The 230686-nt window shown below is 72.1% G+C and carries 190 protein-coding genes, 3 rRNA genes, 10 pseudogenes and 2 riboswitches (1 of these 205 running past the window's edge); of the genes and pseudogenes, 71 read left to right on the top strand and 132 right to left on the bottom strand.

From position 1 onward, the window contains the following. On the top strand, positions 1-601 hold a 601-nt coding region (locus JGS22_RS20970; protein WP_216815103.1), incomplete at its 5' end, for an MFS transporter. Between the two features lie 253 nt (positions 602-854). Next, a complete protein-coding gene (locus JGS22_RS20975; protein WP_211043787.1) occupies positions 855-1229 on the top strand; it encodes an RNA polymerase-binding protein RbpA in 375 nt (124 codons plus the stop codon). Here JGS22_RS20975 and fxsA read toward each other — a convergent pair. From fxsA to JGS22_RS20995, 4 genes are all read right to left on the bottom strand, one after another. Further along, positions 1226-1948, bottom strand: a complete 723-nt coding sequence (gene fxsA / locus JGS22_RS20980; RefSeq protein ID WP_216815104.1) for an FxsA family membrane protein — start codon at positions 1946-1948, stop codon at positions 1226-1228. The genes JGS22_RS20975 and fxsA overlap by 4 nt on opposite strands. A 3-nt stretch (positions 1949-1951) precedes the next feature. Further along, positions 1952-2719, bottom strand: coding sequence for a polyprenol monophosphomannose synthase (locus JGS22_RS20985; protein WP_211042957.1), 768 nt, complete (start codon positions 2717-2719; stop codon positions 1952-1954). Further along, the gene (gene lnt, locus JGS22_RS20990) at positions 2716-4413 is read right to left on the bottom strand and encodes an apolipoprotein N-acyltransferase (RefSeq protein ID WP_211042959.1); all 1698 of its coding nucleotides are present in this window, start codon (positions 4411-4413) and stop codon (positions 2716-2718) included. Before lnt ends, JGS22_RS20985 begins: the two co-directional genes overlap by 4 nt. Positions 4414-4932: 519 nt before the next feature. After that, complete coding sequence (locus tag JGS22_RS20995; RefSeq protein WP_211042961.1) at positions 4933-6567, bottom strand: amidohydrolase; 1635 nt, start codon at positions 6565-6567, stop codon at positions 4933-4935. Between the two features lie 222 nt (positions 6568-6789). Between JGS22_RS20995 and JGS22_RS26500 the strand changes: the two are divergent. Beyond that, positions 6790-7008, top strand: a pseudogene (locus tag JGS22_RS26500) (Lrp/AsnC family transcriptional regulator); the annotation flags it as partial. A 22-nt stretch (positions 7009-7030) separates the two neighbouring features. Here JGS22_RS26500 and JGS22_RS21005 read toward each other — a convergent pair. After that, positions 7031-7471 (bottom strand): Lrp/AsnC family transcriptional regulator, encoded by a 441-nt coding sequence (locus tag JGS22_RS21005; RefSeq protein ID WP_211041304.1) that lies wholly within the window; start codon positions 7469-7471, stop codon positions 7031-7033. A gap of 211 nt (positions 7472-7682) precedes the next feature. On the opposite strand from JGS22_RS21005, the gene JGS22_RS21010 reads away from it, so the two are divergent. Continuing rightward, on the top strand, positions 7683-8054 hold the full coding sequence (locus tag JGS22_RS21010; RefSeq protein ID WP_216815105.1) for a hypothetical protein: 372 nt from the start codon (positions 7683-7685) through the stop codon (positions 8052-8054). A gap of 374 nt (positions 8055-8428) precedes the next feature. Here JGS22_RS21010 and JGS22_RS21015 read toward each other — a convergent pair whose 3' ends face one another. The 3 genes from JGS22_RS21015 to JGS22_RS21025 all read right to left on the bottom strand — a co-directional run bounded on the left by JGS22_RS21015 (position 8429) and on the right by JGS22_RS21025 (position 12532). Beyond that, on the bottom strand, positions 8429-9601 hold the full coding sequence (locus JGS22_RS21015; RefSeq protein ID WP_211041305.1) for an acyl-CoA dehydrogenase: 1173 nt from the start codon (positions 9599-9601) through the stop codon (positions 8429-8431). Positions 9602-9855: 254 nt separating this feature from the next. After that, positions 9856-10941, bottom strand: coding sequence for an S-(hydroxymethyl)mycothiol dehydrogenase (locus JGS22_RS21020; RefSeq protein ID WP_211041306.1), 1086 nt, complete (start codon positions 10939-10941; stop codon positions 9856-9858). A 211-nt stretch (positions 10942-11152) separates the two neighbouring features. After that, positions 11153-12532: an FAD-dependent oxidoreductase gene (locus JGS22_RS21025; RefSeq protein WP_236074233.1), complete on the bottom strand. Its 1380-nt coding sequence runs from the start codon at positions 12530-12532 to the stop codon at positions 11153-11155. A gap of 399 nt (positions 12533-12931) precedes the next feature. On the opposite strand from JGS22_RS21025, the gene JGS22_RS21030 reads away from it, so the two are divergent. Both JGS22_RS21030 and JGS22_RS21035 read left to right on the top strand, forming a co-directional pair. Then, positions 12932-13144 carry a zinc ribbon domain-containing protein gene (locus tag JGS22_RS21030; RefSeq protein WP_211041308.1) on the top strand — a complete coding sequence of 71 codons (213 nt, stop codon included), beginning with the start codon at positions 12932-12934 and terminating at the stop codon, positions 13142-13144. Positions 13145-13392: 248 nt separating this feature from the next. After that, positions 13393-14103 carry a hypothetical protein gene (locus tag JGS22_RS21035; protein WP_211041309.1) on the top strand — a complete coding sequence of 237 codons (711 nt, stop codon included), beginning with the start codon at positions 13393-13395 and terminating at the stop codon, positions 14101-14103. 88 nt (positions 14104-14191) lie between these two features. Here the strand turns inward: JGS22_RS21035 and JGS22_RS21040 are convergent, their stop codons facing one another. The 6 genes from JGS22_RS21040 to JGS22_RS21065 all read right to left on the bottom strand — a co-directional run bounded on the left by JGS22_RS21040 (position 14192) and on the right by JGS22_RS21065 (position 20158). Continuing rightward, on the bottom strand, positions 14192-15160 hold the full coding sequence (locus JGS22_RS21040; protein WP_211041310.1) for an NADPH:quinone oxidoreductase family protein: 969 nt from the start codon (positions 15158-15160) through the stop codon (positions 14192-14194). An 89-nt stretch (positions 15161-15249) separates the two neighbouring features. Next, positions 15250-16008, bottom strand: a complete 759-nt coding sequence (locus JGS22_RS21045) for a histidine phosphatase family protein (RefSeq protein ID WP_211041311.1) — start codon at positions 16006-16008, stop codon at positions 15250-15252. Between the two features lie 44 nt (positions 16009-16052). Beyond that, the gene (locus tag JGS22_RS21050) at positions 16053-17126 is read right to left on the bottom strand and encodes a phosphotransferase family protein (RefSeq protein ID WP_211041312.1); all 1074 of its coding nucleotides are present in this window, start codon (positions 17124-17126) and stop codon (positions 16053-16055) included. After that, complete coding sequence (locus JGS22_RS21055) at positions 17123-18127, bottom strand: SDR family NAD(P)-dependent oxidoreductase (protein ID WP_211041313.1); 1005 nt, start codon at positions 18125-18127, stop codon at positions 17123-17125. Before JGS22_RS21055 ends, JGS22_RS21050 begins: the two co-directional genes overlap by 4 nt. Then, the gene (locus tag JGS22_RS21060; protein ID WP_211041314.1) at positions 18124-19353 is read right to left on the bottom strand and encodes an acyl-CoA dehydrogenase family protein; all 1230 of its coding nucleotides are present in this window, start codon (positions 19351-19353) and stop codon (positions 18124-18126) included. The genes JGS22_RS21055 and JGS22_RS21060 overlap by 4 nt, the downstream gene beginning before the upstream one ends. 205 nt (positions 19354-19558) lie before the next feature. Further along, positions 19559-20158, bottom strand: coding sequence for a TetR/AcrR family transcriptional regulator (locus tag JGS22_RS21065; protein WP_211041315.1), 600 nt, complete (start codon positions 20156-20158; stop codon positions 19559-19561). A 217-nt stretch (positions 20159-20375) separates the two neighbouring features. On the opposite strand from JGS22_RS21065, the gene JGS22_RS21070 reads away from it, so the two are divergent. Both JGS22_RS21070 and JGS22_RS21075 read left to right on the top strand, forming a co-directional pair. Beyond that, entirely contained in the window at positions 20376-21992 is a 1617-nt protein-coding gene (locus JGS22_RS21070; RefSeq protein WP_211041316.1) for an alkaline phosphatase D family protein, read from the top strand. A 110-nt stretch (positions 21993-22102) separates the two neighbouring features. Further along, a complete protein-coding gene (locus tag JGS22_RS21075; protein ID WP_211041317.1) occupies positions 22103-23608 on the top strand; it encodes a GNAT family N-acetyltransferase in 1506 nt (501 codons plus the stop codon). Here the strand turns inward: JGS22_RS21075 and JGS22_RS21080 are convergent. After that, positions 23559-24725: a trans-sulfuration enzyme family protein gene (locus JGS22_RS21080; RefSeq protein ID WP_211041318.1), complete on the bottom strand. Its 1167-nt coding sequence runs from the start codon at positions 24723-24725 to the stop codon at positions 23559-23561. The genes JGS22_RS21075 and JGS22_RS21080 overlap by 50 nt on opposite strands. A gap of 60 nt (positions 24726-24785) precedes the next feature. Here JGS22_RS21080 and JGS22_RS21085 point away from each other — a divergent pair, with 60 nt between their 5' ends. Further along, positions 24786-25295: an Lrp/AsnC family transcriptional regulator gene (locus tag JGS22_RS21085; protein ID WP_211041319.1), complete on the top strand. Its 510-nt coding sequence runs from the start codon at positions 24786-24788 to the stop codon at positions 25293-25295. 49 nt (positions 25296-25344) lie between these two features. Further along, positions 25345-27048 carry a DUF885 domain-containing protein gene (locus JGS22_RS21090; RefSeq protein ID WP_211041320.1) on the top strand — a complete coding sequence of 568 codons (1704 nt, stop codon included), beginning with the start codon at positions 25345-25347 and terminating at the stop codon, positions 27046-27048. 115 nt (positions 27049-27163) lie between these two features. Here JGS22_RS21090 and JGS22_RS21095 read toward each other — a convergent pair whose 3' ends face one another. From JGS22_RS21095 to JGS22_RS21105, 3 genes are all read right to left on the bottom strand, one after another. Continuing rightward, a complete protein-coding gene (locus JGS22_RS21095; protein ID WP_236074235.1) occupies positions 27164-30190 on the bottom strand; it encodes an AAA family ATPase in 3027 nt (1008 codons plus the stop codon). An 11-nt stretch (positions 30191-30201) separates the two neighbouring features. Continuing rightward, a complete protein-coding gene (locus JGS22_RS21100) occupies positions 30202-31365 on the bottom strand; it encodes an exonuclease SbcCD subunit D (protein ID WP_211039298.1) in 1164 nt (387 codons plus the stop codon). Between the two features lie 178 nt (positions 31366-31543). Continuing rightward, complete coding sequence (locus tag JGS22_RS21105) at positions 31544-32170, bottom strand: YigZ family protein (protein ID WP_211039299.1); 627 nt, start codon at positions 32168-32170, stop codon at positions 31544-31546. Positions 32171-32304: 134 nt separating this feature from the next. Here JGS22_RS21105 and JGS22_RS21110 point away from each other — a divergent pair, with 134 nt between their 5' ends. Further along, positions 32305-32799, top strand: a complete 495-nt coding sequence (locus tag JGS22_RS21110) for a CoA-binding protein (RefSeq protein WP_211039300.1) — start codon at positions 32305-32307, stop codon at positions 32797-32799. A gap of 257 nt (positions 32800-33056) precedes the next feature. Here the strand turns inward: JGS22_RS21110 and JGS22_RS21115 are convergent, their stop codons facing one another. Beyond that, entirely contained in the window at positions 33057-33857 is an 801-nt protein-coding gene (locus JGS22_RS21115) for an acyltransferase (protein WP_211039301.1), read from the bottom strand. A gap of 145 nt (positions 33858-34002) precedes the next feature. Here JGS22_RS21115 and JGS22_RS21120 point away from each other — a divergent pair, with 145 nt between their 5' ends. Beyond that, the gene (locus tag JGS22_RS21120) at positions 34003-34542 is read left to right on the top strand and encodes a gamma carbonic anhydrase family protein (RefSeq protein ID WP_211039302.1); all 540 of its coding nucleotides are present in this window, start codon (positions 34003-34005) and stop codon (positions 34540-34542) included. Positions 34543-34651: 109 nt separating this feature from the next. Here the strand turns inward: JGS22_RS21120 and JGS22_RS21125 are convergent, their stop codons facing one another. Both JGS22_RS21125 and JGS22_RS21130 read right to left on the bottom strand, forming a co-directional pair. Next, complete coding sequence (locus JGS22_RS21125; RefSeq protein ID WP_211039303.1) at positions 34652-35104, bottom strand: DUF4442 domain-containing protein; 453 nt, start codon at positions 35102-35104, stop codon at positions 34652-34654. A gap of 164 nt (positions 35105-35268) precedes the next feature. Then, positions 35269-36111 carry a spermidine synthase gene (locus JGS22_RS21130; RefSeq protein WP_211039304.1) on the bottom strand — a complete coding sequence of 281 codons (843 nt, stop codon included), beginning with the start codon at positions 36109-36111 and terminating at the stop codon, positions 35269-35271. Between the two features lie 107 nt (positions 36112-36218). On the opposite strand from JGS22_RS21130, the gene JGS22_RS21135 reads away from it, so the two are divergent. Continuing rightward, positions 36219-36965, top strand: coding sequence for a TVP38/TMEM64 family protein (locus tag JGS22_RS21135; RefSeq protein ID WP_211039305.1), 747 nt, complete (start codon positions 36219-36221; stop codon positions 36963-36965). A gap of 84 nt (positions 36966-37049) precedes the next feature. Then, positions 37050-37940, top strand: coding sequence for an undecaprenyl-diphosphate phosphatase (locus JGS22_RS21140; protein WP_211039306.1), 891 nt, complete (start codon positions 37050-37052; stop codon positions 37938-37940). Between the two features lie 440 nt (positions 37941-38380). Here the strand turns inward: JGS22_RS21140 and JGS22_RS21145 are convergent, their stop codons facing one another. The 9 genes from JGS22_RS21145 to JGS22_RS21185 all read right to left on the bottom strand — a co-directional run bounded on the left by JGS22_RS21145 (position 38381) and on the right by JGS22_RS21185 (position 47601). After that, a complete protein-coding gene (locus tag JGS22_RS21145; protein ID WP_211039341.1) occupies positions 38381-39286 on the bottom strand; it encodes a Gfo/Idh/MocA family protein in 906 nt (301 codons plus the stop codon). 245 nt (positions 39287-39531) lie between these two features. Further along, complete coding sequence (locus JGS22_RS21150; RefSeq protein ID WP_211039307.1) at positions 39532-40071, bottom strand: hypothetical protein; 540 nt, start codon at positions 40069-40071, stop codon at positions 39532-39534. A 169-nt stretch (positions 40072-40240) separates the two neighbouring features. Further along, positions 40241-40912 (bottom strand): uracil-DNA glycosylase, encoded by a 672-nt coding sequence (ung, locus tag JGS22_RS21155; protein WP_211039342.1) that lies wholly within the window; start codon positions 40910-40912, stop codon positions 40241-40243. Between the two features lie 140 nt (positions 40913-41052). Further along, complete coding sequence (locus JGS22_RS21160) at positions 41053-42594, bottom strand: ABC transporter substrate-binding protein (RefSeq protein ID WP_211039343.1); 1542 nt, start codon at positions 42592-42594, stop codon at positions 41053-41055. Positions 42595-42904: 310 nt separating this feature from the next. After that, positions 42905-43660 (bottom strand): SDR family oxidoreductase, encoded by a 756-nt coding sequence (locus tag JGS22_RS21165; protein ID WP_211039308.1) that lies wholly within the window; start codon positions 43658-43660, stop codon positions 42905-42907. A 38-nt stretch (positions 43661-43698) separates the two neighbouring features. Next, positions 43699-44460 (bottom strand): 3-oxoacyl-ACP reductase FabG, encoded by a 762-nt coding sequence (gene fabG / locus JGS22_RS21170; protein ID WP_211039309.1) that lies wholly within the window; start codon positions 44458-44460, stop codon positions 43699-43701. Positions 44461-44562: 102 nt separating this feature from the next. Continuing rightward, positions 44563-44955 carry a DUF3037 domain-containing protein gene (locus JGS22_RS21175; RefSeq protein WP_211039310.1) on the bottom strand — a complete coding sequence of 131 codons (393 nt, stop codon included), beginning with the start codon at positions 44953-44955 and terminating at the stop codon, positions 44563-44565. Continuing rightward, positions 44952-45824: a HipA family kinase gene (locus JGS22_RS21180; RefSeq protein WP_211039344.1), complete on the bottom strand. Its 873-nt coding sequence runs from the start codon at positions 45822-45824 to the stop codon at positions 44952-44954. Before JGS22_RS21180 ends, JGS22_RS21175 begins: the two co-directional genes overlap by 4 nt. A 730-nt stretch (positions 45825-46554) precedes the next feature. Beyond that, positions 46555-47601: a helix-turn-helix transcriptional regulator gene (locus tag JGS22_RS21185; RefSeq protein WP_236074237.1), complete on the bottom strand. Its 1047-nt coding sequence runs from the start codon at positions 47599-47601 to the stop codon at positions 46555-46557. 142 nt (positions 47602-47743) lie between these two features. On the opposite strand from JGS22_RS21185, the gene JGS22_RS21190 reads away from it, so the two are divergent. Both JGS22_RS21190 and JGS22_RS21195 read left to right on the top strand, forming a co-directional pair. Beyond that, positions 47744-47950: a hypothetical protein gene (locus JGS22_RS21190; RefSeq protein ID WP_211039311.1), complete on the top strand. Its 207-nt coding sequence runs from the start codon at positions 47744-47746 to the stop codon at positions 47948-47950. A gap of 730 nt (positions 47951-48680) precedes the next feature. Then, a complete protein-coding gene (locus JGS22_RS21195; RefSeq protein ID WP_211039312.1) occupies positions 48681-50552 on the top strand; it encodes an AfsR/SARP family transcriptional regulator in 1872 nt (623 codons plus the stop codon). Positions 50553-50815: 263 nt separating this feature from the next. Here JGS22_RS21195 and JGS22_RS21200 read toward each other — a convergent pair whose 3' ends face one another. The 6 genes from JGS22_RS21200 to JGS22_RS21225 all read right to left on the bottom strand — a co-directional run bounded on the left by JGS22_RS21200 (position 50816) and on the right by JGS22_RS21225 (position 60744). Further along, positions 50816-52645, bottom strand: a complete 1830-nt coding sequence (locus tag JGS22_RS21200; protein ID WP_211039313.1) for an ABC transporter ATP-binding protein — start codon at positions 52643-52645, stop codon at positions 50816-50818. Further along, positions 52642-54633, bottom strand: a complete 1992-nt coding sequence (locus tag JGS22_RS21205) for an ABC transporter ATP-binding protein (protein ID WP_211039314.1) — start codon at positions 54631-54633, stop codon at positions 52642-52644. Before JGS22_RS21205 ends, JGS22_RS21200 begins: the two co-directional genes overlap by 4 nt. Further along, complete coding sequence (locus JGS22_RS21210) at positions 54630-56663, bottom strand: condensation domain-containing protein (RefSeq protein WP_211039315.1); 2034 nt, start codon at positions 56661-56663, stop codon at positions 54630-54632. The genes JGS22_RS21205 and JGS22_RS21210 overlap by 4 nt, the downstream gene beginning before the upstream one ends. A gap of 109 nt (positions 56664-56772) precedes the next feature. After that, positions 56773-57975, bottom strand: a complete 1203-nt coding sequence (locus JGS22_RS21215; RefSeq protein ID WP_211039316.1) for an acyl-CoA dehydrogenase family protein — start codon at positions 57973-57975, stop codon at positions 56773-56775. After that, positions 57968-59230 (bottom strand): type III PLP-dependent enzyme domain-containing protein, encoded by a 1263-nt coding sequence (locus tag JGS22_RS21220; RefSeq protein ID WP_211039317.1) that lies wholly within the window; start codon positions 59228-59230, stop codon positions 57968-57970. The genes JGS22_RS21215 and JGS22_RS21220 overlap by 8 nt, the downstream gene beginning before the upstream one ends. Continuing rightward, the gene (locus tag JGS22_RS21225; protein ID WP_211039318.1) at positions 59227-60744 is read right to left on the bottom strand and encodes a class I adenylate-forming enzyme family protein; all 1518 of its coding nucleotides are present in this window, start codon (positions 60742-60744) and stop codon (positions 59227-59229) included. The genes JGS22_RS21220 and JGS22_RS21225 overlap by 4 nt, the downstream gene beginning before the upstream one ends. A 1435-nt stretch (positions 60745-62179) precedes the next feature. On the opposite strand from JGS22_RS21225, the gene JGS22_RS21230 reads away from it, so the two are divergent. Both JGS22_RS21230 and JGS22_RS21235 read left to right on the top strand, forming a co-directional pair. Continuing rightward, the gene (locus tag JGS22_RS21230) at positions 62180-62431 is read left to right on the top strand and encodes an acyl carrier protein (RefSeq protein ID WP_211039319.1); all 252 of its coding nucleotides are present in this window, start codon (positions 62180-62182) and stop codon (positions 62429-62431) included. Then, the gene (locus tag JGS22_RS21235) at positions 62424-62813 is read left to right on the top strand and encodes an inorganic pyrophosphatase (RefSeq protein ID WP_211039320.1); all 390 of its coding nucleotides are present in this window, start codon (positions 62424-62426) and stop codon (positions 62811-62813) included. The genes JGS22_RS21230 and JGS22_RS21235 overlap by 8 nt, the downstream gene beginning before the upstream one ends. A gap of 46 nt (positions 62814-62859) precedes the next feature. On the opposite strand, the gene JGS22_RS21240 is transcribed toward JGS22_RS21235, so the two are convergent. From JGS22_RS21240 to JGS22_RS21255, 4 genes are read right to left on the bottom strand one after another with little or no spacing between them, the layout of a single operon-like run. Then, the gene (locus JGS22_RS21240) at positions 62860-63864 is read right to left on the bottom strand and encodes an aminotransferase class I/II-fold pyridoxal phosphate-dependent enzyme (protein ID WP_211039321.1); all 1005 of its coding nucleotides are present in this window, start codon (positions 63862-63864) and stop codon (positions 62860-62862) included. An 8-nt stretch (positions 63865-63872) separates the two neighbouring features. Next, entirely contained in the window at positions 63873-64379 is a 507-nt protein-coding gene (locus JGS22_RS21245; RefSeq protein WP_211039322.1) for a hypothetical protein, read from the bottom strand. Further along, positions 64376-65365 (bottom strand): hypothetical protein, encoded by a 990-nt coding sequence (locus JGS22_RS21250; protein WP_211039323.1) that lies wholly within the window; start codon positions 65363-65365, stop codon positions 64376-64378. Before JGS22_RS21250 ends, JGS22_RS21245 begins: the two co-directional genes overlap by 4 nt. Then, on the bottom strand, positions 65362-66804 hold the full coding sequence (locus tag JGS22_RS21255; RefSeq protein WP_211039324.1) for a nucleotidyltransferase family protein: 1443 nt from the start codon (positions 66802-66804) through the stop codon (positions 65362-65364). Before JGS22_RS21255 ends, JGS22_RS21250 begins: the two co-directional genes overlap by 4 nt. 91 nt (positions 66805-66895) lie before the next feature. On the opposite strand from JGS22_RS21255, the gene JGS22_RS21260 reads away from it, so the two are divergent. After that, entirely contained in the window at positions 66896-68227 is a 1332-nt protein-coding gene (locus JGS22_RS21260; RefSeq protein ID WP_211039325.1) for an amidohydrolase family protein, read from the top strand. On the opposite strand, the gene JGS22_RS21265 is transcribed toward JGS22_RS21260, so the two are convergent. From JGS22_RS21265 to JGS22_RS21315, 11 genes are all read right to left on the bottom strand, one after another. After that, positions 68218-68943 (bottom strand): TenA family protein, encoded by a 726-nt coding sequence (locus JGS22_RS21265; protein WP_211039326.1) that lies wholly within the window; start codon positions 68941-68943, stop codon positions 68218-68220. The genes JGS22_RS21260 and JGS22_RS21265 overlap by 10 nt on opposite strands. After that, the gene (locus tag JGS22_RS21270) at positions 68940-70058 is read right to left on the bottom strand and encodes an NAD(P)/FAD-dependent oxidoreductase (protein WP_211039327.1); all 1119 of its coding nucleotides are present in this window, start codon (positions 70056-70058) and stop codon (positions 68940-68942) included. Before JGS22_RS21270 ends, JGS22_RS21265 begins: the two co-directional genes overlap by 4 nt. After that, on the bottom strand, positions 70052-70876 hold the full coding sequence (gene thiD / locus JGS22_RS21275) for a bifunctional hydroxymethylpyrimidine kinase/phosphomethylpyrimidine kinase (RefSeq protein ID WP_211039328.1): 825 nt from the start codon (positions 70874-70876) through the stop codon (positions 70052-70054). The genes JGS22_RS21270 and thiD overlap by 7 nt, the downstream gene beginning before the upstream one ends. Beyond that, positions 70873-71385, bottom strand: a complete 513-nt coding sequence (locus tag JGS22_RS21280) for a nucleoside 2-deoxyribosyltransferase (RefSeq protein ID WP_211039329.1) — start codon at positions 71383-71385, stop codon at positions 70873-70875. The genes thiD and JGS22_RS21280 overlap by 4 nt, the downstream gene beginning before the upstream one ends. Next, positions 71372-72388 carry a thymidylate synthase gene (locus tag JGS22_RS21285; protein WP_211039330.1) on the bottom strand — a complete coding sequence of 339 codons (1017 nt, stop codon included), beginning with the start codon at positions 72386-72388 and terminating at the stop codon, positions 71372-71374. The genes JGS22_RS21280 and JGS22_RS21285 overlap by 14 nt, the downstream gene beginning before the upstream one ends. Continuing rightward, entirely contained in the window at positions 72385-73215 is an 831-nt protein-coding gene (locus JGS22_RS21290) for a phosphorylase family protein (protein WP_211039331.1), read from the bottom strand. The genes JGS22_RS21285 and JGS22_RS21290 overlap by 4 nt, the downstream gene beginning before the upstream one ends. After that, positions 73212-74264 (bottom strand): phosphoenolpyruvate carboxykinase (ATP), encoded by a 1053-nt coding sequence (locus JGS22_RS21295; protein ID WP_211039332.1) that lies wholly within the window; start codon positions 74262-74264, stop codon positions 73212-73214. The genes JGS22_RS21290 and JGS22_RS21295 overlap by 4 nt, the downstream gene beginning before the upstream one ends. Beyond that, positions 74261-75181 carry a phosphotransferase family protein gene (locus tag JGS22_RS21300; protein ID WP_211039333.1) on the bottom strand — a complete coding sequence of 307 codons (921 nt, stop codon included), beginning with the start codon at positions 75179-75181 and terminating at the stop codon, positions 74261-74263. Before JGS22_RS21300 ends, JGS22_RS21295 begins: the two co-directional genes overlap by 4 nt. Further along, positions 75178-76443, bottom strand: a complete 1266-nt coding sequence (locus JGS22_RS21305; protein WP_308405834.1) for a radical SAM/SPASM domain-containing protein — start codon at positions 76441-76443, stop codon at positions 75178-75180. The genes JGS22_RS21300 and JGS22_RS21305 overlap by 4 nt, the downstream gene beginning before the upstream one ends. 58 nt (positions 76444-76501) lie before the next feature. Then, positions 76502-78094 (bottom strand): B12-binding domain-containing radical SAM protein, encoded by a 1593-nt coding sequence (locus JGS22_RS21310; protein ID WP_236074239.1) that lies wholly within the window; start codon positions 78092-78094, stop codon positions 76502-76504. Positions 78095-78478: 384 nt separating this feature from the next. Next, positions 78479-78697: a DUF4287 domain-containing protein gene (locus JGS22_RS21315; RefSeq protein WP_211039334.1), complete on the bottom strand. Its 219-nt coding sequence runs from the start codon at positions 78695-78697 to the stop codon at positions 78479-78481. A 154-nt stretch (positions 78698-78851) separates the two neighbouring features. Between JGS22_RS21315 and JGS22_RS21320 the strand changes: the two genes are divergently transcribed. Beyond that, the gene (locus JGS22_RS21320; protein WP_211039335.1) at positions 78852-79373 is read left to right on the top strand and encodes a TetR/AcrR family transcriptional regulator; all 522 of its coding nucleotides are present in this window, start codon (positions 78852-78854) and stop codon (positions 79371-79373) included. Between the two features lie 225 nt (positions 79374-79598). Here the strand turns inward: JGS22_RS21320 and JGS22_RS21325 are convergent, their stop codons facing one another. The 5 genes from JGS22_RS21325 to JGS22_RS21345 form a co-directional block, all read right to left on the bottom strand. Next, on the bottom strand, positions 79599-81122 hold the full coding sequence (locus JGS22_RS21325; protein ID WP_211039336.1) for a catalase: 1524 nt from the start codon (positions 81120-81122) through the stop codon (positions 79599-79601). Positions 81123-81714: 592 nt separating this feature from the next. Continuing rightward, positions 81715-83058, bottom strand: a complete 1344-nt coding sequence (locus tag JGS22_RS21330; RefSeq protein WP_211039337.1) for an MFS transporter — start codon at positions 83056-83058, stop codon at positions 81715-81717. Next, the gene (locus JGS22_RS21335; RefSeq protein WP_211039338.1) at positions 83055-83876 is read right to left on the bottom strand and encodes a Rossmann-like domain-containing protein; all 822 of its coding nucleotides are present in this window, start codon (positions 83874-83876) and stop codon (positions 83055-83057) included. The genes JGS22_RS21330 and JGS22_RS21335 overlap by 4 nt, the downstream gene beginning before the upstream one ends. A 106-nt stretch (positions 83877-83982) precedes the next feature. Next, complete coding sequence (locus tag JGS22_RS21340) at positions 83983-85017, bottom strand: pyridoxal-phosphate dependent enzyme (protein ID WP_211039339.1); 1035 nt, start codon at positions 85015-85017, stop codon at positions 83983-83985. Then, the gene (locus JGS22_RS21345; protein WP_216815106.1) at positions 85010-85786 is read right to left on the bottom strand and encodes a class I SAM-dependent methyltransferase; all 777 of its coding nucleotides are present in this window, start codon (positions 85784-85786) and stop codon (positions 85010-85012) included. Before JGS22_RS21345 ends, JGS22_RS21340 begins: the two co-directional genes overlap by 8 nt. A 670-nt stretch (positions 85787-86456) precedes the next feature. On the opposite strand from JGS22_RS21345, the gene JGS22_RS21350 reads away from it, so the two are divergent. From JGS22_RS21350 to JGS22_RS21380, 7 genes and pseudogenes are all read left to right on the top strand, one after another. Further along, the gene (locus JGS22_RS21350) at positions 86457-86969 is read left to right on the top strand and encodes an SRPBCC family protein (protein ID WP_211039974.1); all 513 of its coding nucleotides are present in this window, start codon (positions 86457-86459) and stop codon (positions 86967-86969) included. A 28-nt stretch (positions 86970-86997) separates the two neighbouring features. Continuing rightward, positions 86998-89343 (top strand): annotated as a pseudogene (locus JGS22_RS21355) (FdhF/YdeP family oxidoreductase). An 86-nt stretch (positions 89344-89429) separates the two neighbouring features. Further along, positions 89430-89639, top strand: coding sequence for a hypervirulence associated TUDOR domain-containing protein (locus JGS22_RS21360; RefSeq protein WP_211039975.1), 210 nt, complete (start codon positions 89430-89432; stop codon positions 89637-89639). Positions 89640-89644: 5 nt separating this feature from the next. Continuing rightward, positions 89645-90181, top strand: coding sequence for a DUF488 domain-containing protein (locus tag JGS22_RS21365; RefSeq protein ID WP_211039976.1), 537 nt, complete (start codon positions 89645-89647; stop codon positions 90179-90181). Between the two features lie 219 nt (positions 90182-90400). Beyond that, positions 90401-91510 carry a ferric reductase-like transmembrane domain-containing protein gene (locus JGS22_RS21370; RefSeq protein WP_308405835.1) on the top strand — a complete coding sequence of 370 codons (1110 nt, stop codon included), beginning with the start codon at positions 90401-90403 and terminating at the stop codon, positions 91508-91510. 300 nt (positions 91511-91810) lie between these two features. Continuing rightward, the gene (locus JGS22_RS21375) at positions 91811-92854 is read left to right on the top strand and encodes a glycosyl hydrolase (protein ID WP_211039977.1); all 1044 of its coding nucleotides are present in this window, start codon (positions 91811-91813) and stop codon (positions 92852-92854) included. A gap of 776 nt (positions 92855-93630) precedes the next feature. Beyond that, positions 93631-94098 carry a Rieske (2Fe-2S) protein gene (locus tag JGS22_RS21380; protein ID WP_211039978.1) on the top strand — a complete coding sequence of 156 codons (468 nt, stop codon included), beginning with the start codon at positions 93631-93633 and terminating at the stop codon, positions 94096-94098. A 174-nt stretch (positions 94099-94272) separates the two neighbouring features. On the opposite strand, the gene JGS22_RS21385 is transcribed toward JGS22_RS21380, so the two are convergent. Then, entirely contained in the window at positions 94273-95589 is a 1317-nt protein-coding gene (locus tag JGS22_RS21385; RefSeq protein WP_211039979.1) for an aminotransferase class I/II-fold pyridoxal phosphate-dependent enzyme, read from the bottom strand. A 53-nt stretch (positions 95590-95642) separates the two neighbouring features. Here JGS22_RS21385 and JGS22_RS21390 point away from each other — a divergent pair, with 53 nt between their 5' ends. Further along, positions 95643-96326, top strand: a complete 684-nt coding sequence (locus JGS22_RS21390) for a pyridoxamine 5'-phosphate oxidase family protein (RefSeq protein ID WP_211039980.1) — start codon at positions 95643-95645, stop codon at positions 96324-96326. On the opposite strand, the gene JGS22_RS21395 is transcribed toward JGS22_RS21390, so the two are convergent. Continuing rightward, positions 96303-97409, bottom strand: coding sequence for an EamA family transporter (locus JGS22_RS21395; protein ID WP_211039981.1), 1107 nt, complete (start codon positions 97407-97409; stop codon positions 96303-96305). The two genes, JGS22_RS21390 and JGS22_RS21395, sit on opposite strands and share 24 nt — an antisense overlap. Positions 97410-97608: 199 nt before the next feature. Between JGS22_RS21395 and JGS22_RS21400 the strand changes: the two genes are divergently transcribed. Further along, positions 97609-97830, top strand: coding sequence for a hypothetical protein (locus JGS22_RS21400; RefSeq protein WP_211039982.1), 222 nt, complete (start codon positions 97609-97611; stop codon positions 97828-97830). A gap of 81 nt (positions 97831-97911) precedes the next feature. Then, on the top strand, positions 97912-98733 hold the full coding sequence (locus JGS22_RS21405; RefSeq protein WP_211039983.1) for a PhzF family phenazine biosynthesis protein: 822 nt from the start codon (positions 97912-97914) through the stop codon (positions 98731-98733). Positions 98734-98779: 46 nt separating this feature from the next. On the opposite strand, the gene JGS22_RS21410 is transcribed toward JGS22_RS21405, so the two are convergent. Both JGS22_RS21410 and JGS22_RS21415 read right to left on the bottom strand, forming a co-directional pair. Next, positions 98780-99520: a CPBP family intramembrane glutamic endopeptidase gene (locus JGS22_RS21410; RefSeq protein ID WP_211039997.1), complete on the bottom strand. Its 741-nt coding sequence runs from the start codon at positions 99518-99520 to the stop codon at positions 98780-98782. A gap of 360 nt (positions 99521-99880) precedes the next feature. Further along, complete coding sequence (locus JGS22_RS21415; RefSeq protein ID WP_211039984.1) at positions 99881-101383, bottom strand: glutamate-cysteine ligase family protein; 1503 nt, start codon at positions 101381-101383, stop codon at positions 99881-99883. Between the two features lie 524 nt (positions 101384-101907). Between JGS22_RS21415 and JGS22_RS21420 the strand changes: the two genes are divergently transcribed. Then, positions 101908-102504, top strand: coding sequence for a hypothetical protein (locus tag JGS22_RS21420; protein WP_211039985.1), 597 nt, complete (start codon positions 101908-101910; stop codon positions 102502-102504). Between the two features lie 226 nt (positions 102505-102730). Further along, positions 102731-102937, top strand: a complete 207-nt coding sequence (locus tag JGS22_RS21425) for a DUF5999 family protein (protein ID WP_211039998.1) — start codon at positions 102731-102733, stop codon at positions 102935-102937. Positions 102938-103144: 207 nt separating this feature from the next. On the opposite strand, the gene gcvP is transcribed toward JGS22_RS21425, so the two are convergent. Continuing rightward, the gene (gene gcvP, locus JGS22_RS21430; protein ID WP_211039986.1) at positions 103145-106030 is read right to left on the bottom strand and encodes an aminomethyl-transferring glycine dehydrogenase; all 2886 of its coding nucleotides are present in this window, start codon (positions 106028-106030) and stop codon (positions 103145-103147) included. Positions 106031-106092: 62 nt separating this feature from the next. Further along, positions 106093-106217: riboswitch (glycine riboswitch) on the bottom strand. After that, positions 106218-106317: riboswitch (glycine riboswitch) on the bottom strand. It lies immediately after the preceding riboswitch. Between the two features lie 129 nt (positions 106318-106446). Between gcvP and JGS22_RS21435 the strand changes: the two genes are divergently transcribed. Continuing rightward, positions 106447-106833 (top strand): PRC-barrel domain-containing protein, encoded by a 387-nt coding sequence (locus JGS22_RS21435; protein WP_211039999.1) that lies wholly within the window; start codon positions 106447-106449, stop codon positions 106831-106833. Here the strand turns inward: JGS22_RS21435 and JGS22_RS21440 are convergent. The 13 genes from JGS22_RS21440 to JGS22_RS21500 all read right to left on the bottom strand — a co-directional run bounded on the left by JGS22_RS21440 (position 106752) and on the right by JGS22_RS21500 (position 122074). Beyond that, positions 106752-108173: a DNA polymerase IV gene (locus JGS22_RS21440; protein ID WP_211039987.1), complete on the bottom strand. Its 1422-nt coding sequence runs from the start codon at positions 108171-108173 to the stop codon at positions 106752-106754. The two genes, JGS22_RS21435 and JGS22_RS21440, sit on opposite strands and share 82 nt — an antisense overlap. A gap of 56 nt (positions 108174-108229) precedes the next feature. After that, positions 108230-108829, bottom strand: a complete 600-nt coding sequence (locus tag JGS22_RS21445; RefSeq protein ID WP_211039988.1) for a MerR family transcriptional regulator — start codon at positions 108827-108829, stop codon at positions 108230-108232. 221 nt (positions 108830-109050) lie between these two features. Next, positions 109051-109524 carry a bifunctional nuclease family protein gene (locus tag JGS22_RS21450; RefSeq protein ID WP_211039989.1) on the bottom strand — a complete coding sequence of 158 codons (474 nt, stop codon included), beginning with the start codon at positions 109522-109524 and terminating at the stop codon, positions 109051-109053. Positions 109525-109586: 62 nt separating this feature from the next. Then, positions 109587-110327: a transcriptional regulator FtsR gene (ftsR, locus tag JGS22_RS21455; RefSeq protein WP_211039990.1), complete on the bottom strand. Its 741-nt coding sequence runs from the start codon at positions 110325-110327 to the stop codon at positions 109587-109589. A 21-nt stretch (positions 110328-110348) separates the two neighbouring features. Beyond that, positions 110349-111113, bottom strand: a complete 765-nt coding sequence (locus JGS22_RS21460; RefSeq protein ID WP_372454336.1) for an FHA domain-containing protein — start codon at positions 111111-111113, stop codon at positions 110349-110351. A gap of 124 nt (positions 111114-111237) precedes the next feature. Then, positions 111238-112206, bottom strand: coding sequence for a DUF881 domain-containing protein (locus JGS22_RS21465; RefSeq protein WP_211040000.1), 969 nt, complete (start codon positions 112204-112206; stop codon positions 111238-111240). Between the two features lie 5 nt (positions 112207-112211). Next, positions 112212-112544: a small basic family protein gene (locus JGS22_RS21470; protein ID WP_211039992.1), complete on the bottom strand. Its 333-nt coding sequence runs from the start codon at positions 112542-112544 to the stop codon at positions 112212-112214. After that, positions 112541-113437: a DUF881 domain-containing protein gene (locus tag JGS22_RS21475; RefSeq protein ID WP_211039993.1), complete on the bottom strand. Its 897-nt coding sequence runs from the start codon at positions 113435-113437 to the stop codon at positions 112541-112543. Before JGS22_RS21475 ends, JGS22_RS21470 begins: the two co-directional genes overlap by 4 nt. 110 nt (positions 113438-113547) lie before the next feature. Continuing rightward, on the bottom strand, positions 113548-116043 hold the full coding sequence (locus JGS22_RS21480) for a mannose-1-phosphate guanyltransferase (RefSeq protein WP_211039994.1): 2496 nt from the start codon (positions 116041-116043) through the stop codon (positions 113548-113550). 122 nt (positions 116044-116165) lie between these two features. Next, entirely contained in the window at positions 116166-116774 is a 609-nt protein-coding gene (gene clsA, locus JGS22_RS21485) for a cardiolipin synthase ClsA (RefSeq protein WP_211039995.1), read from the bottom strand. A 134-nt stretch (positions 116775-116908) separates the two neighbouring features. Further along, a 5S ribosomal RNA gene (rrf, locus tag JGS22_RS21490) occupies positions 116909-117025 on the bottom strand. Positions 117026-117093: 68 nt separating this feature from the next. Continuing rightward, positions 117094-120222, bottom strand: a 23S ribosomal RNA gene (locus JGS22_RS21495). Positions 120223-120545: 323 nt separating this feature from the next. Beyond that, positions 120546-122074, bottom strand: a 16S ribosomal RNA gene (locus tag JGS22_RS21500). Together the 16S, 23S and 5S rRNA genes form the textbook arrangement of a ribosomal RNA operon. A gap of 568 nt (positions 122075-122642) precedes the next feature. Between JGS22_RS21500 and JGS22_RS21505 the strand changes: the two genes are divergently transcribed. Both JGS22_RS21505 and ptsP read left to right on the top strand, forming a co-directional pair. Beyond that, positions 122643-123092: a PTS sugar transporter subunit IIA gene (locus JGS22_RS21505; RefSeq protein WP_211042207.1), complete on the top strand. Its 450-nt coding sequence runs from the start codon at positions 122643-122645 to the stop codon at positions 123090-123092. A gap of 75 nt (positions 123093-123167) precedes the next feature. After that, positions 123168-124838 (top strand): phosphoenolpyruvate--protein phosphotransferase, encoded by a 1671-nt coding sequence (ptsP, locus tag JGS22_RS21510; RefSeq protein ID WP_211042208.1) that lies wholly within the window; start codon positions 123168-123170, stop codon positions 124836-124838. 80 nt (positions 124839-124918) lie between these two features. Here ptsP and JGS22_RS21515 read toward each other — a convergent pair whose 3' ends face one another. Further along, the gene (locus tag JGS22_RS21515) at positions 124919-126934 is read right to left on the bottom strand and encodes an acetoacetate--CoA ligase (protein WP_211042209.1); all 2016 of its coding nucleotides are present in this window, start codon (positions 126932-126934) and stop codon (positions 124919-124921) included. Between the two features lie 267 nt (positions 126935-127201). On the opposite strand from JGS22_RS21515, the gene JGS22_RS21520 reads away from it, so the two are divergent. The 5 genes and pseudogenes from JGS22_RS21520 to JGS22_RS26505 all read left to right on the top strand — a co-directional run. Beyond that, a complete protein-coding gene (locus JGS22_RS21520) occupies positions 127202-129559 on the top strand; it encodes a glycoside hydrolase family 31 protein (RefSeq protein WP_211042210.1) in 2358 nt (785 codons plus the stop codon). Between the two features lie 103 nt (positions 129560-129662). Next, positions 129663-130541 carry a M15 family metallopeptidase gene (locus JGS22_RS21525; protein ID WP_211042211.1) on the top strand — a complete coding sequence of 293 codons (879 nt, stop codon included), beginning with the start codon at positions 129663-129665 and terminating at the stop codon, positions 130539-130541. 454 nt (positions 130542-130995) lie between these two features. Beyond that, the gene (locus JGS22_RS21530; RefSeq protein WP_211042212.1) at positions 130996-131730 is read left to right on the top strand and encodes an MIP/aquaporin family protein; all 735 of its coding nucleotides are present in this window, start codon (positions 130996-130998) and stop codon (positions 131728-131730) included. A gap of 14 nt (positions 131731-131744) precedes the next feature. Then, positions 131745-133253, top strand: a complete 1509-nt coding sequence (gene glpK, locus JGS22_RS21535) for a glycerol kinase GlpK (protein ID WP_211042213.1) — start codon at positions 131745-131747, stop codon at positions 133251-133253. 218 nt (positions 133254-133471) lie between these two features. Then, positions 133472-133648: pseudogene (locus JGS22_RS26505) on the top strand (ATP-binding protein); the annotation flags it as partial. On the opposite strand, the gene JGS22_RS21545 reads toward JGS22_RS26505, so the two are convergent. From JGS22_RS21545 to JGS22_RS21575, 7 genes are all read right to left on the bottom strand, one after another. Next, positions 133582-134265 (bottom strand): GTP-binding protein, encoded by a 684-nt coding sequence (locus JGS22_RS21545; RefSeq protein ID WP_236074240.1) that lies wholly within the window; start codon positions 134263-134265, stop codon positions 133582-133584. The pseudogene JGS22_RS26505 and the gene JGS22_RS21545 overlap by 67 nt on opposite strands. Positions 134266-134530: 265 nt before the next feature. Continuing rightward, entirely contained in the window at positions 134531-135148 is a 618-nt protein-coding gene (locus JGS22_RS21550) for a TetR/AcrR family transcriptional regulator (protein WP_211039646.1), read from the bottom strand. An 83-nt stretch (positions 135149-135231) separates the two neighbouring features. After that, on the bottom strand, positions 135232-135837 hold the full coding sequence (locus tag JGS22_RS21555; protein WP_211039645.1) for a carboxymuconolactone decarboxylase family protein: 606 nt from the start codon (positions 135835-135837) through the stop codon (positions 135232-135234). Next, the gene (locus tag JGS22_RS21560; RefSeq protein ID WP_236074241.1) at positions 135834-136793 is read right to left on the bottom strand and encodes an SDR family oxidoreductase; all 960 of its coding nucleotides are present in this window, start codon (positions 136791-136793) and stop codon (positions 135834-135836) included. The genes JGS22_RS21555 and JGS22_RS21560 overlap by 4 nt, the downstream gene beginning before the upstream one ends. 104 nt (positions 136794-136897) lie before the next feature. Continuing rightward, positions 136898-137359 (bottom strand): DUF742 domain-containing protein, encoded by a 462-nt coding sequence (locus tag JGS22_RS21565; RefSeq protein WP_211039644.1) that lies wholly within the window; start codon positions 137357-137359, stop codon positions 136898-136900. A 9-nt stretch (positions 137360-137368) separates the two neighbouring features. Further along, positions 137369-137818 (bottom strand): roadblock/LC7 domain-containing protein, encoded by a 450-nt coding sequence (locus JGS22_RS21570; protein WP_211039643.1) that lies wholly within the window; start codon positions 137816-137818, stop codon positions 137369-137371. Next, positions 137815-140487, bottom strand: a complete 2673-nt coding sequence (locus tag JGS22_RS21575) for a nitrate- and nitrite sensing domain-containing protein (RefSeq protein WP_211039642.1) — start codon at positions 140485-140487, stop codon at positions 137815-137817. The genes JGS22_RS21570 and JGS22_RS21575 overlap by 4 nt, the downstream gene beginning before the upstream one ends. A gap of 384 nt (positions 140488-140871) precedes the next feature. Between JGS22_RS21575 and JGS22_RS21580 the strand changes: the two genes are divergently transcribed. After that, a complete protein-coding gene (locus tag JGS22_RS21580; protein WP_211039641.1) occupies positions 140872-141156 on the top strand; it encodes a hypothetical protein in 285 nt (94 codons plus the stop codon). Positions 141157-141305: 149 nt separating this feature from the next. Here JGS22_RS21580 and JGS22_RS21585 read toward each other — a convergent pair whose 3' ends face one another. From JGS22_RS21585 to JGS22_RS21605, 5 genes are all read right to left on the bottom strand, one after another. Then, positions 141306-145898: a hypothetical protein gene (locus JGS22_RS21585; RefSeq protein WP_211039640.1), complete on the bottom strand. Its 4593-nt coding sequence runs from the start codon at positions 145896-145898 to the stop codon at positions 141306-141308. A gap of 174 nt (positions 145899-146072) precedes the next feature. Beyond that, complete coding sequence (locus JGS22_RS21590; RefSeq protein WP_211039639.1) at positions 146073-146987, bottom strand: hypothetical protein; 915 nt, start codon at positions 146985-146987, stop codon at positions 146073-146075. 79 nt (positions 146988-147066) lie between these two features. Beyond that, entirely contained in the window at positions 147067-148629 is a 1563-nt protein-coding gene (locus JGS22_RS21595; RefSeq protein WP_211039638.1) for a hypothetical protein, read from the bottom strand. A 42-nt stretch (positions 148630-148671) separates the two neighbouring features. Next, entirely contained in the window at positions 148672-152280 is a 3609-nt protein-coding gene (locus tag JGS22_RS21600) for a hydantoinase B/oxoprolinase family protein (protein ID WP_211039637.1), read from the bottom strand. Between the two features lie 134 nt (positions 152281-152414). Continuing rightward, positions 152415-153878: a HEAT repeat domain-containing protein gene (locus JGS22_RS21605; RefSeq protein WP_211039649.1), complete on the bottom strand. Its 1464-nt coding sequence runs from the start codon at positions 153876-153878 to the stop codon at positions 152415-152417. 356 nt (positions 153879-154234) lie between these two features. Here JGS22_RS21605 and JGS22_RS21610 point away from each other — a divergent pair, with 356 nt between their 5' ends. Beyond that, positions 154235-155701 (top strand): PP2C family protein-serine/threonine phosphatase, encoded by a 1467-nt coding sequence (locus JGS22_RS21610; protein ID WP_211039636.1) that lies wholly within the window; start codon positions 154235-154237, stop codon positions 155699-155701. 118 nt (positions 155702-155819) lie between these two features. Here the strand turns inward: JGS22_RS21610 and JGS22_RS21615 are convergent, their stop codons facing one another. Then, positions 155820-157316: a DNA-binding protein NsdB gene (locus tag JGS22_RS21615; RefSeq protein ID WP_211039635.1), complete on the bottom strand. Its 1497-nt coding sequence runs from the start codon at positions 157314-157316 to the stop codon at positions 155820-155822. A 256-nt stretch (positions 157317-157572) separates the two neighbouring features. On the opposite strand from JGS22_RS21615, the gene JGS22_RS21620 reads away from it, so the two are divergent. Next, complete coding sequence (locus JGS22_RS21620) at positions 157573-158676, top strand: aminoglycoside phosphotransferase family protein (RefSeq protein WP_211039634.1); 1104 nt, start codon at positions 157573-157575, stop codon at positions 158674-158676. Between the two features lie 63 nt (positions 158677-158739). Here JGS22_RS21620 and JGS22_RS21625 read toward each other — a convergent pair whose 3' ends face one another. From JGS22_RS21625 to JGS22_RS21650, 6 genes are all read right to left on the bottom strand, one after another. After that, a complete protein-coding gene (locus JGS22_RS21625; RefSeq protein ID WP_211039633.1) occupies positions 158740-159234 on the bottom strand; it encodes a hypothetical protein in 495 nt (164 codons plus the stop codon). A 21-nt stretch (positions 159235-159255) separates the two neighbouring features. Further along, the gene (locus JGS22_RS21630) at positions 159256-159657 is read right to left on the bottom strand and encodes an ACT domain-containing protein (RefSeq protein WP_211039632.1); all 402 of its coding nucleotides are present in this window, start codon (positions 159655-159657) and stop codon (positions 159256-159258) included. A 145-nt stretch (positions 159658-159802) separates the two neighbouring features. Beyond that, a complete protein-coding gene (locus JGS22_RS21635; protein ID WP_211039631.1) occupies positions 159803-160345 on the bottom strand; it encodes a VOC family protein in 543 nt (180 codons plus the stop codon). Positions 160346-160673: 328 nt separating this feature from the next. Continuing rightward, complete coding sequence (locus tag JGS22_RS21640) at positions 160674-161519, bottom strand: alpha/beta fold hydrolase (protein ID WP_211039630.1); 846 nt, start codon at positions 161517-161519, stop codon at positions 160674-160676. A 97-nt stretch (positions 161520-161616) separates the two neighbouring features. After that, on the bottom strand, positions 161617-163314 hold the full coding sequence (locus JGS22_RS21645) for a phytoene desaturase family protein (protein WP_211039629.1): 1698 nt from the start codon (positions 163312-163314) through the stop codon (positions 161617-161619). 157 nt (positions 163315-163471) lie between these two features. Further along, entirely contained in the window at positions 163472-165646 is a 2175-nt protein-coding gene (locus JGS22_RS21650; protein WP_211039628.1) for a serine/threonine-protein kinase, read from the bottom strand. Between the two features lie 329 nt (positions 165647-165975). Here JGS22_RS21650 and dhaK point away from each other — a divergent pair, with 329 nt between their 5' ends. The 3 genes from dhaK to JGS22_RS21665 all read left to right on the top strand — a co-directional run bounded on the left by dhaK (position 165976) and on the right by JGS22_RS21665 (position 168059). Next, positions 165976-166968, top strand: a complete 993-nt coding sequence (dhaK, locus tag JGS22_RS21655; protein WP_211039627.1) for a dihydroxyacetone kinase subunit DhaK — start codon at positions 165976-165978, stop codon at positions 166966-166968. Between the two features lie 103 nt (positions 166969-167071). Then, entirely contained in the window at positions 167072-167656 is a 585-nt protein-coding gene (gene dhaL, locus JGS22_RS21660) for a dihydroxyacetone kinase subunit DhaL (protein WP_211039648.1), read from the top strand. Further along, the gene (locus tag JGS22_RS21665; protein ID WP_211039626.1) at positions 167649-168059 is read left to right on the top strand and encodes a PTS-dependent dihydroxyacetone kinase phosphotransferase subunit DhaM; all 411 of its coding nucleotides are present in this window, start codon (positions 167649-167651) and stop codon (positions 168057-168059) included. Before dhaL ends, JGS22_RS21665 begins: the two co-directional genes overlap by 8 nt. Positions 168060-168102: 43 nt before the next feature. Here the strand turns inward: JGS22_RS21665 and JGS22_RS21670 are convergent. The 4 genes and pseudogenes from JGS22_RS21670 to JGS22_RS21685 form a co-directional block, all read right to left on the bottom strand. Beyond that, positions 168103-168989: pseudogene (locus JGS22_RS21670) on the bottom strand (helix-turn-helix domain-containing protein); the annotation flags it as partial. 127 nt (positions 168990-169116) lie between these two features. Beyond that, complete coding sequence (locus tag JGS22_RS21675; protein ID WP_211039625.1) at positions 169117-169602, bottom strand: NUDIX hydrolase; 486 nt, start codon at positions 169600-169602, stop codon at positions 169117-169119. Positions 169603-169700: 98 nt separating this feature from the next. After that, positions 169701-170486 carry a glutamate racemase gene (locus tag JGS22_RS21680; RefSeq protein WP_211039624.1) on the bottom strand — a complete coding sequence of 262 codons (786 nt, stop codon included), beginning with the start codon at positions 170484-170486 and terminating at the stop codon, positions 169701-169703. 200 nt (positions 170487-170686) lie between these two features. Further along, positions 170687-171958 carry a TerD family protein gene (locus tag JGS22_RS21685; protein WP_236074243.1) on the bottom strand — a complete coding sequence of 424 codons (1272 nt, stop codon included), beginning with the start codon at positions 171956-171958 and terminating at the stop codon, positions 170687-170689. A 265-nt stretch (positions 171959-172223) separates the two neighbouring features. Here JGS22_RS21685 and JGS22_RS21690 point away from each other — a divergent pair, with 265 nt between their 5' ends. Next, positions 172224-172691, top strand: a complete 468-nt coding sequence (locus JGS22_RS21690) for a DUF6643 family protein (RefSeq protein WP_211039150.1) — start codon at positions 172224-172226, stop codon at positions 172689-172691. 319 nt (positions 172692-173010) lie between these two features. Here JGS22_RS21690 and JGS22_RS21695 read toward each other — a convergent pair whose 3' ends face one another. From JGS22_RS21695 to JGS22_RS21720, 6 genes are all read right to left on the bottom strand, one after another. Then, positions 173011-173472: a DUF779 domain-containing protein gene (locus JGS22_RS21695; protein ID WP_211039151.1), complete on the bottom strand. Its 462-nt coding sequence runs from the start codon at positions 173470-173472 to the stop codon at positions 173011-173013. Positions 173473-173537: 65 nt separating this feature from the next. Further along, positions 173538-175061, bottom strand: a complete 1524-nt coding sequence (gene exaC, locus JGS22_RS21700; protein WP_211039152.1) for an acetaldehyde dehydrogenase ExaC — start codon at positions 175059-175061, stop codon at positions 173538-173540. Positions 175062-175271: 210 nt separating this feature from the next. Further along, positions 175272-176525 carry a GAF domain-containing protein gene (locus JGS22_RS21705; RefSeq protein WP_211039153.1) on the bottom strand — a complete coding sequence of 418 codons (1254 nt, stop codon included), beginning with the start codon at positions 176523-176525 and terminating at the stop codon, positions 175272-175274. Between the two features lie 200 nt (positions 176526-176725). Further along, positions 176726-177160, bottom strand: a complete 435-nt coding sequence (locus JGS22_RS21710) for a Crp/Fnr family transcriptional regulator (RefSeq protein WP_211039154.1) — start codon at positions 177158-177160, stop codon at positions 176726-176728. A gap of 308 nt (positions 177161-177468) precedes the next feature. Beyond that, positions 177469-178860, bottom strand: coding sequence for a family 2B encapsulin nanocompartment shell protein (locus JGS22_RS21715; protein WP_211039155.1), 1392 nt, complete (start codon positions 178858-178860; stop codon positions 177469-177471). A gap of 281 nt (positions 178861-179141) precedes the next feature. Further along, the gene (locus tag JGS22_RS21720) at positions 179142-180554 is read right to left on the bottom strand and encodes a family 2B encapsulin nanocompartment shell protein (protein WP_308405836.1); all 1413 of its coding nucleotides are present in this window, start codon (positions 180552-180554) and stop codon (positions 179142-179144) included. A 481-nt stretch (positions 180555-181035) separates the two neighbouring features. Between JGS22_RS21720 and JGS22_RS21725 the strand changes: the two genes are divergently transcribed. Then, a complete protein-coding gene (locus JGS22_RS21725) occupies positions 181036-181638 on the top strand; it encodes an Rv1733c family protein (RefSeq protein WP_211039157.1) in 603 nt (200 codons plus the stop codon). A 365-nt stretch (positions 181639-182003) separates the two neighbouring features. Further along, positions 182004-184433 (top strand): right-handed parallel beta-helix repeat-containing protein, encoded by a 2430-nt coding sequence (locus JGS22_RS21730; protein ID WP_211039158.1) that lies wholly within the window; start codon positions 182004-182006, stop codon positions 184431-184433. Here the strand turns inward: JGS22_RS21730 and JGS22_RS21735 are convergent. Next, positions 184403-186973: a hypothetical protein gene (locus tag JGS22_RS21735; protein WP_211039159.1), complete on the bottom strand. Its 2571-nt coding sequence runs from the start codon at positions 186971-186973 to the stop codon at positions 184403-184405. The two genes, JGS22_RS21730 and JGS22_RS21735, sit on opposite strands and share 31 nt — an antisense overlap. Positions 186974-187147: 174 nt before the next feature. Further along, positions 187148-188242 carry a PLP-dependent cysteine synthase family protein gene (locus JGS22_RS21740; protein WP_211039189.1) on the bottom strand — a complete coding sequence of 365 codons (1095 nt, stop codon included), beginning with the start codon at positions 188240-188242 and terminating at the stop codon, positions 187148-187150. 238 nt (positions 188243-188480) lie between these two features. Here JGS22_RS21740 and JGS22_RS21745 point away from each other — a divergent pair, with 238 nt between their 5' ends. Together JGS22_RS21745 and JGS22_RS21750 are read left to right on the top strand one after the other, a co-directional pair. Continuing rightward, complete coding sequence (locus tag JGS22_RS21745) at positions 188481-188771, top strand: hypothetical protein (protein ID WP_211039160.1); 291 nt, start codon at positions 188481-188483, stop codon at positions 188769-188771. Between the two features lie 175 nt (positions 188772-188946). After that, positions 188947-189420 (top strand): ATP-binding protein, encoded by a 474-nt coding sequence (locus JGS22_RS21750; protein ID WP_211039161.1) that lies wholly within the window; start codon positions 188947-188949, stop codon positions 189418-189420. On the opposite strand, the gene JGS22_RS21755 is transcribed toward JGS22_RS21750, so the two are convergent. The 3 genes from JGS22_RS21755 to JGS22_RS21765 are packed head-to-tail and all read right to left on the bottom strand — an operon-like array spanning position 189410 to position 191534. Next, positions 189410-189793 (bottom strand): PPOX class F420-dependent oxidoreductase, encoded by a 384-nt coding sequence (locus tag JGS22_RS21755; protein WP_211039162.1) that lies wholly within the window; start codon positions 189791-189793, stop codon positions 189410-189412. The two genes, JGS22_RS21750 and JGS22_RS21755, sit on opposite strands and share 11 nt — an antisense overlap. Continuing rightward, complete coding sequence (locus JGS22_RS21760) at positions 189790-190314, bottom strand: GNAT family N-acetyltransferase (protein WP_211039163.1); 525 nt, start codon at positions 190312-190314, stop codon at positions 189790-189792. The genes JGS22_RS21755 and JGS22_RS21760 overlap by 4 nt, the downstream gene beginning before the upstream one ends. After that, entirely contained in the window at positions 190308-191534 is a 1227-nt protein-coding gene (locus tag JGS22_RS21765; protein WP_211039164.1) for an ROK family protein, read from the bottom strand. The genes JGS22_RS21760 and JGS22_RS21765 overlap by 7 nt, the downstream gene beginning before the upstream one ends. A gap of 214 nt (positions 191535-191748) precedes the next feature. On the opposite strand from JGS22_RS21765, the gene JGS22_RS21770 reads away from it, so the two are divergent. After that, a complete protein-coding gene (locus JGS22_RS21770) occupies positions 191749-192273 on the top strand; it encodes a DUF4442 domain-containing protein (RefSeq protein ID WP_211039165.1) in 525 nt (174 codons plus the stop codon). Here JGS22_RS21770 and JGS22_RS21775 read toward each other — a convergent pair. Continuing rightward, entirely contained in the window at positions 192270-192983 is a 714-nt protein-coding gene (locus tag JGS22_RS21775) for a TetR/AcrR family transcriptional regulator (protein WP_211039166.1), read from the bottom strand. The two genes, JGS22_RS21770 and JGS22_RS21775, sit on opposite strands and share 4 nt — an antisense overlap. Positions 192984-193105: 122 nt before the next feature. Here JGS22_RS21775 and JGS22_RS26870 point away from each other — a divergent pair, with 122 nt between their 5' ends. Beyond that, complete coding sequence (locus JGS22_RS26870; protein WP_211039167.1) at positions 193106-193711, top strand: nitroreductase family deazaflavin-dependent oxidoreductase; 606 nt, start codon at positions 193106-193108, stop codon at positions 193709-193711. Between the two features lie 23 nt (positions 193712-193734). Here JGS22_RS26870 and JGS22_RS21785 read toward each other — a convergent pair whose 3' ends face one another. After that, positions 193735-195141 (bottom strand): geranylgeranyl reductase family protein, encoded by a 1407-nt coding sequence (locus tag JGS22_RS21785; protein WP_372454334.1) that lies wholly within the window; start codon positions 195139-195141, stop codon positions 193735-193737. A 189-nt stretch (positions 195142-195330) separates the two neighbouring features. On the opposite strand from JGS22_RS21785, the gene JGS22_RS21790 reads away from it, so the two are divergent. After that, on the top strand, positions 195331-196701 hold the full coding sequence (locus JGS22_RS21790; protein ID WP_211039168.1) for a dipeptidase: 1371 nt from the start codon (positions 195331-195333) through the stop codon (positions 196699-196701). A gap of 179 nt (positions 196702-196880) precedes the next feature. Here JGS22_RS21790 and JGS22_RS21795 read toward each other — a convergent pair whose 3' ends face one another. Both JGS22_RS21795 and JGS22_RS21800 read right to left on the bottom strand, forming a co-directional pair. After that, complete coding sequence (locus JGS22_RS21795; protein WP_211039169.1) at positions 196881-197921, bottom strand: NUDIX domain-containing protein; 1041 nt, start codon at positions 197919-197921, stop codon at positions 196881-196883. Positions 197922-198036: 115 nt separating this feature from the next. Continuing rightward, complete coding sequence (locus JGS22_RS21800; RefSeq protein WP_211039170.1) at positions 198037-198978, bottom strand: ROK family protein; 942 nt, start codon at positions 198976-198978, stop codon at positions 198037-198039. Positions 198979-199137: 159 nt separating this feature from the next. On the opposite strand from JGS22_RS21800, the gene JGS22_RS21805 reads away from it, so the two are divergent. Then, entirely contained in the window at positions 199138-200124 is a 987-nt protein-coding gene (locus JGS22_RS21805) for a LacI family DNA-binding transcriptional regulator (RefSeq protein WP_211039191.1), read from the top strand. 148 nt (positions 200125-200272) lie between these two features. Here the strand turns inward: JGS22_RS21805 and JGS22_RS21810 are convergent, their stop codons facing one another. The 5 genes from JGS22_RS21810 to JGS22_RS21830 all read right to left on the bottom strand — a co-directional run bounded on the left by JGS22_RS21810 (position 200273) and on the right by JGS22_RS21830 (position 205089). Continuing rightward, entirely contained in the window at positions 200273-201577 is a 1305-nt protein-coding gene (locus JGS22_RS21810; RefSeq protein ID WP_211039171.1) for a DUF6986 family protein, read from the bottom strand. Between the two features lie 267 nt (positions 201578-201844). Beyond that, positions 201845-202807, bottom strand: a complete 963-nt coding sequence (locus tag JGS22_RS21815) for an electron transfer flavoprotein subunit alpha/FixB family protein (RefSeq protein ID WP_211039172.1) — start codon at positions 202805-202807, stop codon at positions 201845-201847. A gap of 60 nt (positions 202808-202867) precedes the next feature. Further along, entirely contained in the window at positions 202868-203653 is a 786-nt protein-coding gene (locus JGS22_RS21820; protein ID WP_211039173.1) for an electron transfer flavoprotein subunit beta/FixA family protein, read from the bottom strand. A 284-nt stretch (positions 203654-203937) separates the two neighbouring features. Beyond that, the gene (locus JGS22_RS21825) at positions 203938-204402 is read right to left on the bottom strand and encodes a flavin reductase family protein (RefSeq protein ID WP_236074269.1); all 465 of its coding nucleotides are present in this window, start codon (positions 204400-204402) and stop codon (positions 203938-203940) included. Between the two features lie 357 nt (positions 204403-204759). Further along, complete coding sequence (locus tag JGS22_RS21830) at positions 204760-205089, bottom strand: TlpA family protein disulfide reductase (protein ID WP_211039174.1); 330 nt, start codon at positions 205087-205089, stop codon at positions 204760-204762. Positions 205090-205444: 355 nt separating this feature from the next. Here JGS22_RS21830 and JGS22_RS21835 point away from each other — a divergent pair, with 355 nt between their 5' ends. Continuing rightward, the gene (locus JGS22_RS21835) at positions 205445-206164 is read left to right on the top strand and encodes a lysophospholipid acyltransferase family protein (RefSeq protein ID WP_211039175.1); all 720 of its coding nucleotides are present in this window, start codon (positions 205445-205447) and stop codon (positions 206162-206164) included. A 209-nt stretch (positions 206165-206373) separates the two neighbouring features. Here JGS22_RS21835 and JGS22_RS21840 read toward each other — a convergent pair whose 3' ends face one another. Genes JGS22_RS21840 through JGS22_RS21850 form a run of 3 tightly spaced genes read right to left on the bottom strand, consistent with a single transcriptional unit; the run spans position 206374 to position 209670 of the window. Next, complete coding sequence (locus tag JGS22_RS21840; protein ID WP_211039176.1) at positions 206374-207435, bottom strand: threonine aldolase family protein; 1062 nt, start codon at positions 207433-207435, stop codon at positions 206374-206376. After that, a complete protein-coding gene (locus JGS22_RS21845) occupies positions 207432-208196 on the bottom strand; it encodes an SDR family NAD(P)-dependent oxidoreductase (RefSeq protein WP_211039177.1) in 765 nt (254 codons plus the stop codon). The genes JGS22_RS21840 and JGS22_RS21845 overlap by 4 nt, the downstream gene beginning before the upstream one ends. Before the next feature lie 55 nt (positions 208197-208251). Beyond that, complete coding sequence (locus JGS22_RS21850; protein ID WP_211039178.1) at positions 208252-209670, bottom strand: DUF6421 family protein; 1419 nt, start codon at positions 209668-209670, stop codon at positions 208252-208254. A gap of 329 nt (positions 209671-209999) precedes the next feature. Between JGS22_RS21850 and JGS22_RS21855 the strand changes: the two genes are divergently transcribed. Beyond that, a complete protein-coding gene (locus tag JGS22_RS21855; protein ID WP_211039179.1) occupies positions 210000-210683 on the top strand; it encodes a glycerophosphodiester phosphodiesterase in 684 nt (227 codons plus the stop codon). On the opposite strand, the gene JGS22_RS21860 is transcribed toward JGS22_RS21855, so the two are convergent. After that, the gene (locus JGS22_RS21860; protein ID WP_211039180.1) at positions 210655-211221 is read right to left on the bottom strand and encodes a GNAT family N-acetyltransferase; all 567 of its coding nucleotides are present in this window, start codon (positions 211219-211221) and stop codon (positions 210655-210657) included. The two genes, JGS22_RS21855 and JGS22_RS21860, sit on opposite strands and share 29 nt — an antisense overlap. A gap of 42 nt (positions 211222-211263) precedes the next feature. Between JGS22_RS21860 and JGS22_RS21865 the strand changes: the two genes are divergently transcribed. The 4 genes from JGS22_RS21865 (at position 211264) to JGS22_RS21880 (ending at position 214710) form a co-directional block, all read left to right on the top strand. Continuing rightward, a complete protein-coding gene (locus tag JGS22_RS21865) occupies positions 211264-211665 on the top strand; it encodes a VOC family protein (protein WP_211039181.1) in 402 nt (133 codons plus the stop codon). A gap of 178 nt (positions 211666-211843) precedes the next feature. Continuing rightward, complete coding sequence (locus JGS22_RS21870; protein ID WP_211039182.1) at positions 211844-212515, top strand: DUF5134 domain-containing protein; 672 nt, start codon at positions 211844-211846, stop codon at positions 212513-212515. 173 nt (positions 212516-212688) lie between these two features. Further along, positions 212689-213630, top strand: a complete 942-nt coding sequence (locus tag JGS22_RS21875) for a M56 family metallopeptidase (protein WP_211039183.1) — start codon at positions 212689-212691, stop codon at positions 213628-213630. A 420-nt stretch (positions 213631-214050) separates the two neighbouring features. After that, a complete protein-coding gene (locus JGS22_RS21880) occupies positions 214051-214710 on the top strand; it encodes a TetR/AcrR family transcriptional regulator (protein ID WP_211039184.1) in 660 nt (219 codons plus the stop codon). Between the two features lie 3 nt (positions 214711-214713). On the opposite strand, the gene JGS22_RS21885 is transcribed toward JGS22_RS21880, so the two are convergent. Beyond that, positions 214714-216198, bottom strand: coding sequence for an LVIVD repeat-containing protein (locus JGS22_RS21885; RefSeq protein WP_211039185.1), 1485 nt, complete (start codon positions 216196-216198; stop codon positions 214714-214716). A gap of 183 nt (positions 216199-216381) precedes the next feature. Here JGS22_RS21885 and JGS22_RS21890 point away from each other — a divergent pair, with 183 nt between their 5' ends. The 5 genes and pseudogenes from JGS22_RS21890 to JGS22_RS26515 form a co-directional block, all read left to right on the top strand. After that, on the top strand, positions 216382-217047 hold the full coding sequence (locus JGS22_RS21890; RefSeq protein WP_211039186.1) for a DUF305 domain-containing protein: 666 nt from the start codon (positions 216382-216384) through the stop codon (positions 217045-217047). 287 nt (positions 217048-217334) lie between these two features. Continuing rightward, positions 217335-218378, top strand: a pseudogene (locus JGS22_RS21895) (WD40/YVTN/BNR-like repeat-containing protein); the annotation flags it as partial. Continuing rightward, a pseudogene (locus JGS22_RS27565) lies at positions 218371-218502 on the top strand (exo-alpha-sialidase); the annotation flags it as partial. The pseudogenes JGS22_RS21895 and JGS22_RS27565, both read left to right, overlap by 8 nt. 82 nt (positions 218503-218584) lie before the next feature. Continuing rightward, positions 218585-218656, top strand: a pseudogene (locus JGS22_RS27450) (uracil-DNA glycosylase); the annotation flags it as partial. After that, positions 218642-218773, top strand: a pseudogene (locus JGS22_RS26515) (exo-alpha-sialidase); the annotation flags it as partial. The pseudogenes JGS22_RS27450 and JGS22_RS26515, both read left to right, overlap by 15 nt. Positions 218774-218818: 45 nt before the next feature. Here JGS22_RS26515 and JGS22_RS21900 read toward each other — a convergent pair. Continuing rightward, positions 218819-218971: pseudogene (locus tag JGS22_RS21900) on the bottom strand (uracil-DNA glycosylase); the annotation flags it as partial. Positions 218972-219034: 63 nt separating this feature from the next. Then, positions 219035-219121 (bottom strand): annotated as a pseudogene (locus tag JGS22_RS21905) (uracil-DNA glycosylase); the annotation flags it as partial. Positions 219122-219264: 143 nt separating this feature from the next. On the opposite strand from JGS22_RS21905, the gene JGS22_RS21910 reads away from it, so the two are divergent. The 3 genes from JGS22_RS21910 to JGS22_RS21920 all read left to right on the top strand — a co-directional run bounded on the left by JGS22_RS21910 (position 219265) and on the right by JGS22_RS21920 (position 222020). Further along, entirely contained in the window at positions 219265-219861 is a 597-nt protein-coding gene (locus JGS22_RS21910) for a uracil-DNA glycosylase (protein ID WP_236074274.1), read from the top strand. Further along, positions 219858-220862: an N-acetylglucosamine kinase gene (locus JGS22_RS21915; RefSeq protein ID WP_211042103.1), complete on the top strand. Its 1005-nt coding sequence runs from the start codon at positions 219858-219860 to the stop codon at positions 220860-220862. The genes JGS22_RS21910 and JGS22_RS21915 overlap by 4 nt, the downstream gene beginning before the upstream one ends. A 258-nt stretch (positions 220863-221120) precedes the next feature. After that, positions 221121-222020, top strand: a complete 900-nt coding sequence (locus JGS22_RS21920; protein WP_211042102.1) for a sirohydrochlorin chelatase family protein — start codon at positions 221121-221123, stop codon at positions 222018-222020. A gap of 96 nt (positions 222021-222116) precedes the next feature. Here JGS22_RS21920 and JGS22_RS21925 read toward each other — a convergent pair whose 3' ends face one another. Beyond that, positions 222117-223172, bottom strand: a complete 1056-nt coding sequence (locus JGS22_RS21925; RefSeq protein ID WP_211042101.1) for a lactonase family protein — start codon at positions 223170-223172, stop codon at positions 222117-222119. A 384-nt stretch (positions 223173-223556) separates the two neighbouring features. Continuing rightward, positions 223557-225062 (bottom strand): FUSC family protein, encoded by a 1506-nt coding sequence (locus JGS22_RS21930; RefSeq protein ID WP_211042100.1) that lies wholly within the window; start codon positions 225060-225062, stop codon positions 223557-223559. A 124-nt stretch (positions 225063-225186) separates the two neighbouring features. Here JGS22_RS21930 and JGS22_RS21935 point away from each other — a divergent pair, with 124 nt between their 5' ends. Beyond that, positions 225187-225963 carry an HAD family hydrolase gene (locus JGS22_RS21935; RefSeq protein ID WP_211042099.1) on the top strand — a complete coding sequence of 259 codons (777 nt, stop codon included), beginning with the start codon at positions 225187-225189 and terminating at the stop codon, positions 225961-225963. Positions 225964-226009: 46 nt separating this feature from the next. On the opposite strand, the gene JGS22_RS21940 is transcribed toward JGS22_RS21935, so the two are convergent. Continuing rightward, positions 226010-226624: a hypothetical protein gene (locus tag JGS22_RS21940; protein ID WP_211042098.1), complete on the bottom strand. Its 615-nt coding sequence runs from the start codon at positions 226622-226624 to the stop codon at positions 226010-226012. A 347-nt stretch (positions 226625-226971) separates the two neighbouring features. Between JGS22_RS21940 and JGS22_RS21945 the strand changes: the two genes are divergently transcribed. Next, positions 226972-227568, top strand: coding sequence for a hypothetical protein (locus JGS22_RS21945; RefSeq protein WP_211042097.1), 597 nt, complete (start codon positions 226972-226974; stop codon positions 227566-227568). A 174-nt stretch (positions 227569-227742) separates the two neighbouring features. Here JGS22_RS21945 and JGS22_RS21950 read toward each other — a convergent pair whose 3' ends face one another. From JGS22_RS21950 to JGS22_RS21965, 4 genes are all read right to left on the bottom strand, one after another. After that, positions 227743-228906 carry a phospholipase D-like domain-containing protein gene (locus JGS22_RS21950; RefSeq protein ID WP_211042105.1) on the bottom strand — a complete coding sequence of 388 codons (1164 nt, stop codon included), beginning with the start codon at positions 228904-228906 and terminating at the stop codon, positions 227743-227745. Positions 228907-229175: 269 nt separating this feature from the next. Beyond that, positions 229176-229379 carry a ferredoxin gene (locus JGS22_RS21955; RefSeq protein WP_211042096.1) on the bottom strand — a complete coding sequence of 68 codons (204 nt, stop codon included), beginning with the start codon at positions 229377-229379 and terminating at the stop codon, positions 229176-229178. Positions 229380-229489: 110 nt separating this feature from the next. Beyond that, complete coding sequence (locus tag JGS22_RS21960; RefSeq protein ID WP_211042095.1) at positions 229490-230134, bottom strand: dihydrofolate reductase family protein; 645 nt, start codon at positions 230132-230134, stop codon at positions 229490-229492. 157 nt (positions 230135-230291) lie between these two features. Further along, a protein-coding gene (locus JGS22_RS21965) for a cytochrome P450 (RefSeq protein ID WP_216815107.1) crosses the window boundary here: on the bottom strand, positions 230292-230686 show its end. Its footprint extends 823 nt past the window's final position; the window shows 395 of its 1218 coding nt (coding positions 824-1218); its start codon lies off the right edge, out of view; the stop codon is at positions 230292-230294.

Consider the following 230686-nt stretch of genomic DNA (forward strand, 5'->3'; position numbering starts at 1 on the left):
GCGGCGCTACCCGTTGACGCTGCTGTTCCTGGCGGCGTTCCTGCTGTACAACGACGGTATTCAGACGGTGATCACGCAGGCGTCGGTCTTCGGCTCGGAGGAGCTGGGGATGGACCAGACGACGTTGATCGGCGCGATCCTGCTGGTGCAGGTGCTGGCGGTGGCGGGGGCGCTGCTGCTCGGGCGGCTGGCGGAGGTCTTCGGTGCGAAGCGCACGATTCTCGGTTCGCTGGTGGCGTGGACGGTGACGGTGGGTGCGGGGTATTTCCTGCCGTCCGGGGAGCCGTTGTGGTTCTTCGCGCTGGCGGCGGCGATCGGCATGGTGCTGGGAGGCAGTCAGGCGTTGTCGCGTTCGTTGTTCGCGCAGCTGGTGCCGGCGGGCAAGGAGGCGGAGTACTTCGCGCTGTACGAGGTCAGTGATCGGGGTACGAGCTGGTTGGGTCCGCTGCTGTTCGGTGTGGTGTACCAGTTGACCGGTAGCTACCGGGACGCGATCATCTCGCTGATCGTCTTTTTTGTGCTGGGTTTTGTCCTGCTGCTCAAGGTGCCGGTCGGCCGGGCGATGCGAGCGGTGGGCAACACTCCTCCGGCCCGGATTTAGGCGTGGGCCGCCGGGGGCGGTAGTGTACGCCTCTGGTCCGTCGGCTGGGCCCGTTACTGCAGCGCTCTCTTCAGCAACTCAGGGCGACATATCTTCATTGATGTGACGAAACGGGCGTCGACGGGTACAGGTATGGCGGCACGACGGGCGACGTTTCTCCCGAACGGGAATCATCACCGCCGATCGGACGTTGACCGGATGACGACGACAGCGACATCTGTCCTGTGGGCGACAAGCCCGGGAGGCACTATTCATGAGTGAGCGAGCTCTGCGCGGCACGCGACTCGTGGTGACCAGCTACGAGACGGACCGCGGTATCGATCTGGCCCCACGCCAGGCGGTGGAGTACGCATGCGAGAACGGCCATCGCTTCGAGATGCCGTTCTCCGTCGAGGCCGAAATCCCGGCCGAGTGGGAGTGCAAGGTATGCGGCATCCAGGCCCTGCTGGTGGACGGCGAGGGCCCTGAGGAGAAGAAGACCAAGCCGGCGCGTACGCACTGGGACATGCTCATGGAGCGGCGTACGCGTGAGGAGTTGGAGGAGGTGCTGGCCGAGAGGCTGGCAGTGCTCCGCTCCGGCGCGATGAACATCGCGGTGCATCCGCGCGACAGCCGCAAGAGCGCCTAGGTCCATGAGGCCGCAGGCCTGTTGAGGTGTGAGGCAGTCAGCCCGCCGACCCGGTGAGATCCGGGTCGGCGGGCTGAGGGGCGGGTCGGGCCCTGGCCGGTGGCTCCGTCGCCGTCCTCGGGCTTGCCCCCCGGCTCGTCCTCGCGGATCACCTCGCCGGTTACGACCTTGCCGTCCGGGCGGTGGATGCGCACCTGTTCCTGGGCGCTGCGTGCCTGCTGGACGGCGTCCGCCAGTCCGCCGCCGGCGAAGCTGCGGCCCGCTGCTCGCCGGATGAGCGCGGCGGTCGGCGGGAAGATGCACAGCAGGCCCAGGACGTCCGAGGCAAGACCGGGGAGCATCAGCAGCAGGCCGCCGAGCATGGCGAGGCCGTTGCCGCCGCCCTTTCGGCGGTTCTCGCTGTCGGGCGCGGCGCCGGTGGAGCCCGGCTGCAGCGTCTCGGCGAGGTTGTGCCAGGCCCTGCGTCCGGCTCGTTTGATCACCACCGCGCCCAGGACGAACCCGGCGGCCAGTACCAGCACGACACCGAACAGGCCGATGGGGCCCGCGAGTTGTATCAGCAGCCAGACCTCGAGCACCGCCCAGGCGGCCACCAGCAGTGGCAGGAACCGGCGGACTCCCCGAGGGCGGGGGGTGGCGCCGGAGGCTCCCCGGGGTGCCCGGGGAGTGTCGGACTGCTCACGCGGTCTCTCGTACGGAGTGGGATCGCCTGTCGTCATGGGTCAATTGTGCCTGCGTCCGAGCAGTCGGTTGACTCGGGAGGTCACGCCCCAGGCCGGAACCCGCCACAGCGCCTCGAAGACGATGTCCTTGCTCATCTTGCTGTCGCCGCGTTCGCGTTCGACGAAGGTGATGGGCACCTCCACGACCTGGAAGCCCTGGCGCACCGCACGGTGGGCGAGGTCGACCTGGAAGCAGTAGCCCTGGGAGGCGACCTCGGCCAGGTCCAGGGCCTCCAGGGTGTGGGTGCGAAAGGCGCGGTAGCCGCCGGTGACGTCACGGACGGAGACGCCGAGGAAGGCGCGGCAGTAGGCGCTGCCGCCGCGGGAGAGGAACTCGCGGGACTTCGGCCAGTTCACCACGCGTCCTCCGGGCACCCAGCGGGAGCCGAGCACGAGGTCGGCGTTGCCGAGCGCGGTGAGCAGACGGGGCAGTTCCTCCGGCTGGTGCGAGCCGTCGGCGTCCATCTCGACCAGCACGTCGTAACCGTTGTCCTTGCCCCAGGCGAAACCGGCGAGGTACGCGGCGCCCAGGCCCTCCTTGCCCTTGCGGTGCAGCACGTGGACCCGGTCGTCGGCGGCGGCCAGCTCGTCGGCGAGCTTGCCGGTGCCGTCGGGGCTGTTGTCGTCGGCGACCAGGATGTGCGCTTCGGGCACGGCTTTGCGCACTCGTCGCACGATGGGTTCGACGTTGTCGGCCTCGTTGTAGGTCGGGATGATCACGAGGACCTTGCCGATCGGCCCCTGCGGCCTGGCTCCGGCGTTCGTCACTGCTGCTGCCCCTTCTCTTGCGTACGTCCGCGTCGACCTGCTGCCACGGCGGCGGCGCAGGAGAGGAGGCCGATGAAGGCCACGATCCACTCCGGTGCCGGGCCCACGCGGTCGGCGACGGTGATGTCGTCGCGCAGCGGAAGGCTTCCGGTCAGAACGTCCTGGGTGAACTCTTCGGTGCGCTGCTCGATTGTGCCGTCGGGTGCGACGATCGCGCTGATGCCGCTGGGCGCGGCGGTGACGATGGCCCGTCCGTGCTCCATGGCACGCAGACGGGACATGGCCAGCTGCTGCTCGGGCTGGCCGGTGTTGCCGTAGGTGGCGTTGTTGGTCTGGATGACCAGCGCCCGCGCTCCGGAGGTGACGGTGTCTCGGACGATCTCGTCGTAGGCCACCTCGAAGCAGATGACGTCGCCGAGCCGGGCGGGGCCGACCTGCAGCACGCCGCTGCCCTCCCCGGGCCAGAAGTCCCGGGGCACCCGGTCGAGCCGGGTGATGATCTTGCTGAGCTGCTCGCGGTAGGGGACGTACTCGCCGAACGGCACGGGATGCTGCTTGGTGTACGAGGCGCCGGGTCCGGTCGCAGGGTCCCAGACGATGCCCTGGTTCTCGACGTACCCCTCCTTGGTGGGGTGGTCGACCAGCGCACCGACGAGTATCGGTACGCCGACGGCTTTGGCGGCTCGGTCGATCGCCTCGCGTGCCTCGCTGAAGCGGTGCGGGTCGAGGTCGGAGGCGTTCTCCGGCCAGATGACCAGGTCGGGTTGTTCCGCCCGGCCGGCCTCGATGTCCTTCGCCAGTTGGACGGTGGGTTCGACGTGGTTGTTGAGGATCATCATGGGGCGGCCGAGGAAGTCCATGCCGGGCTGTTGGACGTTGCCCTGGACGACGGCGATCTCGACGGTGTCGTCCGCGTCGGTGGGGATCGGCACCAGGAAGCCGCATGCGCTCACGACGAGTGCGGCTGCGGCGGGCGGTGCGGCGGTGCGCAGCGTCTTCCGGCCGGGCCGGCGGGCGGCGCCCTCGCGTCCGCGCCACAGGGCGAGGCCCGCGGCGGCGAGCAGAGCGCCGCACAGCGCGACGGCGAAGGTGACCAGCGGGGCGCCGCCGAGTGCGGCGAGCGGGGTGAACGGCGAGCCGGTGTTGGCGAACGCCAGTCGGCCCCAGGGGAACCCGCCGAGCGGTATCCGGTCTCTGGCCCACTCCTCGGCGACCCAGAGACAGGCGGTCCACAGCGGCCAGGCGGGCAGCCGGGAGACGAGGGCGAGGCCGGTGGCCAGGGCGGTCAGGAAGAGCGCCTGGAGCAGGGAGAGGCCGATGACGGCGTCCCAGCCGATGACGTGCAGCCACTTCAGCAGGCCGAGGAAGAAGGCGAGGCCGAACACCAGGCCGGTCCAGGCCGCCTGGCGCAGTCCGCGGCCGTGGGTGAGGAGGCTGAGGGCCGCGACGGCGAGCAGCGAGAGCGGCCACACGTCGTAGGGCGGGAACGCCGCGGCCAGGGCGAGACCGGCCAGGGCGGCGGCCAGGGTGCGGGGTGCGCCGGTGCGGCAGCGCCTGGCGAAGCGCGCGCCGCGGCTCTCGCTCCGGGCGCGCGGGGGCCCGCCGGCGGAGGGTGTGTCCTCGCCGGACGCGTCGGCGACGGCCGGCGGGTGGCGGTGGCCGTTGTCGGCGGTGGTGTCGGGGCCCGGTGGCACGGTCTTCCTTGCAGGTCGGTGAGCTGGTGAATAGCGACCGTACAACGAGGCGGGCCGTGCTGGGATCCGGGTGCCGTAACGACTGGGTGGAGGGTGGCGCGCGAAGGGCGCGGAATGGACTGCGGATCGGGGCCCGGTGCCCTTCGGGCCGACCTGGGACCCGCTGGCTGCGGGTCGACCGAGAGCCGTTGTCTACTGAGCGTCCGGGCCCCACCCGGGTCGCACCTGCCGACCGCTCGAAACGCTCCGCCCCCGGCCGTGGGCGCTGGACCTGGCTTTCTGTGGCGGTGTGCTGGTACCTCGCACCCCACGTTGGCCCAGCGGCATGCGACGACTGCGCGGAAGTTTCGCGGTCGGACGTCCTGTGGTGGACTCGCCGAACCTATCGGGCTTCGACTGGCGTCTGTCAACACCCGTGTGAGCTGCGGCGTTTCGGCGAATCAGCAGGTCAGTGCCGAGCGGTTGGGGCGGACGGGGTCGGCGTGGCGGGCATCGTTCGGCGTATCCGCCGGGCTGCGATCACTCGTTCGGCCGCCGGTGGACGGTTCTGCCGGCGACGACGGTGCGCAGGCAGACGGGCAGTTCGCGGCCGGGCGTGAGGTCGGGCAGGCCGGGGGTGCCGGACCTGGGGTCGGTGGACCAGTTGGCGACGCGGGTGTCGGGGGTCTGGACGATCAGTTCGCCGACCCTCCACAGGGCGTAGTCGGCGGGTGCTCCGGGGACGAGCGCCCCGGCGTCGTCCCGCCCCGCGGCCCGCCAGCCGCCCCGAGTGTGGGCGGTGAAGGCTCCGCGCACGGAGATCCGGTGCTCGGGTGTGCGGTGGAACGCGGCGGCGCGGATGGTGCCCCAGGGGTCGAGCGGGGTGACGGGGCTGTCGGAGCCGAAGGCGAGCGGGACGCCGGCGCGCTGCATGGCGGCGTAGGGGTTGAGGCCGCGGGCGCGGGCGCCGAGACGGGTGGTGTACATGCCGTCATCGCCGCCCCAGTGGGCGTCGAAGGCGGGCTGCACGGAGGCGGTGAGGGCGAGTTCGGCGAAGGCGGCGATGGCGGTGCCGTCGAGCATCTCGGCGTGTTCCACTCGGTGGCGCAGGGCGCGTACACGCGGGAGGCCGGTTCGCCGCGCGGCTTCCCGTACGCCGTGCACGACGGCGTCCAGGGCGGCGTCGCCGATGGCGTGGAAGCCGGCTTGGACGCCTGCCTCGGTGCACAGGGCGACGTGGGTGGCGATGTCGTCCGCGGTGAGGTGGGCGGTGCCGGTGTGGTCGTGGTCGGTGTAGGGGGCGCGCAGGTGGGCGGTGTGCGAACCGAGTGAGCCGTCGGCGAAGAGGTCGCCACCGGCGCCGTGCGCACCGAGGTCGGCGAGGCGGTCCAACTGGTCGGCGTGGGTGAGGAGTTCGCCCCAGTAGCCGACGACGCGGGGGGTGGATTCCTGTGCGGCGAGGGCGAGGAGCGCGGTGAGGTCGTCCTCGCCGGAGATCTGCGGCCCTGCGCATTCGTGAAGGGTTCCGATGCCGAGCTCGGCGGCGCGGCGCAGTGCGGCGCGCTGGGCGTCGGCGCGTTGGGCGGGGCTGACGGAGTCCAGGGCGAGGGCTCGTACGCGGTGGTGCGCGTCGGCGGTCAGCGGGCCTTCGGGGTGGTGTCCGCTCTCCTCGGGGAGCCGGGCGGCCATGGCGCGCAGTGCGGTGGTGGCGAGGGCGGAGTGGACGTCGACACGGCTGAGGTAGAGCGGTCGTCCGCCGGTGGCGCGGTCGAGTTCCGCCCGGGAGGGGGGCCGCTGCTCGGGCCAGGCGGTGGCGTCCCAGCCGTGGCCGAGGAGGATGCGGTGGTCGGGATGGGCGTCGGCGTACTGCCGTACGCGGGTGAGGGCGGCGTCCAGGGTGGGGGCGTCGCCGAGGTCGAGACCGGTGAGGGCGAGGCCGGTGGCGGTGGTGTGCACGTGTGCGTCCGTGAACGCGGGAGTGACCAGCGCCCCGTCGAGGTGCTGGACCTCGTCGACGCCGTCGGCGAAGGAGTCCGCAGCGCCCTCGGAGCCGACCCAGGCGATGCGGTCGCCGCGTACCACCATGGCGGTGGCGAACGGGTCGGCGGGGCTGTGCACCTCGCCGCCGCGCAGCAGGAGGGTACGGGTGTCGCTGACGGGGGTGGTGTCGCTCATGGGGACAGTCTCCCGCCTGCGGCGCGCGCTCCGTTGCGCGGCGGCGAGGTGCACAGCCCCGCCGACCCGTTCGCCACCGCCATGGTGGTACGCGGCGACCGCATCGCCTGGGTCGGCTCCGAGGGCGCTGCGGACTCCTTCGCCGACGGCGTCGACGAGGTCCAGCACCTCGACGGGGCGCTGGTCACTCCCGCGTTCACGGACGCACACGTGCACACCACCGCCACCGGCCTGTCCACCTCGGCGGTTCATCAACGCGTACGGCGACTGGAGCAGCGCGGCGTCATCAAGGGCTACACCGCCCTGATCGACGCCGAGTCCGTCGGGCTGGCCATGACCGCGTTCATCTCGGTCAAGCCCTTCGACCCCAGCGCTCCCGACGACATCGCCGAACGGCTCGCCGGCATCGAGGAGATCGAGGCCTGCCACAGCGTCGCCGGCCGTGGTCAGCGGCACGGCAGGGTCACAGGCGCGGCGGGCGGGCCTCGTAGGGGGTGGAGAGGACGACGGTGGTGCGGGTGGAGACGCCCGCCACCGAACGCACCCTGGCGAGGAGCAGTTCGAGCTCGGTGGGGGTGGCGACGCGCACCTTGAGGATGTAGTTCTCGTCGCCGGCGACGCTGTGGCAGGCCTCGATCTCCTCGATGCCGGCGAGCCGTTCGGCGATGTCGTCGGGAGCGCTGGGGTCGAAGGGCTTGACCGAGATGAACGCGGTCATGGCCAGCCCGACGGACTCGGCGTCGATCAGGGCGGTGTAGCCCTTGATGACGCCGCGCTGCTCCAGTCGCCGTACGCGTTGATGAACCGCCGAGGTGGACAGGCCGGTGGCCTTGCCCAGGTCGGTGTAGCTCATCCGCCCGTCCTTGACGAGCAGTTCCACAATTTCTCGATCCAGCTGCTCCACAGCAGCAAAACCTACTGCGCCCGGGGCGGTCCGGCACACTCAGGGTGACGAGGGAACACACGCCAGCTGCGGCGCCGCTCATCTCGTGTGACGAAGGACACACGCAGGGTCCGGACAGTGGTCGCCCTGCGCGGTTACCGGGGTGGGGCGACGGGAAGTGCTTCGGTTGGCCGGGCCGGGTGCCCGGTTCGGGAACCCAGAGGGGGAACAGATGCGTACGACGAAGTCGTCCCGGTCCGAAGTCACGGCAACCGCCGAGCTGGTCGCGGACGTCGAGGAGGCTCACGAACTCCTGGAGATCTACCGGGTGTTGTGCCCGGAGTGCGGTCAGCGGATAGGCCTGCTGGCGGACGAGGAGCAGCTGCCGGAGCACGCGATGCTGCCCACCGCCCACGAGCCGTTCGGGATGACGGTGTGCCGGGCCTCCGGTACGCCCTCGGCCCGGGCCGAGGCGACGGACGAGCGGGAGGTCGCCGAGCAGGACGCGGCGGTGCTGCTGACGCTGCCGGCCGGGCTCGACTGGCGCACCCAGCCGTTCTCGCACGCGGGGCCCGTGGTGCCCGCGCAGGCGCGGCGCGGCTGAGCGGTTGGCCGGATTCCGCGCGGTCCCTCTGCGGGGCGCGGGTCGACGGCGGGGCGCCGGCACGATGTCGGTGCCGGCGGTCGCGAGGGAACGGGTTCGCCGCACGCGGCTGTGCGGGTGCGGCGGGGCCGGGCCGATACGGGGTGTGCTGCCGGTGTGAGCACGGAGCGGTGGCGCGCCCGGCTGTGGTCGCCGTGGGCGGTTCGGTGTCCGGACCGCAAGCTCTCGGAGCACGGTGACGCGCCCGAGGCGGCTGAGGTGCGAGAGCAGGCGGGACGCGAGAGCGGGCTGGGACGCGAGCGGCTGACGGGCCGTCGGACGCATGAACGGGGCGGCGGGCACCCGGGAGTGCCGCACCGCCCCAGTCGCGACTCTCAGCGGCTCTCGGGGCCCGCCAGGTGGCGGGCGATGACCATCCGCTGGATCTGGTTGGTGCCCTCGACGATCTGGAGCACCTTCGCCTCCCGCATGAGACGTTCGGCGGGGAAGTCGAGCGTGTAGCCGTATCCGCCGAGGAGTTGGACGGCGTCGGTGGTGACGCGCATCGCGGCGTCCGTGCAGAACAGCTTGGCCATGGCGGCCTGCCGGGAGAACGGTTCGCCCCGGTCGCGCAGTCGGGCGGCGGAGAGGTACAGCGCGCGACCCGCCTCGATCTGGGTGGCCATGTCGGCCAGCATGAAGCGCAGTCCCTGGAAGTCGGCGACGGGGCGGCCGAACTGGTGGCGCTGCGCGGTGTAGGTCAGTGCCTCGTCGAGCGCGGCCTGGGCGACACCGACGGCGCAGGCGGCGATGCCCAGCCGGCCGGAGTCCAGGGCGGCGAGCGCGATCGAGAAGCCCTGCCCCTCCTCCCCCAGGCGGCGGCTGTCGGGTATGCGCACGCCGTCGAAGTTGAGCTGGGCGGTCGGTGAGCCCTTCATGCCCATCTTGCGCTCGGGGACGGCGGCGGTCAGCCCTTCGGCGTCGCCGGGGACCAGGAAGGCGGTGATGCCTCGGGGGCCGGGCTCGCCGGTCCTGGCGAGCACGGTGTAGAAGTCGGCGACTCCGCCGTGGGTGATCCAGGACTTGGTGCCGTCGATGACCCAGTCGTCGCCGCCGCGCACGGCACGGGTGCGCAAGGACGCGGCGTCGGAACCGGAGGCGGGTTCGGAGAGGCAGTACGCGCCGAGCAGGCCGCCGCCGAGCATGTCGGGCAGCCGGCTCTTGCGCTGTTCCCGGCTGCCGAAGCCGGCGAGAGCGTGGCAGGCCAGGGTGTGGACGCTGACGCCCAGTCCGACCGTCAGACGGGCGGCGGCCAGCTCCTCCAGCACCTGGAGGTACACCTCGTAGGGCTGCTCGCCGCCGCCGTGTTCGGCGGGGTAGGGGAGGCCGAGCAGACCGGTGCGCGACATGAGGGCGAAGCTCTCGCGCGGGAAGCGGCCGGCTTCCTCCTCCTCGGCGGCGGGCGGTTTGATCTCGCGCTCCACCAGATCGCGGACGAGCTTGAGGAGATCCCTGGCTTCGTCGGTGGGCAGCAGGCGCTCCACCGGTTGAGGACCGTGGTCGGGCATGGTCGGGCTTCCTCCCTGTGGGGCGGAGTGGACGGGCGGGGCGGGCCTGGTGGGCCCGGTACGCCCGGTGGTCGGGCAACCGGTCGCGCTTCGGGTCGACGAACGCGCGGGCGGTGCGTGTGGCCCGTGGATTATGCCCGATGCGGGTACGGGGCGTCACCGCATCGGCGGGGCATCCGGCCGCCCCCGTCCCCGCGGCGGAGCGGGGGCGGCCGGGCCGCGGGCCCGGACGGGTGTCCGGGCTGCGGTGCGGGTCAGAGGACGATCACGGAGCGCAGGACGTCGCCGCGGTGCATCCGGTCGAACGCGGCCTCCACGTCGTCCAGGCCGATGCGTTCGGTGACGAAGGAGGCGAGGTCCAGGCGTCCCTGCTGGTGCAGGTCGATCAGCATGGGGAAGTCGCGGGAGGGCAGGCAGTCGCCGTACCAGGAGGACTTGAGCGCGCCTCCCCGGCCGAAGACGTCCAGCAGCGGCAGTTGGAGCTTCATGTCGGGGGTGGGCACTCCGACGAGGACGACCGTGCCGGCCAGATCCCTTGCGTAGAAGGCCTGTTCGTAGGTCTCGGGGCGGCCGACGGCTTCGATGACGACGTCCGCGCCGAAGCCTCCGGTGGCCTCCCGGATCGCCTCGACGGGGTCGGTGGCGGTGGCGTCCACGGTGTGGGTGGCGCCGAAGGTGCGGGCGGTCTCCAGCTTCCGGGGGTCCACGTCGACCGCGATGATCCGGGCCGCTCCGGCCAGTCGCGCTCCGGCCACGGCCGCGTCGCCGACTCCGCCGCAACCGATCACCGCGACGCTGTCGCCCCTGCCGACCTGTCCGGTGTTGATGGCGGCGCCGATGCCGGCCATCACCCCGCAACCGAGCAGCCCGGCGACGGCCGGGTCCACCGCCGGGTCGACCTTGGTGCACTGCCCCGCGGCGACCAGCGTCTTCTCGGCGAAGGCGCCGATGCCCAGCGCCGGGGAGAGCGGGGTCCCGTCGGTCAGGGTCATGGGCTGCCTGGCGTTGTGGGTGTCGAAGCAGTACCAGGGGCGGCCACGCTCGCAGGCGCGGCAACGGCCGCACACGGCGCGCCAGTTGAGGATCACGACATCGCCGGGAGCGACCTCGGTGACGCCCTCGCCCACCGACTCCACGACGCCGGACGCCTCGTGGCCGAGCAGGAACGGGAACTCGTCGTTGATCCCGCCCTGCTTGTAGTGGAGGTCGGTGTGGCAGACACCGCACGCCTTGATGTCGACCACCGCCTCGCCGGGCCCCGGGTCGGGCACGACAATGGTCTCCACCCGCACCGGCTCGTTCTTGCCCGGCGCCACCACGGCTCGTACTTCCTGCGTCATCAGCGCTCCTCGTCCAGGGTCCCGGTGTCCGGCCCACTGCGACGAGAAGAACCAGGTCACGGCGTGGCCGGCACAGCCCTGCCAGGCTCTCACGAACGTCGCGGGTGCGGGCGGCCGTTGTGGCACCCGATCGGAGTCCGGGTGCCACAACGCAGCGGGTGCGCGGTGCGGGCGCTACCGGTGCGCGGGCACGGCGGGCAGGCCGGTGGGCTCAGCCGGCCTCCCGCACCGCCGAGACGGCCTTGCGCGCGGCCACCAGGACCGGGTCCCACACCGGTGAGAAGGGCGGCGCGTAGCCGAGGTCCAGCATGGTCATCTGCTCGACGGTCATTCCGGCGGTCAGCGCCACCGCCGCGATGTCGACCCGTTTCCCCGCGCCCTCGCGTCCGACGATCTGCACGCCCAGCAGACGGCCGGTACGGCGTTCGGCGAGCAGCTTGACGCGCATCGGAGCGGCGCCGGGGTAGTAGCCGGCGCGGCTGGTGGCCTCGACGGTGACGGTGACCCAGCGCAGCCCGGCAGCCCGGGCCTGCGCCTCCAGCAGCCCGGTGCGACCGATCTCCAGCTCGCACACCTTGCTGACGGCGGTTCCGACCACGCCGGGGAAGGTGGCGTAGTCGCCCCCGATGTTGCGTCCGACGACCTGGCCCTGCTTGTTGGCGTGGGTGCCGAGCGGGATGTGCCGGTGGGCACCGGTGATTCGGTCCAGCACCTCGACGCAGTCGCCGGCGGCCCAGATGTTGTCGTGCCCACGCACCCGCATGGCCAGATCGGTCAGCACTCCCCCGCTGTCGCCCAGCGGCAGGCCGGCGTCCCGGGCGAGGTCGGTGAGCGGCCTCACGCCCATGCCGAGGACGACCAGTTCGGCCTCGTGGCGGTCGGTCTCGGTGGTGACAGCCCGTACCCGGCCCTCCGCGTCGGTCTCCAGGCCAGTGACGGCCGAGCCGAGTGCGGTGGCCACCTCCAGGCGGTTCAGGGCCTCGCGGACGTGGGCGCCCATGTCCGGGTCGAGGGTGGTCATGGGCTCCTCGGCCCGGTCGACGAGGGTGACGCGGTAGCCGTGGCGCAGCAGGGCCTCGGCCATCTCCACCCCGATGTAGCCGGCTCCCACGACCACGGCGCGCGGCCGCTCGTCGGCGCGGCGGCGGTCGAGCGCGGCGAGGTCGGCCAGGAGGCGTTCGCCGTCGCCGAGGGTCTGTACGGCGTGCACGCCCTCGGCGTCGATGCCGGGCAGCGGCGGCCGGATGGGCCGGGCGCCGGTGGCCAGCACGAGTTCGTCGTAGCCGGTCCACTCCTCCCGGCCGCTGCCGCCCTCGCGGGTGCGCACCCGCGAGCCCTGGACGTCCAGCGCGGTGACCTCGGTGCGGGTACGCACGTCGATGCCGCGCTCCCGGTGCTCCTGGGGACTGCGGGCCACCAGCTCGTCGCGATCGGTGACGTCACCGGCGACCCAGTACGGGATGCCGCAGGCGGAGTAGGAGGTGTGGTCGCCGCGTTCGAAGGCGACGATCTCCAACTCCTCGGGCGGGCACAGCCGTCGGGCCTGGGACGCGGCGGACATGCCGGCGGCGTCGCCCCCGACGATCACCATTCTTCTGGGGCTCCTGGTCCTGCCGGGCCGGCTCATCCGCGGTTCCTTTCGGCTGGTGGTGCTGGTCGCGCCTGGTCCGCCGACCGTACCCGGGCCCCCCTGCGTGCGGCGGCGACGCCGCGGGGAAGCGGGCCGGGGCGTACGGGCCTGCGGAAGGCGCGAGTTGACGCCCCGTCGGCGGCGAGGCGCGTCCCGCTCGGACGGTGCTGTCCGGATCGGGCGGTACGGCCCGCCGCGGACGGTGCTGTCCCGATCGGGAGGCGGCCCGCCGGCCGCCTGAGGTGCCCGGAGACGGGGCGCGCCCGACGGGGCGCGGGGCCGCGGCGGTAACGTCTGGCGGTGCGGCCCGCCACGCATTCTCGGCGGCCGGGATCGGCGGCGACCAGGGAGCGGGCGGAAATGACGGCACGGGCGTATGTGAACGAGCAGCAGGTCAGCTGTGTCTTCTGTCGGTTCGACCAATTCGACCGGCGCGAGATAAAGCTCAACACCACGGGCATGTCGTTCATGGGGTTGGACTGGGCGAACAGGGCGGCCACCGGGCTGGTGTGCGCGCAGTGCGGCTACATCCAGATGTTCCTGGACCCGGCGATCCGCTACGAGGACAGCTGAACCCAGGACCGCGCAAGCGGTACGGCGCGAAGCACCGGGCGGGGCGACCGCGTGACAGCGGCACGGGGACGCACGCGACGTCGTACGGCTGTGCCCTTTTCGCCGGTGTGAGCCCTGCCCAAGACCCTTTGGCGGTACGTGTGTTGCCCGGCGCGACTACTGCGGGTGAGCGGGGCGGCACAGGTGTCGTACGCTGCTCGTCTGCAGCAGGGGGATCACTTTCCGCGTTCCACAGGAGGATCAGCACCATGTCACGACGGGGTACTTCGGGTATCGCAGTCGCCGCCGCGCTCACCGCCGTTCTGCTCTCGGCCTGCGGAGGCGGTGAGGACGGGTCGAGCGGGTCCGCCGACAAGGGCGCCGATTCCGGTGGCCGCTCCGCCGAGGAGCTGGTGAAGGCGGTGAACAAGGAGATGGGTGCGACCTCCTTCCGCGCCAAGGGCAGCAGCACCGCTTTCGAGGGCGGGCAGCAGGAGATGTGGGTGGATCCGGAGCAGGGTCTGCGCATCCGGGTTTCGGCGCCCGAGCTGGCGACGACCGACATGTTCTGTTCGGAGGGCACGCTCTACACCAGCACCGCGCTCGTCTCCGCCCAGTTGGCGCAGAAGGGCCAGAAGGTCCAGGTGCCCAAGGACCTGGAGAACAAGTACGTCAGCACCACCGCCGGCGGCAGCTGCAACCGGCTGTACGAGATCTTCCCCGGCGCGAAGCTGGACGAGAAGCTGAACGACGAGGTCGGCGGCAAGGCCACCACCGCCCTGGTGGCCGAGTCCCAGGGCAACAAGGACGTGTACCAGGTCGCGGCGAAGGGCAGGGCGCTGGTGCTGCGCATGGACTCCGAGCACGGAGACCGCAAGAGCACCACGAGCTACGACTCCTTCGGCGAGGACCTGCGCATCACCATGCCGCAGGAGAGCTCGGTGATCGCGATGAAGGAGTTCCAGGACGCGGTGAAGTGACCTGTCGCGTACGGCACTTCGGGGCGCCCCGTGTTTCGGGGCGCCCCGAAGTGTGCGGCGGCGGGCGCGTCTGTCGCGCGGTGCCGGGTCAGCGCAGCCGGAGGGTGACCTTGCCGGTGGCGCGGCGCTCGTCGAGCAGGGCCAGGGCGTCGGCGGCCTCGTCGAGGCTGTGGCGGGGACCGGGCGGAGGAACGATCGCACCGGACTCCAGGAGCGGCAGCAACTCCTCCCACTGTGCGCGCAGGTAGTCGGGACGGGCCAGCCAGAAGGCGCCCCAACCGACCCCGACCACCGAGATGTTGTTCAGCAGCAGCCGGTTGACCTTCACGGTGGGGATCTCGCCGCCGGTGAAGCCGACGACCAGCAGCCGTCCCTCGGGGGCGAGGCTGCGCAGCGAGTCGGTGAAGCGGTCGCCGCCGACCGGGTCGACGACGATGTCCACTCCCCTGCCGCCGGTCAACTCCGCGACACGGGCCCGGAACCCGTCCGCGAGCACGGTCTCGTGCGCCCCCGCGGACCGCGCCGCGTCGGCCTTGGCGTCGGTGGAGACGACGGCGATGACGTGGGCGCCGAGCGCACGGGCGAGCTGCACGGCGGCGGTGCCGACCCCGCCGGCGGCGCCGTGCACCAGTACGGTCTCCCCCGCGCGCAGGCCCCCGCGGCGGGTGAGGGCGAAGTGCACGGTGAGGTAGTTCATCGGCAGCCCGGCGGCGGCGGTGAAGGAGAGCCGGTCGGGCAGCGGGAAGACGGCTCGGACGTCGACGGCGACCAGTTCGGCGAAGCCGCCGAACCCCGGGAACGCGGCCACCCGGTCGCCGGCGGTCAGGCCGCTGTCGTCCGGGGCGCTGCGTACGACACCGGCGACCTCGGAGCCGGGGCTGAACGGGGGTTCGGGCCTCAGCTGGTACTCGCCGCGCGTCAACAGCACGTCGGGGTAGGCCACTCCGGCCTCGTGGACCTCGATCAGGACCTGGCCGGGACCGGCCTGCGGGTCGTCGACCTCGGCGACCGCGACGGACCGGGGGCCGTCCAGCGTGGACACCTGTACTGCGCGCATGGGCGGTTCTCCTCTGGTGGGTGTGGGCGCGGGCTGGGGGGGCGGAGGACTGCGGTCGGGCTGGGGTCTGCCGAAGGGCGGGCGTGCAGTCAGCGGTAGGTGCGCAGGGCCTGCTGCTCGCCGCTGAGATGGGCGTGGTCGTTGAGGGCGAGCAGGGTGGCGCCGGAGCGTCCGAGGAGCACCGTGGTCACGGCGGCATTGAGCATCACGCGGTTGACGGCCACCACCGCGGTGGCCGGCAGCGACAGCAGTCGCCCGCACAGCGCGGCCAGCACCCCGCCCGAGGTGACGACGACGGCGTCGCGGGCAGCGGTCGCGCGGCCGGGGGCTGAACCGGGGGCCGGGGAAGCTGCGAGGGCAGCCGCGAGGTCCGTCAGGGCTTCGCCGGCGCGCTCGCTGAACCGCGGCCAACCGTCCTCGTCCGCCGCAGGCACGTCCGTCTCGATCCACCGCAACAGTGCCGCGTCCAGCATCTGTTGGACCTCGCGCGAGCTGCTCGGAGCGGCGCTGTGCGCACGTTCGCGCGCGGCGCCCTCGGAGTCTGCGGAGCTGCCGGGGCCCTCGGTGGCCGCGGGGCCGTGGCGGTCGAGCAGACGCAGATGGTCGTACTCGTTCCAACGGGCGTCGGTGCGCAGGGCGCTCTCGAAGCCGCCTGCTCCGGCCAGGAGTTCGGCGGTCTCGCGCTGCCTGCGCAGGGTGCCGCAGACCAGCAGGGGGTCGCGCGGCGTCCGGCGTGCCAGCTCGCGTCCGACCACGGCGGCCTGGGCCCGGCCGGTGTCCGAGAGCGCGTCGTAGTCCTGTGCGCCGAAGGACGCCTGTCCGTGGCGCACGAGATGGATGACGGGCATTGCCTGGTGCCTTTCACGAGGGAGCGGTAGGCCTCCGGCGCGCGTCAACTCCTGCGCGCAGGACCGGACTCCGCCGCGCGAATCCTCGAACGGCAGCGGTGGTCAAGGTAGTTGACGGCGAGCCACAGATGCCGGAAGGCCGGGTTGCGGGTCTGCCTGTGGTGGTAGCGGTGGTAGATCTGCTGGGCGATACCGGCGAGGCGGAACATGCCGAACACCTCGTAGAAGACCCAGTTCTCCACCGGCAGGCCGGTGCCACGACGGTAGCGTTCCACCAGTTCGGCGCGGGTCAGCATGCCCGGGAGGTGGCTGGGCTGGCGCCGCGTGGAGCGGGCCATCCGGTCGTCGTCCGCCTGCACCCAGTACGCCAGCGCACTGCCGAGCTCCATCAACGGGTCGCCCACCGTGGCCAGTTCCCAGTCCAGTACCCCGGCGACCTCCAGGGAGTCGGGTTCCAGGACGAGGTTGTCCAGGCGCCAGTCGTTGTGAATGACGCGGGCGGCGACGTCGTCGGGACGGTTGTCGGCGAGCCAGCGCGAGACGCGGGCGAAGCTCGGGGTGTTCCAGGTGCGTGCGCGGGCGTACCGCCGGGTCCAGCCCTCGACCTGGCGCTCGACATAGCCAGGCCCTCGGCCGAGGTCCGCGAGGTCTGTGCCGGCGGGGTCGACCCGGTGCAGCTCGATCAGAGTGTCGACATAGCGTTCGGACAGTGCGCGGGCCCTGGCGGGGCCGAGGTCCAGGCCCGCGGGCGGGTTGCGCCGCAGTACGACGCCCGGCACCCGGTCCATCACGTAGAACTCGTCGCCGATGACCTCCTGGTCCCGGCACAGCGCCCGTACGTTCGGTACCTTCCCGAAGGCGGGGCGCAGCGCCTGCTGGACCCGGTACTCGCGGGCCATGTCGTGCGCGGTGGAGGATCTGCCGCCTTTCGGCGGTCGGCGCAGGATCAGCTCGGTGTCCGGGTAGCGCAGCAGATACGTCAAGTTGGACGCGCCGCCGGAGAACTGGGTGACAGTGGGGTTTCCGCTCACCTCCGGCAGCCGCTCCGCCAGCCAGGCGGTGACGCGGTCGGTGTCGAAGGCGTCCTCGGCCCGTACCTGTCCGAGTCCCTCGCTCATCGCGCCGTCCCGCGCGGGGTGTCGGGGGCGGTGCCGCCCGTCGCGGCGGACCGGCCGTCGGCGGCGATGTCCTCGCGCACGCCTTTCTCGGGGCCGGTGTGCTCGGAGCCGGTGCGGGCCGGGGCGTCGTCCGCGGCGGTGTTGCCCGCGGGGACGACGCCCGCGGCGGTGTCGGCTGCGGCGGTGTCGGCTGCGGCGGTGGACTGCGCTGCCTCGCGGTCCTGGGCGTCGAGCTTGGCCTTGGTGCGCAGCCACTGGCGGGCGATGCGGCGGTCCGCCAGCGCGGGGAGCAGTCGTTTGACGGCCACGGCGATCCGGCCCTCGCGGTGGGTGTTGATCAGGAAGCGGCCCTTGGCCACGGCGCGCACGGCACGGTCGGCGAGCTGCTCGGGGGTGAGCGAGCCGTGCCGGATGAGGTGGTCCGCGAGCCGGGCGAGTACCGGATCGGGGCTGCGGAGGCCGGAGTTGAGGCGGGTCGGCACGAAGCCGGGGCAGATCACGCTGGTACGGATGTGCCAGGGCGCCAGCTCGTGCCGCAGCGTCTCGGTGAGGGAGATCACGGCGGCCTTGGAGACGTTGTAGGAGGACATCCCGGGCAGGTTCATCAGCCCGGCGAGAGAGGCCACGTTGACCAGGTGCCCGCTGCCCTGCTCCTTGAGAAGCGGGATGAAGGTGCGGCAGCCGAGGACCGTGCCGTGCAGGTTGATGTCGAGGATCCAGTCCCAGTCGTCCTGTTCGATCCTCTCCAGCCGGCCGGCGGCGGCCACTCCGGCGTTGTTGACCAGAAGGTCCAGGCCGCCCCAGTTCGTCTCGCACCAGGTGCGTGCCCGTCGCCAGTCCTCGGGGTCGGTGACGTCCAGCTTCACGTACTCGGTTCCGCCCGGCTCCTCGGGCGGCAGCAGGTCGCCGACGAGCACGCGGTGCCCGTCGGCGAGGTAGCGCGCGACGAGCGCACGGCCGAGGCCGCTCGAACCGCCGGTGATCAGGACGCGCAGGCTCATCGGTTCTCCTTCTCGGCGGCCTCGCGGTGGGCGCGCAGTTCGGTGCGGGCGACGACGCCGAGGTGGACCTCGTCGGGGCCGTCGGCCAGGCGCAGCGCGCGGGCGCCTGCCAGCGCGGCGGCGAGCGGGAAGTCGTCCGAGAGGCCCGCGCCGCCGTGGAGTTGGATCGCCATGTCGATGACCTCGCAGGCCATCGCCGGTACGGCCGCCTTCACCTGGGAGAGCGCGTCGTAGGCGCCGAGCGGGCCGGACCGGTCGAGCAGCCAGGCGGTGTGCAGCACGTGCAGCCGGGCCTGGTTGACGGCGATCCGTGCACGGGCGATGCGTTCGCGGTTGCCGCCGAGGTTGGAGAGCGGTTTGCCGAACGCGGTACGGGTGACGGCGCGTTCGCAGGCGAGTTCCAGGGCGCGCTCGGCCAGGCCGATCAGCCGCATGCAGTGGTGGATGCGTCCGGGGCCGAGCCTGCCCTGGGCGATCTCGAAGCCGCGGCCGGGACCGGCGATGATCGCGTCGGCGGGCAGTACGACGTCGGTGAAGGAGACTTCGCCGTGGCCGTAGGGCTCGTCGAGGTAGCCGAGGACGGGGAGCATCCGCTCGACGGCGAAGCCGGGGGTGTCGGTGGGGACGACGACCATGGTGTGGCGGGAGTGCCGGTGGGCGTCGGGATCGGTGACGCCCATGAAGATGACGAATCGGCAGTCTGGGTGCCCGACCCCGGTGCTCCACCACTTGCGGCCGTTCAGCACGACCCGGTCTCCGTCGAGGACGGCGGTGGCGGCCATGTTGGTGGCGTCGGAGGAGGCGACGTCGGGTTCGGTCATGCAGAAGGCCGAGCGGATGCGGCCCTCCAGGAGCGGCTCCAGCCAGCGGGAGCGCTGTTCCTGGCTGCCGTACTGGTGGAGGACCTCGGCGTTGCCGGTGTCGGGGGCGTTGCAGTTGAAGACCTCGGGGGCGAGGAAGGAACGGCCCATCTCCTCGGCGAGCGGGGCGTACTCCAGGCAGTCGAGCCCGGCGCCGTGCCGCTCGTCGGGCAGGAAGAGGTTCCACAGGCCGGCGTCCCTGGCCCTGGCGGTGAGCTCGTCGACCACCGGGAGCCGGGTCCACGGATCGGGCAGGGCGCGCAGCGCCGCATGGTACTCGGCCTCGCGCGGTTCGATCTCGGTCCGGATGAAGTCGCGGACGCGCGCCTGGTAGTCACGTGCCCGGGGGGAGAGTGCGAAGTCCACGGTGAGTCGGCCCGTCTCGCTCGTCGGTCGGTTCTCGGTCGGTCGGCAGTCGTCCGTCGCCGCCCGGACGGCGGTTCGGCGGCGCGGAGTACGGAGGCTAGTGGCTTGTTGAGCAATGCTCAATAGCGTGGACCGGATCGTTCCGCCGGGACAGCGGCGGGCGGGAAGGGCCCGGGCCACGACGCGCCTCGGCCCCGGGCCGGCGTCAGCCCGCCGTGGCGCGGGAGAGGTCCAGGACCCGGTCGAGGTTGACCACCAGAAAGTCGATCAGCTCCTCGGCGGGAACGACCTCCTCGGTGCTCTCCACGGCCATCTCCTCTGCCATCGCCAGCCAGCCGCGAACGGCGAGCGAGGTCAACGCCGTGGGCCGCTCCTGCTCAGCTGCGGCCAGCACCCTCTCGGCGATCGTCCTCCGGTGTCCCTCGAAGACCTTCAGCACCAGCGGGTCACCGCCGGCAGCGACCCGTACCAGCGCCACGTAGTTGGTGCGCCGGCGCTGGACGAAGCTGACGAAACCGGTCACGATGCCGCGGACCCGCTCTTGGGAGGTGCCCGTCTCCGGGGCCTTGGCGTGCTTCAGCAGTCGGCGGCCGGCGGCCTCGACGACCGCGTAGTAGTAGTCGCGCTTGGTCGGGAAGTAGCGGAAGAGCAAGCCCCGGGAGATGCCCGCCTCGGCGGCGACCTCGTCGATCGACAGCTCGTGGATGGGCCGGTCCACCAGCAGCCGCAGCCCGATGCCGATCAGCTGCCGGCGGCGTTCGTCGGCGCTCAGACGGGTGCGGGTGCGGGTGGGCTCTGGAGGCATGGTGGCGAGCCTATTTTCGGCCGTTCGCACGCGGCAACCCATACGGCGACCGCGACGCGGAGAGCGCGCAGGGCTTGCAGTGCGGCTCTGCGCCGTCCAGGTCATCTGCGCTTCACCCCGGTGCCGCCCTCTGTTGCCCCGCGCCGTGTTCGATGACAATTCCCGTGCCTGCGGCCTGTGTTGGCCGCCGTCTTCGTCTCCTTCCGGAGGATTGCTCATGGCGCACAGCGACTCCGCACCTTCTTCCGCCCCGTCGGCCCCCTCCCCCGCCGCGGGCACCGCGCGGCGGGCCCTGTTGCGGGGGTCGCTCGCGGCCGGCGCTGCCCTCGCTCTTCCGATCCCGCTCGCCGGTTCCGCTCCCGCGCAGGTGCGGGCGGGTCGGCCCGCCGCGCGGTGGGGCGTACAGGTGGGCGACGTGACCGGCTCGTCCGGTCTGGTGTGGGTCCGCTCGGACCGCCCCGCACGGGTCACGGTCGAGACCTCGGCGACCGAGTCCTTCCGGCGGGTGCGGCGCTGGCGAGGTCCGGTGGTGGGACCCGGCACCGACTTCACCGGCTGCACCTCGCTCTCCGGACTTCCCTCGGGCGAGCAGGTCCACTACCGCGTCACGCTGAGCGATCCGGACGACCCGCGCCGCAGCGGCAGACCCGTGGAGGGGACGTTCCGCACCGCTCCCGACCGGCGGCGCCAGGATGTGCGCTTCCTGTGGTCGGGGGACGTGGCCGGGCAGGGCTGGGGCATCAACCCCGACCGCGACGGGTTCACCATCTTCGAGGAGATGCGCGGGATCGATCCCGATTTCTTCCTGCACAGCGGTGACACCATCTACGCCGACGGCCCGCTGGAACCGACGGTGGCGCTGCCCGAGGGCGGCCTGTGGCGGAACGTGACGACGGAGGAGAAGTCCAAGGTCGCCGAGACACTCGCCGAGTTCCGGGGCAACTTCCGCTACAACCTGATGGACCACCACCTGCGGCGCTTCAACGCACAAGTGCCCATGATCGCGCAGTGGGACGACCACGAGGTGACCAACAACTGGTACCCGGGGGAGATCCTGGAGGACGAGCGGTACACCGAGACCCGGGTCGACGTGCTGGCGGCGCGGGCCCGGCGCGCGTTCTCGGAGTACTTCCCGATCGAGACGCTGCCGGCGGCCGATCCGGAGGGGCGGGTCTACCGGGTGGTGCGGCACGGCCCCCTGCTGGACGTCTTCGTACTGGATCTGCGCACCTACCGCAACGCCAACTCCCCCGGCAGGCAGGTGGACGAGCGCCGGGGCGCGCTGGGTGAACGCCAACTGCGCTGGTTGAAGAAGGAGTTGGCGCGGTCGCGGGCGATGTGGAAGGTGATCGCCTGCGATATGCCGCTGGGGCTGGTGGTGACCGACGGGGATCAGGACTACGAGGCGGTCGCGCAGGGCGATCCCGGTCGGCCGCTCGGCCGCGAGCTTCAGTTCGCGGAGGTGCTGCGGCACATCAAGCACCGGCGGATCACCGGCACCCTGTGGCTGACGGCGGACGTGCACTACACCTCGGCTCAGCACTACGACCCGTCCCGGGCGGCCTTCGGGGACTTCGAACCGTTCTGGGAGTTCGTCACCGGACCGCTGCACGCGGGCGGTTTCCCCGCGCTCGAACTCGACGGAACCTTCGGGCCCTCGCAACCGTTCGTGAAGGCACCAGCGGAAGCCAATGTGCCTCCCTCACAAGGTGGTCAGTTCTATGGGCAGGTCGACATCGACGGACAGTCGGGCGCACTTACCGTGCGCCTGCGCGAACAGGGCGGCGAGGTGCTCTTCGCCAAGGAGCTCCAGCCCGGGCGCGTCGGGCAGTAGTGTGCGCCGCAGCCGGCTGCGCGGTGTGCGCCGGAAAGGGCCGAGCGCCCTTAACGCATCGGTCACGGCGCCTTGTCGGCCGCGCAACAGCCGCGCGCGAGAGTGGTCCGATGGCTGACGCATCTTCCGATCAGACCGCCGGGGGCGGACCGCTCCCCCTCGGCGGGCGGCCCGTGTCCGGTTCCGCGCGCCGCCCCGGCCGGGTCGCGGCGCTCTGTGCGGGGGCGGCACTCGCCGTCGTGTGGACGGGGTACCCAGCGGAGCAGACGGCGCTCCTGACCGCGCTCGCGTCGGCGGCGCTCGCCGCGGCGGGGTCGTACGCCTGCCAGGCCGCGCTCAGTCGCAGCATCCGGGCGGCGGGGCGCCCGCACCGGCCCCGAAGGGCCTTCGGCCCGACGGACGACGATACGAAGGAGACGACGGGTAACGCGATGGGCACCAGCACATCGGAGGGCGGGGCAGCGCACCGCACCGGTAAGCACGAGCACGGCGGGGAGCAGGAGGGCGAGGGCGGACCACCGCCCGCGCTGTGGCGGATGCGTACGACGGTGGTGGACGAGCCCGGTGCGCTCGCCGCGCTCTGCACGGCCCTGGCCGCGATCGGGGTGGACATCCTGGCGCTCCAGACCCATCCGCTGGGCGGCGCGACGGTGGACGAGTTTCTGTTGCGGGCCCCCGGCGGGGTGGAAGGGGACGCGCTGTCGGTGGCGGTCGAGCGCGCGGGCGGCACCGACACCTGGCTGGAGCGCGCCCACACCCACGACCTGGTCGACACTCCCACCAGAGTTCTCCAGATGGCCACCCGCACGGCGCTGGACTCCTCCGAACTGCCGCGCGCGCTGCGGGAGTTGCTCGGCCGCTGCCGCATCAGGTCGCTGCCGCAGGAGGCGGACGGGGCCGCCTCGGCGCAGCAGACCGGTGACGCCTGCGGTCCCGCCGCGCCCCCGGCGGCCTGCTTCCAGGAGACCGTGCTGCGGCTGCCCGACCCGGCGGGCGGGACCCTGGTCGTCGAACGCCCCCATCTGCCGTTCACCCCGAGCGAGTTCGCTCGCGCCAGGGCCCTGGTGGAGCTGGAGGCCCGGCTCGGCCGACGGCTGCCGCGCCGCCGGGACGCCGTCGAGCTGCCCGAGGGCGGCACCATCACCGTGCGCCGGGCGGACACCGAGGACGTCCCCGCAGCCAGGGCGATGCATCGGCGCTGCTCGGCACAGACCCTGCACAGCAGGTACCACGGTCCGGTCGGTGACGCGGACCGCTATCTGCGGCATCTGCTCTCGCCCCGGATCGGCCGCACCCTCGCGGTCGAGACCGCCGCCGGGCATCTGGTGGCGCTGGGGCATCTGCTGTGGGACGGCGAGGAGACCGAGGTCGCCCTGATCGTGGAGGACGAGTGGCAGGGGCGCGGGATCGGCGCCGAACTGCTGCGCAGGCTCATCGCGTTGGCCGTCGAGGCGCGCAGCGAGAGCGTCTACGCCGTCACCCGGGCGGGCAACACGGCGATGATCGCCGCGATGCGCGGCCTCGGCCTCCCGCTGGACTACCAGTTCGAGGAGGGCACCGTGGTCATCAGCGCGCCGCTCGCTCCTGCTGCCGTGCCGGCGCAGCCGTCGCGCTGAGCGCCCGGTCCAGATCGGCCCACAGGTCCTCCACGTCCTCCAGCCCGACGGACATCCGCAGCAGCCGCTCACTGATGCCGCCGCTGCGCCGGTCCGCCTCCTCGACGATGCGGTGGCTGATGGAGGCCGGGTGCTGGATGAGCGTGTCGACGCTGCCCAGGCTCACCGCCGGGGTGATCAGGTCCACGCCGCCGATCACCCCGTGCGGGTCGCCCGCGACTTCGAAGGCGACCATCGCACCGCCGATGCGCGGATAGTGCACCCGGCTCACCCGGGGATCCTCGGAGAGCCGGCGCGCGAGTTCGGCCGCCGAGGCGGACTGCGCCCGTACGCGTACCGGCAGGGTGGCGAGGCCCCGCAGCAGCAGATAGCCGGCCAGCGGGTGGAGCACGCCGCCGGTGGCGAAGCGGATCTGCCGCAGCCCGCGGGCGAGTTCCTCGTCGCAGGCGACGACGCCGCCGAGGACGTCGCCGTGACCGCCCAGGTACTTGGTGGCACTGTGCAGCACAAGCCGCACGCCGCTCTCGGCGGGGCGCTGGAGCACGGGGGTGGCGAAGGTGTTGTCGGCGAGGATCGGCACCGAACCGCAGGAGTGCGCGACGGCCCGCAGATCCACCTCGGCCAGGGTGGGGTTGGCCGGGGTCTCCACCATCACCAGGCCGGTGTCGGGCCGGATGGCGGAGGCGATCCCGGCCGGGTCGGTCCAGGTGACCTCGGTGCCCAGCAGGCCGCTGCCGAGCAGATGGTCGCTGCACCCGTACAGGGGGCGTACAGCGACCACGTGGCGCAGTCCGGCGGAGCCGCGCACCAGCAGTACGGCGCTGAGGGCGGCCATTCCGCTGGCGAAGGCGACAGCGGACTCGGTGCCCTCCAGCCGGGCGAGGGCGTCCTCGAAACGCGCGACGGTCGGATTGTCCAGCCGGGCGTAGACGGGCGGCCCCTCGGGCCTCGCCCCGGTCGCGGCGAACTCGTCGATACGGGCGGCCTCTCCCCTGCTGTCGCGGGAGGGGTAGGTCGTCGACAGGTCGAGCGGTACGGCGTGCAGACCGAGAGCCGCGAGGTCCTCGCGACCGGCGTGCACAGCCTCGGTGGCCAGCGAACGCGATGGTGTGTCCATGAGAGGGATGCTGAATGACGATCGGCCGGAAGCCCTGAACTGCCGTGCTACGTTCGGCCGATGTCGGATTCCGTCGCTCTGGATCCGGTCGATCTGGAGATTCTGCGGATTCTCCAGAACGACGCCCGGACCACGTACCGCGATCTCGCCTCCGCTGTCGGGGTCGCGCCCTCCACCTGCCTGGACCGGGTGGCCCGGCTGCGCCGCAGCGGGGTGATCCTCGGCCACGCGCTGCGGCTGGATCCCAGCAGGCTCGGCCGACGGCTGGAGGCGCTGCTCTCGGTGCAGGTGCGTCCGCACCGGCGGGAGCTGATCGGGCCGTTCGTGGAACGGGTCCGGAAACTTCCGGAGTCGAGGGCGCTCTTCCATCTGACCGGGCCGGACGACTATCTGGTCCACGTGGCGGTCGCGGACGCGGCGGACCTCCAGCGGCTGGTGCTCGACGAGTTCACCTCGGTCAAGGAGGTGGCCAGGGTCGAGACCCGGCTCATCTTCCAACAGTGGTCCTGCGGCCCGCTGTTGCCGCCCGGCGCGACGCACCGGCCCAGGCCCGGTGCCGCGTCCGCGTAAGTTGACGAGACCGCTGACGCGCCTGGGGCCGGAGGGGGAGGATGGGCCCATGTCGCAGAAGACGGAGACTCCACAACACGCTCCCCTGCCGCGCGAGTTGGCCGACCGGTTCGTCAGCCGTGCCCTCGCCCTCCAACCGGTGGAGGCCACCTTCCTGGGCGTCCACGAGCACGAGCACCGGCTCCCCGACTACTCGCCGGACGGTCTGGCGGAGCAGGCGGCACTCGCCCGCGAGACGCTGCGCGCACTGGAGGACTCCGAGCACGGGCCCGGCGCCGACGCACCCGACGAGCGCCGCTGCGCCCGGCTGCTGCGTGAGCGACTCACCGCGCAGCTCGCCCTGTTCGACGGCGGCGAGCGGCTGCGGGCGGTCAGCAACCTCTCGTCGCCGGCCCACGCGGTGCGCACCACGTTCACCGTGATGCCCAGCAGCACCGAGGACGACTGGGCGACGATCGCGACCCGGCTGCGGGCCGTGCCGGCGGCCCTGGAGAGCTACCGCGAGTCGCTGGCCGAGGGGCTGCGGCAGGGCAGGCGCGCCGGGCCGCGCCAAGTCTCCACCGTTCTGGGGCAGTTCGGCCAGTGGGTGGGGCCGCGGCCGGGGCACAGCTGGTTCGACGGCTTCGTCGCCGACGGGCCGCAGGCGCTGCGGAGCGAGCTGGCGGGCGCGGCGCAGGAGGCGACCGGGGCGTACGCACAGCTGTCCGACTGGCTGCGGAACACCTACGCACCGGCGGTGGAGGGCTCCCCTGAGGTCGCCGGACGGGAGCGCTACGCCCTGTGGTCCCGCTACTGGAACGGCGCCGAGCTGGATCTGGACGAGGCGTACGAGTACGGCTGGTCGGAGTTCCACCGCATCCGCGCCGAAATGCTGGCCGAGGCCGGCAAAATCCTCCCCGACGCGCGCAACCCGTGGGAGGTGCTGCGCCATCTGGACACCCACGGCGAGGCCGTCGAGGGCGTCACCGAGGTGCGCGCCTGGCTCCAGGGGCTGATGGACGAGGCGATCGACTCGCTGGACGGCACCCACTTCGAACTCGCCCCGCCGCTGCGGCGGGTGGAGTCGATGATCGCCCCCGCCGGCAGCGCGGCGGCGCCGTACTACACGATGCCCTCGCTGGACTTCTCCCGCCCCGGCCGCACCTGGCTGCCGACCCTGGGCGAGACACGCTTCCCCGCGTACGACCTGGTGACGACCTGGTACCACGAGGGCGTCCCCGGTCACCATCTGCAACTGGCGCAGTGGGTGCACGTGGCGGACCGGCTTTCGCACTACCAGACGACGCTCGGCGGGATCGGCGCCAACATGGAGGGCTGGGCCCTGTACGCCGAACGCCTCATGGACGAACTGGGCTTCCTGCACAACGCCGAGCGCAGACTCGGTTACCTGGACGCGCAGATGATGCGCTCGGTGCGCGTGATCGTCGACATCGGTACACATCTGGGCCTCGAGATCCCGCACCACTCCCCCTTCCACCCGGGCGAGCGGTGGACCGCGGCGCTCGCGCAGGAGTTCTTCGGGCTGCACAGCGGACGTCCGCCGGCCTTCGTCGAGAGCGAGCTGGTGCGCTACCTCGGCCAGCCGGGGCAGGCGATCGGCTACAAGCTCGGGGAACGCGCCTGGCTGCGCGGCCGCGACGCGGCCCGCAAGGCGCGGGGCGCGGACTTCGACCTCAAGTCCTGGCACATGGCGGCCCTTTCGCTCGGCTCGCTGGGTCTGGACGATCTGGAGGAGGAGCTGGCAGCGCTCTGACCGGCGGGCCCGGCTTTCGGGTGCAACCCCGTGGCCCTGCCCCCGCCGGGCCACGCCGGCGTGGCCCGGCGGGGGCAGGGCCAACTGCCGTACCGCTTGCGCAGTTTCGGTCCGGTCAGCCGTCGGCGGTGCCGCGGTGGCGCAGCCGGGAGCCGTCCCTGCGTTTGAGCACCTCGAGCTGGGCGGGGATGCGCATGCGCAGGTCGGGCACGTGGCTGACAATGCCCACGCTGCGGTCCCGCTCGCGCAGCGTGTCGAGCACGTCCAGCACCTCGTCCAGGGTCTGCTCGTCCAGGCTGCCGAAGCCCTCGTCGATGAAGAGGGTGTCCAGCCGCGTGCCGCCCGCCTCCTGCGCCACGACGTCGGCCAGGCCGAGGGCCAGGGCGAGTGAGGCGAAGAAGGTCTCGCCGCCGGAGAGCGTTCCGGTGTCGCGCTCGCGGCCGGACCAGGAGTCCACGACGTGCAGGCCCAGGCCCGAGCGGGCGCCCCGCCCCACCCGTTCGTCGCTGTGCACCAGCTCGAACCGCCCGTCCGACATGCGCCGCAGTCGGTCGCTCGCGGCGGCCGCCACCTGCTCCAGCCGTGCGGCCAGCACATAGGACTCCAGCCGCATACGGCGGGAGTTGTCCACGGAGGTGCCGGCGGCCAGCCCCGCGAGGCCGACGACCAGATCCGCACGCTCGCGACCCGGCGCCGACTTCCTCGCGCCCGCGGTGGCCTGGGACCCGAGCCGGGCGAGCGCCAGGCAGCGCGACCGGGCCAGCGCGTGGGCGGTCTCGGCCGCCCGCAGCGCGGACCGTGCCGCGGCCAGTGCCTGCTCGGCCTCGGCGAGCTCCGCCTCGGGGTCGGAGTACGGATCCTCCGCTGCGGCACGCATCTCGGGGTCGGCGAACGCTTCGGCGAGCGCCTGCTCCTCGGCCTGCCAACTGTCCAGCGCCCGCTGGAGCCCGCGCTGCCCCGCGGCGTCGAGCGCGGCCACGAACGCCGACCGCGGAGAGTCGAAGCCGGCCTTCCAGGCGGCGTCGGCGAGCGCGGCGTCCGCCTCTTTGCCCCGCTGCGCGGTGCCGGCGGCTTCCCTGGCGGCCTCGGCCGCCTCTCCCAGCCGCTCGGCGAGGGCCTCCAAGCGACGGGCGGTCGCGGCGACGGTCTCCTCGCCGTCGCGCAGCCGGTCGACTTCCCGGCGCAGCCCGTCCCGCTCGGCGAGCAGCGCCTCCCGCTCGGCGGTGAGAGAGGCGATCCGGCCCCCGAGCTCACGGCCGGCGGCGAGCCTGCGCTCGTACTCGCCCTCGGCCCGGCCCAGCTCCTCCCGGACCATCGGGGCAGTGCCCGCGGTGCGCCGGGCGGCCCCCAACTCCTCGGCCACAGCCGAGAACTCGGCAGCCAGCGCCCCGGCGTGGCCGTCAGCCGCATCCGCGGCGGCACGCTCCTGCCGGCGCCGCACCTCCGTCAGCTCCCGCTCGCGCTGCTCGCGCCGCTGCTCGGCGCGACGGCTCTCCGCGAGAGCGGCCTCCTCCTGCGCGCTGTCGACCTGGCCCTCGGTGGGCCTGGCCGGCAGGGGATGGTCCCGGCTGCCGCAGACCGTGCACGGCTCCCCGGACGCCAGCTGCGCGGCCAACTCCGCGGCGATGCCCCGAAGTCGGCGGTCCCGGCGGTCCAGCCAGCGCTCCTGGGCGCCGACCGCCTCCTCGCGCGCGGACAGCGCCCGCTCCCGGGCCGCCTCCACCTCTCGCCCGAGGCCGTCCCGCAGCCGGGCGGCCTCCAGTCTGGCGCCGACCTGCTCCTGACGCGCCGCCAGCTGCTCGGCCGCGGTCGCCGCGCCGTACGCCGCGTCCAGCCGCCGCTGCGCGTCCTCGCGCAGTGCGGGCCAGCGCACGAGCCAGCTCTCGGCATCGGCCAACGACGCCTCGCTGCCGCGCACTTCGGCGTCGAGGCGGTCCAGCTCCCGGCCGATCTGCACGCCGCGCTCCTCGGCGCGACGGGCGCCGTGCAGCTCGCCCAGCCGCTCTCCGGTGCGCTGCCTGCGCTCGGCGAGCTGGGCCGCGGAGCACTCGGCGAGCTCGGCGGGCAGCTCGCCGCGGGCGACTGCCTCCCGGTGCAGGGCGGCGCGGTGGTCAGCCGCCGCCCGCTCGCGCAGCGCGTGGGCGGGGGCGATCTGCTCCGCGGCTCTGGCCAGGCCGAGCCGCTGCCGGGCGCGCTCACGCTCGGGCTCGGCGCGCCGCAGCTCCTCGGTGCGCGCGACGAGTTGGGCACAGGCGCGCCGGTGCTCCGCGCGGCGGGCTCGCTCCAGGCGGACCCGCTGGGCGCTCTCGTGCCGCTGCCCGGCGAAGCCGACCGCCTCGGCGCCCACGGCGAGGCGCTGGGCGGCGTACTCTCTGGCCTGCGCCGCCCAGGCCAACACGGCCTCGGGCAGGCCGACTTCGCCTGGCGCGCACTCGGGGAAGGCGGGCAGTGCGTCCTCGGGGCCGGTGTCCTGCTGCTCGTGCACCGCCTCGCGCATCCGGTGGGCGAGGGCCAGGAGGTGCTCGTCCCCGGCGCGCACCGCGCTCTGCGCGCTGCCGCGCAGCTCGGCGAGGCGACGCTCCAGCGCGGCGAAACGCCCGGTGTCGAAGAGCCGGCCGAGCAGCGCGGCCCGCTCCTCCGCGCCCGCCCGCAGGAACCGGGCGAAGTCGCCCTGCGGCAGCAGCACCACCTGGCAGAACTGCTCGCGGCTCATCCCGAGGAGGGTGCCGATCTCCTCGCCGATCTCCTGGTGCGAGCGGCTGCGCGCCTGCCATTGGTCGCCGGCGGGATCCCACTCGCGCAGCAGTGTGACGGCCTTCTCGACGGTGGTGCCGCTGCCCCGCCGCTTGGGGCGCGGCTGCTCGGGGCGTCTGGTCAGCTCCAACCGACGCCCGGCGACAGTGAGTTCGAGGACCACCTCGGTGGCAGTACCGGGCGGGGCGTGGTCGCTGCGCAGCCAGGCCCGGCCGCGCGACTGGCGGGAGCCGGGGACACCGCCGTAGAGCGCATAGCAGACGGCGTCGAGCACCGAGGTCTTGCCGGCGCCGGTCGCTCCGTGGAGCAGGAAGAGGCCGCCCTGCGAGAGCGCGTCGAAGTCCACGCGCTGCGTGCCGGCGAACGGCCCGAACGCGGTCACGGTCATCCGGTGCAGCCTCAACGCGCCACCTCGCTCGTGCTCTCCCGGACCCGTACGTCCTCCAGCGCGGACAGCAGCACCGCGCCTTCGGCCTCGCTCGGGCCCCGGCCGCCGCGCACATGGGCGACGAACTCCTCGGTGATCAGCCGGTCGTCCCGACCGCGCAGCCGCGAGGCGTAGCTCTCGCCGCCCGCCTCCCCGGAGCGCTCGGGGGCGAAGACCAGGCTGAGGACGTGCGGGAACCGCTCCGCCAGCCGCGACATCGGCTCCGCGGGCCGCTCGGCGTCGGTCAGGGTGACCTCCAGCCAGGACTCGGTGTGCCGCTCCAGCTCGGGATCGGCGAGCAACTCCTCCAGCTGCCCGGCCAGTCGGGCGATCGCCCGCGGACGCGGCACATCCAGACGTCTGGCGGCCAACTCGCCGGCCGGCCCGAGGTCGATCAGCCACATGCCCTTGCGCTGCGCGGCCTCGGAGAAGGAGTAGGCGAGCGGCGAGCCGGAGTAGCGGACGCGTTCGGTGATCGTCTGACAGCCGTGCAGATGGCCGAGCGCGGCGTAGTCCACTCCGTCGAACACCCCGGCGGGCACCGAGGCGACACCGCCCACGGTGATGTCGCGCTCGCTCTCGCTGGCCTGGCCGCCGGCGACGAAGGCGTGCGCCAGCACCACCGAACGCGCCCCCGGGCGGGTGGCCAGATCGGCGCGGACGCGGTCCATCGCCGCGGTGAGCACGGCGGTGTGGCCGCCTCTACCGGCGCTCAACCGGTCGCGGACCAGGGCTGGTTCGAGGTATGGCAGTCCGTAGCAGGCGACCTCGCCGTGCGCGTCGTGCAGGACGACCGGGGTGCCGCAGCCTTCGGGATCGGTGCGCAGATGGATGCCGGCTCTCCCGAGCAGGCCCGCGCCCACCCCGAGTCTGCGGGCGGAGTCGTGGTTGCCGGAGATCATCACCGTCGGCACCTCCAACTCGCCCAGGCGGTGCAGGACCTCGTCGAAGAGGTCGACGGCGGGCAGCGGCGGCACCGCACGGTCGTAGACGTCACCGGCGACGAGCACCGCGTCCACCTGCTCGCGCCGCACCGTCTCCACCAGGTGGTGCAGGAACGCCCGTTGGGCGTCGAGCAGGCTCACGCGGTGGAAGGAGCGGCCCAGATGCCAGTCGGAGGTGTGCAGCAGACGCATGCTGCCCGACCCTAAGCCCGACCACTGACAACGAACTCGGGAGCTCCGGTACGGGCTCGGGCGGCACCGGCCGGGCCGGTGTGGGAAGTCGGTGTGCGGGGCCGGTGTGGGGAGCAGACGCGCGGGGTCGATCGTGGCTCCTTCGCGGGACCGCAAGGCTGCTCGGGCGGGCCGGCGGTCAGCCGTCTCCGTACACCTCGCCGCCGAGTTCGGTACGGGCGGTGCCCGCGGTGGCGTCGGCGAGCCAGCCCCGGAAGGTGTCCAACTGTGCCTCGGGGAGGCCGAGTTCGATGGTGACCTCCGCGCCGTACCGGACCTCGCGCACCGCGCGGCCGGTCGCGCGCAGCTCGTTCTCCAGCCGGCCGGCACGCTGGTGGTCGACGGTGACGGTCAGCAGGCGGTATCTGCGGCGCACGACGGTCCCGACGGCGTCCAGCGTCTCGCCCACGGCGCCGCCGTAGGCACGGATCAGCCCACCCGCGCCGAGCTTGGTGCCGCCGAACCAGCGGCTGACCACGGCGATCGTGAAGCGCATCTCGCGTCGCAGCAGCATCTGCAGCATCGGCAGACCCGCCGTTCCGCCCGGTTCGCCGTCGTCACCGGACTTCTGCACCCCCGCGTCGGCGCCCAGGACATAGGCGTAGCAGTGGTGACTGGCGCCGGGATGCTCGGCGCGCACCCGCTCCAGGAAGGCGCGGGCCTGCTCCTCGGTGGTGACGGGCGCCAGAGCGCACAGGAACCGGGAGCCCCGCACCTCGGTCTCGTGCTCGCCGGGACCGGCCACGGTGACGTACTGCTCCTGCATTCCGCCACCCTATGCCGCGCCGTACAGCGCCACCGTGCGGGTGCCGGGGGCAGTGGCGGCCGGCCGGGGCGGCGCGACATCTGCCTCGGCGGGCAGCGGGGAATACCGTCCACGGCGCGGGTGTTGGCGCCCGTATGACCTCTTCCGACCAGACCGACCAGCAGCCCACCGGACCCGCGGGACCGCCCGGGGCCAAGAGTCGGCAGGCCCAGGAGCCGACGGCCGCGGAGGTGGATGCGGCAGCGCGGCGGATCCTCACCTCCGCGGGAGACACCTGGGCGGTCGTCGGCCTGTCCAACAACACCGCGCGGGCGGCGTACGGCGTGGCGCAGATGCTGCGGCGCTTCGGCAAGCGCGTGGTGCCGGTCCACCCCTCCGCCGAGACGGTGCAGGGAGAGCCGGGCTACGCGTCATTGGCCGAAGTGCCCTTCCCGGTCGACGTGGTGGACGTCTTCGTCAACTCCTCGCTCGCCGGGCGGGTGGCCGACGAGGCGGTCGGGATCGGTGCGAAGGCCGTCTGGTTCCAGCTCGGCGTGGTGGACACGCAGGCGTACGGCCGGACGGTGGAGGCCGGGCTGGAGATGGTGATGGATCGCTGCCCCGCCATCGAGATACCCCGGCTGGGCTGAGGCGCCCGTTGCGCTGCGTTGGCGCAGGCCACCCGGGGCACGGACGCGACGCCGGGGCACGCTCACGGCATGGGGCCCGGTAGGCGCTCGGGCAGTGGGTCAGAAGTGGCGCAGTGCCAGCAACAGCAGCGCGACGCCATGCAGCCCCGCCAGGACGAGGATCAGGATGCGCAGGTTCCTCGGGTTCACGCTTTCGGTTCCTCCTTGGAGGATCGCGGATCCGGCGGGACCCGGGGCAAGTTGACCGGAGGTGCGGGTCAGGCGTCCGCCGCGGGCCCGGCCGTGTTCGCGGCGCCGCCCGGCCGCGTGCGGTCGGGGACGTCCGCGGCGAGCCGCGCCTCCTCGGCGGCAGTGAGCCCGGCCAGTGCGATCAGCTGCTGCGGGGTGGCCCCTTCGGGCACCGGCACCGGGGCGGGGGTGCGCAGCGGTGGCTGCCACCCGTCGTCGGGGTTCCAACGGCGCACGACCCGGGCGGGGGCGCCTGCGACGACCGCGTGGTCGGGCACCTCGCCGCGCACCACGCTGCCCGCTCCGACCACGACGTTGCGCCCCAGACGCGCACCGGGCAGCACCACGGCGCCGTGCCCCAGCCAGCAGCCCGGCCCGATCGTCACGGGCGCGGTGCGCGGCCACTGCTTGCCGACGGGTACGGCGGGGTCGTCGTAGGAGTGGTTGGTCGAGGTGACGTAGCAGTGCGGGCCGAAGAAGACCTCGTCGCCGATGCTGACCGAGGTGTCGGCGATGACATGGCTGCCGCGTCCGAGCACCACGCCGTTGCCGATCGAGAGGATGGTGTCGGGCCCGAGCTCCAGATCGGGCATCATGCCCGCGGTCAGGGTGACTTCGGCGCCGACGATGCAGTGGTCGCCGATCTCGATCCAGGGCGCTCCGAAGATCGTCCCCTGGGGGAAGGCGAGCCTGGTTCCGGGACCGAGCCGCCGAAAGGCGTACGGGCCGGGGTGCTCGGCGGTCAGTGCGCCGGCCCGCTGGGCCCAGCGCCAGGCGCGGTGAACGCCGCGGGAGGCGAGTGAGGTGAGCGGTTTCGGCCAGGCTGCCATCCGGCCACCGTAGTCCGGTGCGCGGCGCAACGACCTGCCGGAGCGCTGTGATCTTCGCCAAAGGGCTCACGTACCGTTCGCCCTGGCGCGACGATGCGCCGGTGACGGGGGCGGACACCGCCCGGACCAAGGGAGCGAACGGCAGATGACGCACAAGCCGCTGATCAGGGCCGTGGGAGACCGGCGACCGGCGATCGCGGACGGGGCATTCCTCGCCCCGACCGCCACCGTGGTGGGCGCCGTGACCCTGGGCGAGGGCGCCAGTGTCTGGTACGGGGCGGTGCTCCGCGCGGACTTCGAGGCGATCGAGGTCGGCGCGGACAGCAACATCCAGGACAACTGCGTGATCCACACCGACCCGGGTTACGGGGCGCGGGTGGGCGAGCGCGTCTCGGTGGGCCACGGAGCAGTGCTGCACGGCTGCGTCGTGGAGGACGACTCGCTGGTCGGGATGGGGGCGACGGTGCTCAACGGGGCCCGGATCGGGGCGGGTTCGCTGGTCGCCGCGCAGGCTCTGGTGCCGCAGGGGATGGAGGTGCCGCCCAACTCGCTGGTCGCGGGCGTGCCGGCCAAGGTGCGCCGCGAGCTCACCGAGGAGGAGCGGGCCGGACTGGTCCTCAACGCCGAGGCGTACACCGGCCTCGCCGCTGCCCATCGCGCCGACGCCCACGAGGTGGAGCGCTGAGCGGCCTCGCCCGACCGCGCGGGTCCGGTGACGGCCGAGCCCGCGCGGACTCGCGCCGAGTGGTGGGACGGGCTGGGCGCAGAGCCGCGCCGGGCGGCCGGCAGGTTGCTCAGCGGTTGGGGCGCAGGGTCCAGACGATGCTCATCTGCCCGGTCACGGCGCCGTCCTCGCGGGTGATGTCGATCTCCACGGCGAACTCGGGCCGTTCGCCCTCGTCAAGTTCGGCGACCACCTCGGCGACCGGGCGGCCGAGCTTCGCGGTCGCGGTCACCGGGCCCATCGCCAGCTTCTGGTAGCTGATCTCGGCCCGCACGGCGAGCGGCACGGCCCGGCCGAGCTGGTCGGCGAAGGCGCTCATCACGATCGCGCCGCTCGCCGATTCCGCGAGGGTGAACATGGCGCCGGCGTGCGGTCCGCCCACGTGGTTGTGGTAGGCGCTCTGGTCGGGCATCCGCACCACGGCGCGGTCCGCACCGGTCTCGAGGAACTCGAGGTTGAGGGTGGCGGTCATGGGGACCGAGGCCAGCATCAGGTCGCCGATCGACGGCGCGTTCTCAGACATGACCCCGACATTACCAGCCGGTAGCTTCGGGGCCGACGGACTCCCGGACGAGCCCCGCGCACCCTCTCCTCCCCGCCACGCCGCAACCCGGCGCCCGTTCGCGGCGCGCCGGACCACGCACCCGCACCGCGGCACCCGACCCGCAGCACTGGCACTGCGGCAGCTCAGCCCACCGTGAAAGCGCCGCTCGGCGGCTCCGGCGAGCGGGCGGGTGCCTCGTCCTCGCGCACCGACTCGGCACCCCGCATCAGCGCCCGCAGCGCGTCCCCGTGCACCACCCGTGCGGGGAAGGCGTCCGCCGCCGTACTGCGGGCGAGCCCGGCCAGCGGCAACTCCCGCCGGGACGCCAGCAGTACGGCGTTCCCGTACCGCCGGCCGCGCAGTACCGAGGGCTCGGCGATCACCGCCAGCTGGTCGAACTCGGTGGCGAAGGTGGCCAGTTGGGAGCCGAGGAAGGAGAACGGAGCGGCGTCGGCCAGGTTCGCGGCGTACACACCGTCCGGCCGGAGCACCCGTGCGGCGGCCCGGACCCAGGGCAGCGTCGTGAGACTTCCGGGCACTCGCGCGCCGCTGAAGACATCCGCCACCAGCAGGTCCACCGAGGCCGCGGCCGTCCGCCCGACGGCCTCGCGCGCGTCGGCCACCGTGACGTCCACCCCGCACCCCGCGGGCAGCGGCAGTTCTTCGGCGACCAGTGCGCTCAGCCCCGCGTCCGCCTCCACCACGGTCTGCCGCACACCGGGCCGGGCCCGGGCCGCGTAACGGGCGAGCGTCATCGCCCCGCCGCCCAGATGCAGCAGATCCAGCGGGTCGCCGGGGAGTTGGTCCAGTACGTGCGCGAGCCTGCGCACGTACTCGAACTCCAGATGCGACGGGTCGTCGAGATCGACGTAGGACTGGGGCGCGCCGTCTACGGTCAGCAGCCACGCGCGCGGGCGGTCGACGTCCGGGAGCAGCTTGGCGACACCCAGGTCGACGGTCCGGGTGAGAGGGATTCGCATGTCCACTCCCCCATTGTCGACCGCCGGTCCCGGCAGCCCGACCGGGGGCGCGGATCCCGTCTGCGCCACGCTCCGTCCACCGCTGCGTCACCTTGGTCAGCTACCCTCCACCGGTGCACGACCCTCCCTCTTCCGTTGCCGAAAATCCGGCCCCGCCCGCCGAACCGCCGCCCGCACGCGGTCGGCTCACTCCGCGCGTCCGCCTGGCGCTGCTGGGAGCGCTGCTCGCGGCAGCGGCACTGGCCGCGGCCGTGCTCGAACCGCAGCAGCTGCTCACCGCCGAGCGGTGGCAGGGCGCGGGAGCCGCCGAGGCGCTGCTGTTCACCTGCCTCTACGGGGCCGCCACGGCGGCCTTTGTGCCGCGCCCCTTGATGGGACTGGTGGCGGGAGCCGTGTTCGGCATTTCGGTGGGCGTGGCGGTCGCGCTCGGCGGAACAGTGCTCGGGGCCGCCCTGTGCCTGGTGGTGGGCCGCGGGCTCGGGCAACGCGCGGTGCGCCCCTTCATCGAACGGGCCGACTGGCTGCGCACGAGCGACCGCTACCTGGAGCGGCACGGTTTCCGTACGATCCTCGCGCTGCGACTGCTGCCCGGAATCCCGTTCGCACCGTCGAACTACGTCGTGGCCCTCTCCCGGCTGCCCTGGCCGGTCTACCTCGCGGCCAGCGCGCTGGGCAGTCTGCCGCAGATCCTGCTGTACGCCTGGGCGGGGGACCGCGCGACCGACCCGCTCAGCACGGGCCAGCTCGCACTCGCGGGCATCGCCATGGTCGCCGCGCTGGGCATCGCCCCGCTCGTCCGACGCCGCGTCAGCAGGGCACTCGCCGCACACCGGGTACCGGAGCACGGTGCCGAGCACTGAGCCGGCCGCCGCGCGCAGAGCGGCACACGCCCCCACGTTCCGTCCGTTGTCAGTCCACGACCACAGGGGCGAGCAGACTCCGCCATGACCTGGTTCCAATCCCTCATCCTCGGACTCGTCCAGGGACTCACCGAGTTCCTCCCGGTCTCCTCCAGCGCCCACGTACGCCTGACCGCGGTGGTCGCCGGGTGGCCCGACCCGGGCGCCGCCTTCACCGCGGTCGCCCAGATCGGCACCGAGATCGCGATCGTCATCTACTTCCGCAAGGACATCGCCCGCATCCTGGTGGCCTGGCTGCGCTCGATCACCGACAGATCCGCACGCGGCAATCAGGACGCACGCATCGGCTGGCTGGTGATCCTCGGATCGATCCCGATCGCGGTCCTGGGCGTGACCTTCAAGGACCACATCGAGGGCCCCTTCCGCGATCTGCGGCTCATCGCGCTCAGCTTCATCGTGCTCGGCATCGCCCTCGGCGTGGCTGACCACCTCGCCACTCGCGCGGAGCGCGGCGGGCGCCACCGGTCGGTCAGGCCGCGCAAGAACCTCGACCAACTCACCGTCCGCGACGGCCTCCTGTATGGCGCCTGGCAGGCACTCGCCCTGGTGCCGGGCGTCTCCCGGTCAGGGGCCACCATCACCGGCGGTCTCTTCCTCGGCTACAACCGCGCGGCGGCGGCCCGTTACTCTTTCCTGCTCGCGATTCCGGCGGTGCTGGGCTCGGGCGCGTACGAGCTCCGGGAGATCGGCGGCGAGGGCGCCCAGGTGGCCTGGGGCCCGACGATCCTCGCCACGGTGGTGGGCGGCCTCGTGGGGTACGCGGTCATCGCCTGGTTCATGAACTGGGTCGCCACCCGCAGCTTCATGCCCTTCGTCTGGTACCGGATCGTGGTCGGCCTCGCGCTGCTGGTGCTGGTCGGCCTCGGGGTGCTGGACCCGCTGGCCGGAGCGGGACACCTGGACGAGGCCGACTGACACCGCGGGCGGCACGCTGCGACGCCGGGGCGGCACGGACACCGAAAGGTCCGAGCCGCCCCGGCGCAGGTGTGCAGACGGCGTTCGAGGAGTCGGCGCCCTGGTGCACGATGCGCGTCGACGTCTGCGAACCACCCCTCCGCCCGGTGCTCGCCACGGTGGGCGAGGAGGGCGAGGACTGGCTCATGGGGGTGGAGCTCTCCGAGACCGACGGCACCACCGAACTGCGGCTCGTCCACCACCTGTCGACCACCGACGCGGTGGACTTTGCGGGGCCGGGCCGGGAGTACTGCCTCGACATGCGTACTGCCTCGACATGCTCACCGCTTCCCGAGACGGCGCGTCCCAGCCGTCCTTCGACGACTGCCTCTCCTCCCGGCAGGCGTCCTACCGCGCCCTGCGCGCCTGAGGACCCGTCCGGCCGCAGCGGCGCGGCAGCGTCAGGAGGCGTCCAGCAGCACGCTGGTGACGATCTGCTCGCACAGCCGATGCGTTTCCAGCGCCTCGGCCGCGTTGCCCGGGCCGCCCCGGCGCACCTCGTCCAGGAACGCCAGAACGCACTGCTCGATGCCCCGTTGACGGGCCACCGGCTCCCAGTCGCCGCGACGGCGCACGCTGGGCTGCCCCTTGTGGTCGACGATCTCCGCGAGGTTGCGGACCTCGCGCTTGGTGTCCTGACCGGAGACCTCGAGAACCTCCTCGGCGGAACCGGAGAGCCGGTTCATGATGCCGAGCGCGGTGAAGCCTTCGCCGGAGAGCTGGAGGACCACGTGGTGCAGCAGCCCGTCGACCTGCCGAGCGCGAACGTCCACCTGGTCGTGGGCGCCGGGCGCCAGGAAGAGCAGCGTGTCCACGACGTGGATGAAGTCGTCGAAGACCATGGTGCGAGGGTCCTCGGGCAGCGAGACCCGGTGCTTCTGGAGCACGATCAGATCCCGCGCGTGGTCCAGGCACTGCACGTAGCCGGGGGCGTGGCGCCGGTTGAAGCCGACGGTGAGCGGCAGCGAGCGGCTCTGCGCGAACCGCACCAGACGCTCGGACTCGGCGAGCGAGTAGGCCAGCGGCTTGTCGACGAAGGTCGGGACCCCGGCCTCCAGGAGCCCGGTCACCAGCTCGGGGTGCGCCTCGGTGGAGGCGTGCACGAAGGCTGCGTCCAGACCTGACTCCAACAGTGAGTCGAGGTCGGCGTGGCGGTGCTCCCGCGGGACCCGGTAGGTCTCACCGACCTCCCGCAGGACAGCCGGTGTGCGGGTGAACAACCGCGGTTCCAGGCCGGGTTGAGTGGTGAGCACCGGCAGGTATGCCTTGCGTGCGATGTCCCCGAGTCCGATCACGCCGATTCTCAACTGCCGCACCTCGCTGCTTGATTGTGGTTGTTCATGGCTGTTCGTGGACGTGCGTGGCGCTCTGTGGACGTGGGTGGCGCTGGTGTCCGGGGCACGGGTTCCGCCCACGGTCCGACGCGGCCTGGCCGCAGGTCACGCCGGTCCGACGCCGTCGTGCCCGGTGCGGCCCCGGTGGGTGCCGGGCCGCGCTCCGGCAGGATACGTCGTCGCCGCGGTCCTCGAAGGAGCCTGCGACACCGGGCACTTCAGCCCTGCGTCGTGCCACCGGCTTCGAGGGTCCGCTCCAACCGGTCGGCGTCGGCCCGCAGATCGGCGGCGTACCGGTCAGTGCGCAGCGCGCGCAGAGCGGAGCGGGTGCGGACGATCTCCCGCCGGGCGGCGGCCGTCTCGCCCAGGCGGGCGTACGCGCCGGCGAGGCTCAGATGCAGACGGGGGTAGAAGGACCGCACCTCGCGCAACTCCCGCTGGGCCACGGCCCGGTGCTCCGGGGCCGGGGCCGCGCCGGGACGGCCTGTGGTGCCTTCGCCGTCGGCGGTGGCACCGAGGGTGTCCGCCTCGGCGAGCGCCCGCAGGTCCCAGACGAGGCCGACGTCCGGCTCGTCCTGGGTCTGGGCGAGGTAGTGCGCGACGGTGGAGCGCTGCAGCGCGGAGGAGCCGGCGTACAGCTCCGTCCACAGCTCGGCCAGCCGGCGGCGCGCCTCCTCGCGGTCGCCGCCGTGATGCAGGATCACCGCCTGCCCGATGCGGGTGCGCACCGCCTCCGCCGACTCGCGTCGCTCACCCATGGAACCTCCCGCATCGCCCGGCCGCCGTGCCCGGCCCCGACGCTAACGCCGCCCCCGCCCGATCCCCTTCAGGCGCTCCCTACCGGCGGGTGGAGCCGGCGGCATGCCGGCGCCGGCCGGCGCAGCGGCCGAACCGCCGCCCGCATGCCGCCGTACACCACGCGGGGGTTCAGCCGCCGAGCTGCGGGAGGCGCCAGTCGATGGCCGCGTGACCCTGCTGTTCCACGGCCTCGTCGATCTGGGTGAACGGCTTGGACCCGAAGAAACGCCGGGCGGAGAGCGGCGAGGGGTGGGCGCCCTCCACCACGGTGTGCCGCTCCCGGTCGATCAGGGGCAGCTTCTTCTTGGCGTAGTTGCCCCAGAGCACGAAGACGGCCGGGTCCGGCCGCTGCGAGACCGCGCGGATCACCGCGTCGGTGAACTTCTCCCACCCCTTGTTCTTGTGGGAGTTGGCCTCTCCCGCGCGCACCGTCAGCACGGCGTTGAGCAGCAGCACGCCCTGCTCGGCCCAGGGCATCAGATTGCCGTTGTCCGGAACCGGAAGGCCGAGCTCGTCCTGCATCTCCTTGAAGATGTTCCGCAGGGAGGGCGGGGTCCGCACACCGGGACGCACCGAGAAGCACAGGCCATGCCCCTGGCCCTCGCCGTGGTACGGATCCTGGCCCAGTACGAGCACCCTGACGTCCTGGTAGGCGGTGGCCGCCAGCGCGGCGAAGACCTCCTCACGCGGCGGGAACACCGGCCCGGCGGCCCGCTCCTCCTCGACGAACTCGGTCAGCTCCTTGAAGTAGGGCTTGTCCAGCTCCTCTCCGAGTACGTCCTGCCAGGAACCGGGCAGCATGTCGAGCACGGGAGACCTCCGCTATCGGGTTGGGGGCTGTCCTCGATCCGAGAACCCCTCAGAAAGTACCCGGCACCACTGACATCGCGCGCCGTACCCGAACAGTCCGGGCCCGACCCCTCCGGGCCCGGCTCCGCCCGCTACCAGCTGCCCTTGCGGTGCAGCTCCCATGCGCGCATCAGCGTCGAGGTGTCGATCGCCCACTCGACGCCCGCGATGTCCTCCTTGGCTGCGACGTACACCCGGCCCTGCCACAGCGGGAGCAGCCGGACGTCCTTCGCGAGGATCTTCTGAGCCTCCTGGAGGTCCCTGGCAGCGGTGCCCCGGTCGCTCTCCTGCCGCGAGGCGGGCAGGATCCTGCCGGTCAACTCGGCTTCCTCGTACGGGATGCCAAGGACGTTGTTCTCGCCGACGAACGGGCCGATGTAGTTGTCCGCGTCCGGGAAGTCGGGGAACCAGCCGCGGCCGAAGACCGGGTACTCGCCCCGGCGGTGCGCCTTCTGGAAGGACTCCCACTCCTGGCCGCGCACCTTCACCCGGAAGAGCTCGGAGTCGTTCAACTGCCGCTGGATCTCTTCGAATTCGGCCTTCATCGTGGCGCCGTAGCGGTCGGTGGTGTACCAGAGCGTGAACTCGACGGGCTCGTCGATGCCGGCATCGGTCAGCAGCTTCTCGGCCTTGGCCCGGCTCGGCGCGCCGAACCTGTCGAAGAAGGCGCTGGTGTGGCCGGTGATGCCGCTGGGGACCATCGAGTACAGCGGCTCGGCGGTGCGCCGGTACACCTTGCGCACCAGCGCGCCCCGGTCCAGAAGCTGCGCCATCGCCTCGCGGACCGCCGGATCGGAGACCGCCTCGTCCTGCGGGTTGAACGCCAGATAGCGGATCTCGGTGCCGACGACCTCGTCGAGGCGGATGTCGGAGCCGGCCGTCCCGTCCTTGAGGCTGGTGATCTGGTCGGGCGTCAGACCCCGGTAGACGAGGTCGATCTTCTCGTCGCGAAGGGCCTTGACCAGTCCGCCGGACTTCTTGAAGTAGTGGATCTCGACCGTGTCGTTCTTCAGCTCCGCGGCGCCCTTGTAGCTGTCGTTGCGCTCCAGCTGCGCCAGCCTGCCCGGCTCGTACTCGGCCAGCCGGTACGGACCCGAGCCCGTCAGCTCGTTGCCCCGGCGCAGCTGCTTCAGGGGGTACTCCGCCGGGTCGACGAGGGAACCGGCGGGCGTGGTGAGGACGAGCGGGAAGGTGGCGTCGGAGCGCTTGAGGTGGAAGATCACGGTGCGGTCGCCGCTGGTCTCAACCTCGTCGATGCTCTCCAGCAGCGGTGCCGGCCCCTTGGCGGAGTCGATCTGCCGGATGCGGTCGAAGGAGTGCTTGACCGCCTCGGCGTCCAGGGCGTTGCCCGAACTGAACTTCAGGCCCTCCTGGAGGGTGCAGCGGTAGACCTGGCTCTTGCGGTCGGTGAACTCGCACTTTTCCGCGGCGTCCGCCTCGGGGGCGCCGCTGGACTTGGGTATGTGCATCAGCGACTGGAAGGTGTTGCGGTAGAGCTCCCAGGAGCCGTCCCAGGCGTCCGCCGGGTCGAGCGAGGAGGGTTGGCTCGTGGTGCCCACTCTCACCGGCCCCCCGCCTTCGCCGTCCGAGCCGGACAGCGTGCCGCACCCCGCCAGCAGCGCGGCGACCGACATCAGGGAAACCACCAACACACCTCTGGGACGCCTTGTCCGGCCGACCACGTGCACGCTCCTCACATCAACGGGCCACAACTTCGGTACAGCAAGGGGGGGGTGGGGGGAAGTTGCCGACCGTGGGAGCAGGTCCGGCCGTACGCGGGCGCGGGGACGTTTCGGCAGGTCGGCGAGCCAACAGGAGGTGGGAGCCGTACCGCAGCCCCACCCGCGCTGAATCGACTGCTCAACCATCGTGTGTTTGGCGGCCGATGTCCATGCCCGGGACTCCCCGGATAGCGCACCGCGCCCTCCGGGGAGCCCTCGTGCGTCAGGCGACTCCGGCGTTCAGGAAGAGCCCGCCGTCGATGACGAGTGTCTGACCGGTGATCCAGCCCGAGTCCTCGGAGGTCAGGAAGGCCACCGCGCCGCCGATGTCCTGCGGCACCCCGAGGCGCCCGAGCGGGTAGCCGTTCTGCGCCTCCTCCTCGCGGCCCTCGTACAGCGCCGCCGCGAACTTGGTCTTCACGACCGCGGGGGCGATCGCGTTGACCCGCACCCCGGGTGCCATCTCGTGGGCGAGCTGCAGCGTGAGGTTGATCATCGCCGCCTTGCTGATGCCGTACGGGCCGACGAAGGGCGAGGCCGAAATCCCCGCGACCGAGGCGACGTTGACGATCGTGCCGCCGTTGTCGCGCTGCCAGGCGGCCCACGTCTTCTGGGCGAAGCCGAGGGCGGAGATCACGTTGGTCTCGAAGACCTTCCGGGCCACCCCGAGGTCGGCGTCGGCGATAGGGCCGAACACCGGGTTCGTGCCGGCGTTGTTGACCAGGTGGTCCACACGGCCGTACTCGGAGATCACGTGCTCGACCGCACGTGCCTGGTGCTCCTCGTCGTGGGCCTTGCCCGCGACGTACGTGGCACGGTCGGCGCCGAGTTCGGCAACGGCCTCCTTCAGCGGTTCCTCGTTGCGCCCCGTCAGGCACACCCGGTCCCCGCGGGCCACCAGGGCCCGTGCGATGCCGTAGCCGATACCCCGGCTGGCGCCGGTGACCAGTGCGACCCTGCCGCTGTCCTTGCTGCTCATGCTCTGTCCGTTCTCCTCGTGCTCGTCGGGCGCCCTGGTCAGTCCAGTGGCCCGCCGGCCACGTACAGCACCTGACCCGAGACGAAGCCGGCACGCTCGTTGGTGAAGTAGGCGACGGCGTCCGCGATGTCCTCGGGCCGGCCCACGCGCTGGACCGGGATCTGGGTGGCGGCGGCGGCCTGGAAGTCCTCGAAACCCATGCCGACCCGGGCGGCCGTGGCCGCGGTCATGTCGGTGGCGATGAAGCCGGGGGCGACCGCGTTGGCAGTGATGCCGAACTTGCCCAGTTCCTTGGCGAGCGTCTTGGTGAAGCCCTGGAGACCGGCCTTGGCGGCGGCGTAGTTGGCCTGGCCGCGGTTGCCCAGCGCCGAGCTGGAGGAGAGGTTGACGATACGGCCGAAGCCGGCGTCGACCATGTGCGCCTGGGTGGCCCTGGACATCAGGAACGCGCCGCGCAGATGCACGTTCATGACGGTGTCCCAGTCGGACTCGCTCATCTTGAACAGCAGGTTGTCGCGCAGGACTCCGGCGTTGTTCACCAGTATCGAGGGGGCGCCGAGCTCCGCCGCGACCCTCGCGACACCCGCCTCCACCTGCTCGCCGTCCGAGACGTCGCAGCCGACGGCCAGCGCACGGCCGCCCGCCGCGATGATCTGCTCGACGGTCTCCGCGCAGGCGCCCTCGTCCAGGTCGAGGACGGCCACCGCACGTCCTTCCTCGGCCAGCCGTACGGCAGTGGCCGCACCGATTCCCCGCGCCGCACCCGTCACTATCGCGACGCGCTGCTCAGTGGTCGACATGCTGCTTCTCCTCGCCCTCGATTGATGAGCAACCGCTTAGTAGCTACCGGAACGTGACGCTAGAAGGCGGCCACCGTGCTGTCAACGCCCATCCGGGGCCACTCAGCGGACCAGCGTCTTCAGCAGCCGCCGCACCTCGGCCGCGGGGTCGACCGTCAAGCCCAGATGCACCGGCCCGGCCCGCAGCACCGTGCTGCGCGGGGCGACCAGCCAGCGAAAGCGCCGGCCCGGCTCCTCACCAGAGGCCTGCCCCGCCGCCGCACCGCCCTCGGAGACGCAGACGAAGGCGCCGAGTGCGGCCCGGACACCGGCCACGTCCGCCGACGGGTCCAGCGCGCGCAGCCGTTCCTCGTCCAGATGCACCAGGGTCGCCAGGAACGAGCGGGGCCGGCAGTAGAGGACCACCCCCGCGTTCATCTGCTCGCCCCGCTCCGCCCGGGGGACGATTCGCAGCAGCGCGTACTCGAAGACCGCCCGCTCCGGCCGCCCACTCATGCCCGGCCGCCCTTCGGGTCGCCGCTCGCGGACGCCCTTCCGTCACCCGATCCGGGCGGATCCCCGGTACGGCCGGTCAGCCAGCCGGGCGCCCGGGAGGGTCCGTCACCGCTGCGCTCGCCGATGGTGATCCGCTCCCCCAGCCCCTCCAACCGGGCCGCCAGAGTGCGCACATGGGCAGCGCGCACCTCCTCCACCGAGTCGAAGCCCGGCTCCTCGCACAGCCACTCCCCCGGCACCTCGGCCACGCACTCGCGCAGCGCCTCCTCGGTGACACGCGGCCCCAACTCCTCCTGCGCCGCCCCGATGTCGGGGCCGAAGGAGGCCAGCACATGGTCGGAGGCGTCGTAGGGACGCAGCGCGGCCTTCGCCGCGGTCGGCCAGTTGTGCTGCCAGATCATGCTGGCGCCGTGGTCGATCAGCCACAGGTCGCCGTGCCAGACAAGCAGGTTGGGGTTGCGCCAGGAGCGGTCGACGTTGTTGATCAGCGCGTCGAACCAGACGATCCGCCCCGACTCCCGCGCCGAGACCGCGTACGCGAGCGGGTCGTAGCCGATCGAACCGGGCAGGAAGTCCATGCCGAAGTTGGCGCCGCCGCTCGCCTTCAGCAACTCCTGCACCTCCTGGTCCGGTTCACCGAGCCCGATGACCGGATCCAGCTCCATCCGCACCACATCCGGCACCCGCAGGCCCAGCCGCCGGGCAATCCCGGCGCTGATCACCTCGGCGACGAGCGTCCTGCGCCCCTGCCCCGCCCCGGTGAACTTCATGACGTACGTGCCCAGATCGTCCGCCTCGACCAGACCGGGCAGCGATCCGCCCTCCCACAGAGGCGTCACATAGCGCGTTGCTGCGACCTCTTTCAACACTTCCCAGGCCACCCATCTCTCTCGCCCCGCACTCCCCGCCCCCGGCGAGTGCCTGCTCAGCCGCTCCCCCAGCGGCAGCACGTCTGTCTGGTGGCAGCGCGCCACGAGGTGGGCATAGTAGCCGAGGGTGATCGGCGAGAGAGCTCGGGCCGACGTGCCGGAGCCGCCACGGGCCCCCGCCTCCGGCACCACCCAGGTGTGGTCGTACAGCATGAATCCGTCATCGCGGAAGCGACCGCTGGGGCGCTGCACGCTCTCGGGCGCGGCGAGCCGCACCCGACGCGCCCCGGTTCAGCGCGCAGCCCTTCGACGTGAGGTTCTGCCGGCTCCTGAGCGGCAGGAGAGGTGGGAGAAGTGGGAGGCTCCTCGCGTTCCGCGGCGGCGCTCCAGTCCAGCCCTCCTCGGCCTGCGCGCTGTGCCGGGTGTGGTCGACACCGTCGAAAGTGTTCTCTTCCGTGAGATCCGCTCCCTCTGACGTGACGCCTCCCCGGGGCGGTCGAATGCCCCGTGCCGCACTTCTTCCTGAACGCTGAGAGCGCCGAACCTGCGTGACGTGGTCGACCGTAGAAGTTGATGCAGAGAAAAGATCAGGCAGAACAGACAAGCGTGAGGGCGGGCGGCTCAGCGACGGCGCCCCGTCGGCAGTCGGCGGCCGGGAGGCCGGCGTCAGAGCCCCTTCGACGACCGCGATGGTGAACCTGACAGGGCATCAGGACGCGAAGGCCCTGATTCAGTCGGTGGGGCGGTGTTGGTCGGTGTCCGCGGGGGCGGATGTGCCGACGAGGCCGTTGAGGGCCGCGGTGACGCCGGCCTGGAAACGGCTGGTGGCGTTCAGCTCTTCCATGATCTCGGCGATGTGCCGTCGTACGGTGCGCAGCGACATGCCCAGGCGGCGGGCGACGGTCTCGTCCTTGAGGCCGGTGGCGAGCAGGCGGAGGATCGTCTCGTCCACCTGTGGGGAGACCTGTTCGAGGCCCTCGCTGGCGGCGTCCGCGAAGGGGGTGGCGGTGTCCCAGGTCTGCTCGAAGACGTCACAGAGGTAGCCGACGGTGTCGGGCTCCCGTATGACGACGGCGCCCCAGGATTCGTCCTGCAAGGGGATGAAGGCGCTCGTGCGGTCGAAGACGATGAGCCGGCCGAACAGCGCGTGGGCGGTGCGGTATTGACCGCCGAGGGCGGAGGCCGCGGCCACGTAGGCCTGGCTCGGAGCGTTGAAACGGGCCGTGTGGTGGTAGAGGGTGCGGATTTTGACGCCGCGTTCGAGGAGTCGGCGGTCGCGGGCGATCGCTTCCTCCATCGCCTCCGGAACGCGATAGCCGCCGCCGGGCTGGGAGCTGATCATCTCGGTCCGGCACTCGTCGGAGGCCCTGTTCAGGCTGGCGCGCACCTCCTCCAGGCTGTTGATCACCTCGAAGGCGCGGGCGTCCGGGGGGCGGTGCTCTTCGTAGGAGGGCCAGAAGCTGGCCATCTCCTCCTCGTAGAGGGCCAGTTGGTCCTGGTTCTGGCGGATGCGGACCTCGTGGGGAGCGGCCCGCCGGGCCAGAGCCGTCTCCGGCGCCCGGGCGAATCCGACCGCGGGATCGTCGGGTGAGCGGTAGACGAGGTGCGCATCGAGGAGGCGCTGGATGCTGTCGGTCACCTCTTCGCGGGAGACCCGTAACTCCGCCATCACGACATCGGTGCGCAACGAGCGATTTCGCAGGATCCAGGTGTAGACCCTCACGTCGATCTCCTTCAACCGCGCCCCTCGGGAGGAGATCTGACCCTTATCCCACATTTGTTTCTCTGACACCTTACTGCCACGCAACTTGCTGAAGGGTCGGCGACCTGGAGCAGACGCAACTGGTGAACCACTCTAATCGGTGCGCCCACGCGATCGATCACGGGCGTTTCCCCGCAGCCTCCGTAGGAAGCCATACATGACACGTTCGACGCTCCGCCGCTGGACCACGGTTGTCGCTCCCGCCGCCCTGGCGGTCGTCCTGGCCCTCTGCGCGCCGACCTCGTCCGTCGCCGCACCGCAGCCGAGCCCGAGCGCGGCCCAGCCGTCGCCGGAAACGCAGACGGCGACAGCGGTACGGGGTGACAACGGCTGCGACGACGACAGCTCGTGGGGCGGTCGCTGACCTTCCCGGGCGACGCTGGCCCACGTTCCCCCGGGGGCGGTGGATCTCCCGGGACCCGGCTCCCGCTCTCCGTCCCGGTTCGCGGCTGTCCCTCGAGTTCGGAATGGGTGGTGCGCCATGTCCTCGCAGGTCGGTCCCGTCAGATCCGGTACGCCGTTCCCGCACCGGCTTCCGCGTCGGCGCACGGCCCGCCGTTCCGCCGACGATCGCCGCGCAGCCGTCCGGCACGTCGACGACGTATCTGCGCCGCTCGCCCACCGCGCCCGCCGGCTCCGCGACTTGGCTGCAGCTCCACCGAACTCCCCCGGCCCGTCCCGAGATGACGGGTGAACCCGCTCCGCGGTACGACCCTGCCCCGGCGCCCGCCCGGTTCGAGTGAACGCGGTGCCGGGCAGGTGACGAAGCACCCCGGAGCGACGCCGGGGAGTCCGGCCGCCCGCATGCTGGAGACGTACGCCGCCCCAGCCCGGAGGCCGTTCCCACAGCGCGCCGGTCCCACCGGCGTCTGCGCACCGAAAGGCACGTCAGCGGACCGGAAGAGCTCCGCGGCCCAGCGCTCGGCGCCCCCGGTTCACACTCCCGGCGGGCCCTCTCGCGCGTACGGATCGCGGGCGTGCAGCGCTGCGTCGCCTCGTCGGACCGGAGCCCCCGGCGGCGCCGGCTCCCGCCGCACGGCAGTAACGGATCACCACCTTCGACGCCAACGCAGCTCTCTCCCCAGGAGGTTGGATTGATCCCCGGGCTTGGATTCGACGTACTCGGCGAGGTGCGCGCCTATCGGGACGGGACGAAGCTGCCGCGGCTCGGGGCGCCGCAGCAGCAGAGCACCTTGCTGGTGCTGCTGCTGCTCGCGGGCCACGCCGTCTCGATGAGCCAACTCGTCAGGGCGCTGTGGGGCGAGGAGCCCCCCGCCGCTGCCGTGCGCAGCATCCGCACCCACATCTGGCGGCTGCGCGGGCTCCTGGGCAGCGACGGGGCGCCCGCACGCGAGCTGATCTCCGTCGGTGACGGCTACCGCCTGGACATCGACGCATCGGCCGTGGACGCCAACCGCGCGGAGTCCGCGCTGAAGAAGGCGGCGCGGCTGCGGCTGGCCGGACAGCCGGACGCGGCGGGCGACACTCTCGACGAGGCGCTGCAACTGTGGCGGGGCGACCCGCTCGCCGGAGTGCCGGGCCCCTTCGTCGAACGCCAGCGCGACAGGCTTTCCGAACTGCGCCTGACGATGGTCGAAGAGCACCTGGAGCTCGATCTCGCCCGTGGCCGCCACCAGATGACCATCCTGCGCCTGCGGGAGCTGGCCGACGCATACCCGCTGCGCGAACGGCTGCACGGCCTCCTGATGCGGGCGCTGTACGCGGCCGGACGCCAGGCCGACGCGCTGGCGGTCTTCAGCGCGGCCCGCACTCTGCTGGTGGAGGAGTACGGGCTCGAACCCGGACCGCAGCTGACGGAGCTTCACCAGCGCATCCTCCAGGGCGATCTGCGCCTGGCGGCGGACACCGAGACGGTGCCACCGGCTCCTGCCGGCCCCGCCTGCCTCGTTCCGGCGCAGTTACCGCCCGATCTGCCCGACTTCACCGGCCGAGAGGCCGAAGTCGACGAGTTGTGCGAGCTGCTGACACGAAGCCCCGGCAGCGCGCCGCCCGTCGTCTCCCTCACCGGGATGAGCGGTATGGGAAAGAGCGCACTGGCGGTGCACGTGGCACACCGGGTCCGCGACGCCTACCCGGACGGGCAGCTCTTCTGCGGCCTGCGCGGCACCGGCGACCGCCCCGCTCGCAGCGGTGAGGTGCTGGCGGGGTTCTTGTCCGCGCTGGGAGTGGATGCGGTACCCGCCGGAGCTGCCGCCCGCTGCCGGATGTTCCGCTCCCTGCTCGACGGCAGGAAGATGCTGCTGGTGCTGGACGACGCGCGCGACGCGGACCAGGTGCGGGACCTTCTGCCGGGGTCGCCGAGCTGCGCCGTGGTCGTCACCCACCGCGCACGACTGGCCGGGCTGCCGCTCAGCCGCCAGCTGGGACTTCGGTCCTTCACCCCGCACGAATCGCTGGAACTGCTCGGCCGCACCCTCGGACGGCAGCGGATCGACCGGGAGCCCGGCGAGGCGTCGCTCCTCGCAGGTGCCTGCGGGGGCCTGCCGCTGGCGGTCCGCATCCTGGGGAGCCGGCTGGCGGCCCGTCCGGACTGGCCGCTGGCCGCGATGGGCGAGCGCCTCGGCGACGAGCGGCGCACCGTCGCGGAGTTGCAGGTGGGCGGACTCGCGGTGGGCAGCGCGCTGGAGCCCGGCTACCGGCGGTTGCCTCCCGTACAGGCTCGTGCCCTGCGGCTGCTTGCGACGGGTACGGGCGAGCGGATCACGGTCTCCGCCGCCGCAGCGGTGCTCCACTCGGACCGGTTCGAGGCGGAGGCCGTGCTCGAAGCGCTCGTGGACGCGGCGCTGTTGGAACCCTCGACGCCGGGCAGCTACACCATGCACCCCCTGGTGCGCTGTTTCGCCCGCCATCACGCCCGGGCGGAGGCGGCTGCGAAGCTCCGCACCGCGCCCGCCGTCTCCCCCGCCTCTCGGCGGGCCGGGTTCGTCGTGACCCGGCCCGAGTGACGTCGGCCCGCGGTCCGTTGTTCGCCGGCCCCCGGCGCCGGCGGACAGCTGGCGGGCGCCGGGGCCGTCCCGCGCGCGAGCGCAACGTCGGCACCGGCGCGGCCGGCGGCAAGCCGTGCTGGACGTCCCGACCGGAGCCGCCGGGGCCGCCGGCCCGGTGACGGTACGTCGGTGACGCCGGGGCCGGTGACGGTACGTGGGCCCCGCAGACGTCGAATGGCCTCCGCCCGACGGCCGTTGGGCCCGTCGGCACCCCGGTCAGCTCATCGGATGTCCTTCTCCTGGTAGGCCGCGGCCTGGGTTCTGTAGGACTCCGCATAGCGTCCGTCTGCGGCCATCAGCTCCGTGTGGGTGCCCTGTTCGGTGACGCGTCCGCCGTCCAGGACCACGATGTGGTCGGCGCCCCGCACGGTCGAGAAGCGGTGGGAGACCAGGAGGGTGGTGCGGCCGGGATCCGCGCGCGCCTGCCGCATGAACACCTCGTACAGCTCGTGCTCGGCCAGCGGGTCGAGTGCGGCGGTCGGCTCGTCCAGGACGAGCAGCAGCGGGTGGCGGCGCATCAGGGCGCGGGCCAGCGCCAGACGTTGCCACTGCCCCTGGGAGAGCTCCACTCCCCCGTAGATCGTGCCCAGTTGGGTGTCGGGCCCGTCGGGCAGCCGGTCGACGATCGGGTCGGCTCCTGCTGCGTGGATCGCACGGGCGACCTCCTCCCGGTCGTCCATCGCGTCCGGATCGCCGATGCCCACGGCGTGCCGGATCGGCAGTTGGAAGCGGACGAAGTCCTGGAAGGCGCCGGTGAGGCGTCGGCGCCAGGCGGTGGTGTCCAGTTCGTCCAGTGGTACGCCGTCGACCGTGATGCTTCCGCCGGTGGGTGTGTACATCCCGCTCAGCAGCTTGACCAGGGTGGACTTGCCGGCGCCGTTCACTCCGACCACGGCGATCACCGATCCGGGACGGAGCGTCAGGTCGACCCCGGTCAGGGCCGGTTCGTGTGCGCCGGGGTAGGTGAAGGCGAGGTCGTGCACCCGGATGCCGTGCTCCAGAGCGCAAGGTGCAGGGCGGGTGCCGGTGGGCTGCTGCCGGCGGGCGTGGGCCAGCAGCCACAGGTAGTGGTCGGTGGTGTGGCCTGCCTCGGCGACCCGGGAGAAGCCGTCGACGGTGCCGCGGATCTGGGAACGCAGCTGAGTGCCCAGCGTGATGACCAGCATCAGGTCGCCGAGGGAGGCCGCGTCCTCGGCGACCAGCCAGGCGGTCAGGACCAGGGCGGCGATGAAACCGGCCGCGTAACAGACCCAGCCGGTGAGCTGCCAGACGATCGCGCCGAGCCGGGCCCTGAGAACGGCGGTGGTCACGCGGGTGCGAGCCGAGTGGGCGGTCTCGTCCAGTACCGCCCCCGCCCCGGTCAGGTAGATCTCCTTGCCCGATTCGGGTGTCAGGAACATGCGGTGGACCCGGTCCTCCAGACGCTGGTCCTCAGCCGTGGCGGCCCGGGCTGCGGCGAGACTGTGCCGGGCCCGCTTGGCCGCCCACAGCGGCGGGAGCGCGAGCAGCGCCAGCACGGCGAGAGCCGGGTGGACACCTGCCAGGAGCCATACCGACAGCCCGGCGCTGATTACGCCGATACCGGTGTCGGACAGGGACCAGCAGGAGCCGGCCAGCGCGGCGGTGTGACGGCGCAGCAGTTCGAGACGGTTCAGGTAGTCGGGACGTTCGAGATGCTCGAGGGTGGGGATGGAGGCGGTGGCGGTGAGGATCTCCCGGTTCACCTCCAGGTCCACGCGGTCGGTGAGGTCGTGCTGGTAGTTGTACCGAACCCGATTGCCCGCCGCGGCGGTGACGTGGGCGACCACTCCGATCAGTACGGCCGGGGCCAAGGCGCCGAGCAACTGCCCGCCGGAGCTCTGTGCCGAGTCGACAACCCAGCGCTGGCTCAGCCCCGTTGCCGCGACCGCGCCCGTCTGGGCGAGGGCGAGGCCGACGACCACGCTCACCACGAGGGGGTCGATGCGCCAGGAGAGGGCGAAGGTGTGGCGTGCGGTGCGCAGGGTTCCGGACCCTGGAACCGCCGCGCCTCCTGAGCTCTTGGCGCTCATCGTGGGGCTTCCTTCCTGCCGGAGCGGTGACCGGTGTCGCGACCGGTGGGGTGACCGGTGTCGCGACCGGCGGGCTGCCGGATGTCGGTGAAGCGGGCGGCCTGGAGTTCGAAGAGGCGGGCGTACTCGCCGCCGGCGTCCAGCAGTTGGCGGTGGGTGCCCTGCTCGGTGACCCGTCCGGCCTCCAGCAGGGCTATCCGGTCTGCCTGCCGCACCGTCGAGAGGCGGTGCGAGATGAGCACCACCGTCGCTCCGGTGACCTCGGCGACGACCTGGCGGTAGAAGCGGGCCTCCGCGTGGACGTCCAGATGGGCCGTCGGCTCGTCCAGGACCAGCAGGTCCCGTCCGTGTTCGACGGCGAAGACCGCGCGGGCGATCGCGACGCGCTGCCACTGCCCGCCGGAGAGGTCCGTGCCGCCGGCGCGGTCGGCGCTGAGCACGGTGTCGTAGCCGTCCGGGCCCCGTTCGGCGAGGGTGTCGACGCCGGCGCGGCGTGCGGCGGCTCGGATCCCTTCCTCGTCGTGGCGGTGTTCGGGCGCCGAGAGAGCGATGTTGTCGGCGAGGGAGAGCGGATAGCGGTTGAAGTCCTGGAAGACGACCGCGACGCGCTTGCGCCACGCCGACACCCCTGCCTCCTCCAGCGGCCTTCCGTCCACGCACAGCCGGCCGGCGGTCGGACGGTAGAGGCCCGAAATCAGTTTGATCAGTGTGGTCTTGCCGACGCCGTTGTGCCCGACCAGTGCCAGGACCTCGCCGGGACGGACGGTCAGGTCGAGACCGTCGATGACCGGGTGCCGGCTCGCGGGGTAGGTGAAGACGAGCCCTTCGGTGCTCAGTGTCGCCGGAGCGCCGGCCGCCGCCGCAGCCACCGGCTCGGCCCGCTGGACGTCGGTGACGGCGGGTGCCGGGTTCCTGCGGTGGGCGGTGTTCAGCCGCTCCATCGCCCGGACCGCGCCGAGGCCGTACTCGATGTCGAACGCTTCGCGCCCCATGGAGGCGATCTGGAAGACGCCCCATGCGGCGACGATCACGGCCATCAGGTCACTGACCGGGAGAGTGCCGCGCGCGGCGGCCAGCCCCGGCAGGAGCAGCGCCGAGCCGGCGGCGACCGCTGCCAGCAGGGCGATCCAGCCCTGCTGGCGCAGGATCCCCCGACGGGCCGACCAGATCGTCTGCGCCCAGTCCAGCACTTCGCGCGTGCGCCGCCGGACCACCCACTCGTGCAGGCCGAAGAGTCGAACTTCCTTGGCTGCCGGCCCGGTCGAGGCCACGTCGCTCCAGTACTGCGCCCGGCGGCGCATGCCCTCGCGCTTGTCGCGCACCTCGGCCAGGTACACCCACCAGCGGCGGATCAGCGCGCGGTTGACGAGACAGACCAGCAGCAGGGCGACGGCGAGCCATGCAGAGAAGGACACGGCGATCACGGCGGCGGAGCCCAGCGCCCCCAGGAAGCGGAAGCACAGGCGGAGTTGGCCCACCGCCGCGGTTCCCGGTGACCGGACCCGGCCCTCACCGACGTCCGAGGCACGAGCGGCGTCGTCGGCGAAGACCGGGTCCTCCAGATGCGCCATGCTCGACGGCGCCATGGCCAACCGGCGAACCCTGCGCCGCATACGTGCGTCGATGCGTCCGGCCGTGTACTGCTCCAGGGCCCTGCCCACCGAGGTGAGGACCTCGTCGGCCACCAGCAGCACGGAGATGGCAACCAGCGGCCCCACCACCGTCGAAGCGGCCCCGCTCCCGGTGGCGGCGCCGGTGAGCCCGGCCACCAGCCAGCCGGTGGCCATCGCGGTGAGGGCGGGCACCGCGGCCGTCCACAGGTGGACCAGGATCAGGAGCGCGCTGACGCTGCGTTCGGCGGCGGACAGTCGCAGCAGGTCGATCCGGTCGCTGAGCAGCGAGCGTTGCGCCGTCCACCAGAGCGTGCGCCGGACCGTGGTCTTCGCGGGGCCGGGCAACCGCGCCGCAGAGGGGTTGCCGGTGCTCATCGGTCGCAGTCCTCCCGGTGCGCGACGCACAGGTCCGCCACCGCACGCAGGGGCCACGGCCCCAGCAGATCGTCCGGGTTGGGCCCGGTGAATCCTTGCAGCGCGAGGCGCTGCACCACGGCCGGTGCGAGGACGGCGGTGCCTCCCTGCTGCCCGTAGGAGAGGTCCAGATCGACGGGGGCGCCGGCGACGGCTGCCGATACGGCCTCCACCAGCGCCCGGTCGGCCGGCCTGTCGGCCGCCCGGCGGCCGTCGGTGCGGCGGCCTGCGCCATCGGCGTCGGTGTGGCGGCCGTCGGCGGCGGCGTTGTGCGGCTCGGCATCGGCGGACGCCGCGGAGGTCTGCGACGTCCCGTCGAGCCATGTGAACTCGTGCGGGCAGATGAGGTCCACTTCCGCGCGGAGCGCGACGAGGACGCGGTTGAGCACTTCCGGTTCTGCGCTCGGCCTGCCGACGAGCCGGGCGAGGAGCACGCGTTCACCCGTGGGGCGTTCCTCGACGCCGACCGAAGCGGCCTCGACACCTTCGACCGTGCGGATCAGCGTCGCCAGTTTGGCCGTGTTCACCCAGCTGTGATCGATGTGGACCCAGCCGTCCGGGTACTGGGCGACCGGCAGCGCGAACCGGTCGACCACCTCCGCGACCGTGGCCTGCGCCAGCTCCGGTTCGTCCGCGAACGCGATGAGGAACTGCTCCATCCCGGTCAGCATGCTCCGAATCTGAGATCGCTCGATGACCGTCCGGTGCGCGATGAGGTCCAGGACCGCTTCGCCGCCGCGCGGAAAGCTCCTCAGGCTGAGGTCCGCGTACTCGTCGCGCCACAGACATTCGAGCTCTTTCACCTCGGTGGGACGGGCAGGGCCGGCGGATCCGCGCAGTTCCTTCTCGAACCGGCTGCTGAAGTTCACGACGGTGCCGAGCCGGATCGAGTGGCCCCGGCGCGCTTCCACCTGTGCCTTGAGGTCCCGGAAGTGCAGATACGAATAGCGCGCACGCCTCGCGCCCACGAGGGTGCGGTTCGCGGTCTCGGCCATCAGCTCGCCGATGGTGGATTCCCCCCTCGCGCTCACGGAGACAAGCGCCTCCTGGAAGAAGCAGCCGACCGAGCGCTCGAAGCCGCGAAAGCGGTTGGAGAAGTTCGTCTTGAAGACGGTCCTGGGATTTCCGGACAGCGCGGCGACGGCGATCGAGAACGTTGCCGAAAGCGCCGAGGAAACGCTCGACCTCGATTCCCGGCGCATCTTCTGCAGAGCCAGCAGCAGCCGGGAGGAATGAAGGCAGGTCCTCAGGTAGTGATTGCCGACTCCGGCGTGCGAACCGGCGATGAAGCGAAAGCGGGGGAACTGCGCCGCCGGGGCGGAGGAGAGTACGTCCTCGCAGTACCGCAGGGCGCTGCCGTTCCGGGCGTCCCACGATCCCGAGTGCTGCTCCCGTGCGAGCGCCGCCGGCTGCAGGATCGCCGTGTCCCGTGCGGGTGTGCTCGGCGGAGCGTCGGCCGAGGGGGGCAGCCCGAGGTACCTCTCCAGGTCCGCTCGCATCACCGGGAGGCTCACTCCGTCCGCCGAAATGTGGTTCAGCAGCAGGACGAGAGTTTTCGCGTGGTTCTCCTCCACCGTGAACCCCACGCGCAGCGGCAGGTCCACCGACTGAATCATCGGTGGGCCGAAGAGGGCGTGGAAGACCGCCTCGACGTCCTCCGGTTCGTTCCCCTCCCGCCGAAACGGAACCGGATCGTCGAACCGCTCCAGCACCGACTGGAACGGGACGCCGTCCCGGTCGGTCGGATAAACCGTGCGCAATGCCTCGTGCCGGTTCATCAGCTTTCGCACGGCCGGAGCGACCGCACTCTCCGGCACGCCTTTTCCCGGTACGCGCACGGTAAATTGAATCTTGGCGCTGTCGACGACCGGAAGCGGGAGGTGGTACTGGTACCAGTACGGCTCCTGGGACCACATGAGGGGCGCCCGCGCCTCTTCGGCACGGGGCGGGGTCCGCGGTTCTCCGCTCTCGGGGACCTGCCGCTGAGTCATCGTGCTCCTTTCGGCGTCCGGGAGGAGTCGGCGCACCGGTCGTCTCGGGGTCGGCACAGCGGCGGGCGCCACCCGGCGCGGAGGTCCGCCACAGGTGGTGCCGGCCGGTTCACAGCAGCTTCACGCCGCGGTCGACGAGGCACAGCGCGCCGTTGGCGGTCCACAGGCGGTCGTTGGAGTAGTTCAGCGCGGCCGAGCGAAGATCCCGCAGCGTCCGCTCCAGCGGTACGGGCGAGTCCGCGCTGTACCCGACCGTCAGTCCGGCGAGCTGCACCATGCGGTCGACCGCCTGGTAGGTCAGCTCGGAGGCAGCCGCCTTCAGGGAGTTGAGGTGGATCTGCACCTCGGCGGCGTCGGGACGGGAACCCTCGGCGCGTACCTGCTCCACCTCTTTGCGCACCCCGCCGAGGTACCCGCTGACCAACTCCAGGTCGAGCCTGATCCGACCGAGTCGTTCGCGCACCAGCGAGGAGGAGAGACGATCGCGCTGTTCCCTGCTGAGCCAGCGCACCAGGGCGGAGAACGAGGAACGGGCGGCGCCGAGCCAGCAGGCGCTCCAGGCCAGGTGCCCCACCGGGGCCATGCTGTCCAGAGCGACCTCCCGAAAGCCGCCGGACGGCCCGACGACCTGGTCCGGCGGCACCGTGCCGGAGAGTCTCAGCGCCCCGCTGGCCGTGCCCCGCATACCGAGGGTGTTCCACCCCCCGGTCGCCTCGACCGTGAGCGCGGCGCGGTCCGCGTAGACGAGGCTGACCTCGTGCTCGCCCGCATCGGCCCTCTCGCGCATGGTGACCAGGAATCCGTCGGCGTGCTGCCCGCCGGTGACCACCGGGGCCTCGCGCCTGAGCAGGAGTTCTTCACCCGCACCGCGCTCCAGCGCGTCGGCGGCCGAGAGCAGGTGGCCGCCCGTCGCCTTCCCGGTCGTGACGGATGCCAGGTACACCTCGCCCGCGGCCACCCGAGGCAGCAACTCCGCGGCCAGGCGCGGGCCTGCGTGCCGCACCAGCACATCGACCTGCTGGCAGTGCATCGCCCAGATCATCGCCGTGGAGAGGCACCCCCCGGCGAGGCGCTGGGCCGTGTGGACCAGGTCGGCCAGATCGGCGCCCGCGCCGCCGTACCGGCGTGGCACCAGCAGGCCGAGATGGCCCGCGCTGCGCAGGGCGGCGAGGTTCTCCACGGGGAAACGTGCGTTGCGGTCGATGTCCGCGGCATTGGCGGCCAGCAGTGCGACGAGCGCGTCCGTGACGTCCGGCGCTCCGCTGTCGCGGGCGCCCGGGGCAGAAGCGGAAGGGGTGCGGGAGTCAGACACGGGGAGCCACTTCCTCGGAGCTCACGACCAGGCGGCGGGCGCTGCGGACGCGGGCGCCCTCGACGACGACCTCGATCGGGCCGGGGTGGCTCAGGAAGCCGAGCAGGCTCGCGGTCGGGCCGTAGGCGCCGGTGTTGGGGACGGCGAGCAGCTGCCCCGGCCTCGGGTCGACCAGCCGGGCCGAGGAGCTGAGCACGTCCAGCGGGGTGCAGAGCGGGCCGACCAGCGTCACCGCCGTCTGCTCGCCGTCGTCGCTCGCGCCGACGGTGAAGGGCCGGGCACCGGGCGACATCAGCCGGCCGAGGCCTGTCATCCCGCCGAGCACGTTGACCCCGGCGTCCAGCACCACGAAGGTCCGGCCGCCCGAGGTCTTCACGTCGAGGACGGTGGTGAGCAGGGTGCCGGCGGTGGCCGTCAGATAGCGGCCCGACTCGAAGAGAATGCGCGGCCGGCCTCGGCGCCAGCCCGGGAACGCCCCGTCCAGCTCGCTCTCGATACCTGCCGCGAGGTCCGGATGGCGGGCCAGTGTGCCCGGCCGCGCCATGGGCGCCGGGAACCCGCCGCCGAGCGCGAGCCGTTGCGGGGCGAGTTCCGCCGCGCCGCAGACGTCTCGGACGGCGGCAAGGGCGTTGCGGAACTCCTGGAGCAGCGCGGCGGGGTCCTCGACGTTGGTGGCGCTGAAGGTGTGGGTGCCGACGGGGCGAGCTCGGCCACGAGGCCGCAACAGTGCGGCGATCTCCTGCCGGTTGGCCACGTCGGTGCCGAACGCGGTGGGTCGTCCGGTCATGCGCAGGGAGCCGCGGGCGCTGCCGCGAGGGGTGTTGAGGCGCACGAGGTACTCGGCGTCGACGCCCGTCCGGCCGCAGGCGTCGGCGAGCCGGTCCCGGTCGGCCTGCGACTCCACCGAGAAGCGGCGCACTCCGGCGGACAGGGCCTCGGTCAGCTGCCGAAGGTGTTTGCCCGGCCCGGTGTACATGATCTTCTCCGGCGGGCAGCCGGCGTTCAGGGCGGCGGCGAGTTCGCCGGTGGAGCTGACCTCCGCGCCGTTGCCGCCGACGAGGAGCCGGCCGACGACCGCCGGGTGCGGATTCGCCTTCAGCGAGTACATCAGGCCGCCGTCGGTGGGGAGATCCGCGGCGAGGGCCGCGGCGGCCGAGCTCACCGCGGCCAAGTCGTAGACGTACGCAGGCGTGCCGTACTCCCGGGCGATGCGGGTGAGCAGCCCGGTCCTGTCGGCCTCGCCGGGGCGGCTCATTGCGCCCACCCCGCCGAGCGCAGCTCCTCGCGGTCCACCTTGCCGTGTGCCGTAAGGGGCAGCTCCGCCAGTACGACGCAGCGGTCCGGCGCCCGCGCGGCGCCCAGTCGCTCCACCAGCGCACGCAGCACCTCGCGTGCCGCGAGTTCGGTGGCCACCCATACGGTCAGCACGCCGGCGGCGTCGGGCGGGGCCGCGGCGGCCGACCGCACCCCCGGGACGTCCAGCAGGGCCGTTTCCAGCTCCTGGGTGCTCATCCGCCAGCCGCGGTGCTTGAAGATGTCGTCGCTCCTGCCGAGGAAGTAGAGCCGACCGTCCGAATCGATACGGCCGGTGTCGCCCGTGTAGACGGCCCTGCCGTCGCCGTCCGGGGACGGGCCGAAGCGGCGCGCGGTCTCCTCGGGTGCGTTCCGGTATCCGGCCATGACGTGCGGACCCGCGGAGACGATCTGGCCGACGGTGTCCGGCGGTTGCGGGCGACCGCGCTCGTCCACGACGAACAGTCGGGTGCCCGGCAGGGCCCGGCCGACGGTGCCCGGATGCGTCAGATCCTCGTCGTGATCGGCCGCGGTGATGCGCTTGCACTCGGTCATCCCGTACATGCACACCAGGGAGCTGCCGGGAAACGCGGCACGGACCCGTGCGGCGTCCGCACCGACGAGGGCCGCTCCGGTGTTGGTCAGCAGCCGGACCCGGGTGGGGCGCGGGTCGCGCTCCGCGAGCCTGGCCAGCACGGTGCCGTAGGCGGGCACCAGGGGCAGCACACTGGCGCCCGCCTCCCTCAGCCTGGCCGGCTCGTCGGCCGACAACCCCCCCGGCGGCAGCACCAGTTCGGCACCGGCCAGCGCGCAGAGGAAGAACTGGTAGAGCCCGTAGTCGAAGGAGAGCGGCAGCCGGTTCCAGACCACGTCCTGCGACCGGTAGCCGAGCCGCTCGGAGATGGCACGGGCGGCGAAGACCACCGCCCGGTGCGGGCAGACGATGCCCTTGGGTCGTCCGGTGGAGCCCGAGGTGTAGAGCAGCAGTGCCTCTTCGGACGCTCCTGCCGTGCCGCGGGTACGCGGTCGGGCGGCGGGAGGGGCGCCGTCGCGCAGCAGAGTGGAGATGCGGACCGCGGCGCTGCCTCCGGCGGGCGGGGCCTGCCCGTCGTCGTCGACCGCCACGAGCACCGGCAGTGCATCGCTCAGCAGGTGGGAGAGCTCGAAGTCGCTGCTTGCCGGGCGCGCCGGCACGAGGGAGCAGCCGGCCCGCAGCACACCGAAGAGAAGCGCGGCGAACTCCCGGCCCGGCCGCAGCACCGAGAGCACTCGGCTGCCGGGCTCGACGCCGAGCTCGGCGAGCCGGTCCGCGACCGTCCGACTGGCCGCGGAGAGACGACTCCAGGTCCAGGCCCCGGTGGCGCCGCGCACCGCCGGGCGCTGGCCGTGCAGATCGGCGGCCCGGTCGAGGAGCGCGACAAGATCGGCGGGTTCGGTCGGTGCCGGCGGCGCGACGAAAGCGGGGTCTGTCACCATTCGCCCTCACCGCCGTGCCCGACCGACGGGTGGCGGTGGCGGCCGTGCTGCGCCCCCGGCGCTCTGCTCCGATCCGCCGGTACGGCGGGGCCTCCGTCGGGCACGACGTTCCGCTCCGGCGCCCGGACGGCGGTGGCGCGCGCGGCCACGGCGCCGCGCGGCGTACGGAGCGGCACGCGCTCCGTACGGGGGACGCAGGCGCCGGACATCTCGCCGGGAGGCTCCTCCGAGGGCGGGTCTCCGGGCCTCCGCGCCGGCACACGGGCCGGTGGGATCCGGCGCCCCCGGCCGCCGGTGCGCCGACCGGGCAGAGCGTCCCTCGGCACCGCCCCGGCAGCCATGGAAACGACCGCCACCGCACCCGCGGCAGCCGTGAACTCCCGAGCGGCGATCCGCATGCCTCTCGCAGAGACGGAGAACAGCCTGTCGCTGAAGTTCGGCGAGGCGTCGGAATTCACCGGCGCCCTGGTCTTCTTCACCGTGCACTCCGAAATCACAGCTGGATTCATTGCTCTCACACATCAGAATTCGTACGGGTACGCACTTCACGTTTCACACGGACGCGTCTCGAATTCGCGGGCCGAGCCGCCGGTATCTCCCTCCGCCACAATCTAGGGCCGGCGGATATATTTCCGATCTCCGATCGATCAGCACCTCTGACGGAGCCCACGCCCCGCCCGCGTCCCTGCCCACGGCGCCGACCGCCGGGCGGACGCGGCGTACCGGCTACCGGCTACCGGCCGGGACGGCGACTCCTGCCCGTACGTCGTGGCGGGGCGTCCGGCGGCCGACGCAGCGCAGCCGGTCGGGCCGGGTGCGGGCAGCTCACCCGCGCGGGCCGCCGCCCGGGGAGAGCGCGCACGGGCTCCGAGCCGGTACCGCCCCGCGGCACTGCGTACGGCCCCCGCGCCGGATCGGGCCCCGGCCCGCTCTCCCCTCCCCGACGGGAGACGTACGCCGTCACGGGAGGCGGCACGGTCAACGCCCGGACTTCGTACGGCTGTTGCCCGGTCGGACGTCCGGACACGGTCGACCGGCACCCACCCGGCGGGCGGGGCAGCGCAGACGGAGAGCCGCGTGCCCCGCCGCGGAGGCAGGGCCGGCTCGGTGTCCGGCTGCGCACCGGCGATCGACACGGCGGGGCCGTGCAGGTCCGGCGGGCTGCGCGGCGCCCCCGGGCCGACGGGCGGGGCGGCGGGGCGATGCGGAACCACCTCGTGCCTCCGCATCGGGAGCCCCCCTCGGCCCGCCCCGGGCCGGACGGACCCAGCCGGCGTTCGCGCCCGGGGCGCAGGTGCACCGTCCGTCGCCGGTCGACGAACGCCACAGGAATGCGCAGCCTTTCCCCAGCGTCTTCCCGGGCGCCTCGACACTGGAACAATGCAGAATGTTCTGCGACGATTCGAGTCGCCACCGGAATGCGAAGGGCCCATCCATGAACAGGCGCGAAATCGCCGCTATCGTGCGCGCACGAATCGGTGAACTGCTCGACGACGCCCGCGACATCGGCGACCGGGACATCCTCTCCCATCACGGTCTCAACTCACTGCTCAGCGTGGAGCTGACGCTCCGCATCGAGGAGGAATTCGACATCGCCTTCGAGGACGACGAACTGAACTTCGAGAACTTCGAGACGCTGCAGAGCATCACCGACCTGGTGGCCGGGAAGGTGAGCGTTCATGGCTGAGCAGGAGAGCGCGACGGGCGGTGGAGCGGGGTTCTTCGACAACCTCGACGGGCTGGTCGCCTCCGCCGAGCTGGTGGTCGACCGGCCGAAGGGCTCGCGCCACCCGCGCGTCCCCGAGGCCGTCTACCCGGTCGACTACGGATACCTCGACGGGACCACCGGCGGCGACGGCGACGGGGTCGACGTCTTCGCGGGCAGCACGCCGCGTGCGGGCGTGGTCGGAGTCTTCCTGACCGCCGACCCGCTCAAGCGCGACGTGGAGGTGAAGATTCTGCTGGGCTGCTCCCCTGCGGAGATCGAGCAGGTGCACCGTCTGCTCAACGACGTGCTGGAGATCGGCGGCCTGCTGGTGCCCCGCCGACAGACCGGACAGCCCGGATAGCCCGCAAGGCCGGCAGCCCGGCAGCCCGCAAGGCCGGCAGCCGGGCTCAGGGGCCGGATTCCCCTCGCCCCGGCGGCTTCCGGGCGCGGGGGGACTCCGGGTACGGCAGGCGGCCGAGGGCGCGGTGGTCGCAGTCGGCCGGGCAGCCGAGGAAACACAGCCGCACCGTGCCGGCAGGCGCCCCGAAGTCCTGTCCGTCGCCGACCCGCAGACCGTGCCGGCGCCGCAGCTGCTCCACCGGCTCCTCGACGTCGAGTCGCACCAGCACACTGGCGCCGCCGTGCTGCCTCGCACCGGCGAGGGACGAGGCGTGGGCCGTGAGGGCCGCCACCGTTCGGCAGCGGTCCAGCAGCAGGTGGAATCCCCCGTCCGCGGCGAAGCGGGACCAGGCCCGCTGCCAGACCGTGGGCGGGGCGGCGGCGCGCAGATGTGCCTCGATCTGCGGCGGGACCGTGCCGTCGTGCCCACCGTGCAGCCACCCCAACCGGGCCCACGGTCCGGCGGCCTTGGCCATCGATCCGGCGACGAAGGCTCCCGGTACCCGCAGGCCGTCCGCACTCGCCGCGGTGGTGAAGAACCGGTACGTCTCGTTCTGCACCAGGACCCCGCCGTCGGCCACGAATTCGGCCAGGCGGTGGGCGGTCGCACGGTCCAGGCTCCAGCCGTCGGGATTGCGCCACGGCGAGGTGATCCACAGCAGATGCTCGCGGGCGGGGCGGGCGATCCGCACGGCCTCCTCGAACTCCGCCCGGAGCACCCGGGCGCCACACCGCTCGAAGGCCGTCACCACACCGAGAAAGGTGGGCCTCTCGACCACGACCCTGCGCCCCAGCAGTGCGAACGGCGCCACCAGAGGCCGGATTCCGGAGCTGACGAACGGCCCGCCCTCCGCCGCCGGCAGTCCGAGCACAGCGCCCAGCGCGGCCCGCAACCCGGGGTCTCCCCGCCAGGGCGGCCGGGTGTCCCAGCCCGGCTCGCGGACCGCCCGTTCGAGGCAGTGCCGCCACAGTCCCGCCAGATCCTCGGGCCACCGGTACGGGGCCCCGGTCACGTCGTGCATCACAGCCCCGAACGGTCCCAGTCCAGCGCTCCGAGCCCGCGTGCGGACCTGAAGCGGGCGATCTGCGCGGTGGCCCGCACGGTGGCGGCGTGCCGTCCGGCCTGCCGTATCACCGGCAGCTCGAACGGCAGCCGTGCGCGGAGCGCGGCGTCCTGCTCGTCGACGGCCGTGCGCGCGTGATCGGCGTCGGCCGCGGTGGCCCGGTAGGAGAGCGGCAGGGTGCGCAGGGCTGCCGCCACGGGGTGGCCAGAGGAGGCGATGAGCGCGTGCAGGTGCTCCCGCTCGGGCACCCCCTTCATCCCGTCCAGGCAGCAGTGGCACACGAGGATCGCCTGCAGCGCCTTCGCGCACGCTTCGACGCACAGGTCCCAGGCCCCGGTGGCGCTCGCCGCCTCGATGTCGTCCAGCGTGGGGTCGACCGAACGGGCGTACCGCCAGGCGGCGTTGGCGCCGTGCGTCGCGAGCCACGGGCCGTCGATCCCGTCGTCCGAGGAGAGAACGGTCATGGCTGCGACCTCCCGCTCAGCGCGTCCGGATCCGCGGTCAAGTCCAGTTGGGCACGCCGGAAGGCGTCCAGCAGCCGGCCCGGTGAGTGCTCTTCCAGCACTCCTGCGAGGGGGCCCTCGGTCTCCAGCCACTCGGCGAACAGACGGTCGTGCCGATTGGCCAGGAAGCTCCGCCCGGCCAGCTCGGCGCGGCGCAGTCCCTCGGCGGGGCGTACGCGGACCGCCTCCAGAACGTCCGACGGTGTCAGGTCGAGCAGTGCCAGCAGGGCCGCGCCGCCGTCGGCGGGCGCTCCCGGATCGGGCAGCGTCAGACCGAGTCGACGGGCGCGGGCGGGCAGCCACTTCTCTCCCGTGGTCACCTCGCCCGCAGCCCGGCAGTGCACTTCCAGCACCCCGCGCGCCGCTCGGTTCCACAGGTAGCCGCACGCCTGCGCGGTCCAGCCGTCGGCCCCGTCCCGGGCGGCACGGTCGGCGAGCAGTGCGACGGCGGCCTCCGTCAGGGCCCGGTCGAAGGCCTGCCGGACGATGGCGGGCAGCAGCACCCGTACCTCCTCCTCGGTGAACACCGGACCGGTCCCGGCTCCCAGCGGGGCGGCGTGCACCCAGCGGCAGAGCCAGCGCCGCTGGGAGCTCCGTACCGCGGGCTCCAGTGCGATGCGGCCGAAGGGCAGCTCGGCGACCGGGACTTCGCTCAGCCGGGCCACCTCCTGGGCGGGCCACCGAGCGGGGAAGAGCTCCACGTCCACCGCGGTCTCGCCCACATGGCGCAGTCGGGGCCCGACGGGCTCCTCCAGCCCGTCGACCAGGATGTGCACATCCACATCGCTGTGGGCGTTGCCGAAGCCGGAGGCGAGCGAACCGACGAGATGGCGCGGCCCGTCCGCCCTCTCCCGGTCCAGGAGCGCGGTGACCTCGCCGGTGGTCAGTCCGACGGTTGCGAGCGCCTCCTCGGCGGCGGGCGACCGCAGCGCGGCGGAGCCGGTCATCGCGCCGCCTCCCCCGCGTCGCGGACCACCGCTCGCGGCAGCGCGCCCCACACCGTGGAGACGAAGACGGAGGAGCCGTAGGTCAGCGTCCGATGGCCGGCCGACCAGCGCAGCCCGCCCCCCGGTACGCCCGTGCCGGTCCGCTCCTCGGCCGAGGCCGCGGAGGTGTCGGGGCCCGCGGAGGTGTCGGGGCCCGCGGAGGCCGCGGAGGTGTCGGGGTCGGCGGGAGGCGCGAGCGGGTCGCCAGGCCAGCGGTCGGCCGCGTCCGCGCCCTGGTGGTGGAGGGTGCGGGCCAGTTCGAGGGGGACGAGCCGCACACAGCGCCACGGCGCGGGCCGGCGGGAGAGCGCCGGCGCCGCGACCACCCGCGGCCGGGTGGGCAGCGCGTAGAAGGCGAGCGCGCCGAGCACCGCACCGACCCGGGCCGGCAGCGAGGCGGTGTGTGCACCGGCCTGGCCGAAGGCCCGGCCGGTGGTGCGCAGCACACGGACCGGCGCTGTGCGCGGCATCAGGCCGGTGGCGACCACCGGTCGGGCGGTGCGCCCGGGGCCGGCCGCGATCAGGTTCTCCAGGGCTGTGCGCTGGTCGGCGTCGGTGCGGGTGATCTCCAGGACGACGCGTGCGATGTCCGCCAGATGACCGCCGAGCACGACGGCCCGGGCGTCGGCCGCGAGTGCGTCGACCTCGGCCGGGCCGAGCGTACGGGCTGCGACCCAGAGGTCGTTGACGTCCTTGACCGTGATGTGCACGTCTCCGCCGCTGTTGCCCAGCATCGGCCGCAGGTTCGCGACCCGCGGCAACGGGTGCAGGCCCGGTACGGTCGGCGCGGGCAGCGGCAGCAGTCCGGAGTGGCCGGTGGAGTAGCCGGGGCCGAAGTGGATGTCCACGGCCGCGAATCCGCTCGGCCCGGTGAGCTTGTACTGGCCGTAGGGCGCGCCGTCCAGGGTCTGCTTGATCCACGGCAGTTCACCGTGGTCGGTGCGGTAGCCGTGCCGCCGCAGCCGGTCGGCGAGGGCCAGCGCCTCGTCCGCGCCGGTGACGCAGACGTCCGCGTCCCGCAGTTCGCGCAGCTTCGACTGCGGGTAGTCGGCCCGGCTGGAGAGGCCCTTGATGCCCCACACCGGTATGTCGAGGTCGGTCCCGAGGCGGTCGAGCAGCCCGGTCGCCGCGTCCAGCGCGGCGGCGCGCCGGATCCGCTCCGTGACGAACGGCTCCAGTTCACGGGCGAGTTCGTCGCCGTCGGCCGCGGTCGCGAGGTGGTCCGCGGCGATGAGTACGACGCGGTTGCGCCGGATCACGTCGGCGACGCGGTCCAGCGGGCGCTCGCCGCGCGCCACCAGCGAGGCGATCCGCTCAAGTGTCTCCTCGACGGGCGACGCCGGGGCGAGGGCTCCCAGTTGCAGCTCCGGAAAGGCGGCCGGGGAACGGGTGTTGGGCATGGTGGTCTCCTGGCAGGAATCGGCGGTCCGGCAGCGCCTGCTTGGCCGGAACGGGGCTGGAGGGCGTGGCCGAGGCGGCCATAATCGGGGGATGGTCACTCAACCGGCCCGCGGAGCGGGGGAAGCAGCCGAACCGGCGCAACTGGTGGTGAGGGGCGCGCGGTTGGCCGATCGCACCGAGTCGGTGGACATCCTGGTGCGCGAGGGGAGGTTCGCCAGGATCGGCGCCCCGACCGAGGGCGGCACTCCGGCCGCCGCTCAAGTCATCGACGCCGGCGGGCGGTTGGTGGTGCCTCCGTTCGTCGACGCCCACATGCATCTGGACTCCGCGCTCACACTTGACCCGGCCGACCCCAACCGCTCGGGAACGCTGCGGGAGGGGATCGAGGTCTGGGGGCGGAGCAAGGCCCGGCTGACGGGTCGGCAGATCCACCGCAACGCGCGCGAGGTGCTGCGCTGGATGGTCGCGGCCGGCACCCTGCACGTGCGCTGCCACGTGGACATGAGCCCGGGTGCCCCGGACGCGCTGAGTGCACTGATCGACCTGCGGGAGGAGGCCCGCGGCGTCTGCGACCTCCAGCTGGTGGCCTTCCCGCAGGACGGGCTGCTGCGCGAGCCCGGCCAACGAGAGGCGCTGCGCGCCGCCATGGCCAGGGGTTGCGACGTGGTCGGCGGGATCCCGCACTACGAGCGCACACCCCGGGACGCGGAGCGGCACGTCAGGGAGATCTTCGACGTGGCCCAGGAGTTCGACGCCGACGTGGACCCGCACTGCGACGAAACCGACGATCCGGGCTCCCGCCTGGCGGAGGCGGTGGCACGCGAGACGCTCACGCGCGGCTGGCAGGGCCGGGTCGCGCTCGGGCACTGCACCGCCATGGCCGCCTACTGCCCGGACACGCTGGCGTCGGCGACCGGGCTGCTCGCCCGCGCCGGCATCGCGGTGGTCGCCAACCCGATGGTCAACGCGGTGCTCCAGGGCCGCGGCGACCCGCCCCCGGTGCGCCGCGGCATGGCGCCCGTGGCGCAGCTGCTGGAGGCCGGCGTCACGGTGGCGTTCGGGCAGGACTCGGTCCTGGACGCCTGGCTTCCGCTGGGCACCGGGGACATGCTCGCCGTCGCCCAGACGGGCGCCCTCTTCGGCCACCTCACCGGGTACGAACAGCTGGCCGGGGCGCTCGACCTGGTGACCTGCTCGGGCGCCCGGACGATGCGACTGGGCGAGCGCTACGGCATTGTCGAGGGCCGCCCCGCCGACTTCGTGCTGCTGGACGCCTGCGATCCGGTGGAGGCGCTGCGGCTGCTGCCCGCCCGGCTGCACGTGGTGCGGCACGGCCGCGAGGTCGCCCGTACCAGCAGCCCGCGCGGCGAGCTGGTCGGCGGCTTCGCGCCCGGCGCGGTGGACCTCGGCCGTCACCGGTAGTCCTGCGCGGCCGTCGCACGGGCGGCCCGGGCCACCGTGCCGCCCGGCCAGGCACCGTCGAGTTCCCAGGCCGCGTCGAAGACCCGTACCTGGTGCTCCAGGCTGCGCCGGTAGAGCCGCTCCAGCGCGGCCCGTTCGGCGGCGCCGCCCTCGGCGGCGGCCTCCTCCACCACGCGGGCGTGCGCCGCGCACATCTGCGTACGGGTGCGGCGGGTGTACATGTCCGCCCAGCGGCGGTACGCGGGCGGGCCGGGGATCTCACGGCCGGCGAACCGCTCCCCGATCACCTCGGTGAACAGCGAACACGGATACACGGCAGCGGCGATCTGGGCGAAGGTGCCCTCGTAGCCCACGCGCACCAGGTGGTTGAGGTATCCCTCGCGTGCCGGGGAGCAGGTCCAGCGGTCGGCGGCGAGCTCTGCGGCGAAGCCGAGCTCCTCGACCAGGGAGCGTTTCTCGCCGAGTTCGCCGACCGTGGACAGATCGTCCAGGACGTGGGCGGCGGCCTTGGCCCACGCGTGCCCGACGGGGGCCTTGGCGATCCCCAGGGCGAGCGTGCGGTTGAACTCGGCGACGTGCGGGCCGTCGTCGAGCTGGAAGAAGACGAAGCGCTCCGGGCTCAGTGCGCCCGCCGCCATCGCCTCGATCCAGGGGTGGCGGCGGTATGCCTCCCAGACGTCGGCGCTTTGCCGGCGGCACTCCCGGAGGAAACTCATGTGTGCTCCTTCCACCGGTCGAACCGGAATCCGTCGAGCAGCGTCTGCTGCTCCGCCGTCGGTTGGGCCTGCCCGTCGTCTTCGGCGACGAGCAGGCCGACGAGCAGGTCGGCCGAGCCGGGGCCGGCGATATAGCCCTCACCGCCGTGCCCGAAGCAGCCGTAGAGCCCCGGTGCCAGCCGGCCGACGACGGGGGCGCGGTCGGGCAGGAACGGCCGCAGACCGCCGCGCTGGGCGGTGATCCGCAGCCGGGCCGTCCCCGGCACCAGCTCGTCGGCGCGGTACAGGATGCGCGCCGCGAGGTCCTCCGGCTCCGCCTCGTCGTGCGGGTACCAGGAACCACCGAGGACGAGAGCGCCGTCCGGCGCCTGGTGGGCCAGGAGAGCCACCGACCGCGGCACCCCGATCACCGACTCGGCCAGGACCCGTCCGAGGGTGAACGGTGCGGGCTCGGTGACGATCACCCGCCCGCTCACCGGGGTGAGCGGCACGTGCAGCCCGAGCGGGGCGAGCAGGGACCGGGCGCCGGCCCCGGCGGCGATCACGACGCGGGGCGACGTGAGCCGCTCTCCGTCGGCGCGTACGAAGGCCCATCCCGCAGCGCCCGCCTCCTCAAGCCTCAACGGCCCCAGCCCCAGGCGCAGTTGTGCCCCGGCGCCGGCTGCCTCGGCCAGGAGCGCGCCGAGGACCGCCGCAGGCTCGATGCGTCGGCCCTCGGAGAGCAGCAGGCCCGTCTCGACCAGCGGCCCCAGAGCGGGTTCCAGCGCACGCAGTTCCTCCCCGGTGAGCGCCGTGGCGTCCGGGAAGGTTCGCGGTGCGCCGTCGGCCTCGCCGGGGGCGGAGAGTACGAGCGTGCCGGTGGGTTCGGCGTCCCAGGGCATCCCGGTGCGTTCCGCGAGCTCGGTGTAGAGGGCCAGGCTGCGCTGCCACAGGGGCCGCAACCGGGGCGAGGGCGGCACGAGTTGGCCCTGCGCGCCGAGCGAGGCCCCGGAACCTGCCGTTCCGGAGTCCAGCAGGGTGACGGCGGCTCCTCGGCGCGCGAGCAGCACGGCCGTGGAGAGGCCGACGACCCCCGCGCCGAGGACTGCGACGTCGCAGCCGAGCGGGGTCACCACGGCGGACCTTCGGTGGTCGGCCCGACCGGATGCAGCTCGACCGGATGGCGGCCGGCCCCGATGTCCGCGGCGCCGCGCTCGATGGCGAGCGAGACGGCGGCGTGTGCGGTGCGCGCGGCGCGGGTGAGCGGCATGCCCTGGGCGAGGAAGGCGGTGATCAGCGCGGAGTGCGCGCAGCCGGCGCCGTGGTCGCAGCCGGAGACGCGCCGTGGTCCGGTGATCTCGTGATGCCGTTCGCCGTCGAAGAGCAGGTCGCCCGCGCCGGTGGGGAAGGCGTCGGTGATGATCGCGGCGCGGGCACCGAGTTCAACGATCGCCTCGGCCAGCTTCCTCGGGTCGCTCTCCTCCTCCAGCCGCGTCAGCCGCCGTGCTTCGGCCGGGTTCGGGGTCGCCACCCAGGTCAGCGGCAGCAGGCCCTCCCGCACCGCGGTGACCGCGTCCTCCTCGCCGCCCAGTGCGGAGCCGGCCGCGCTGATCATCACCGGGTCGAGGACGACCGGCACCTCGTCCAGCCAGACCAGACGGTCCACCAGCAGCCAGACCAGTTCGGCGCTCCAGGTGGTGCCGATCTTCACTGCGTCCGTGCCGATGTCCTCGAGCACCGCCCTGAGTTGGTGGCCGACCATGTCGGTGTCGATCGATGCCGTGGCGGTCACACCCGTCGTGTTCTGCGCCGTCACTCCGACGAGCGCGCTGGAGCCGTAGACGCCGGCCCGGGCGAACGCCTTGAGGTCGCCCTGGATGCCCGCCCCGCCGCCGGAGTCGGAGGAGCCGATGGTCAGGCAGCGGACGCGCGGTCCGGTCGGTGTGCCGCTCATGCCTGCGCCCCCGTCCCGGCCACGTCCGTCGTGGCCGCACCCGTCCTGGCCGCCTCCGTCACGGCCCGGCACACCTGCGCGGCGTCGCCGGTGTACTCGAGGAGCCGTACGGGGGCGATGCCGGGCAGTCCGGCGACCAGCGCCGCGCACTCGGTGCCCGGCTCCGCCAGGACGACGGTGGGGCGGCCGAGCGCGGAGGCCCAGCCGAGTTCCACGTGGGTGCCCGGGGAGGCGGGCCGGCCGGGGAAGGCAACGAATACCGAGCAGTCCCGCATCCACTCCCAGTCACGCCGGGTGCACTCGCGGGCGCTGACCAGGGCGTCACCCCAGCCCTCGGTCCGGTGGGCGCTGAGGACCCGCCATCCTCTGTCCTCGAACGCGTCGATCAGCGTGGAGTAGCGGGCCCGGTCCGCTTCGCGGAGCCGCCCGGTGACCGGGTCGATCAGGCCCTTGAAGGGCCCGCCCAGGAAGACGGTGAGGCGTGCGGGCCCCGGTTCAGACTGCGGCATCGGTCTCCTCCAGTGAGGAAGGGGCCGCTTCCAGCACGGGGAAACGGCGGTGCATCAGGTGGCGGTAGAGCGGTGGCAGGGAGTCGGCCAGGTCGGCGGCGGGCTCTGCGGCGAGCGCCCGCCGGTGCAGCTCGAAGAGGGTCACGACGTGCGCCCAGTAGGCGGGCAGGCCCAGTGCGCCGATCCCGTCGGCTTCCAGCCGCAGTGCTCCCGTGCGCAGGCCCTCCTCCAGTTCGAGCACGCGGACGAGGTGGGGCCGGTGGTCCCCCTCGGGGAGCGGGGGCATGCGGTTCGTCGGCAGGTGGCCGCGTCCGCCTTCCTTCATCAGCCGGGCGGACGCGGGCACGTCGGGGCGGTAGAGGTGCAGCGACCCGGCGACGTGGGTGTACGTGCCCAACGGCACCCGGAGCTGCCGTGCCATCACCTCCTGGAGGAAGGTGAAGGAGAAGACGTCGCTGACCATGCCCCGGTAGGCGTCGTTGGCGCGCATGTAGGCGACGGCGTGCAGTTTCCCCTCGCGCAGCAGGAACTGCAGGGCGAGTGTGCAGGCGACGTCCGGGTTGGCCGGGACGAGCAGCTCGCGCGGCTCGAATATCTGGATGACGGCGCGTTTGGTGTCCGGGTCCCGGCGGATCGTCTCCGCGACCGAGGCCCACTGGTCGAGTGCGCCGGTGCCGTGGCGGAAGATCCGCGGCCCGTAGGCGGTGCCGGTCAGACGGCTGCCGTCGGCGGAGTACCGGGCGACGCTCGGCGCGTAGTGCGCCAGGAGGGCCAGATCGTCGCGCCCGGAGAGGTACCAGAGGGCCTCGGCGAAGTTGAAGACCAGATAGGTGCGCCTGGCCGGGTGCGTGACCAGGCGGCGCAGCGGGTCGTCGAGGGTGAAGGCGGCCCCGAGGACTTCCTGACTGTCGTGGCCGCGGGGGGCGTTGCGGAACTGCGGCCGGTTCAGCAGCTCGTCCAGGTGGTGCAGATAGGCGTCCTGGAGCCCCGGGAAGCTGTTCACAGCAGGTCCTCGGGAAACGAGGAGAACATGTCGCGGTGGTTGCCGGTGGCGACGCGGTCGCAGCCGCACTTCTCGGCGGGGTCGTCGCCGCGGGTGGCCAGCCCGGCCTCGATGATGCGCTCGAAGCTCTCGCGGCCGTCGGCAATCGCCTGCCGGGAGCGGGCGCGGAAGACGTCGGGGTCCTGCTCGGCCTCGTTCTTCATGTCGTGGTAGGAGTCGATCGCCACCGCTATCGCGACGTAGTGCCGGTGGCGCAGCCTCGCCAGGGTGAACTCGGGGTCCAGGGTCTGCCCGACGAGCCGTACGCCCAGCTTCTCCATCAGGTTCAGCTCGGCGTCCGTCTCGATCCGGGCGAAGCCGTAGAAGTTGAAGTACACGCCGCTCTCGTGCACGGCCGTACCGGTCTCCCGCGCCCCGCGGATCAGGAGCGAGCGCAGCACCGGGCAGAAGGCCGGGACGACGTGGGCGTTGCTGAAGCGGCCGTTGCCGGGCGGCATGCTGACGCTGGGGCCCGAGAAGCTGATCAGGTCGTGCGGGATGACGAGGTCGCCGCCGCGCACCGACTTGTCGACCCCGCCGACGACGTAGGTGCCGATCTGGTGGCCCACGTCCAGTTCGTCGAAGGCGCTCTGGTTGGCCTGGTAGGGGATCTCCCAGCTCGGCGTGCGCCGGCCTGGGAAACGTCCGTAGAGGAAGTGGGTCTCCACCCCGTGCAGGGTGCCGCTGAAGATGCGGTCCACCGGTCCGTGGGGGGTGACGACCCGGTTGCGGCGGAACTCCTTCTCCCGGATCAAATTCTCGGCACGCAGCACCACTCCGAGCTTCATACGGCGCTCACCGTCCCGGCGGGGGCGGTGGAGAGGGCCGGCGCGAGGTCGCGGGCGAAGTCCAGGAAGTCGTCGACCCAGCCGCGGGCCGGGTGGGTGTAGCGGTAGAACCGCAGCGATCCCACCACGGAGTCGAGGACGTCGACGGTGAGTGAGGGCGGCGGGGCGCCGAGGAAGTCGAGCAGTTCGAAGCGCCGTCGGTCGGCGGCCTCTTCCAGGTATGCGCGCAGCACGGCTGCTGCCTCCTTGTCCTCGAGTGGATGAGCGTCCGATCGGCCGGGCCCCGCGGGCCCGCCCGGCTCGCAGACCAGCTCGACCAGTACGTGGGCCGGAGCCCGGGTCAGCACCGAGCCACCCAGCCGTTCGACCGCTCCGGGGGCCAGGAACCGCTTCTCGGGGCGGTTGGACGGGTGTGTGCCGGCTGCCTCGGCGAGGCGCTCCGCGGACAGCTGCGGACGGTGCTCGCCCAGCGACTCCATCCGGATGCCCACCGAGCGGGGCCCGCCGACCATCTGCCAGTTCTCCGGGCGCTCCACGAGCAGAACGTCATCGTTGGAGACCAGGGCGCCGCCGCTTCGGACCAGGGAGAGCGCGGCAGTGGTCTTCCCGGCCATCTTCTCGCCCGTCAGGATGATCCCGGTGCCCGCCAGTTCGACGGCCGCTCCGTGCAGCGGGACCGCGCCCGCCCCGATCGCCACCGCTCGGCTGAGGGTACGGGCGTAGCGCAGGCCGATCACCGGCAGCCATCGGGCTTCGGCACAGCGCACGGTGATGCGGCGGGCCGCCTTGTCGAAGTGTGTGCGGTGCGCTGCGGTGCCGTCCGGTTCAGCCTCCGCCGGGCCGTCGACGAGCCCCCGGACCAGCTCCAGCTGCCAGTGGTGCTCCCCGGCCGGCGGAGTGTGCTGCCCGCTCCGGCCGGCGAGGGGCGTGAAGAACGGCGCGGCCAGCTCCTCCAGCGAGGCCACCGTGCGCGGTTCCCCCGTGACGGTCAGCGTGATGCCGGACGCCGGTACGGCCAGCAGGCGGGCCGTCGAGCTCTTGGTCGTCATCGCAGTGCTTTCAGGATCGTGAGGCCCTCGGCCTCGAAGGCGGGATCGTCGGTGCGCCGTGCCGCGGTGAGCGTGCTGAGGGCGCAGGACAGGCGGGCGAAGTCGAGCAGGACCGGGTCGGGCGGCCCCGGGTCCGTGCCGCGCTCCCGCCGGTAGGCGGCGGTGAACGCGGCACGGCCGGCCGGGAGAGCGGCCAGCTCCCGGTCCCACAGCCGCTGCAGGTCGGTCTCGAACGGGCCGAGCGCAGCCCGTTCGAAGTCGAAGACCACTTCGCGGCCGGCGGCCCCGCGCGCGACGTTGCGCAGCGAGTAGTCGCCGTGCAGCAGCACCCGCGGGGCGGTCGCCGAACGCCGGTCGGCCTCCCGCGCCAGCGCGGTCGGGTCGGCTGCGTCCGTCCGGCCGCGGACCAGCCCGTACAGGTCCGGCGCTTCGGTGGCCAGCGCCGACAACTGCTTCCCGAGCTGCTCCTCGCAGGAGGTCGGCTCCTGCGTCAAGGTGGCGCCGGCCGGCGGAGCCGTATCGTGCACGGCTGCCAGCAGGCGTCCCGCGGTCGCGGCGGAGTCGGCGGTCGGTGGCAGCGGGGCGAGGTCCTCCCAGCCGAAGACCGCGTACGCGCCGAGGCCCGGGGCAGTCCCGGCGTCCAGCAGACGCGTGCTGCGCGTCGGGCCGACCGCCGGGGCGACCACTCGTTCGGTGGCGGCCCGGTCCTGCCGCGCGTACAGCTTCACGAAGATCTCGCGCCCGAGAGCCGTGCCGCGGAACCAGGCATTCGTCGACCTCTCCTTGAAGCCGGTGGCCCGCACCTGGGCCAGGCGGTCGGCCCCGGCCCGGGCCGCCAGTCGGTCGGCCACCTGCTGCGGCACCAGATCGACCAGCGCCCCGCCGAGGACTCCGCCGCTCCCGGACGGCGCACTCACTTCGGCTTGCCGATCCAGGTGCACAGGTAGTCCATGTGCACCAGACGCTTGTCGGTCGGCACGGTGGGCTGCTGCGGGAACTCCTGCTTGGGCGCGACCTCCTTGGGGCAGTACGGGTCGCGCACGAACAGCGAGCGCTTGCCGGTCTCGTGCGCGTGGTGCAGGTAGGAGCGCCCGGCACAACCTCCGCGGCAGGCCTGCAGCAGCTCGCACCCCGCGCAGCCCTCCAGCAGCTCCGGGTTGGCGTTGCGGCGGCGGAAGGAGGCGAACTGCGGGGAACGGATGATGTCGTACAGGTTGTCGACCCGCAGGTCCCCCACCTTGTAGTCGTGCAGGTACACGCAGGGCGAGACCGGTATGCGTCCGTCCGGAGTGATGGAGTGGATGCGGAACGAGGTGCGACCGCAGGGGCAGCCCTTGGCGTTCTGGTAGTCCGTCACCGCCGCGATCGGCGGCTCGCCGAGGTCGACCGGTGAGCAGTGCTTCATCAGGAAGGAGAAGCCCTCGTAGTACTGCTCCGCGGGCAGGAGCGAGTCCATGTGCTTGGACTCCACGGGCTTGATGGGGTTGATCCGGATGTGCGCGTCGTACTCGACCGCCAGCTCCAGCAGGCCTTCCAGATGGGCCTGGGTGAAGTTCCAGTTCATCGCGCACATGATGATCGAGTGGTCGAGGCCGTACTCCTTGGCCAGCTCGAGGGTGCGTATCGCCTGCTTGTAGATCTTCGCGCCGCGGTTGGCGTTGTGCTCGTCCTCGAACGGGGAGTCGAAACTGATGTCGAGGTCGTTGAGCCGGCGCCAGCTCGCGTTGTGGTCCCGCTCCAGGTGCAGGGCCGTGATGCCGGAGGTGGTGAGTCCGACGATGATGCCGGCGTCGGTCAGGCCGTCGATGATCCGCGGCAGCATGGTGTTCTTGGGGTTCGGCCCGTTGGTGAAGAGCGGTTCGTTGCCGCCCAGGTTCACCGTCTCGACGCCGTTCAGCGCCAGTTGCTCGACGATGCGGTCGACGATCTCCGGAGTGAAGTCCATGCCCTTCTCACGGGCGGACATGGAGTAGCAGTGGGTGCAGCGGTAGGGGCAGTCGTTGCCGAGTGTCCAGCCGATGTTCTTGATGTCGATCGGGCACTCCTCCGCCTCCTCGTGCTCGATCGGGCCCACCGGCCTGGTGAAGTGCTCTTTGGCGTCGACCACTTCGAGCGGCAGCGACTTGCGCTTCCAGGGGAGTTCCACCTTGGGGCTCTGCTCTTCGGACACGGTGACCACGGCCTTTCCGTAGAAGGGGGGAACGGGAGAAGCAGGGGCAGTCGGAAAAATCAGCGGGTCAGCACAGGAAGGGGTTGTCGTCCGCGTCGTAGACGAGCCCGACCTTGCGGTACGCCTCCTTCACACGCGTGTCGAACGCCCGGTAGCGGGGGGCGGTGCGGACGAGCTCCGCCTCGATCAGCTCGTGGGTCTCCTCTTCGAGGTGTTCGGTGGCCGTCGGGCCGGCGGCGGCGTCGAGCAGCAGCCGGAAGAGGTCCAGGTCCGTCTCGCGCAGATCGATGGAGAGCCCGTGCATCAGGGCAAGTTCGGCGTCGTCCAGGGCCTTGGGAGCGGAGAGCGGGTCGATGGCCTTGTCGTAGACCGCCGCGTGCTCCTTCTGCCAGCGCTTGAGTGCGCCGTAGACGCACCTCACACGGGGGTCCAGTACGTCGTAGCGCGTGTTGCCGAGCGCGTCCTGGTCGATCTGCAACCCGCCGCGTCTGGTCAGTGTTCTGGTGAAGTTGGTGCCGGCCGCGGCGTACATCTCGGTGAAGATGCCCTTGGAGATCGTCCACGCGTAGCGGCGCATCGCGGCGTAGTTGTCCTCGAGTTCCGCCAGCGTGGTGCGGTCGTCGAAGAGGATGTGCCCGGCCTGTACGTAGATGCCGTGGGCGCGGAAACGGTCCAGCGCTGCGTAGTTCTGCTCCACGGTGGCCCGTTTGGCCATTCGGCGCAGGGCGGACTGTGAGAAGTTCTCGATGCCGCAGGAGAAGGAGAAGAACCCGGCCCGCGCGAGTTCCCGGACCACGTCCTCCTCGGCGCGGTCGGCGCGTATCGAGCCGCGCAGCCTCGGGCTCAGTCCGCGGGCCTCGAACTCGTCCGCGAGCTCGGCGCACCAGGCGGCGTCCCGCGGCGGCTCGACCAGCGAATCGTCGATGACCTTGAAGTACCGGGCACCGGCTTCCCACAGCTGCTCGATCTCGTCGGCGACGTCCCGGATGCTGCGCTGGCGCCAGTTCGATCCGCCGCCGACCCGTTCGAAGGCGATGATGGAGCAGAAGGTGCAGGTGGCCTGGCAACCACGGGCCGTCTGCAGATGGACGAGGCTGCGCCGCGCGATCGTCAGATCGAGAGTGTCGCGGTGCGGGTGCGGCAGCTGCGAGAAGGGGAGCTTGGGGGCGGGCTCGAAGTTGTGGCACAGCGAGCCGTCCTCGTCGCGGAAGCTCAGGCCCGGAATGCTCGCCAGCGCCGGGGTGCCGGTGCGTACGTGCTCGGCGAGAAGGCACATCGGCAACTCGCCCTCGCCGCGCACCACCGCGTCGAACCCGGCCTCGAGGAACTCGTTGGCGTGGAAGGTGGGACCGTAGCCACCGGCCACCGTCAGCGGTCGGACCCCGGCCCGCTGTACCAATTGCATGGCCTCGATGGCGCGCATCATGTTGCTGCGGTAGCAGGCGAAACCCACCAGTGAGGGGCGAGCCTCGACGATGCGCCGGGCCAGCGCCTCCACGTCGATCCCCTGCAACCACCCGTCGACGAGGTCGACCCGGTGCCCCTCCTGACGCAGGTAGGCGGCAAGGTATCCGAGACCGAGGTTCTCCTCCGCGGTGCGGTGCGTGACCGGTGAGGGCGTGGCCAGCACGATGCGGTCCTGGCCGTTCCGTCTGCTCATGGCGTTCAGGATCGCCCTCGGCGATCTCTGCCCGGTCGGCGTCGGATCGCCGCCGGATGCCCGTCGCCCCGCTCCGTGGGTTGCGGCGCGCTTGCCTCGCGTCGGAGCGGCTCCGCCCGTCGGGCCGGTGGGTGGGCCTGGCCCGGCGCCCGGTCGAGGCCGCGTACGAGCGGTCGTGGCGGGCCCGACCCGCTGCTCGCGACGTGCGCGAACGATGACTGCTGCCCACCGCGCGGTGCCGCAGAAGGCACCGAACGGTGGGCCGCGGAGGGCGTGGGAGGATCGCGCAGCCTACAAGGTGGCAGGCCGGACCGCTCGACTCCGGCCATCGCCGGCTCAGCGGCGCCGAGCCGTGACGCTCGCCCAACGCGCGTCAGCCACGGCTCACTTCGTGCTCTTGCCGTCCTCGGCGAGAGTGTGTGCGACGAGCGCGTTGGCGTGACCGTGACCCAGCCCGTGCTCGGTCTTGAGCCAGGCGACGAGTTCCATGTGCTTGGACAGGGGCGAGCTGCGGATCAACTCCTTCCATTCGTCGATCGGCCGGCCGTACTTCTTCTCGATCGAGGGGAAGTAGCTGGCGGGGCCCTTCACTTGGTCGGCCATGAGTCTCGTTCCATCCGTTCGTGCTCGGTGATCGTGGTCGGTCGGTGGCCGGTGGTCACCCAGTGCGCCGCAGCGGCGGGGCGGTGGTTACGGACGGGCCGGGGGCTCCTCGGCCATCAGCCGGGCGGCGACCGCGGTAAGCCAGAGCACCAGCATGGACGACATCGCGAAGCTGGCCGCGGTGTCCAAGCAGACCGTCTACAAGCACTTCTCCGACAAGGAGAAGCTGTTCGCCGAGATCGTGCTGGCCACCACCGACCGGATCGACGGCATGCTCGACCTGGTGGGCCACGTCCCGGCCGACGCCGACGCCCTGGAAGCGAGCCTGACCCGTCTCGCCCGACAGTTTCTGGCCGCGCTCACCCAACCCCAGGTCCTTCAGCTGCGGCGCCTGGTCATCGCCAACGCGGACGCCTTCCCCGAGCTGGGCGCGAGCTGGTACGAGCAGGGGTTCGAACGGGTGCTCACCACCCTGGCGGCCACCTTCCAGGACCTCACCGACCGGCGGCTGCTGCGGTGCGAGGAACCGCTCCTGGCCGCCAACCACTTCTCCGGTCTGCTGCTGTGGATCCCCGTGAACAGGGCCATGTTCCACGGCAGTCTGCAGGACAGCGAGGCCGATCTCGACCACTGCGCCACCGCCGGCGTACGCGCCTTTCTCGCCGCCTACCGCTGACCGGCGACGGCAGAGCCGGGCGGCACGGGCTGTCGCCGGCGCACCGACCGGCGCACCGGACCCGCGTCCCGGCCGGTGCGGCCGGAGGCCGGAGCCGACCGGAGGCCTGCCCAATGCGCCGCGGCTCGGTCGGGTCCGGGAGACCGGCCGTCGCTCCGGCGCGGAAGGGGCAACGGCGGGCCGCGGCGCCCCCGTTGGAGGAGACGCCGCGGCCCGCCGAGCGGATCACGCCTTGCGTTGCATACTGCTGCGGGCCGGGTTCGCCTGCTGATCGGCCTTGGGGTCCTTCTCGCCCTGCTTGGCCCGTACGCCTTCCTCGATCCTGGCGCCTACGTCCGGGTCGACGTTGCGCCAGTAGGTGAAGGCGCGCACCAGCACGGGTTCGGTGACGCCGTTCAGCAGGTGCCCGACGACGTTGTCCACCAGACGGTCGCGCGCCGCGTCGTCGAACACCTCCCGCACCATCGTTCCGGCCTGCCCCCAGTCGTCGTCCTCGGCGTGCGAGACGTACGCGGCGCGAGTGATCTCACCGTCGGCGTGCCAGCTGGGAGGGTTGCCGTGGCGGTCGGTGTCGGCCGCCGGCCCGCCCTTGCTGTTGGGCGCGTACACCGGGTCGGAGGTCAGCCGGTAGGCCATCGCCCCGTCCTTGGAGTAGGTGTTCACCTCGGCCACCGGGGCGTTGACCGGCAGCTGCTGGTAGTTGCCGCCGATCCGGTAGCGGTGCGAGTCCGCGTAGGAGAAGAGCCGTGCCAGCAGCATCCGGTCCGGGCTCGGGCCGATCCCGGGGACGAGGTTGTTGGGCTGGAACGCGGCCTGCTCGATCTGGGCGTGGTTGTCGGTGGGGTTGCGGTCGAGCGTCATCGTGCCGACCTCGTGCAGCGGGTAGTCCCCGTGCGGCCACACCTTGGTCAGGTCGAACGGGTTGAACCGGTAGCCGGGCGCGTCCTCGTACGGCATCAGCTGCACGTACAGCGTCCAGCTCGGGTACTTGCCGTCGCGGATGTGCTCGAACAGATCGCGGGTGTGGTAATCCGTGTCGGCCGAGGCCATCTGGTCGGCCTCGTGCTGGGTGAAGTGCTCGATGCCCTGGTCGGTCTTGAAGTGGTACTTGACCCAGAACCGCTCGCCCGAGGCGTTGATCCACATGTACGTGTGCGAGGTGTAGCCGTTCATGTGGCGCCAGGTGCGCGGGATGCCGCGGTCGCCCATCAGCCAGGTGACCTGGTGCGCCGACTCCGGGGAGAGCGTCCAGAAGTCCCACTGCATGTCGTGGTCGCGCAGGTTGTTGTCGGCCCGCCGCTTCTGGGAGCGGATGAAGTGCTGGAACTTCATCGGGTCCTTGACGAAGAACACCGGAGTGTTGTTGCCGACCATGTCGTAGTTGCCTTCGCTGGTGTAGAACTTCACCGCGAAGCCGCGCGGGTCGCGCCAGGTGTCCGGGCTGCCGCGCTCTCCGGCCACGGTGGAGAAGCGTGCCACCAGCTCCGTCGTGGTGCCGGGCTGGAAGAGCGCAGCCCGGGTGTAGGCGCTGACATCGCCGGTCACCCGGAAGTTCCCGAACGCGCCGCTGCCCTTGGCGTGCGGCTGGCGCTCGGGGATGCGCTCCCGGTTGAACTGGGCCATCTGTTCGATGAGGTAGGCGTCCTGGAGCAGGATGGGGCCGCCGGCGCCGACGGTGAGTGAGTGTTCGTCGCTCTCGACGGGCGCGCCCGCGTCGGTCGTCGTCGGGGTGTGCTGAACCTTCGCCATCGACACTGTCTCCTTCGACTGTGAGTGGTCTGCGCGCGGTGGTGTCCGCCCGGCTGCCCGGGGCCGTACGGCCGTCGCGGCTGGTTCGGTCCGGCGGACCGTGCCGGGAGGGGCCGGGCCACCGAGCCGAACGCGGTACCGGAACGAGTGGTGTTCCGGGTTCTGCGGCAAGGCTCCCGCTCGCACCGGAGTCCTGCTGTGCGCCGCGCCGACCCCGGGCCGGCACGCACCCGCCGCCCGGGGCGGACCGCAGCGACGAGTCGCAGCAGCGCGACCCGTCCGGCGATGTCGCTCACAGGGCGGGTTCGGGACGGCTGCCGCGGTGCGGCGGTGTCCAAACGTGCCCGATCCGAGACTGCGGCTCAGGCCCGTCCCCCGCGACCGCACGCCGACACCGCTCGACCGGTCGGGTTGTCCCGCGCCGGCCCGCCCGCCCCGGTGCGGTTCCGGGGTGCGCACCGGTCGGCGGTGTGCTGCATCCGGCATCCGTGTCCCGGGTTGCCGGACTCGCCCACGGCCCGTACGACCTGCGCGAAGAGGCGTTCGCCCCCGGCGCGGCGTACGGTGCCGTCCCGCCCGGAGAGGTGTCGCCTCACCCGACGTGCGTTGCCGGCGCGGACCGGGCGACCGTCCGGGCGAGGACGAGAGCCGCCAGCGTCAGCCCGCCCAGCGCCGCCGCCGTTCCGGGGTGGCCGCCGAGCGCGAGCCCCACGCCTCCGAGGCCCGCACCGAGGAAGACGCCGAAGCTCATCCCGGCGGCGTTGACGCTGAGCGCCGTACCGCGCAGAGAGCCGCAGCGGCGTACGAGCAACGTGGTGACGCAGGCTGCCACGACCGCGTGGCCGACGCCGACCAGCGCGGTCAGCAGGAGGGCGGGGAGCAGCGAGCCGGTGAAGAAGACCCCGACCACCGCGACCGTCGCGAGCAGCAGTGCCAGCGCCATCAGCGGCTCGGCGCGGACCCGCTGCCGCTCGGCGCTCAACAGCCGTCCGGCGTACAGGTTTCCGAGGAAGAACGAGGTGCCGCTGAGCGTCCACACCATCGCGAACATCCCGGGGCCGAGACCGAACCGCTCGTCGTAGAAGGCGGCCAGGTAGGCGAGGTACCCCATGAAGGCGGCGGTGCGCAGCATGGCGATCAGAAGCAGCGGGACCACCCCCGGCAGAGCGCCCAACAACCGGAAGGACTCCAGATATCCGGGCCGCTCCGGGCTGCGCGCCGCCTCCGGGCCCTCGCCTGCGCCGCGGCGGCGTGTGCGCAGCAGGAAGTACAGGGCGAGGGCGCAGCAGATCGCGGCGATCGCCCACAGGTCGCCCTGCCAGCCCCACAGCAGGGCGGGCACGGCCACCAGCGGCGCCGCGAGCAGAGCGGTCAGCGACTGCGTGGCGGTGACGAGGGTCGCCGCACGGCCGGCGGCGGCGTCGTTCTCGAAGCAGTCGGCGGCTGCCGCGGTGAGAGCGGGGTTGAGCACCGCGGTGGCGGCGCCGACGAGCAGGCAGAACGCAGCCAGGAGCAGCAGGTCGCCGCCGGCGCCCAGCGCGGCGGCCACTGCCAGCGCGGCCAGTCCGCCGGCCGCCGCGTGCTCCCTTCGCACCCGGTCGATCAGCGGCGCGAGCGCGGTGCCGACGGCCAGGGCCGCGAGCCCGCCGAGGCCTCGGAGTTGGCCGAGCGAGGCGACGTCGCCGCCCGCCGTGTGGGCGATCGGTACGAGGAAGGTGCTGTAGATGGTGAAGGGCACCAGCCCGACGGCCGAGGCGAGCATGAACGGCCACAGCAGGCGCGTCATCCTCAGATCCCCGGGGACCTCGTTCTCGCCCGCCGACTCCCGCTGTGCGGCGGCCTCCTCGGCTGTCCCTGACTCTCCGGCAGCGCCCGGCAACCCGGCAGAGTCCAGCGCCTCGACGGGGGTTCCCGCCTCCGGGGTCCTGCCGCTCATTCCGCCTCCGCCCGGTAGCGGTAGAGCGCGGTGGCGTCGGCGCTGAACTGGGAGAAGGGAAAGGGCTCGGCGGACAGCGCGGTCACCCCGGCGCCGAGGAAGGCGCGTGCGACGGCGCTGCCGCTCTGGGCGTAGACCACCAGCGGAAGGCCCTGCTTGCGGCAGTGTTCGAGGATGCGGTCGAAGCTCCCGTTGCTCAGCGCCATGCCGGTGGCCACCACGGCGTCCGCCTCGGCGAGCACCTGCGTCATGTCGTCGGTCACGGGGTCGCCCCACTGGGTGGTGGTCAGATTGAAGTCGCAGGGCAGCGGGACGCCTCCCCGCCGGCGTATCGCCTCGACCAGCGGGTTGACGACGCCGATCAGGGCGACGCGCGCCCCGGGGGCGATGTCCAGCAGCCCGGCGACGGCCGCGTCCCTGGCCCGAGCCCGTACCTCGGGTGCCCCGGCGGGCAGGACGACGGCCTCGGCGATCGGTGTGTCGCGGTGGGGCTGCACCCGCCCGAGGTAGGCGTCGAGCGCGGCCAGGCGCACCGGCTCGCAGTCGTGCCGGAGGAGGGTGTCGAGGCTGCGCCCGGAGGCGTCGGCACAGAAGTCGGGGGCGAGCTCGCCGGTTTCGAACGCACAGGCGCCGAAGGCGTCGCCGGACCTCATCAGCAGGTAGTTGTTCCGGTAGGTGACCGGGCTGCCGGCGAGCCGGGTGGTGTGGTGGAGCCAGAAGGCGCTGGTGACGGCCAGCTCCCGGGGCCGGGGACCGTACGCGCCGTCGAGGACGGCATCGGCCAGCTCGGCCACGGAGTACGGGGGTGAGGGGGGCATGTCGGTTCCTTCGGACGGGGTGGTGACGGAGGTGGTGACGTACAGGGCGCGAACGCCGCCCGCGCGCCGACAGGCGGGCGAGCCGGCAGGCTGCCGGAACCGGGCCCTATGCCTTTTCGGGCACCGGTTCGGGACGGGCCGGCAGCTGCGCACGGTCTCGGGGAGGCCAGTCCATCGCCGACCACGGATGTCTCAACTCCTCCTGGGCGGCGGCCTCGTGGGGACGCATCGACCCCACTCCCACGGCGTCGGCGTGGCGGGCGTAGGCGGTGTCGACGTAGCGGTGTCCGGTGTCGGCGGCGAGGAAGACGTACGTGCCCTCGGCGGAGCGCTCACGTTCCCAGAGTGTGGCGAGGTAGGCCGCCCCCGCCGAGAGGCCGGCGAAGATGCCGGAGGCGCGCAGGAGTTCGACGGCGCCGGACATCGCGTAGTCGAAGTTGACCCAGTGGATGCGGTCGTACAGCTCGTGCCGGACGTTGTGGAAGGGGATGGAACTGCCGATGCCGGCAATGATCATGTCGGGGTCCGCCACATGCTCGGCGCCGAAGGTGACGCTGCCGAACGGCTGCACCCCGACGAGCCTCACCTGCCGGCCCGCCTCGCGCAGGCAGTCGGCGATGGCGCCGGTGGACGCGCCGGTTCCCACACCACCGACGAGCGTCAACGGTCCCTCGGGGACCTCCTTTCGGACGAGGTCGGCGACGTCCCGGTAGCCGAGGTAGTGGATCGAGTCGTGGTACTGCCGCATCCAGTGGAAGTGCGGGTTCTCCCGCAGCAGTTCACCGATCCGCTCCACACGCAGGTTCTGGTCCAGGCGCAGGTTCCGGGAGGGCCGGACCTGCTCCAGGGTGGCGCCGAGGATCTCCAGTTGGACCCTGAGAGTGCGGTCGACCGTCGTCGACCCGACGATGTGGCAGCGCAGGCCGTGGCGGTGGCAGGCCAGGGCGAGCGCATGGGCGTAGATGCCGCTGGAGCTGTCCACGAGGGTGTCGCCTGGCCGCACCTGGCCGGTGGCCAGGAGGTGGCGCACCGCGCCGAGCGCCGCGTACAGCTTCATCGTCTCGAAGCGCAGACAGATCGCGCCCGGCGGCACCGAGACGACGTCCGGTTCCTTCATGGCCTCGGCTATGTGCTCATGCATGTCCGGCCTCCCGGTCGGGCTGTGCGTGTCGGACGAACCTGAAAAGCAACGTGTGGCGGTCGCCGTCCTCCCGGGGCCCGCGGTGCACGACCTCGGGCCGGAAGCCGCGGTCCGCTCCGTGCCCGACGATGCGTCGCAGGTCCGCGGCGCCGGTCATCACCAGGTGGATCTCGCCGCCGGGCGCGAGCAGTTCGCGGTCGGCGATCTGGTCGAAGAAGCGCGTGACGATCTCGGCGCCGACGCGGAAGTTGCGGACCACGGTCGGGTCGTCGCCGGGCCGCGGGTCGGCCGCAGGAGGGTTGAAGGTGATGGCGTCCAGCCGGCAGGCGCTCGGGAACTCCTCGAAGAGGTGGCAGGCCAGCGGGTGCAACACCGTATCCGACCGGTCCCCGACGAGGCGCCGGTAGTGCGCCGCGGCCGTCGCCACGCTGTCCGGGTGGATGTCGGACGCCCAGACCTCCCGCGCCCCGCGGGTGCCGGCGATCACGGCCTCGACGCCGAGCCCGACCCCCATCGCGGCGTACGACCGCCCGCGGACGGCGATCGTGCCGTCCAGCAACCGGTCGTGCACGACGCGGCTGGTCTCGTCCGGCTCGAAGACGCCCGCAGGCACCGTGAGATCCCAGCCGTTGTAGCCGTACCTCCGCGTGGTGTGGAGGGCGGAGGACGGTCCGCCGGGCCCGGGGGCACTTCGAGGCGGCTGTGCCTCGGGCAGCGATCTCAGCAGGTCGCTGACGTCGTCCTGCGACGCCGCGGGCCGGTGGGTCATCAGTGTCTCCGTGGTCGGGTGCGGGGTGGAAGCGCGGGGCTGGGGTCGCGGGGCAGGCCGTCGGCGGTCGCGAGCGGTGGGCCGGGCGGCTCGCCGGGCGGGGTCCGGCGGTCCGCCCGACCAACGTCCGGCGGGGCGGGCCCGCTTGGCGGTGGGCGCGCACCGGGAGCAGGGCTCGGCCCTCGACTCCGGACCGGACGGCCGGCCCGGACGGGTCAGCGGGTCGGGACGGGCGGGCGTCCGGGTTCCGCCCGTGCGCCGGCGGCTTGGGGCGAGGCGCTGCGCCGTTCCGTGCGGCGTCGGTAGTGGGTGGACATGCTGCTCCCGGCTGATCACGTGGACGGGCCCGAGCCGTATCCGCCGAACAGGAATGCGGGCCCGAGCCCGAGCAGCATCCATCAGATGAAAATGATTGTCAATACAATCCGAGCTCCGCACGGCCTGTTCCGCGTCGACAAGCCTCCGCCAACTTCCGTGCGCACCCGCGCCGTTGGCCGGGCACCGAACCCTCGCGCGCCTGCCCCGACAGCAGGCCGGCGCGCGAACCGTCCGCGCGGAGCGAAAGCCGTACCGCCCCTCGCTGCCGCACCCCCGCAAGATCCACATGGCAGCCGTACGCGGAGGCCGCGACACTCGGAGAGGACCAGCCATCGGCGACGGGGGGCGAGCAATGACCACTGTCGAAGAGACCGTCCGGGTCGCGGTGCCGGTGCGCACCGCCTATGACCAGTGGACCCGGTTCGGGATGTTTCCCCGGTTCATGCCCTCGGTGAAGAGGGTGGAGCAGACCAGACCGTCGATCACGCGCTGGACCGTGGGGGTGGGGCCGCTCCGCCACGAGTTCACGACGGAGATCGTGGAGCAGCAGCCGGACACCCGCGTGGAGTGGCGGAGCCTGGACGGTCGGCACCGGGGCGAGGTGACGTTCCACGAGGTGGCCCCGGACCGGGCGGCGGTCACCGCGCAGCTGCGGGTCCTGCGACCGGGCGCCGCGTTCCTCGCCTCCGACGTGTTCGGACTCGTCCGCCGCGTGATGCGGGTCGAGCTGGCGCACTTCAAGGAGTTCGTCGAGGACCGAGACCGGGAGGTCGAGGGCTGGCGCGGGACGATTCGCGACGGGCGGGTCTGCCCGGTGGATTCCACACCGCCGTGGAGCAGCGTGCCCCGATGGCCCGTGGGCTGAACGAGCGGTACGAGAGCGGGAGGTCGCTTTGACGCACAGTCCTGCGGGCGGGGAGCCCGAAGAGGAACTCTCGGTGACCGCGCCCAAGGAGTGGGCAGCCGGTGTGCCCGCGGTGGCGCACGCCCTGGAGTACTCCCTGGAGGAGACCTCCGTGCGGCGCACCGGGCTGACCCTGCTGAACATGAACCAGGTCGACGGGATCGACTGTCCCGGCTGCGCTGGGCCGACCCCTCACCCGGCCGCCGGCATCTCAACGAGTACTGCGAGAACGGCGCCAAGCACATCAACGACGAGGCCACGTCCCGGCGGATCACCGCAGACTTCTTCCGCGAGCACTCGATCCCGGAGCTGGCCGAACGCTCCGACCTCTGGCTCAACCAGCAGGGCCGGCTCACCGAACCGATGGTCAAGCGACCCGGCTCGCAGCACTACGAGCCCATCGAGTGGGACGACGCCCTGGACCTGATCGCCGACGAACTGAAGTCGGCGGACTCCCCCGACGAGGCCGTCTTCTACACCTCCGGCCGGGTGAGCAACGAAGCCGCCTTCGTCCTTCAGCTGCTGGCTCGCGCCCACGGCACCAACAACCTGCCGGACTGCAGCAACATGTGCCACGAGTCCAGCGGTTTCGCGCTGCACGAGACCCTGGGCACCGGCAAGGGAACGGTGAGCCTGGAGGACCTGCACCAGGCCGACCTGATCTTCCTCGTCGGACAGAACCCGGGCAGCAACCACCCGCGCCAGCTCGCCGCGCTGGAGCAGGCAAAGCGCAACGGAGCCCGGATCGTCGCGGTCAACCCCCTGCCGGAGGCGGGTCTGCTGCGGTTCAGGAATCCGCAGAAGGCCCGCGGTGTGATCGGTCGCGGCGTACGGATCGCCGACCGGTTCCTGCAGATACGCAGCGGCGGCGACCTCGCGCTCTTCCAGGGGCTGAACCGGCTGCTGCTGGAGGCCGAGGACGCCCGGCCCGGCGGCGTACTGGACCACGACTTCATCCGTTCGCACACCAGCGGCTTCGAGGAGTTCTCCCGTCACGCCCGGTCCGTCGCGTGGGAGGACGTTCTGCGGGCGACCGGGCTGACGCGGGCCGAGATCGAACTGGTCCGCAACGACGTGCTGCGCAGCAAGCGGGTCGTCGTCTGCTGGGCGATGGGCATCACCCAGCACAAGCACGGCGTCCCGACGATCAGAGAGATCGTCAACTTCCTGCTGCTGCGCGGGAATCTCGGCAGGGTCGGCACCGGCGCCTGCCCGGTACGCGGACACAGCAACGTGCAGGGCGACCGCACCATGGGCATCTGGGAGCAGATGCCCGACTCCTTTCTCGACGCGCTGCGCGAGGAGTTCGGCTTCGAGCCGCCGCGGGAGCACGGACTCGACTCGGTCGACTCGATCAGGGCCATGCACGAGGGACGGATCAGGGTCTTCCTCGGAGTCGCGGGCAACTTCGTGATGGCGGCTCCGGACACGGACTTCACGATGGCGGCGATGCGCAGGTGCCGTCTCACCGCGCACGTCTCGACGAAGCTCAACAGGTCGCACACGGTCTGCGGCGAGACCGCGCTGATCCTGCCGACCCTGGGCCGCACCGAGGTCGACGTCCAGTCCGGCGGCGAGCAGTTCGTCACCGTGGAGAACTCGATGAGCGAGGTGCACACCTCGCGCGGACGACTGGAGCCCGCGTCCCGGCGGCTGCTCAGCGAGGTCGCCATCCTGTGCCGGCTGGCACGCCGCACCGTGGGCGGGAGGGTCGACGTCCCCTGGGAGCGGTTCGAAGCCGACTACGGGTCGATCCGGGACCGGATCGCCCACGTCGTACCGGGGTTCCAGGACTTCAACCGACGGGTGGCCCGTCCGGGCGGCATCCTGCTGCCCAACCCGGTCAACGAGGGAGTTTTTGTGACCTCGGTGGGCCGGGCCCTGTTCACCCGCAACGCCTGGGAGATGCCCGCAGGCCCCGGCGGGTCACCTGCTGCTCCAGACGCTTCGGGCGCACGACCAGTGGAACACCGTCCCGTACACCAACGACGACCGCTACCGGGGCATCCACGGGAGCCGCATGGTCGTCCTGGTCAGTCCCCACGACATCGCCGAACTCGGGCTGGCCGAGGGGCAGCGGGTCGACCTGGTCGGGGTGTGGGACGGCAGGGAGGAGCGCCGCGCGGAGGGCTTCCGCGTCGTCCCGTACCCGACGAGCCGCGGCTGCGCGGCGGCGTACTACCCCGAGACCCAGGTGCTGGTGCCGCTGAACAGTGTGGCGGACATCAGCAATCAGCCCACGTCGAAGTCGCTGGTCGTCCGCCTGGAACCCGCACCCGCGGGAGCGGGCGCCGCGACGGAGCCGAACGCGGGGGCGGAGCCGGGGCCGGACTGACGGGCCGGACTGACGGGCCGGGCTGTCGGGGCGGACTGTCGGGGCGTGGGGTGTCCCGAAGCGACGAGCGGATCGGAGCGAAAGCAATGGCGAACGACTTCTCCGTGGGCGATCACGTGCGCTGGAACTCGGAGGCCGGGCACGTCGAGGGCGTCGTCATCGAAAAGCACACACGCGACGTGGAGTTCAAGGGCCGCATCCGGCGCTGCTCCGAGGACGACCCGCAGTACGAGATCAGGAGCGACCGGACCGACCACACCGCCATGCACAGAGGCGGTGCCCTGACGAAGGCGTGACGGCGATGGGCGCCCCGGTGCACACGATCGGACATTCGACGCGCAGATTCGACGAGGTGCTGGAGATGCTGCGTGCACACGACGTCACCCGGCTCGTCGACGTGCGTTCCTTCCCCTCGTCGAGGAAGCATCCCCAGTGGAACCGGACGGCGATCGTCGAGCTGCTGCCGCCCGATCTCCCGTACCAGTGGATGCCCCGGCTCGGAGGCCGCCGCTACACCCCCAGCGGCGTTCCCAGCGAGAACGGTGCCTGGCGGGTGAAGGCGTTCCGCGACTACGCCGACTACATGGCGGGGGACGAATTCGCCGAGGGGCTGCGGGAGTTGATCGGCCTCGCCGAGCGGGGACGGCCCGCCGTGATGTGCAGCGAGGCGGTGCCGTGGCGCTGCCACCGCCGGCTCATCACCGACGCACTGCTGGTCGCCGGGGTGGAGGTCGTGCACATCATGTCGAGGAACGCCTCCCGGCCGGCCGTCCTGAACGAGCACGCGAGACTTTGCGACGGCCGCCTCGTCTACCCGCCGGACCCGCAGACGCCCTGAGGCCGCCCCGGGGCGCGACGGGCGGGCCGTGCCCGTGCCCGCAGGGGCGTTCGCATTCTCCGGGTGTGCCGCACCGCCGTCGTCCACGAAGTCTGATCATCGTCTTCCGTACCGGGATACGTGCAGATACCCTCCACCGTGGGGCAGTTGGCCGTCCACGAACTCCCCTGTGGGTCTCCCGTCAGTGCTCCGCGAGAACAGCAGGAGGGCGAGTTCGTGGTGCCGAATTCCTCTGTGCCGACAACGCCCGCTCCCCTGCGCGGCAAGGACCGCGGCCGGTTCGACTGGGCGGCGCTGCGCGCCGATCTGCGGGGCGCGGTCCCCGACGCCTCACTCGCCCTGCTCATCACCGTGTTGATCTACTGCCTGCTCTACGTCCGCGTGGAGAACGGCAGTTCGGCGACGATCAAGATCATGCCGATGCTGGCGGACGCCGACGAGTTCTGGATGTACTGGATGTGCCAGGCGTTCGGCTGGTCGGCGATGCTGTGGGCGTACGCCACGGTGGTCTTCGGACTGCTGCGCTCGGGGCCGAGGCCGCGTCTGCGCCGCCTCTCCGCGGCGCGGCTGGAGAAGTGGCACCGCACCACCAGCCTGACCACCATCGGCCTGATGTTCATGCACGCGCTGTTCTTCTTCCTGGAGCAGACACGCACCAACCGGGACCAGTGGTCGACCGGGCGCAGCATGTGGACCGCCTTCGTCGACGTGTTCGTGCCGGGCGGTTACGCCACCGGCACCGGCCGAGTCGCCATCCTGGTGGGCCTGTTGGCCCTGTATCTGGCCATCCCCCTGGGGCTCGCCTTCTACCTGCGCCACCGGACCGGTTCCCGCGCATGGCTGGCCCTGCACCGCTTCGCCATCGTCGTCTACATCCTGAGCGCCTGGCACACGCTGCTCTACACCACGCAGGGCTGGTTCGACGGCCCGTTCCGCACCATGCTCTGGGTGCTCCAGATCCCCATCGCGCTGCTGCTCCTCGCCCGGCTGGCGGCGCCGGCCCGGCGCAGTGAACGCCTCACCGCGCGCGGCCCGCGCACCCGCGAAACCGCACTGCCGGTCAGTGCCCGGTGGCTGGGCCGGGCCGCGGTGGTCGCCGTGCTGCTCGCTCTCGTGGCGGTGGTCGTCAGCGGGGTGGACGGCGGACGTTCACCGCAGGACCCGCCACTGGCTCCCTGGCCCGAGAAGTGGGTCCTGTGGGTCGGGCTGGCGCTCTTCGTCCTCGCCGCCGCGGCCACGGTCGTCCGCGTCCGCCGCCGGACCGAGGGCACCGGCGCCTCGAAGACGAGCGGCCCGGCCGGCTCCGGCTCCGGCTCCGGCTCCGGCTGAGCACGGCACGGGGCGCGGGCGCCGTACGCGACGCGCCCTGCCGCGTACGCGCGGTACACCTCGGGCGGGCTCGCCGGGGAGGCGCCAACTGCCGGGCTCACCAAGGGGGTTGGCGCTCGCCCCGACCGCCCGGTGCCGGGCGGCCCCGTTCCGCGGCTTCGGCCACACCCGGGCGGGCGCGCTCGCTAGATTGTGCGGTGCGCCGGGGAGAGCTGGACACTCAACCCGCGTTCCGGGCGCGGCACCACCGGGCTCCCCCCCGCAACGCAACGTCCCTGTCCCCCCACGAAAGAGACGTCCATGCGTATCCACCGAAGTCCGCGCTCCACCCGTCGTTCGCTCGCCGCGCTGGGCATCGCCGCCCTCACCGCGGCAGCCGCGGCCCTGAGCCTGGCCCCCACCTCGGCCCAGGCGCTGCCCGCCGCCGACAAGCAGGCCGTACTGGACTACCTGCACTCCGTCCAGGGGTCGGGGATCGTCTCCGGCCAGCACAACAAAGAGCCGGCCAACCAGCCCTCGCAGTACACCAAGCAGGTGCACGACATCACCGGCGAGTACCCCGGCCTGTGGGGCGGCGACCTGATGTTTCGCGAACAGGACGCGCGCGACCGGCAGTTGGTGATCGACCAGGCAAAGACGGAGTGGGCCAACGGTTCGCTGGTAGCGCTCTCCTGGCACGCCTGCCCGCCCACCGGACCGTCGACCTGCGAGTTCGAGGGCGGGGTGAAGTCCGACATCAGCCCGCAGGAGTTCCGCGACATCGTCACGGACGGCACCGAGCTGAACGCGACCTGGAAGAGCCGCCTGGACGAGATCGCGCCCTATCTCGAGCAGCTCCAGGACGACGGGATCCCGGCGCTCTTCCGGCCCTTCCACGAGATGAACGAGTCGTGGAACTGGTGGGGCGAGCAGCCCGGCGAGGACGGTGGCGCCCGGCTTTTCCAGCTCACCCGCGACTACCTCGAGGACACCAAGGGTGTGGACAACCTGGTCTGGGTGTGGAACGTCCAGGACAACCCCGACGGCGGCTGGGACAGCTACTACCCCGGTGAGGAGTACGCCGACGTCGTCTCGCTCGACGTCTGGTACAAGGGGCACCCCAGCGACGCGGACTACCGCCAACTGCGGGACACAGCCGGCGACAAGCCGATCGCACTCGCCGAGATGGGCAGGATCCCCGACGCCCAACTGCTGGAGAACCAGACGGAGTGGAGCTACTTCATGGTCTGGTCCGAGCAGTTGCGCGAGGACAACACCGACGAGGAGATCCAGGCCGCCTATTACCACTCCCGCACGCTCAACCAGGGCGAGCTGGAACTGGGTTCCGCAGCCGCTCGCCGCTGAGCGACGACGCTCCTCGCGCCCCGGCCCCGCCCGCCGTATGCCTTCGGGCTCCGGGCGGGCGGGGCCGGGGCGTCCCGGACCTGCCAGTGGGGCGCGTCCGTGGCGAGCGCCGGTCTGGCGCGCCGATGGAGTGCGCCGGTGGGGCGCGCCGGTGGGGCGCGCCGGTGGGGCGCGTCCGTCATCGGCGCCCGTCCGGCCGCAGTTCGACGAACGCCGAGCCGGTCGGCCGCTACCGTCGCCGCGGAGCGGAGCGGGCCCTGGGGTGGCCGCCCCCTCCCTTGGCCTTCTTCCGCTTCGCGGCCCCCCGGCCGACCATCCGCAGGATGCGGGCGACGAGGGTCAGAGCACGCAGGGCTGGCATCGCATCGCCCTCTTCCTGTGACGGGGTACGCCCTCGCGGGCCACCCGGGCTGCGGTACTTGCTCGCACCCACTGTCCGGCGCGCCCGCGCACGGCGCCACAGCTGCCGAGTCGAACGAGTGGCCTTCGCCGCCGAACCGCGAACAGCACGTCCTTCCACCGGCACCTCCGCCCGCAAGCACGCCCCGACCGCAGGCACGCCAAGGGGGCAGGCACGCCCGCCCGCGGGCCCGTGCGTCCGTCGGCGTGTGCAGGCGCACGCACGTCCGGCAGCACACACGTTGAACGCGCGGGCGCCGCGGCGCGTACTGGAGGTCACGGAGTCCGGGCCCCCGAACGCTCCGTACCGCCCGGATCCGGTGGGCCGACCGCAGCGACGGCGCCGCCGGTCCGGTCCCCGAGCAGGAAGGACCACCATGTCCGCAGCCAGGGCCAGCCGCCGTACCGTGCTCACCGCCGCCGGAGCCGCCGGTCTCACCACCGCGCTCGCCGCCTGCGGCGGTTCCGAGGACAAGGGCGCAGACGGTTCGAGCGATTCCGAGGACCGGTCCGCCGAGGGCAAGGAGTCGCCCGGGGGCGGCGAAGAGGGCGGCGACGGAAAGGAGTTGGCCAGGACGGACGACATCCAGCCCGGAGAGGGCAAGGTCTTCCGCGAGGAGAAGGTCGTGGTGGTGCAGCCCACGGAGGGCGAGTTCAAGGCGTACTCGGCCGAGTGCACCCACAAGGGATGCCTGGTGAGCTCGGTCAAGGACGGTTCGATCAACTGCGCCTGCCACCAGAGCGCGTTCTCCGTGGCGGACGGCAGCGTCACCGGCGGACCCGCCCGCGAGCCGCTGCCGGAGGCGCGGATCAACGTCGAGGGCGGCAGCATCAGGCTCGGCTGAGGACCGCAGCATCGGCCGCTCCGGGCGCCAACCGGCCGCGCGTGACGGCCCGTTCGCGCCCGGCCGCGCCGGTGTGCCGGGAGGTGCGGGGGTACGGGGGTGCGGGGTCGTACCGGGCAGGGCGCCCGGACACGTCCGCATACGCACCACCGCACCACCGCGCCGCCGGGCGGCTCAGCCGTAGCGGCGGGCCGGGCCGGGCCGGACCGCGTCCGCGACCGCATCGGCGAGCGCGTCGATGCGCGCGTCCTCCAAGCCCGAGACGGTCAGCCGGATCGCGGGCGGGGAGGAGAGTCGGAACCGGGCGCCGGGCGCGACCGCCCAGCCGGCCAGCAGCAGCCTGCTGACCACGGCGCTCTCCTCGGGGACCGGTACCCACACGTTCATCCCGCTGCGCCCGTGCGCCCGTACGCCCTGCCGCGCCAGCCGGTCCAGAAGCCGCGTCCTGGCCCGGTCGTACGCGGCGCCGACCTCGGCGGGGTCCACGGCGCCGCCGCGCCACAGTTCGCAGACGGTCGCCTGGAGGAGGTGGCTGACCCAGCCCGGACCGAGCAGCTGTCGGCCCCGGACTCGGTCGAGTGTGACCTCGTCGCCGGTCAGGACGGCCAGCCGCAGGTCCGGGCCGTACGCCTTCGCGGTGGAGCGCACCAGTGCCCAGTGCCTGGTGGCGCCGGCGATCAGTCGCGGCCGGGCGGCGACGATGCCGTGCCCGTGGTCGTCCTCGATCAGCAGTGTTTCGGGGCGCGCGGCGAGCAGCGCGCGCAACTCCCCGGCGCGGTCGGCGCCGAGCACGGCGCCGGTGGGGTTCTGGGCCCGGGTGGTGACCAGCAGGGCCCGCGCCCCCCTCTCGAGCGCGCACTCCACCGCCCCCGCCAGCGGGCCGTCGTCGTCGACCGCGACGGGCACCGGACGCAGTCCGAGCGCGGGAACCAGGTCGAGCAGGCTGCCCCACCCGGGGTCCTCGAGGGCGACCGCGTCACCGGGGCGCAGATGGGCGGCGAGTACGCGCTCGATCGCGTCGGAGGCGCCGGAGGTCACGGCGAGGGGGCCGTGCGGTACGCCGTCGCGCCGCAGCTGTTCGCGTGCCAACGTCTCGAACTCCTCGGTGAGGGAGGGTCCGCCGTACAGCGGGGCGGTGGCGCCGTACCGGGGCAGTACCGCGGCGAGCGCAGTCGGGAGCGAGGGCAGCAGGGCCGGGTCGGGGTTGCCCTGGGAGACGTCCGCGACCCCGCGCGGCACCTCCACACCCAGCGCCTCGCGCGGCGTGGTGGCGGGCCGGTCGCGGACGCGGCTGCCGCGTCGTCCGGCCGTCTCGATCACTCCGCGCTCGCGCAGGGTGCGGTATGCGGCAGCCACCGTGTTGGGGTTCACGCCCAGTTCGGCGGCCAACTGCCTGATGGGCGGGAGCAGTTGTCCCGGCGCCAGCTCACCCGCGCCGAGGTCGCCCTCCACACTGAGGGCGATCTCGGCTGCGTTCGTTCCTTCGATCATCTATCCTCCCCACACAAACATCATTATGCACTAATACAGAATCGAGGCACGCCGTGGGCGCCGACTATCCGACCACCGACCGAAACGTCCCCACCCGCAACCCCGGCCGGGCCCACTACGACCGCACGACAGTGCACGCGATACTCGACAGCGGCTTCCTGTGCCACCTGGGGTTCGTACGCGACGGCGCACCCGTCGTACTGCCCACCATGTACGTGCGCCACGGCGAGCAGATCTACCTCCACGGCTCCACCGGATCGCGGCCGATGCTCGCCGGTCGCGGCGAGGAGGGCCTGCCGGTGTGCGTCACCGTGACCCACGTCGACGCGCTGGTGCTGGCCCGCTCCGCGATGCACCACTCGCTCAACTACCGCTCGGTGATGGTCCACGGCACGGCCCGCGCCGTCACCGACACCGACCACAAGGCGGCCGTGCTGGACGCCCTCGTCGAACGCGTCGCCCCCGGCAGGTCGCAGGACATCCGCCCGGCCGACGCCCGCGAGCTCGCCGCCACCGCGCTGCTCCGCCTGGAGCTGGCCGAGGTCTCCGCGAAGGTGCGCGAGGGCGGGCCCAACGACGACGAGGAGGACCTCGGACTGCCGCACTGGAGCGGCATCGTGCCGGTGCGCACCGTGCACGGCGCGCCGGAGCCCGCAGCCGATCTGGACCCCTCGATCCCCGTGCCCGCCTACCTCGACGACCTCGACCGCACGCTACGAACCGCCGCCGGACGGTGAGTCGGACGGGCCCGTCCGGCTCGCAGGACCGGGAGTGCCCGCAGGGTCCAGCGCCCCCGGCGGGCCCTCCCGGTCGGGCAGATCCGTGCGCCCGACCGGGAGGGACAGCCCCGGGCGCTGCCCCCCGCCCCGGGCGACGGGCTCCGCGGCGGAGTGAACCGGCGTCGTACGCTGCGCGATCAGCGCACCGGTGAGCACCAGCGCACCGCCCAGAACCTGAACGGCTCCGAGCCGTTCCCCCAGCAGGAACCAGGCCAGCACCGTGGCGACGACCGCCTCCAGGCAGGCGATCACCCCGGCGACCTGCGGGGAGAGCCGGCGAATGGAGAGCACTCCGGTCAGATAGGCCAGCACGGTCGCCACCAGGACCGTCCAGGCCGCCAGCGCGTATCCCGGCACCTCGAACCCGTCCATCGCCGCGTACCGGCCGAGCACCGCCCACTCCATGTCCCACGGCCGGGCCGGGACGGTGAGGAGCAGCGCGCCGACGAGCAGGCCGTAGGCGATCACCCCGGCCGGCTCGGGCGGCGGCCGGTGGTCGCCGGCGCTGCCGTGGTCGGAGAGCACGAGGTACCCGACCTGACAGCAGGCGGCGGCGAGCGCGAGCGCGACGCCCAGTGCGTCGAACCCGAGCCCCGCCCACAGTTCGACGACGCAGACCAGGCCGGTCACCGCGGTGACGACGCCGACGGCCGCCTCGCGGCTCACCGGGCGGCGCTGGACGAATCGCACCCAGCCCAGCACCAGGGCGGGTGCCAGATACTCGATCAGCAGCGCCACTCCCACCGGGATGCGCGCGATCGCCGCGAAGTAGCACGCCTGCACTCCGGCGACGCCCAGCATGCCGAACCCCAGCAGCAGCGCCGGGCGTTCACGCACCAGGCGGCGGTGCCGCCAAGCGAGCGGAAGCAGCACCAGGGCTGCGCCCGCGGCCCGCACCCAGGCCACCTGGAGCGGAGCGAGACCGGCCTCGATGAGCGGTTTGGCCATCACTCCGGAACCACCGAAGGCGAAAGCGGACACCAGAGCGAGGGTCAGGCCCAGCCTCCGTGGGGGCGCGGCTGCGCGGTCGGGTGCGTGCATCCGCTCATCATGCCTCCCGGCCGACATGAGTGTCGAGGCGTTCACACCTGTCAGTCACCGTCCCGGTGAACCGACGAACCGTCAACTTCGTCTCGACGACCGTGGTTTGATCCCTCCCGCGGTCGATCGGCGAAACCGTCGCGCCTCTCGCCCACGTCCTGGAGACTGACCGCCACCGTCGAACCGGCCGAGGAGTCCGATGGCCACCACCCGCACGAAACCGCGCATCTGCGTCTGGATGGTGGCGCTGCCCGCGCCCGGGGGACGTGAGTACGTCTACCGCGTGTACGCACCCCCCGACGCGCTGCCGGGCGACGTGTTCTGGTCCGCCTTCCACTGCCATGACGGCAGTCAGGACGGGGGCCGCCTGCCGCGGGTCTCCGACGCGTTCGACGCCGCCGAGATCTGGCGCCTGGACTGACCCCGCGAAGGCCGGCGGCGACGTACCCCGGGACTGAGCGCAACGCCGACCGGCAGCGCCCGCCGCTCGTATGCTCGGCCCATGAGGATCCACTTCGTTGACACCTTCACCGATCGCCCGTTCTCCGGGAACCCCGCCGCCGTGGTCCTGCTGGACGACGACTTCCCTCCCGACGAACAGCTCCAGCGCCTCGCCTCGCAGCTGAACCTCTCCGAGACCGCCTACGCCCGTCCGCTCCCGCCGGGCGCCGAGGCCGACTGGGCGCTGCGCTGGTTCACACCGGCTGCCGAGGTACGGCTGTGCGGTCACGCCACTCTCGCCACCGCACACGTGCTGCGCACCTCCGGCAGGCTCGCCGGCCGGGTCCGATTCGCCACCCTCAGCGGCGTGTTGACGGCCACCGGGGAGGCCGAGGGCACCCTCACCCTCGACTTCCCCACCGCCCCGCTCACGCCCGTGCGGGACGTGGCGAGTGCGGCCGAGGCACTCGGCGGCACCCGGATCCGCTCAGCCTGGCGCACCGGCCCCGACGTGGGGGATCTGCTGCTGGAGGTCGAGGACGAACGCGCTGTGCGCAGCGTCCGCCCCGACCCCGGACGGCTGGCGGGCCTCTCCGAGCGCGGGGTGATCGTCACCGCGCGGGCTGCCGACGCGTCCTCGACGTACGACTACGTCTCCCGCTGCTTCTACCCGGACGTCGGCGTCGGGGAGGACCCGGTCACCGGCAGCGCCCACACCGCCCTCGCGCCGTTCTGGTCGCCACGCCTGGGCTCGGAGCAACTGGTCGGGTTCCAGGCGTCCGCGCGCGGCGGGATCGTGCACACCACGGTGCGCGGGGAACGGACGCTGCTCGGCGGCGACGCGGTCGCCGTGATGGAGGCGGAACTGCGCGTACCGCTGTGACGCCGGCCGCGCGCAGGTGCCCCCGCCCTGGGCGGCGGGCACCGCGTCAGGCCGTCGGCAGCCAGCCGACCCTGCCTGCCAGCAGCGCGTAGCCGATGAAGGCGACGATGTCGATCAGGGCGTGCGCGGCGACCAGCGGCCCGACCCGGCCCCAACGCCGGTACAGCCAGACGAAGATGACGCCCATGACCATGTTGCCGATCATGCCGCCGATGCCCTGGTAGAGGTGGTACAGACCGCGCAGCCCGGAGCTCGCCGCCATGGACGCCATGGGGCTCCAGCCCAGTTGGTCCAGTCGCCGCAGCAGATAGCCGATCACGATCACCTCCTCGACGACGGAGTTCTCCGTCGCCGAGAGGATCAGCACCGGGAACTTCCACCAGACCTCGGGGAGCGACTCCGGCACCACCGTCAGGTTGAACCCCGCCTGCTGCGCCCCGAGATAGAGCAGCAGCCCGCTGCCGCCGATACCCGCAGCCACCACCGCGCCGCGACCCAGATCGAACCACGGGCGGCGAAGGTCGAATCCGATCGCGCCCATGCCCGCCCGCTCGCGCATCAGCAGATGACCGACGAGCAGCACGGGGACCAGCGCGGTCGCGATGCCGAAAAGCTGCCAACTCAGGTCCAGCCAGGGTCGGTCGGGCGCCATCGAGCGGTTGAGGTTCGCCGCCTGGTCGCCGAGTCCGCCCGGCCTGGTCAGCGAACCGGTGAAGCTGATGAGCGCGGAGATCGCGCTCGCGCCGAGGGAGAGCCCCAGGACGAGCAGCGTCTCGTTGCGCACCATCCGCGGCGACAGCGCGTCCTGCGGCAGCAACTGCCCCTGACCGTACGGCTCTCGCGCAGGCAGTGACCGCACGCGGACCTCCCGTTCCTCTGTGTTCCGCCCGTCCGGCGGGCACGGCCGGGCACGGCCGCTCAGGCCGCGTCCGGCGCGAAGTGCCCGGCTCAGCAGATCACAGCCTGCCGCAGGGCAGCGTCCCAGCCCTCGGCGGGTCCGCACCGCCGCGACTCACCGACGCCCGCCGACGGCGCGCGAGGCGGAGGCCTCCGGCGAGCGACCCCGGCGGGGCGGACGGAGGCAGCGCCCTTCGGCGGGGCGACCTCCTCCGACAGGACGGGCAGGACGGCACTCCCGGCGGGCGGCTCACGCCCAGGGGCCGGCCGGCCAGGAGTGCACCGGCTCCCCCGCGCGTGCCAGCTCGCCGTATCTGCGTACGGTCGCGGCGAGCGCCTTCTCGCGGTCCAGCCCGCTCTCCCTGGCCCGGTGGTAGGCGGCGACCTGCCAGGACGCGCCGTTCGTACGGCGTTCGCAGCGCGCCTCGATGACGCCGAGGCAGCGGTCCCGGTCGGCGGGCTCCACGCCCCAGGCGTCCAGCCCCAACGCCGCCAGCGGCAGCAACTCCTCGCGCACCAGCCGGTCCACCGGTACCTGGCCCGAGCCCGCGCCGCGTCCGGGCCTCGGCCAGGTCAGCCGTGCGTCGATGCCGTACCGGCAGGCCAGTTCGAAGTTGGACTCGGCCGTCTCGAAGGGCATCCGGGACCACAGCGGACGCCCCTCGTCGGCGAGTGCGCGGACCAGACCGTAGTAGAAGGCGGTGTTGGCCATCACGTCGGTCACGGTCGGCCCGGCCGGCAACACCCTGTTCTCCACCCGCAGATGGGGCACCGAGTCCACCACTCCGTAGACCGGACGGTTCCACCGGTAGACGGTCCCGTTGTGCAGCACCATCTCCGACAGCTCCGGGACTTCGCCCCGCTCCAGGGCCTCCAGCGGGTCTTCCTCGGCGATGCCGGGCAGCAGCGCCGGGAAGTAGCGCAGGTTCTCCTCGAAGAGGTCCTTCGGCCCCTCGATCCACCGCTCCCCGAACCAGGTGCGCGGCCGTACTCCCTGTGCCGCGAACTCCGGGGGCCGGGGATCGGCCGCCTGCAGGAAGAGCGGTATGCGCGACTCCCGCCACAGCTCGCGGCCGAACACGAACGGCGAGTTGGCGGCAAGTGCCACCTGCACGGCGGCCATCGCCTGCGCCGCGTTCCACACGTCGGCGAACCGCCCGGGCGTCACCTGCAGATGCAGCTGCACGGAGGTGCACGCGGCCTCGGGGGCGATGGAGTCGCAGACGTGCTGCAGCCTCTCCACACCCTCGATGTCCAGCTCGATCTCCTCCCCCCTGGCGGCCATGATGCGGTCGTTGAGCATGGTGAACCGGTCGTCGGAAGAAAGATTCGCGGAGCTCAGGTCCTCGTGCGTGAGAGTCGGCAGAATCCCGATCATCACGATGCCCGCGGCGACCTCCCGCGCCTTTCTGTCCGCATAGCCGAGAGCGGTGCGCAGTTCCTCGGCAAGCTGGTCGAAGACCCGCCCGTTGAGCCGGTGCGGAAGGATGTTGACCTCCAGGTTGAACCGCCCCAGTTCGGACTGGAAGTCCTCACTGGCGATCCTGTCGAGCACCTGGTCGTTCTTCATCCGTGGCAAGCCGTCGGCGTCCGCGAGATTCAGCTCGATCTCCAGCCCCATCAGATCGCGTGGCCGGTCGAACCGCTGCCCCTCCAGCAGCAGCTCGAGCGCTTCGAGACAGCGACGCAGCTTGTCCCGGTACCGTCTGCGCTCCGCTGGGCCGAATGTGTCGGCCGCGACCTTCTCGCCCATGTACGGGTCCTCCTCAGGTGAGCGTGCCCGGATGATGCCCCCGAAGGTGATCGACAACGCGTACGATCGGGGCCGGAGAGATCTTTTGGAGAATACTCGACAGGCACATTCCCGTGACATGCGGCACAAATGCGCAGCACCCTCGGGCATGTCCCTGCACAGGCGCGCGATCCAGCCGTCCGTGAACCGGATCACGAGCCTCGTCACTGGTTTCTCGAAGATATCCACGCAGGTCGAAGGCTTATGGATTTCGACGGGATAACGACGGAATACAGCCTTGCCGAAATACCGGGAGTTCGCTAGCAGAAACCTCGATCGAGGCGGATTCGTATAAACTCCGACCCAGAGGCTGCTACAAGTCGCACACCGGCGAGAGACGCTTCACATTTCTCCCACCTGATGGACATCTGCTCCGCCCGGCGTACGGCACTGGGGAATCGCCGCCCGCCCACCGCCACGCACGCATGCCACACCGCCGCACTGCCACGTCATTTTCCTGTCTCCCGAGCGAGAGGCGACCCACCATGCCCCTGCATGCCCGCACGGCCCCCAGCCACGCCCTGCGCACTGTCGAGGCCGCACTCAGCTCCTCGCCCCTCCACGGGCCGACTCCCCCGACACCGTCCGAGCCAGCCTCCGAGCGCACCGCCGGCTCCGGGGTCCGGGTCGCCGCCGCACTCCCGCTCCACCTGCTCCCGAACATCGGGGACCGCGCACCGAGCGCCCCCCGTGCGGGCTGGCGCTTCCTGCTCTCGGACGGCACCGGCCCGCTGCTCACCGCCGACACCGTACCGACCGCGGACGGCTGGGCCTTCTCCCACTTCAGCGACGGCCCCTACGCCGCCTCGGCGCTCCGCTGCCTGGACTCCGCGCGCACCCTCACCGCGACGTACGAGCCGCGGCTGCTGTGCGTACCCGAGCTCTACATGGTGACCCTCTGGCTGCACTGCCCCGGTCCCGCGAGAGACCAGGACGGCCTCGGCCCGGCCGACCTGCTCGCCCCTCTCGCCCCTGCGCCCCCGGGGATCGCCGCGGAGCGCCCCGTGCGTGTGGACGGGCTGCTGCCCCTACTGACCCACCGACTCCACCCAGCCCCGCCCGCACTGCTGCGCACCGCCTGACCGCCTCCCGGGCGTGGCTCCGCAGCCCCCGCGAGGGTCCGCGCAACCATCCGGAAGAGTGACGCGTCCCACACCGGTAAGCGCCGATACAGAGGAATCCCTGCGGAACAGCATCCGCGGGACGAGACTGGAGACGGAAGAACACCACATATCTCAGGGGGAAGCGGTCATGACCACCATCAGCCGCGACAGCAGCCACCAGACGACACAACGAAGGTCCGCCACCATGTGCTCGCACCAACCGCCCTGCCCGACAGCGGAATCCACCGACCGGGAAGCCGCCCACCTGGTAGCGCACCACCCCGAGCAGGGATGGAGCCTTCTCTGCAACGGCGTCCTGTTCTTCGACGACACCGGGGAGTTGCTGCCCGACGGGCAGATCGTGGCGCCCCACCGCCCGATCGTCCCGCGCAGCGTCGCCACCGCCGCCTGAAGCGGTAAGCGCGACGACCGACGGCCGGCCACCACCGCGGGCAGCGGGAGCGCCACGGCCGGAACGGCAGCCCGGGCAGCGGACAGCACACCACAGAACGGCAGGCCCCCAGTTCGACACTGGGGGCCTCATTCCGTCACGGCTCATTCCGTCACGGCACCGTCCCGCTCACGACGGCACCGGCCCCGGTCACGCAGACCGTCGGCGTCAGCCGTCGTAGTCCTCCAGCGGCGGGCAGGAGCAGACCAGGTTGCGGTCGCCGAACGCACCGTCGATGCGTCGCACCGGCGGCCAGTACTTGTCGGCGGCCTTCACGCCTTCGGGGAAGGCGGCTTCCGCCCTGGTGTAGGGCAGCTCCCACTCCCCCGCGAGCTGCTCCGCGGTGTGCGGGGCGCCGCGCAGCGGGCTGCTCTCGGCGGTCCAACGCCCCCTGGCGACCTCCTCGATCTCCGCCCGGATCGCGATCATCGCCTCGCAGAAGCGGTCGATCTCGGCGAGGTCCTCGCTCTCCGTCGGCTCGATCATCAGCGTTCCGGCGACGGGGAAGGACATCGTCGGGGCGTGGAAGCCGTAGTCGATGAGCCGCTTGGCGACATCGTCGATGCTCACGCCGGTGGCCTTCGTCAGCGGCCGGACGTCGATGATGCACTCGTGTGCCACCAGACCGCCCGGGCCCGAGTAGAGCACCGGGTAGTGCCCCTCCAGGCGCTTGGCGATGTAGTTGGCGCTCAGCACCGCGACCTGGGTCGCCCTGCGCAGCCCCTCGGCCCCCATCAGGCGTACGTACGCCCAGGAGATCGGCAGGATTCCGGCAGAGCCCCACGGCGCGGCGGAGATCGGGCCTATGCCGGTCTCGGGGCCGGCCGAGGGCTGGAGCGGGTGGTTGGGCAGATACGGCGAGAGGTGGGCGCGCACACCCACGGGCCCGACGCCGGGGCCGCCACCGCCGTGCGGAATGCAGAACGTCTTGTGCAGGTTCAGGTGCGAGACGTCCGCGCCGAACCTGCCGGGCTTGGCGAGGCCGACCAGGGCGTTGAGGTTGGCGCCGTCCACGTAGACCTGACCGCCGGCGTCGTGCACGGCCGCGCAGATGTCTGAAATGTTCTCCTCGAACACCCCGTGGGTGGAGGGGTAGGTCACCATCAGCACCGCCAGCTCGGCGCCGTGCTGCTCGATCTTGGCGTGCAGGTCCGCGAGGTCGACGTCGCCGCTCTCGCCGGTCTTGACCACCACGACCTTCATCCCCGCCATCACGGCGCTGGCGGCGTTGGTGCCGTGCGCCGAGGAGGGGATGAGGCAGACGGTGCGCGAGGTGTCGCCGTTCGCGCGGTGGAAGGCACGCACGGCCAGCAGGCCCGCCAGCTCGCCCTGGGAACCGGCGTTGGGCTGGATCGAGACGCGGTCGTAGCCGGTGATCTCGGCCAGGCGCTCCTCGAGCTCCCGGATCAGGGTCAGGTACCCGCCGGCCTGCTCCTCGGGCACGAAGGGATGGATCGCCCCGAACTCCGGCCAGGTCACCGGTTCCATCTCGGTGGTGGCGTTGAGCTTCATGGTGCACGAGCCCAGCGGGATCATGCCCCGGTCCAGTGCGTAGTCCCGGTCCGAGAGCTTGCGCAGGTACCGCAGCATCGCTGTCTCGGAGCGGTGCTGGTGGAAGACGGGGTGGGTCAGGAAGTCCTCGGTGCGCCGCAGCGAGGACGGCAGCGCGTCCGAGCCCGCGGCATCCAGCCGCTCCACGTCGGCGGCGACGCCGAAAGCGCCCCAGACCGCGTCCAGTTGCTCCACCGTCGTGGTCTCGTCGCAGGCGATGCCGACCAGGTCGGCACTGGTCGGGCGCAGGTTGACGCCGGCGCTGCGGGCCGCGTCCACCACCTCCCGGGCACGGCCCGGCACCCGCGCGGTGACCGTGTCGAAGTAGGTGTCGTGCAGGACCTCCACACCGCCCTCCCGCAGCCCGGCGGCGAGCAGTGTCGCCAATCGGTGGGTGCGGCGCGCGATGGCGGTCAAACCCTCCGGCCCGTGGTAGACGGCGTACATCCCGGCCATCACGGCCAGCAGGACCTGCGCGGTGCAGATGTTGCTGGTCGCCTTCTCGCGGCGGATGTGCTGCTCGCGGGTCTGGAGCGCGAGACGGTACGCGGTGTTGCCCTCGACGTCGACGGAGACACCGACCAGCCGACCGGGCAGACTGCGGGCGAACTTCTCGCGCACGGACATGAAGCCCGCGTGCGGACCACCGAAGCCCAGCGGAACACCGAAGCGCTGGCTCGATCCGACCGCGATGTCAGCGCCCAGCTCGCCGGGCGCGGTCAGCAGCGTCAGCGCGAGCAGATCGGCGGCGACCGCGACGATCGCGCCGAGCTCGTGCGCCTGCTCGATGACGCGACGCGGGTCCCGCACCGCACCGGAGGCACCGGGGTACTGGAGGAGCAGTCCGAAGACACCGCGCTCCGCGATCTCGCCGGGCACTCCGTCGGTCAGGTCCGCGACGACCACCTCGACGCCGGTCGGCTCCGCGCGGGTCCGCAGCACCTCCACGGTCTGCGGCAGACAGTCCGCGTCGACGAGGTAGACCCCCTGCTTGACCTTGCCGACCCGCCGGGACAGCGCCATCGCCTCGGCGGCGGCGGTGCCCTCGTCGAGCAGCGAGGATCCCGAGGTGGGGAGGCCGGTCAGGTCGGCGACCATCGTCTGGAAGTTGAGCAGCGCCTCCAGCCGGCCCTGGGAGATCTCCGGCTGGTACGGCGTGTACGCCGTGTACCAGGCGGGGTTCTCCATGACATTGCGCAGGATGACCGGCGGGGTGAAGGTGCCGTGGTAGCCCAGGCCGATCATGGGGCTGAGCACCTCGTTGCGCCCGGCCAGCTCGCGCAGCTCGGCCAGCACCTCGGCCTCCGAGCGAGCGGCAGGCAGGTCGAGCGCCTCGGTGCTCTTGATGACGTCGGGCACCGCGACCGCGGTCAGCTCGTCGAGCGAGCCGTAGCCGATGTGCGCGAGCATCTTCGCCTGGTCCTCGGCGTTCGGGCCGATGTGCCGGTGCTCGAAGGGGGTGTCGCCATGGAGAGCGGCGAGCGGAACGCGGTTTTCGGTCATCAGCGGAGGCCTCCTGGTCTGCAACGACCTGTCGGGGCACCACGAGGCGCGGTGCCCGTACGGCCTCCCCCTCTGTCATCTCAACCTGAGAGTTTCACCGGCACGCTGGCCGCGCACCGGCTTTCACCGTCGGTGAGGAGGATGCGGCCGGTCGCCCGGCTCCGCCCCTCCTGCTTTCCAGAGTGACCTCGTCCGCACGGTACGTGTGCCTGAGAGATTCCGGGGAGGTATTGCTCCTTCGGCGCCTTGGGCCCTCTCGGACCGAAAGACTCTCCCGCGCGGGGTCTGCAGCCACTGTCGAGACTACCAGCGCCCGTTCACCCGCAGTCCGCGTGCTCCCAAGTGGCTGTCCAGGCAGAACTCGACTTCTCTGGAGGGAGCGGCAGCAGCGGCCTCGCACTACGTGATGCCCACTTCTGGGAGGAATCGTGCACACCGATATCGATCCGCGGAGCCTGATCGGGCGCAAAGCTCTCGACCGCGACGGAAACAAGCTCGGCACGATCGACGAGGTCTATCTCGACGACGCCACCGGCGAGCCGGAGTGGGCGGCGGTCCGCACCGGGCTCTTCAGCCGCGACGCCTTCGTCCCCCTCGCACCCAGCGAGCTGGTCGAGGACGTCCTGCAGGTGCCCTTCGCCAGAGCCCTGATCAAGGAAGCGCCGGACTTCGGCGTCGGCAGGCACCTCTCGCCGGAACAGGAGCTTCAGCTCTACCACCACTACGGGCTCGACCTGCCCTCCTCGCGGGGCGAGGAGCCGCCCGAGGACAGGGACTTCGGCAGGCTGGCGGGCGAGGACTGACCGGTCTCGGCCATCCGAGCCGTGAGCGGATACGGCTCCGCCGGGCTCAACTCCTCGTCCCCCACCGGGAAAGTGCGTACCTTCCCCGGCGGCGAGGACGGCGTCTCGAACCGCACCGTCACTCTCCCCACCCCGCTCCCCTGCACCCAGCCCGGCCCGTACCGCTCGTGTCGAACGTCCAGGCCGGGTCGCCAGCCTCTGGGCTCTTCGCCCGCCGATCTGCGCGCGGCGCCCTCGCTCTCCTGCGGCGCCTCGGGCTCCTGAGGGGGCGCACTCTGGGCGAAGAGGTCCTCCTGAGTGAAGTCGGCGAGCCCGCTGACCCCCACGCCCAGCAATCGCACCCCCGACCCCGTGTCGACGGCCGCGATCAGACGCGCCGCGGCCTCCCGGATCACCACCGGATCGTCGGTGGGCCCGCGCAGGGTCTCCGATCTCGTCAACGTCGAGAAGTCGTGCCTCCTGACCTTGACGACGACCGTACGACCGGAGCGCCCCGCCGCGCGCAGCCGCTCCGCACATCGCCCCGCGAGGCGTGCGACCTTCAGCACCACCAGCGAACGATCGGTGACGTCCTCGTCGTAGGTGTCCTCCACCGACACCGATTTGGACTCCCGCTCGGCCACCACGGGACGTTCGTCGATGCCGCGGGCCATGGTGTGCACGGCGGTGCCGTGCGCGGTGCCGAGCAGCCTCAGCAGCTCCGCCCGCTCCGCCCCCGCCACGTCCGCCACGGTCTGCAGACCGGCTCTGCGCAGCGTCTCGGCCGTCGTCGGCCCCACACCGGGCAGCGCCCGCACCGGCATCGGCGCCAGCACGTCCCGCTCGGTCCCGGGCTCGACCAGGAAGATACCGTCGGGCTTTGCCTCCTCCGAGGCGATCTTCGCCAGCATCTTGGTCGCCGCGAGCCCGACGGAGGCCGGCAGCCCGGTCTCCTCGAGGATCGTCCGGCGCAGCACCTGCCCGACCCCGCGCGCCTCCTCCACGGTCTGCGCCACCCCGCCGGCCGCGAGGTCCACGAAGGCCTCGTCCAGGCTCAACGGCTCGACCAGCGGGGAGAGTTCAGCGAGGCGTTCCATGACGATCTCACTGATCCGCCGGTAGAGGCTGAAGCGCGGTACGAGGTACGCGCCATGCGGGCAGCTGCGCCGGGCCATCGCCGTGGGCATCGCGGAGCGGACGCCGAAGACCCTCGCCTCGTAGGAAGCGGTGGCCACCACTCCCCTGGGCCCCAGGCCGCCGACGATCACCGGCTTCCCGCGCAGGCTGGGCTTGGATGCCTGCTCCACCGAGGCGTAGAAGGCATCCATGTCGAGATGGAGAATCGTGGGAGCGTGCCTCACACCGACCGATACTGCCGTACACCACTGACAATCGGAGGCCGCCGGCCTCCCCGGGCTCAGCCCGCGCGGTGGCGGCGCTTGGCGAGCTCGTCCGCAGGGTTGACGCGCACCAGCGTCTCGCCGGTGTCCACCCGCTCGGCGTGCAGCTGGGAAAGCGCCTGCTCCACGTCGCGCCAGACGACTCCGACGGCGATGCCGAAGATTCCCTGACCGCCCTGGAGCAACTCGGCCACTTCGTCGGGCGAGTTGCACTCGTACACCGTGGCGCCGTCGCTCATCAGCGTCAGCTGGGGCAGCGCGATGCTGTCCTGCTGACGAAGGTGCTGCACCGCGGTGCGGATGTTCTGCAACGAGACGCCGGTGTCCAGGAGGCGCTTCACGATCTTGAGGACGACCACGTCCCGGAAGCTGTAGAGGCGGTGGGTGCCGGAACCGAAGGCGGCTCTCACGCTCGGCTCCACCAGCCCGGTGCGTGCCCAGTAGTCGAGCTGGCGGTAGGTGATGCCGGCCGCGGCGCAGGCAGTGGGCCCGCGATAGCCGAGGCTTTCCGTGGACGGCTCGGTTCCCGGCGGAGCCGGCTTCGAGACGGGCTGCGCCGGAGCTTCGCGCAGCGGGACTGGTCCGTTTGCCGCACTGCTCTCGCCGGTGCTGCTCACGCCGACCTCCGTCCCTTCACATCCCGTGGACACCCCGGGATCTGCCTCAATGAAGGTAAGCAGTGACCAGGGGTGCGTCAACCATCGCCGCACTCGCCACGCCGGGTGATAATCACCGAACGAGTGGTTTCACGTATCCCATTTCCGGGAAAGCTCGACACTCATTTTCAGCCACATCGTCAGCGCCCCGCCCCCGTACCGAGAACGTGTTCCGACGCGCATCACTGATTGCTGGAGCCGAAATCCTCCGGCGAGATCTGGTCGAGGAACTCCCGGAACTTCTCGACCTCGTCCTCCTGCTCGTCCGGAATCACGATTCCCGCGTCGTCCAACACACCGTCACTGCCGTAGATCGGCGTGCCGGTTCGCAGCGCCAGCGCTATCGCGTCGGACGGCCGGGCGCTGACCTCGACCCCGCTGGCGAAGACCAGCTCCGCGAAGAAGATGCCCTCCCGCAGATCCGTGATGCGCACCGCGGTGAGTTCCTCACCGACCGCTTCCAGCACTTCCTTGAAGAGGTCGTGCGTCAGCGGGCGGGCCGGAACCATGCCCTGCTGCGCGAAGGCAATGGCGGTCGCCTCCCCGGGGCCGATCCAGATGGGGAGGTAGCGATCGCCCCCCACCTCGCGGAGAAGGACGATCGGCTGGTTGGAGGGCATTTCGACCCGGACACCCACGACGTCGAGCTCGTTCACACAGCAACCCTAGGACGTGGGCGGCAGGTTTGGATAGTCGGGCACCGGCCGACTCGGGCATCTCAGCACAACCGGTCACGGACCTCGGTGTGCAGGAACGCCGCATGCAGCCGCGTCGAGAGAGCGGCCAGCTCGGTCGCGGTCTCCTCGGCGTGCGTCCTGGTCCGGGGGTTGCGGTGCTTGCGCAACGGCGCGACGAGCTGCTCCACCATGGCCGCCTCCCGCTCGGCGGCAGCCCTGACACCCCGCAGATGCCGCGGCTCGAAACCGTGCCGGCACAGGCTCGCGACGAGCCGCGCCACCTCGACCGACTCCGGGGTGTAGCTGTCGTCCCCCTCCGGCCGTACGAGCCCGTGGGACTCCCACTCGGCCAGCTCGGCCGTGGAGGCACCGACGGCGGCGAGCAGCTCGGCGCGCGTGCTGTGCACTGCCGACTCCCCCTCGCCGCTCGCAGGGCCGCTCACGGGCTCCTGGGGCGGCTCGCAGGGTTGTGACGGCACCGGTGCCGCACCGCGCTGCTGCGCGTCCAGCTGCTCGCGGATCACCTTCAGCGGAAGGTAGTTGTCCCGCTGCATCCGCAGCACTCGGGCAAGCCGGTCGACGTCCCCGGCGGTGAACTTGCGGTATCCCGAAGGCGTGCGCTGCGGCTCGACCAGCCCCTCCGACTCCAGGAATCGGATCTTGGAGAGTGTCACCTCGGGGAACTCTTCACGCAGCAGGCTGAGTACGGCGCCGATACTCATCGGCGCACGCCCCGAGGCGGCGGTGCCCCTGCCGGCACCGCCCGACGGAGTGTGAAGCATGAGCCTTCCCTCGCGGGGTCGTCAGATGCTTCGCGGACTCGAGAAGAAGACCAGCCGGAACTTCCCGATCTGGACCTCGTCCCCGTTGTTCACCACGACCGAGTCGATCGGCTCGCGATTGACATAGGTGCCGTTGAGGCTGCCGTGGTCGGACACCGTGAAGGTGCCGTCCGACGCTCTGCGAATCTCCACGTGGCGACGCGAGACGGTGAAGTCGTCCAGGAAGATGTCGCTCTCGGGGTGACGTCCCGCTGTGGTCACCTCGCCGTCCAGCAGGAACCTGCTGCCGGAGTTGGGACCGCGGCGCACGATCAGCAGCGCCGATCCCATGGGCAGCGCATCGACCGCGGCCATCGCCTCGGCCGAGAGCATCGGGGTCTGCCCGGTGGCCTCGGCGTCGTACGCCTCCAGGCCGGAAATGGAGATCGTGGAGGTCGTCTCCGAGGGGCGCTCGGCCGGCTGGCCGCCACCGAGCGGAGCACCGCAGTGGGAGCAGAAGCGGCTCGACTGCGCGACCTGGTTTCCGCACTTCGTGCAGGCCTGTGCGCCGGATCCGCCGCCCGCGTGCGAGGGCGAGGGTGCACTGTCTCCACCGGGGGTGCTGCCGCCGGTCGCACCCACCTCGTCCCGGAACAGCGGACGGGCCGATTCCTCGGCGGGCGCGTCCGCGCTCGGCCGTGGGGCTCGATGACGCGCGCCGTCGGTGCTCTGGCGCTTACCGAACAACTTCGCAAAGAAACTCACGGGCGATTCCCCTCGCATGAAACAGGCCGGCCCGTGGGGCAGGTCAGATACATGGTGCGTGTACAGCTTGATGCGGCTACTTCGACAACGTCGGAAGCCCCCGGACAGTTTCCCCCACTGTCCGTCTCCCGATCCTGTCGCCCCCTGGAAATGATCATCGTGCCCCTCACCGCGAAGACGACTGAGCGTAGTCAGGCCGCTTCGCCGTCCGCAAGGCGTCCACAACGATCTTCTCCGACTGCTCGATGGTCACTGTCGCCTGCTCCTTGCGCAGCGTCTGGACCACCCCGCCGGGGATGTTCAGCGCCGGCTCCAGGTCCTGCGGCTTGCCGATGACGTCGAAACTGTACGGCGGTGAGACCCGGCGCCCGTCGACCCGTACACCCTTGCCGTCCGCGTCGGAGAAGTAGGTGTCGGCGACCACCCGCACGTCGTTGATCTGGATCGCCTCGGCGCCCGCCGCACGCAGCTCCTGGATTGCGTCGAGCAGCTTGTCCGCCGCCAGCGCGTCCGACGGGTCCCCGATCTCGAAGTGGATTCCGGGGCCCTCCGCCGCCACGGTCCCCGCCAGGACGCCGAGTTGGCGTTCGCGCTCCTCGGTCTGCTTGCGCGCCTCCTCGGCCTGGTCCGAGGAGTTCTCCAGCTCCGAGCGCTGTTTCTCCAGGCGCTGCTTCTCGTCACCCAGCCGGGTGGTGCGATCGTCCAGCTCGTCCAGGATGCGCACCAGGTCCTCCTGGCGCGCGCCGCGCAGTGCGCTGTCCTCGCTCGTCTGCCTGACCTGGATCGCAAGACCGAGGCCCAGCACGCACAACAGCAGTGCGACGACGAGCTGGTTGCGGTTGACCCGCAGCGGCCACAACCCGGCGAGCAGCCTGGCGCGGCCGGTCTGCACCCCGGTGCCGTCCGCCTCCGGCTCCGGCGTTCCACTCCCACCGGTCTCCTGCGGCCGGTCGTGGTCGGAACCGTCGGCCGTCGTACGCTCCTGCGGTTCGCCGTTGCGCTCCCGGGCGGCGGGCCGCTCGGGCGGCAGCGGGGTCTTCGCCGGGCGCGCCGAGGAGGCACCTCGGGAGCGGTCCGACCCTTTCGGCGCCGGCGGACCGTCCGGGGTCTCGCGCTCGTCTCGCTCGTCCGCCATGTCACTCACGCCCGAAAGATGTGCCGTCGGATGGCCGCGGCGTTGGAGAAGATCCGAATGCCGAGCACGACCACGACGCCGGTCGAGAGCTGGGCGCCCACGCCGAGCTTGTCCCCGAGGAAGACGATCAGCGCGGCAACGACGACGTTCGACAGGAAGGAGACCACGAACACCTTGTCGTCGAAGATCCCGTCGAGCATCGACCGCAGGCCGCCGAACACGGCGTCCAGCGCGGCGACCACCGCGATGGGCAGATAGGGCTCGACGGCCGTCGGCACGACGGGCTGGAGGACCAGTCCCGCCACGACTCCCACGATCAGCCCCAGTACGGCGATCACTCTGTGCTGCCCTTCTCTTCCTCGACCGGCCGGGCCGTTCTGACGTTGACGCTCGGCGCCGCCGGCAGCTTGACCTCGTCCTGTGCCGCGATGCTCGTGCGAATGCCGTAGTTCTCCTGGATCACGTGCAGATACTGGCCGTCCGCACTGTCCTGGAAGGTCGTGCTCAGCCGCTGCCCGTCACCGATCGCCAGCAGGGTGTACGGCGGTGCGAGCGGCTTGTTGTCCACCAGTATGGCGTCGCCTGCCGCCCGGATCGCCGAAAGCGCGGTCAGGCGCTGGCCGTTGACCGCGACCGCCTCCGCCCCGGACTCCCACAGCCCGTTGACCACCCGCTGGAGGTCCCGGTCGCGCAGCCGCCCGGTGTCGGCGAAGCCGCTGCCCTCGCGCGGGCCGCCGCCGTCTCCCCCGCTGCCCTTCGCGTCGTCGATCACCAGCTTGATGCCCGGCCCCTGGACCGGCGTGGAGCCCGAGAGCAGTGCGGTCAGCTCGCCCTTGTCCCCGCCGTGCCGCTCCAGCGCCTTGCGCTGCATCGCCGCCACCGACTCCCGCAGCCCGTCCACCTCGCCCTGGAGGTCGTCCGCGTCCGCGGTGCCGCCCTCCACACGGTCGATGAGCTCCTGGCGCTCCTTCTCCACGGTGGGTGCGGCCCGCTGGGCCTGCGCTGCGCCGACGGTGACCACCAGCGCGGCCAGCACCAGTCCGAAGGCGAGACCGAGCTTGGCGCGCAGTGTGGTCGGCAGATGGGACCGGCCCGTCACGCCCCTCCGGGCGGCTGCCTCCGCATATCCGTCGTCGAGGCTGTGGTCGATGACGTTGTTCAGCAACGACATCGAGGCATCGAGTCGCGCAGGTCTCGTGCCGGCCTTCTTGGCCGGATGCTGCTGCGACATACCGCACATCGTCGCACGAGGACACCGCGACCACCCAATGGGCCCACCGCTACGGCCTGTTCGGTCGCGGGGGCCGTCCGACGCGCAGCCGGACGGCCCCCGCGACGCGGCTACTTGCCTGCGCCCTCGACCACCGCGGCCCACTCGTCGAGCAGCACCTCGGCGGACGTCGCGTCCGGGCCCTCGGCCCACAGGTGGGTCACGGCCTCGGCACGGTCGGGAAGAATCAGCACCCAGCGGCCGTCCGGCTCGACGACGCGTACGCCGTCGGTGGTGTCGACCCGGCGCTCGCCCGCAGCCTCCACCACGTGCCGCATGATCAGCCCCTTGACCGCCCACGGCGTCGCGAGGTCTCGGCGGGTCACGTGCGCCCGCGGGATGCGCTCCTCGATCTGACTCAGGGTCAGCTGGGTTCGCGCCACCAGCCCGACCAGCCGTACGAAGGCTGCGGCACCGTCGAAGACGGAACTGAACTCGGGCACGATGAAGCCCGCTCGCCCGTCCCCGCCGAAGATCGCGGCGTCGTCCCTGCCGACCCGCGTCAGGTCGTCCGGCGAGGTCGTCGTCCACTCCACCCTCGCGCCGTGGTAGGCCGCGACCTGCTCGGCGATACGCGTGGTGGTCACGGGAAGGCCGACCAGCCCGCTGCGCCGCTCCGCGACGACGAGGTCGAGGAAGACCAACAGAGTGCGCTCGTCCTCGATCACCCGGCCACGCTCGTCCACCAGCGAGATGCGCTCGCCCACCGGGTCGAAGCGCACACCGAAGTCGGCGTGCGCGGACGCGACGATCTCGCCGAGCCTGACCAGCCCGGCGCGGCGTTCCTCCCTGGTCTCGGTGGGCCGCGCCTCGTCCAGGCCGGGGTTGATCGTCAGCGCGTCCACTCCGAGTCGGCCGAGCAGGCTCGGCAGAACCAGGGCTGCGCTGCCGTGCGCGGCGTCCACCACGACCTTGAGCCCCGCGTCCTGCACTCCGGCGGTGTTGACCGCGCGCAGCAGCGAACCGGTGTACGCGTCGTAGACGCTGGCCGGAAAACGCAGGTCGCCGATCTCGCCGGGGAACGCGCGGCGGTACTCCTGCCGCGCGTACACCCGGTCCAGCTTCCGCTGCCGCGCCTGCGAGAGGTCGGCTCCCCGCTCGTCGAAGAACATGATGTCCACCGAGTCCGGGACCCCCGGCGTCGTGCGGATCATGATGCCGCCCGCGCTTCCGCGGGCGGTCTGCTGCCGAGCCACGGGAAGCGGTACGTTCTCCAGGTCCCGCACGTCGATCGCGCTGGCCTGCAACGCGGAGATCATCGCCCGCTTCAACGCGCGGGCGCCACGCGAGTGGTCGCGTGCCGTCGTGACGGTGGAGCCCTTCTTCAGAGTCGTCGCGTACGCGCCCGCCAGGCGTACGGCGAGCTCCGGCGTGATCTCGACGTTGAGGATGCCGGAGACGCCGCGCGCGCCGAACAGGTGCGCCTGGCCCCTCGACTCCCAGATCACCGAGGTGTTGACGAACGCACCCGCCTCGATCGTCTTGAAGGGGTAGACGCGGACGTTTCCCTGAACGATGGACTCCTCACCGATCAGGCACTCGTCCCCGATCACGGCGCCGTCCTCGATCCGGGCGGACCTCATCACATCGGTGTTCTTGCCGACCACGCAGCCGCGGAGGTTGCTCTGCTGGCCGATGTACACGTTGTCGTGCACGACTGCCTTGTGCAGGAAGGCCCCGGACTTGACCACCACGTTGGATCCGATCACGGTGTGCTCACGGATCTCGGCGCCGCTCTCGACCTTGGCGTAGTCACCGATGTAGAGCGGGCCCCGCAGCACTGCGTCGGCGTGCACCTCGGCGCCCTCGGCCACCCAGACGCCGGGCGAGATCTCGAAGCCGTCGAGGTCGACGTCGACCTTGCCCTCCAGCACGTCCGCCTGCGCCTTGACGTAGCTCTCGTGCGTGCCGACGTCCTCCCAGTAGCCCTCCGCGACATAGCCGTAGATCGGCTTGCCCTCCTTCATCAGCTGCGGGAAGACATCACCGGACCAGTCGACGGAGACGTCGGCCTCGACGTAGTCGAACACCTCCGGTTCCATGACATAGATGCCGGTGTTGACAGTGTCCGAGAAGACCTGGCCCCAGGTGGGCTTCTCCAGGAACCGCTCGACCCTGCCCTCGTCGTCGACGATGGTGATGCCGAACTCGAGCGGATTGGGCACCCGCGTCAGGCAGACCGTGACCATGGCGCCCTGCTCCCGGTGGAAGCGGACGAGGTCGGTCAGATCGAAGTCGGTCAGGGCGTCACCCGAGATCACCAGGAACGAATCGTCCTTCAGCGCTTCCTCGGCGTTCTTGACGCTGCCGGCGGTGCCGAGCGGCTTCTCCTCGTTCGCGTAGGTCAGCTCCATGCCCAGCTCTTCGCCGTCGCCGAAGTAGCTGCGCACGAGCGAGGCGAGGAACTGAACGGTCACGACGGTTTCGCTGAGGCCGTGCCGCTTCAGCAGCCTGAGAACGTGCTCCATGATCGGCCTGTTGGCCACCGGCAGGAGCGGTTTGGGCATGCTCGCTGTCATCGGGCGAAGTCGCGTGCCCTCGCCGCCCGCCATCACTACGGCCTTCATGTCGGTTGCGCCCTCCTCGAAGAGACGGTGATGCCGACCGAGCCCCGACCCGGCCCGCTCACCGCGGGTCACACTCCAGGCGTCGGCTCATCCGGCTCCGGCGACACTGCCAAGAGGCCTGCTCAGTCGGCTGCGGAGTCCGCACTCAGAATTCTGCGGACCTGAACCACGTAGAGCATCCCTGCCCACCAGTACAGGGCAGTACCCCATCCGGCGAAGGCCCATCCCAGCACCGCGGAGATCGTCGCAATCCAGCCGCTGCCGTCGCTCAGGAGCAGAAGCGGGAATGCGTACATGAGGTTGAACGTGGCCGCCTTGCCGAGGAAGTTGACCTCGGGCGGGGCATAGCCGCGCCTGTCCAGGACCCACACCATCACAAGAAGCATCAGCTCGCGCGCCAGGATCAACCCGGTGAGCCAGAGCGGCAGGATCTCCCGCCAGGTCAGGCCGACGAGAGTGGCCAGGATGTACAGGCGGTCGGCGGCCGGGTCCAGGATGCGACCGAGGCTGCTGACCTGGTTCCAGCGCCGCGCCAGCTTGCCATCGAGGTAGTCGCTCACACCGCTGAACGCCAGCAGCGCGAGAGCCCACAGATCGTGGTTCGGGCCGCCGAACTCGGGCCAGAGAATGAGCCATAGAAAAAGCGGAACGCCGGCCAGTCTGGCCATGCTCAGAATATTGGGGACGGTGAAAATCCGATCCGTCTGAACGGCCGTCTCCTGGACCTCCACCGATGTCCTCCCGCTGCTCCGTGCCCGTCGCGCTCCAGCCACCCTACCGGCGAGTCCGCCGAATCCGGAGCCGGGGCGTTTCCGGGCATGAGGAAGGGCCTGTTGGCTCGCCAACAGGCCCTTCCTCAATGATTGTTCGGCGGCGACCTACTCTCCCACACGCTCCCGCATGCAGTACCATCGGCGCGGACAGGCTTAGCTTCCGGGTTCGAAATGTAACCGGGCGTTTCCCCATCGCTATGACCACCGAAACACGGTGAAACACACAACCGGAACAGGTTGCTGTCTCAGAAACTACACAGTGGACGCGAGCAAATCTATGGTCAAGCCCTCGGCCTATTAGTACCGGTCAACTCCAACCCTCACGGGTCTTCCATATCCGGCCTATCAACCCAGTCGTCTACTGGGAGCCTTACCCCATCAAGTGGGTGGGAGTCCTCATCTCGAAGCAGGCTTCCCGCTTAGATGCTTTCAGCGGTTATCCCTCCCGAACGTAGCCAACCAGCCATGCCCTTGGCAGAACAACTGGCACACCAGAGGTCCGTCCGTCCCGGTCCTCTCGTACTAGGGACAGCCCTTCTCAAAACTCCAACGCGCGCAGCGGATAGGGACCGAACTGTCTCACGACGTTCTAAACCCAGCTCGCGTGCCGCTTTAATGGGCGAACAGCCCAACCCTTGGGACCGACTCCAGCCCCAGGATGCGACGAGCCGACATCGAGGTGCCAAACCATCCCGTCGATATGGACTCTTGGGGAAGATCAGCCTGTTATCCCCGGGGTACCTTTTATCCGTTGAGCGACGGCGCTTCCACAAGCCACCGCCGGATCACTAGTCCCGACTTTCGTCCCTGCTCGACCCGTCAGTCTCACAGTCAAGCTCCCTTGTGCACTTACACTCACCACCTGATTACCAACCAGGCTGAGGGAACCTTTGGGCGCCTCCGTTACTCTTTAGGAGGCAACCGCCCCAGTTAAACTACCCACCAGACACTGTCCCTGATCCGGATCACGGACCCAGGTTAGACATCCAGCACGACCAGAGTGGTATTTCAACAACGACTCCACACACACTGGCGTGTGCGCTTCAAAGTCTCCCACCTATCCTACACAAGCCGAACCGAACACCAATATCAAGCTATAGTAAAGGTCCCGGGGTCTTTCCGTCCTGCTGCGCGAAACGAGCATCTTTACTCGTAATGCAATTTCACCGGGCCTATGGTTGAGACAGTCAAGAAGTCGTTACGCCATTCGTGCAGGTCGGAACTTACCCGACAAGGAATTTCGCTACCTTAGGATGGTTATAGTTACCACCGCCGTTTACTGGCGCTTAAGTTCTCAGCTTCGCCATGACGAATCACAGCTAACCGGTCCCCTTAACGTTCCAGCACCGGGCAGGCGTCAGTCCGTATACATCGCCTTACGGCTTCGCACGGACCTGTGTTTTTAGTAAACAGTCGCTTCTCGCTGGTCTCTGCGGCCACCCCCAGCTCAAGGAAGCAAGTCCCTATCACCAGAAATGGCCCCCCTTCTCCCGAAGTTACGGGGGCATTTTGCCGAGTTCCTTAACCATAGTTCACCCGAACGCCTCGGTATTCTCTACCTGACTACCTGAGTCGGTTTAGGGTACGGGCCGCAACACAACATCGCTAGAGGCTTTTCTCGACAGCATAGGATCATCCACTTCACCAAAAAGGCTCGGCATCAGGTCTCAGGCACACAGCACACGGATTTACCTGCATGCCGCCCTACACCCTTACCCCGGGACAACCACCGCCCGGGCTGGACTACCTTCCTGCGTCACCCCATCACTCACCTACTACCACCTTGGATCAGCGGCTCCACCACTCCCCCACACTCCAAAGGAGAACAGGGGCGGCTTCACGGCCTTAGCATCAGAAGATTCAGTGTTGGGCGCTGTATCACGGGTACCGGAATATCAACCGGTTGTCCATCGACTACGCCTGTCGGCCTCGCCTTAGGTCCCGACTTACCCTGGGCAGATCAGCTTGACCCAGGAACCCTTAGTCAATCGGCGCAAGAGTTTCCCACTCTTGTATCGCTACTCATGCCTGCATTCTCACTCGCGTACCATCCACAACTCGCTTACGCGGCTGCTTCACCCGGCACACGACGCTCCCCTACCCACCCCAACAACCGTTAGGTCTCATGTTGGAGTGACACGACTTCGGCGGTGTACTTGAGCCCCGCTACATTATCGGCGCGGAATCACTTGACCAGTGAGCTATTACGCACTCTTTCAAGGATGGCTGCTTCTAAGCCAACCTCCTGGTTGTCTCTGCGACTCCACATCCTTTCCCACTTAGCACACGCTTAGGGGCCTTAGTCGATGCTCTGGGCTGTTTCCCTCTCGACCATGGAGCTTATCCCCCACAGTCTCACTGCCGCGCTCTCACTTACCGGCATTCGGAGTTTGGCTAAGGTCAGTAACCCGGTAGGGCCCATCGCCTATCCAGTGCTCTACCTCCGGCAAGAAACACACGACGCTGCACCTAAATGCATTTCGGGGAGAACCAGCTATCACGGAGTTTGATTGGCCTTTCACCCCTAACCACAGGTCATCCCCCAGGTTTTCAACCCTGGTGGGTTCGGGCCTCCACGACCTCTTACAGCCGCTTCACCCTGCCCATGGCTAGATCACTCCGCTTCGGGTCTTGAGCATGCTACTCGAACGCCCTATTCGGACTCGCTTTCGCTACGGCTCCCCCACAACAGGTTAACCTCGCAACACACCGCAAACTCGCAGGCTCATTCTTCAAAAGGCACGCAGTCACGACACACCAAAACAAGTTTGATGCGCGACGCTCCCACGGCTTGTAGGCACACGGTTTCAGGTACTATTTCACTCCGCTCCCGCGGTACTTTTCACCATTCCCTCACGGTACTATCCACTATCGGTCACCAGGGAATATTTAGGCTTAACGGGTGGTCCCGCCAGATTCACACAGGATTTCTCGGGCCCCATGCTACTTGGGAAATTCTCAAATGAGTTGCAGATGTTTCAGCTACGGGGGTCTTACCCTCTACGCCAGGCCTTTCGCATGCCTTTCGCCTACACCCACAATTTTTTACTCACCGACCGGCCGGCAGACCAATCAAAAGAACTCCCACGACCCCGCATGCGCAACCCCTGCCGGGTATCACACACATACGGTTTAGCCTCATCCGGTTTCGCTCGCCACTACTCCCGGAATCACGGTTGTTTTCTCTTCCTGCGGGTACTGAGATGTTTCACTTCCCCGCGTTCCCTCCACATACCCTATGCGTTCAGGTATGGGTGACAGCCCATGACGACTGCCGGGTTTCCCCATTCGGACACCCCCGGATCAAAGCTCGGTTGACAGCTCCCCGGGGCCTATCGTGGCCTCCCACGTCCTTCATCGGTTCCTGGTACCAAGGCATCCACCGTGCGCCCTTAAAAACTTGGCCACAGATGCTCGCGTCCACTGTGCAGTTCTCAAACAACAACCAGCCACCCGCCACCCCACACAACAGCGTGAGTACACCGGGACCGGCAACCGAAAACACAACCAAACGGCCGTGCCCTCAGACACCCAACAGCGTGCCCAACCCAACCCACATCACCAGACCCCGTTCCACACCCCAAAAAGAGGCAGTACTAGAAACCCAGCCACACAGGCCAGACTGAATAGTCAACGTTCCACCCTCGAGCAACCACCGCAGAACATTCGCCTGCGAAATGGCCACCTGACCGCCCCAAAAAAATCAGGACAGTAAGGAATGCTCCTTAGAAAGGAGGTGATCCAGCCGCACCTTCCGGTACGGCTACCTTGTTACGACTTCGTCCCAATCGCCAGTCCCACCTTCGACGATTCCCTCCCACAAGGGGTTGGGCCACCGGCTTCGGGTGTTACCGACTTTCGTGACGTGACGGGCGGTGTGTACAAGGCCCGGGAACGTATTCACCGCAGCAATGCTGATCTGCGATTACTAGCGACTCCGACTTCATGGGGTCGAGTTGCAGACCCCAATCCGAACTGAGACCGGCTTTTTGAGATTCGCTCCACCTCGCGGTATCGCAGCTCATTGTACCGGCCATTGTAGCACGTGTGCAGCCCAAGACATAAGGGGCATGATGACTTGACGTCGTCCCCACCTTCCTCCGAGTTGACCCCGGCAGTCTCCTGTGAGTCCCCAACCCTCCGAAGAGGTTGCTGGCAACACAGAATAAGGGTTGCGCTCGTTGCGGGACTTAACCCAACATCTCACGACACGAGCTGACGACAGCCATGCACCACCTGTACACCGACCACAAGGGGGCGCCTGTCTCCAGACGTTTCCGGTGTATGTCAAGCCTTGGTAAGGTTCTTCGCGTTGCGTCGAATTAAGCCACATGCTCCGCCGCTTGTGCGGGCCCCCGTCAATTCCTTTGAGTTTTAGCCTTGCGGCCGTACTCCCCAGGCGGGGAACTTAATGCGTTAGCTGCGGCACGGACGACGTGGAATGTCGCCCACACCTAGTTCCCAACGTTTACGGCGTGGACTACCAGGGTATCTAATCCTGTTCGCTCCCCACGCTTTCGCTCCTCAGCGTCAGTATCGGCCCAGAGATCCGCCTTCGCCACCGGTGTTCCTCCTGATATCTGCGCATTTCACCGCTACACCAGGAATTCCGATCTCCCCTACCGAACTCTAGCCTGCCCGTATCGAATGCAGACCCGGGGTTAAGCCCCGGGCTTTCACATCCGACGTGACAAGCCGCCTACGAGCTCTTTACGCCCAATAATTCCGGACAACGCTCGCACCCTACGTATTACCGCGGCTGCTGGCACGTAGTTAGCCGGTGCTTCTTCTGCAGGTACCGTCACTTGCGCTTCTTCCCTGCTGAAAGAGGTTTACAACCCGAAGGCCGTCATCCCTCACGCGGCGTCGCTGCATCAGGCTTTCGCCCATTGTGCAATATTCCCCACTGCTGCCTCCCGTAGGAGTCTGGGCCGTGTCTCAGTCCCAGTGTGGCCGGTCGCCCTCTCAGGCCGGCTACCCGTCGTCGCCTTGGTAGGCCATTACCCCACCAACTAGCTGATAGGCCGCGGGCCCATCCTGCACCGCCGGAGCTTTCCACACACAGGAGATGCCTCCGTGTGTCATATCCGGTATTAGACCCCGTTTCCAGGGCTTGTCCCAGAGTGCAGGGCAGATTGCCCACGTGTTACTCACCCGTTCGCCACTAATCCACCACCGAAGCGGCTTCATCGTTCGACTTGCATGTGTTAAGCACGCCGCCAGCGTTCGTCCTGAGCCAGGATCAAACTCTCCATGAATGCTTTCACCAGACAGAACAAACTATCCGGTTGCACAGTCAACAAGAGCGGAACCGGTACGAGCGGAAATACTCGACCGGTTCACAGCGTCCTCGCTGTGTATCTCTCAAAAGAACCACGTCTCCCACATCATGCGGGGACGGGGTATCAACATATCTGGCGTTGACTTTTGGCACACTGTTGAGTTCTCAAGGAACGGACGCTTCCTTTGTACTCACCCCAGTTTCTCGGGCTTTCCTCCGGGCTTCCCTTCGGTGTCTCCGACATTACCAGGTGTTCTTGGTTTCTCAGAATCCGGTACTCGGCGCAGCCTTGAAGGCACACGAAAAGCACTTCCACTGGGAAGAAGAACTGAATGGTTCAGTCGAAGCTGCCGCGCTTGGCGCTGGGCAGACACACGACAGTACAGCTGGGCCGGACACGAGGCAAATCACTTGCCGGACACCGGCGTTGGGACCATTGGTCCATCGAACCGGAATCATACGTTCCTATGACTTAGGCTTCTCAAACGGTACGGCGGCCAACGAACGCGGTACCCGCTGTGCACAGCTCTTCGCCGGGAGGCTCCATGACCACCGTGACGTCCCCGCTGCCCGGCCGTGTCATCGGTCTGGCAGCGGTCCCCGATCCCGTGTTCTCGGGCGCGATGGTGGGCCCGGGGACCGCGATCGACCCGGTGCGGGAGCCGACCGAGGCGGTGGCTCCGGTCGACGGGATCATCGTCTCGCTCCATCCGCACGCCTTCGTGGTCGTGGACGCTGAGGGCCACGGGGTGCTGACACATCTGGGCATCGACACCGTCAAGCTGCACGGCGAGGGCTTCGAGCTGCTCGCGGCCAAGGGCGACACCGTCACGCGGGGCACTCCGGTGGTCCGGTGGAACCCCGCAGCGGTGGAGAGTGCCGGCAGATCCGCGGTGAGCCCGGTGGTCGCGCTGGAGGCGACGGCCGAAGCCCTGGTCGACATCGCGGAGGGCACCGACGTGGACAGTGGGGACCTGCTCTTCCGATGGAGCTAGTGCAGACGTTCCACAGCGTGGTGGAGCCAGACGACGCGGTACCCACGAGGGCCGCGGCAACCGGGGACGGGTGAGATGGACGCAAAGCTTCGAGGCGTCGGGGTCAGCCACGGCGTGGCGATCGGGCAGGTGCGACACATGGGTACCGCCGTGCTGGAGCCCCCGGCGAAGCAGATCGCCACACAGGATGCGCCGCGCGAGCAGCAGCGCGCGCGGCGGGCGGTGGAGGCCGTCGCTGCGGACCTCAACGCCAGGGGCAACCTCGCAGGAGGTGAGGCTCAAGCCGTCCTGGAGGCACAGGCGTTGATGGCGCAGGACCCCGAGCTGCTTTCGGACGTCGACCGGCGCATCACGGTGGGCAGCAGCGCGGAGCGGGCCGTGTACGACGCGTTCGCCTCCTACCGCGCGCTCCTGGCGGGCGCGGGCGAGTACTTCGCCGGACGGGTCGCGGACCTGGACGATGTGCGCAACCGGATCGTGGCGCGACTGCTCGGTGTGCCGATGCCCGGGGTCCCGGACAGCGACGAACCCTTCGTACTGATCGCGCGCGATCTGGCGCCTGCGGACACGGCGTTGCTCGACACCTCGCTGGTGCTGGGTTTCGTCACGGCCGAGGGCGGGCCGACCAGCCACAGCGCGATCCTGGCGCGGGCACTCGGGGTACCGGCGGTGGTGGCGCTGCCGGGCGCGGCCGATCTCGCCGAGGAGACCGTCGTGGCGGTCGACGGCAGCACCGGCGAGATCATCGTCAACCCCGACGAGGCCGAGCGGACCGCGCTCACCCGCGCTGCCGAGGAGCGCAGGGCCTCGCTGGCCGCGGCGAGCGGGCCGGGTGCCACCTCCGACGGACACAAGGTGCCGCTGCTGGCGAACATCGGCGGACCGGACGACGTCGGGGCGGCAGTGGAGGCGGGTGCGGAGGGGGTGGGCCTCTTCCGTACGGAGTTCCTCTTCCTCGACGACAGCAGCCGGGCGCCGTCCGCCGAGCGGCAGACCGAGGTCTACCGGAAGGTGCTGGAGGCGTTTCCGCACGGGCGGGTGGTCGTACGGGTACTGGACGCGGGTGCGGACAAGCCGCTGGACTTTCTGACGCCTGCCGACGAGCCCAACCCGGCGCTCGGGGTGCGGGGGCTGCGCACGCTGCTCGACCATCCCGAGGTGCTGCGCACACAGCTGTCCGCACTGGCCGAGGCGGCGGAGGGACTGCCGGTCTACCTCGAGGTGATGGCCCCGATGGTCGCCGACCGGGCGGATGCGAGGGCGTTCGCCGACGCCTGCCGGGAGGTGGGGCTGCGCGCGAAGTTCGGGGCGATGGTCGAGATCCCCTCGGCCGCGCTGCGGGCGCGATCGGTGCTGCAGGAGGTGGAGTTCCTCTCGTTGGGCACCAATGATCTGGCGCAGTACACCTTCGCCGCCGATCGTCAGGTCGGTGCACTCGCGCGGCTTCAGGACCCCTGGCAGCCCGCACTGCTGGACCTGGTCGCGTTGTCGACCGAGGCCGCCGTGGCCGAGGGCAAGAGCTGCGGAGTGTGCGGCGAGGCGGCGGCCGATCCGCTGCTGGCCTGTGTGCTGACCGGTCTGGGAGTGACGAGCCTGTCGATGGGGGCGGCGGCGATCCCCTATGTGCGGGCGACGTTGGCCAAGCACACGCTGGCACAGTGCGAGCGCGCGGCTGCTGCCGCCCGAGCCGCGGAGAGCGCGTCCGAGGCGCGGGCCGCGGCGCAGGCGGTGCTGTCCGGGGAGTGAGCGCGCGCTGACGCGCAAGCGGGGCCGACCTTCCCGGACCGGGCGGTCGGCCCCGCTCGTCGTTCGGTCGCTGCGTCGGCTCAGCCCGCCCGGTCCGCCCGGCCTCCGCGTTTGCTGCCCAACTCCTCGTAGAAGCGCAGGAGTTCGACGTGGTCGACGGAGCCGGGGTTGACGGCCTTCTCCAGTGCGGTGCCCTGGAGGAGGCGTTTCACGGGCACTTCGAGGCGCTTGCCGGTGAGGGTGTGCGGTACGGCCTCGATCTCGATGATCTCGTCGGGCACGTGGCGCGGGGAGAGCTCGGCGCGCAGGGCCGCCCGTACCCGGTCGCGCAGTTCGTCGTCGAGCGCGGCGCCCGGGGCGAGTTGGACGAACAACGGCATCCAGTAGCCGCCCTCGGCCTCCTCCACGCCGATGACCAGCGACTCCTTGATCTCCGAGAGTCGTTCGACGACTTCGTAGATGTCGGCCGAACCCATGCGTACGCCCTGGCGGTTGAGGGTGGAGTCGGAGCGCCCGTGGATGACGACGGACCCGCGCGAGGTGAGTGTGATCCAGTCGCCGTGGCGCCAGACGCCCGGGTACATCTCGAAGTAGCTCTCGCGGTAGCGGGCGTCGCCGGGGTCGTTCCAGAAGCGGACGGGCATGGAGGGCATGGGGTTGGTGACGACCAGCTCCCCCACCTCGTCGACCACCGGTCGCCCCTGCGGGTCGTAGGAGCGCAGATCGGTGCCCAGGCAGGGGGCCTGCAGCTCACCGGTGTGCACCGGCAGGGTGGGCACGGCGCCGGCGAAGCAGCTGCAGACGTCGGTGCCACCGCTGACCGAGGCGATCCACAGGTCCTCGGCGACCTCCTCGTGCAGCCAGCGGAAGCCGTCGGGCGGCAGCGGGGAGCCGGTCGTCGCGACGCAGCGCAGTGCGGAGAGGTCGAAGTCGCGCGCCGGGCGGGCCTCGGCCTTGCGGCAGGCCATGACGTACGCGGCGGAGGTGCCGTAGAGGTGGGCGCCGGTGAGCTCGGCGATGCGCCACTGGGCGTCAATGCCCGGGTAGCCGGGACTGCCGTCGTAGAGCACCACGGTGGTGCCCGTCAGGAGGCCGGAGACAAGGAAGTTCCACATCATCCAGCCGGTGGAGGTGAACCAGAAGAAGCGGTCGCCGGGGCCCAGGTCGCAGTGGAGGCCGATCTGCTTGAGGTGCTCCAGGAGGATGCCGCCCTGGGACTGGACGATCGCCTTGGGCAGACCGGTGGTGCCGGAGGAGTAGAGCACCCACAACGGGTGGTCGAAGGCGACCTGCTCGAATACGGGCTCGATATCGGCGGCGGTGAGGTCCGCCCACTCCAGGGCGCCCTCGGGCGCGGCGGTGCCGAGCAGCGGGATGTGGACCGTCGCGCGCAGGGTGGGCAGGCCCTCGCGCAGCTCGGCCACGGTCTGCGTACGGTCGTGGGTCTTGCCCCCGTAGCGGTAGCCGTCGACGGTGAACAGCACGACGGGCTCCACCTGCTGGAACCGGTCCAGCACGCTGCGGGCGCCGAAGTCGGGCGCGGTGGAGGTCCACACCGCTCCGACGGTGGCGGCGGCCAGGAACGCGGTGACCGCCTGCGGGATGTTGGGGACGTAACCGCAGACGCGGTCGCCCGGACGTACGCCGAGGCGGCGCAGCTCGGCGGCCAACGAGCCGACTTGGCGGCGCAGTTCGGCCCAGCCGACGGGGTCGGGGCGCTGCTCCTCGTCGACGTGGAGCAGCGCCGGGGTGTCGGCGCGCGCGGGGTCCAGGGCGGAGCGCAGGGCGTGCTCGGCGTAGTTGAGCGTGGCGCCGGGGAACCAGGCGGCGCCGGGCATTGCGGAGCCGGCGAGGACCTCGGTGGGCGGGGTGTCGAAACGTACGTCGAACCACTCGACGACCGACTCCCAGAACGTCTCCAACTCCTCGACCGACCAGCGGTGCAGTGCCGCGTAGCTCCCCTGCGGGTCGGCCTCGCTGCGCGCCGGCGCGCCGTGGCGGTCGACTGCCCAGTCGTGGAAGCGGGTCAGCCGGGCCTGCTCGATCCGGTCGGCTCCCGGTTCCCACAGGGGTTCTGGCTGCTGCGCTGCGGTCATTGCGGCTCCGGCTCTACGCGTCGTGTGCGTGCTCCGCGCACGGGCGAGGGTGTGCGCGTGACGCGGGGTTCGCAGGGGACGATGCCATGTGATCGTCCGCGCCGCCAGGGTGGTCCGTCACACATGGCGGGCACTGCCACGGGGTTGCCGCGCCACATGCGCGGGACCCGCGGGTGCGTGTGCCCGACCGAACTCCGAACGCTCGCGCGGTGAACAGCAGTTGAACTGATGCCGGGTCGCGCCCGGGACGGTGGCAGGCTGAGCAGCATGAACGCAGGGGACCTGGTGCGGGCGGTACGGCGGGCCGGCACGGCGGGCGGGCCGCGGGCCGCTCTCGGCTCGTGGTGGAGACTGCGCCCGGGCGGAGCGCGGCCGTCGCCGGACGCCTGGCGGGCGAGGGTGCCGGGCCTGCTGGAGCGGGTGGAGCCGGAACCGGGCGGCGGGGTGGTGCGGTTCGCACGGTCGGTGCTGCGCGTACGGGTGGCGACGGGCGGTGCGGTGTTCCTCGGTTGGGACGGTGCCGGGCCGGAGCCGTCCTGTGCGGTGCCCGAGGTCGGTTGTCCGCCGGTGGACGCCAGAGTGACGCTGGAGCCGCACGCGGCGGGCGGGTGGCGGGTGGTCTCGGAGCGGGTGTCGGTGGTGGTGGCGCAGTACGGCGCGGTGGAGATACGTACGCCGGGCGGTCTGCTGCTGCGGCGGGACATGCCGCCTCGCTGGTGGGAGAGCTCGGACCGGGCGGGCGACGGTCACGTCGTCCAGCGCTCGGTGCTGACCGCCGACGCCGATGTGTTCGGGCTCGGGGGCCGGGCGGCGGGCCCCCGACTGCCGGACGGCGGTTACCGGCTGTGGCAGGTGGGCGAGGAGGTGGTCGGCGGGCCGGGCGGGCATTCGCCGCTCGCCCTGCCCGTCCAGCTGGTCGTGGCGGACGCGGGTTCTCACCTGGTCTTCCACGACGTGGGCGGGGACGGGGAGTTGACGTTGCGGCACGGGACGACGGGCGAGGGGTCCGGGCACGACCGGCCGGGCCGGTGCCTGCTGCGGCTCTCGGGCGGTACGGCGCGCTACTGGGTGCTGCCGGGGCCGCCGGCGCGGGCGCTGCGCGGCTGGCGGGCGCTGACGGGGGCCGCGGCCGTACCTCCGGTGTGGGCGCTGGGTTACCAGCACGCGGTCGGGCGCGCGGAGCCCGGCGAACTGTCCGCGCTGGTCGCCGCCTTCCGCGAACGCGGTGTACCGCTGAGGGGCCTGCATCTGGTCGGAGCGGTCGGCGGCCCACCGGCCGGCGGCAGCGGCAGCGGCAGCGGCAGCGGCAGCGGCAGCGGTGAAAGAGCGGTCGGCGGAGAGGAGTTGCCGGGGGTGCGGCTCGTACGGGGCGTTGATCCACGGGTTCCGGTGCGCCCCGGTGCGGAGTTCTACGAGTGCGGGCTGGCGGCGGAGGTCTTCGTGCCCGCCCCCGAGCGTGCCGCCCGGCCTGCGACCGTGGCGGGCCCCACGGGGCGTGCGGTCGTGCCCGACTTCACCGATCCGGGCGCGCGCAAGTGGTGGGGCGAGTCGTATCTGCCGCTGTACGCGCAGGGCGCGAGCGCGTACTGGCTGCGCCCGTTCGGCTCGCGGGCGCCGGGGCCTGGCGTCCGCGGTGGGTTGCCGCCGCGGTCGCGGCTCGCGCTGGAGGGTCGCGGGGGCGAGCTGCGCGAGGCGCACAACGTACTGGCGCTGGCGATGGCGCGCGCCACGCACGAGGCCGGGGGCGAAGCGGGGCGGTGGTCGTTCTCCGGCGGCGCCTGGGCCGGTTCGCACCGCTACGGCGGGGTGTGCGCGCGGGTTCCCGAGGGCTGGGAGGGAATACGGGCCGCGGTGTCGACGGTGGTGGGGCTGGGTCTGTGCGGGGTGCCCTTCGCCGGCGTGGACGTGCGGGCAGGGCTCTCGACGGAGCTGGGGCAGCGTTGGTTCCAACTCGGCGCGTGGCTGCCGCTGTTCCGTACCTTCTCGGGGTCGGGGGCGGCGCCGCGGTGGCCGAGCGACCGGAGGGAGGCGGACGGGCTGGTCGCGGCCGTCGCCGAGCGGGAGAGGCTGCTGCCGTATCTGGCCACCCTGGCGCAGATGGCCTCGGTCAGCGGCGCGCCGCCGGTACGGCCGCTGTGGTGGCACACGCCGGCCGACCGCGGGCTGCGGACGGCTCGGGAGGTGGACTTCCTGCTGGGTGACGCGTTCCTGGTGGCGCCGGTGTGCGAGCCGGGGGTCCGGGAGCGCCGGGTGCGACTGCCGCGCGGTGCCTGGTACGACACCGCCACCGGTGAGGTCCGGCACGGGCCGGGAACGGTGACGGTCGCCGCGCCCGCGACCCGGTTGCCGGTGCTGGCCCGGGCGGGCGCGGTGGTGCCGGTGGCGGAGCCCGACGGCGGCGTGGTGCTGGAGGTGTGGGCGCCCGCGGCGGGACGTACCGGGGGCGGGCTCCGTGCGGCGCCTGCAACGCCGTCCGGCGCGGATGGGCTGCCGCACGGAGACGGGACGGCGACCGGCGCGCTTCGCAGGTACGCGGTCGTGATGCGGGACGGGGAGCCGGTCGTCACGCGCGAGGACGCCCGGGCGCTGGAGCTGCCCGTACGGATACGCGGGCGGGGCGCGTAGCGGGCCTCCTCCGAAGCAGCCAAGCGCGGCGGTGAGCGGGCGGTCGGGCAGGGAGCGAGCGGGCCGGGGTGACCGCGGTGGCGCCGGCGTCGTTGGGAGGGGCATGCGACGTACTGCTGTGTGCCTGCTGGTCCTCGCCGCCTCGGCGGCCGCTGCCGCCGCTCCGGGCGGTTCGCCCGCCGTACGCACCTCCGGCGACCGGGCCGGCTCCGGCGACACGGCGCCCGCCCCCTCCTCCGACCCGGCCCGCTCCCCCGGCGCCGTACGCACGGGCGAGCGGCGGGCTCCCGCGGAGTTCACGGCACTGGAGTCGGTCGCTCCCTCGATCCGTCAGGAGATCCGCTACGCCGGGTCCCACAACTTCGTCGGGGAGCCGATCCCCGGCTACCGCGAGTCGCAGTGCCTGCTGACCCGGGACACCGCCCTGGCGCTGCGCCGGGCACAGCGGGCGGCGCTGGCCGCGGCGCACAGTCTCAAGGTCTACGACTGCTACCGGCCCCAGCGGTCGGTGGACCGCTTCGTGCGGTGGGCCAAGGACCCTTCCGACCTCCGTATGAAGCGGGAGTTCTATCCCCGGGTGGACAAGGATCGGCTGATCCCCGACGGGTACATCGCCGAGCGGTCCGGGCACAGCCGCGGTTCCACGGTCGACCTGACGCTGGTGCCCCGGTACGGCCCGGAGCCGGTACGGTCCGGAGGCGGCCGGGGCCCGTGCCGCGCGACGCCGGCGGACCGGGCCGGCGACGGCTCGCTGGACATGGGCACCGGCTACGACTGCTTCGACGAGCTGTCCCACACCGACCACGCCGAGGTCGTCGGCAGGCAGCGGGCTAACCGGCAGTGGCTGCGCCGGCTGCTGGAGCGCGAGGGCTTCGTCAACCTGCCCGAGGAGTGGTGGCACTTCACCCACCGGCCGGAGGCCTTCCCGGACCGCTGGTTCGATTTCCCCGTGGCGCGCGAGGAGCTGGTCGGGCGGCGCTGACCCGCGCGAGCGGGACGCGAGTGCCCCCTGGACCTCGGCTCGGCGCGGCGCCGAGGTCGGCGCGGTCGCTCGGCATGCAGGCGCGCGGTGGTCGGGCGAGACTGTACGCGTGGGCCGCCGACGTATGCGCAGTTCGGCGGTCGGCGCCGCGAGCGCAGGGGGTGCCCGCGGGTTCGACAGCAGCTGCATCGGTGGTCGCAGACGTCCTTGACGGCCTCTCAGCAGCGGTGAACACTGCCGGGATCGAACGGATCTCCGCTCCCGTGCGGGCCCTGGCTCCGCAGCGGCGCGCAGCAGGCGGACGGTTCCGGCGACAGGTACGTACGCCCGTTTCGAGGCCGGGCGGGCGCCCCGCGATGCGGGTGCTCCGCCCTCCGTGGGCCGGGACGGGAGCACGCAGCCGCAGGAGGCCCGGTCCGCGCGGCCCGGGCGAGGGCACGTACGAGGAGTCGCAATGGACTTTCCCAACGGCGATATTTTCGTCGGCGAGATCATCGGCACAGCGATTCTGGTGCTGTTCGGCGTGGGTGTGTGCGCCGCGGTCAACCTCCACCATTCCAAGGCACGGGCGGCCGGCTGGGTCGTCATCTCGTTCGGCTGGGGCTTCGGCGTGCTCGCCGGCGCCTACACGGCCGGCCCGCTCTCGGGCGGCCACATCAACCCGGCCGTCTCCGTCGCCATCGCCACGACCGACGACGGCAGCTGGGCGAAGCTGCCGCTCTACATCGTCTCCCAGATGATCGGGGCGGTCATCGGTGCCGTACTGGCCTGGTTGGTGTACTACTCGCAGTTCCGCGCCAACGGCGACGAGGACAAGGCGCAGGGCACGCTGGGCAACTTCGCCACCATCCCCGAGGTGCGCAACCCCGCGGCCAACGTGGCCACCGAGGCCATCGCGACCGCCGCGCTGATCCTTCCGCTGCTGGCGTTCGGCATGACCGAGGGCCTCGGCGAGCACGGCACCCAGACTCTGATCGTCTCGCTGCTGGTCGTCGGCATCGGCCTGTCGCTGGGCGGTCCGACCGGGTACGCCATCAACCCGGCGCGCGACCTCGGCCCCCGTATCGCGCACCACCTGCTGCCGATCCCGAACAAGGGCACCTCCGACTGGGGCTACTCGTGGGTCCCCGTGGCCGGCCCGATCCTGGGCGCCCTCATCGGCGCCGGGATCTTCCAACTCGCCTTCTGACAGGGGGATCGAGCATGAGCAGCACCACGAAGTACGTCGCCGCGATCGACCAGGGCACCACCTCCAGCCGCTGCATGATCTTCAGCGACGACGGCGCGGTGGTCGCCGTCGACCAGAAGGAGCACGAGCAGATATTTCCGCGACCGGGCTGGGTGGAGCACGACGCCACCGAGATCTGGGCGAAGACCCAGGCGGTGGTCGCCGGTGCGCTGGCGAGGGCCGGTCTGCGCGCGGACGGGCTGACCGCGCTCGGCATCACCAACCAGCGGGAGACCACGCTCCTGTGGGACCGCGCCACCGGTCAGCCCGTCCACAACGCCATCGTCTGGCAGGACACCCGGACCGCCCAGCTCTGCACGGAGCTCGGCGGTGACATCGGTCAGGACCGCTTCCGCGCAACCACCGGTCTGCCACTGGCCAGTTACTTCTCCGGCCCCAAGGTGACCTGGCTGCTGGACAACGTCCCCGGGGTGCGGGAGCGCGCCGAGCGCGGCGAGCTGGCGTTCGGCACCATGGACAGCTGGTTGATCTGGAATCTCACCGGCGGAGTCGAGGGCGGCCGGCACGTCACCGACGTGACCAACGCGGGCCGCACGATGCTGATGGATCTGCGGACCCTCCAGTGGGACCCGGAGATCCTGAGCGCGATGCGCATTCCCCCCTCGCTGCTGCCGGAGATCCGCACCTCCTCCGAGGTGTACGGGGAGGCCGTCGGGCAGCTCGGCGGAGTGCCGGTGGCCTCGGCTCTCGGCGACCAGCAGGCCGCAGTCTTCGGCCAGACCTGTTACGGCGTGGGCGAGGCCAAGAACACCTACGGCACCGGCTCGTTCCTGCTGCTCAACACCGGCGAGCGGCCCGTCGCCTCGCAGAGCGGCCTGCTCACCACGATGGGGTACCAACTGGCGGGCGAGGCACCGGTCTACTGCCTGGAGGGGTCCATCGCGATCACCGGGGCGCTGGTGCAGTGGTTCCGCGACCAGCTCGGCATCATCGGGACGGCGGCGGACATCGAGCCGCTGGCGGCGAGCGTGGAGGACAACGGCGGCGCGTACATCGTGCCGGCCTTCTCCGGGCTCTTCGCGCCGTACTGGAAGTCCGACGCCCGCGGCGTGGTGACGGGCCTGACGCGCTACGTCACCAAGGCCCACCTGGCCAGGGCGGTGCTGGAGGCGACCAGCTGGCAGACCCGCGAGGTCGTGGACGCCATGTACCAGGACTCCGGGGTGGAGATCACCACGCTGAAGGTGGACGGCGGCATGACCGCCAACAACCTGCTGATGCAGCACCAGGCCGACGTGCTGGACGTACCGGTGATCCGCCCGGTGATCGCGGAGACGACGTGTCTGGGCGCGGCGTACGCGGCGGGGCTGGCCACCGGCGTCTGGTCGGATCTGGACGAGTTGCGCACGCACTGGAAACGGGATGCCGAGTGGAGCCCGCAGATGGACACCGACACCAGGGACCGCGAGTTCCGGCACTGGCGCAAGGCTGTGGAACGCAGCTTCGGCTGGCTGGAGGACTGAGGCACCGGTGGTGCGCCACCCCTCGCGCGGCACGTACGAACCGGACCGAACGGCTGAAACACGACGTCCCGCCCCTCGATCGGCGTGACCACCGCCCCGCCGGTCACTGCACGTTCCGCTGCGGCTACAGTCCCTGTCTACAACGACGCCCAGCAGCACGGCACACCGGCGTCTGGTCGGATCTGGACGAGTTGGCACAGGGCGCGCTCGGCGCCGTGGTGCTCGCGGACACCCGCAGACTCGAGGACTGCTTCGCCGCCATCGACTACTTCGAACGCCGTGCCATTCCCTTCGCCGTGGCGGTCAACTGCTTCGACGGGGCCCAGAGTTACCCGGAGGAGACCGTGCGAGCGGCCCTCGATCTCGACGCCGGGGTGCCGCTGCTCCTCTGCGACGCCCGGCGACGCGAGTCCGCCCGCGACGTACTGATCGCGGTGGTCGAACACGCCATGCGCACCGCCGCGATCAGTACGTCGCGGGCGGACTCGCGTCGCCGGGCGTCGCAGAGGAGCAGCGGCACCCCGGCGTCGAGATCGAGGGCCGCTCGCACGGTCTCCTCCGGGTAACTCTGGGCCCCGTCGAAGCAGTTGACCGCCACGGCGAAGGGAATGGCACGGCGTTCGAAGTAGTCGATGGCGGCGAAGCAGTCCTCGAGTCTGCGGGTGTCCGCGAGCACCACGGCGCCGAGCGCGCCCTGTGCCAACTCGTCCCACAGGAACCAGAAGCGGTCCTGTCCGGGGGTGCCGAAGAGGTACAGCACCAGGCTGTCGCTGAGCGTGATGCGGCCGAAGTCCATCGCCACCGTGGTGGTGGTCTTGCGCTCCACCCCGGCGGTGCTGTCGTGCGGGACGCTCGCCTCGGTGAGGGTCTCCTCGGTCCGAAGTGGCTTGATCTCGCTGACGGCGCCGACGAACGTGGTCTTGCCGACGCCGAATCCGCCCGCGACGAGGACCTTCAGGGCGACCGGGTCGGGAGCGTTCTGGCGGGCTCGTCTGGCACGCCCGAAAACCATGTCGTCTCCTCCCGCTCGTCGGGCCCGCGCGGCCGGCGGACGGGGCCGTGCGCTCCGTGTTCCACCGGTGTGCCGTGCTGCTGGGCGTCGTTGTAGACAGGGACTGTAGCCGCAGCGGAACGTGCAGTGACCGGCGGGGCGGTGGTCACGCCGATCGAGGGGCGGGACGTCGTGTTTCAGCCGTTCGGTCCGGTTCGTACGTGCCGCGCGAGGGGTGGCGCACCACCGGTGCCTCGGGACCGGTTGCCTGCGCGTACGCCGTGTCTCAACTCCCGGCGCCGGACGGGGAGTCGAAGAGTCGACCGGCGACGGCGACGAACGGGCCGTGCAGCTCGCGGATGGCCTCGAGGTCGCCCTCCAGCAGCAGCGCCGAGACCTTGGCCCCGACCGCGGCGACCAGCACTTCCAGCGCGAACCGCTCGGCCGCCTCCCCGTACAGCAGCACCAGCGCGTCGACGAAACGGTGCTGGAGTGCCGCACGGTGGGCGATCGCCTCGGGGCCGGCGGCGTAGGACTCGACCAGGAACACCCGGGCCAGGTCCGGCTCGTCGGCGATGGTGTCCAGGTAGATGCCGAGGAAGTCCGGGAACAGGTCCGGGGTCAGCTCGACTTCGCCCAGCGCCGCGGAGAGGCGCTCGACGAAGAGGGCCGACGCCCTGTCCAGGGTCGCCAGAAAGCAGTCCTGCTTGGAGCCGAACTGCTGGTAGAAGGTCTCCCTGGAGACTCCGGCGCGTTCGAGGATCGCGGCGACGGGGGTCCCGGCGTACCCCTTCTCGGACATGGCCTGGGCGCAGGCGAGCAGCATGCGTTCGCGCTGGGTCGCCGCCACGAACTCGCGGGAGAGCTTGTGGCGGCCTCTGGGCAGGGGGTTGGTGCTGGTCATCGTGTCCCGGTCTGGTCGCGGACGTCGGTGGCTGGTCGTTCGGCAGGTGCGTTCGGCCGGTGCGCTCGCCCGGTGCGTGCTCGTCAGTCGGTGGGGCGGCGGTTCGTACGGCTGCGCTCGGCGGTGGCTGGTGGTGCGGTTCGGCGGCGGGGGCGGGGACGGTCCGGCTGGAGGCGGAGTGTGGTGATCGTGGTGGCGAGCATTGAATAGTGCCCCACCAGCAGCAGGTACTCCAGTGCGAGCGGCTCGCTGAGGTGGCTGCGCAGCGACGCCCACGCCGCGTCGTCCAGGTCGCCGTCGGCCAACAGGGCGTCGGCACAGGTCAGTAGCGTACGTTCGCGCGCGGACCAACCGGATGCTTCCGGCCCCTGCGTGACCCGCTCCACATCCGCTTCGGTGACACCGGCCCGGCGGCCCAGGCGTACGTGGTGGGTGAACTCGTAGGCGCAGGCACGGACATGGGCGACCCGCAGGATGACCAGTTCGGTCTCGCGCCGGGGCAGCTTCCCTCCGGGCATCAGCCGGCCGGCGAAGTGCAGCCAGCCCAGGAAGAGCCGCCTGTTGCGGGCCAGCGTGAGGAAGAGGTGCGGAGGCCGGGTGCCCGCCACCCTTCCCGCTGCGCGACTGAACACCCAGGCGGCCAGGCCGACCTGGCGCCGGTCGCCGGGGGCGATGCGCGGGCGGCTCACCGGTCCGCCTTCCCGGTGCGCAGGGCCGGGCCCTCGGGTTCGGCGGCCCGTTCGGCCGGTGGGCCCTGCGGGGTCCGCGCAGTGCTGGCGCGTGCCTCGGCGACCGCGGGCAGGGCCCGGTGCGCGAGGCCGTTGAGCAGGCGCATCACCAGCTCGTAGACGGGCGGCAGTACGCGCTGGAGGAAGTGCAGCAGGCGGATCTCGCGCGAGGTGTGCACGAGGTAGCGGCCGGTGCGTATGCCCTCGAGTATCGCCTCGGCGACATCCTCGGGCCTGGCCGCCCGGCTGCGGAAGCGGGCCTGCAACCGCCGGAAGGCGGGTGTGCTCGCGTCCGCCCCGACGATGTCGACGGTCTCGGTGAGCGGGGTGTCGACCGCGCCCGGGCAGACCAGGCTGACGCCGATCCGGTGGCGCCGCAGGTCGAAGCGGAGCACCTCGCTCACACCGCGCAGTCCGAACTTGGCCGCGCTGTACGCCGCGTGCCAGGGCAGTCCGAGAAGCCCGGCGGAGGAGGAGACGTTGACCAGATGGCCGCCGCGACCGCCGTCGATCATCGCCGGCAGCAGGTACTCGATGATGTGGATGGGCCCCATCAGGTTGACGTCCACCATCCGTCGCCAGTGGTGGTGCTCGAGCGAACTGACCGTGCCCCAGGTCGAGACGCCGGCGATGTTCATCACCACGTCCATCGAGCCGTGCCGGGAGGTGAGCCGGACCGCCAGATCCCGAACCGCGGCGCAGTCGGCGAGGTCGGCCGGTTCGGCGAAGGGGACCCGCCCGCCCCGCGCGATGATCTCCTCGGCCACCTCCAGGAGGCGGTCGGCCTGGATGTCCGTGAGGTGCAGCCGCGCGCCGCGCTCGGCGGCGAGCAGGGCAGTGGCTCGTCCGATACCGCTGGCCGCGCCGGTGACGAAGACGTTCCGTCCGGTGAGGTCCTTCACATGTGATCGGGGCATGTTCGGAGGCTAACCGATCCACGAACAGTGGTGTTTGTCATCAGGGTGAGGAAAATCGAGGCTTCTGCGACAGAAGGGCGGCGGCGACCGCCGAAGAGGGGTCTCTACAGAGCCCGCAGGCCGTCGATCACTTCTCGCAGCACGGACTCGTCCGGCAGCTCGGCGGGCGGCACGGGCCGGGTCACCCGTACCAGCTCGACGTCCAGCAGGTCGTCGAGCAGCACTCGGACCACCCCCACCGGAAGATCGAGGGCAGCCGCCAGCTCGGCGACCGAGATCAGCTCCTCGCGGCACAGACGCAGGATGTCCAGATGCTCGGGCACGAGGCGGTGCTCGTACTGGAACCGCTCCTCGGTCTCGGCCCGCGTCGGCTGCCCCTCGACGCCGTCCGAACCGGCCTCCTCGGACTTCTCCGCGTCTGCCGGCACCGTGGGGCGTTCATCCTCCGCCAGCACCAGCGCGATCAGATCGAGCGGCTCGTCACTGGCTCCGCGGGTACGGCCGCGCGTCATCGCGTACGGCCGTACCACGGGCCCGGCGGCGTCGTCGAACCATCGCTCGGTCATGCGCCCCGCTCACCCTCCGCCCGGATTGTCGGTGCGGGGGGCGGTCGCCAGATGGGCGCCGACGCGCTTGACCAGCAGCGTCATCTCGTAGGCGATCTGGCCGATGTCGGACTCCGCCTCCGCGAGGACCGCCAGGCAGCTGCCGTCTCCGGCGGCGGTGACGAAGAGGAACGCGCCGTCCAGCTCCACGACGGTCTGGCGCACGCTGCCGGCCTCGAAGTGGCGGCCCACGCCCTTGGCCAGGCTGTGGAAACCGGAGGCCACTGCGGCCAGGTGCTCGCCGTCCTCGCGCGAGAGGTCGCGCGAACCGCCCCTCGGCAGACCGTCGCCGGAGAGCACGAGCACCTTGCGGATGCTGCCGACCCGGTCGACCAGGTCGTCCAGCAGCCAGTTCAACTCGCCCGAACCGCCGGGCCCTTCGGCATACGCGCTGTCATTGGCGGCATTCGGTACGGTCATCGCCCGTTTCCCTCCGGTGTGCTTCCGTCATTGTGCTGGCGGCCACGTTGCCAGCCACGTTGCAGCGACGCCATACGGCTGCGGATCTCGTCCGGGTCACGCTCGGCCTCCGCCTCGCCCTCCCGGCTTCGCTCGCGCCCCTCGCTGCCCCGGCGCAGGGCCTTGAGGGCCTCGGCCGGAGTCTTCAACTGCGGTGCCAGGCTCGCCTGCCGCACTCGCCGGGGCAGCCCGTCCACGGTGTCGGGCGCTGTCCGACCGGACCCGTCCGCATCGGACCGGCCGGCGGCGAAGGCGCTCTCGCCGGACGGGCCCGCGGCGGGGCTCGGCACGGCAGGATCGTTGTCGGCACCCTCCTCCCGGGGCCGGTGTTCGCCGACAGTGCGCCCGTGGTCGGAGACGAGGACGGGGCCGCCGTGGTTCCCTGGCCGCCGTCGCGGCAGCGGGAGGGGACCGTCGTGATGGGCCGGCCGCGGGCCGCCGTCGCGCTCGGTGTCCTCTGCGCCGGACTGCTGGTCGCCGTGCGGACGTTCGTGCTCGCCGCCGCCTCGGAACAGCCGGCCGATGGAGTCCTCGGGCTCGTCCAACTCCTCCAGCGCGGCGTCCAGTTCGACCGGGCGGCCGGTGCGGCGCGGCGCGGGCGGCTCGGAGGCGCCCAGCTGCGGCGGGCTCGACACACTGCCCGCTCCGGGACGCCTGCCGAGCGCGAGCCGCTGCGCGAGTGCGGGGCTGGCGCCGCGCCCGTCCTCGCGTCCGGCCTCAAGCGGCTCCGCCGGCGCCTCGGTCGACTCGTTCAGGATTGCGCCGGGGATCAGCACCACCGCGGTCGTGCCACCGTAGGGCGAGGGCTGGAGCGAGACCCGTACGCCCTGGCGCTGCGCCAGCCGGGAGACGACGAACAGCCCCAGGCGGTCGGTGTCGGAGAGCTCGAACTCGGGCGTCTCGGCGAGCCTGAGGTTCGCCTCCAGCAGAGCGTCGGGCGTCATCCCCAGGCCGCGGTCGTGGATCTCCAGTGTGAAGCCGTTGGAGACGCGCTCGCCCATCACCTGCACGCCGGTGTGCGGTGGCGAGTAGACGGTGGCGTTCTCCAGGAGTTCGGCCACCAGATGGGTCAGGTCGGCGACGGCCGGCCCGTCCACTGCCAGGCGCTCGAGCCTGCGCACCTCGATGCGCTCGTAGTCCTCCACCTCGGCGACGGCCGCACGCACCACGTCCATCAGCTGCACCGGTTTGCGCCACTGGCGCGAGGGGGCGGCGCCGGAGAGGATCACCAGGCCCTCGGCGTGGCGGCGCATCCTGGTGGTGAGGTGGTCGAGGCGGAAGAGGTCGGCCAGCTCGTCGGCGTCCTCGGTCCGGCGCTCCATCGTGTCCAGCAGGGTGAGTTGGCGGTGCAGCAGGACCTGGCTGCGGCGGGCGAGGTTCACGAAGACCTCGGAGACTCCGCGGCGCATGTCCGCCTGGCGCACCGCGCCCTCCACTGCTGCCCGCTGAAGGGTGTTGAGCGCGTGGCCGACCTGTCCGATCTCGTCGTCGCCGTACTCCAGCCGCGGCGCCTCGGTCTCCACGTCGATCTGCTCGCCGGCAGCCAACCGCCGCTGCACGCTGGGCAGTCGGACGGCCGATGCCTCCTTGGCCTCCTTGCGCAGCGCCCGCAGGTCGCGCACCAGCCCGCGGCCGACGCGGAAGGAGATGACGATGGTGGCGAGGACCGCCAGCAGTCCGACGAAGGCCGCGACGGCGGCGCGCAGGAACACCCAGTGAGCCACCGGGTCCACCCGATCCTCGTAGGTGTCGTTCGCGGCCCGGTCCAGCTCCTCCAGGTCCAGGAGGGCGGAGGCCGTCGCCGAGTCCCAGCGGTCCGCGTTCAGCACCCGGACCGCTTCGTCCGGCCCCGCCCGCAGGGCCTCGTCCTCGAAGGAGGTCAGCGTCCGGCCGTCGGGCCCCTGCCAGTACTCGCCGTAGCGCTTGGCCTCGGAGTCGGGGAGCGCCTCGAAGCTCTGCCGGTAGGTGATGCGGCGCTCGGCGACCCGGTCGGAGAAGGACTGGAACTCACCCTGCGTCATGCGCCCGGCGGCGAGCGAGGCGGCCATCAGCGCGTCCTCGCGCGCCAGCAGCTCGCGCCCGCGCATCAGCCCGGCGATCGCCCGGGCCTCCTTGTCCAGGGTGGCGTGGTCGAGGGCGGGTATTCGGCTGAGCAGCTCGTAGGAGGGCTCGATGACGCCGTCGTAGCCGGTGGAGGCGTGCGGGCGGGAGACGGTGTTGCGCTCGACCTTCTCGCGGAGCGACTCCAGGCCGTCGATGTTCGCGAGCACCCCGTCCAGGCGCTCCCGGGACCCGCTGGACAGCTTTCCCCGGACGGCCCGGGCGCTCTCGCGCAGGTCCATGGCCGCCTGGTCACTGGCCCGCTGCTCCCGCTTGAACCGGGGCAGGGCGTCCGAGCGGCGCGGATCGGCGAGGTAGACCAGTGCCTGACGGCGCTCGAACTGCACCGAACGGACGGTCTGTTCGATCGGGCGGCTCAGCTCGTCGACGGTCTCCCGCACGTCCAGGATCTGTTTGGCGTCGCCCACCATCTGGTGGGTGACCATTCCCCACATGGAGACCAGTGCCAACAGGGGCACCACGAGCAGCGCCACGATCTTCCGGCGGATGGTCTTCCCGCGAAAGCGCATGGCCTCCCCTACCTCGACGCCACGGGTCTGTGACGTGCCACTCGGCTCGACTGGCGTCCGCTCCTGGGCTCCCGGCGCCCCGGGGCCGTCCGGTGCGCCGGGGCGGCTTCGCCCCGGTGCACTCCGAACCCGCGGTGTGTTCGCCCCGAGGGGAGGAAAACCCGCAGGTCCTGTGCCGAACGGTCCGCGTCGGTGGACCTCGCGAGCCTACTACTGCCGATGCGCCAACTCGTAGGTCCGTAGGACGGTTTACAGAACCGTGGGAGAGGCTATCGTCCCGTTGTTTCCCGAGATACCGGCACATCACCACCAGTTGGTGTGGTGCTGCACACGTGCACGTCGGGCCGGGCTTGCGGCATCCTGTGCAGGGGGAGTGAAAATTACATGTACGCAAAACCGCGGTTGCCCGATCCGGTGCGCCGTGCCGCAGTGCGCGCGGTGATCATCGTCGCGCTGACACTGATGCAGTTGACCGTGGCGGTGCTGTGCTCGCTGGCCGAAGTCTGGTTCGCGTTCCCGGCGTTGCTCTCCACGGTCGCCTCCACCGTGCTCGCCACCTGGGCCGTGCTCGACGTCTGGGTCACCCGGCAGGTGTGGATCCAGCGGCACGGAGTGGTGTCGACGCCGAGCAGCGCGGCCCGTCGCCGGGCGCGCGCCGGGCGGCACTGAGCACCTCCGCGCCTGCGGCACGGCAGGCGCGGGCCCGTCGCGCGGGCCGCTGCCGCCCGGCCCGAGGCGCGCCCCCGTACCGCGCCCCGTACCGCCCGTGACCGGCTCGGGGCTCGTCCCGGGCGCCGAGACGGCAGGCACGCGCGCGCTCAGCTGCTCTTGGCCGTCGCCTCCGTCTTCTGCGCCTGCTCCGGCGGCCTGCGGAACATCCGCGTCGCGGTGATCTCGCCGTGCACCAACTGCGAGTCCGGGTCCGGCTGCGGCAGTCCGGGGCGCAGATGCTCCTCGACGCTGATGTACTTCAGCCCCGCGCGCAGGTCCGCGTCGTTGCGCAGCCGCACCACGAGCGGGAACTCGGCGAGCGCCGTCGTGTCGAACAGGCCGGTGGTGTAGATGAGTTGGACGCCGAGCGCATCGGCGACCGCACGCTGGAGCTCCAGCAGATACGTGGCGTTCGCCCGGCCGATCGGATTGTCCAGGAACAGCGTTCCGGCGAAGCGGTGGCGGTCCCGACCGCGGTCGTTGCTGCGCAGCGCCGCCATCGTGCAGTACAGCGCGATCGCGGCGGTGAGCAGCTGGCCGCCGGAGAAGACGTCCCCCATCTGACCGACGGAGACCCGCTCGGCACGCAGCACCGCGTCGGGCTTGAGGATCTCCACCGACACCCCGCGCGGCTCCAGCGCCGCGTGCACCCCGCCCAGCAACAGCGTCATTCCGTCCCGGCGCAGATCGCTGTTGCGGCGCACCGCGACCTGGGTGGCGTCGTCGATGACCTCGCCCAGCCGCTCGGCGAGCGTGGCCTGGTCGGGGTCCTCGAAGCGGATGCGCAGGAACTCCTGGCCCGACCACTCCCCCAGCCCCTCGGGCAGCCGGGACAGCCGCTGTGCCGAGCGCAGGGTCGCCAGGGCGGCCTCGACCAGGCCGCGGAGCCGGTCGACGATGCTGTCGCGGTTGCGCTCCAGCTGGGTGAGCTCGTCGGTGAGCACCCGAAGCCGCGGGGCGAACGCCTCGGCCCAGGCGGCGGCGTGCTCGGGCAGCGCGGAGGCGGGCAGCTCCCGGATCTGCGCCCTGGCAGGCGTGCGCACCTGCTCGAAACGGGTGGAGTTGGCGTGCCGGACCAGCACGTCGCAGGACTCGCGCAGCGCGGTCTCGGCGGTGGACAGGTCGGCGGCGCAACCGCGCAACGAGCGCCGCGTCTCCCCCGCGGAGTGGCGCGCCTCCGCGGGGGAACCCTCGTACGGGCTCCGCTCGGGCTGGTCTTCGCTCTCGCCGGCGGACGGATCCCGCAGCAGATCGCGCAGCAGCGCGGCGGTCTCCTCGAATGCGGCGGTGGCGTCCTGGGAGCCGCGGTGTGCCACCGTCGCCTCCTCGTGCGCGGACCGGGCGGTCTCCAACGCCTCGGTGCGCGCGGCGAGTTCCTGCTTGGCGCCGCGCAGCAGGCGCTGGGCGGACTCGGCGTCGGCGGGTGTCTGCTCAGCGGCGAGCTCGGTGTGGGCGGTGCCGGTGGTGGGCGCGAGGCGCTCGGCATCGCCGCGCAGCCGGCCGAGCTGCTCGCTGGCGGTGGAGGCACGGGCCTCCAGCAGGGCGACCAGCTCCTCCGCACGGGAGGCGGCGGCCTGCCGGGAGGGCCCGTCGGCGCCGTCGGCGGAGTCCAGCAGTACGGCGGCGCGGGTGCGGACCTTGTTGGTCAGCCGGTCCAACTCGGCCAACGCGGCGGACTCGTCCCCCTCGGCGCGGGCCTGCTCGGCCCGCAGGTCGGCGCCGACGCCGACCTTCTCGTACAGCTGGGAGGCGCTGCGGTACGCCTCGCGCAGCGCGGGCAGCGAGACGGCGGTACGGGCGTCGCCGCTCTCCTCCTGCGGCGCGACGTCCTCGGGCACGCCGGCGATCTCGGCCCGCTCGGCGCGCAGCGCACGGGCGGTGCGGCGGGCGTCGTCCGCGCCGCGCTGGGCCGCCCTGCGGTCCTCGTCCGAGGCCCGGGCAGCCTCCAGGCAGGTGGCGGCGCGCTGCTCCTGCTCGGCCTGGTCCGCCGCCAGTTCGCGCAGTATCCCCTGCCAGCGGGCGCGTTCGCGCAGCCGTCCGGAGAGGCCGGCGAGGGCGTCGGCGCGGCGGCGGGCCTGCTGCGCCTCCTCCTGGCGGCTGTCCCGCAGGGTCGTGCACTCGGCGGCGCGGGCGCGAGCCTCCGCGGAGGCGGTGACGGTCTGCTGGTGGTGGTCGACGGCGGTGTCGGCCGCCTCCTGTGCGGCCTCGGCCGCGAGCGCCAGCTCGCCGAGGCGGCCGGTGGCGCAGCCGTCGCGCCAGGCGCCGAGGCGCGCGGCGAGGGCACGGTCGCCGGAGAGCCGGGAGGCAACGCGCCGGATGTCCTCGTCACGGCCGACCGCGCGCTCGCGCAGGCTGTCGCGCTCGCCGTCGGCGGCGTGTTCGTCGTGCATCGCCGGGTTCGGCGGTACCAGGAAGACGGAGCCGTCCCGGTCGGCGACGGGCGCCAGCAGCGCGGCGGGGGTGCCGACCGCCACTGCCGAGCGGGGCAGCAGTGCGGCCTGCTCCAGCGCCTCCCTGGCACGGCCGTGGCCGGCCTCATCGGTGATGACCACCCCGTCGACCAGCTCGGGCCTGGCGGCCAGCACGTCGGCGTGACGCGCGGGGTCGACCGACTGGGCCAGATAGCGCCAGCCGGGAAGGGCGGGGATGCCGTGCTCGGCGAGGAACTCCACCGTGGCGAGCACATCGCGGCCCGGGGGCAGCAGTCCGCCGTCGCCGAGGGCGCCGAGGATGCGGGAGTCGTCCGCGGCTGCCGTGCGCAGGTCGAAGAGCCTGCGCTCGGCGTCGCCGATCCGGCCCTCCAGCAGCTCGGTGAGCTCGTCGGCGTACCGGTCGACCTCCTCGGCCTCCAACGCCTGCTCGGCCCCGAGCAGTTCGACCAGGCGCGGCTCCGCTCCGAGCAGCGCGGCGGCCTCCCGCTCCACGCGGTGGGCGGCCTGCGTACTCTGCGCGGCATCCGCGGCCCGGGCGGCAGCCAGCTCCGCCCGGCCCGACTCGGCGGCGCACTGCTGGTCCTGGGCCGTGGCTTCGGTCGCGGCGGCGCGGGCCTCCTCCCAGGCGGCCGATGCCCGGCTACCGGCGTCCTGGGCGGCGAGCGCGGCGCGGGCGGGGTCGCCCTTGGCCTCGGCCTCGGCCAGCCATCCGGCGCGTACGGCTTCGGTGGTCTCCTCCTCCAGCTCGGTCAGGCGCTGCTGGAGGTACTCGCGTTCGCTGCGGGCGCGTTGGGCGGCGGTGGCGGCAGCGGTGGCGTCGCGGTGCGCCGTCTCGGCTGCTTCCTGGAGCGCGCGGGAGCGCTCCTCGCCGGTGCTCGCGGCCTCTTCGCTCTCCGCTGCGGCGCCGTGCAGCGCGGCGACCAGACGCAGTGCTGCCTTGGCGCGGGCGGCGAGGGCGGGTGCCGCGTCGCGCTCCGCCTCCTGGATGGCTTCGGCGACCCTGGCCGAGCGGTCGGCGGCGGCGCGGTGGCGGAGTACGACCTCGGCGGCCTGCCAGGCGGCGTGGAGTGTACGGGCGTCGGAGAGCTCGCGCTTGCCCGCGGCAGCGGACTTCTCGGCGGCGGCGAGCGCCAACGAGGCGTGGCGGTAGGCGATTTCGGCGGCCACCTGGGCGGCCTGGGCGCGGGCGCCCTCGGCCCTGGTGACGGCTTCGGCGCTGTCGGAGACCCGGTCGGCGAACTCGCCGGAGCGCTCCCGCTCCTGGCGGGCGCGGGCGGCGATGCGGGAGGCCAGGCCGCGGGTGCGCTCCTCCGCCCCGCTGTGCACCGCCCTGGCGCGGTCACGGGTGACGGCGTGCTCGGCGATCCGGTTGAGCAGGTCCAACGAGCCGGCGGTGAAGTCGCGTTCGGCGGTGAGCTCGGCGCGGCGGCCGAGCTTGTGGGCGAAGCCGTGCACGAGGTCGGCAAGGCCGTCGGTGTCGCGGGTGTCGGTGACCGCGCGCAGCAGCAGATCGGTGAAGTCGGCGTCGTTCTTGACCGCGAACAGGCCCGCGGCCTCGCCCTCGTCCGCGTTCATCTCCCGCTGGTAGCGGAAGAGTTCGGGGTCCAGTCCGAGGTTGCCCAGGTGCTCCTTCCAGCGGTCGTGGATCTCCTCCCAGACCACGTCGAGGTTGGGGTACGCCTTGCCGGTCTCGGTGAGGACGTCGCGGAACCCCTTCATGGTGCGGCGTCTGCCGCGCGCGCCCGAGGCGCCTTCGGCGGCGCCGCGCAGCACGCTCGACTCGGCCACCGGAAGCGAGTCCAGATTCATGCCGGGGCCGGGCCGGAAGCTGTACCAGGCCTCGGCGAACTTCCGCGGGTCGCCGGAGACCTGGCGCCCGCGCCACTCGCTGACCTTGCCCACCACGACGCTCTCGCCGGTGAGGGTGTGCTGCCACTCCAGCGCGACGTGCCCGCAGTCGTCGGCGAGCAGGAACTTGCGCAGTACGCCGGAGCTGGCACCGCCCAGTGTGTTGCGGTGGCCGGGCAGCATCACCGAGAAGATCAGCTTGAGCAGTACGGACTTGCCTCCGCCGTTCTCCAGGAAGAACACGCCGGCGGGCGCCGGGCGGCGGGGAGGGCCGGTCGGCTCGTCCTCGAAGAAGTCCGCCTGGGTGGGCGCGGGGTCGGGCACGGGCGCACCGACTCCCCGCAGGTCGAGCACCGTGTCGGCGTAGCGCGCGCCGGCCGGGCCGATGGAGTAGAGACGGATGCGGGACAGCTCGTACATGGGGTGCGGACTCTCGTTGCGGGCGGTGCGGGTCGGTGGATGTCTGCGGGGCGGCGAGAAGCGGGTGGCGGCGCCGGGGTGCGGGGCAGCGGGATACGGGTGGCCGCGCATCCCGCGCCTGCAGGGGGCGACGGCCTGCCGCCGGCCCGCGGCAGGGGCGGGTGCGGGCCCGCCTCAGCCGTGGCGCTGGGCGGGCAGCGCCTGACCGGAGTCCTGATGGAACGGCAGCCCCGCCCCCTCGACGAGCTCCAACTCGTCCACGCCGGGCGGCAGCAGGCTGCCGGTGCCGTCGCTGACCGGCACGATGCCGAGCTCCAACAGCTCGCTGAGGGCGGCGCTGCCTGCCATGTCGCGGACCTGGAGCTGGTAGCGGGCGGTGGTGCGGTACGTGCCGCCGGAGTCGTCCCCGGTGCGCTGGAGGAAGCCCGAGTCGGTGAGGAAGGCGACCGCCTTGCCGATGATGCCGGTGGTCGAACCGGCCAGGCGCCGGGCGTCCTTGGTGGCGCCGGTGGCGCTGCGGCGCGCGTACACCCGCCAGGCGGCCTCCAGGCCGGGGGCGTCACTGCCGGGGTCGGTGTTCTCGCCCTGCTCGGCGGACCGCTCCTCCAGCCGGCGGCAGGCCTGGCGCACGAAGGAGTCGACGCCGTTGACCGTGATGCGGCCGATGTAGCCGTCGTCGGCGAGGTCCTCGGGCCTGGGGAAGGCCATGGCGGCGACGGCCAGATGTGCGAGCCCGTGCAGGAAGCGGTCGGTGGAGTCGGTGCTCGCACGGCGGGCGTAGTCGCCCATGCGGACGGCGAAGACGGAGTCCTCGGCCGCGGTGACGACCATGCCGGCGCGCTGGGAGACCTCCAGGACGATCAGCCCGAGCCCGGTGGCGACGGCGTCGGTGACCCGGGCGAAGGCGGGCTCCTCGCGGTAGCGGCGCAGTATGTCCGCGTACTCGGCGTCCCGGGCCGGGAGCAGCTTGGGCTGCAGGCCGAAGGCGACCAGCTTGGCCGCGTCCGCCGCGTCCGCCGGGCTGAGTGCGGAGGGCGCCGCGGACGCCGCGCCCGCGCTCTGCGGGGACTCGGTGCCGTACTCGCTCACTGCCGGGACTCCTTGGGATCTGGGTGGGCCGGGACGGCCGACGTGCGGGGGCTTCGGTGGGTGCGGACCGTGTCGGGGCTCATCCCTGGGTCTCGCTGCGGGCGGCGGCCATCTGTGCGGCGGCGAGCCGGGCGGTGCCGACCACGAGGTCGGCACCGCCGAACTCCCGGTCCTGAAGCTCGGTGCCGTCGTCGACCGCGAAGAGCAGGCTCTCCTCGCCCTGCCGGTAGGCGGTGCCCACCGGCGGGGAGGCGGCGTGCACCGCCATCAGCGCGACGAGGTACGGGAGTTCGGGGTCGCTGCGCCGGGCCTCGGCGAGGAGCCCGGAGAGTCTGCGCGGTGCGTCGACGGGCAGGTCCAGCAGCTCGGTGGCGGCGGCCAGCTGCTCCTCGCTGAAGCGGCTGTCGTCCGGGGTGGCGATGAGGTCGGGCTCGGGCATCTGCGCGCCCAGGTGCTCGCGCGGGGCGGGCGGGGTGAACAGCAGGTCGGTCAGGTCTCCCAGGCGCACCGAGGAGGGGGTGCGCAGCCCGGTGCCGCGGGCGAAGAACGCGTCGGTGACGCGCTGGGCGCGTTCGACGGGCTCGCCGAGCAGGGGCGCGAGGAGCTGGCCGTACAGGTCGAGGCCGGAGTGCGCGGTGGGCGGGGCGAACGCCTGGCGGTCCTGCTCGGCACGGAAGACGGGCCCGGCGTCCAGCAGCCGCGACTGGAGCTGGGTGTGGCGGCGGATGCAGTCCTTGACTATGTCGACGAGCTCGGCGGCGCGGGCGCGGTGCTGCGGGGTGTCCTGGTGGCCCTGGTGGCTGGTGTCGTCGCGCACCCGCCGGATGTTGGTGAGGATGGCGTTCTCGTGGCGGTAGCGGTCGGCGACGTGGTCCAGCGCCTCGGTGATCATGTCCGGCACGGTCTCCAGCCAGTCCACCGCGCGTACGTTGCGGCGGGTGGCGTCCAGCGTGCGACGGAGGGTCTCGGCGTACTGGACGGTGCGGTAGCGCGCCTGCTCGGCGGCGAGTTGGGCGTCGGCCAGGCGCCCGCGGTTGACCAGCACCTCCAGCTTGACCTCGGCGGCGATCTGGGCGCTGGTGACGTCCGTGTCCAGGGCGCCGACCAGGACGTTGACCGCTTCGTCGGTGGTGCGCAGACAGACCCCGCCGCCGGGCCCGGGGACCTCCTCGATGAGCTTGAAGTCGTAGTCCCTGCGCACGTACTGGCCGTCCGGGCCGAAGGTGCCGTAGACGGCGCGGAAGCCGCGGTCCACGCTGCCGACGTTGATCAGGTTCTCCAGGACCCAGCGGGCGACGCGGTCGTGCTCGGCCGAGGGGCTGCCGGGCGCCTGGGCGGCGATCCGGGGCAGCAGCCTGGCCACTATCTCCTCGTGGTCGGCGCCGGTGTCGAAGTCCATCTGGAGCGTGACGAGGTCGATCGCCGACAGCGCCACCTCGGCCATGGCGTACTTGCCGAACTCCCCCGCCAGATTCGCTTTGCGGACGTCCAGGTCGTGCAGCGGAGCGGTGCAGGCGAGCGCCCGCAGCCGACGGGCGAGGCCCTCGTCGGCCGCGGGTCCGGGGGCCGGATGGGGCCTGCCCGTACGGGAGGTGGATGGTGCGGTGGTCACGACGGACAGGTTAGGCGCTCGCTGTGACATCGACCGAAACGGCGTGCGCGCGCCGCGAGCCGCGTACGCGGGTCATTGCTCAACTGCCCCGTATCCGCCGCCGCCTGGCGTCCGTACGATCAGCACCTCGCCCTCGGCCGCGTGCGCGGAGGCGACGCCCGGCAGCTCGGTGACGGTGCCGTCGCGCCGCTGGAGGGCGTTGTGCCCCAGGCTTCCCGGCGCGCCGCCGGCCATCCCGTACGGAGCCACCCGGCGGTGGCCGGTGAGCAGCGCGAGCGTCATCGGCTCCAGGAAGCGCAGTCTGCGCACCACTCCGTCGCCGCCGCGCCAACGGCCCTCGCCGCCGCTGCCGGTGCGCACCGCGAACTCCTCGACCCGTACCGGGAATCGCCACTCCAGGACCTCGGGGTCGGTCAGGCGCGAGTTGGTCATGTGGGTCTGCACGGCGTCGGTGCCGGCGAAGCCCTCGCCTGCGCCCGAACCGCTGGCCAGCGTCTCGTAGTACTGCACGCGGTCGTTGCCGAAGGTGATGTTGTTCATCGTGCCCGACCCCTCGGCCTGAACGGCGAGCGCGGCGTAGAGCGCGCCGGTCACGGCCTGGGAGGTCTCCACGTTGCCGGCGACGGTGGCGGCCGGGAAGTGCGGGGCGAGCATGGAGCCTTCGGGAATCGCGACGTCGATCGGCACCAGGCAGCCGCTGTTGAGCGGGATCTCGTCGGCGACCAGGGTGCGGAAGACGTAGAGGACCGCGGCCATCACGACCGACCGGGGCGCGTTGAAGTTGTCCTCGCGCTGCGCGGAGGTGCCGGTGAAGTCCAGTGCGGCGGTGCGCCGTTCGCGGTCCACGGCGACCCGCACCTCGATCACCGCACCGCCGTCGGTCTCGTACCGGCAGTGCCCGTCGGGCAGCTCGGCGATGATGCGGCGCACCGACTCCTCGGCATTGTCCTGCACATGGCCCATGTAGGCGTGCACGACGTCCGGTCCGAACTCCTCGATCATGGCGCGCAGTTCGGTGATGCCCTTCTCGTTGGCGGCGATCTGGGCCCGCAGGTCGGCGAGGTTGGAGTCGGGGTTGCGCGAGGGGTGGGGGCCGGAGGCGAGGAGCTCGCGGGTGGCCTGTTCGCGCAGCGAACCGTCGCGCACCAGCGGCCAGTTGTCGAAGAGGATGCCCTCGTCGTGCACGGTCCGGCTGAAGGCGGGCATCGAGCCCGGGGTGAGTCCGCCGATCTCCGCGTGGTGGCCGCGCGAGGCGACCAGGAAGAGCAGGCCGGCGCCGGCCTCGTCGAAGACCGGGGTGACCACGGTGACGTCGGGCAGGTGGGTGCCGCCGTGGTACGGGTCGTTGACGGCGTAGACGTCGCCCGGTCGCATCGTGCCCTCGTTGCGGCGCAGCACCTCCTTGATCGACTCCCCCATCGAGCCGAGGTGCACGGGGATGTGCGGCGCGTTGGCGATCAGATTGCCGTCCGCGTCGAAGACGGCACAGGAGAAGTCCAGCCGCTCCTTGATGTTGACCGAGTGTGCGGTGTTCTCCAGCGTGACGCCCATCTGCTCGGCGACCGCCATGAAGAGGTTGTTGAAGACCTCCAGCTTCACCGGGTCGACCTCGGTGCCGAGCGCGGCGGCGCGCGCACGGGGACGCACCCGGGTCAGGAGCAGATGGCCGGCCTCACCGGCACGGCCCTGCCAGCCGGGGTCGAGGACGGTGGTGGAGTCCGGTTCCGCGACGATCGCGGGGCCTTCGACGGTGTCGCCGGCGGCGATTTCCGACCGGCGGTACAGCGGGGCGTCGCGCCAGGCGCCGTCGGCGTACATCCGCACCCGGTCGGCGGGTTCGGGTACGGCGCCCGCGTGTTCGCCGGCCGCGGTGTGCGGCGCGTGGCCGCCCGCGGCTCCGGCGGCCTCGACCACCACGGTGGCGGCGACCAGCGGCTTGTCCATGGTGAACCCGTACCGGGCGCGATGGAGGGCGGCGAACTCCCCGGCCATGGCGCCGACTTCGGCGAGCGCCACGGGGAGTACGGCGTCGGTGCCCTCGTAGCGCAGATGGACCCTCGCGGTGGCGGTCACCGAGTGCGCCGGCACCCCGTCGGCCGCCAGTTCCCGGCGGGTGCGTACCTCCAGCGCCTCGGCGAGTTCGCGCAGCCGACCGAACTCCTCGTCGGTCAGGCGGCGTTCGACGGACTGCTCGCGCAGCGCGGTCGCGTCGGCGACCCCGATGCCGTAGGCGGAGAGCACCCCGGCCAGCGGCGGGACGACAACGGTGGCCACCCCCAGCGCGTCGGCGACGGCGCACACGTGCTGGCCGCCCGCGCCGCCGAAACCGGCCAGCGCGTAGCGGGTCACGTCGTGGCCGCGCTGGACGGAGATCTTCTTGACGGCGTTGGCCATGCCGAGCACCGCGATCTGGAGGAAGCCGGCCGCGACCTCCTCGGGGCTGCGCCGCGGGCTGCCGTCGCCGAGGGCTTCGACCCGCTCTGCGAGCGAGCCGAAGCCCTCGGCGACGGTCTCGCGGTCCAGCGGCAGGTCGCCGGATTCACCGAAGACGGAGGGGAAGTGGGCGGCCTGCACCCGTCCGAGCATCAGGTTGGCGTCGGTGACGGTCAGCGGGCCGCCCCGGCGGTAGCAGGCCGGGCCCGGGTCCGCGCCCGCCGAGTCGGGACCGACCCGGAAACGGGCGCCGTCGAAGTGGAGGATCGAGCCGCCGCCGGCCGCGACGGTGTGGATGTCCATCATCGGCGCGCGCATCCGCACCCCGGCGACGGTGGCGTCGAAGGTGCGTTCCAACTCGCCCGCACAGTGCGAGACATCGGTCGAGGTGCCGCCCATGTCGAAGCCGATGACACGGTCGTACCCGGCCTCGGCGCAGCTGCGGACCATGCCGACCACGCCGCCCGCCGGGCCGGAGAGCACCGCGTCCCGGCCACGGAAGTGGGCGGCCTCGCGCAGTCCGCCGCCGGACTGCATGAACATCAGCCGGATGCCGTCCAACTCCCGCGCCACCTCCCGTACATAGCGGCGCAGCACCGGGGAGAGGTAGGCGTCGACGACGGTGGTGTCCCCGCGCGGCACCAGCTTGATCAGCGGGCTCACCTCGTGCGAGACGCTGATCTGGGTGAAGCCGATCGTCCGCGCCAGCTCGGCCAGTGCGCGCTCGTGCTCGGGATGGCGATAGCCGTGCAGCAGTACGATCGCCGCGGAGCGCAGGCCCCGGCCGTATGCCTCGCGCAGCAGCCGCTCGGCACATTCGCGGTCCAGCTCGAGGACTGTCCGCCCGTCGGCGCCCACTCGTTCGGGAACCTCGACCACCTGCTCGTACAGGACGCCGGGCAGCACGATCTCGCGGTCGAAGAGCGCGGGGCGATTCTGGTAGGCGATGCGCAGTGCGTCGCGGAAGCCGGCGGTGGTCACCAGCAGGGTCGGCTCGCCCTTGCGCTCCAGCAGGGCGTTGGTGGCGACCGTCGTGCCCATCTTGACGACCTCGACGCGCTCCGCGGGAACCGGCCGCCCCTCGGGCACCGCGAGCATCCGGCGGATGCCCGCGACGGCGGCGTCCCGGTAGCGCGCGGGATCGTGCGAGAGCAGCTTCTCGGTGACCAGCCGGCCGTCGGGGCGTTTGCCCACGACGTCGGTGAAGGTGCCGCCACGGTCGATCCAGAACTCCCAGCGTCCAGTCATGCCGCCATCGTGCCAGGGCGGGCACCGGCACCGTCCGAGCCGCGAAAGGGCGGCGCCCGCGCTCCGGTTGGACCCGGAGCGCGGGCGCCGCGGCAGGACGGAGCGGGTGGGTGCGAAGGCGCGGGCGGACCGGGTCAGCCGTGGCTGGGGTGGGGACGCAGCCGACCTCGTATCGCGCTCTGCACACCCGCCTCCTCGGCGGGATCCGCGGCGAGCCGGCGCAACCGCTCGACCACACGCGCATCACCGGTGGTGGCGACGCGGGCGGCCAGCTCCCGGGTGCTCTCCTCGCAGTCCCACAGGCACTCCACGGCGAAACCGGCCGGGAACTGCGGGTCGGTCGCGGCCAGCGCGGCAGCGGTGCACCCTCGCAACTGCGAGGAGGCGGTCTCCCGGTAGAGGTGGCGCAGCACCGGTGCGGCGCACTCGATGGCCAGGCGTGCGGCGCCGTCGACCAGCGCGGGCAGGCAGGGGGCGTCCGGCCCCTCGGTCTGCACGATCCGGCGGAGCGCACCGAGGACCCGGGCGGTGTCCTGCGGTCCGCCCCGGCGGGCGAGCATCACGGCGGCCTCGGTGGCGAGTTCGTCCTCGCCTTCGGCCCATCGGCGACTGCGCCCGAGCGCGGCCGGACCGCGCATCCGGGCGAAGGCGGTGCGGGCGGCCTCGGCCACGGCAGCGGGGGCGGTCAGGCAGGCGGCCTCGATCAGGTCGAGCACGGCCGGGTCGTCCCGCTCGGCGAGGTGGCGCAACGCCGCACCGCGTGCCGCGTCCGGTCCTCGGTCGGCTGCGGCCAGCAGCTCGGCGCGGTCCTCGGGGCCGGCGACGGCTCCCAGGCAGCGGGCCGCAGCCGCCTCGCGTGCGCGCCGCAGCCGGCCCGGATCGGCCTGGGGCGACGGGTCGTGAGGTGTCTGGCCGGCCCAGTCGAGCACTTCGCCGACGCTCCACCCGGGCCGCGGGCCCGGCGTGCGCAGCTGCCGCGACCAGCGGTCGAAGGACTGGGTCTCGCGCACCGCGGCGAGCCGGGCACGCTGCTCGGGGTGGCGCTCGTCCTCCTCCCACAGGCGCCAGGGCCGGGGCTCGTACGCCTCGCGCAGGGCGGTGGCGAGCTGCGCGTCGCCCTCGGGGGTGCGGGGGAAACGCTCCAGAGTGCGGGGCCCGAGCGCACGCAGGGCGGCGTCGTCGTCCCGTACGGCCAACTCGTCGAGCGCCCACTGCCAGTTGCTGCCGACGGCGGCGTAGCGGCGCAGCAGGTCGCGGGCGCGGGTGTCGCCGTAGGAGGTGAGGTGCCCGAGCACGGAGAGGGCGAGGCCGGTGCGCTCCTCGCGCTGGTCGAGGAGGTCGGCGGGGGCGAAGAGGTGGGCCTCCAGCTCGGCCGGCCCCGCCTGGAGGTCGCGGTGGAGGCGGGCGTAGTAGAGGGAGCGGTTCTCGAGCTGCCAGTCTCGCCGTGGGTCGTGCAGCAGACAGTGGTGGAGCGCGGCCAGCGCCTCGGCGCGGGGTGCCGCCAGCGCGTGCAGGGTGCCGTCACCGCGGCCCCGCTGCAGCAGGCCGAGCAGCGTGCCGCTGGGCGCTGTGTCTGGATCGACGTATTCGGCGAACATAGTGGTCAGCATCCGGTGCGGAGTCGAGGGCTGGCAACGGGATTTCCGCCATGCGGACCCTGCGGTGGCCGATTGACGCCGGTGGCAGAGACCACCGACGACGGGCCGGGCAGAGGGCACGACTGGCGGAAATCCTACCGGTGCGGCAACCTCGGCCCGAGTCCGGCGGAACTCGTTCGGGGTGTTCCGGACCGAGGGGCAGGAATGCCCCAGGGTCAGCCGTAGGCATATGCCAGATGCACCACCGTATCGGGTATTGCCAAACGTCTTACGGACCGTCGCAGGCTGTGCAAGAGTCGTTACCCGAAACCGGTTGACCGATGTGTTACCGCTGACCGCTCAATTCGGAGTACGCCATGCCCCAGCCTTCCGCGGAACGTCCCGCAACCCCCGCTGAGCACGGCACCCTGGACACCCTCATCTCCCAGGCGCGCAGACTGCGCGGAGGCATGGAGAGTGTCCGGCGGAACGCCAACGCCGCCACGAGCGACGGCGTCGGCACACCCGAGCACCGCTGGCAGCGCGCACTGTGCGAGATCGCCGTCCACCACCTCGAGGACTTCGGCCAGCATTTGGGCCTGCTGCGCGACGGCCTGCCGCCGCTGCGCGCCCAGGCGCCGCCCGCCCCCCAGATCGCGGTCGTCGAGCCCTCGGAGGACGGCGGCCCCCGTACGCTCTCCTGCCGCGCGGGCAGCGCCGAGTGGAACCTGCGCACCGACGAGGTGAGCTGGTCGCCCGAGCTCTACACGATCTTCGGGCGCGACCCCGCCAAGGGCCCGGTCTCCCTCGACGAGCTGCCCGCCTGGCTGCTCCCCGAGGACCAGCCCTGGCTGATGGAGGCCGTGACCAACTGCCTTGTGGACGCGAAGCCGGTCGACGGCGAGTTCCGGATACGGCGCACCGACGACCGGGTGCGCACCGTGCACATGTCCGCGGAGCCCGTACTGGCGTCCGACGGCGGCACCGTCGCGATGTGGGGCGTGCTGCGCGATGTCAGCGAGATCCGGCGCAGCGAGCGGGCGCTGCTGGAGACGCAGGAGAGCTACGCCCGCGACCGGCACCTCGCCCAGACCGAGCACCGGGTGGCGGTCGAGTTCCAGGCCGCTGTACTGCCTCCCTGGCGCGAGACCATGCGGCACCCCTCGGCCACCCGCCAGGAGGGCGGCGCGCTCGAGCTCGCCGCGCACTTCCTGCCCTCCGCCACCAGCGCCCTGATCGGCGGTGACTGGTACGACGCCATGGAACTGCCCGACGGCTGCTCGATGCTGACGGTCGGCGACCTCACCGGCCACGGGGTCGAGGCGACCTCCGGCATGGCCATGCTGCTCGGCGCGGTGCGCGGTATCGCCCTGGCCGGCGTCGAGCCGGGCAAGCTGATGGGACATCTGAACCAACTCCTGGACAGCGCGGCACAGCCCGCGCTCGGCAGCGCGCTGTGCTGCCACTACGACCCGCGCAGCCGCCGCCTGACCTGGGCGCAGGCCGGGCACCCCGCCCCCCTGCTCTTCCGTGAGGGACGGGGCCGGATGCTCGACCAGCCCGAGGGCGTACTGCTCGGCGCCATGGACGGCGTCCGTTACGGCCAGCGCACCGAGCAGCTCGCGCCCGGGGACCTGCTCGTCCTGCACACCGACGGACTGGCCCCGCGCAGCGTGGAGTTCGACAGCTCGACGCGCTCGGGCGCGGCCCGGCTGCTGGAGCTCGCACCGCGCTTCAGCGAGGCGCGGACCGCACGGGAGTGCGTACGAGCGGTGGTGGAGGAGTTCGGGGACACCGAGCGCGAGGACGACGCCTGCGCGCTGGTCGCCCGCGTCTGCGAGTAGCGGTACCGAAGCCCGGCCACCTGTCGGCTCGGGTGCCCGGCCGGTGCTGACGCCCGGTTCGATGCCCGTGCGCACCGCGAGCATGCGCACCGCGAGCCCGGTGAGGGCCTCGGTGCGGTCAGACCTTCAGCCCGCGCGGCGAGGCGACCCGGCCGGGCGGCGGGGCCTTCGGGGCCTTGGGCAGCGCGAGTTGGATCTCCTCCCGGAGCACCTCGATCTTCGCGTCGCCCGCATACCTGCCGGTCAGCCGGTACATCTCGCGCAACCGGTGCCAGGTGCGGTGCGAGGAGTTCTCCCAGATCGCCTCCAGCGCCAACCGCGCGTACAGGTCGGCCTGTTCGGGATCGTCGGCGATGAAGCAGGCCGAGGCGAGGGAGAGATGGTCGAAGAGCTTCGAGCGCTGCCGTCCGTCCTCGCGCAGCTCCAGGGCCCGCTTGGCGTGGTGCTCCGCGACGAGTGCGGCCGAGGCGTCGGTGTCGGCGAGCGTGCGGAAGGCCAGCGCCTGCATCCCGTGCAGATCCGCCTCGTCGAACATCTGCATCCAGCTCGGCGGCGGACCGTCGCCCCGGTCGGAGACGAACAGCTCCTCCGCCTCGCCGAGCGTGCGCCGCACCGCCTGCCCCTGCCCCTTCGAGGCCTGCGCCCACGCCTCGATCGTGTGGAGCATGGCGCGGGTGCGCGGCAGCGTCTCCTCCTCGGAGCCGGCCCTGGCGACCTTCATCAGGTCCAATGCGTCGTCGGGACGGCCCAGATGGACCATCTGACGTGCCGCGCGGGAGAGAGCCTCGCCGGCGCGCGGCCGGTCGCCGCCCTCGCGCGCGGCGTGCGCGGCGATCACGAAGTACTTCTGGGCGGTGGGCTCCAACCCGACGTCGTGCGACATCCACCCCGCCAGCACGGCGAGGTTGGCCGCCACCCCCCACAGCCTTCGCTGCAGATGGGCGGGATGGTCCTGGTAGGCCAACATGCCGCCCACCTCGTTGAGTTGGCCCACCACGGCCTTGCGCTGGAGGCCGCCGCCGCGGGCGGCGTCCCAGGCCCGGAACACCTCCACGGAGCGTTCGAGCTCCTCGACCTCGGCCGAGCCCACGGGTGCGGCCTCGTAGCGGTCGGCGACAGCGTCCACCTGGGTCAGGCCCATGGAGCCCGCCTGTGGAGACGCCGTGGTGGGGTCGGTCTGGATCCATTCGTACAGGGAGCTGCTGAGTGCTGAGCCGGCGGCGAGCGCGGCACTCGCGCCCACCAAGCCGCGTCGGTTGAGCATGAGGTCCATTCCCGTGAATTCGGTGAGGACCGCTGCGGTCTGGTCAGAGTTCCACGGCAGTCCGGCGACGGACGGCCTCCTGCCCGGTGGTCCTGATCTGCCCATCCCCAGGTCCTCGATGGCCACGACACGGCCGAGTCGCTCGGTGAACAGGGCGGCCAGCGCTCGCGGCACGGGGTCGCGCGGGGTCTCGCCCCGTTCGATCCAGCGCCGTACGCGGGAGGTGTCCGTCGACAGATGCGCGTGGCCCATGGCCGCCGCCTGCCGGTTGACCAGTCGGGCGAGTTCGCCCTTGGACCAGCCGGTGAGGTCGAACAGGTCCGCGAGTCGGGCATTGGGCCCCTTGTTCACGTCAAGCCCCCAGGTTCTCGGCTGAGTTGACAGTAACGGCCGTCCGACCGGGGCTGCGAGCATTCGCCACCGTTCGCCAGGGTTCGCCATGTGGTCTGCCACCCACGCTCGGGTGTGCTGTAGAAACGCGCCACCCCGCCCCGGGTGTCCGGGGCGACCGGGTCGGCACTCCCCAGGGTGCGGTCCCGGCCGCATCGGATGTCCGGGGCGGGGTGCGCAGTGAACTTGCCGGCGTGCGAAGGGATCTGGTTCGACTATGTATCACGCAACGTCACCCGTGGCCGCTCCTCCTCGGAGCCGGCCCTCGCAGACCTCCGCGAGCGCCATGGTCGCCCCCCGCCCCCGGGTGCGTACGGTGCCCGCTCCCCCGGGCCCGCGCACGGGCCGGGCACGGCTGGACCTGTCCGGTCCGCAGGGCGTCGCCCTGCGTGCCGCGGTGGCGTCCGTGCACCGCGTGTGCCCGGACTTCCAGCCGACCGAACTGCTGCGCCGCAGCGGACGCACCGTCCTGCTCGCCGGGACGATCGGGCGCGGTCAGGCCGTGGCCAAATGTTTACTCGACCGGTCGCCGTCGTGGGCGGAGCGCTACCGCAACGAGGTCGCGACGTACCGCACTTTCGTACGGCACCGCCCTCCGGTACGGGTGCCCCGGCTGATCGCCGCCGACCCCGAGACCAGCACGCTGGTAGTCGAGCGGATGCTGGGCAGACCGGCCGGCACTCCCCACCAGGCGATCGACCTGCCCGACCGCTCGCAGCTGCGCGCGGTGCTCGGCGCGGTCAACCGCCTCAACGCCTGGCAGCCCTCGCACGACCTCTTCGACAGCCCGCTCGACTACGGCAAGCGGCTGGCCCGGTACCACGAGATCGGCCTCCTCACCGACCGCGATCTGGACGATCTGCACAAGTTGCTGCGCTCGGTGGTGAGTTCGGGTGCACGCAGCACCTCGCTGCGCCAGTTCTGCCACGGCGACGCCCGCCCGGACAACGTGCTGCTGGCGCCCAACGGCCCCGTGCTGGTGGACTGGGAGCACGCCGGCTGGTACCTGCCCGGCTACGACCTGGCCACCCTGTGGTGCGCGCTCGGGGACTCCCTGGCGGCGCGGCGCCAGATCAGCCAGCTCGCGCAGCGCGGCGGTCCCGTCGGTCGGGACGCCTTCCTGGTCAATCTGATGCTGGTGCTGACCAAGGAGGTACGGGCCTGCGAGGCGGCCGTGCAGCGCACCATGCGTGACGAGGCCCCCGCCCCCGGCGACGCCGTCCCGGCGCCCGGCGAGGAGCAGCGGCTGCTGCTGCGCCAGCTGCACGAGGACTGCGGACTGGCCCGACGGGCGGTGCGCGCCGCCGTCGGTACGCGCTGACTCACCGACCGCCCGCGGAGGTGCGTACGCACGGCGCGCGGGGCGCCGTGCGCGCACCCGCGCTCACTGCTGGAAGAGCTTCGGGGGCAGCGGCTTGAGCAGCTGGTAGAGGTCGTCGGTGATCGGACGGTCCCAACTGGCGATCGTCACCAGCACGTTGTCGCTGCGGTCGAACTGCACGCAGGAGATCCGGCGCTCCGAGCAGGTGATCCGCCGCACGATCAGCAGGTTGTCCTCGTGCATGACCGGAGTGTCCTCGCGCCCGGTCACAGTGACCGGCTCGTCCATCTCCAGCGCCAGCAGCAACTGCGCGACCTCGAAGGGCACCTCGTCATCGGCGGTCTCGCGCGCGGGGCTGCCCTCGGGGAGATTGCCGATGATCATGGCGGGGCCGTGACCGCCGAAGAGGTCGTACCTGAGGAATACGCCCTGGCAGCTTCCGTCGGCGGCGGGCAGGAGGCCGGCGCCTAGATTTCCCGGCCAGTCACCCGGGTCCATCGCGAGGACGTCGAAGTCCGGCCCTGCGGGTGTGGCACTGCGGCGGCGGAGGAAGGACATGCCGCCATGGTACGCAACCGCTCAGGCTTCCCGGGCCGCCAGGTCCTCCAGCACCGCCACCGCGACGGAGGCCTGCTCGTAGGGGACGAACAGATGGTCGTGGTGGAAGCCGGCGACGACGTTGCACCCCAGTCCCGCACGGGCGAGCGCGGCGGAGACGGCCGCCGTGAGGCCGACGGCCTCCAGGGAGGAGTGCACGCGCAGCGTGATCCAGCCGAAGACCGAGTGGTAGCGCAGTCCGGCGGCGTCCGCCTCCGCGCGGGGCACCACCACGGTCAGGCCCTCCTGCTCGGCGACGGTGACGACCGGGTGCACCGAGTCCGGGGCAGCAGCACCCTCGATGCTGCTGAAGACGTACGGACCCTCCCGCAGTTCCGGTCGCAGTCCGGTCAGGAGCTTCTTGAGGTCGCGCTCGCCAGTCATGATCGCCAGCGTACGGGCGGCGGGCGGGGACGGCCGCGAGGCGGCTCCGACGGCGTGCGTGCCCGCCCCCGGCTGCGCGGACGGGCACGCGCACGGGCCGCACGGGCCGCACGGCGGGTGGCGGGTCGCCGCGCGGCGGGGGCGGTCAGTCGTCCGTGGCGGGGATGCCGGGGTCGACCAGGGGCGTTCCGTCGAAGTCGCCGAGTCGCTCGCGGTAGAGCTCCAGCGGAACACCGTTGGGGTCCTTCAGGTACAGGCTCTCCTCGACACCGCGGTCCGGGCCTGCGTACTCGACGCCCGCCTCGTCCAACGCCCGCCTCGCGGCGGTGTGTTGGGCGCTGCCCATGGAGATCGCCAGATGCTGCACGCCGCCCAGGTGCTCGGCCGCCGGCGGGTGCGGATGGCCGGGGAAGTCGAAGAAGCCGAGCAGGTTGCCGTGTCCGATGTCGAAGAAGAAGTGGGTGGAGCCGCGGTAGTCGCGGTTCTCGACCATCTCCACCAGCGGGAAGCCGAGCAGCTCCTGGTGGAAGCGGACGGTCTCGGCGACGTCCGCGCAGATGAAGGCGACATGGTGCACACCGCGTGCCGTGCTCGCCGGACGTTCGGCGCGCGGGCGCAGATAGCGCTCCCGCACCTCCTCCCGCCTGGACCGGATCGCTTCCAGTTCCTCGCCCCGGGGCTCGGGCATGACACCTCCTCGGCCGGTCCGGGCGGTAGGCACGGCCGCGATGCGGGTGCGGTAGCGGCCCGGACGGTGGTTGCGTCGTCAACCAGCCTCGCGCACACCTGCGATGAGGGCCACCCGGCGCCTCCTCTCCCGGTGGCGCGCCCCGCCCGGCTCCTTCGACCGGACGCACGGGCCGCACGGCCGCGCAGCCGCACGGCCGGCGGCTGCCGACGAGGGCGGGCCGGCGATCACGGCCGCAGGCCGTGGCCCGGGGCGGGTGCGGACTGTGGCGCGGGGCGTGGTGCGGGTCGAGCTCAGGTCGCGGTGCGGGGTGGTGTGGTCCGGCGCCTCAGCGCAGCCGGAGGAAGCCGTTCACCGCGGCCGTGAAGCGCTCGGCGTCGTCGAGCCAGGGAAAGTGTGCGGCGCCGGGCAGCACCACGGCACGTCCGCGGGGGAAGGCGGAGGCGATCTCGGCGGCACGTTCGGGGGTCGGCCCGCCGTCCAACTCGCCTGCCACCACCAGCACTTGGCCGGTGAAGTCGCGCAGCGCGGCCCGGGCGGCCGGCGGGTCGAACGCCTCGGGGGCGTAGTAGTGCGAGGCGCCCTCCTGGTTGCGCTCCTGCGCACTGCGCGCGGCGTGCTCCCGGGCGGCGGAGTCCCAGCGGCCGTAGGTGAAGGGTCGTACCGCCGCCCAGTCCTCGCCCTCGGCCTCCCCGGCTGCGATCCGCTCGAGCGCGGCGTGTGCCGAGGGGTACCACTGCGGTCCGCTGCGCCGCTTGTACGCCCGCCGCCGCGCGGGGAAGTCGTCGGCGAAGCCGAGCGAGGCGGCGCTCGGCGTGAGGAGGACCAGCCGCGCCACCCGGTCAGGACGGCGCAACACGTACTGCACCGCGATCTCCGCTCCCGCCGAGTGCGCCAGCAGATCGACCCGTTCGAGGCCCGACGCCCGACGCAGCGATTCGACGTCGTCGACCTGCCGGTCGCACCGGTAGCTCTGCGGGTCGAGCGGACGGTCCGAGCCGCCGGTGCCGCGCAGATCGAGCAGACGCAGTTCGCGGTACGCGTCGAGGCCGCCCAGCCCGCCGAGGTAGGCGGAGTCGCGCAGCGGCCCGCCCGGTACGCACAGCAGCGGTGGCCCGTCCCCGCGGCGGTGGTGGGCGAGGCGGGTTCCGTCTGCTGCGGTGAGGAAGTCCATGGCCCGATCCTCGCGCAGCGCCACCGGGTTGGGCCAGGCCTCGCCCGGCGACGCCCGTCGCTCCGAGCGGGGCCGAGCGGGAGTACGGCGCGCGGGGTCAGCGCGCGGAGCGGGCCTCCAACTCCAGCAGCGCCCGGGCCGCGTTGTGTCCGGGGATGCCGCTCACACCGCCTCCGCGCACCGCGCCCGCGCCGCACAGCAGTACGTTCGCGCTCCCGGTGGCCACCCCCCAGCGCGCCTGCGGGGCGGCCGGGTCGCCGGGCTGCGTCGCGGGGCCGCCGGGCTGCGTCGTACCGGGGTCGGGTGCGTACGGGAAGGCGAGGTCCCGGTGGAAGATGTGCCCGCCGGGCATCCGCAGATCGCGTTCGAGGTCCAGGGGCGTCTTGACCTCCAGGCACGGCCGGCCCGCGGCGTCCGTCGCGAGGCAGTCGGACAGCGGCTCGTCGAGGTGCTCCTGGAGCTGCGCCAGGGTCGCTTCGCACAACTCCTCGCGCACCGCCGCCTCGTCGGTGCCGCGGAAGAGGCGGGCCGGGGCGTGCAGTCCGAACAGGGTGAGCGTCTGGTAGCCCTCGCGGGCCGGTTCGGGGCCGAGGATCGAGGGGTCGGTCAGGGAGTGGCAGTAGATCTCCGAGGGCGGCGCCGAGGGCAGGACGCCGGAGGCCGCCTGCCGGTAGGCGTGCTCCAGCGCCTCGTAGCCCTCCGCGATGTGGAAGGTCCCGGCGAACGCCTGCCGCGGGTCGACCCGCCGGTCGCGCAGTCGGGGCAGGCGGCGCAGCAGCATGTTCACCTTCAACTGCGCCCCCTCCACGCCCTCGTCGGCGTCGGGCCCGGCCAGGGGGGCGCCGACGGGCAGACCGGCCGGACCGCCCGCGCCGAGCAGCGAGTCCAGTTGTGCGGGGGCCGCGCCGGAGAGTACGTAGCGCGCTGCCACCCGGCCCTCGCCCTCCCGGGTGCGGAAGGTGACCTCCGCCTCCCTGCCGTCGGTGGCGACCGCGGTCACCTCGTGCCCGGTGGCCAGTTCGGCGCCGGCCGCCCGGGCCGAGGCGGCGAGGGCGTCGGTCAGTGCCCCCATGCCGCCCACCGGCACGTTCCAGTCACCGGTGCCGCCGCCGATCACGTGGTAGAGGAAGCAGCGGTTCTGGCGCAGGGAGGGGTCGTGGGCGTGGCTGAACGTACCGATCAGCGCGTCGGTCAGCACGACGCCGCGCACCAGGTCGTCCGCGAAGTGGCGCTCGATGCTCTCGCCGATCGGGCGCTCGAAGAACTCCTCCCAGGTGCGGTCGTCATCCAGTCTGCGGCGCAGTTCGCTGCGGTTGGGGAGCGGCTCGGTCAGGGTGGGGAACACCCGTCGCGCGACCTGCGCGGCTCTGCCGTAGAAGCGCTGCCAGGACTCGAACTCCCGGTCCGATCCGGTGAGTTCGGCGAACGCCCGGCGGTTGTGGGCCGCATCGTCGGTTACCAGCAGCCCCTGGTCGCGGCCGTCGCGTCGCACCGGCGTGTACGAGGCCACCGAGCGTCCGCGCACCGAAAAGTCCAGCCCGAGGTCTCGCACGATGCTTCCGGGCAGCAGGCTGACCAGGTACGAGTAGCGCGAGAGGCGGGCGTCCACCCCCTCGAAGGCCCGGTCGGAGACGGCGGCGCCACCGGTGTGGTCCAGCCGCTCCAGCAGCAGGACGCTCAGACCGGCGCGGGCGAGATAGGCGGCGGAGACCAGCCCGTTGTGGCCGCCGCCGACGATGACGGCGTCGTACACGGCGTTCGGGCGGGCCGCGGACGGCGCGGAGGATGCACTCATGGCACCTGGTTAGCACGGGTGCGGCCACCGCGGCAGCAGTGCGTACACGCTCGCCCCGCCCCTTCACCGCCGCGCGGGGCGTGGCCGGCCGGGGGACGGGGACTGACTCGGGACGGGACGCGACGGGCGGGGGCCGCCGACGCCCGGCGGGGCCCGGTCAGGTCCGGGCGCTGCGGCGTATCTGCGCCACCCGGTGGTAGACGGCGGTGGCCTCGGTGTGCCGGCCCAGCTGCTCCAGACAGTGCGCCTCGTCGTTTCCGCTGGTGAGCGCGTCCGGATGGGTCGCCCCGAGCACCCGGTCGCGGGCGGCGGCCACCTGCCGGTAGATCGTCAGCGCTTCCTCCCAGCGGCTCAACCAGCCCAGGGCGACGGCCACTTCCCGCAGACTCACCAGAGTGTCGGGGTCGGAGGGCCCCATGGTGCCGGCCCGCAGCGCGGTGACCGCGCGGGCCTCCACCAGCGCCTCCTCCCACTGGCCCAGCCGCCCCAGGTTGACGCCGATCCCGTGCCGGGCGCGCAGCGTCTCGGGGTGCCCGACGCCCTGCGCACGGCTGCGGGCGGCGGCCAACTCCCGGTAGAGCGCGAGGGCTTCCTCGCTGCGGCCGAGCCGGCCGAGGCTGATCCCGGTCTCGTAGCGGGCGGCGAGGGTGTCGGGGTGGTCGGGGCCCAGGGCGCGGGCACGGGCGTCGGCGACCAGACCGTACATCGCCAGCGCCTCCTCCCAGCGGCCGAGCCGCCCCAGCGCGTACGCGGCCTCGTACCGGGTGGAGAGGGTGTCCGGGTGGTTCTCGCCCAGCACCCTGGCGCGGACCGCGGCGACCTCGTGGGAGAGCCGGCAGGACTCCTCCAGCCGGCCGAGCCCGCTGAGGTTGAAGGCGAGGTTGTGGCGGCAGCGCAGGGTCTCCGGATCGTCCGGGCCCGCGCTCGCCTCGCGCGCCGCGAGCACTGCCGTGTACGTGCGGTGCGCCTCCTCGTGACGGCCCAGGCCGTCGAGGACGTAGGCCGACTCCTGGAGCGCGTCCAGCACTTCGGCGTGGGTGGCCCCGAAGTGACGCTCCCGGGCGGCGGCCACCTGCTCGAACTCGGTGAGCGCCGCAGCGTGCCGGCCCTGTCGGGAGAGGGCGAAACCGAGCTCGTAGCGGCTGGAGAGGGTCTCGGGGTGGTCGGGGCCGAGGGCCGCGGCCCGCTCGGCGGCGACCTGCTGGTGCAGCTCGCCCGCTTCGGCCCACCGGCCGTTGTGGCCCAGGCTCAGCCCCAGTGCGTGTCGTTCCTCGACGGTCGCGGGCGTCGGCAGGGCGCCGAGCACGGCCGCGTGGGGTTCGAGGCCGGGGCGGGGCAGCGTCCAGCGCGCGCTGAGCGGCGACGGCTCCGGGGTGCGTCCGCGCGGCAGGCGGCCGGGGGCCAGGCCGGCCCGGATGCCCAGTGCCCAGCCCGGCAGCAGCTCCTGCGGCCCCCCGCGCGGGGAGGGCACCAGCGGGCCGGTGTCGAGCCTGGCCCGCTGTATCCAGTCACTGACCTCGGAAGCCCCCTGCGGGCGGTCGTGCGGCTCCTTGGCGAGCAGCGCCAGCACCATCCGGTCCAGCTCCTCCGGCAGCCCCGGGCGCACCACGCGCAGCGGAGTCGGCTCGGTCTCGGTGTGGCCGATCAGGATGGACCAGGTGTCCTCCAGGTCGAACGGCGGTGCACCGGTGGCGAGTTCGTAGAGGACGCAGCCCATCGAGTACAGGTCGCTGCGCTCGTCCACCGTTCGGCCGCTGATCTGCTCGGGCGACATGTACGGCGGGGTTCCCATCGCGGCGCCGGCGTTCGGCGTCCGTGCGGTGAAGCCCGGTTCCTGGTTCAGGTGGGCGATGCCGAAGTCGCAGATCTTCACGGTGCCGTCGGTCAGCCGCATCACGTTGGCCGGCTTCAGGTCCCGGTGGACGATGTCCTGGCCGTGGGTGTACGCGAGCGCCTCACAGATCTGCTGCGCGATGTCCCAGATGTCGGCCACGGGCAGCGGATCGCCGTCGTTCTCCTTGAGCAGCTGACTGAGGTTCAGCCCTTCCAGCAGCTCCATCACCAGGAACGGCGTGCCCTCGGAGTCGCCGAAATCGTGGACGACGGTCACTCCGCGGTGCTGGAGGGATGCGGCCACCCGCGCCTCCCGGCGGAAGCGCTGGTGCAGCTCGTCGTCGAGGCCGCCGCCCCGACTGCGGCCCGCCCGCAGGCACTTGACGGCCACCCGCCGTCCCAACGACTCGTCACGGGCGCGCCACACCTCGCCCATGCCGCCACGACCGATCCGCTCCAGCAGCCGGTACCTGCCCTGGATCAGCGTGGTCCCCTCCATCTCTCTGCCCCCGTCGTGTGCCTCAGCTCCCCTTGCGCCCGAACAGTATGTCCGTCACCGCTCGGCCTGGATATGGCGGGCCCCGTACGGCGACCCGTGCTGCGCACACCGGCCGCGCCCGTGCGGCCCGCGTCCTCCGCGGTCCCGGACCTGGCAGAACGGCCCCGTGCACCCGGTACGGAGGCCGCGAGCCTCCCGTTCCCCGGGCACGTACGAAGCTGTGTCGCCGTACCCCTGCCGGAGTGGACGATTGCCGCGATACTGGCACGGTCGGCACCAGGCACGGACGCCGCCGCTGCGGCGATCCGCCACTCGCGCCAGGAGGTCCCATGAAGCAGTTGATCAACGTGCCCGAGACGGTGGTGGCCGATGCGCTGCGCGGGATGGCTGCGGCCCATCCGGACCTCACTGTCGATGTGGAGAACCGGGTGATCACGCGCGCGGACGCCCCGGTCGCGGGCAAGGTGGCGCTGGTCTCCGGCGGCGGCAGCGGTCACGAGCCGCTGCACGGCGGCTTCGTCGGACTCGGCATGTTGGACGCCGCCTGCCCCGGAGAGGTGTTCACCTCGCCGGTGCCGGACCAGATGACCAGGGCCGCGGCGGCGGTGGACAGCGGCGCGGGCGTGCTGTTCGTGGTGAAGAACTACACCGGCGACGTGCTCAACTTCGACATGGCCGCCGAACTCGCCGAGGACGAGGGCGTACAGATCGCCAGGGTCCTGGTGGAGGACGACGTGGCAGTCACCGACAGCACCTTCACCGCGGGCCGCCGGGGCACCGGAGGCACGCTCTTCGTGGAGAAGATCGCCGGCGCCGCCGCGCAGGAGGGTGCTCCGCTGGACCGGGTGGCCGCGGTCGCCCGGCAGGTGTCGGAGTCCTGCCGCAGCTTCGGCGTCGCACTGAGCCCGTGCACGACTCCGGCGAAGGGCAGCCCCACCTTCGAACTACCCGCCGGCGAGCTGGAGTTGGGTGTCGGTATCCACGGCGAGCCGGGGCGGGAACGGCGCGGCATGATGACCTCGGGCGAGATTGCCGACGCCACCGTCGAGGCGCTGCTCGCCGACCGGATGCCCACTGCCCCGGTGCTCGCGCTCGTCAACGGCATGGGCGCCACACCGCTGCTGGAGCTCTACGGTTTCAACGCCGAGGTCCAGCGGGCGCTGTCCGAGCGCGGTGTGGTGGTGGCCCGCACGCTGGTCGGCAACTACGTCACCTCGCTCGACATGGCCGGCTGTTCGCTCACTCTGTGCCAGGCCGACGAGGAGACGCTGAAGCTGTGGGACGCACCCGTGCGGACGCCCGGCCTGCGCTGGGGCATCTGAGCGGACGGGCGGAGCGGATCTCGGACTGCCGACAGAGAGGCGGAGCGGCGTGAGCGACCGGAACACAGAGGCGAAGTGGGACTCGAATCGGGCCCGGCACTGGATGGCGGCGGCGGCCCGCGCGATGACGGAGAACGAGCAGCGCCTCACCGAGCTCGACTCGGCGATCGGCGACGCCGACCACGGCGGCAATATGCGCAGAGGCTTCCAGGCGGTGACCTCGGCTCTCGACACCGCCCAGGACGAGGGCCAACTCACCGGCCCCGGATCGGTGTTGACGCTCGCGGGCCGCACGCTGATCTCCAAGGTCGGCGGTGCTTCGGGGCCGCTGTACGGGACCCTGCTGCGGCGGGTGGGCAAGACGCTGGGCGACGAGGCCGAGGTCGATCCCGCGGTGCTGAGCGAGGGTCTGCGCGCCGGCGTGGAGGGCGTGGTGAAGCTCGGCGGGGCGGCCGTGGGCGACAAGACGATGGTGGACGCCCTGCAACCCGCGGTCGACGCGCTGGAGAGCGGGTTCGCGGCAGCTTCGCAGGCCGCGCTGCACGGCGCCGAGGGCACGGTGCCGCTGCGCGCCCGCAAGGGCAGAGCGAGCTATCTGGGCGAGCGCAGCGTCGGCCACCAGGACCCCGGCGCGACCTCGGCCGCCCTGCTGCTCGGCGCGCTGGCGGAGGTGGCGGGCGATGAGTGAGCGCGGGCAGGTCGGGCTGGTGCTGGTCTCGCACAGCGCACAGGTGGCCGAGTCGGTTGCCCGGCTGGCACAGGACCTCACACCGGGCGGCGGCCACGCGCCACTGGCCGCTGCGGGCGGCACCCCCGACGGCGGGGTGGGCACCAGCGCGGAGCGGGTGGTGGCGGCTGCGGGCGAGGTCGACCGGGGTGCGGGCGTCGTTGTTCTGGTCGACCTGGGCAGCGCCGTGCTGACGGTGCGCAGTCTGCTGGCCGACGAGGACGAACTGCCGCCGGACACGGTCATCGCGGACGCGCCCTTCCTGGAGGGGGCCGTGTCCGCACTGGTCACCGCCTCGGCCGGGGGCGACGTCGATGCGGTGCGGGCCGCGGCCGAGGAGGCGTACGCGTACCGCAAACTCTGAGTCGGCCCAGCCGGCCGTCGACGTCGGCACATCCGTCGACGACGGCCAGTTCCATGCAGCGCAGACGGGCCGGGGAGAAGTCGTAGGGCATCTTGCCCGTCGCCTCGAACGCGCTCATGGTTCTCTGCTTGCTGTCGGAGTCCGAGGCGCCCTCGTCGGGGTGCAGGGCCTCCCAGTCGTCGAAGAGCGCCTCGTCGCTCGCCGCCAGGCCGGACTCCTCGATGACGGCGTGCAACGCCGCCTCGAAGGCGTGTCGTTCGGCAGCCACCCGGGCCACCAGGGGGTCGTCGACGGCGACCGTGTCGTCCAGTGACTCCTCGGCGGCGTCGATGCGGTCGGATCCCTCCCGCAGTTCCGGGTGCGTGGCCAGGGCGATGAAACGGGTGGCCTGGACGGCGGCACCGAGCGGACCGAAGATCCGCTCGGTGACCAGCAGGCTGTCCAGGTCCGTCTGACCCAGAGAGCCCTCGGGCAGGCCCGTGAGGCGGCCGGTGACGAAGTCGGAGAGCAGACCCGTCCGGCTGCCCTCGGTACGCATGCGCTGCACAGCCGTACGTTGGCGCCGGAGTTCTGCTTCCTGGGCGAGCAGGGCCTCCTCCAGTCGTTCCAGGATGCTCGCGAGGCCGTCCTCGCCGGCAGGATCGGCGGGTGCGGCGGGATCGGCGGGATCGGCGGGATCGGCGGGATCAGTGTCGGCGAAGGCGCCACGGATGTCGTCCAGGGCGATTCCGGCGTCGGCCATCCTGCGGATCCACAGCAGCCGGATCATGTCCTCGTAGCCGTAGCGGCGGCGGCCGTCGCCGCCGCGCTCCGGCTCCGGGAGCAGGCCGATCCCGTGGTAGTGACGGATCGCCCGGGCGGTGGTGCGACGAAGGCCGCCGCGTCACCGATCTTGACCCGGCGCGGCGAGTTGATGAGGGGCGAAGACATGAGCAGGGGCCCTCCTGGGCAGGGTGGGAGCCGGCTCCCACCGGAACACATGCCGCTGCGGAAGGTGCAACCCGAGCGGCTGCGCCCCGACGAGCCCCACCGGGGCACACGGTCCGAACGTCGGACCCTAGACGTCCTGCGGTGCGGCCGGGGCGAACCAGGTCGGGTCGTCGTCGACGGCCAGCTTGATGCGGGTCAGCCCGAACTCCTCCAGCGGCGGCAACGCGTCCCGCGCGAACCAGCCCACTTCCAGCGACTCGTCGTCGTTCACCCGGGCCTCGCCGCCGACCGCACGGCAGCGCAGGGTGACGTCCATGAACTGGCAGACGTCGCCGTTGTCGTAGGTGACCGGATCCCGCGTCTCCACCAGGACGATCCGCTCGGGCACGCAGTGCACCGCGGTCTCCTCGTACACCTCGCGCACCGCGGTCTCCGCGGGCTGCTCGCCGGGGTCGGGGATACCACCGATCACCGCCCAGCGACCAGTGTCCGAACGGCGGCCGAGCAGTACGCGGCCCTCGTCGTCGAAGACGATCGCCGTGACACCGGGCAGGAAGAGCAGCTGCGTACCGATGTCGGCACGCAGCTCGCGGATGAAGTCGGGAGTGGCCATGCCCCGACCCTACGTCGCCGCCGGGAGCCCTCGGCCGGCCTCCACAGACGGTGCGGCGCGCCCGTACGGGGGGCCTGCGGGCGCGTGCGCGGCGGCAGTCACACCACGGGGCTCGGGGCGGCGAGCAACCGGCCCTCGGCGTAGACCTGCACGGTCGCGCCCAGTCCTGCCGGACGGCCGCTGTGCAGCACGGTCACCGTGCCGACCGGGTGCGCAGGCGACTTGGGCAGCGCGCCCGCACGCCGCAGCGCCTGCGCGGCGACCGCCCGTGCCGAGCCGTGGGTGTCGGGCGCGCGGTGGCCGTCGAGCCGTACGGCCTCGCGGATCCGCTCGCCGACCAACTCGTAGTGGGTGCAGCCCAGTACGACCGCGTTCACACCTTCGGGGGTGAGGTCCGCGGCGGCCGAGACGGCCTCGTCGATCGCGGTCTCGTCGCCGCGCTCCACCGCCTCGGCGAGGCCGTGGCAGGGAACGGCGGTGAGGTCCGCGCCGCCGCCGAACTCCTCGATCAGCCTGCGCTGATACGCGCTGCCGGTGGTGGCCGGCGTGGCCCACACCGCGACCCGGCCGCCGCCGGCCGCGGCGGGCTTGACCGCGGGCACCGTACCGACGACCGGAATGTCGGGCTCCAACTGCGCGCGCAGGGCCGGCAGCGCGTGCACCGAGGCGGTGTTGCACGCGACGATCAGGGCGTCCGGTCCGTGCGCCGCGGCGGCTCGTGCGCACAGCAGCGCCCGCTCACGGATCTCGGCCTCGGTCCTGGGGCCCCAGGGCGCCCCGTCTGGGTCGCTCGAGAGCACGAGATGGGCGTCGGGCCGCAGCCTGCGTACGGCGGCAGCGGCGGCCAGCAGCCCGACTCCGGAATCGATGAGCGCGATTTTCACAACACAGAGCGTACGTCGGCGGTGTCCGGCACCGGCGTGCACGCCACCGCTGCCGCGCGGGCGGGGCGCCGTGGCGCGGGCGGGGCGCCGTGCCCCGTCCGCCTGCCCCGAGCCGGACGACGCACCGCGCCGCCGCGCTCCCGGGGCGGGGAGCGCGGCGGCGCGGTCGCGGTCGGTCCGCGGTCACCCTCCGCGGAGGCTCACTTGCTGCCGGGGGTCCAGTTCAGTCCCCACCCGTAGGCGTAGTCCAGGGTGCGCTGCGGGCTGACGCCGCGCTCGGGGACGAGGTAGCGGGCCTCTCGCTGGACCACGAGCTCGCCGCCCTGGTTGGTGAGCAGCGCGAGCGCGCAGACCGTGGAGGGCACCGTGCACTCGTCGAGGAAGAACTCCACCGGGGCGCCGTGCTGCGGCTGGAGGGTGACGGTCGCGTTGAGGTTGGCGAAGGAGCGGGCCCCCTCGTAGACGGTGACGAAGACCAGGATGCGCTTGAAGTCCTGGACGTGGTCGAGGTTGACGTCGAGGTTCTCGCCGCTGGAGACGGCGCCGGTTCGGTCGTCGCCGTCCAGGTGGATGTAGGGCGGACGGTCCAGCGCGCCGAAGGTGTTGCCGATGGCCTGGACGACACCCTTGCGGCCGTCGCTCAGCTCGAAGAGCGCGCCGAGGTCGAGGTCGAGATCGTTGTGCTGGGCGATGGCGCGGCCGAGCTTCTGCCCCCAGCCCTTGAACTGCTTGCGGACCTCCCAGTTGAGGTTGACCCGCAGATTGCCGGAGGTGCCGCCCTGCTTGGTGAGGGAGACGACCGGCGCCTCCTTGGTGAGCGTGATCTTGCTCAGGCTCACCGGCTGTGCGGGCGGCGTCTGCGGCGGGGCGGGCTGCACGGGCGGCGCAGGCGGGGCCTGCTGCACGGGCGGCGCAGCAGGAGCGGGCGCCGCGGGGGCCGGGGCGGGCTCCTCGACGGAGATCCCGAAGTCGGTGGCCAGACCGCCGAGTCCGGTGGCGTACCCCTGGCCGACGGCGCGGAACTTCCAGGCACCCTGCCTGCGGTACAGCTCGCCGAGGACGAACGCCGTCTCGTTGGAGGCGTCCTCGCTGTCGAAGCGGGCCAACTCCGCGCCGTTCGCGCTGTCGAGGACGCGCACGTGCAGCCCGGGCACCTGCCCGAAGGTGCCGCCGTCGGCGGAGGCGACGAGCACGACCTTCTCGATCCCGGCCTCGACCTGCCCGAACTCGACCGTCAGCGCGTCGCTCACCGTGCCGCCCGCAGGTGTCTTGCCGACGTGGCGCACTCCGCCGGAGGGGTGCTGCGCCTGGTTGTAGAAGACGAAGTCCTCGTCCGAGCGCACCTTGCCGGTGTCCAGCAGCAGCAGCGCGGAGGCGTCGACGTCGGGCACCCCGGCGCCGGCCTGCCAGCCGATCTCCACTCGCACCGCCGACGCCGCGACCGGGACGTTCATGCCTTTACTCATCGTCATGGTGATTCCCCTCAAGACGGCCAACCCTCATGGCGCCGCCCGCTTGTTCACTGCTCGCCGACCACCCAACCTATGCCACCGCGACCCGCTGCCGGACGGCGGCGGTCGGCCACTCGCGGGGCGCCGGCGTCGTGCCGAGACGGTCAACTACTGGGCGGTTTGCGACACTTCGCGACGGTTCGAAGATCGTTGCCACCGGAACGGCGGCAAATGACCCCCTTGCCACCCTCCTCAGAAAGCCTTTCTTCGGTTTAACTTGGGCAGCATGACCTCCCCCTCCTCCCGCAGCGGATACGGCGGCGGCTACTACTCCGCCCCATCCTTCGCCGACACGCCTATCTACGACAGCCTGGTGGCCGAGCGGGGCACCCCGCAGATCGCGCCCATCCGGGTCCCTGCCGCGTATGAGAGCGCGAGCAATCTGCCCGCCCTCCCGGCGCTCGCCTCGGGGCCGAGTCAGGCTTCGCTGGGGCATCAGCGCGGCTTCCCCCAGCCCGTACAGCACGCGGCGCCGCTCCAGCAGGCACCCGCGCCCTACATCCCGCAGCAGGCAGCGGCCGGCGCGCAGCAGCAGTACGGCCAGCCCTACCAGCAGCCGGGCGGGTACCCGCAGCAGACCCGGATGCGTCCGGCGGCGCCGCGGCCCGCGGCGCCCCGCCCGATGAACGCGCAGCCCGCGCCCACGCGTTACGAGGACCCGTACGGAAGGCCGCACCCCGGCTACGGCTACTGAGCCGCAGACCACCGCACGCGCCCTGCGCACCGCATCCACTGGGCCCAGCACCACGGGGGTGGTCCAGCTCAGCCGTCCGGGGCGGCGGCGGAGGAACGACATCCGTTCCTCCGCCGCCGCCCCGTCGCGTGGGTGGGGGCGGTTCGGCACGCGGCGGGAGCTCGGCGGTCACGGAAGAGGCCGCGCCCCGCTCGCACGAGAGCGCGGCCTCCGGGCCGCCGTACGCCTGCCCGCCGCCGTCGGCCAGCGAGTCGCCTCCTGCAAGAGCCGGCGACCCGTGCACCACGGGCAGGCATGCGACGGGTATCGGGATGCCCCGTCAGTCGGGACGAGGCCCGGTGGACGGTGCGGCGCGGTCGGTCCGCGACGCCTCGCCCTGCTCGTCCCCCGGGTTGTCCTCCGGGTTGTCCTCCGCCTCCAGCGTTCGCAGTTCCTCGTCGGTGAGCAGGCGGGAGCGGATCAGGAACCGCACCCCTTCCGGCGCTTCCACCGAGAACCCGCCGCCGCGGCCCGGCACCACGTCCACCGTGAGGTGGGTGTGACTCCAGTACGCGTACTGGCTCGCGGACATCCAGAACCGCACCGGTTCCGGCACCCCCGGCGCCGTCAGCTCACCGAGGAGTACGTCCGAGGCCCCGGTGCGGAAGTCGCCGCGCGGGTAGCACATCGGTGAACTGCCGTCGCAGCAGCCACCGGACTGGTGGAACATCAGCGGCCCGTGCAGAGCGGTGAGCCGCGCCAGCAACTCGCCCGCCGCATCGGTCAGTTCGACTCTCGACACCTGCGCTCTTCCTTTCCTGCGTGCGGACCCGCCGCGGGCAGCGCCGAAGCCGGCACTCGCGCGGCCTAGAAGAAGCCGAGCTTCTTCGGGGAGTAGCTGACCAGCAGGTTCTTGGTCTGCTGGTAGTGGGCGAGCATCATCCGGTGGTTCTCCCGCCCGATGCCGGACTGCTTGTAGCCGCCGAACGCGGCGTGTGCGGGGTAGGCGTGGTAGCAGTTGGTCCACACCCGGCCGGCCTGGATCGCCCGGCCCGCTCGGTAGGCGGTGCTGCCGTCCCTGGTCCACACTCCGGCGCCGAGCCCGTAGAGCGTGTCGTTGGCGATCTTCATGGCGTCGGCGTAGTCGTCGAACCCGGTGACGGCGACGACCGGTCCGAAGATCTCCTCCTGGAAGACCCGCATGTGGTTGGCGCCCTCCAGGATGGTCGGTCGCACGTAGTAGCCGCCGGCCAACTCGCCGTCCAGCTCCGCCCTCGCGCCACCGGTGAGCACCTTCGCGCCCTCCTGGGCGCCGATGTCGAGGTAGGCGAGGATCTTCTCCAACTGGTCGTTGGACGCCTGGGCGCCGATCATCGTCTCGGTGTCCAACGGGTTGCCCTGGACGATCTGTTCGGTCCTGGCGACAGCCGCGTCCAGGAAGTCCCGGTAGTGGCCGCGCTGGATCAGTGCGCGCGAGGGGCAGGTGCAGACCTCGCCCTGGTTCAGCGCGAACATGGTGAAGCCTTCGAGCGCCTTGTCGAGGAAGTCGTCCTGCTCGGCGGAGACGTCGTCGAAGAAGATGTTCGGGCTCTTGCCGCCGAGTTCGAGGGTGACGGGCTTCAGGTTCTCCGAGGCGTACTGCATGATCAGCCGCCCCGTGGTGGTCTCACCGGTGAAGGCGACCTTGGCGACGCGCGCGCTGGAGGCGAGCGGCTTGCCGGCCTCGGCGCCGAAGCCGTTGACGATGTTGATCACACCGGGCGGCAGCAGATCCGCGATCAGGCTCATCCAGTAGTGGATCGAGGCGGGTGTCTGCTCGGCCGGCTTCAGCACGACGGCGTTGCCCGCCGCGAGAGCCGGGGCCAGCTTCCAGGTCGCCATCAGGAGCGGGAAGTTCCACGGGATGATTTGCGCGACCACGCCGAGCGGCTCGTGGAAGTGGTACGCCACCGTGTCGGGGTCGATCTCGGAGAGGGTGCCCTCCTGGGCGCGGATCGCGCCCGCGAAGTAGCGGAAGTGGTCGACGGCCAGGGGCAGATCGGCGGCCAGCGTCTCGCGCACCGGCTTGCCGTTCTCCCAGCTCTCCGCGACGGCCAGCCGCTCGAGGTTCTCCTCCATGCGGTCGGCGATCCGGTTCAGGACGAGGGCCCGCTCGCCGGCCGAGGTGGCGGCCCAGCCCGGAGCCGCCGCGTGCGCCGCGTCGAGCGCGGCCTCGACGTCCGCAGCCGTGCCGCGGGCGATCTCGGTGAAGGGCTGCCCGTTGACGGGACTCGGGTTCTCGAAGTACTGGCCCCCCGCGGGCGGCGTGTAGGCCCCGCCGATCCAGTGGTCGTAGCGGGACTGGTAGCTCATGACGGCGTCGGCCGTCCCGGGCGCGGCGTAGCGGCTCATGGTCGCCCTCCTGGCTGGGGTCGCCGCCCCACCCACTGCGGTACGGCGGCCTGGGCCCAGAGCGTAGGTGCGGGGAGGTTGCACGGACGTTGCGCGCCGTGCGGGCGCGGGGAGTTCGGCGCCGGATGGCGTACGCGACAGCGGGCGCCGAGGGTGTGCGGGCGGTGTGGCGGGGGCGGGGAGCGGTGCGGTCGGTTTGCGCGCCCGCGCTCAGCGGGCCCCGTACAGTCCGTAGTCGGCTCGCAGCGCTGCGACACGGGCGGTGAGCACGGCGTGCTCCCGGGCGGGGACGAGCGCCAGGAGCGCCTCCCACACCTCGAGGTCGTCCTCGCCCCAGCCGGTGGCGACCCAGTCGCGGAGCAGCGCGGGCTCGCCCGCCCCCAGCAGTGCCTGCCGGAGCCCGCCGAGGAGACGGCGGCGCATCCCGACGATGCCGGGCGCCTCGGACTCGGGCAGCAGCGGACCGCGGTAGGCGGCGAGCGCCGAGGCGGGGTCGGTGCGCAGGGCGTCGGCGACGAACCCGGCGTCGGTGTCGACGGGTTGGGTGAGCCGGTAGGGCCGCGAGGCGAGAAAGGTGCCGAGCAGCTGCCGCAGCCGTGAGAGCTCCGCACGCAGGGTGACGGGGTTGACCTCGCGCTCGCCGTACAGCTCCCAGGCCAGCGCCTGGCCGGTCAGGCCGTCGGGGCGGGCGGCGAGCAGCGTCACGATCTCGCTGTGTCTGCGGCCCAGCCGCACGCTGCCGCCGCCGCGGTGGAGTACGGCCTCGTCGCGGCCGAGCACCTGCAGTCGGGCACGGTCGGGGAGGGTGCCGAGCGCCGCCAGCTGTGCTTCCGCTGCCCGGGCGGTCGCCTGGACCAGGGCGAGGCTCTGCGGGGCGGCGAGATGGTCACCACCGGTGATGTCCAGTACGCCGATGACCCGCCGGGTGCGCGGATCGTGGACGGGGGCCGCCGCGCAGGTCCACTGCTGCACCGGGAGGCAGTAGTGCTCGGCGCTGAAGATCTGCACCGCGTGGTCGACGGCCAGCGCGGTGCCCGGCGCGTTGGTGCCGACCCGGGCCTCCGCCCACCGGGACCCCGGGACGAAGTTCATGCGCTCCGCGCGCCGTCGGACCTGGGGGTGCCCCTCGACCCAGAGCATCCGCCCGTACTCGTCGCAGACCGAGAGCAGATGCTCCCCGTCATCGGCGATGCCGCCCAGCAACTCCCGTACCAGCGGCATGACCTGGGCGAGCGGGTGTTGAACGCGGTGCGCTGCGAGGTCGGCGTCGGACATGTCCACCTCGGCGACCTCGGCGGGACGGACCCTGGCCCCGGCGCAGCGGCGCCAGGACTCGGCGACCACCGGGCGCACCCCGGGCCGCACGGTGCCGTCGGTCAGGAAGTCGGCGTGCGCGCGACGCACGGCGACGGCCCGCTCCCGCGGGTCCGCGCCGGCTGCCAGTGCCAGCCAGGGGTTCAGCACGTGCACATCGTGCGCCAGCGCGGACGGGTGGGCAATGGGACCGTCTGTACGAACAGTGCGCGGAGTCGGGCGCGAGCGCGCGCCCCGCCCCGGTTCGTGCCCGTCCGGTGGCCGGCCGGCCCGGCGGAACGGGCTCATCGTCGGCCCTGTCCGGCCCTGCGGGGCGGGAGCGGGTCGGGGAGGGGCGCCCTGTCCGGCCCTCAGCCGTACAGGTCGATCAGCCGGCTGCGGGAGCGCTGGAGACGGTGCGAGACGATCTCGCCGACGGCCAGCGCGAGCGCGTACCCCAGCTCGTGGTCCTGCTCGCACAGTGCTCGCACCTCGGCGGCGTCGAACTCCAGGGCACGCACCGGGCTGCCCGCCTCACCGCTCAGATGCCAGGCGAAGGGCGGGAAGAACCAGGACCAGCCGAGCAGTTCACCGTGGCTGATGTTCTCCACGACCTGGGCGCTGCGGCCCGGGACCCGCTGCTCCAGCGTCACCGATCCGGTGTGGACGATCCAGAAGCGGTCGGCTTTCTCGCCCTCCTCGAAGATGCGCTCGCCCGAGGGGAACGCGACCTCCCGACCGAGCTGCCGCAGCCGCGCCGAGTGCTCGGGGCTGAGCGTGCCGAGCAGTCCTGTTTTGGTCCGCATGGCGCCTCCTCTCGCCGGGCTCTGCGTCCCCGGCACGGGGAGCCCGCGGCCCGGCCACCGGCGCGGACTGCCGGCGAGGTCGGGCGGTCACCACGGCTGCCCCTCCCCCAGTGTCACACCCACTCCGTGGCGGGGACAGCCGTGGCCGGGCGACCCGTGCGGGGCGGCCGGCGCAGGGCGGCCGGCGCAGGGCGGCCGGCACAGGTAGGGCGGCGAGCGGCGGCGGGGCGGCGGCCGGCGCGGTCCTGCCGCGCCGGCGGCCGTCGAACCCGGTACCGCGCCCAGTGCTGCGGTCCGGTGCCGGATCTCTAGACCTCCACGTCCTCCAGGATGCCGAGGGCATCCGGTACCAGTACGGCGGCCGAGAAGTAGACGCTGACCAGGTAGGACATCACCGCCTTGTCGTCGATGCCCATGAAGCGGGCGTTCAGACTCGGCTCGATCTCGTCCGGGATGCCGCTCTGGTGCAGCCCGACGACGCCCTGGTTCTCCTGGCCCAGGCGCATCGCGAGCACCGAGCTGGTGTGGTTCTTGCTGATCGGGATCTTGTTGCAGGGCAGCAGCGGGATGCCGCGCCAGGTGCGGACCGCGGAGCCGTCGACTTCGGCGTGGCCGGGATAGATCCCCCGGCTGCTGCACTCCCGGCCGATCGCGGCGATGGTGCGCGGGTGTGCCAGCAGGAACTGGGTCTTGCGGCGGCGGGTGATGAGGTCGTCGAGGTCGTCGGGGGTGGGCGGACCGGTGCGAGTGTGCAGCCGCTGACCGAGATCGGCGTTGTGCAGCAGACCGAACTGCCGGTTGTTCACCAGCTCGTGCTCCTGCCGCTCCCGCAACGCCTGGACGGTCAGGCGCAGTTGCTCCTCGACCTGGTTCATCGGCTCGTTGTACAGATCCGCGACCCGCGAATGCACCCGCAGCACCGTCTGCGCCACCGACAACTCGTACTCCCGCGGCGACACGTCGTAATCCACGAACGTACCCGGCAGCTCCAGCTCGCCCTCATGACCGGAGGCGAGCTCGATGTCCGCCTCACCGCGCTTGTTCTGCCGGGGCATCAGTCGGCTGAGCAAGCCCTCCAGATGCGCCCTGAGGGGCGCGGACTGCTCTGCTACCGCCCTGAACTCCGTGAGCGGGAGGGCCAGTACGGTGCAGCGGGTCAGCGAGCGCAGCGAGCAGTCCCAGCGGCCCTCGCGGTCGGTCAGTGCCTGGTCGCCGGCCCAGTCGCCGTCCGCGAGCACCCCGAGGTTGGTCTCGCCGTCGTACTCGCCGGCGCCGACCTTGTTGATCTTTCCGTGGGCGATCAGCAGCACCTCCTCGACCGGGCTGCCGCCGTCGACGATGCGCTCCCCGGCGGCGTACTCGCGCTGTACGCAGCGTGCGGCCAGCGTCTGGAGCTCGTCGGTGCCCTCGAATCCGTGGAGCGCGGGGAGTTCGGTCAACTCGGCCGGGATCACGCGGACTTCGGCGCCAGCGCTGATGAACTCCACGCGTCCGTTGCCGAGGGTGTGGGTGAGTCGCCGGTTCACCCGGTAGGTGCCGCCCGAGACCTCCACCCAGGGCAGGATCCGCAGCAGCCACCGGGTGGAGATGCCCTGCATCTGCGGCGGCGTCTTGGTGGTCGTGGCGAGGGTGCGTGCTGCCGCGGTGTTCAGGCTGCTGCCGGGAGCGGTGTTCTGGTCGGTCAACGGCGTGCTGGTCATACGGTGTGGGGCCTTCCGGTACGTGTGTGTCGCGCGCGGGACCGTGAGGCCGCGCGCCGCCGCGGGGACGCGGCATGGTGCAACTGGCGGCGGGACGAGGGGAGCCGCCCGTACGCGGCTTCGGCGGATTCGCCGGGCACCGCACGCCCGACCTGTGAGAGGGCCGGGCGGCGAGCCGGTGAGTCCGCGGGCGCCGCCGGGCGGGCCGCGGGGCCGCGATGAACGCCGGGCCGGGCGGAGAACCGTTCGAACCGGTTCTCCGCGCACGCCCCAACGCGGTTTCAGTGACCGACTTCGACGTCCTCCAGAATTCCCAGCGCGTCCGGGACGAGAACCGCGGCGGAGTAGTACGCGCTCACCAGATAACTGATGATGGCCTTCTCGTTGATGCCCATGAAACGCACCGAAAGGCTCGGCTGGTATTCGTCGGGAATTCCGGTGCGGTGGAGTCCTACGACTCCCTGGTTCTTCTCGCCGGTACGCATCGCCATCATCGAGGTGGCACCGGCGGAGGTCACCGGGATCTTGTTGCACGGCAGGATCGGCACACCGCGCCAGGCGGGCGCCCGGTGGCCGTCGAGGTCGACGGAGTCGGGGTAGAGCCCCCGGCTGCTGCACTCCCGGCCGAAGGCGGCGATCGCCTTGGGGTGGGCCAGGACGACGCTCGGCTCCTTCCACACGGTCGCCAGCAGCTCGTCGAGGTCGTCGGGGGTGGGCGGACCGGTGCGGGTGTGCAGCCGCTGACCGAGATCGGCGTTGTGCAGCAGACCGAACTGCCGGTTGTTCACCAGCTCGTGCTCCTGCCGCTCCCGCAACGCCTCGATGGTCAGGCGCAGTTGCTCCTCGACCTGGTTCATCGGCTCGTTGTACAGATCCGCGACCCGCGAATGCACCCGCAGCACCGTCTGCGCCACCGACAACTCGTACTCCCGCGGCGACACGTCGTAATCCACGAACGTACCCGGCAGCTCCAGCTCGCCCTCATGACCGGAGGCGAGCTCGATCTCGCGCTCGCCGCTGGCGTTGCGGGCCTGCGGGATGGCGCTGCGGAAGGCCGCGAGATGCGCGCGCAGGCTGTCCGCGCGATCCAGCACCTCGGTCAGCTGCCCCGTCTCGAGCGTCAGCACGGTGCCGCTGGTGGCGGCCCGCACGGTGCAGTCCCAGGTGCCGGGGTCCTCCTCGGTCAGCCCCGCCTCGCCGAGGTAGTCGCCGTCGGCCAGCACTCCGAGGACCGACTCGCCGTCGTAGAAGCCGGCGGTGGTCTTGGTGAGCTTTCCGTGGGCGACCAGCACGAGCCGGTCGACCGGCCGGCCGGATTCGACGATCACCTCGCCGGGGCCGAAGTCCCGCTGCACGAAGCGGGAGGCGAGCTCCGCCAGCACGGCTTCGTTTTGATAGCCCTTCAGCGCCGGGATCTCGCCGAGCTCGGCCGGGATCACGCGCACCTCGGCGCCGGTGGTGGTGAATTCGATCCGACCGTCGCCGAGAGTGTGGCTCAGCCTGCGGTTGACCCGGAACGTGCCGCCGGAGACCTGCACCCAGGGCAGGACCTTCAGCAGCCAGCGGGAGGAGATCCCCTGCATTTGCGGGGGCGTTTTGGTGGTGGTCGCCAGCTGTCTGGCAGCCGCCGTCGCCAGACTGAGTCGCGGGTGACTCGTATCTCCCGCAGAGGTCGTTTCGACCGGAGCCGTCACGCAGGACACCGCCAATCTTTGTCAGGCACCGAGCAGTTGCCCGGGATGCGCGTTGAAAATAACGAGGGAATTCCGTCCCGTGCAATCACTCGAAAGAGAGACTCAGCGCAAGAATGTGGATTGCGGCATCGGGGTACCCCCCGCCATTTCTCGCCGACTTCCGCACGGAACGTGATAATCGCCCTGCCATCGTCACGTTCAGCTACGCGAAGGGGTGTTGACCGGTCGCCGGGAGCGCCGAAATCACCCTCGTCGCACAGAGGTGCGCGCCCCCGCGCGCAAGGATTCGTCCACAACCGGACAGGGATCGCACGGGACAACTCGCCCCCGGCCCGCTACCGTTCACGTAGTTCCACCGGATACGGGCAGGACGTACGGGCACGAGGTACGGGCAGGTCCCCGGCCCCGCCGGCGGGGCCGGGCGGACGGGCACGTGCGCGCGATGTGGAGAAGCAAGAGAGACAAGAGGAAAGAGGAGCAGGTGTTCCGGGCGATCGTCGGTCTGTGGCGTTGGCGCCGTAGCGCACTGTGCCGCCGTACCGACCGCGCCGAGGGATGGCTCGCCCTGGGAGCGCTGCTCCTCGTGCTGGTGGCCTGCCCCCTGGTGGCCGCCGCCGCCGGCGAGATCGCGCACCGCAAGCTCACCGAGACCGTTCGCTCCCAGCAACTCGCCCACCAGCAGGTCTGGGCCACCGTCGAGAAGGTGCTGCCCCGCCGCCCGGCCGGCGAGGAGTCCGAAGAGCTCTCCCACCAGCAGCAGGTGATGGCCAGTTGGCGCGCCCCGAGCGGCGCACAGCGCGCGGCGCAGGTGACCGTGACGCGCGAGGTCGTGACCGGTGACCGCTTCCGGATCTGGGTGGACATGGCCGGCGCCCTCACCACCCGGCCGATGAGCGCCGCCACCGCCAGTTCGCACGCCGCGCTGGCGGGCGTGGTGATGGGCATCGTGGCCGCGCTGGCCGTGGAGTTGGTCCGCCGGCAGGCGCTGCGGCTGCTGCTGCGTCGGCGGCTGGAGGAGTGGGAGCGGCAGTGGGCCAAGGTCGGCCCGGACTGGGGCCGTTCCTGGCCCGCCGCCTCCAGCTGACCCGTCTGCCGCGCCGCACACCCAACTCCCCCTCGCCCGCGGGACTTTGCACCCGCCACCGCCCCAATCGGGCCTCCCTCGCCGCAGCGCTCCCCCATCGGTCATCCGCCCGCCCCGGTACGCGCTACGGTGGTGCGGCCGGCAGGCGTCGCCACCCACGGCGCCCCGTGAAGACCGCGCCGACCAGGCTCGACGTCCACTGACTCGGCCCGTCCGCGGCTCGCACGGACAGACCGGCACAGGCGCAAGCACGCACAGACCCGTACAGAGCACACACGGAAACACTCAGGCGCGCACGGCGGCGGCGCACGGCAGGCACCGCGGCACGCGCTCGGTTCTCGCAGGAAGTTGGGGCACAGCGGTCCATGGCTCAGGGCTCGGTCCAGGTGACGCATACAGGTACGTCGCGGTGGCGGCGCCGGACAGGCGACTACCCCACGCTCGGGGCCGCGCTGGAGGCCGCGTCCGAGGGGGACGTGCTGACCCTCGCGCCGGGCACCTACAGGGAGAACGTGGTTGTCGAGACCGCCGTCACCCTCCGCGGTCCCGAGCGCTCCGGCGCCGGTTCGGTGCGCATCGCCCCGGACACCGGTGTGCCGCTCACCGTGCGCGCGGGAGCCCGGATCGCCGATCTCCAGATCGAGGGGCAGGACGCAGCCGCCCCCGCGGTGCTGGTGGAGGACTGCGCGGCCGAGCTCGTGGGGCTGCGGGTGGTCACCCGCTCAGCCGCCGGTGTCGAGGTGCGGGCGGGCGCCCGCCCGGTGATACGCGGCTGCACGATCGACAATCCGGGCGGGCTCGGCATCAGCGTCTCGGGCGCCGCGGCCGGGCTCTTCCAGGAGTGCGAGGTGGTGGCCGCGGGCCAGTCCGGCGTCGCGGCGAGCTCCGGGGCCACCCCGAGACTCGAGCGCTGCCGCATCCACCACACCTCCGGCAGCGGGATCTCACTGACCGGCGCGGAGACCTCCCTGGAGGCGCACGGCTGCGAGATCTACGAGATCAAGGGTTCCGGGGTGAGCGCGACGGCCCGCGCCCAGGGGCAGTTGACCGAGTGCCAGATCCACCGGACCACGGGCGACGGTCTGACCCTGGACGCCGACGCGGTGCTCACCCTCACCGACTGCGAGCTGCACGACGTGCCGGAGAACGCCGTCGATCTGCGCTCCAGGGCCATCCTCACGCTGACCAGGACCGCGGTGCGCCGCTTCGGACGCAACGGGCTCTCGGTCTGGGACCCGGGCACCCGCGTCGACGCGCACCACTGCGAGATACAGGACTCCACCGGCGACTATCCGGCGATCTGGATCAGCGACGGCGCCTCCGCCGTGCTGGACAGCTGCCGGGTGCGCGAGGTGCCCGACGCGCTGTTCGTGCTCGACCGCGGCTCCAGGGCCGACGTCGTGGACAGCGATCTGAGCCAGATCCGCGGCACGGCGGTCTCGGTCAGCGACGGCGCGGCCGTCCAGCTCGACGACTGCCGCATCCGGGAGGCGGGCACCGGCGCGTGGTTCCGCGACCACGGCAGTGGCGGCGTACTGGCCGGCTGCGTCGTGGACGCGGTGGCGACCGGCATCATCGTCACCAAGGGCGCCGACCCCGCGGTGGAGCGGTGCACGATCACCGGCGCCGAGGAGGCGGGCGTCTACGTCTCGGCCGAGGGCCGCGGCACCTTCGAGGGCACCCGGGTCACGGGCGCCCGGGGCTTCGGCTTCCACGTCATCGACGGCTGCCGTACGGTCCTGCGGCGCTGCCGCACCGAACGCTGCGGTCGGGGCGGCTTCGAGTTCGCCGAGCCGGGGCCGATCGTGGAGGACTGCGACAGCGACGAGTCGGCGGCCGTCGCCGAGCCGCTCGCCCCCGCGCCGGCGCCCGCGGTCAGCACCGCGGGGCTGCTCACCGCGACCGCGGCGCTCCCTGCCGCCCGACCTGCTGCCCCACCCCCCGCTGCGCCCTCCGGGGAGGCGCGGCCGGAGCCGCAGGAGGCCAGACCGGCCACCGAGGTGCTGGGTCAGCTCGACGCGCTCGTGGGCCTGGAGAGCGTCAAGCGGGAGGTGCGGGCGCTCACCGCGATGATCGAGGTCGGCCGGCGGCGACAGCGCGCGGGGCTCAAGGCAGCCTCCGCCCGTCGCCACCTGGTCTTCACCGGCTCCCCCGGCACCGGCAAGACGACCGTGGGCCGGCTCTACGGGGAGATCCTGCACAGCCTGGGCGTGCTCGAGCACGGCCATCTCGTCGAGGTGTCCCGGGTGGACCTGGTGGGCGAACACATCGGCTCGACCGCCCTGCGCACCCAGGCCGCATTCGACAAGGCACGCGGCGGGGTGCTCTTCATCGACGAGGCGTACGCGCTCTCCCCCGAGGACTCCGGCCGCGACTTCGGACGGGAGGCCATCGACACCCTGGTGAAGCTGATGGAGGACCATCGCGACGAGGTGGTCGTCATCGCCGCCGGCTACACCGAGGAGATGGAGCGCTTCCTGGCCGTCAACCCCGGTGTGGCGTCCCGCTTCTCACGGACCATCACCTTCGGCGACTACGCGGCCGAGGACCTGCTGCGGATCGTCGAGCAGCAGGCCGAGGAGCACGAGTACCACCTCGCCGACGGCACCGAGGAGGCCGTGCTCAAGCACTTCACGACCATGGAACGCGGTCCCTCCTTCGGCAACGGCCGCACCGCGCGCCAGACCTTCGAGGCGATGGTCGAGCGGCACGCGGGCCGGGTCGCGCAGGTGGAGGACCCGAGCACCGACGATCTGACGCTGCTCTACTCCGAGGATCTGCCCGCCCTGCCCTGACCGGGGATCCGGTCCGTGTCGACCGCGGTCGCCGTACCGCCATCCCCGCCCTTCGCCGGGCCGCCGTCCCTGCCCTTCGCCGGGCCGCCGTCCGTCGCCGGGCCGCTGCCGCCCGCAGGCTCGCCCGCGCCGGCCGCTCCCGTGTCCGTCGGGCCGCCGTCCGTCGCCGGGCTCTTCGGCCCGGCCCCCCGGACGCGTTCGCGGGGCCGGGCGACGCTCGCCAGCAGCGTGTCGCGCTCCTCGTCGAAGGCCGGGTCGGCGTGGTAGTCGGCGTGGCCGAGGATCGGCGAGGGCAGCGGGTGGCGCAGCGTGCGCCCGTACGTCAACGGGTCCTTCAGCGGGCCGCGGTCGACCTCGCCGGTGTACGTGGTGGGCGGTGAGTCGGTGTCGACGCGCGGCCCGTCGGCGTAGACCTTCACCGGGCCGCCGATCGGATCGGTCAGCCGCCACAGGTTCCGCCAGCCCTCCACCTCGCGGTGCAGCGCGTGCAGGGCGGTCGGCCCGAAGCTCTGCGGGAACCAGCGCCCGTACAGACGCTCCAGCGGGGAGCCGTGGGTGAGCAGCGCGACCCTGCTGCGGGTCGCCGGGTCCAGCTGCCACACCGCGGCGGCGGCGAGCACACTGCCCTGCGAGTGGCCCGACAGCACGAGCCGGCCGCCGGTCAGCTCGGTCCAGGTGCCGATCCGCCAGCTGAGGTCGGGCACGGCGCGCTCTGCGTAGCAGGGCGGCGCGAAGGGGTGGGCGCCGCGCGGCCAGAAGGTGCCCACGTCCCAGAGGATGCCGACGGTGCGGCGCGCGCCGGGGTCCCGGTACGCCTGGCGGCCCATGGCGACCAGGAGTATGACCAGGGCGCCCATCAGCCAGGAGCCGACGCCCTCGGCGAGTGCGCCGAGGGCGGGCAGCGGCGCAGGGGCGCCGACGGATGCCTGCCCGGGTGACTGACCGCTGATCAGCGCTCCGGCGACCGCGCCCGCTCCGAGGACCAGCGACAGGACGGTGATGGCGCCGATGAGCACCGGGGTGGAGTCGGTCAGTCCGGCGCGGGAGATGGTGCTCGCGATCTGCCCGCTGCGGGTGGGGAGTTCGGTGGTCTCGCCGGGGTAGCCGTCGACGATGCCGGGCGTCAGACGTTTGCGCAGCCGCATCACCCGTACCGCGGAGACGAGCACGAACACCACGGCGGACAGCAGCACCAGCGGGATGACGGCCGCCTGCCAGACGAGCACCACGGGCGGCCCGGCGATCAGTTCGGAGTCGCCGACGGTCGATCCGGTGGCCAGCCACTCCGAGATCCGCTGCGCCAGCCCGCCGGTGAGGACCTGGCCGATGCCGCAGCCGATCAGCGCGACGCCGACACCGCCCAGACCCGCCATCGCGCTGCGGTCGGCCGGGCGGGCCGCACGGTTGAGCACGAGCGCGGTGCCGGCAAGCGCGGTGAGCAGCGCGCCCTGGACCAGTGCGAGCGAGGAGAAGATGCCGGAGCCCGGCAGTGCGCCGGCGGACTCCCAGCCCGGCCGGTCCCAGGCGGCGTGCGCCACAGTCAGGGCGAGCAGCGCGAGCGCGGAGCAGGGCAGCAGCCGGGTGACCGCCGGGTCGAGGTGTTCGTCGGCTTCCTTCTCGGTGCGCCCGCGCCGCACCACCGCCAGTACCGCGGCGCACCACAGCCCGGCGCAGAGCACGAGCAGCACCTGACCGATCAGGGCCCGGGCACCGCCCGCGTCCGCGTCGTAGTGCCGGGTGGCCAGGGACAGTGCGGTGGCGATGGTCAGCAGACCGGCGGTGGTGTGTGCCGCACGCAGCCGGGAGACGAGCCGGCGGCCGTACCAGAAGCCGGGGAGGCTCAACGGCGGGGGCTCCTCGCCCGGTTCGGTGTGCACGGTGCCCGGGCGGCGCGGCGGCGGCGAGGCCGATTCGTAGGCGCTCCAGGTGCGGTGCGAGAGCCACCACAGCAGCAGGGTGACAAGCAGCGGCAGCAGGGTCGCCAGTGCCAGCCTGCGGCCGGGCAGGCTCCACCAGCCCTCCCCGGAGACGGCCATGAAGGAGAGCCAGGAGGACCCCTCTGCGCAGGCCGCCGAGCCGGCGCACTGCCAGGCGACGAGGTCGAGCGCCAGCTCGCAGACTGCGGCGGTGAGCAGCACGGTCAGGCTGAACGCGAGGAGCCTGGCGATCGCGGAGTAGAGGCGCTGCGCGGGGTGTCGCAGCGGGGCGGCCGGGCGCATCCAGTACGCGAGATTCGCGATCATGAACGGCAGCAGCACCAGCCACAGGGCGCGCGCACCGTTGCCCGAGGTCAGGCCGGACCAGCAGTACGCCTCGCGGATCGGCCCGTCGCGGTAGTCCTCGGGGCGCTCCTCGGCGTCCTCGTCGTCCGCCCTGCGGTGGATGCCCGCGGTGGCGTCGCCGGTGACCAGGACGGTGCGCGGATCGTCCAGCACGTCCTGCGGAGTGGCCCCGCCGACCCCGTGCACCATGAGCTCCAGCGCGGGGGCGGTCTGCTGCTTGTCCATGGTCTCCCCGTGTGTCGCTCCCGGTGGGGACATGCGTCAACCCTCCCCCGCATCATGGCAGTTGGCGACGGCCGGGCAACAGGAGGCGTCCGGGCGAGTTGCCGGACCGCGACGCCGGGGGCCCGACCCGCGGACGCCCGAAGGGGGTTGACGGGACGTCAGCCGACGCCTGGACGATCGGCTGCACGGGAAGGGGCCGACGCGGAGTCAGTGCCAGTGGGAGGTGGCCAGGAAGTGGTCGATCGCCTCGGAGTAGGGGGCGATGTCGAGGCCCTGCTCCGCGAGCCAGTCGTCCGAGTAGTACTTGTCCAGGTAGCGCTCGCCCGGGTCGCACAGCAGCGTGACCACCGAGCCCCTGCGCCCCTCGGCGACCATCTCGCCGACGATCCGCAGCGCGCTCCACAGTCCCGTGCCGGTCGAACCGCCTGCCTGGCGGCCGATCGCCCGCTCCAGGGTGCGCACCGCCGCGATGCTGGCGGCGTCCGGCACCCGCATCATGCGGTCGATGGCGCCGGGGACGAAGCTCGGCTCCATGCGGGGGCGGCCGATACCCTCGATGCGGGAGCCGCGGTCGCTGACTACGTCGGCGTCGTTCTTCAGCCAGCCGTCGAAGAAGCAGGAGTTCTCCGGGTCGGGGACGCAGACGCGGGTGTCGTACTGCATGTAGTGGACGTAGCGGGCGATGGTCGCGGAGGTGCCGCCGGTCCCCGCGGCGGCCACGATCCAGGCCGGCTCGGGGTAGCGCTCCAGACGCATCTGCTGGTAGATCGACTCGGCGATGTTGTTGTTGCCCCGCCAGTCGGTGGCGCGCTCGGCGTAGGTGAACTGGTCCATGTAGTGCCCGCCGGTCTCCTCGGCCAGACGCTGGGAGACTTCGTAGACGGTGCCCGGATCGTCCACGAGGTGGCAGCTGCCGCCGTGGAACTCGATCAGCCGGGTCTTCTCGCTGCTGGTGGTCCGCGGCATGACGGCGATGAACGGCACGCCGATCAGTCCCGCGAAGTACGCCTCCGAGACGGCCGTGGAACCGCTGGACGCCTCGATGACGGGCTTGCCCGGCCGGATCCAGCCGTTGCACAGGCCGTAGAGGAACAGGGAGCGGGCGAGGCGGTGCTTGAGGCTGCCGGTCGGGTGGGTCGACTCGTCCTTGAGGTAGAGGTCGATGCCCCACTCCTCGGGCAGCGGGAAGAGCAGCAGGTGGGTGTCCGCGCTGCGGTTGGAGTCCGCCTGGACCTTGCGCACGGACTCCTTGAGCCAGTGCCGGTAGGCGTTGTCGCTGCGGTCCACGTCGACTGTGGCCATCGGGGCGGGGGTGGTGCCGCAGGGCCGGTGCTCGCTGTTGGTCACCGGCCAATCGTATGGGGGCACCCTGGCCTGGCGTCCGGATAGGGTGCAGACTGCAGAAGGACGCTTGCCGCGGGAGCGGCGGGGAGGGCGGTGGGCCATGACGGAGCCGGATTTCGAGCTGACCGGAGTGCGAGTCGGACGACGGTGGCGCTCTGTTACCAGAGCGGGTCAAGTCCTTGTACAGGACGGCCGGTTGACACTTCTGACGAGTTACGGCCGGGAGATCGCGAGCGCCTCCGTCGATCAGGTGCGACTGAGCGGCCCGGTGCCGCTGAGTCGGGATCTGACCTTCGCCTCCTTGGACGGCGAGCGGTATTCGCTGCGGCTGGACACCCCGGCGCACGAGCGGCTGGACCACGCCCTCGGGGACGCGCGGGAGCAGGCCGCCAAGGTGCGCGAGGCCGCCGGCCGCCAGTCACAGTCGGTGACGACGCGCGAGCGGTCCACCCGCCTCGCCTCGGACAGGCGCACGGTCTCCACCTGAGGTCGACCGACCCGGAGCCGGCCTCTCGCCCTGCCCGCCTGCGGTGATTTCCGGTGGATTTGCGCGGCTGTGTGTCGTGAATCACTCTTGAGGCCGGGACACTTTCCCCCTTCCGCCGCCGGCGGTCGGGAGCGTCCCCCGCGCATGTCGCCCCCGGCCTCAGGGAGTCGCAGCCGTGATCAGTCATCCTTCTTCCAGCAGGCACTGCGCGGTGGAGTTCCAGGCGCTGCCTTCCCGCATCGGTCAGGTGCGGCGCATCATCTCCTCCCAGCTGCACAGCTGGAAGGTGGATCCGCTGATCGACAGCGCCGCACTCGCGGTGACCGAGCTGCTGGCCAACGTCCACCGGCACACCGGCCCCGACAAGCACTGCACCGTCGAACTCGTGCTGCTGTGGGACCGGTTGACAGTCTCGGTGCGGGATCACGACCCGCGCCTGCCGGAGCTTCGGACCTCCGGCACCTGGGCGACCAGTGGTCGCGGGCTGGCGCTGGTGGCAGCGCTGAGCACCAGCTGGGGCGTCCGGGTTCAGCGCGGCGGACGGGGCAAGGTCGTCTGGTTCACGCTGCCCGCACCGGTCGGCGGGCCGGCGGCGGGTGCCGCGCCGACGCGTGCCGCCGGGCGCGGGGAGCCCGAGCTCACAGGCTGACCGCGATGCCCACATGGGGCCGCTTGCCGAGGCGCAGCAGCGCGCCTCCGCTGTCGGTGAGCCAGAACTGCCAGCCGTAACGGGCCTTCAACGCCCGCCGCACGCGGTCGAGTTCGCCCTCGCCGGTCATCAGCCGGGCGGTTCCCTCCGCCTCCGCCGCGCCTTCGGCGACCTTTCCGCGCACATCGCACGCGACGACTCGTACCCGCTGGTCGTGCCGGAGGCGCTTGACCTTCCAGGAGTCCTCGCGGGTCCACACCAGCAGCTCCCCCTCGTCCTCGACCGCCCACACCGGGGTGGCGACCGCGGTGCCGTCCTTGCGATAGGTGGTCAGGCTGACGTAGCGGCTGCGGCTGAGCTCTGCGGGGATCATGCCTTCAAGGCTACGTGCGGGCGGGGGAGTCCGGTGCGCAGCATGCACAACCGGGGCCAGCGGTCCAGGCCGAGCCTGCGCTCGACCGTCCTGATGTGCCGCAGTCCGGGCGTGAGTTGGTCCTCCGGCAGCTCGCGGAAACCGAGCCTGCGGTAGTACGGGGCGTTCCACGGCACGTCGGCGAAAGTGGTCAGCGTCTGGTCGCCGCCGCCGTGGGCCAGTGCCGCGTGGTCGATCAGAGCCCGCCCGATCCCCCGCCGCGCCCAGCGGGGCCGTACGGAGACCTGCTCGACATGGGTGCGGCCGTCCACAGGGGCGGCGAGCAGATAGCCGACGAGCTCGTCCCCCCGCTGAGCCACCCACAGCGCGCCGTTCCTGCGGTAGCTCTCCAGATCGTCCAGCGTCAACGGTTCGTCGTCGGCGACGGCGTCCATCCCCAGCTCCCGGAAGGGCTCGCCGGCCGCTCGTTCGATGTCCTGGCACGTCGCCATCTCCTCGGCGCGTCCGGGGCGGATCAGCATGGCACGTCCTCCTGCAGTACCAACGGGTCGTCAAGTACAGGCTGCCAGGCCAACTCGGCCGCGCCCACCAGGCTGTTGTGGTCCAGAGTGCAGCTGAGCAGCGGCACCGCGCCGCCGCGCCGCCAGAGGCTGCGTTCCGCGACGACCTCCCGCAGCCGCTCCTCGTCCACGCGCAGCAGTTCGCGGTGGAGCCCGCCGAGGATGATGCGGTCGGGGTCCAGGATGTTGACCAGACCGGCCAGGCCCAGACCGAGCAGGTCGATGAGCCGGTGCGCCGCGGCGCGGACGCTCTCGTCCGACTCGTAGGCACCGCGCAACAGTTCGGTCGACTGGTGCAGCAGGGAGCTCTCGGGTCCCGGCGTGCGCCCGGCCGCCTCGAGGAAGGCCAGCGGGTCGGTCTCCACATCCAGGCAGCCGCGCGAGCCGCAGTGGCAGCGCCGGCCCTGCGGCTCCACCACGAGGTGGCCGACCTCCAGTGCGAGGCCGGAGCTGCCGCTGTGCAGCCGGCCGCCCTGGACGAGCGCGCCGCCCACCCCGCGGTGGCCGGTGGCCACGCACAGCAGGTGCCGGGAGCCCCGTCCGGCGCCGTGCCGGTGCTCCGCCAGCGCCCCGAGGTTGACGTCGTTGCCGGTGAAGCCGGTCTCGGTGGGTGCGCGTACGCCCGCCTCGGCCAGGCAGTCGCGGAAGATGCCGCGCACCGGCGCACCCACCGGCCAGGCCAGGTGCAGCGGGTTGAGCGCGGTGCCGTCCGGCTCGGCGACCGCGGAGGGCACCGCAAGCCCGGCGCCGACGCAGCGGCGGCCGGTCCCGGCGAGGAGACCGGCGCCCGCCGCGACTGCCTCGCCGATGACCTGCGCAGGGTCCGCGTCGACCGTTCCGCAGCCGGGCGTGGTGGCGACGACCTGCCCGCCGAGGCCGACCAGCGCCGCCCGGTACCCGTCCGCGTGGACCTGTGCGGCCAGCACGACGGGGCCGTCCGGCGCGATGCCGAGCCGGTGGGACGGCCGCCCCTGGGAGGCGGCGCCAGTGGTCGGACTCGCGTCCACCGTGATCAGCCCCAGGTGCTGCAACTCCGCCGCGACCGCGCCGGCGGTGGCACGGGTGACCCCGAGCTCCGCGGTGAGCACCGCGCGCGTGGGAGCCCGCCCGGTGTGTACGAGCTCCAGTGCGGGGCCGAGAGCGCTGCGACCTCTTTCCGGCCTGGTACGAATCTGGGTCACGTCCTCATTCTCGCTTTGTGTGGGAGGGGAACAAAATACGGCACCGCTCGTCCTTCCGGGACGCCATCGGGGAGTTGACCCCGACAGCCCCTTCCGGCGCCGCACACGACGCTTCGCGTGTGACGGCGTCCGCAACCACGCAGGGCGCACCGGCCGATGAGAGCCTGGTCACGGACGCATTACTCACGAGTAGCATGTCTGGTAGCTTCGCGCCATGGCCCGTCGTATCAGTCCCCAGACCCTTCGCCGCGGCATGCGCTGGTGGCCCCCGTACCTCTTCGCCGGCATCAAGGTGCTGCACATCGCCGACGACTGGAGCAGCGCGCGTGTGCGGCTGCGCCTGGGCCGCACCAACCGCAACTACTTCGGCACCCACTTCGGCGGATCGCTCTTCTCGATGAGCGATCCCTTCTGGGCCCTGCTGGCCGTCTCCGCCCTGGGCAAGGACTACATCGTCTGGGACAAGGCCGCCGAGATCGACTTCGTCTCCCCCGGACGCGGCGACGTCTTCGCCGAATTCTCGCTGAGCGAGCGGCAGTTGACGGAGATCCGGGAGGCGACCGCGGACGGCTCCAAGGCGCTCCCCTGGTTCGAGAACGAGGTCGTCGCCGCCGACGGCACGGTGGTGGCACGAGTGCGCAAGCAGCTGTACGTGCGCCGCAAGCGCTCCGCCGCGACGCCCGGCACCGAGAAGCCGGCCGAGCGGCGCGACGAGCGGGCGCCGGCCACCGAGGGCTAGGAGCGCGCCGACCGTTCGCCGAACAGCCCCAGAGTGGCGGCCAGTTGGTCCACAGCGTGGTCGAAGTACGTCTCGCGCCGCTCGATCACACCGCGCAGCTGACCGAAGACCTCGAAGCCGATGAGCCCGAACAGCTGCGGCCACACCACCAGCGAACGCGCCAGGACGGCAGCGGGCAGTTCGAGCCCGATCCGAGCCCTCACCTCCCGCGCGTCGGCGAGGAGTTCGGCGGGCGGGCCGTCGACGGGCTCGGCGCAGTCACCGGCCGCCACCGCGTCGGCGACCACTCCGAACAGCGCCATCGCGATCCGCGAGGCCGCCTCGGTCGTACGGTCGGGTGCGGCGTAACCGGGCACGGGCGAGCCGTACACCAGGGCGTACTCGTGCGGATGCGCCAGCGCCCAGCGGCGCAGCGCCCGGCAGACCTCCCGCCAGCGCACCGACGGGGCCGACCCCTCGGAGTCCGAGGCCGCGGCCTCGGCGACCGCCCCCGCCGCGCTGTAGGCGTCCACGATGAGAGCGGTCAGCAGCTCGTCACGGCCGGGGAAGTAGCGGTAGAGCGCCGAGGACACCATCCCCAACTCCCGGGCGACCGCGCGCAACGAGAGTCGCGCCGCTCCTTCCTCGGCGAGCTGGCGCCGCGCTTCCTCCTTGATCGCCGCCGTCACTTCCGCCCTCGCGCGGCTGCGCGCTCCCTCGATCCCGACCATCGCCACAGTCTGCCCGAAGCAGAGCACCGAACCAATGCGAGAGCACTGCTCTTGTTTTTCCGTCGACCGAGGTGAACACTGGACCACAACGAGAGCACTGCTCACGAAACGGAGCTCTGATCATGCCCTCCACCCATGCCCTGACCCCCGGACGCCTCACCCGCCGCGTCCTCAACCCCTTCGTGATGTGGCTCAACCGCCGCGGCCTGAGCCTGCACGGCGCCCACACGCTGGCCGTTCGCGGACGGGCCAGCGGCGCCCTGCGCCACGCCCCGGTCAACCCCCTGGAGTTGGACGGCCGCACCTACCTGGTCGCACCGCGCGGACACGTCCAGTGGACCCACAACCTGCGCGCGGCCGGAACTGCTGAGCTGCGGCTGGGCAAGCGGGTCCGGCCCTTCTCGGCGGTCGAGTTGGCCGACCGGGAGAAGCCGCGGGTGCTGCGCGCCTACGCCCGCCGCTGGTCGGAGGTCGGCCGGTACTTCTCCGAGCTCGGGGTGGGGCGGGACGCCACGCTTCCGCAGTGGCGGGAGACCGCGGAGCACTTCCCGGTCTTCGCCCTCACCTTCCACTCCCCCGCGGGGGGGGGGACCGGCACGGGCGCCAGGGACGCCGCGGAGAGCGGGGACGCCGCGGGTTCCGGCGAGAGAGCGGGCGGCGCCGACGGGCAGGCGACGTTCGACCCCGTACGCGCCGGCGGACCGGAGCCGGGCGCCGGACGCCCCTGACCGGCGGCGGGCCCGCGCGCCGCTCAGCCCCTGCGGTCCAGCGCCTCCAGCGCGCGCCGTGCCAGCGGCTGTGTGCGCACGATCTCCGCGAACGTCGTCGAGCCTCGTACCACCCTGGTGAAGGCGCGCCAGGCCGGCGGGAGTGAGGTCAGCGCGGTGTGCATCGCGCGCGGGTGGCGTGCGAAAACCTGGTGGAGCCTGCGGCCCACGCTCATCTCCGCCCCGAGGTCGGAGCGGACCGCGTGCGCGTAGCCCAGCGCCTGGCGGCGGCTGTCCACGGCGTCGCCCGACTCCGCGACGCGCACCGCCCACTCCCCGGCCAGCCGGCCCGAGCGCAGCGCGAAGGAGATTCCCTCCCTGGTCCAGGGCTCCAGCAGTCCCGCGGCGTCCCCGCACACCAGCACCCGGCCCCGGCTGAGCGGCGAGTCCTCGGCCCGGCAGCGGGTGAGGTGGCCGGAGGAGACGCTCGGCTCGAAACCCGCGAGTCCCAGGCGCCCGACGAAGTCCTCCAAGTACCGCTTGGTGCGGGCGCCTTCGCCCCGAGCGGCGATCACACCGACGGTCAGCGTGTCGCCCTTGGGGAACACCCAGCCGTAGGAACCGGGCAGCGGCCCCCAGTCCAGCAGCACCCGGCCCGCCCAGTCCTCGGCCACGGTGGGGGGCACCGGGATCTCCACCTCCAGGCCGAGATCCACCTGGTCCATCCGCACTCCGACGTGCGCGCCGATACGGCTCGCGCTGCCGTCCGCGCCGACCACCGCGTGGGCCAGCACCGACTCCCCACCGGAGAGCACCACCGCGACGGTGCGGCGATCCGGCACCGCCGGCCCGTGCTGCTCCACTCGCGACACCGTGGCGCCGGTGCGCAGTCGGGCCCCGGCCCGCTCGGCCGCAGCCACCAGCGCGTGGTCGAACTCGGGCCTGTTGACCAGGCCGAACAGCGTGTTCTTGGACTTGCGGGTACGGGTGAGCCGGCCGCCGAGGGTGAAGGTGACGGCGTTGATCCGGTCGCGCAGGGGCAGTTCGAAGCCGGGCGGCAGCGCGTCCCTGGAGGGCCCGATGATGCCTCCGCCGCAGGTCTTGTAGCGCGGCAGCTCTGCCTTCTCCAGCAGGAGGACCCGACGTCCCGCCACCGCTGCGGCGTAGGCGGCGGACGCGCCGGCCGGGCCGGCGCCGACCACCACCACGTCCCACACCGGCGTCCGCTCCTCGTCGGCGTCCTCCGGGGTCTCGGCGTCCTCCCGGGTCTCGGCGTCCCGGGACCGCTCGGGGCCCCCGCTGGTCCCGGACTCCCGGGATTCCTCCGGTTGTTCGGCGCCGGTCGGCCCCTCGCCGTCGCGCATCCCAGCGCCGTCGCCGGCCCCGCCGGCGCTCCCGGCGCCGCCGCTGTTCGCGAACTCCTCGCCGTTCTCGGTGTTCTCGCCGCTCACAGTCCCCACTTGCTCCCGCCGTCACGGCCGTCCCATGATCACGGAACGGCCCAGTGCCGCATCCTACGGCCCGGGGTCGCACAACTGTCCCGTGGGAGGATCGACCCGGTCCGCAGCCGTCGCCGGACCGGCCGCAGCTGCGGTGATCCCGCACACCGGCCCAACGCCACACACCTCCAGGAGCGTTCCATGGCGCACGAAACGGCGCACACCGCGCTTGCGCGCACCGTCGCCGATCTGCTGCCGCAGGCACGGACCGAGCTCGCCGAGCTCGTCGGGTTCGCGTCGGTGGCCGACGAGACCCAGTTCCCCAAGAGCGAGTGCGAGGCCGCCGCCTCCTGGATCGTCGAGGCACTGCGCACCGAGGGCTTCACCGAGGTCGAGACGCTGGAGACCCCGGACGGCACCCAGTCCGTCTACGGCCTCCTGCCGGGGCCGGCCGGAGCGCCGACCGTACTGCTCTACGCGCACTACGACGTCCAGCCGCCGCTGGACGAGGAGGCCTGGCTCTCCCCGCCGTTCACCCTCACCGAACGCGACGGCCGCTGGTACGGGCGCGGCGCCGCCGACTGCAAGGGCGGGCTGATCATGCATCTGCTCGCGCTGCGGGCGCTGCGCGCCAACGGCGGTGTCCCGGTCACCGTCAAGGTCATCGTCGAGGGTTCCGAGGAGCAGGCCACCAGCGGTCTGGAGGAGTACGCGCAGGCGCACCCCGAGCTACTGAGGGCCGACACGATCGTCATCGGCGACTCGGGCAACTTCCGCGCCGGACTTCCCACCGTGACCAGCGTGCTGCGCGGAATGACCGTGCTGCGGCTGAAGGTGGACACCCTCGCGGGCAATCTGCACTCGGGCCAGTTCGGCGGCGCCGCCCCGGACGCGCTCGCCGCGCTGATCCGCACCCTGGGTTCGCTGCACGCCGAGGACGGCACCAGCACCGTCGACGGACTCGCCCGTGACACGGTCTGGGACGGACTCCAGTACGACGAGGAGCAGTTCCGCGCGGACGCGAAGGTGCTGGACGGTGTCGAGCTGGTCGGCGGCGGCACGGTGGCCGACCGCATCTGGGCCCGCCCCTCGGTGACCGTCCTCGGCATCGACTGCCCGCCGATCGTCGGCGCCACGCCCTCGGTGCAGGCCTCGGCCGCGGCACTGGTGAGCCTGCGGGTACCGCCCGGGCTCGACGCCACCGAGGCGACCGAACGCCTCGCCGCCCACCTGAGCGCGCATGTGCCCTGGGGCGCGCGGGCGGAGATCGAACAGCAGGGCCAGGGCCAGCCGTTCCGTGCCGACACCGGCAGTCCGGCGTACACCGCGATGGCCTCCGCGATGCGCGAGGCGTACGACGGGGTGGAGATGGCCGTCGCCGGCCAGGGCGGCTCCATCCCGCTGTGCAACACGCTCGCCGCGCTCTACCCCGAGGCGGAGATCCTGCTGACCGGCCTGAGCGAACCGCAGGCGCAGATCCACGCCGTCAACGAGAGCGTCAGCCCGGAGGAGTTGGAACGGATGTCGATCGCCGAAGCGCTCTTCCTCCAGCATCTGGCCGCCCGGGCCTGACACGGCCGCCGGCCTCTCGCCGCACTCCGCTCCGCGCCGACAGCGCCGCTTCGGTGCCGCTCGGTGCCGCGGTGCCGCTCGGTGCCGACGGCACCACTCGGCCGCCGACGCGCCGGCCCGCCCGGGTCGTGCTCGCACCACGAGCCCGGGCGGCGCCCGGCGCCCCACCGTGGACGCGGCTACGGGAGCCCGCCGGTGGGGGCGCCGGACTCCAGATAGAGCGGGCGGCCCAGCTCGCGTGCGCGCAGCGCCCAACTCAGCCGCTCCTTCCGCGGCCCGGGCAGCAACGCCACCGCCTCGCTCTCCGAGACGAAGCGCCACTCGCGCAACTCCTCGCCAGGCAGGCTCAGTCGGGCGATCTCCGCCGGGCCCAGCCGGCCGCCGTCGAAGAGCAGCCGCAGGCCGCCGACCGCCGGTGGCACGGGCCGCTCCCAGTCGACGACGAGCAGATCGGGGGCCCGGTCCAGCCGCAGCCCGAGCTCCTCGGCCACCTCGCGCACCCCTCCGCAGCCCGGAGCCTCGCCGGCCTCCACCACGCCCCCGGGGAACTCCCAGCCGGGCTTGTAGGTCGGGTCGACAAGCAGCACCCGGTCCTCGTCGTCGAAGAGCAGCACCCCGGCGGCGACCGTCTCGCCCCGCGGCTCCGGAGTCTGCACGATGGCGCAGTCGCCCTCGCCGCGCGCCATCGCGTCGGCGACGGTGCGTGCGCTGGTCCTCGGCGTACGGCGCGTGGTGTCGACGAGGTAGGCGTCCCGCTCCAGCCAGTCGTGGGCGGCACGGTATTCGGGCAACTGCCGCTGGTATGTGTTCCGGGCCTTCTCCCCCACCACCAGGGCGAGTTGGTCGACCCGTTTGCGAAGGATCGTTTCCTCTGCGGTCAGCAGAAAGTGTCGTACGGGCACGCCCCGGGATGCCAGGGCACCGAATATCTCGTCGCGGTGCTCCTGGTGCGGCAGTGACACGGGGGCTATCAGCGGGCCCGGAACCTCGGCCAGCAGAGCGACAGCGGTCTCCACGAACAGCCGCCGCCAGGACGGGAGTTCGCGGACCCCTTCAGCCAGCTCCTCGATTCTCGCCAGGCGCTCCTTGGGCAGCAGCTCACGCAGCCCCGCGTCGACCGGTTCCGGGTCGTACACCGCGCTGCCGGCCACCAGCTGCCGCAGCTCCTCCGCGACGGCGGAGGTTCCGACTCCGTGGATCCCGTTCAGCCAGATGATCACCGTTCCCCCTTTCTCGCCCCGTTCAGTGACCGGTACACACTGCCACGGATGTGCGCCGGTCCAAGGGGAGCATGCGCCGGAGCGCGGGGGCACCGGGGCACACGCCCCGCGCACCTCAGGGGAGTTCGAGCAGCTCCGCGCGACAGGCCGCAGCAGCGCCGACCAGCCCCGCGTCCGAACCGATGCGAGTGGGGAGCACCTGCACACCATGGGTGAAGGAGAGCCCGGCGTACAGGTCCAGGGAGGCACGCAGCGGCGCGAAGAGAAGCTCACCGGCCTGTGCCACACCACCCCCGATCACCGCGACCTCGATCTCCACCAGCGCCGCGGCGGCGGCCACCGCAGCGCCCAGCGCACGTCCGGCGCGGTCGAACGCCTCCACGGCCACTTCGTCGCCCCGTCCGGCAGCCCGCGCGACCGCCGCGGCCGTGGTCTCCTCCTCCGGACCAGGCTGCCAGCCGCGGGCCAGTGCTCGGCGCACGATGCTGGGTCCGCTGGCGATCGTCTCGACACAGCCGCGTCCGCCGCAGGGGCATTCGTCTCCGCTCAACTCCACGCAGATGTGGCCGATATGGCCGGAGTTGCCGGTGGGTCCGCTCAGCGGTCTGCCGTCCAGCACCAGCCCGCCACCGACACCGGTGGAGACCACCATGCCCAGTGCGTTGCGACGTCCCACCGCGGCGCCCGCGGCGTGCTCGGCGGCCACCATCGCGACCCCGTCGCCGACGAGGGTGACCGGGAGCCCGCCCACCACCTGCCGTACGCCCTCGACGAGCGGGAAGTCGCGCCAACCCGGGATGTTGACCGGTCCGACCGTCCCCGAGACGGCGTCCACCGGTCCGGCGCTGCCGATCCCCAGCGCGCCCACCCGCGACCACCGGCCGTCCTCGGCGAGCCGGCTCAGTACGTCCGCCACAGCCGCCAGCACGGTCTCTCCCGGCGCCGAGGGCGGGGTCGGCACCTGCTGCCGCGCGTGGACGGTTCCGCGCTCGTCGACGAGCGCTCCGGCGATCTTGGTGCCTCCGATGTCCAGAGCCGCGACCAGGTCAGTAGTCATGGCGAGTATGTTCACCTCTTGCAGACAACGTTGTCTAGCCGTGATCACCAACTCGTATGCTCGGCATGGCAGTCCGCGTCCGGCAGAACGGAACTCCCCGTGACACAGCGCAACGACCCCACCTCCGGCGCCTCGCCGCGCTACGGCAGGCGTCCCACCATGAAGGACGTCGCCCACCGCGCCGGGGTCGGCCTGAAGACGGTCTCCCGGGTCGTCAACGGCGAGCCGGGGGTGCTGCCGGACACAGAGCAGCGGGTGCGGGAGGCGATCACCGCTCTCGGCTTCCGCCGCAACGACAGCGCCCGCACCCTGCGCAAGGGCAGGACGGCCACGGTCGGCCTGGTGCTGGAGGACCTCGCCGACCCGTTCTACGGCCCGCTCAGCCGCGCGGTGGAGGAGGCGGCACGCGGCCACGGCGCGCTGCTGCTCGCCGGCTCCAGCGACGAGGACCCGGTGCGCGAGCAGGAGTTGACGCTCGCGCTGTGCGCCCGGCGGGTGGACGGGCTGGTGATCGTCCCGGCCAGCGACGACCACCGCTACCTCGAACCGGAGATCGCCGCCGGCGTGGCGACCGTCTTCGTGGACCGGCCCGCCGGCCTCCTCGACGCGGACACCGTACTCACCGACAACCTCGCCGGGGCGAAGGAGGCCACCGCCCATCTGATCGCCCACGGGCACCGGCGGATCGGTTTCGTCGGCGACCAGCCGCAGATCCACACCACCACCGAGCGGCTGCGCGGCTACCGCGAGGCGATGGCAGCGGCCGACCTGCCGGTGCGGGCGGAGTGGACGGCGCTGGGCACCACCGACCCCGGGCGGGTGGAGCACGCTCTGCGCGCGATGCTCGCCGGACCCGATCCCGTCACCGCTCTGTTCACCGGCAACAACCGGGTCACCGCCACCGCCGCCCGCCTGCTCGCCGGCCACCCCAGGCCGACGGCGCTGGTGGGCTTCGACGATCTGGAGCTCGGCGAGCTGCTCGACCCGCCGCTCACCGTCGTCGCCCAGGATGCCGCGCTGCTCGGGCGCACCGCCGCCGAGCTGCTCTTCAACCGTCTCGCCGGCGGCGCAGCCGCCCCGCGCCGGGTGGTGCTGCCCGCGGGCCTGATACCGCGCGGCTCGGGAGAGCTGCCGCCGCACAGCTGACCCGAGCCGTGCGGGAGACCGGGCCGCGGAGCCGCGGCCGTACACCGGGACGGCTCCGGGCCGCAGGGGCCGGCCGTGGACTCACCGCCGGCCCCGGACCCGCCGCCTCGGCCCGGAGCCGCTCGTCGACCGGTCCCGATCCGCGGGGCTACGGGTGGGCGAGAGTCAGCGCCGCGCGCCGCGGGGCGGCGAAGCCCTCCAGGTCCGCGCGGGAGAGACCGGTCAGCGCCCCCACCTCGTCCTCGCCGAGGGCGCCGCAGTCCAGCCCGCGCAGCAGGAAGCCACTGAGCGCCTTCGCCGTCGCCGGCTCGTCGAGCACCCCGCCCGTCCGCTGCTGCGCGTAGGCGGCGATGCGGTCGGCGGCCGACTCGAAGCCCTCGCGGTAGAAGGCGTAGACGGCCGCGTAGCGGGTCGGCAGATGCCCCGGATGCATGTCCCAGCCCTGGTAGTAGGCGCGCGCCAGGGAGCGGCGCACCAGGCGGTGGTGCAGCCGCCAGGCGTCCTGGACCTGCTCGCGCGAACCGACCGGCAGGACGTTGGTCGAGCCGTCGGAGAGCCGTACTCCGGTCCCGGCCGCGGCGACCTGCATCACGGCCTTGGCGTGGTCGGCGGCCGGATGGTCCATGGACTGGTGAGCGGCGCTGACACCGCAGCAGGCGCTGTAGTCGAAGGTGCCGTAGTGCAGGCCGGTGGCACGCCCGTCCGCCGCCTCGATCATGCGGGCCACGGTCGCCCGGCCGTCGCCGCCCAGGATGGACTGGCTGGTCTCGATCTGGATCTCGAAGCCGATCCGGCCGGCGGGCAGCCGGTGGGCCTGCTCGAACTGCTCGCACAGGCGCGCCATCGCTGCGACCTGCTCGGCGTAGGTGACCTTGGGCAGCGTCAGGACCAGGCCCGGGGGCAGGCCGCCGCCGTTGAGCAGCGCGGTGAGGAAGACGTCCAGAGTGCGGATGCCTCGGTCGCGGACCTCGGCCTCCAGACACTTGAGCCGGATACCGACGTACGGGGCACACTCGGCTCCCCCGCGCTCGGCCCACTCCGCCACCAGCGCGGCGGCACGGGCGGCGTCGGCATCCTCCTCGGAGTCGGGACGGTTGCCGTAGCCGTCTTCGAAGTCGATGCGCAGGTCCTCGATCGGTTCGCGGACGAGCTTGTCGCGGACCCGGTCGTGCACAGCGCCGGCCAGGACCTCGTCGAGGTCCAGGACCCCGGCCAGGCTCGCCGCGTCGGGCGCGTGCCGGTCCAGCAGCGCGAGCGCCTCCCGGCCCCAGGTGCGCACCGTGTCGGCACCGAAGACGTCACCGGGGACGTAGACGGTGTGCACCGGCTGACGGGTGCCGGGGTCGCCCGGGTAGCGGCGCTCCAACTCCGCGTCGACGGCCGCCAGCGCGGCGCCGACCTCCCGGCTCACCGAACTGGCGAAGGTGGTGGCGACCGTACTGGCCTGCGTCATCGGCACTCCCCTGGAAAATCAACAAAACGTTGAAGTCGTCACGGGGAAGCTAGCCCCCGCGCGCGGGGTGAGTCAACAGCCCTCCACCCGGCGGGACGTCGCCGAACCCGTACGGAGACCGGCGGCTCCCGGGGGCGGCGGGATCAGCAGGGGCACGGCGAAAGAGGCAGGGGCAGAGCCGGGAACGACGCCAGGGGCGGCGCCGCCGGACAGGTCCGGTGACGCCGCCCCTGGCGGGACGCTTCGGCTCGCGCCGCGCGAAGTGGCTCAGCCCTTGCGGGTCTTGACCTCTTCGGTCAGCTGCGGGACGACCTCGAAGAGGTCGCCCACGACGCCGTAGTCGACCAGGTCGAAAATCGGCGCCTCGGAGTCCTTGTTGATCGCGACGATGGTCTTGGAGGTCTGCATACCGGCGCGGTGCTGGATCGCGCCGGAGATGCCTGCCGCCACGTACAGCTGCGGCGAGACGGTCTTGCCGGTCTGGCCGACCTGACTGGTGTGCGGGTACCAACCGGCATCCACGGCGGCACGCGAGGCGCCGACGGCGGCACCGAGCGAGTCGGCGAGGGACTCGATGACGTGGAAGTTCTCCGCGCCGTTGACGCCGCGGCCACCGGAGACCACGATCGCGGCCTCGGTCAGCTCCGGACGACCGGTGGACTCACGGGGCGTGCGGGAGGTGACCCTGGTGCCGGTGGCCAGCTCGCCGAAGCTCACCGAGAGCTGCTCCACGCTGCCGGCGGCCGAGGCCGCCTCGGGGGCGGTGGAGTTCGGCTTCACGGTGATGACCGGAGTGCCGTTGGTGACACGGGACTTGGTGGTGAAGGCGGCGGCGAACACCGACTGGGTGGCCACCGGGCCCTCGTCGCCGGCCTCGAGGTCGATGGCGTCGGTGATGAGGCCGGAGTCGATGCGCACGGCCAGGCGCGCACCGATCTCCTTGCCCTCCGCCGAGGAGGGCAGCAGCACCGCGGACGGCGAGACCGCGTCGAAGGCGGCCTTCAGCGCGTCGACCTTCGGCACGACCAGGTAGTCGTTGAACTCGGGGGCGTCGGCGGCCAGCACCTTCACCGCGCCGTACTCGGCGAGGACGGGGGCGGCGGTCTCGACGCCGGCGCCCAGGTGCACGGCGACCGGCTCGCCGAGGCGGCGCGCGAGGGTCAGCAGCTCGAGGGTGGGCTTGCGGACGGAACCGTCCACGTGGTCGACGTAGACAAGGACTTCAGCCATGGAAATCTTCTCCCGGGAGGAAAGTTCGGCGCTTGGGGGCCTGGAGGAAGGGGGCGGGGCTCAGAGGAACTTCTGGCCCGCGAGGTACTCGGCGAGCTGCTTGCCGCCCTCGCCCTCGTCCTTCACCACGGTGCCCGCGGTACGCGGCGGACGGGCGTTGGCCTCGTCGACCGCGGTCCAGGAACCCTCCAGACCGAAGTCGTCGCCGTCCAGGTCCAGGTCGTCCAGGTCCAGCTCCTCGACCGGCTTCTTCTTGGCCGCCATGATCCCCTTGAAGGAGGGGTAACGGGCCTCGCCGGACTGGTCGGTGACCGAGACGACGGCCGGCAGCGCGGCCTCGAGGTTCTCGGTGGCGGCGTCGCCGTCCCGGCGGCCGGTGACCTTGCCGTCGGCGACGGAGACCTCGGAGAGCAGGGTGACCTGAGGCACGCCCAGGCGCTCGGCGAGCACCGCGGGCAGTACGCCCATGACGCCGTCGGTGGAGGCCATACCGCAGACGACCAGGTCGTAGCCGGTCTTCTCGATGGCGGCGGCCAGCACCTTGGAGGTGCCGAAGACGTCGGTGCCGTGCAGGTCCTCGTCGTCGACGTGGACGGCCTTGTCGGCGCCCATGGACAGAGCCTTGCGGAGCGCGTCGCGGGCGTCCTCGGGGCCGACCGTCAGCACGGTGACCTCGGCGTCGTCGGCCTCGTCGGAGATCTGCAGGGCCTGCTCGACGGCGTACTCGTCGAGCTCGGACAGCAGACCGTCCACGGCATCACGGTCCGTGGTCAGGTCCTCGGCGAAGTGCCGGTCGCCAGTGGCGTCGGGCACGTACTTCACACAGACAACGATCCTCAAGCTCACGCCGGCTCTCCTACTGCGTCGTTACGGGCTGCCTTGTGCAGGCAGCATAGGCGCCTGTCGGCACGGACTCCGGTCGGGTCGGACCGACGCTCCGCGCAGATTGTTACTCGCCAGTACACCGCTCCGGAGAAGAGTTAGCAAGCTGAGACGACTGTGACGTTGCCAACGTCGTGCACCGCCCGCTCACGCGGGCACGCGCAGTGGCGCTCAGCTGTCGCGCACGGCCTTCCGCTCCGGCCACCAGCAGCCACCGACCGCCGGCTCGCGAACACGGCGCGAGCGCGTCAGTCGCGCAGGGCGGCGAATCGCTGTTCGTGGTGGACCAGCGGTCGTCCCGGCCCCGAGGCGTCGCCCTCCAGCACCTCCGCCAGCACCACCCGGTGATCCGCGGCCGGCACCCGCGCCACGATCCGGCACAGCATCCAGGCGGGCACTTCCTCCAGCACCGGCACCCCCGTCACACCCCGGTGCCACCGGGTCGGCGGGGCGAACCGGTCCGCCCCGCGCCGGGCGAACCGCTCGGCCAGCTCCACCTGGTGCTCGCCCACCACGTGCACAGCCACCTGCGCCGCCGACGCGAGCACCGGCCAACTGGAGGAGGACGAACCGATGTTGAACGAGACCACCGCGGGCTCGGCGGCAACCGACGCCAACGAGGTGGCGGTGAAACCGACCGGGGAGCCGTCCGGAGCCGAGGCGGTGACCACCCAGACCCCGGCGGCCGAGCGGCGGAAGGCGGCGCGCAGCAGTCGTGACGCCTGCTCCCCGCCGCCGAGGGCGGCGGCGTCCTCCGCGGCGGTCGATCGCGGCACATGCGGTGCCGTACGGGTCTCCAGTGTGCTCACCGCGCGGCTCCCAGTTGCATCGCCCCAGGTTGACGATGTGTCGACAACCCCGTCAAGACAGCCTCCCCGGATGCGATCACTCTCACTCACGGCACACGACCACGGACACGGCAGACCGCGGACACGGAATCCGACGCGGCCCCCGACGCCGGCCCCGACGCGCGGGCGGAGCAGCGCGGGCGGAGCCCTGCGCCCGCGAGCACGGCACCCACTCCGATCGCACCGGGGCGCGTACCGGCACCGGGGCGCCGCAACGCCGGCTCACACCGTCTCGCCGAGCGCTGCGATGACGTCGGCGCGGCGCGGCATCCCGGTGGCCCGCCGCACCACCTCTCCCGAGGCGTTCAGCACCAGCACCGTCGGTGTGCGTACGATGCCCAACCGCCGCACCAGCGCGAGGCGTTCCTCCGCGTCGATCTCCACGTGCGCCACGCCGGACACCATCGCGGCGACTTCGGCGAGCACCCGGCGGGTGCCGCGGCAGGGCTGGCAGAACGCGGTGGAGAACTGCAGGAGAGTCGCCCGCTCCCCCAGACTCGCCACCCCGATCAGGGCGGCCTCCACCCGCTCGACGCCCGACGGCTCTCCCACCGCACTCCTCCTCGTTCGCACCTCAGCCGGTGCCTCGCTTCCGAACGCACCGCAGCACCGCAGCACCGGCCTGCCCGAGGGCGGCGGTCGCACCTCCTGCGCGGGCCGCGCATTGTCGAGCCCGGCGCCTCCTGCCGACCTCCGGTTCCGTGTCCCGGCAGCACTGCCGGGCGCCTGGATATTCCCGTGCCCGGCTCCGCCGCGGCTCACCCACACCCGCACCATCCGCCTCACCAGTGACCCCGATCCCGGCCCGGCGGGGGTAGCCGAATCAACTTACGGTCGCGTAAGTTGAGCGGGATGTCCGCGCCGGGAGTACGTTCCCCAGGCAGTCTCACGTAAGGGTTCCCCCCGCATGGCAGAGCTTGTGTATCCCCCCGTTGTCGGCGCTTCCCGGACCCTGTTCAAGGTCCTCGATCTGCGCTTCGACATCCAGGGCACCGAGCACATTCCGCGCCGCGGCGGAGCCGTCCTGGTCAGCAACCACATCGGCTACCTGGACTTCGTGTTCGCCGGACTCGCCGCGCGCCCGGCCAAGCGGCTGGTCCGCTTCATGGCGAAGGACCAGGTCTTCAAACACAAGGTTTCGGGACCGCTGATGCGAGCGATGAAGCACATCCCGGTGGACCGTTCCGCGGGCCAGGACTCCTACCGGCACGCGGTGCGCTCGCTGAAGGCGGGCGAGATCGTGGGTGTCTTCCCGGAGGCCACCATCTCTCCGTCGTTCACGCTCAAGCAGTTCAAGTCCGGTGCGGTGCGGATGGCCCAGGAAGCCGGAGTGCCGGTGCTGCCGCTCGCCCTGTGGGGCACCCAACGGCTGTGGACCAAGGGACGCAAGCGCGACTTCGGGCGCAACCACTTCCCCATCACCATCCGCGTCGGCGAGCAGATCCCGGCCCCTGCCGACGAGTCCCCCGCCGCGCTGACCGACCTGATGCGGGACCGCATGCAGGAGCTGCTGGAGACTGCGCAGGAGGCGTACCCGGCCAAGCCCAGCGGCCCTGACGACACCTGGTGGCTGCCCGCCCACCTCGGCGGCAGCGCACCGCCCGCCCCCGGCCACACCGCGGCCTGACCGCACCGGCCCGGGGCCCGACACCTCGACCGCACTGCCCGCCGGCTCTGTGAACCGGCGGGCAGTCGACGTGTCGGGGCTCGCCCGCGCCGCCCTCGATGCGCCGGGCAGGGCCTGCGGGCGGCGGCCGGGGACGGCGGCAGACACCGAAACGCCCGTCGTCCGAGGGCGGTTGAGGCATCAGCGGACGACGGGCGGGGCCGTGGGGCTCAGGCGCCGATCTCCTCGCGGAGCGCGGCGAGGAAGCCGTCCACATCCTCCTCGGTGGTGTCGAAGGCGCACATCCAGCGCACGTCGCCGGCCGCCTCGTCCCAGAAGTAGAAGCGGTAGCGCTTCTGCAGGCGCTCGCTGACCTCCTTGGGGAGCCGGGCGAAGACGGCGTTGGCCTGCACGGGGTGGAGGATCCGCACGCCGGGCACCTGCCGTACGCCCTCGGCGAGCCGGGCCGCCATCGCGTTGGCGTGCCGGGCGTTGCGCAGCCACAGATCGCCGGCGAGCAGCGCCTCCAGCTGGACGGAGACGAATCGCATCTTCGACGCCAGCTGCATCGACAGCTTGCGCAGATGCCGCATGGCGCGGGCCGCGTCCGGGTTGAGCACCACGACCGCCTCGCCGAACACGGCGCCGTTCTTGGTGCCGCCGAAGGAGAGGATGTCCACCCCTGCGACGTTGGTGAAGCTGCGCATGGGCACGTCGAGCGCCGCTGCGGCATTGGATATCCGTGCACCGTCGAGGTGGACGAGCATGCCCCGCTCGTGGGCGTGCTCGCAGATGGCACGGACCTCCTGCGGCGTGTACACGGTGCCCAGTTCGGTGTTCTGGGTGATCGAGACGACCTGCGGCATCGCGCGGTGCTCGTCGTCCCAGCCGTACGCCTCGCGGTCGATCAGCTCGGGAGTGAGCTTGCCGTCCTCGGTGGGCACGGTCAGCAGCTTGAGGCCGCCCACGCGTTCGGGGGCGCCGCACTCGTCGACGTGGATGTGGGCGCTGTCGGCGGCGATCACCGCGCCCCAGCGGTCCGTGACCGACTGGAGCGCGACGACGTTGGCGCCGGTGCCGTTGAAGACCGGGTAGGTCTGCGCGTTGCCACCGAAGTGGCGCCGCATCAGCTGCTGGAGCTGTTCGGTGTAGTCGTCGTCGCCGTACGCGACCTGGTGGCCCTCGTTGGCCAGGGCGAGGGCGGCGAGGACCTCAGGGTGAGCCCCCGCGTAGTTGTCGCTGGCGAAGCCGCGCAGTGCGGGGTCGTGGCGCCGCTTGGCGTCGGTCCTCACGGCTGGGGAGTGAGCCACAGGCGTTTTCCGTTCACTTCCTCGGTGGGCTTCTCCCACGTCCCGGCGATGGCCTCGGCCAGGTCCTTGACGTCGGTGAAGCCGGCGAACTTTGCGTTGGGGCGTTCGGCCCGCATCGCGTCGTGGACCAGCGCCTTGATCACCAGGATCGCAGCCGCCGCCCGCGGCCCCTGCTCGCCCCCCGCCTTGCGGAACGCGTCGCCGAGCGCAAGCGTCCACGCCTCGGCGGCGGCCTTGGCGGCGGCGTACGCGGCGTTGCCCGAGGTGGGTTTCGAGGCGCCGGCCGCGCTGATCAGCAGATAGCGGCCGTTGCTGCTGCGGTCCAGGGCGCCCTCGAAGGCGAGGCTGGTGTGCTGGACGGTGCGGATCAGCAGGCTCTCCAGCGCCCCCCAGTCCCCGAGGTCGGTCTCGGCGAAGGTCCGCGACCCGCGCCAGCCGCCCACCAGGTGCACCAGTCCGTCGATCCGGCCGAACTCCTTCTCCGTACGGAGCGCCCAGGCCCGGGTGTCGTCCGGACTGAGCAGGTCCACGGTGTCGCCGACGACCGTGGCGCCGCCGTGGGCGAAGCGCGCCGCGTCCACCCCGACCGCCAGCCGCTCGGGGTCGGAGTCCGAGGCCACCACGACCGCGCCCGCCTCTGCGAGCCGCAGCAGCAGCGCCTGTCCCGCGGGACCGCCCGCTCCGGCCACCGCCACCACGGCGCCTTCCAGCGCCCCGCTGTTGCCCTCGCTCGCTGTGCTCATGCTCGCCTCCACTGCCCGTACCGTCCTGGTTGTCTCTCGTGCCGTGTCCGGCGCCTCACGCCGCGGCGGCCCTGGGGGCCTGCTCCGCCGTGATGCCCTTGGTCGACGCGATGACAGTGCGCAGCTTCTTCCCAAGTGCCTCGTAGAACATGCTCAGCGGGAACTCGTCGGGGTGCACCTCGTCGACGAGCTTGCGCGGCGGGAGCGAGAGGTCGAGGGCTTCCGCGCCCTTGGCCCAGGTGGAGCCGGGGTGCGGCGCGAGGTAGCCGGAGACCAGCTCGTAGGCCTTCAGCCAGTGCACGAGCTTGGGACGGTCGATGCCCTGGCGGTAGAGCGTCTCGATCTCCTCGCGCAGCTGCACGGTGACCTGCCGGGCCAGCTCCCAGTCGACGGTGAGCCGGTTGTCGGTCCAGCGCAGGGCGTTGTGACGGTGGAGGTAGGCGAAGAGCAGCTGCCCGCCGAGACCGTCGTAGTTGCGGTTGCGCTCGCCGGTGACCGGGAAGCGGAAGATCCGGTCGAGGATGACGGCGTACTGCACGTCCCGGCCCTGCGGGTAGCCGTCCTCCTCGAGCTTGACGGCTTCGTGGAAGGCGGTGAGGTCGCAGCGCAGCTCCTCCAGGCCGTACATCCAGAACGGCTGGCGCTGCTTGATCATGAACGGGTCGAACGGCAGGTCGCCGTGGCTGTGGGTGCGGTCGTGGACCATGTCCCACAGCACGAAGGCGTGCTGGGTGCGCGGGAGGTCGGTGAGCAGGCCCTTCGCGCTCTCGGGCAGCTCCAGGCTGGTGACCTCGCAGGCCGCCTCGACGACGCGGGAGAAGCGGGCGGCCTCGCGGTCGCAGAAGATTCCGCCCCAGGAGAAGCGCTCCGGCGCCTCGCGCACGGCGATGGTCTCGGGGAAGAGCACCGCGGAGTTGGTGTCGTACCCGCTGGTGAAGTCCTCGAAGGTGATGCCGAGGAAGAGCGGGTTGTCGTAGCGGGTGCGCTCGAGGTCCGCGAGCCACTGGGGCCAGACCATCCGCAGGGCGACGGCCTCGAAGTTGCGGTCGGGGTTGCCGTTCTGCGTGTACATCGGGAAGAGGACCAGGTGCTGGCGGCCGTCCACGCGTTCCGCGGCGGGCTGGAAGGCGAGCAGCGAGTCCAGGAAGTCGGGTACGGCGAAGTCGGACGCGACCCAGCCGCGCAGGTCGGCGACGAGCGCCAGGTGGTACTCCCTGCCGTGCGGGAGCAGTGGGGAGAGCTGCTCGACCGCGGTGGCCATCCGGTCCACCTGGGCGCGCACCTGCTCGGCGGCGGGGGCGTCGGGAGCGGTGAGGTCGACCGAGCCGTCGGCGGACTGCCAGGGGCGAATCGTCTCGACCGCGTCCTTGAGCTCGCTCCACGCGGGGTGGGACACCACGGGCTCGATCGTTGACTCACTGTGGGCAGCACGAACGGCGCCGCCGGCGGTGGGTGACGAGAGGGTTTCCGTCATGAGCGTGCCTCCACAGGAAAAAATCGCGTGTGGCTACGTTAACCGGTCAGCATTCCCCTACTCAAGGTCGAAGACTGTAAATCTTCCGGCTCTGGGTGCGATCAAGGCAACATTTTCCCGTCAAGAACTTCTTAGATGCTATGTTCGCCCACATTTGTCCGCATCAGGATCTTCGATTCGCCGAACAGCCGCCCGCCCGGCCGCTCTTGGGCCGGCCATGGACTGTTCACCACTGCTCCGGCCGCCCACCGCCCGGCCGCCGCCTGCCGGCCCGCTCGTGGATCTAGGGTGGTCGGACGAAGTCGGCGCAGGCAGAGAGCGAGCAGCTGGTGTCCCTACTGACTGTCGGCCACCGCGGCGTGATGGGTGTCGAACCGGAGAACACGCTCCGGTCCTTCCGGCACGCCGACCGCCTCGGTCTCGACGCGATCGAGCTGGACCTCCACCTGAGCAAGGACGGCGCGCTCGTCGTCATGCACGACACCACCGTGGACCGCACGACCGACGGCACCGGCGCCATCGGTGACCTCACCCTCGCCGAACTGCGCGGACTGGACGCCGGGTCGGGCGAGCAGGTGCCGGTCTTCGAGGAGGTCGTCGACACGGTCCGCTCGCCCCTGCAGGCGGAGATCAAGGACGTCGCCGCGGCCCGGGTGCTCGCCGAGGTGATCGCCCGACGCGAGCTGCACGACCGGGTCACGGTCATCTCCTTCCACGCCGCGGCGCTGCGCGAAACGCGCGCACTGCTGCCGGAGATCCCGCTGGTACTGGTCACCGGACGCTCCACCCCGACCGCCGCGGCACGCGCGGTGGAGCTGGGCGCGCACATGGTCTCCTGCGATCTGCGGCACCTGACACCGGACGTCGTCCGGGAGTGCCGCGAGGCGGGGCTGAAGGTCATCAGCTGGACGGTGAACACCGCCGAAGACCTGGGCCGCGCAAGGGAGTTGGAGCTGGACGGTGTCGTCACCGACCTGCCGGAGATCAGCGCGGCGCTGCGCCCAGCGGTTTGAGCAGCACCTCGAAGCAGAGGTCGGGCCGCCGCGGCAGACCGAAGCGCTCGTCGCCGTACGGGAAGGGCTGCAGCTCGCCCGTACGGCGATAGCCGCGCCGCTCGTACCAGGCGATCAGGTCCTCGCGCGCCGAGATGACCGTCATCCGCATCTCCCGCGCTCCCCACCGGTGCGCCGCGAGCCGTTCGGCCTCCGCGAGCACCTGCCGCCCGACACCCCCCGCCTGCGCCTCGGGACGCACGGCGAACATCCCGAAGTAGGCGGCGGGGCCCGCCCCGGACTCGCGCCGTTCCAGGTGGCAGCAGGCGACCGTACCGCCGGACCGCTCGACCACCAGCACCAGCCCGTCCGGGGCGTCGACCAGATCGGCCACACCCTCGTGGTCGGTGCGCCGGCCGTCCAGCAGATCCGCCTCGGTCGTCCATCCGACACGGCTGGCCTCGCCCCGGTAGGCCGACTCCACCAGCGCGACCAGCGCGGGTACGTCGTCGGCGGTCGCGGCCCGGAAGCTCAGCGCAGCAGCGAGGGAAATCTCCATGGCGGCGAGCCTAACGCGGAGCCGGGCCCTATCGTCGGCCGCATGGTGCACGTACTGAGCAGCCGCGTACTGCTGCGTCCGACCGATCCCGCAGCCGCCAGGGACTTCTACGGCCGCGTCCTCGGCCTCGCGGTCCAGCGCGAGTTCGAGACGGGGCCGGGCCCGGAGGACCTCGGCACGGTCTACTTCCTCGGCGGCGGTTTCCTCGAACTCTCCGGCCGCGCCGAGCAGCCCCTGAACCCGGGCCTGCGCCTGTGGCTCCAGGTCCTCGACGTCGAGGCGGCCCACCGCGAACTTCGCGAGCGGGGCGCGCAGATCACGCGTCCGCCGGTGCGCGAGCCGTGGGGGCTGGTCGAGATGTGGGTGGCGGCCCCGGACGGGGTGAGCCTGTGCGTCGTGGAGATCCCCGCCGACCATCCACTGCGCTACCGGCCCGCCCCCTGAGCGGACCGGCCACCCTGCCGGTCGGCCGCGCACGGCGGCGAACGCCGGGGCCGTGCGGGACCGTCCGGGAGCGCGCACCCCCGCGCACGGCGCGAGCGGGCGTGCTCCCCTGCGCTCCCGTACGGCGCCGCCTCCCGGGTAGGTCGCGGGTGACGGGTGCGCAGTCACGGAGGTGGGGATGCACGGACCGCCGTTGGTGGGGTGGCTGCTGGTCCTGGTGTGCGCGACGGCGGGCGCGGTGTGCCTGGCGCGCTCGCGGCGGAGGACCGGCGGGCCGGAGCGTCGGAGCGCGTGGCTGGAGACGGCGATGGGGTTCTCGATGGCGCTGATGGCGGTGCCCGGTTCGCCGGTGCCTGCACCGGTGTTCGCCGTGGTCTTCGTCGGCATCGGGCTCGTCGCGGCCCTGCTCTGGGCCCGTAACGGCCCGGGCCCGGGCCGGCGGCATCTGCCCCACCATCTGATCGAGGCCGGCGCGATGGCCGCGATGGCACTGGGTGCTCTCGGTTCCGGTGGCGGGCCCGGAGGCCATGCCGCGCACAGTGGCGGCGGCGCGCACGGGGGCGGCGTCGGCCTGCCGGCAGCACTGCTCGCCTGCTACTTCCTGGTCTGCGCCCTGCGCCGCGCCGCCTCACTGGCCACCGTCCCGTCCCCGGCCGCCGCCCAGGCGGTCGTCGCCCCGGCAAACGCTGTCCCGGCGGCCGCCTCCCCCGTGGTCGCCGGCCCGTACGCGGTCGCCGCGACGCCGACCGCGACGCCCGCTCCTGTACCAGGCCTCGCGGCGCTCCCGGAGACCGCGCACGCCTGCCGGGCGGCCCTGGCCCTGGCGACCGCGATGATGCTGCTGCTCTGAGCCGCCGCCCCACCCGGTTCCGCACCCGCGCCCCGCCCGGGCGCCGAGGGTCCGCACCGCCGAGTCCCGACGGCCGCCTCGGCGTCACCGAAGAGCCGAACCGGGCTGAGTCGTACGTCACTTCACGTTCACCGTCGTACCTGCCACGAGCGCGGGCGCCATAGGCTGGGGCCATGATGGTCGCGCTGGCGCTGCTGCTCCTGGGTGGACTGACCGCGTCGATGGCGCCGCGGATGCTGGCCCGGAGTGTCTGGCCCGACCGCGAACCGGTGCTCGCCCTGTGGGTCTGGCAGTGCGTGGTTGCCGCGGTGCTGCTGTGCTGCGTCCTCGCGATGGCCCTGAGCGCCGCCGAGGCGTGGCAGGCCGTGCGCGGCCATGTCTTCGGGCCTGCCCCGCAGCAGGTGATCGAGGCGTACGCGCTGTCGGCCGAGGGACACACCTGGGCCGCCGCTCTCGCGGTGCTGCTGTTCTGCGGCGGCGCCTGGACGGCCGCGATGCTCACCCGAGAGGTGCTTGCCGCCCGCAGCCGTCGGCGTCGGCGCCGCGAGGAGCTGCGCGAGCGGGCTCCGCTGCTGCCGGGCGAGGAGGAGGATGCCGAACGCCGCGTGATCGTACTGGAGGGCGAGCGTCCCGAAGCGTGGTGGCTGCCGGGCAGTCCGCCGCGGCTTGTGGTGACCTCCGCCGCCCTGCGACGGCTGCGCGGACGGCAGCTGGACGCGGTGCTCGCCCACGAGGAGGGCCATGTGCGCGCCCGTCACGACTGGTTGCTGCACTCCTCCTCCGCGCTGGCCACGGCTTTCCCGCAGGTGCCGGTGTTCCGCGCGTTCCGGGTGCAGATGCACCGGCTCGTGGAGCTGGCCGCCGACGACGTGGCCTCGCGACGGTACGGACGACTGACCACGGCCCTGGCGCTGGTCGGCCTGAACGAGGACCGCGGCGTCTTCGGCCCCTGCCCGCTGCCACACGGGGGCGTCCCCCAGCGGGTGGACCGTCTGCTGGCACCCGCCGACCGGATGAGCCTGTCGCGACGGGTGCGGATGACGGCAGTGGCCTCGCTGGTGCCGGTCGTACCGGTAATGGTCGCCTTCGTCCCGGGGCTGTACGCGCTCAACTGACCGCCGTCCGCGGCGAGTCGGCGCGGTGCGTACGCGGAGCGCCGCGGACACGGGCGCAGCACCCGCGCGCTCCGCACCCGCTGCCCGGCGGGCAGCGGTCCGCCCGTCCCCCGACTGCCGTTCGCACGGCTTCCGTTCACACGGCTTCCGTTCACACAGCTTGCGTTCGCAGCCGACGGATGTCCGCGCTCCCGCACCGAGCCCCACCGAACGGAAGTGACGTGAATCACAGGGCCCGCTCTGCCGTGGACAGCACTGAAGGGGGCGGCGCAACGCCGCCCCCTTCTGCGACAACCGGTACGGGCGATCCCCCGCGTCGCCCGTACCGGTTCTCATTGCCCCCGAAGTCCGCACCGGGCGGAACTCCGCAGGCCCTGCTGAGTATATTGGCTGGGAGCCAGCCAACGCAGGAGCTACAGCATGTCGCCTAGAAGCGCCGCGGTCAACGAGGAGTTGCGCCGCCGATCCCGAGAACGCCTCCTCCAGGCGACAATCGAGCTGGTCGACGAGCGGGGTTACGAAGCAACTACTTTGGGCAGCATCGCCGATCGTGCCGGTACGGCGAGGGGGCTGGTCTCCTACTACTTCCCCGGGAAGCGCCAGCTGCTCCAGTCCGCGGTCCATCGGCTGATGCACCTCAGGCTGGAACGGGCACTGGGCGCCGCGGCGCTGACCCCGGGCGCCGACGCGGGTCAGGACCAGCTCGCCCGGGCGATCGACGCGATCCTCGGCCTCGCCGAGGACCACCCGCTGCTGATGCGCACGCACATGGCCGGGATCCTCCAGCAGGAGGGCTTCGTGCGGTGCGAGGAGCAGCAGCGCCTGGCCGAGCTGCTGCGGCGGGCGATGGTGGACTACGGATCCGACGATCCGGACGCCGACTACCCGCTGCTGCGGGCGCTGTTGATGGGCGCGATGGTCGCCGTACTGCTGCCGGGCGCCCCGATGCCGCTGTCGCGGCTGCGCGCGGAGCTCTTCGACCGGTACGGCCTGGAGTGGCAGTTGGGCGTTCCGCCGGGCGGGACGACCCGCCCGGCGGAACCGGTCACCCGGAAGCCGGGTGGATCCGCCGGCGACTGAGCGTCAGTGGCGGATGTGCGGCTGGGTCTGGGCGTTGAACTCGTCCAGCCTGACCTTCTTGGCACCGTCGGTGCGCCGGTCCTTCAGCTCCAGGACGTCGAAGCCGTTCTGATCGTTGCTGTAGATGTGACCGTTGTACCAATATGCACTCCAGCTACCGCCGAAGGTGAGACCGGTGGTGGACTCCGGTCCGCGCTCGAACCAGCCGATCTCCTCGGGCTTGTTGGAGTCGGTGAAGTCCCAGACCGACACCCCGCCCTGGTACCAGGACTGCACCATGATGTCGCGGCCCTCGACCGGGATCAGCGAGCCGTTGTGCGAGACGCAGTTCTCGGTGTCCGCCTGGTGGCGCGAGATCTTGAAGTAGTTCTGGAAGGAGAGCTCGGTCTTCTTGCCCTTGCCCTTCAGGTGGTAGATCCCGTTGGCACCCTTCTCGCTGCCGGTCTCCTCGTTGCACATGGCGCCGCCGCCACCACCGAGCTCGTCGGTGAAGACGACCTTGCGGCCGTCGTTGCTGAAGGTGGCGGAGTGCCAGAAGGCGAAGTTCTCCTCGTCACGGACGCGTTCGACCACCTTGGGCCGGTCCGGCCTGCTGATGTCCATCACGATGCCGTCACCCATGCAGGCGCCCGCCGCGATCTTGAACTTCGGATACGAGGTGATGTCGTGGCAGCCGGTCGTCTCGACCTTCTCGGGCCGGTCCGGGTTCCCGGGGAAGCCGCCGTCGGGGAACAGGCCCTCGAAACGCACGAGTTCGGCCTTCTGCGGGGACTTCTTCGGCACCTTCACGATCGAGATTCCGTCGTGCGGGGGCTGGCAGTCGGGGAAGGACTCGTCCGGGAAGTACGAGGAGACGTACACGTAGACGTTCTTGCGGTCCGGCACCAGGGTGTGCGTGTGGGAACCGCACGCCGTTTCCACCGCGGAGACGTAGCGGGGCTTGGTCTTGTCGCTGATGTCGAAGACCCGCACGCCCTCCCAGGAGTCCTTCTCGTCCGGCGGACCGGAGGCGCTGTGGCAGGTGTCGTCACTGCGCGAGGAGTCGACGGAGAGGATCAGCAGGTCGCCGGTGACGGAGATGTCGTTCTGTGAACCGGGGCAGAGCACCTGGCTGACGATCTTCGGGGACTTGGGCCGGCTGATGTCGTAGATGACGAAGCCGTCGTAGTTGCCCGCGAAGGCGTACTTGCCCTGGAAGGCCAGGTCGCTGTTGGTCCCGAGGATGGCGCCCTTGGGCGTGTTCGACAGGTGGCGCATGTTCTTGCTCATGTCGATCTCGCCCGATCCGGGTATCTCACCGGACTTGATGGACTTCTCGACTTCCGCCTGCTCGGCCCTGGACACGTCCTCGGCCACCCGCGGGGTGTCACCCGGGTCGGGCGTGGCGACCGCCGGTTGTGCGGTCAGCAGCGCGGCGAGCACGCCCACCGCGGCCGCGGCCGCTCCCAGGCGTCTGCGCCGCACGCGGGATGTGTGCAACGAGGTCAAAGCTTCCTCCTTGGATCGGCCCTGACCGGCCCGGACTTGGGCCCGCCGGGGACCCCGGCAGTATCCCGCTTCTCATGTACATTCCAATAGAACGAAACAAGGTTGTCATCCACACCGGTCTCAGCGTCGGTCAACCACGTGCTAGGAACAGACGACTTGCACCCCTCGCCACAGGAGGATCTCGTGACGCGTCGTCACCCCACCCGGCGTACCGCGCGTACGGTCTCCGCGCTCCTGGCGCTCGTTCTGCTGACCGGCGCCGCGGGCTGCTCGGGCTCGGACTCGGACTCCGACGACAGCGCCGGGCCCGAGGTGATCGCTCCGGGCAGGCCTGGCGAGGAGGCGACGACCGTCTCCCCCGACGAGGCGAAGGCGGCGCACCGCAGGCAGAACCGGCCGAACCGGGCCGACATCACCTTCCACACCATGATGATCGTCCACCACCAGCAGGCGCTGGACATGTCCGAGCTCGCCGAGAAGCACGCGGAGGACAAGCGGGTGGGCAGGCTCGCGGACCGGATCAGGACGGCCCAGGGGCCCGAGATCACCTTCATGCGCGCCTGGTTGAAACGGAACGCAGCAAACGACCCGTCCGGTTCCGCGGAGGATCACGACCACTCCACGATGCCCGGCATGGCGAACGCCAAGCAGCTCGGGGAGTTGCAGGAGGCCCGCGGTGAGAAGTTCGACGCGCTGTTCCTCACGCTCATGAGCACCCACCACGAGGGCGCCGTGACCATGGCCCTGGACGTCCTGAGCGAGGGCAACGACATCACCACCTCGGAGCTCGCCACCGAGATCGCCGCCCAGCAGAAGGCGGAGATCGGCCGGATGCGCTCCCTGCGCTGACGCCGCTCCCGGTCGCCCTGCGCCCACCCCCGCCGCACCCGCTCCCGCATCCACCCTCGCCGCACCCTCGCCCGCTGTCGCCCGTGCTGCTGTGTGCCGCAGCCGGGCGACAGGCTCCCGACCCCCTTCCCCACCTGCAGGAAGGCAGCGCCGGGCGGCGATTGTCAGTGGCCGGGTGCAGACTGCGGAGCAGGTGCCGCAGTGGGGTCTTCCGGGCCGTTGCGCGGTGCCTGACCTCAGACCGCAGGGCCGGACAGGGACAAGGACGTCCCGAAGGGTTGGGCAGCATGTCGCAGGTACTCCTCGCCGTGGGCACACGCAAAGGACTCTTTCTCTTCTCTCGCGCGGCCGACGGGAGTTGGAGCCCGGCCGGCGGGCCGCACTTCGTCGACCAGGCGGTGTACGCCCTGGCCATCGACACCCGTGCGCCGGGCCCCAGGCTGCTGGTCGGCGGGGACAGCGCGCACTGGGGGCCCTCGGTCTTCCACTCCGACGACCTCGGCGCCACCTGGCACGAGCCCGCGAAGCCCGCGATCTCCTTCCCCGAGGACACCGGTGCCTCGCTGGAGCGGGTGTGGCAGCTGCGGCCGGCAGGCGACTCGGAGCCCGACGTCGTCTACGCCGGCACCGAGCCCGCGGCGCTCTACCGATCGACGGACCGGGGCGAGTCGTTCAGCCTGGTCCGGCCGCTGTGGGACCATCCTCACCGCCCCCAGTGGGAGCCTGGCGGCGGCGGGCTCGGGCTGCACACCGTGCTTCCCGATCCGCGCGACCCCCGTTCGCTGCTGGTCGCGATCTCCACCGGCGGCGTATACCGCACCGAGGACGGCGGCGAGAGCTGGACCGCGTCCAACTCCGGTGTCTCCACGGTGTTTCTGCCCGGCCCGGCACCGGAGTTCGGCCAGTGCGTGCACAAGGTCGCGCGAGACGCGGTCGATCCCGACCGCCTCTACCTGCAGAACCACTGGGGCTTCTTCCGCAGCGACGACGGGGGTCGGCACTGGGCCGCCATCGAGTCGGGTCTGCCCTCCACCTTCGGCTTCCCTGTCGCCGCCCACCCGCACCGGGCGGACACCGCGTACGCCTTCCCGCTCAATGCCGACTCCGACCGCGTCCCGGCCGAGCGGCGCTGCCGTGTGTACCGCACCGAGGACGCCGGCCGCAGCTGGTCCCCGCTGGAGTCCGGGCTGCCCCACGAGCCGCACTTCGGGCCCGTTCTGCGGGACGCCCTGTGCACCGACGACCACGACCCCGCCGGCGTCTACTTCGGCAACCGCAACGGCGAGCTCTACGTCGCCACCGACGACGGCGACAGCTGGCGGCGGCGGGCTCGGGCTGCACACCGTGCTTCCCGATCCGCGCGACCCCCGTTCGCTGCTGGTCGCGATCTCCACCGGCGGCGTATACCGCACCGAGGACGCCGGCCGCAGCTGGTCCCCGCTGGAGTCCGGGCTGCCCCACGAGCCGCACTTCGGGCCCGTTCTGCGGGACGCACGCAATCTCCGGCCGCTGTGGGACCATCCTCACCGCCCCCAGTGGGAGCCTGGAGAACATCTTCCGCGAGATGCACACGGACCTGGGCACGCCCAGGCCCTCCAGCGGCGATCTGCCCGGCCCGGCACCGGAGTTCGGCCAGTGCGTGCACAAGGTCGCGCGAGACGCGGTCGATCCCGACCGCCTCTACCTGCAGAACCACTGGGGCTTCTTCCGCAGCGACGACGGGGGTCGCGCGGATCGGGAAGCACGGTGTGCAGCCCGAGCCCGCCGCCGCCAGGCTCCCGGGCAGCGGTCTCACCTCCGGCGCCACCGCGAACGACAGCCCGACCGCGTGCCCCGGGGTGGGGTACGGGTCCTGGCCGACGATCAGGACCCGGACATCCTGGAAGGGCTGCTGGAACGCGCGCAGTACGTGCTCGCCCGCGGGCGGGGCGAGTCGGCGGACGTTCTGCGTGTACGAGCCCGCAGGTTCCTGATCCGCCCACCCCTCCCCGATGTCCGCGGACATCGGGGAGGGGTGGGCGGACTCCACGCACGGAACACCGCCCAGCAGCGGCCGGAGATTGCGTGCGTCCCGCAGAACGGGCCCGAAGTGCGGCTCGTGGGGCAGCCCGGACCCTCCCGAGTCCACTCCGAGGACCCAGGAGGCGCTAACGGTAGCCGCCAGTCGAGCCCGGCTGGGCCAAAGCGCTGGAGCCGGTGGCCGGGCAGATCGCCGTGATGGGCGACTTCCTGCGCGCCGAGATCGCCCAGGGCCGTACCTATCTGCCCGCGGGCGAGCACGTACTGCGCGCGTTCCAGCAGCCCTTCCAGGATGTCCGGGTCCTGATCGTCGGCCAGGACCCGTACCCCACCCCGGGGCACGCGGTCGGGCTGTCGTTCGCGGTGGCGCCGGAGGTGAGACCGCTGCCCGGGAGCCTGGAGAACATCTTCCGCGAGATGCACACGGACCTGGGCACGCCCAGGCCCTCCAGCGGCGATCTGACGCCCTGGGCAGGTCAGGGCGTGCTGTTGCTCAACAGGGCGCTCACCACTGCCCCGCGCAAGCCCGCCGCCCATCGCGGCAAGGGTTGGGAGCAGGTCACCGAGCAGGCAATCAGGGCGCTCGCAGGCCGGGGCACTCCGTTGGTGGCGGTGCTCTGGGGCCGGGACGCACGCAATCTCCGGCCGCTGCTGGGCGGTGTTCCGTGCGTGGAGTCCGCCCACCCCTCCCCGATGTCCGCGGACCGGGGTTTCTTCGGCTCGCGTCCGTTCAGCCGAGTCAACGAACTGCTGAGCGGCCAGGGCGCCCAGCCGGTCGACTGGCGGCTCCCGTGAGCGCCTCCTGGGTCCTCGGAGTGGACTCGGGAGGGTCCGGGCTGCGGATCGCCCTGGCGCGCGCCGAGACGGGCACCGGGGCCCGCTCCGGCGGCACCCCCGCACGGGCGCCGGAGCCGGTCGGTCGAGTCCACCGGTTCGAGCCGCTGCGCACCGGCTCCGACGGCATCGACAGCGCCCAGCTGCTCGACCGGCTGCTGCCGTCCGCGCGCGGACTGCTGGCCGAGGCGGGAGCCGAGCGTCCGGAAGCGGTGTGCATCGGCGCCGCGGGGATGGCGACCCTCGGCGACGGGCTGCGCGGAACGCTGCCCGGCGCCCTGCGGCGGGAGTTGGGCGTCGTGCGCTTGGCGCTCGCCGCCGACACGGTGGCGGGCTACGCGGCGGCCCTCGGCGAGGAGCCCGGCGCGGTCGTCGCTGCGGGCACCGGGATGATGGCGCTCGGCACCGACCTGCGGCAGTGGCGCCGGGCCGACGGCTGGGGCCACCTCCTCGGGGACTGCGGCGGCGGCGCATGGATCGGCCGGGCGGGCCTGGAGTGCGCGATGCGCGCGCACGACGGGAGGACCGGCGGCAGCGCCGCCCTGCTCGCCCGCGCCGAGCGGCGCTTCGGCCCGGCCGGCGAGCTGCCGGGGCAGCTCTACCCCCGTACGGACCGGCCCGCAGTGCTGGCCTCCTTCGCCCCGGACGTCGCCGATCTCGCCGCGTCCGGGGATCCCCGGGCGATCTCGATCATGTCCGGCGCCGCCGAGGAGATCGCGGTCTCCGCCGTGGCCGCGATGCCCGCCCTGCCCTCGGCTCGACTCGCCCTGACGGGCGGGCTGTTGGAGCTCGGCGAGGCGTTGACCGCGCCGCTGCTGCGGCAGCTCGCCGAACGGCTGCCGGACACCGCGGTGAGCCGCGCCGAGGGACAGCCGCTCGCCGGTGCCCTGCGTCTCGCCGCCGCGCTGCCGGAGGGGCGGCTGCGGCTGCCGGTCGACGGCCGGCTGTTGAGCGTGTTCTGAGCCGTCCGGAGCGTGCCCACGGTGCCGCCGTCAGCGCTGCGGCGGCACCACGGTGCCGGCCACTCGGTACCGGCCACAGGCTGCACTGACCACACCAACACCGACCACAGCGGCAGTGACCTCGGTGAACCACTTGGGCGGACCCACCAAAACGCAGGCTCCGACTGCCGTCCGCCACGCGGGAGATAACGGGACAGAGGCCCCTTTAACACCCCCGGACCACATGCGGGAGCCATCAAGGCATTAGCATGCGGCGCCATGAGCTCCTCTACCGGCCCCGACAATGGCCTGCCCGTCCGAATGCCTCGCCCCCGACAGTCGGGACGACACCGCCGCCCCGAGCCCGTCGTCGCCCCCGACGGCGCTCCCGCCCTGGTGCTCGCCGTACCCGGTGCGCCCAGCGGTGCGGTCCGGAGCCTGGCCGAGGAGATCCTGAGCATAGCCCGCTCGGAACTGCCGGGCATGGACGCCAGGATCGGCTATGTCGACGGCCAGGACGAGGAGTTCCCCGCACTGGAGAACGTGCTGGCGCAGATCGCGGCGGAGCGCGCCGCCGCCGGGGTGGACGCGGAGCAGTCACCGGCCGCGATCGTCATTCCGCTGCTTGCGGGGCCGGACGCCGCGCTGATGCGGCGGGTGCGTCAGGCGGTGCTCAACAGCGGTTCGGGCGCGGAGCTGACCGATGTGCTCGGCCCGCACCCCCTGCTGGCCGAGGGCGTGCACGTCCGGCTCTCCGAGGCCGGTCTCGCCCGGGCCGACCGGGCTCGGCTGTTCACCGTGGCCACCGCCGCCGACGGCATCATCCTGGCCACCGTGGGCGGCGAGGAGGCCGTCCAGGTCGCCGGCATCACCGGCATGCTGCTCGCAGCCCGCCTCGCGGTTCCGGTGCTGGCCGCGCCGCTCGACGAGGAGGGCGCGATCGCCCGTACCGCCGAGCAGTTGACCTCCTCGGGCTCGCAGCACCTCGCGCTGGCTCCGTGCCTCATCGGCCCGGAGGTCCCGGAGGGGTTGCTCGCCTCCGCCGCGCAGGAGGCCGGATGTCAGACCGCCGAGCCGCTCGGCGCCTACCCGGCGATCGGCAAGCTCGTCGCCTCCGCCTACGGCGCCAAGGCCGGCATCGCGGGTCCCGGACAGCAGCAGGGTGCCGTGCTGCGCTGAGACACTCGCGCCGCGCGTACGACAGTGCCCCCGAACCCCTCGGAGCGATCCGGGGGTTCGGGGGCACTGCCACGTCCGGGCGGGCCGGGCGGCGGATCAGCCGAACACGACGCAGCTGACCGCGGGCGCAGGCACCGCGCCGGCCGGCGTCGGTACGCCCGTCACGGGGTCGAGATCGAACCAGACCACTTCGCCGGAAACCTCGTTGGCGGCGTAGAGGTGACGTCCGCCCGGCCCGAGCACCAGGTCCCGGGGCCACCGCCCGCCGCAGGAGACAGTTTCGACCAGCTCCGCGCTGCCCTCTTCGGCCTCGAGGCGGAAGACGGCGATGGTGTCGTCGCCGCGGTTGGCGACCCAGGCGGTGCTTCCGTCGGCCGAGAGCGTCAGCGCCGAGGGGTAGTTCTCGCCCTGGGCACCGGGCGCGCGGGTGCTCACCGAGCGGACCGGCCGCAGCGTGCCGCTCTCGCCGTCCCAGCGGCAGCCGGTCAGGGTGGAGCCCAACTCGCTGACCACGTACACCACTTCGCCCGCCGGGTGGAAGGCCGGATGGCGCGGGCCGCTGCCGGCGGTGAGCTCCGCCTGCCCGTGCGGGATCAGGGCGGCTCCGGTGTGGTCGAGGCGGTAGACCCACACCGAGTCCGTACCGAGGTCGGTGGAGAGCAACCAGTGCCAGCGCGGATCGGCGACCACCGCGTGCGCGTGCGGCCCCGCCTGGCGGTCGGGGTCCGGTCCGCTGCCGCGGTGCGGGCGCACCTCGGGCTCCGCCCCGCCCACGCTGCCGTCGCTGCGCACCGCCAGCGCGGTGACGCTGCCCGAGGTGTAGTTGGCGGTGAACAACTGCCCCGCCGCAACGGTCAGATGGGTGGGTCCGCTCGCCCCGACCGACACCGGCCCGTCACCGAGCAGCCGCGGGCTGCCCGGCTCGGCGAGCGAGAAAGCGGCGACCGCCCCCTCCTCCTGCTCACTGACCGCGTACAGGAACGCCGAGCCCGGGGCCAGGGTGAGGTAGGAGGGGTTCACCACCTCGTCGCAGTGCCCCCGCACTGTCAGCGCCCCGCTGTCGGTGTCGACGGCCGCGGTGGTGACGCCCCGCCCGCCGTCCTTGGTGAACGATCCGAAGTAAGCCCACTGCCCGTTCCCCGTGCCGGCCACGACTGCCGCCTCTCCTCGAGCCCTGCTACCGCACTGCCCCGCGACCCTCCGTACGGCGTGGACGCGGTACGGGGCGCGGGTCGCGGCTCAGCCGACCGTAGCAGTTGGTCTGGACCATGCCCCAGACATACGCGCCCGCGAAACCGTCCGGAAGCTGTCGCGCGGCGGGCGGCTGCGCGGGCGCCGCGCCGAGGTGACGCGCCCGGCCGACTCCGGCCGTACGGGGCGACGGCCCGCACAGTGCCCTCCGGCGGCGCGGACGATACCCGTCCGGACGGCTCGCGGGATGTCGGCGGCACCGGCTTCGTATGGCGCCCTGCTGCTCGCAGCGGTGCGCACCGACCGCGCCGGACGCGACCTTCGGGGCCTTCGGTACGACTCCGCTCAGCGCTGCGGCAGCGGGGCGCCCGGCTCGCTGTGCAGCGGCGCCGCGAGGCCGGCCAGCGCGGACTCCAGGTCCCGCAGATGCACCAGCGCGCGGTCCGCGCCGGGGTGTTGCTGCGGTACGCCGGCGAGCCACGTCGGGCGCACCAGCGCCACCGCGCGGTCGCCCTCGCGCACCAGATCCTGCACCGCGGCCTCCACCCGCCAGCAGGCGGCCATCAGCCGGGCGTCGTGCGAGGCCGACGGGTCGGCGGCGACCTCGGCCAGCCCGTGCACCTGCCGGGCGCAGTCGTCCAGCAGCGCCAGGACCTGACGGGCCCGCTCCTTGCGGGCGCACAGCGGGTTGAGCGGGTGGACGAGCGGCGCGAGGGAGAGCCGAGCGCGTCCGAGCAGCACCTCCAGCTCGGCGGCCCGGGCGGCCGGCGCGGCCTCCTCGTCGCCGGAAAGACGCGCGGCGGCCTCGGCGGTGCAGCGCTGCATGCACCGCAGGGCGCGGTGGATCCAGGCGTGGGTGGTCAGGTGGGTGGTGACCGGCAGTACGCACGCCACCGCCAGCACCGCGGCCAGCGCCCCGACGGTCGTCTCCACCACCCGCAGCGCCAGCAGCCCCGCGTGCAGCGCGCCCAGCAGCCCGTACAGAACGCTGACCATCAGCGTCACGAAGAACATCATCCAGCTGTAGGAGACCGCCGCCGTGTAGAAGATCCCGAAGACGCAGACGGCGACCACCAGCACCGTCGGCACCGGGGCGCCGTCGACCGGGAGCGCCACCAGCAGCCCCGCGACAACGCCGCAGGCGGTGCCGAGGAACCGGCGGAACCCGCGCACCAGCGTCTCGCCGCGCGAGGAGGTGTTGACGAAGATCCACCAGGCGGCGCCGACCGCCCAGTACCACCGCTCCTGGGAGAGCGCCTGGCCGGCGGCGAGCGCCAGCGCGCAGGCCACCAGCGCCTGGAACGCCTGCCTGGTGGTCGGGCGGCGCAGCCCGCGGCCGGACAGCGGCGAGGGTACGGGCGGCAGCGGTCGTCCGCGCTCCACGCACCAGAGCCCGAACCGCACCAGGGAGGTCGCGGCCAGCGCGGTCGGCACGGCCACGCAGAGCGCGGCCAGGTCCGCGGGCGCGGCCCGCAGGAACTGCGCGACGAAGAACATCATGAACGCGAAGATGCCGACCGCGTTGCCCCGCGGACCGAATCTGCGGGCGTACACCGTGAGGAAGACGACCACGAGGAAGGCGCCGTCGCGCAGCAGCGGTTGGTCGTGGAGCGAGGCGGCCAGCGCGAGGGAGGCGAGCCCCACCGGCGGCAGCAGCACGGTGGTGAGCGCCTGGGACCGTACGGTCGGGTCGTTCACCGTGAAGAGCGCCAACAGCGCGGCGACACCGGCGACGACGGCCGACTCCAGGCCGACCCACGGCAGCGTCGCCGCCACCGCGAGTCCCACGCCCGCCACCGCGCGCAGCGAGGTGCGAAGCCGGACCCTGCCCGGGTCGGGTGCCACGAACATCCGCTTCACAACTGACCCACGCCTCCCGGTCCACATCCTGATACAGCAAGAGGAAAGCACCGCTTGTCGGCTACAGCAAAATCCCTCTCCCCTCCCGACCGCCCGGATTGGCATCCTTGAGCGCATGGCGCACTCCCCCACCCCTGCGGTGATCTTCGACCTGGACGGCACCCTCGTGGACAGCGAACCCCACTATTACGAGGCCGGACGGCTCGTCCTGGCCCGGCACGGGGTGGCGGACTTCACCTGGCGCGAGCACCAGGAGTTCGTCGGCATCAGCACCCGCGAGACACTCGCCACACTGCGGCTGCGACACCGTCTCGCCGCGCCCGTCGAGCAGTTGCTGCGGGAGAAGAACGAGATCTACCTCGACCTCGCCCGGGGCGGCACCGCCGTCTTCCCCGGGATGCGGACGCTGCTGGAGCGGTTGCACGAGGCGGGCCATCCGCTGATCGTCGCCTCGGGCTCCTCGTTGAGCGCCATCGAGGCCGTGCTCCGGGGCACCGGTCTGCTCCCGCTGCTGCCCCGGTTCGTCTCGGCCGAGGAGGTGGGCCGCGGCAAACCGGCCCCCGACGTCTTCGAGGAGGCGGCGAGACGGCTGGACGTCCGGCCGGCGCGGTGTGCGGCGGTGGAGGACGCGGTACCGGGTGTGCAGGCGGCCCGCAGCGCGGGGATGCGGAGGATCGTCGTCCCGTACACGGCGCAGGGACCGGGAGCAGACGGCTCGGACGCCGCGGCGCCGGAGAGCGGGGCCCCGGGCGGCCCGGCAGAGGGTGCGGTCCCGGGCGGCCGGGCGCCGGGCGGTGGTGTGCGGGAGAGCTTTCAGGAGCTGGTGTTTCCCGGCGGGCAGCCGGAGTTCGACCCCGACCGCGCGTACGAGTGGCTGCTGCGGCAGGACTGAACGCGCCACCGAGGCCCGCCAAGGGGCGGAGAGGGCCGCTGACGGCTCAGCGGCTCAGGTACTTGCGCGGGGAGAGGAGCTGGCAGGAGTACACGAAGCGCTCGTTGTTGGTGTACGTCGTGTACGAGTTGACGGAGCGCTTGCCGCCGGCGTTGACCGTCACCGAGTTCGGCCGGGTGGCGATGTTCCGCGTCGCGACCGTGGAACTGGCACTGGTGCCGACCTTGAAGACGACGCTGAAGCTGTAGCGGAAGGACTGCTCGTTCGAGGCGTTCTGGATGTCCACCTCGTACGTCATCCGGCCGGAGTTGCGGTCGTACTTGCAGACCCCGCCGACGACCTCGCCGGTGGCGTTGGGGTTGTAGGTGGGCGGGGCGGAGGGGCCGCCCGTACCGCCCGAGGAACCGCCCGAGGAGTAGCCGCCCGTACCGCCCGAGGAACCGCCGGAGGACAGGCCGCCCGAGGAGCCGCCGGTGGCGTCGGGCCGCAGGGAGGGGTCGAGCGAGGGCATGGGCAGCGTCGGGAGCGTCGACGGCGCCTTCGGCAGATCGCCGCCGCCGCCGAACGCCTTGTCCTTGGGGTCGTCGGCGGCGCAGCCGGAGAGCGCGGCGACGACGGCGAGACTGAGCGAGGTGGCACCGATGGCGTGGCGAATACGCATTGCTGATCCCCCGGAGTGCTGCGCCGCGGGTCGGCGGGCGCAGGTTCAGACGTTCACGAATGTGGCACGCGCTGTGCGACGACGGCCAGTTGGCGACCGCGCGGTGGCAACTGCTGCACACCACAAGCACCCTAAGGGATGACGTCCGCGCGACCCCCGGTCCGCGAAAGGCTTCGGCACAAGCTGTTGCACAGCCGTAGCGGGGCTGTTTCAGGGGAGGTTGGGCCCCCGCCGCCCGATCCCGGACGTCGGCATCGGCCTCCCCGCGCAGGTGCGGTCTTGGTACTTTTGACGCTCACCCACCACGCTTCGCACGACTTCGCGCGCACTCCACCATCGGGGGACCAATGAGCCAGCCCTGGCAGCCGCAGCCCAACCAGTACGGACCGCCGCAGCCCCCGCCCGGCTACGGCTACCCGGGCCCCTACCCGCCCCAGCAGCCGATGGGGCCGGGCTACGGCGGCTACCGCCACCCCGGCTTCCCGCCGCCGCCCCCGCGCGCGAACGGCGGCAAGGCCTTCCTCTTCTCCCTGATCATCGCGGGTGCGCTGATGGGCGGCTACGCACTCTTCCTCATCATCAGCTACGAGGACCTCTCCCGCGACAGCCTGCAGATCACTTACCTCGGCCTGGCGGCGACGCTCGCCGTGCTGATCGGTCTGACCACCGGCAACATCGCGGGCCGCAGCACCGGTTCGCACATCGGCGGCGCGATCATCGCCACCGCCGCGACCTTCTTCGCGGTGACCAACGGCTACGTCGCCGTCATCCTGGAGGCGGGCGGCACCGAGCTGCTCGAAGCGATGCTGGAGCACGACGCCGGGGCGCCGGCGGAGTTCTGGTGGGAGCGCCTGAGCGGCGGAGTCGCACTGATAGGCCTCGCTCTCGCGGGCGGCATCTGCTTCCTGACCGGCCACACGGTCGGCAGGAAGAAGCCCTACTGACCGCTCCGGCCCGTCAACACCCCTGAGGCGAAAGCCCGTTGGACGCCGCCTGCCGCGCACCCCGCCCACCGGGCCGGGACGCACGCGGGCTCGGGCCCCGCGTCGGAGCGCTCGCCGCCGACGGCCGGGTTCAGAGGCCCGGAACCCCGCGCGGGAGGCTCCGCGCCGGGTGGTTCACAGGAAGCGGCGGATGGGACGTACGGCGGCTTCTCCCAGGCGCTGCTGCAAGGGCCTGCGCTTCCAGCGTCCAGGGGTGATGAGGTCGCCGCCCTGCCAGTCCTCGGTGTAGTGCTCGTCCAGCGTCGCGGTGAACGTCTCGTCCACCACCGCGAGCATGACCTCCTCGTCGTGCTCGAGCGAGCGGCGGTTGAAGTTGGTGGAACCCACCAGGGAGACGATGCCGTCGATGGTCAGGACCTTGGTGTGCAGCATGGTCGGCTGGTACTCGGCGAGCCGGACTCCCGCGTCGAGCAGATCCTCGTAGGAGCGGCGGCCACCCAGCTGCGAGACGCGTTTGTCCGTGTGCGGGCCGGGGATGAGGATCTCGACCTCGACCCCACGGCGAGCTGCTCGGCACAGCAGCTCAACGAAGAAGTCGTCCGGGGTGAAGTACGCGGTCGACACGCGCACCCGGTCCCGCGCCGACTCGAGGACGACACGCAGCAGGGTCTGCATGTCCTGCCAGCCGAAGCTCGCCGAGCCGCGGACGACCTGGACCACGGACCGACCGGTCGTGTCGTGTTCGATGAAGCGGTCGTTGGCGTCGAAGAGTTCCTGATGGCACTCTGCCCAGTTCTGGGCGAAGGCGGCCGTGATGCCGTCGACCGCGGGTCCGCGCACCTGGATGTGGGTGTCGCGCCACTCTCCCGGATGACGTGCGTCCCCGCACCATTCCTCGGCGATGCCCACCCCTCCGGTGAAGGCCGTGTGCTCGTCGACCACGAGGGCCTTCCGGTGGCAGCGATGGTTCTGCTTGAGCGGGGAGACCCACATCGGCTTGCGGAACCACACCACCTGCACGCCCGCGGCGGCCATCTCGTCTAGCAGGTTCTGCTGGATCGGGCTGCTGCCGAACCCGTCCAGCAGCAGTCGCACGCGTACGCCCTGCCGGGCTCGTTCGGAGAGGGCGGTGGCGAAGTCCCGGGCGATCTCACCGCGCCAGTAGACGAACGTCATCATGTCGATCGTGTACCGCGCCGACCGGATCGCTCCGAGCATCGCGGGGAAGATCTCGTCACCGTTGCGCAGTACGCGCAGGTCGTTGCCTTCTGTCGCGGCGATGCCGATCAGCCGTTCCAGACGTCTGCGAATCTCCTGCTTCCGCTTCCCGACGTCCATGGCCGAGGGGCCCGGTTCGGCGTCATCGGGAGGGGAGGGCTGCTGCACAACGCTCATGGAGGGACCATACGGTCCCCTCCGGCAGAACGGAGCACCGCCTCGGCTCGGCAGGGGGATCGCCGGAGGACGGGTGACAGCAGAGGCTCAGCGCTCGTTCTTCTTCACCGCGCTGCCCCGACCGCACGCCGAAAGCCGCGAATCCGCCCGCGCCCGCGGCAAGTCCGTCGGAGCGTGGCGCCGCCGATCCCGAGGTGCCCGCCGCGGCCCCGCTACCGCGCGACCTCCGCCACCGAGATCGTCGAGGTGGGGCAGACGGCGACCGCCTCGCGCACCGCCCGGTGCCGCTCGGCCGGCGGACGCTCGTCGAGTACGAGGACGATGCCGTCGTCCTCCCGCTGGTCGAAGACCTCGGGCGCCACCAGGACGCAGCTGCCGGCGCCGCAGCACCTGTCCTCCTCGACGGTGACCTTCATTGCGTCGACTCCCTTCGTGGTCCTACTGGTTGTGTACGGGCAACGGCCTGCTCCCGTCGCGCCCGGCCTGGACACCGCCGTACGACTGCCGACGGCGGTGGCGCCCGCCGTCACTTCCGCCAGAAGAGGTGGTGTGCCACTCCGCTCGGGCTGGGCACCACCTCAAGGTGGAAACGGTCGAGAAGCTGCTCCGGCGACTCCCACAGACGCAGCCCCGACCCCAGGTCCAGTGGCGCGACCGCCACATGCAGGGTGTCGACGAGATCGGCGTCCAGGAACTCCCGCACGGTCGCGACTCCGCCGCCGAGCCGTACGTCCCGGCCCTCGGCAGCCTCCCGCGCCCGCTCCAGTACAGCCGCCGGTTCGCCGCCGACGAAGTGGAACGTGGTGTCGCCGAGCGTGAACGAGGGCCGCGGATGGTGGGTCATGACGAACACCGGTGTGTGGAAGGGAGGTTCGTCGCCCCACCAGCCGTGCCACTGGTGGTCCTGCCACGGCCCTCGCTGCGGCCCGAACTTGTTGCGTCCCATGATCTCGGCGCCGATGCCGCAGGCGAAGTCCCGCGTGAAGCAGTCGTCCAGCCCTCTGCTCCCGCCGGGCTCGGTGCGCCCCGGCCAGCTCGCCGTGGCGCTCGCCCAGGTGAAGAGCTGCGCCGGATCGACATGTCCGAACGGCCGGTCCAGGCTCTGATCCGCACCGGCGCCGATCCCGTCGCGGGAGACGGTGAAGTTCTGGACCCGCAGGAGCTGTGCCACGTTTTCCTCCAGTGCAGTCGGACGACCGTGTGCAGACTCCCCGGGCCGCGGCAACTCATCGCCGCAGCCGCGCCGGCATGTGCGAACCACCGCCGCGTTCGTGCGCGCGACACCGTGCACGTCCTGCACGCGACGCGGGCAACGCGGCGTACGTCCGCTACCAGCGCACGGGCAGCGCACTCAGACCGCCGACACTCAGACCTTCGAGCTTCTCCAACTCCCCCACCGGCACAGCCAGTTCAAGTGCGGGGATGCGCTGGAGCAGCGTCTCCAGACTGACCTGCAGCTCGGTGCGGGCGAGCGACTGGCCCAGGCAGGAGTGGGGCCCCGCACCGAACGCCAGATGCGGGTTGGGGCTGCGCGACAGGTCCATCAGCTCGGGCTTGTCGAAAGCGGTGGCGTCCCGGTTGGCGGAGGACATGTCGCAGAGGACGGTCGTTCCGGCGGGCAGCGTCCGGCCGCCGATCTCGACCTCCTGGTCCAGATAGCGACGGGCCCCGAACGCGCCCAGGTTGGCGTCGAACCGCAGCGCCTCGTCCGCCGTCGTCCGCA

Origin of the sequence: Streptomyces tardus (genome assembly GCF_018101125.2) — a bacterium.
GTDB lineage: Bacteria > Actinomycetota > Actinomycetes > Streptomycetales > Streptomycetaceae > Streptomyces > Streptomyces tardus.

Coding starts and splice junctions, on each gene's coding strand:
- JGS22_RS21630 (WP_211039632.1), bottom strand. CDS start 159,657: ATGACTGGCGAGCGCGACCTCAAGAAGCTCCTGACCGGACTGCGACCG.
- ftsR (WP_211039990.1), bottom strand. CDS start 110,327: ATGCTTCACACTCCGTCGGGCGGTGCCGGCAGGGGCACCGCCGCCTCG.
- JGS22_RS21560 (WP_236074241.1), bottom strand. CDS start 136,793: ATGCCCCGATCACATGTGAAGGACCTCACCGGACGGAACGTCTTCGTC.
- JGS22_RS21710 (WP_211039154.1), bottom strand. CDS start 177,160: ATGCGGACCAAAACAGGACTGCTCGGCACGCTCAGCCCCGAGCACTCG.
- JGS22_RS21345 (WP_216815106.1), bottom strand. CDS start 85,786: ATGACCCACCGGCCCGCGGCGTCGCAGGACGACGTCAGCGACCTGCTG.
- JGS22_RS21395 (WP_211039981.1), bottom strand. CDS start 97,409: ATGCACGCACCCGACCGCGCAGCCGCGCCCCCACGGAGGCTGGGCCTG.
- JGS22_RS21040 (WP_211041310.1), bottom strand. CDS start 15,160: ATGCGCGCAGTACAGGTGTCCACGCTGGACGGCCCCCGGTCCGTCGCG.
- JGS22_RS21400 (WP_211039982.1), top strand. CDS start 97,609: ATGGCCACCACCCGCACGAAACCGCGCATCTGCGTCTGGATGGTGGCG.
- JGS22_RS21605 (WP_211039649.1), bottom strand. CDS start 153,878: ATGTTCGCCGAATACGTCGATCCAGACACAGCGCCCAGCGGCACGCTG.
- JGS22_RS21050 (WP_211041312.1), bottom strand. CDS start 17,126: ATGAGCGAGGGACTCGGACAGGTACGGGCCGAGGACGCCTTCGACACC.
- JGS22_RS21420 (WP_211039985.1), top strand. CDS start 101,908: ATGCCCCTGCATGCCCGCACGGCCCCCAGCCACGCCCTGCGCACTGTC.
- JGS22_RS21415 (WP_211039984.1), bottom strand. CDS start 101,383: ATGGGCGAGAAGGTCGCGGCCGACACATTCGGCCCAGCGGAGCGCAGA.
- JGS22_RS21110 (WP_211039300.1), top strand. CDS start 32,305: ATGACCTCTTCCGACCAGACCGACCAGCAGCCCACCGGACCCGCGGGA.
- JGS22_RS21465 (WP_211040000.1), bottom strand. CDS start 112,206: ATGGCGGACGAGCGAGACGAGCGCGAGACCCCGGACGGTCCGCCGGCG.
- JGS22_RS21790 (WP_211039168.1), top strand. CDS start 195,331: ATGGCGCACGAAACGGCGCACACCGCGCTTGCGCGCACCGTCGCCGAT.
- JGS22_RS21955 (WP_211042096.1), bottom strand. CDS start 229,379: ATGAAGGTCACCGTCGAGGAGGACAGGTGCTGCGGCGCCGGCAGCTGC.
- JGS22_RS21930 (WP_211042100.1), bottom strand. CDS start 225,062: ATGTTCGTGGCACCCGACCCGGGCAGGGTCCGGCTTCGCACCTCGCTG.
- JGS22_RS21320 (WP_211039335.1), top strand. CDS start 78,852: ATGGACGACATCGCGAAGCTGGCCGCGGTGTCCAAGCAGACCGTCTAC.
- JGS22_RS21575 (WP_211039642.1), bottom strand. CDS start 140,487: ATGCGCTTTCGCGGGAAGACCATCCGCCGGAAGATCGTGGCGCTGCTC.
- JGS22_RS21865 (WP_211039181.1), top strand. CDS start 211,264: ATGGTGCACGTACTGAGCAGCCGCGTACTGCTGCGTCCGACCGATCCC.
- JGS22_RS21755 (WP_211039162.1), bottom strand. CDS start 189,793: ATGATCCCCGCAGAGCTCAGCCGCAGCCGCTACGTCAGCCTGACCACC.
- JGS22_RS21245 (WP_211039322.1), bottom strand. CDS start 64,379: ATGACCGTTCTCTCCTCGGACGACGGGATCGACGGCCCGTGGCTCGCG.
- JGS22_RS21310 (WP_236074239.1), bottom strand. CDS start 78,094: ATGAGCAGACGGAACGGCCAGGACCGCATCGTGCTGGCCACGCCCTCA.
- JGS22_RS21205 (WP_211039314.1), bottom strand. CDS start 54,633: ATGAGCACCGGCAACCCCTCTGCGGCGCGGTTGCCCGGCCCCGCGAAG.
- JGS22_RS21730 (WP_211039158.1), top strand. CDS start 182,004: ATGGCTCAGGGCTCGGTCCAGGTGACGCATACAGGTACGTCGCGGTGG.
- JGS22_RS21360 (WP_211039975.1), top strand. CDS start 89,430: ATGGCGAACGACTTCTCCGTGGGCGATCACGTGCGCTGGAACTCGGAG.
- JGS22_RS21810 (WP_211039171.1), bottom strand. CDS start 201,577: ATGACGCAGGCCAGTACGGTCGCCACCACCTTCGCCAGTTCGGTGAGC.
- JGS22_RS21035 (WP_211041309.1), top strand. CDS start 13,393: ATGTCACGACGGGGTACTTCGGGTATCGCAGTCGCCGCCGCGCTCACC.
- JGS22_RS21580 (WP_211039641.1), top strand. CDS start 140,872: ATGTACGCAAAACCGCGGTTGCCCGATCCGGTGCGCCGTGCCGCAGTG.
- JGS22_RS21920 (WP_211042102.1), top strand. CDS start 221,121: ATGAGCTCCTCTACCGGCCCCGACAATGGCCTGCCCGTCCGAATGCCT.
- JGS22_RS21200 (WP_211039313.1), bottom strand. CDS start 52,645: ATGAGCGCCAAGAGCTCAGGAGGCGCGGCGGTTCCAGGGTCCGGAACC.
- JGS22_RS21610 (WP_211039636.1), top strand. CDS start 154,235: ATGCCCCAGCCTTCCGCGGAACGTCCCGCAACCCCCGCTGAGCACGGC.
- JGS22_RS21330 (WP_211039337.1), bottom strand. CDS start 83,058: ATGAGCGGCAGGACCCCGGAGGCGGGAACCCCCGTCGAGGCGCTGGAC.
- dhaL (WP_211039648.1), top strand. CDS start 167,072: ATGGCGGCGGCGGCCCGCGCGATGACGGAGAACGAGCAGCGCCTCACC.
- JGS22_RS21800 (WP_211039170.1), bottom strand. CDS start 198,978: ATGACTACTGACCTGGTCGCGGCTCTGGACATCGGAGGCACCAAGATC.
- fabG (WP_211039309.1), bottom strand. CDS start 44,460: ATGTCGACCACTGAGCAGCGCGTCGCGATAGTGACGGGTGCGGCGCGG.
- JGS22_RS21935 (WP_211042099.1), top strand. CDS start 225,187: ATGGCGCACTCCCCCACCCCTGCGGTGATCTTCGACCTGGACGGCACC.
- JGS22_RS21565 (WP_211039644.1), bottom strand. CDS start 137,359: ATGACCGAGCGATGGTTCGACGACGCCGCCGGGCCCGTGGTACGGCCG.
- JGS22_RS21120 (WP_211039302.1), top strand. CDS start 34,003: ATGACGCACAAGCCGCTGATCAGGGCCGTGGGAGACCGGCGACCGGCG.
- JGS22_RS21715 (WP_211039155.1), bottom strand. CDS start 178,860: ATGACCAGCACGCCGTTGACCGACCAGAACACCGCTCCCGGCAGCAGC.
- JGS22_RS21650 (WP_211039628.1), bottom strand. CDS start 165,646: ATGGAGGGGACCACGCTGATCCAGGGCAGGTACCGGCTGCTGGAGCGG.
- JGS22_RS21845 (WP_211039177.1), bottom strand. CDS start 208,196: ATGAGCACAGCGAGCGAGGGCAACAGCGGGGCGCTGGAAGGCGCCGTG.
- JGS22_RS21095 (WP_236074235.1), bottom strand. CDS start 30,190: ATGACCGTGACCGCGTTCGGGCCGTTCGCCGGCACGCAGCGCGTGGAC.
- ptsP (WP_211042208.1), top strand. CDS start 123,168: ATGGACGCAAAGCTTCGAGGCGTCGGGGTCAGCCACGGCGTGGCGATC.
- JGS22_RS21690 (WP_211039150.1), top strand. CDS start 172,224: ATGACCTCCCCCTCCTCCCGCAGCGGATACGGCGGCGGCTACTACTCC.
- exaC (WP_211039152.1), bottom strand. CDS start 175,061: ATGAGCCGCTACGCCGCGCCCGGGACGGCCGACGCCGTCATGAGCTAC.
- JGS22_RS21295 (WP_211039332.1), bottom strand. CDS start 74,264: ATGACGACCAAGAGCTCGACGGCCCGCCTGCTGGCCGTACCGGCGTCC.
- JGS22_RS21850 (WP_211039178.1), bottom strand. CDS start 209,670: ATGACGGAAACCCTCTCGTCACCCACCGCCGGCGGCGCCGTTCGTGCT.
- thiD (WP_211039328.1), bottom strand. CDS start 70,876: ATGAGCGGCACACCGACCGGACCGCGCGTCCGCTGCCTGACCATCGGC.
- JGS22_RS21760 (WP_211039163.1), bottom strand. CDS start 190,314: ATGCTGATCCGCCCCGGACGCGCCGAGGAGATGGCGACGTGCCAGGAC.
- glpK (WP_211042213.1), top strand. CDS start 131,745: ATGAGCAGCACCACGAAGTACGTCGCCGCGATCGACCAGGGCACCACC.
- JGS22_RS21550 (WP_211039646.1), bottom strand. CDS start 135,148: ATGACCAGCACCAACCCCCTGCCCAGAGGCCGCCACAAGCTCTCCCGC.
- JGS22_RS21100 (WP_211039298.1), bottom strand. CDS start 31,365: ATGCGTCTGCTGCACACCTCCGACTGGCATCTGGGCCGCTCCTTCCAC.
- JGS22_RS21505 (WP_211042207.1), top strand. CDS start 122,643: ATGACCACCGTGACGTCCCCGCTGCCCGGCCGTGTCATCGGTCTGGCA.
- JGS22_RS21625 (WP_211039633.1), bottom strand. CDS start 159,234: ATGTCCTTCCTCCGCCGCCGCAGTGCCACACCCGCAGGGCCGGACTTC.
- JGS22_RS21080 (WP_211041318.1), bottom strand. CDS start 24,725: ATGGACACACCATCGCGTTCGCTGGCCACCGAGGCTGTGCACGCCGGT.
- JGS22_RS20975 (WP_211043787.1), top strand. CDS start 855: ATGAGTGAGCGAGCTCTGCGCGGCACGCGACTCGTGGTGACCAGCTAC.
- JGS22_RS21115 (WP_211039301.1), bottom strand. CDS start 33,857: ATGGCAGCCTGGCCGAAACCGCTCACCTCACTCGCCTCCCGCGGCGTT.
- JGS22_RS21640 (WP_211039630.1), bottom strand. CDS start 161,519: ATGGACTTCCTCACCGCAGCAGACGGAACCCGCCTCGCCCACCACCGC.
- JGS22_RS21065 (WP_211041315.1), bottom strand. CDS start 20,158: ATGCCTCCAGAGCCCACCCGCACCCGCACCCGTCTGAGCGCCGACGAA.
- JGS22_RS21635 (WP_211039631.1), bottom strand. CDS start 160,345: ATGCCCGAGCCCCGGGGCGAGGAACTGGAAGCGATCCGGTCCAGGCGG.
- JGS22_RS21190 (WP_211039311.1), top strand. CDS start 47,744: ATGACACGTTCGACGCTCCGCCGCTGGACCACGGTTGTCGCTCCCGCC.
- JGS22_RS21015 (WP_211041305.1), bottom strand. CDS start 9,601: ATGCCCGACCACGGTCCTCAACCGGTGGAGCGCCTGCTGCCCACCGAC.
- JGS22_RS21480 (WP_211039994.1), bottom strand. CDS start 116,043: ATGAAGGCCGTAGTGATGGCGGGCGGCGAGGGCACGCGACTTCGCCCG.
- JGS22_RS21260 (WP_211039325.1), top strand. CDS start 66,896: ATGGTCACTCAACCGGCCCGCGGAGCGGGGGAAGCAGCCGAACCGGCG.
- JGS22_RS21545 (WP_236074240.1), bottom strand. CDS start 134,265: ATGGTTTTCGGGCGTGCCAGACGAGCCCGCCAGAACGCTCCCGACCCG.
- JGS22_RS21105 (WP_211039299.1), bottom strand. CDS start 32,170: ATGCAGGAGCAGTACGTCACCGTGGCCGGTCCCGGCGAGCACGAGACC.
- JGS22_RS21685 (WP_236074243.1), bottom strand. CDS start 171,958: ATGACGATGAGTAAAGGCATGAACGTCCCGGTCGCGGCGTCGGCGGTG.
- JGS22_RS21290 (WP_211039331.1), bottom strand. CDS start 73,215: ATGAAGCTCGGAGTGGTGCTGCGTGCCGAGAATTTGATCCGGGAGAAG.
- JGS22_RS21220 (WP_211039317.1), bottom strand. CDS start 59,230: ATGAGCCGCCCCGGCGAGGCCGACAGGACCGGGCTGCTCACCCGCATC.
- JGS22_RS21875 (WP_211039183.1), top strand. CDS start 212,689: ATGATGGTCGCGCTGGCGCTGCTGCTCCTGGGTGGACTGACCGCGTCG.
- JGS22_RS21265 (WP_211039326.1), bottom strand. CDS start 68,943: ATGAGTTTCCTCCGGGAGTGCCGCCGGCAAAGCGCCGACGTCTGGGAG.
- dhaK (WP_211039627.1), top strand. CDS start 165,976: ATGAAGCAGTTGATCAACGTGCCCGAGACGGTGGTGGCCGATGCGCTG.
- JGS22_RS21085 (WP_211041319.1), top strand. CDS start 24,786: ATGTCGGATTCCGTCGCTCTGGATCCGGTCGATCTGGAGATTCTGCGG.
- JGS22_RS21160 (WP_211039343.1), bottom strand. CDS start 42,594: ATGTCGGTCGCCGCGCTGCTGGCGGGGTGCGGCACGCTGTCCGGCTCG.
- JGS22_RS21735 (WP_211039159.1), bottom strand. CDS start 186,973: ATGTCCCCACCGGGAGCGACACACGGGGAGACCATGGACAAGCAGCAG.
- JGS22_RS21835 (WP_211039175.1), top strand. CDS start 205,445: ATGGCAGAGCTTGTGTATCCCCCCGTTGTCGGCGCTTCCCGGACCCTG.
- JGS22_RS21950 (WP_211042105.1), bottom strand. CDS start 228,906: ATGGACGTCGGGAAGCGGAAGCAGGAGATTCGCAGACGTCTGGAACGG.
- JGS22_RS21860 (WP_211039180.1), bottom strand. CDS start 211,221: ATGGAGATTTCCCTCGCTGCTGCGCTGAGCTTCCGGGCCGCGACCGCC.
- JGS22_RS21340 (WP_211039339.1), bottom strand. CDS start 85,017: ATGCATGAGCACATAGCCGAGGCCATGAAGGAACCGGACGTCGTCTCG.
- JGS22_RS21140 (WP_211039306.1), top strand. CDS start 37,050: ATGACCTGGTTCCAATCCCTCATCCTCGGACTCGTCCAGGGACTCACC.
- JGS22_RS21185 (WP_236074237.1), bottom strand. CDS start 47,601: ATGTGGGATAAGGGTCAGATCTCCTCCCGAGGGGCGCGGTTGAAGGAG.
- JGS22_RS20995 (WP_211042961.1), bottom strand. CDS start 6,567: ATGAGCGACACCACCCCCGTCAGCGACACCCGTACCCTCCTGCTGCGC.
- JGS22_RS21945 (WP_211042097.1), top strand. CDS start 226,972: ATGAGCCAGCCCTGGCAGCCGCAGCCCAACCAGTACGGACCGCCGCAG.
- JGS22_RS21045 (WP_211041311.1), bottom strand. CDS start 16,008: ATGCCCGTCATCCATCTCGTGCGCCACGGACAGGCGTCCTTCGGCGCA.
- JGS22_RS21940 (WP_211042098.1), bottom strand. CDS start 226,624: ATGCGTATTCGCCACGCCATCGGTGCCACCTCGCTCAGTCTCGCCGTC.
- JGS22_RS21025 (WP_236074233.1), bottom strand. CDS start 12,532: ATGGTGATCGTCGGGGGCGACGCCGCCGGCATGTCCGCCGCGTCCCAG.
- JGS22_RS21425 (WP_211039998.1), top strand. CDS start 102,731: ATGTGCTCGCACCAACCGCCCTGCCCGACAGCGGAATCCACCGACCGG.
- JGS22_RS21280 (WP_211039329.1), bottom strand. CDS start 71,385: ATGCCGCAGTCTGAACCGGGGCCCGCACGCCTCACCGTCTTCCTGGGC.
- JGS22_RS21805 (WP_211039191.1), top strand. CDS start 199,138: ATGAAGGACGTCGCCCACCGCGCCGGGGTCGGCCTGAAGACGGTCTCC.
- JGS22_RS21770 (WP_211039165.1), top strand. CDS start 191,749: ATGGCCCGTCGTATCAGTCCCCAGACCCTTCGCCGCGGCATGCGCTGG.
- JGS22_RS21570 (WP_211039643.1), bottom strand. CDS start 137,818: ATGACCGTACCGAATGCCGCCAATGACAGCGCGTATGCCGAAGGGCCC.
- JGS22_RS21225 (WP_211039318.1), bottom strand. CDS start 60,744: ATGGTGACAGACCCCGCTTTCGTCGCGCCGCCGGCACCGACCGAACCC.
- JGS22_RS21665 (WP_211039626.1), top strand. CDS start 167,649: ATGAGTGAGCGCGGGCAGGTCGGGCTGGTGCTGGTCTCGCACAGCGCA.
- ung (WP_211039342.1), bottom strand. CDS start 40,912: ATGCTGCCCGGTTCCTGGCAGGACGTACTCGGAGAGGAGCTGGACAAG.
- JGS22_RS21515 (WP_211042209.1), bottom strand. CDS start 126,934: ATGACCGCAGCGCAGCAGCCAGAACCCCTGTGGGAACCGGGAGCCGAC.
- JGS22_RS21530 (WP_211042212.1), top strand. CDS start 130,996: ATGGACTTTCCCAACGGCGATATTTTCGTCGGCGAGATCATCGGCACA.
- JGS22_RS21375 (WP_211039977.1), top strand. CDS start 91,811: ATGCGTATCCACCGAAGTCCGCGCTCCACCCGTCGTTCGCTCGCCGCG.
- JGS22_RS21775 (WP_211039166.1), bottom strand. CDS start 192,983: ATGGTCGGGATCGAGGGAGCGCGCAGCCGCGCGAGGGCGGAAGTGACG.
- JGS22_RS21150 (WP_211039307.1), bottom strand. CDS start 40,071: ATGGGTGAGCGACGCGAGTCGGCGGAGGCGGTGCGCACCCGCATCGGG.
- JGS22_RS21910 (WP_236074274.1), top strand. CDS start 219,265: ATGGGCGACTTCCTGCGCGCCGAGATCGCCCAGGGCCGTACCTATCTG.
- JGS22_RS21230 (WP_211039319.1), top strand. CDS start 62,180: ATGAACAGGCGCGAAATCGCCGCTATCGTGCGCGCACGAATCGGTGAA.
- JGS22_RS21815 (WP_211039172.1), bottom strand. CDS start 202,807: ATGGCTGAAGTCCTTGTCTACGTCGACCACGTGGACGGTTCCGTCCGC.
- JGS22_RS21255 (WP_211039324.1), bottom strand. CDS start 66,804: ATGCCCAACACCCGTTCCCCGGCCGCCTTTCCGGAGCTGCAACTGGGA.
- JGS22_RS21740 (WP_211039189.1), bottom strand. CDS start 188,242: ATGGCCACAGTCGACGTGGACCGCAGCGACAACGCCTACCGGCACTGG.
- JGS22_RS21525 (WP_211042211.1), top strand. CDS start 129,663: ATGCGACGTACTGCTGTGTGCCTGCTGGTCCTCGCCGCCTCGGCGGCC.
- JGS22_RS21585 (WP_211039640.1), bottom strand. CDS start 145,898: ATGTACGAGCTGTCCCGCATCCGTCTCTACTCCATCGGCCCGGCCGGC.
- JGS22_RS21880 (WP_211039184.1), top strand. CDS start 214,051: ATGTCGCCTAGAAGCGCCGCGGTCAACGAGGAGTTGCGCCGCCGATCC.
- JGS22_RS21365 (WP_211039976.1), top strand. CDS start 89,645: ATGGGCGCCCCGGTGCACACGATCGGACATTCGACGCGCAGATTCGAC.
- JGS22_RS21475 (WP_211039993.1), bottom strand. CDS start 113,437: ATGTCGCAGCAGCATCCGGCCAAGAAGGCCGGCACGAGACCTGCGCGA.
- JGS22_RS21090 (WP_211041320.1), top strand. CDS start 25,345: ATGTCGCAGAAGACGGAGACTCCACAACACGCTCCCCTGCCGCGCGAG.
- JGS22_RS21070 (WP_211041316.1), top strand. CDS start 20,376: ATGGCGCACAGCGACTCCGCACCTTCTTCCGCCCCGTCGGCCCCCTCC.
- JGS22_RS21235 (WP_211039320.1), top strand. CDS start 62,424: ATGGCTGAGCAGGAGAGCGCGACGGGCGGTGGAGCGGGGTTCTTCGAC.
- JGS22_RS21410 (WP_211039997.1), bottom strand. CDS start 99,520: ATGGTGCGCAACGAGACGCTGCTCGTCCTGGGGCTCTCCCTCGGCGCG.
- JGS22_RS21175 (WP_211039310.1), bottom strand. CDS start 44,955: ATGAGTGGGCGGCCGGAGCGGGCGGTCTTCGAGTACGCGCTGCTGCGA.
- JGS22_RS21020 (WP_211041306.1), bottom strand. CDS start 10,941: ATGACGCAGGAAGTACGAGCCGTGGTGGCGCCGGGCAAGAACGAGCCG.
- JGS22_RS21315 (WP_211039334.1), bottom strand. CDS start 78,697: ATGGCCGACCAAGTGAAGGGCCCCGCCAGCTACTTCCCCTCGATCGAG.
- JGS22_RS21030 (WP_211041308.1), top strand. CDS start 12,932: ATGACGGCACGGGCGTATGTGAACGAGCAGCAGGTCAGCTGTGTCTTC.
- JGS22_RS21645 (WP_211039629.1), bottom strand. CDS start 163,314: ATGAGTGCATCCTCCGCGCCGTCCGCGGCCCGCCCGAACGCCGTGTAC.
- JGS22_RS21250 (WP_211039323.1), bottom strand. CDS start 65,365: ATGACCGGCTCCGCCGCGCTGCGGTCGCCCGCCGCCGAGGAGGCGCTC.
- fxsA (WP_216815104.1), bottom strand. CDS start 1,948: ATGACGACAGGCGATCCCACTCCGTACGAGAGACCGCGTGAGCAGTCC.
- JGS22_RS21595 (WP_211039638.1), bottom strand. CDS start 148,629: ATGTCACAGCGAGCGCCTAACCTGTCCGTCGTGACCACCGCACCATCC.
- JGS22_RS21675 (WP_211039625.1), bottom strand. CDS start 169,602: ATGGCCACTCCCGACTTCATCCGCGAGCTGCGTGCCGACATCGGTACG.
- JGS22_RS21350 (WP_211039974.1), top strand. CDS start 86,457: ATGACCACTGTCGAAGAGACCGTCCGGGTCGCGGTGCCGGTGCGCACC.
- JGS22_RS21165 (WP_211039308.1), bottom strand. CDS start 43,660: ATGAGCAGCAAGGACAGCGGCAGGGTCGCACTGGTCACCGGCGCCAGC.
- JGS22_RS21335 (WP_211039338.1), bottom strand. CDS start 83,876: ATGCCCCCCTCACCCCCGTACTCCGTGGCCGAGCTGGCCGATGCCGTC.
- gcvP (WP_211039986.1), bottom strand. CDS start 106,030: ATGACCGAAAACCGCGTTCCGCTCGCCGCTCTCCATGGCGACACCCCC.
- JGS22_RS21210 (WP_211039315.1), bottom strand. CDS start 56,663: ATGACTCAGCGGCAGGTCCCCGAGAGCGGAGAACCGCGGACCCCGCCC.
- JGS22_RS21380 (WP_211039978.1), top strand. CDS start 93,631: ATGTCCGCAGCCAGGGCCAGCCGCCGTACCGTGCTCACCGCCGCCGGA.
- JGS22_RS26870 (WP_211039167.1), top strand. CDS start 193,106: ATGCCCTCCACCCATGCCCTGACCCCCGGACGCCTCACCCGCCGCGTC.
- JGS22_RS21055 (WP_211041313.1), bottom strand. CDS start 18,127: ATGAGCCTGCGCGTCCTGATCACCGGCGGTTCGAGCGGCCTCGGCCGT.
- JGS22_RS21870 (WP_211039182.1), top strand. CDS start 211,844: ATGCACGGACCGCCGTTGGTGGGGTGGCTGCTGGTCCTGGTGTGCGCG.
- JGS22_RS21075 (WP_211041317.1), top strand. CDS start 22,103: ATGGCTGACGCATCTTCCGATCAGACCGCCGGGGGCGGACCGCTCCCC.
- JGS22_RS21520 (WP_211042210.1), top strand. CDS start 127,202: ATGAACGCAGGGGACCTGGTGCGGGCGGTACGGCGGGCCGGCACGGCG.
- JGS22_RS21325 (WP_211039336.1), bottom strand. CDS start 81,122: ATGGCGAAGGTTCAGCACACCCCGACGACGACCGACGCGGGCGCGCCC.
- JGS22_RS21385 (WP_211039979.1), bottom strand. CDS start 95,589: ATGATCGAAGGAACGAACGCAGCCGAGATCGCCCTCAGTGTGGAGGGC.
- JGS22_RS21600 (WP_211039637.1), bottom strand. CDS start 152,280: ATGACTGGACGCTGGGAGTTCTGGATCGACCGTGGCGGCACCTTCACC.
- JGS22_RS21010 (WP_216815105.1), top strand. CDS start 7,683: ATGCGTACGACGAAGTCGTCCCGGTCCGAAGTCACGGCAACCGCCGAG.
- JGS22_RS21125 (WP_211039303.1), bottom strand. CDS start 35,104: ATGTCTGAGAACGCGCCGTCGATCGGCGACCTGATGCTGGCCTCGGTC.
- JGS22_RS21405 (WP_211039983.1), top strand. CDS start 97,912: ATGAGGATCCACTTCGTTGACACCTTCACCGATCGCCCGTTCTCCGGG.
- JGS22_RS21620 (WP_211039634.1), top strand. CDS start 157,573: ATGTATCACGCAACGTCACCCGTGGCCGCTCCTCCTCGGAGCCGGCCC.